The following is a 230,686-nucleotide window of genomic DNA, read 5'->3' on the forward strand; positions in this document are numbered from 1 at the left end:
GCCATTTTTAGTTCCGTCATTATTCATGGAAGTAAGCAATATTTCTCCGGCACCTAATGACTCGGCTTGCTTTGCCCAATCAACTGTTTTTAAAGGAGTGGGAGTTCTGCCCCCGTGAACAAATACGTTCCATTCTCTTTTTTCCAATTGAGTGTCAACCGCAATGACTACACATTGACTTCCAAATTCCCGGGCAGTTTCTTTTATCAATTCCGGTCGCTTAACTGCTGATGAATTGATACTTACCTTGTCAGCACCTGCTTTAATTAAATTGCTTACATCTTCCACAGTACATATTCCTCCTCCAACAGTAAAAGGAATATTGATTTCTTCAGCGATACGTTTAACTAATTCAACAAGTGTTTTTCTGTTCTCCACGGTAGCTGTGATGTCTAAAAAAACCAATTCCTCAGCCCCCTGGTTCACATATCGTTTCGCCAGTTCAATGGGATCTCCGGCATCTTTTATGCCTACAAAATGGATTCCTTTAACCGTACGGCTATCCTTTATGTCCAGGCAGGGTATAATTCTCTTTTTCAGCATAATTCCTGTAATTGTCTGAGTGTGATTTTTCCTTCGTAAAACGCTTTCCCGATAATGGCACCTTCACAACCCAGTTCTTTTAGATTCGTCAGGTCGTCTAAATTAGAAACCCCTCCACTAGCAATTAATTTTACATGGGTTTCATTCATGATTTCCCGATACAATTCATTTGACGTCCCTTGCAGCATTCCATCCTTTGTAATATCCGTACAGATGACATAACTGACACCTTCTTTTTCGTACTGTTTTATAAAAGCTATGACATCCCATTCAGATACTTCTACCCAGCCGGAAGTGGCTATTTTTCGGTGTTTACAATCTGCTCCCAATATGATTTTTTTACTTCCATATTGATTAAACCACCTTTTAAAAGTATCCGGGTTTTTCACTGCAATACTTCCTCCCGTAATTTGATTAGCACCGCTTTCAAAAGCAATTCTTACATCCTCGTCAGACTTTAGCCCACCACCAAAGTCTATTTTTAAATGAGTTTTAGTACAGATCGTTTCTAATACTTTATAGTTTACAATGCACTGCGATTTAGCTCCGTCCAGATCAACTAAATGCAAGTATTGAATACCATTATCTTCAAATGCTTTGGCAACATCCATAGGGTTTTCGTGGTATACTTTTTTAGTGTTATAATCTCCTTTGGATAGCCGGACACACTTGCCATCTATAATATCTATTGCCGGTATGATTCTCATAATTCTAAAAAGTTCTTTAGTATTTGCTCACCAATTCCGGCTGACTTTTCAGGGTGAAATTGAGTAGCATAAAAATTATCTTTTTGCAAAGCTGCACTAAACAGTTGGATATACATACAAGTTGCCACACTCTCTTTACACAGTTCAGCATAATAGCTGTGGACATAATATACGTCATCGCCGGGTTTTACATTCTTAAATAGACCCCCTTTCAGTTTCTCAAAATTATTCCACCCTGTGTGTGGTACTTTCTCTTTCGGAGGAAACAGCTTTACCTCAGTGTCAAAAATGCCAAGACATTTGGTATTGCCTTCTTCACTGCTTTTACACATGAGTTGTAACCCCAGGCAAATCCCCAGAAAAGGTTGCGTAATGGAACTCATTAGTTTATCCAGCCTTCTTTCTTTTAAATATTCCATAGCTGTACCGGCTTCACCGACTCCCGGGAAAATCACTTTATCCGCTTTCCGAATATCAGCACTGTCATCTGTAATGATACTTTCATAACCCAATCGGCTCAATGCATTTTGAACCGATTGTATGTTACCCGCATTGTATTTTATAATAACTATCATAGTAAGCCTTTTGTACTGGGGACACTATAATTGTTTGTTTTACGTACAGCCATTTTTATGGCTTTGGCAAAAGCTTTAAAAATTGCTTCTATTTTGTGATGTTCATTATTGCCTTCTGCTTTCATATTGAGATTGCATTTAGCCGAATCACTAAATGATTTAAAAAAGTGCATGAACATTTCCGTAGGCATTTCTCCAATCATCTCGCGTTTAAAATCAGCTTCCCAAACCAACCAAGGCCTTCCGCCAAAATCAACGGCTACTTGTGCAAGACAATCGTCCATAGGTAAAAGAAAACCATATCGCTCTATTCCTTTTTTACTTCCCAGCGCTTTTAAGAAGGTCTCACCGAGCGTAATGGCAACATCTTCTACGGTGTGGTGTTCATCTATTTACAAATCTCCTTTTACACTCACATTCAAATCTAAATTTCCGTGTTTGGCAATTTGATTCAGCATATGATCAAAAAAACCTATTCCGGTATGTACACTCGATTTTCCCATGCCGTCCAAATCTACATATACCGAGATGTCCGTTTCTTTGGTTTTTCGGGTAACGGTGGCCTTTCGCGGAATTGTTTTCAGGAAATTGTAGATGTCCGCCCAACTAGTTGTAGAAAGTACAGAATCGGCATTCGTATCATTACCTATGAAAATTCCTTGTGCTTTTAAATTGACAGCTAATTCAACATCTGTTGCTCTGTCACCAATCACAAACGAATTGGCTAAGTCATAATCGCCATACATATATTCGTTTAACAAGCCTGTTCTTGGTTTTCGGGTAGGCGCATTGTCTTCGGGAAAACTCTTATCAATCAAAACTTCCTTAAATTCAATGCCTTCGTTTTTAAATGCTTGAATGATCTTGTTTTGAGCCGGCCAAAAAGTAGCTTGGAGGAAAGAGTCGGTACCCAATCCATCTTGGTTTGTTACCATTACCAATTCAAAATCCAGTTCTGTAACAATCTTTGCCAGCCACTGAAATACACCGGGATAAAACGCTAATTTTTCAAGGCTATCCAATTGATAATCAACAAGAGGTTCGATTACCAGGGTTCCGTCACGGTCAATAAATAAGACTTTTTTCATGATATTTTTTTTAATGCATTAATTAGTTGATTATTCTCCAGGGCGGTTCCAACGGATATTCTAAGGCAGTTGGCAATTTGAGCTGTTCTATTGCGAACGATGATTTTTTGCGCTGCCAGATAGTCATACATTTGATTGGCGTTATCTACTTTCAGTAATAAAAAATTAGCGTCGGAATGATAAACTTTTTTTACCGCATCTATTTTTTGAAGCTCAGATGTAAGCCTTTCTTTTTCAGTTAAAATTACGGCCAGCATTTCTTGATAGTTTTTATAGTTGTGAAGTGCATTCATTGCTGCTTGATGATTAATTTTACTGACGTTATATGGTGGCTTTACCTTGTTGTAAAATGCTATCATTTCTTCATTGGCATCCAGAAAAACCCCTTCCTGGCCGGCAAACTCATCCCTGGCACTGGAATAAGGTTTTAGTTTCAAGATATTGGCGCGTACCATATGTGCTATGTTAATCATCGTTTATTTCTTTTAATCGCAGTGTAACCGCTTTTATGGGCTGTTAATGCTTCTGCTTCAGCCATTATTCCTATAACACTGCCAATATTTTTTATTCCTTCTTTACTCAACTCTTGATAAGTGATTTTTTTTACAAAACTGTCTAAAGAAACTCCGCTATAGTTTTTGGCATAACCATTGGTCGGGAGTGTATGATTGGTACCACTTGCATAATCTCCGGCAGATTCACAGCTGTAGTTCCCTAAGAAAACCGAACCGGCATTCGTAATTTTATCTATAAACTGGTCCGCATTTTCCGAAGCAATAATTAAGTGTTCCGGAGCGTAAAGATTGCTTAATTCAATGCATTCTTCGATATTATTTAGAATCATGGCTTTGCTATGGGTCAATGCTTTTAATGCTATTTTTCTTCTTGATAAATTTTTGACTTGTTTATTTACTTCTGCCAAACACGCTTTTACAACAGTTTCATCGTCACTTAATAGAATTACCTGGCTATCTTCTCCATGCTCCGCCTGAGACAATAGGTCAGCCGCTACAAAAACGGTATTGCAAGTACGGTCGGCTATTATTAACACCTCACTGGGCCCCGCAGGCATATCAATAGCTACTCCCTCCTGCCGAACCAACTCTTTGGCTTTAGTTACATATTGGTTTCCCGGGCCAAAAATTTTATAAACCTTAGGAATACTTGCCGTACCATAAGCCATGGCAGCTACTGCTTGTGCCCCTCCGGCTTTGTAAATTTTAGAAACTCCCACCAGCTGAGCAGTATATAAAATAGCCGGATGAATTTCTTGATTTTTATTTGGAGGCGTACACAGTACTATTTCTTTACATCTTGCAATTTGTGCAGGAATCCCCAACATCAAGACCGTAGAAAATAGCGGAGCACTTCCACCGGGAATATACAAGCCGACTTTCTCAATAGCTACGGATTTTCTCCAGCATTTAACTCCGGAAGTTGTTTCTATTACATCTTCTTTAAGTTGTTGTGCTTTGTGAAATGCAGTAATATTTCGGTAAGCAACTTCAATAGCATCTTTCAATTCTTGAGGAGTTTGAATAATGGCTTGATTTATTTCTTTTTCAGATACTTTAAGAGCTGTTAATTCCACCCCATCAAACATACGGGTATATTCGATTAATGCGCTATCTCCATTTTGATTTACATTATTTAAAATTAAACCCACTGCTTGTTTAAGTTGCTCTTCATTAGCTGTAGGCCGTTTTGTAAGCTGATCCCATTGTTCTCTATTGGGTTTGTCATATGTTTTCATATCACCATTTTATCAATTGAGACAATTAAAATATCTTCTGCACCGGCGGTTTTTAACTCATCAATGACTTCCCAAAACTGACCTTCCTCAATTACCGAGTGTAGAGAGCTCCAACCGTCTTCTGCCAATGGTAAAATGGTTGGACTTTTTAAGACAGGGAGAATATGGGTAACCGCACCTATCTTTTCATTAGGTACATTCAATAAAATATACTTACTTTTTTTAGCCCTCAAAACTGCCTTAATTCTGAATAGCAATTTTTCTAATATTGCTTCCTGATCCGGTGTAAGTTTTAATGATTTAGCCAATACGGCTTCCGATGTAAGTATCACCTGAGTTTCTCTTAAACCATTCTTAAATAAAGTACTTCCCGAGCTGACAATATCACAAATACCATCTGCCAAACCAATATTGGGGGCAATTTCTACGGAACCGGAAATGGTATGAATTTCAGCGGAAATATTGTTCTCATCTAAATAGTTTTGAAGTGTAACAGGATAGGATGTAGCTATCTTTTTACCGTTGAAATAATCAATACTATTGTTTTCAACTTCTTTTGGAACGGCTAGCGAAACCCTGCATTTCGAGAAGCCTAATTTCTCAACTACGGCTACCTGCTTTTGTTTTTCAATAAGCAAGTTTTCTCCAATAATACCAATATCTGCTGTTCCGTCCTCAATATATTGGGGAATATCGGAATTACGCAAGTAAAGAATTTCCACAGGAAAATGATCTATGACTACTTTTAATTGATCCTTGCCATTAATAATGGCAATACCACAGTCTTTTAAAAGTTTTAACGAATCTTCATGTAGCCTTCCTCTTTTTTGAATGGCTATTTTTAGTTTACTCATTTTGTTTTTAAAATGTGCCTGGGCAAACCTGTGGAAATAAAAAACCACCTGATTTACTCAAGCGGTTTTTGATATTATTTTAAAGTACTACATTCCAATATCACCTCGCCTGAGGGCAACTATGAGTATGGTGATGATGTAATATTATAAAATTCACTTATCATTTTTTAACGGGTACAAACTTAAGTTTATTTATGGGAATACACAAGCTTTATTTTTTGACTTTATAATAGATTTTACTTATAGCATCATAAATAAAATCTATTATAAAATATCACTCGCATTTTAAAATCACTTTTAACCTGTTTCTTTCAAATAAGTGATGATTCAAACCTGGAACCTGAAACTTTCCAACTTTTAAACTATATAATACCCGTTGTGCATTTTAAATAATGCTGATTTTAATATTGTTGATATTTCTATCAAAGAAAAATTTGTTGATGTATTGAATTACAGTTAAAGCAATTATCTTAGATATTATTCTTGTTTTAAATCCTTCAAAAGTTTTAGCATAGTTTCTTCGAATCATAAACTGGTCATATAATTGTGAGAACAAAGTTTCTATACGTTTTCTAGATTTTCTAAAAATATAAGCTTGTTTCTTATACTGATTTTGATTATTTCTCATTGGTGTATTTAATTTAATATCATAGGTTTCAAATAAATTAAGTTGAACTTCTGCGGATAAATATCCTCTATCACCAATTAAAGTAGCGCTTTTAATCTGCATTTTAACCGCTTTAAGATAATTGATATCATGTACAGATGCTGGACTAAAATCGATACTCTGAAAAACACCGCTCACAGAACAAATTGCGTGCAACTTATACCCGTAATAATTAGTACCTTGAGATGCACAATAACCTTTGTCTGGAAAGGTATGCATTGTTTCTTTGCAGATTTTAGAACGATAACTTCTTGATAATTTGCAAACTTCCAAAGGCATACTGTCAACGATAAAATAATTCTCAAATTCATTAAAGTAGGAAGCTAATTTTAATCGAATACTGTCCAAATGATCTAATAATCTACGCCTTCTTTTGTTATAAACATTTCGTTCTATTTTCTGGTAAATTGCAATTGGGAGTTTCCTAAACAAATCATTCTCGCTATCAATTCCCATAAATTCTACCGTTAAACTTAAACTGATGAGTTCTAAATCACTAAGTTTAGGTTCACGCCTTTGATAAATTAAAAGTTGTTCTTTTGATATTTTTCTTAATACTTCCAATATTCTTTCGTAATTTGCATTTAAGTTGTTCATTATAAATGATTTGTGATTAAATCAATTTACTGATTTTCAGTAAGATGAACAACCTTTTTTGTCCTAAATCATAATGCACAACGGGTTATATAATATATCTTTGTACAGATCTTTATAAGATGAAACTAAATTTATTTTTCTTTTGCACTACTCTTATGGTTTTTTTCGGATATTCCCAGACACCTTGTGTCAGCGGTTTTGCCGGAGAATACCCATGTAATGATTATGACCTGTTATCAAATGTACCGGTGAGTACATTAGCAAACACTTTAGGCTCTCCCGAAGGAAGTGATGTCTGGGGTTGGACAGACCCGATTACCGGAGAAGAATATGCCATTGCTGGAATGACCAATAGTATGACTTTTGTTGATATTTCCGATCCTGTTAATCCTGTATATTTGGGAAGAATGGACACTCAAAGTGGTAATACCAGCTTTTGGAGAGATGTAAAAATTTATCAGAATCATGCATTTATTGTTGCAGATAATGTGGGAAATCACGGAATGCAGATTTTTGATTTAACCCGATTGAGAAGTGTAACATCTCCTCAAACATCTACTGCCGATGCCGTATATAATGATGTTGTGCTTAATCTAGAGAATGATGTAACCAATAAATCAACATATTATGAAAAACCGACCATTAATCTTAGTAACTTGTCTATTGACCTTATCATGTGGAACAACAAAAACCACTTTTGAAAGCTTCGAAGCAAATCCAACAACCCACAACTCAAAATACTTAGCGCTTAACTTGCCGCTAGGTCAAATTGATTTACCATCAGTATTAGTTGGTGAAGAACAAATACCATCAGGAGGATGCTTTTCTTCTGATGCAGAACCAAGATTAGATACAAGTGCAAGTAGTATCGTTGTTCAAGCAACAAGCGAAAAATCATTTGAGGCTGAGTTAAAAATCAAATTCGAAATAGCTCTAGTAAAGGCAGGTTTAGATGCAAGTTTATCTTCTCTTATTTCGAATAAAATCAACAGCACAATAACTGGAGGAAAAGTTCTTAGTGTTGACCCTGCGTTGTCTGGTCCAAATTTTAATAATGCGCGTTGTCTTGTTGACGGTTTGAATTGGTACGCAGATAATAGGATTGTTGTTACAGGTGCAGTAAAGGCTTCTTCCTTGTCATTTAATGTTTCGGATGCACTTAACAATGAACAACATGCTAAGTTAGATTTGGCTTTAAAGTCAATAAATACGGATTTGCAAACTTCTTTTAAGAGAGTCGTAAAACAAGATGGCTCTTTGGATATTACTGCTGAAAATGTATATATAGGAGTAGTTACATCAAGACTTTCTTCGATAACATGTACTCAGAAAATGAAAATGAAACTAAAAGTTGGTGAAACTAAAACCATGGATTTATGTGGTGATTCTTATGAGCTGGTAATAGCTAGAATAGACGAAAATAATTATGAGGTCTTAGTATCTCGAATTGTCGAGGGGATAAACGTTATTGTTCCACGGTTAAAAACATGGGATGTTATATCTAAAACGTTTGGAACAAATAGAATAGTCAATATGAATATTCAAAACACCGGAGAAAACAGACAATTATTTAAAGTATCTATTACTCGAGTTGGTATAGCTGGTGACAAAACGATATTCAATTGAAATAAGACTAAGCACAATAATGCTCAGGTGGTAACCTATAATGATCCTGATTCGGATTATACGGGAAAAGAAATTTTAATTGGAAGCAACGAAACAAAAATGGTCATATTAGACGTAACGGACAAGAGTAATGTTATAAAAATTTCCGATGTGATATATCCTCAAATAGGCTTCACACACCAAGGGTGGTTTACAGAAGATCAACGATACTTTACCTTGGTAGACGAATCGGATGAACAAGATTTTGGTTTAAATACAAGAACCATTGTCTTTAATTTTCAGGACTTGGACAACCCTGTACATTCTTTCAATTATTTTGGGCCTTCAACAGTTGTAGATCATAACGGATATGTAAAAGGAACTCGCTTTTTTATGGCCAGTTACAGAGTGGGAATGCGAGTTTTAGACCTCTCAAACATTAGTGGAACCAGCAACCAATTAAGTGAAATAGGGTACTTTGATACCTATCCGGCCGATAATGGAACAGGGTATAGTGGAGCATGGAGTGTATACCCCTACTTTGCCAGTGGTAATATTCTTTTTGGCATTAATGATATACAAAGGGGGCTTTTGTAGTGAGAAAATCAGGAACATTAAGTACAACAGATGAAACCCTCAAAAATACATTTTCTGAGATCTTTGCAGCATTGATTTGGCAAAAAAGTTCGACGCCCGAAGAACATTTTGAACCGGAATAACCTGTTGGTTTTGAGGATTTAAAATTTTCGAGAAGGAAGAAATTTGAAGTCAAATCAATTTTAATACGGAATATATCACTATTTTGCAAAGGTCTCTTTCTATTTTTCCAAATCCGACAGTTAGCAATCCTGTAATTAAAGCTACCCAAAACCGACCAATACAGTTTATTGAAGTATATAGTATTTCAGGAACAAAAATTTTCTCCAAACAAAATATTAATCGGGAGGAATTCGTTTTACCTGTAGGAGATCAGTCAAAAGGAGTGTATATTGTAAAAATCAATGCATTTATTTCAAAGAAGCTCGTTTTGCATTAAATGGCTTTTATTTATGAAAAAATATATTCAATTGCTGAGTACTTTATTGATAATCTATTCATGTGAAGACCCTGTTCCGGCTAATAATTCCGGAAATTCGGATCCTCCAGGTTCGGTGTTAGCTCCCTGTCAAGGAGGTTTTGCAGGGGATTATCCTTGTAATGATTACGATTTGGTAGCACATATTGATTTGCAAACGTTAGGCGGGGCCGGGGCTTCCGGTAACGATAGCTGGGGCTGGACAGATCCAACCACTCAGAAAGAATACGCACTGATGTGTACCAGTACGGGAACCGCTTTTATCGACATCTCAAATGCTTTAAACCCAGTTGTTTTAGGGCAATTACCCACAGCAACCTCCAACAGCTCCTGGCGAGATGTAAAAGTATACAATAACTACGCATGTATTATAAGCGAAGCTCCCGGACATGGAATGCAGGTTTTTGATCTTACCCGATTGAGAAATGTGGCAAACCCTCCCCAAGTATTTACTTCAGATGCACATTATACCGGATTTGGAAATGCACATAATATAGTGATTAATCAAACAAACGGATATGCATATGCCGTAGGAACAAATACGTTTAGCGGCGGCCCGCATTTTGTCGATATTTCTGACCCTTTAAACCCAACGGCAGCCGGTGGATATGCTAACGATGCCTATTCTCATGACGCGCAGGTAGTAACCTATAATGGCCCCGACGCAGATCATACGGGAAAAGAGATTTTAATCGGAAGTAATGAAAATGAGGTGGTAATTGTCGATGTAACAAACAAAACCAACCCCACACAGATTTCTAAAATTAGCTATAGCAATATCGGATATACACATCAGGGATGGTTTACAGACGATATGCGGTATTTTATTTTAGGAGATGAGCTCGATGAAGTTAATTTTGGAGGAAATACACGCACGATTGTTTTTGACTTTACAGATCTGGACAACCCTGTTTTTCATATGAATTACAACGGACCTACTGCTGCCGTAGATCACAATGGATATGTAAACGGAAACGTATTTTATCTGGCTAATTACACTGCCGGTGTTCGAATGATCGATATCACTAACATCGGTAATGGTACGATGGCGGAAATAGGTTCTTTTGATACAAGTCCTGCTAATAATAGTGCCGCTTTTAACGGTGTTTGGAATGTATACCCGTTTTTCTCTAGCGGAAATATTGTGGTAAGTGATATCAACAACGGCCTGTTTATTATCAGAAAAAGCGGAATGTAATATGAAAAAATGGTCCTCTTTTTTTGTTTTGCTATCCATTGTGAGCTGTGAGAAAGCAGCACTTAATTTTAACTCTATGACAACTATTTCCTCAGGAAATATAATAGCTGTTAACACTTTTGGCGGGACAAAAAATGATGTAGCGAAATCTGTTGTTGCCACTGCTGATGGCGGATTTGCTGTCTTAGGATATACGCAAAGTGCTGACGGAGACATTTCAGGTAAAACCGATGAAAGTTTTGATTTTTGGTTGCTCAAATTTGATGTTGACGTCAATTTACAATGGAATACAACCTACGGAGGATCGGGAGATGACAGAGGAAATGATATCATCCAAACCCGGGACGGTGGGTTTGCCGTACTGGGATATAGTGATAACGCCAGTGGCGATGTAGCTCTTAACAATGGTTTTAGAGATTTCTGGCTGCTCAAATTAGATGCTTCCGGGGCTATTCTCTGGCAGAAATCGTTTGGTTTTTCCGGAGCAGATCAGGGAATCTCTTTGGTAGAAACTTTGGATAATCACTTGCTCATTTCAGGTGTTTTGGATGTAACAGCCTCAGGAGGGTTAGGAAACAGCGGAAGAAATGCAAGCAGGCATGCGGGCGGTGATTATTGGTCAATAAAAGTTTCACCCACAGGAGATATGGTTTGGTCCAGATTCTATGGTGGGTCTTTTACGGACACACCCATGGGAGTTGTAGAAACACCTGCTAACGGATTTCTTGTTGTCGGGTCTTCCGATAGTAATGATGTTGACATTACAAACAACAAAGGAACCTATGATTTTTGGGTTGTAAAGTCGGATGCCAACGGAGATATGGTTTGGGAAAAATCATTCGGCGGCTCCGAAATAGATGAAGCAAGAGGAATTATTCCCTCCGGAGATGGAAATTATATTCTTGTCGGAGATACAAGAAGTAACGAACAAGACGTTACTTTAAATAACGGTGCGGCCGATCTTTGGGTAATTAAAATTTCGGGAGAAGGGAATATCCTCTGGAATCGTTCTTACGGAGGAACCGGTTTTGATGTGCCAAGGTCCGTCAATTCAACTAACGACAACGGATTTATCATTACGGGAAGCTCCAGAAGCTCTGATGGCGATGTGAGCAAAAACCAGGGGCAAAATGATGCCTGGATTGTTAAAATAGATCATACGGGCCAGCTTATATGGGAAGCCACAGTGGGTGGCTCCGAAATAGATTTTGCATACGATGCTGTTCAATTGCAAAACGGCACTGTCATTGCTGTTGGAGAAACCAGTAGCACTAATGGAGATATTGTTGAAAATAAAGGATTTACAGACCTGTTAATTGTAAAACTAAATTAAAAATGAAATGTAGGCTTTTAATACTATTAGGTGTATTATTTATGGGGAATAGCTGTAGTGATGATAAAGAAATAAATACGCAACCAGCGAATATTACCTTAAACTTTAACCATTTTTGGGGAAACTCAAGGATTAGCAATACTGATTTTAATACTGTAAAATTTACCAATGCAAACGGAGAGCGATTGAGTATGGAACGGCTTCGGTATTTAATTTCCGATATCAAATTAACCGATGAAAATGACACTGTAATAACGTTCAACGAATACAATTTGGTAGATGTTACCAATAACGAAAACCTTTCGTTTACAACCACCGGAACAGTCTCTCCGGGAAATTATACTCATGTTTCCTTTCGATTTGGATTTAGTAATACTGACAACCGGGATGGTGAATATGCCGATTTAAATACGGCCAATTTTAATGTTCCCGGTATTTTGGGCGGTGGCTATCACTATATGCAATTTGATGGAAAATATATGGACACTGCCGGTATGGAAGCACCTTTTAATTACCATGCCGTCAGAGCAGTTGACAGAACAGTTCCTGCCAATCTTGTATTTCAGGATACTTCCTTTGAAGTAAATTTAGGAGTATTGACTGTTGGGAGCAACACCCGTATAAATATAAAAGCAGATATTTCCGAATGGTTCAACAATCCGAATACCTGGGATTTAAATGTCTTAAATACGTTACTGATGCCTAATTTTAATGCCCAACTGATGATAAGCGCAAACGGAAAAAGCGTTTTTAGTTTGGAGAGTGTAACCCAATAGTAATTGATGAAAAAGAACGTGCTTCTTTTAGGTCTTTTTAAACTGATTTTTGTGTCGTGTTCCGGCACAACAGAAAATGATACCTACATTCCCACTGTATTAGCTTTGGAAATACCTCCTCTTTTTCAACAAAAATTAATAGCACCCTTAAACCCCGCTGATAACCCTTTGACCCAAGAAGGAGTTGCCTTAGGGAAAAAACTCTTTTTCGAAAAAAGACTTTCGGGCGATAATTCACAATCTTGCGCTACCTGCCACCGACCGTCAAATGCATTTTCGGACCATACCCGTTTTAGCGATGGAATTGACGGGATATTCGGAAATAGAAATGCAATGCCTTTATTCAATTTAGCCTGGAATTTTAACGAGCGTTTTGCCTGGGACGGCAAAGAATTAAGTCTGGAAAGACAAGCGCTGGAACCTGTTCGGAGCCCTGTTGAAATGCACAGTAGTTGGCCAGTAGTAGCAGATAAACTACAACAAGATCCTGAATATCCCACACTGTTTTTGCAAGCTTTTGGAACCTTGACTATCGATTCTACAAGAATTACAAAAGCCATCGCTCAGTTTGAACGAACACTTATTTCCGGGAACTCAAAATTTGACCGATATCTTCTGGGAAATGCTACACTAACCCCACAAGAACTCAACGGTTTTAATGTATTTATGGACGAGGCTAGAGGAGATTGCTTTCATTGTCACGGAAGCGATAACAATCCGCTTTGGACAGATAACAATTTTCACAATAACGGTTTAGATGAAACCTTTACGGATTTGGGATTAGGAGCGGTTACCGGTGACCCGAATGACAACGGAAAATTTCGTTCACCGTCTTTGCGAAACCTCGCGTTTACAGCCCCTTATATGCATGACGGGCGTTTTGCAACACTGGACGCCGTCATCGATCACTATAGCGAAGGGTTAAAAATGTCATCAACGGTAGACCCGCTAATGAAAAAAGTCAATGAAGGTGGCGTGCAGTTAACTCCACAAGACAAAGCAGATCTCAAGGCTTTTTTACTGACACTTACCGATGACAATTTTGCAAACAATCCTGCATTTCGAAATTAATCGGGTTTTTCAATTGTCACATAAAGTTTTCTAATGTAAGTCTATATGGTATTTTCAGACTTAATATTGTATCTTTGTAACCACAATTTAGATTATAATCTATAAAGTTATGATTAAAGTATCTGATCAAGCAAAAAAGAAAGTCATTGAATTGATGACAGGTGACGGATTTGATGCCACTACGGATTTTGTTCGTGTGGGTGTAAAAAGCGGTGGATGTTCGGGGCTTTCTTATGATTTGAATTTCGATAAAAGCCAATTGGAAAATGATAAGGTTTTTGAAGATAATGATGTAAAAATAGTGGTCGATAAAAAGAGTTTTCTATATCTGGTAGGAACCACATTAGAATATTCCGGAGGGCTAAACGGAAAAGGATTTGTATTCAATAACCCAAATGCTAACAGAACATGCGGGTGCGGAGAAAGTTTTTCGCTATAAGAAGTTCAACGTTTGATATTCAAAATTCAAAGTTATGGCAACCGTTAAACAATTCGAAGATTTAGAAATTTGGAAACTTTCTAGAGTTTTTTGTAATGATATTAACAAAGTTGCAAATAATACGGAATTAAGAAAAGACTACAAATTATATAGTCAAATTAATGGATCTTCCGGATCGATTATGGATAACATTGCATAGGGGTTTGAAAGAAATGGGAATAAAGAGTTTATACAGTTTTTATTGATAGCTAGAGCATCTTGTGGAGAAACAAGATACCAATTGTATAGGGCTTATGATAGAAATTATCTAACTCTTGAAGCGTTTAATAAGTTAAAAGAACAATCATTAATTTTAAGTAAAATGATTAGTGGCTTTATCAATTATCCCAAAAAAAGTGATTGTAAAGGAAACAAGTATAAAGATTAAAACTAGCGACTTTGAATTTTAAACAAGGAACTTTGAACTATGAAGTATACCGAAGAAGATTTAAGAGAAGAGTTAAAAACCAAAGAGTATGAATACGGTTTTTACACAGATATAGAAAGTGAAACGTTTCCCAAGGGATTGAATGAGGCTATTGTTCGTGCCATTTCCGAGAAAAAAAACGAACCGGAATGGATGACGGAATGGCGTTTGGAAGCTTTTAGAATTTGGTCGGAAATGGAAGAACCCGATTGGGCAAACGTACAGTATAAAAAACCTGATTTTCAGGATATTGCTTACTATTCTGCTCCGAAGAAAAAACCAAAGCTGAATAGTTTGGATGAGGTAGACCCTGAGTTGTTGGTCACGTTTGAAAAACTGGGTATCTCATTAGAAGAGCAAAAGCGATTGGCAAATGTTGCCGTAGACATTGTCATGGATTCTGTTTCCGTAGCTACCACATTCAAAGAAACTTTGGCCGAAAAAGGAATCATTTTTATGCCGATTTCCGAAGCCATTCAAAAGCATCCCGAATTGGTGAGAAAATATTTAGGTACTGTTATTCCGCAAAAAGACAACTTTTATGCTGCCTTAAACTCTGCTGTTTTTTCTGACGGTTCGTTTTGCTATATTCCAAAAGGAGTTCGCTGCCCTATGGAACTATCTACCTATTTCCGAATCAACGAAGGAGGAACCGGGCAGTTTGAAAGAACCTTGGTAGTTGCTGACAAAGGAAGCTATGTAAGCTACTTAGAAGGATGTACGGCCCCCCAAAGAGACGAAAACCAACTGCATGCCGCCGTTGTTGAGTTAATTGCCCTGGATGATGCGGAGATTAAATATTCCACCGTTCAAAACTGGTTCCCCGGAGATAGTAAAGGAAAGGGTGGCGTATATAATTTTGTAACCAAAAGAGGCTTGTGCGAAACCAATGCAAAAATCTCCTGGACTCAGGTAGAAACAGGCTCTGCCATTACCTGGAAATATCCGAGTTGTGTACTAAAAGGAAATAACTCGGTAGGCGAGTTTTATTCAATTGCCGTAACTAATAATTTCCAACAGGCAGATACCGGAACAAAGATGATTCACTTAGGGAAAAATACCAGGTCAACCATTATTTCCAAAGGGATCTCTGCCGGAAAATCGCAAAATAGCTATCGAGGGCTGGTACAAATCAATTCCAGGGCAGAAAATGCAAGAAACTTTTCGCAATGTGATAGTCTGCTAATGGGTAACGAATGCGGTGCACATACATTTCCGTATATCGAATCCAAAAACAAGTCGGCTCAGATAGAGCACGAAGCTACTACGAGTAAAATCGGAGAAGACCAACTGTTTTATTGTAATCAGCGAGGAATTGATACGGAAAAAGCCATTGCGCTGATAGTAAACGGATTTAGCAAGGAAGTACTAAACAAACTTCCTATGGAGTTTGCCGTAGAAGCGCAAAAATTACTGGAAATCAGTTTGGAAGGAAGTGTGGGTTAATGTAGCAATGGGTTAATTTGAAAATGTATCAATGATCACCATTCAATGATTATAAGAATGAAAAAAATACTATTCTTTTTATTAGCTATCAGTATTCTTGGATGTAAAAACACCCATAAAAAAGAACCGGCAAAACCCAAAGTAAAATTATATGCTTTGGAAGGCGGTGCTATTTTGGTAAAAAAATTAGAAGTCTTCTCTCAAGACACCACCTATACCGGTCAGACCAGGCAGTTTACAAATGCGTATTATGTAATCTCTCATCCGAAAGGGAATTTAATGTGGGATGCCGGTTTGCCGGAACAGCTGATAGTGCCAGAACCTTTTCATGAACCAAATGGCGTGTTTGCCATTCAAAGGCCGGATTCATTAAAAAATCAACTGGCTTCCATAGGGTTTACAATTGAAGATTTTGATTATATCGCTTTGTCTCACCATCATTTTGACCATACCGGGCATGCCAATTATTTGAAAGATGCCACTTGGTTGGTACAAGAAAACGAGTACAATGCTATTGCCGGAGATACTGTAAAAGTAAAAAATCCGGCAGTCCGGGAATTAACAAATGTAAAAAAGCTAAACGGAGATTACGATGTTTTTGGTGACGGAACCGTTATCATTAAATCCATGCCGGGTCATACAATAGGACACCAGGTATTGTATGTTGATACAGGCTTGGAACAGCCTATTCTACTGACCGGCGATCTGTATCATTTTGAAGAAAACAGAACACACCGCAGAGTTCCGTCATTTAATTACAATGTGAAGCAAACCTTAGAAAGCATGGATAAATTTGAAGCTTTCGCCAAAGAAAAAAATGCCAAAGTGTTCATTCAGCATTCCCCTGCTGATTTTGAGCGTATTAAAAAATATGTAAACCAGAAATAAAAGAGAGAATGCTAAAGATTGAAAATTTACACGCAGAAGTAGAAGGGAAAGACATTTTAAAAGGGTTAAACCTTTGCGTAAATCCGGGAGAGGTCCATGCGATCATGGGACCTAACGGATCAGGAAAAAGTACGTTGGCTTCCGTCATAGCTGGAAAAGAAGATTATGAAGTTACGGAAGGAACCATTGACTTAGACAATGAAGATATTAGTGAGCTCTCACCGGAAGAAAGAGCACATGAAGGAGTGTTCTTATCTTTCCAGTACCCGGTGGAAATTCCCGGAGTAACGGTAACCAACTTTATTAAAACAGCTATTAATGAATCTCGTAAAGCACGAGGTTTGGAAGACATGCCTGCAAAAGACATGCTAAAAAAGATCCGTGAAAAGTCGGAGTTGTTAGCGATTGATAGAAAGTTCCTGTCTCGCTCATTAAATGAAGGGTTTTCAGGAGGAGAAAAAAAGCGAAATGAAATTTTTCAAATGGCAATGCTGGAGCCTAAATTGGCTATCTTAGATGAAACCGACTCCGGTTTGGATATCGATGCTTTGCGTATTGTAGCCAATGGGGTTAATAAACTAAAATCCAAAGACAATGCCGTCATTATAATTACGCATTACCAACGATTATTAAAATATATTATTCCTGATTTTGTACATGTATTACATGATGGAAAAATCGTAAAAACGGGAGATGCTTCTCTGGCGTTAGAACTGGAAGCAAAAGGATATGATTGGATTAAAGAATTAGTTTAGCTAATTCTTATTCAAAATTTATAATTCAAAGTTTTGCGGCTTTGAAATTTAAAATTTAAAACTTTGAATGAAAAATGGATTTAAAAGACAAAATAGTTTCTTCATACGTAGCATTTGAAGACGGAATAAACGTCAATTCGGATATACACAATATTCGGACGGCAGCATTTCAGAATTTTGAAAAGTTGGGATTTCCCACCAAAAAGCTGGAGGTTTGGAAATACACCTCGCTTAATTCCATATTGAAAGAAGATTACAGTATTTTTCCTGACAAAGAAAAAGCGGTTGAATTAGCAGATGTAAAAAAATATTTTATTCATGATATTGATACCTATAAAATTATTTTTATTGATGGAAAATACAGTTCGTTTTTGTCGGAAACCACACATGACACGATTGATGTATGCTTAATGTCTGCCGCTTTGACTAAAGCAAAATATAAGCCCGTTATAGAAAACTATTTTAACAACATTGCAAGGCAAGATAATCTAACTTCTTTAAATACGGCTTTTGCAAAAGAAGGAGCTTATATTTATATCCCCAAAAATACGGAAGTTCAAAAGCCGATTCAAATTATCAACTTTGTTACAGGCTCTGAAGTCGCAACCATGATTCAGCCCAGAAATCTGATTGTTGTTGAACAAAATGCACATGTTCAAATCATTGAACGCCATCAAAGCTTAACGGAGAATACCGTATTGACAAATTCGGTAACGGAGATTTTTGCGCATAGACATGCAACTGTTGACTACTACAAAATTCAGAATGATCATATTGCTGCTTCACTCGTAGATAATACCTATATAGAGCAACAATCGGAAAGTGAAGTCTCCGTACACACATTTTCTTTCGGAGGAAATATCACCAGAAACAATTTGAATTTCTTTCAAAAAGGAGAACATATCAATTCTATCTTAAAAGGAATTACCATTAGTAAAGGAAAGCAACATGTAGATCACCACACATTAGTACATCATATAGAACCTAATTGCGAGAGCCATCAGGACTATAAAGGAATTTTTAATGAGCGCTCTACAGGGGTTTTTAATGGAAAAGTGATTGTTGAAAAAGAAGCACAAAAAACTAATGCATATCAACAAAATAACAACATATTGGTGAGCGACAGGTCTACCGTCAATGCAAAACCGCAACTGGAAATTTTTGCTGATGATGTAAAATGTTCTCACGGATGTACGATTGGACAATTAGATGATCAGGCATTATTTTATATGCAACAACGCGGAATCCCTAAAAAAGAAGCCGAAGCACTATTGATGTATGCTTTTGCAAATACAGTACTGGAAAGTGTAAAAATCCCGGAAGTAAAAGAACGAATTACGAAACTAATTGCTGATAAGTTAAATGTACAAATTGGTTTTGACGTTTAGAACAGAGCATTTTTACTAAAAACTCATTTAAACGATTTCCAAATCATATTCCGAAGAAATTATTTTGTTACAAAACAATTATTTTTAATACTTATGGATTGTTGAAACCAATAAATCACAAATGATTGCACATTTTCTACGTCTGGAATGGAGGCAATATTTTCGTTCTTCTTATTGGCAAACGGGGCTTACCTTAAAGATCATTATGGGGTTTTTTGCAATCTATTTTATGATATCCTTCCTCGCTATCGGTATCGGAGGATATTATATAATTGAAGAACAATTTCCAGATACAAAACCGCTGAGCCTTATCAATTCATATTTGTTGTATGCTGTTTTTGCCGATTTGATATTCAGGTATATGATGCAAAAATTACCTGTAATGAACGTAAAGCCAATGCTCATTTTACCCATTAAAAAAAGCACGCTGACTCATTACGTACTCGGTAAATCCGCATTTTCTTTTTTTAATATAATGCCTTTGTTTTTTTATGTGCCCTTTTCAATGGTACTTATCAAAGAGGGTTATAGCACAGCAGGTTCATTAGGGTGGTTATTCACTATGGTATTTATTACACAAAACCTGAATTTCTTAAATTTTTTAATCAATAAAAATAGCCTTGCTTTTTGGTTTTCAGTAATAATAATTGGAGGATTGGCACTGCTACGGCAGTTCCAAATTTTCGATATTACCATCTATAGCCGGATGGTGTTTGACACCATTTATGATCTGCCCGTATTATCTTTATTAGGCATTTTATTACTAGCAATCGTATACTACTGCAATTATAAATACCTGAGAACCAAAGTGTATTTGGGTGCTGTTGTTTCGGACAAGAAAAAGAAAGTAACCTCAGCGAATCTATCATGGGCAGACCGACTGGGGGATGTTGCCCCGTTTATTAAAAACGATATCCGGTTAATATGGAGAAATAAAAGAACAAAAACAGTTTTTCTGATATCATTTTTATTTGTTTTATACGGTTTTATATTTTTTGACAATCCGGTATATAGAAACAAGATGCCTGGATTTTTGGTTTTTGCATCCCTTTTTGTAACAGGAGGGTTTATGCTCAATTACGGGCAGTTTATACCGGCGTGGGACAGCTCTTACTATAAAATGTTAATGACACAAAACATACGCTACAGAAAATTTCTGGAATCCAAGTGGGTTTTGATGGTTGCCATGACAGGAGTTTTATATGTCCTGAGCACCGTTTATTTGGTAGTTTACGGAGTTGAAGAATTTTTAATGATTACGGCAGGTGCTGTTTATAATATTGGGTTTAACTCACTGCTTCTCTTATATGCAGGATCATTTAACAGGAAACGGATAGATTTGGAAAAGAGTGGGTTTTCCAATATGCAGGGAACCAGTGCAGCCCAGTTTATCATCATTATCCCGGTTATGGTACTGCCCATGCTGCTCTTTTGGCTGTTTAGCTCAACCATTCATTTCAATGCAGGGTTAATCGCCATTGCAACCTTTGGAATGATCCCCTTCATTTTTAAAAATGATTGCATGCGCTTTATTGAGGCAAAGTACATAAGAGAAAAATATATAGCAATTAAAGCTTTCAATCAAAAAGCTTAAATTTAATGACCGAGCACAGATGATACAATCAAAAGACATTTCAAAAAAATACGGACATACGGAAGTACTTGCAATAGATTCCTTAGACATTCCAAAAGGTCAAAGTTTTGGCTTAGTAGGAAATAACGGAGCAGGGAAAACCACCTATTTTAATATCTTGTTAGACCTGATCAAACCCACTACGGGAAGTATAACCAATAACAATATTGTAGTAAATAAGAGCGAAGAGTGGAAAACATTTACCGGATCGTTTATAGATGAAACCTTTTTAATCGGTTATCTGACACCGGAAGAATATTTTGATTTTGCCGGAACATTGAGGAGAATGAATAAAGCCGACGTACAATCTTTTTTAGACCGGTTTGAAGAGTTCTTTAAAGGGGAAGTTTTAGGCAAGAAAAAATACCTGCGGGATTTAAGTAAAGGAAATCAAAAAAAAGCAGGAGTTATTGCTGCTTTAATGGGAAACCCGCAAGTAATTATTTTGGACGAACCATTTGCAAACCTGGACCCGACATCTCAGATTAAACTAAAGAAAATTCTAAAAAGAGTAACCGAAAATAAAGAAATAACACTACTCATTTCCAGCCATGATTTAAGTCATATCACCGAAGTATGCGAAAGAATAGTTGTTCTGAACAAAGGGACTGTGGTAAAAGATATTCAAACATCCGAAAAAACACTAAAAGAACTGGAAAGCTATTTTTCTACATAAAAATATTTGAATACCCGTTTAGATACTTAAAAGGAATAATTAGAACATTTTTGAAATCTTTGAATTTTGTAATTTAATAATATGAAATCCCATAAATAAGCAAAGATACTCACCAGATAAGTATCTTTGCTGTTATAGCAGCAATAGAATACACACAGGTGATAAAAGTGGGTTGTGCATAGATGTTCACAAGGATATTACAATAGCCACGATTCGTAGTAGCAATACCGAGTTTGAAACTCGAAAGTTTGGAGCCTACACGAGTTCATTGACAGATTTAAGAGATTGGTGCAAAAGCGAAGTAGCAACCCATGTTGCTATGGAAAGTACTGGCGTTTATTGGATGCTTGTTTTCAATGTTTTGGAAGAATACTTTGAAGAAATGAACCCTTTTATGGTACATATCAACAATAAAAATAGCATTGAAACTCAAAAAATCAATCAAAATTTAAAAAAGCGGGACAACGAAAATGCAATAGCAAATCAATTTTTCAAAGACGTCTAATAAATAAAAAACACCTTGTTCCCAAAATATTTTTTCTGCGAAACCAGGATGATTTCTTTGCTTGTTCAATTATAAAGCCTCACGGTTCTGTTTAAGGTTTTCAGCCGTTTGCCTGATAGTTTCTCCCATCATTTCCATAAGCTGATCTAATGACTCTAATTTATCAATAGACTGATTAGGGCAGCAAATCCTAGCATCTGAATATCCTTAGCACAGAATAAGTTATAATATAAATCAAGAAAAATTACAAATACAATTTTACCTTTTTGGTTATGTTTGATTTCCTTCCTAAATTTGAAAATAAGCTTTTATAAATTTTATAATCAAGAACTACCTTTTCATATTAAGGTTAATTAAACAAGTTAATCTAAGTACATGACAAAAATTTAGTCAAGTTCATATTGTTTTGATTTACAGGGTTTAATAGCACAGAAGCGATATAATCTAATCCATATTTGAATATGCTTTTAGCCATTCTTCCATGCTTTTTTATTTTGATAGGCTTAATCTGATGTAAATATATACCAACTTTGTAACACCATACGAAAGCCATCATTACAAACAGTACTAAATTTTTCAATACGCTTAATATCTTGCAGGTGTGTGTTTTAAAGCAATGAAAGCCAGTGGCTTTCATTGCTTTAAAACACATCTCTATCTGCCATCGTTCTTTGTATTGTTCAAAGGCCTTATCAGGAGCGTTGAACGATACAATGATTAAGAAATCAGGCTTTCCATTTTTTGGGTACAACTTGCATCCGGAAAGGAAACAAAGCTGACCATTAACACGTACAATTTTAGGATAATACACAAACTCATTGATCTTATGTGGATTAAACAAGTGAAATACTTTGATGGTTTTGTTCTTATCAGGAAGCTCTACCTTAAAGTTGTTTCGAATGCGGATATAATATTTGATTCCATTTGTATTCAAGAAATCCAACCAATGATTACCTACAAACTCTCTATCGGCTACAATGGATTTAATAACATCTTTGCCAAAAAGTCTTATGAAACGATTCACAAGATCAATACGCTCCTGACTGTTAGAGTTCCCTGGCTTATCTAACATAGTAAATAACAATGGGAAGGCAACACCTTTATAGACAACTCCCAACTTAAAAATGTTGATGTTGGTCTGACCAAACTTCCAATTGGTCCTATCAATACTCAAGATCAATCCCTCTTGCTTAGGAAGGAGACTAAATATAAGACGAGCGATCAAATCTCCATCCAACGAATAATCAGCAATAAATCTTTGAATACGTCTGAGTGATGACTTCGAATCTACTGAGGTCTCAAAAGCGTTGGCTACCTTTTCAAAGGTAACTGTCTGTACCTTACAGAGGGCGATAATGAAATGTGATATGAGTTTGATTCTTGCCAAATTGATCTTACCTTGGAAATGAGAACTTAAAACTGAATTTAATTCACTACTTTTAGTGGAAGCATTGGTTTTTTTCATTAGAAAAATGAGTGATGTTATTCTTCTAATATACTGAAAATCAATGCTTTATTTTAATTATTTAACATTTAATTTACTGATAATCAATTAATTATATTTTTTGTCATGTACTAAACAAGTTAATAGAAAATTAATTTTTCTTCTTGTTTTATTTGTTTGTAATCTAACATTAGCTCAATTCCAAAACACACAAGGAATTCCTTTTATTAAAAACTTCACAGTAGAAGAAACTAAAAATAATGCAACTATTTTTGATATTTCCCAAGGTGATAATGGAATAATGTATTTTGCTACACCTGAAGGTTTACTAGAATACGATGGTATCCGTTGGAAAAATTATATGTATGGATTAGAATCAGATTTACGATCTGTTTTATATATAGATGAGAAGCATATATATACTTCTGGTCATGGAGGATTTGGGTATTGGTAAAAACAATAAAGGTATTTTGGAATACACGAGTTTGTTTTTTAAACAACCAGAGAAACAAGATCCATTATTACCAACTTTTTCAAGTATTAAAGAAATTCAAGGAAAAATTCTTTTTCAAACATTTCAAAAAATTTTTATTTATGATCCTAAAACAAATGTCATTGAATCTATTAATGCCTTGAGAGGGTTTAATGTTTTGTTTTCATCAAAAGAGAGATCTTTTATTCAAGAATACGATATGGGTCTTTTTGAAATAAAAGATAAAGATCACATATTAATAGAAGGTACAGAAATTGATCGGTTTCATATTGTTGGTGTATTTGTTCAAAACAATAACGAATTATTAATAGTCACAAAAAACAATGGTGTTTGGAATTGGAAAGATAAAAAACTGATTAAGAATACATGGGCAGTAAATAATCTTTTAGAAAAACATTTAGTGAATGGTGTTGAAGAGTTTCAAAGCGACAAACTTATTATTGGTACTGTGAGAAATGGTGTATATATAGTTTCGCGTCAAGGAAAAATACTTTTACATATAGAAAAGAGTAATGGTCTTTTAAATAATGCAATTAAAAGAGTTTTTACAGATTTAAACAACGACCTATGGCTTGGTATGCACAGCGGGTTGAGTTATATTCAAATCAGTAACAATACAAATTATTTAATAGATACAGAAGGTGAATTTGGAACTGTTTTTACAAGCCATATAAAAGATTCCTTGTTATATTTAGGGACTAATCAGGGACTATTTGTAAAAAACATTTTTCAAAGGAAATCAAAACCAAAATTAGTTGACAGAAATTTAGGACAAATATGGGAAATTGAAGAGATTGATAATCAAATTTTAGTAGGCTCTCATGAAGGTGTATTTATTATTAATAATAAGAAATTAGAACCTCTAAATTTTGAAGCCGGAGCTTGGATTTTTAGGAAACATCCAAAAATTGATGATATTTTATATGTTGGTTTTTATTCCGGAATAGGTGTTTTTAAATGTATAAATGGAAAATGGAAATTTGTTAAAAAATGGGAAAATTATGGCGAATCATCGCGTTTTATGGAGTTTGATAAATATAGGCAATTATGGGTTACTCATCCCGCAAAAGGTTATTATCGATTACGCTTATCTGAAAACGGGCTAGATCTTAAAGAATATGAGTTTTATGGAATAGCAAATGAGTTTGTTGATACTTTCGCATACATAACAAAAATTGATGATGATCTGGTCTTTTATAATCCGAAAGGTTTTTTCAGTTATGATCCTATTGACAATTCTTTTGTGACTGCTAAATATCCTTCAGAGGTATTTAAAGATATAAAAGGGATTAATAACATTTCTCAGCATAAAAATGTTTTTTGGTATTCAACTCAAAAATCTTTAGGGTATATTTTAAGAAATGAAAATCATTTTAAAAATGTTAATAGTCCGTTTTATTCAGTTAGGAGTAAGCACCTGAATGACTTTAACAAATTTGAAAAATTAAATGACTCCGTTTTTGGAATAGGAATTAGCAATGGTATGATTTTTCATAATGTTATTGATTTTAATGTAGATACTGATCAATCTTTACCTATTATTCGTTTTATTAAACTTGTAAGTCAAACTGATACAATTCTTGCTCAAATTAATCAAAAAAAGTTAGAAGTTCCTAATTACAATAATTTTATAAAAATTGGTATTGCATTCCCAAAAGCACCTTTTACCAATTCCAAAAGAATTCGATACAGATTAAATGGTTTAAACAATGATTGGTCAAATTGGGATTATACTTCTGAGCTAAGTTTTCCGGGATTATCTTCAGGAAGTTATACTTTAGAGTTTCAATCTGAAGGTGAAAATGGGGCAGTTACAGAAATCATAAAAAAAGAATTTTTTATTACACCACCTTGGTATTTATCTAAAGTAGCTTATGTTATTTACTTTTTACTATTACTTTTAATTAATCTCTTATACAGACAGTATTTTAAAATCAAAAATCAAAAACAAATAGCTAGTTTAAAATTAGAAGAAGAAGAAAAAAGACAACGCCAAAAAGAAAAATTTGAATTGGAAAAATTAGTAACTGATAAAGAACTTTTACTTCTGAGAGAGAAGAATTTAAATTTAGAAATTAAAAAGAAAAACTCAGCACTAGCCTCTTCTACTTTAAATAATATTAAGAAAAATGAGCTTCTAACAGGATTGATTAAAGATCTCAAAAAAATTGATAATGAGCTAGTAAATAATTCATTACACTATCCTATAAAAAAAGTAATTAAAAAAATTAATACTCAATTAAAAGATAAAGAAGATTGGCTTACTTTTGAACTCCATTTTAGAAATTCTCACTCTCAGTTTTTCCAAAATTTAAGGAAGAAATACCCTAATTTATCTTCTAATGAAATTAAGTTAAGTGCTTACTTAAAATTAAATCTTTCCTCCAAAGAAATTGCTTCTTTAATGAATATTGCAATTACAAGTGTAGAACAAGGAAGGTATAGATTACGCAAAAAATTTAATTTAAGTAAAGAAGTAAATCTTGTAAATTATATTCAGGGGTTTTAATAAACTGCTAATTTTCAATTAATTAAAACTGATTAACAAAGGTTTTGTAGAGGTTTTTTTTTGTTTTATTTGCTTTTGTAGAGGTTAAAATTTTTATATTCACGCAATTTTAATGCAAATTTGTTACAGATGTATAATAATTATATTATTCATTCAATTTCTAAACACATATAAAAAACATTAAAATCATGTCATTTTAATCTAAAATTTAATTTATTATGAAACTAAAACTACTTTTAACTCTATTATTAACTTCAAGTATTGTTACTGCTCAAGAAGTTACACATATAGATTTTGACACAAACAATGCAAATATTGTTTTTAATAGCTGGAATACTTCTTCAACTTTTGCCAAAGTAGCAAATCCAGCTTCAGACACTACAAATTCCTCTGCTTTTGTAGGTCAATTTACAGCTGGAGATGATAATGATATTGGAATTGGTGTTATAAACCCAACAACAGTATTTACAACTCCTTTTAATTTAGCATCTAATTCTATTTTTAAAATGAAAGTATTTTCTACTGAAGAAATAACGGTAATATTTCATTTAGAAAATTCGCCAGATTGGTAATAATATTGAAGCAATGGCATCAGTTGGGGCTTCTGATATCAATAAATGGGTAGAGTTAACTTTTGATTTTAGTAGTTTTTCTAATATTTATATGAATAATATTGTCATTAAAATTGGAGGAGCAAACACTAGTCAAGGAGATATTTATTTCTTTGATGATATTAAAGGGCCAGAATTATATACATCTCCTGCAGTAGCATATAACCCAGCGGATAGTTCGACAGATATTTCTATATCTACAAACTTAGAAATTGCAACAAATGATACATTTAGAGATTTAGACGATTCCGATATTACAGATCTAACTGCTAAAGTTGCATTAAAACTAGGTGACGAGAATGGAGCTGATGTTCCTTTTTCGGCAACAATTAATAGTGATAAAAATAAAATTACAATTGATCCAACAAGTGTTTTAAGCAACTCCACAACCTATTGGTATGGTGTTGTGGATAATTCTATAGAGTATTCAAATGACACAGCAGTTACAGGAGTTTCTGCAAGTTTTACAACAAAAGTTGCTGTAACTGGAGATATTAATGAAATGTTGTTTGATTTTGACACCACAAATCAAGACTTGGCTTTTACTTCTTGGGGAGGCACAGGATTTGCTAAAATTGCTAATCCAGATCCAACAGGGATAAATACTTCCGCTAATGTTGGTGAATATACACATGCGGGAAATGATTCTGGTTTGGAAAATGATTTAGTTGGTGGAGCAACGCCATTAACACCGTTCGATTTTTCTGAAACTCCTTTTATAAAAGTAAAAGTATGGGTAAGTAAGCCTGTAGGAGTTTCTATTAAACTTCAAAATTATCCGGATTGGAGGCAAGGACATGAACAAAAAATAGATGTCACAGAAACCAATACGTGGGTAGAATTAGTATTTAATTATGGTGCAATTACTGCTACAAATTACGATAGAGCTCAAATTTATTTCGATAAAGATAGAACAGGTGGTTCTGTAGCAGGAGACAAATATTATTTTGATGACTACCTAAAAAGTAATGTTCCCCCTGCTGTAGAAAATACCTTTAGTCCTGCGGATACAGCTACAGATGTTACTCAAATTACGAATCCAACTATTTCATCAAGTTTTCAATTTAGAAATTTAGATGATTCTGCAATAACTGATCTCTCTGATATAGTAGAATTAAGAGAAACGAATGCTTCCGGAGCAATAGTTCCTATGAATGCCTTTTTAAGTGATAACAACTCAATCATAACAATTCGTCCTGCTTCCTTACTTTCAACAAATACAGTCTATTGGTATGGTATAAAAGATAATGTAATAGAATATGCAGAAACTGATACAGCCATTGCAGGAGTATCTGCCACGTTTACAACGAGTTCAACAGCCATTACTATGGTAACCTATAATGATTTTGACGGAACATCTTTAACCTCTGTTTCAGAATCTATGGGAGATCCTGCAGCACCATACACAACAGTTACAGATCCTGCAGGTGGAAGTAATATGGTACAGCAGTGGGATAAAGGTAACTCTTGGGGAGGTTGGGAAAGGATTCATTTTGAATTAAACGCTCCTTTTGATGCAAGCAAAGATGATATATTTTCTTTTAGAGTGTATTCTCCGGTAAAAACAGGAATTAGATTTAAGTTAGCTGATGCTAAAGAGGATGGAGATATTACTGCTCAATTTGAAACAGATGAAGAAATTATATTAGAGAATCAATGGCAAACAGTATATTTTGACACATCTGAATTAGCAGACGAGGTTTCTTTTGACCATATTTTTATATTTCTTGGCAGAGGAGATTCCCAAGATACCACTTTCTATATAGATGATGTTAAAGGACCTCAATTACAAGGAACTGCTTCTGTAGATGATTTTAATACAAATGAATTTTTCTTGTATCCAAATCCAACTCAAGATATTATTTACATTAAAAATTTAGAAGGCAATAAAGAAATTAGAATCTTTGATGTTAATTCTAAAGAAGTTTTTAGAAAAACAATAGAGACTAATGAATTATCAATAAAAAGCTTAAAACCAGGTTTTTATTTTATTAAAATCAACAATCAATATAAAAAATTAATTAAAAAATAATTGATTACCCACTTTTATACCAGTATTGATGAGTGACAGCTACTACCAGTCTATCAAATAGTCTTTCAGCGAAATAGCGTCTGTTGAGTTTATAGCAGAACTCGTCAAGATAATTCTGCAAATATTTTCCTTTAATTTTATGGTAAATACCTAACAGAGTGCGTTTTGCATTACTTATGGCTATATGCACCGATTTTAGTGTGGTAATAGTGGTTTCTTTATTTGATTTTTCAGTAATGTGTACTTCCACATAATCACCTATGTCTACATAAGACGTGCTTTTGTCGCTAAAAACAATGCATGTATCATCAAAATTACTATCAATAAGCGTGTTGACTTCTTCTTTTTTATGAGTATCCAAAACTTTCATTTTAAAATAACGACATTGTTTGGATTGTTTCCCAGTCTTTAAATCTTCTAAAGGTACAGACTCTGCCATTACCGCTACGTTAGATTGTTTTTGACTGCCTCTGCCTCTTTTAAGCTTTTGTCTGTCGGATTCTTTTGTTGCCACAGTAAAGTAATCTTGATCAAACTCAATCATATCTTCAAGGTCGTATAAATTATCTCGTTTTCCCATAGCCGAACGTATTCTGTGCATAAGAGACCATATAGTGGTATAACGTGTATGGTTGAGCTGACGTTGTAATTCGGCAGCAGAAATACCTTTTTTACTAAAAGTCATAAATGCCATAGCGAGATACCAAGTACGAATAGGTAAATTGGAGTTCTCCATCATAGTACCGCTGCGTAGAGTAGTTCTAAAACCACAATAAGAACATTGCCACATCCATTTAGACTTTAACCAATAGTGCTTTTTTGATTGACATTTTTTGCAAATGACTCCTTCTTTTGAACGAGCCAACTTCATATGTGATTTACAGGAAAACTCATCTGGAAATTGTTCAATAAAATGTAGTAAATTCATAATTCTAAACTTTATATTAAGATACGAATTTTTAAATTAGTGGCATAATTAAGTGTAATCAATAAAAATAATATTTATTTTTAGCATAACAGAAGATTTCTCTCTTCTGTTATGCTTTCCACAGAAAATCAGCATGAACAAGCTTACGGCATTCTTTTTAAAGCTATTTCCATTTATAATCCTTTTTCTTACAACTTATTCTTTTTCACAAACTGTAATAGTTTCTGGAGAAGTTGTAGATGATTCAGGAAACCCTCTTCCTGGGGTATCGGTATTAGTAGAAGGAACAACAACTGGTACGGAAACAGATTTTGATGGGAAATACGTTATTAATGTAAAGACACCAAATGCAACTTTAATATTTTCTTATTTAGGATATACATCGCAAAAAATTAAGATTGGTAATCAAAAAAAAATTAACGTAATTTTAAAAGAGAGTACAGACGAACTTGAAGAAATACAAATTGTTGCTTTTTCAAAACAAAAAAAGAATAGTGTTATTGGCTCCATATCTACAATAAAAGTTTCAGAATTAAAACAACCTACTTCAAACATAACAAATACTCTAGCAGGTAAAATAGCTGGTTTAATTTCCTATCAAAGATCTGGAGAACCAGGTCAGGATAACGCTGCATTTTTTATTAGAGGTGTAACCACTTTTGGATTTACAAATAGCCCGCTAATTTTACTAGATGGATTGCAAATTACTACGTCAGATTTAGCACGAATAGAACCAGACAATATTGCATCATTTTCAGTAATGAAAGATGCTACGGCTACCTCTTTATACGGTGCAAGGGGAGCTAATGGCGTTATTTTAGTAACTACAAAAGAAGGAAAAAAAGGAAAAGCAAAAGTATCTGTTCGTTATGAGAATTCATTTTCAGGCCCATCAAAAATAAACAGTTTTTTAGGAGCAGTAGATTATATGGAATTGTACAATAGAGCTCAAAGAACGAGAGACCAATCAGCAATACTACTATATTCAAAACCAAAAATTGAAGGGACAAAGAATGGTTTAAATCCAAATATTTATCCGGATGTAGATTGGTATCAAGAGTTATTTAATAATTTTGCTTTAAATAGAAGAATTAATATAAATATAGATGGAGGAGGAGAAATAGCTCAATATTATATGTCAGTCACGAGTGCCAACGAAAAAGGTTTATTAAAGATTGACCCCTTAAACAACTTCAATAACAATATAGATATCAACCGTTCTAATTTAAGAGCTAATATCAATATCAGTCTTACAAAAGCTACAAAAGCTGCTGTAAAATTTTATTCTTTGTTTGAAAGATACAACGGACCCATTGTAAGTGCAACAGATATTTTTGGACAAGTAGCACAAGCCAATCCGGCAAACTTCCCTAAAGTTTATGAATCAGATGAAACAACAGCAAATTTTAACCATACTCTTTTTGGTAATAAAGGAAATGGAGGTTTTCCCAATCCCTATGCAGAAAGTGTCAAAGGCTTTAGAGATCGATTTGCAAATACTACATTAGCACAATTTCAAATTCACCAAGATTTAAGTTTTATAACAGAAGGATTAAAGTTAAGAGCAATGGCTTCTGTTAGAACCTATACTGAAAATCAAAACGAAAGAAACTTTACTCCTTTTTTTTATGGGTTAGCTGAAACACAAACACCCCAAGGAACTGTACATTCATTATATCAAATTCAAGAAGGAACAGAATTTTTAAATAATCCAACAATATATAATAATGGAAATAGTAATTTTTACTATGAAGCGGTTACAGAATATAATAGAACTTTTAAAGAAAAGCATGAAATAGGGGGGCTACTCGTTGTAAATTTTAGTGAAGCATTAAACACCATTGGCGGGAATACTGCTTTTTCTACACTGCCATCAAGAAATATGGGAATTTCAGGTAGAGCATCCTATAACTATAATGGTAGATATTTTGGTGAATTTAACTTTGGATACAATGGTTCAGAAAAATTTGCGAAAAAAAATAGATTTGGATTTTTCCCGTCTGTAGGGTTTGGATGGATCATTTCTAACGAGCCCTATTTTGAGAAAAATATCCCTTCTGTAAACTTATTAAAGTTGAAATATACTTATGGTTTAGTCGGTAACGATGGAATTTCAAGTCCAAGTGATCGTTTTTTCTATTTATCAGATGTAAACCTTAATAATGCAGGAACCGGATATACATTTGGATCAAATTATGATAATTATTACAACGGATATATTATCAATAGATATGCAAATGAAAATGTTACTTGGGAGGTTGCTGCTAAATCTAATATAGGCATAGAATTAGGACTTTTTAAGAAAGTAAATATCATTGCAGATTATTTTACAGAACATCGTAAAAATATATATCAAGAACGTGAATTTATTCCTGCTACTTCGGGTTTAACAACTACAATTAGTAGTAATATAGGTGAAGTAAAAACAAAAGGAGTTGACATCTCTATAGATTATAATCATGCTTTTAGTGGTGACTTTTATATAACAGCAAGAGGTAATTTCACATATTCAACTAATAAAATACTGGTAAATGGAGAGCCAGAGTTTCAAAATGAAAATTTGAGCAGAATAGGATACCCCATTAATCAACAATGGGGTTATATCGCAGAAAGGTTATTTGTAGATCAAGAGGATATCAACAATTCTCCGGAACAATTTAATGGTTTCTCTTCTACAAACGCATATTTACCAGGAGATATAAAATATACAGATGTAAACCAAGATGGAGTGGTCAATGAATCAGATCAGGTACCTATTGGTAAACCAAGTGTGCCAGAGATCGTATATGGTTTTGGTGTTTCTGTAGTATATAAAGATTTCGACTTATCTTTCTTTATGCAAGGCTCAGCCAGATCATCTTTTTTTATCAATCCCAATGATATTTCACCTTTTGTAAATCAACGGAATGCATTAAGTATTATTGCTAATAATCACTGGTCAGAAAACAATCCAAACCCAAACGCTTTTTGGCCTCGATTATCAACTTATGAGATAGAAAATAATGAGAAACTGTCTACTTGGTGGCAAAGAGATGGTGATTTTTTAAGATTAAAAAGTATAGAATTGGGATATACCATTCCTGAAACCTGGGGTAAAGCTTTTTCAAAAGTAAACACGAGACTATACTTTACAGGATTAAATTTATTACATTTTTCAAAGTTTGATTTATGGGATCCAGAATTGGCAGGGAATGGTTTAGGGTATCCATTACAAAGAGTCATAAATATTGGTGCTCAAGTAAAATTTTAAATAGTAGAAAATGAATTTAAAAAACAAATCTATAGTGCTTTTATTGAGTAGTATTTCACTATTTATGAGTTGTGAAGACTATTTAGATATTGTGCCAGATGGAACACAAGAGCTAAGTTTACTTTTTAACAGAAAAGAAACTGCCTACAATGCCTTAACAAATTGCTATAGTTATTTACCACAAAATGACGGTACTTATGCAAGTTATGTTTTGGCAAGTGATGAATTAGCAGTACCGGTTCCTAAAGAAACTAATGCAATTAAATTAATGAAAGGACAACAAAATGTTTCTTCACCTTTAATGGGATACTGGTCTGGCTTTTCTGCAGATGGAAGAGGGCAGGGTTCTTTATGGGAAGGGATTCGTAGTTGTAACATATTAATTGATAATATTGATTTGGTGGTAGACATGGATCAAGAAGAAAAGAATCAATGGAAAGCCGAAGCAAAATTCTTAAAAGCATATTTCCATTTCTTATTAGTAAGTAATTATGGTCCCATACCCATTGTAGATGTAAACTTGCCTATTTCTGCCTCGGATACAGAGGTAAGAGTAAAAAGAAAAAAAGTGGACGAATGTTTTTCGTATATCGTAGAGACCATAGATGCCGCTATTTCAGATTTACCGGAAAGAGTTCTTGGAAATAATGATTTAGGAAGAATAGATCAAGTAATCGCTAAAGCGATAAAAGCAAAAGCACTATTGTATAGTGCTAGCCCTTTATTTAATGGAAATAGTGCTTTTTATGCTAATTTTTTAAATGTTCAAGGAGAACACTTTTTTAATCAAAGTTACGAAGCTTCTAAATGGGAGTTGGCAGCAAATGCAGCCCAAGAAGCTATAGATGCTGCAACAGCTCAAGGAGCTTCTCTTTATTATTTTATGGGAACTCCACCGCTTTTTGATACAAATAATTTTCAATTTCAACTAGTAAGAGATCAGTATAATCATCGTTTTGCAGTTACAGATCCTTGGAATTCTGAGCTTTTATGGGGTAATTCTAGTCCAGTTACAAATGGGGATTGGTGGCAGATTCAATCTCCAGCCTTAATGAAAGATCCAACATCTTCTTCTGTTGAAGCAGCTTGGCAATGGTTGTCACCAAGTCTAAGAATGGTTGAAACCTATTATACTAGAAATGGTTTGCCTATAGAAGAAGATTTATCTTTTGAATATACAGATAGATATGCTACGACTACAGTAGCTTTTAATCAACGGTTTTATGCTCAATTTGCAAACAGAACTGCAAAATTAAATTTAAATCGAGAATCTCGGTTTTATGCGTCACTTGGTTTTGATAGAGGCATTAATAGGACTTGGGGTAGTATTTGGAATTTGAAAATGCGTAAAGGAGAACTGCATGGTAGAATTGCCAATACAGGAGATTATTTGACAACAGGATATGCGCTTAAAAAAATAGTGCACCAAGATTCTGAAGGTGATGCTTATACAAAAGCTGTCACCTATCCTTGGCCTATGATTCGATTAAGTGAGCTCTATTTAAGTTATGCAGAAGCATTGAATGAGTTTAGCGGGCCATCAGCAGAAGTATATGATGCATTAAATAAAATTAGAGCGCGTGCAGGAATACCCACAGTACAAGATGCCTGGAGTAATGCAGCTTATGCAGCAACATTAAATAAACATACAAATAAAGAAGGATTAAGAGAAATTATTCAGCAAGAGAGAACGATAGAACTTGCTTTTGAAGGACATCGTTATTATGATATAAGACGATGGAAATTAGCCGAACTATACTTTACTTCTCCCATAAAAGGATGGTCAGTGGATGAAGAAACAGAAGCTAATTATTATCAAATTATGGATGTAAGTCAAAGATCCTTTAACTCTCCAAGAGATTATTTACAACCTATAAGTTTTACAGAACTTTCAAGAAATCCTAACCTTATTCAAAATCCAGGTTGGTAAAAAAGTATTATTATGAAACATTCATAACCGTTTCGATATCAAAAAATGATTATGTAAAATTAAAAAAACCATTTTAACCAATGACGAGAACAGTATTATTAATATCAATTTTCGTAATATTATTTACTAGTTGTAGAAAGGATGACGATTCTAAATCATCTTGCATACGAATGTAAATGCCCTGACATTAACTCATGATAATCAAATAAGAGAATATATTCTGTATGTGCCCAGTTCTTATAATGAGGCCTCTCAAACCCCTGTAATGTTTAACTTTCATGGGTATGGTGGAACAGCAAGTGATTATATGAACTATGCAGACATGAGAACCTTATCTGAGTCAAAAGGTTTTATTTTGGTATACCCTCAGGGTTCTTGTTTGGAAGGTAATTCACATTGGAATCCAAGCTTACCTTCTTCCGACAACAAAAGTGATGCAGACGATTTAGGTTTTATAGAAGTATTAATTAACCAACTGTCTAATAATTATAACATCGACTTAGAACGAATATATGCTTGTGGTTATTCAAACGATGCTATGTTAGCCTACGGACTTGCATGTTATAAAAGTAATTTAATAGCTGCCATAGGGTCAGTTTCAGGAACAATGTTAGACACAAACTGTAACCCTTCATACCCAATACCAGTGATAAGTATTCATGGAACATCAGATGGAGTGTTGCCATATAATGGTAATTCTGAATATAATTCTGTCGAAACTATTCTTAGTTTTTGGAAAAATTTTAATAATACAAATACAACTCCGATGGTAAATAGTGTAAATGATAATGGAACAACGATTGAACATTATATTTATGCCGATGGAGATAACAGTACATCTGTAGAACATTATAAAGTTATTGATGGTGATCATGTTTGGTTTAACATGAGTTATCAGGGAGCAAATACTAGCAAGTTAATCTGGGAATTTGTATCAAAATACAATATTAGCGGATTGATATAATTTTATAGAGGTCAGTAGATAATTTCATAACTTGTATGTCAATAAAAATAGGGATTTTATGGAAATTTTCAAGGGTCAAAACCTTTTAGAGTTCGCTGAACGCTTTAAAACAGATGTAGATTGCAAAGCATATCTAGGTCAAATCAAGTGGAAAGAGGGTTATGTATGTCGTAAATGTGGTAATACCAGTTACCAAGTACGTAAGAACTTTTCAAGAACATGCAATAAATGTGGTGATACAGAAAGCCCAACGGCTAACACCATTTTTCACAGAGTGCGATTTGGTGTACGAAAAGCCTTTTTTATCTGTTTTGAAATGGCAACTACCACCAAGAGTTTATCAGCTACACAAATGGGTGTACGCTATGGTATTACAGAAAAGACAGCACGATTGTTTATGCTTAAAGTAAGAGAAGCTATGGCTTCTAGTGAAAATAACCCTATGGATGGTCATGTACAGGTTGATGAATTTGTGTTGGGTGGTTATGAGCAAAACAAGATAGGTCGTAGTTATGATGCTAAGAAAAAGAAGGCTATTACTGCTGTTGAGTTCACAGACCAGGGCAAAGTAAAGCGTATGTATGCTTTAAACATCAAAGATTTTTCTGCACAATCGTTGCAATATATGTTCATTAAGCATATTGATAGAAAGGCTCAAGTAATCACTCACAAATGGAAAGGCTACAGGCCTATTGCAAAAGCCTATAACATTACCCAGATTGATAGCGACAAAGGATTAAACTTTAAAGCCTTACATACGATGATTCATCAAATAAAATCATGGATTAGGACAACTTATTCTTGGGTAAGTGAGTTTAATCTAAACCGATACTTTAATGAGTTTTGTTTTAGAATTAATCGCTCGCAAAACAAAAACACAATATTCAATAACTTAATAACTAAAATGGTCATGAGTGATAAAATTTATCAAAGTGAAATTATATGTAACTAACTACTGACCTCTATAATTTTAATAAACGAATCTATAAAATACGTATAAAAAATAATCTCATGAACAATAAAATTAAAAAAGGATTGCCTTTATCACTTTTTATTTTAGTAGCAATTATTTCTTGCTCCAAAAATGAAGATGTAGACACTACACCACCAAGTCCACTATCTGTAATTTCAGTTACTCCAACAAACGGTGGAGGAATTATTACATATAACCTTCCTTCTGATGATGATATTTTATATGTGAAAGCAGTATATACAAACTCCCAAGGAGAGGAAGTTTTTAGAGTTGCCAGTAAACACAATACTACTATAGAAATAGACGGTTTAAATCAAAATACGCCTGTTAATGTAAAATTATATGTGATAGATGAAAGCGAAAATATATCGCAAAGTGTAGCAATAGATTTTACGCCACTTGAGTCCTTTATTTTTTTAGTGCAGGAAAGTATTCAAATAACTCCAGATTTAGGAGGTGTTAAAATTACCTGGGAAAATATCGCTTCAAAAACAGTTTTTGTATACGTACATATTTTAAACGGAAGTAATGAAATCATTCGAATTTTATCTTCAAATAATGTACAAGAAAGTATTTTTATAAGAGGATTAGAATCTGTAGAAATGACCTTTTCTACAAAGGTTGAAGATTTTGACGGAAATATAACAGAGCTAGAAGAAAAAGGTAGATATACACCTCTTTTTGAAGAAAAAATTGATAAATCTACCTGGACTTCGGTAGCCTCACAATCTATAAATGGCAATGCTTATGAAGGAAGAACTGTAAATTTTTGGGATGATATTGTAGATACTGTAGATACAGATGCTGATAATAGTTATTTTATTATTACTAGAGATAATAATGGCGGAAGTTTAAATTGGCCTTTAGATATTGTTATCGATTTTAATAAAAATGTAAAAATTCAAAGATTTAAAGTATGGCAAAGAGCATATTGGTATCAAGGAGGTGGAGTTACATATCATTATCAAGAAGAAAATATAAAATCATTTGATCTATATGCTAGTACTGATGCTCAAACATGGAGCCTATTAGGGCAATTTGATATTGGTGACCCAAGAGACGGGGCAGGAAACATTTCCGCTTCGGCTTTTCAAGAAGCTATAGACGGGCACGAATTTAGTCTACCCAATACATCAGATTAATTTAGATATTTGAAGTTTTCAATTACTTCAAATTATGGTAGTACTCAAATAACAGTGGGTTCAGAAATAACGTTATTTGGTTTAGATAATTTATAATACAAGTACTTAATGATTCGAATAAAAAAATATTTTTTCCCCTTATTTCTTGTTTTTATAGTTTCTGTAAATGCTCAATGTTTACGAACCTTAGGAAAGAAAATTATAAATACGAATGGAGATGAGGTTTTATTAAAAGGAGTTGGTTTAGGCGGATGGATGCTACAAGAAGGGTATATGATGAATTCCTCTGGAGCTGCAGATACTCAACATGAATTTATGGAAAAATTAACTGCACTTATTGGCGCAGATGAGACAGCGGTATTTTACAATAATTGGCGTCAAAATTTTGTTACTGAGCAAGATATAGATTCAATTGCAGCATGGGGTTTTAATAGTATCAGATTACCTATGCATTATAACTTATTTACATTACCCATAGAAGATGAACCTGTAGAAGGAGAAAACACATGGTTAACTACTGGTTTTGATATGGTAGATGAACTATTATCTTGGTGCGAGTCTAACCAAATTTATCTTATTTTAGATTTACACGCAGCACCAGGTGGTCAAGGAGAGGATGCCGCCATTTCTGACTATGATGACTCATTGCCATCTCTATGGGAGAGTACTTTGAACCAAGACAAAACAGTAGCTTTATGGGGGAAACTTGCAGAACGGTATAAAGACAAAGAATGGATAGGTGGTTACGATCTATTGAATGAGGTCAATTGGGGTTTAGGAACAAATGTACTTCGAAACTTCTATATAAGAGTTACAAACGAAATTAGAGCAGTAGATTCAAATCATATTATTTTTATTGAAGGAAATGGGTTTGCAAATGACTTTTCCGGTTTAACACCTCCTTGGGATGCTAATATGGTCTACAGTCCACACAAATATTGGACCTATAATGACACTGCTTCCATTCAATGGGTGTTAGATATTAGAAATCAGCATAATGTACCTCTTTGGCTTGGAGAATCTGGTGAGAATTCTAATGTTTGGTATAGAGATGCTATTAACTTATTTGAAGATAACAATATTGGTTGGGCTTGGTGGCCTTGGAAAAGAATTGAAACTATTGTAAGCCCTTTTTCAGTAAATTCAAATTCAAATTACGAAGCTATTATCAATTATTGGAAAGGAGAAGGACCCCAACCTTCTGTGGCTAATGCAATTCAAGGATTAACACAATTAACTAATGATTTATTGGTAGATAATAATGTGTATTATAAAGATGTAGTAGATGCTATATTAAGGCAGCCGCAAGATGAAACCCATATACCTTACTCTAATCATACAATACCTGGAGTAATTTATCTTTCTGATTTTGATTTAGGCACAAACGAAATTGCGTATTCAGATGTTGATAACGCAAATTATTCTTTATCAACTGATCAATTTCAAGCATGGAATTCTGGTTGGACGTATAGAAATGATGGTGTAGATATTCAAACAAACACAGATAATGTGAATAGTAATGGTTATCATATTGGATATGTTAAAGATAAAGAATGGTTAAAATATACTGTAAATATTGAAGATACAGGTTTTTATAATATGAATTTTAGATATGCAACACCACAATCTGGAGCAAAAATAAAATTCTTTATAAATGATGTTGACATTGCAGGTGCTGTGGATTTAGGAAATAGTGGCGGTTGGAGTAATTTTGTAAATCATTATATAAATAATACTTATTTAGAAGCAGGTGAACAAGTTTTAAAAGTACAAATTGATGGAAGTCCTGAATTTAATATGAGTAGTATTGAATTTCTAACATCAACAGATCCTGTTCCAACATTTCAAGTATTAAGCGCTAATACAAACGATGATGAAAAGTCTATACAAATTGTTTTAAATCATCCGACTAATCAACCAACATTAACAAATAATTTGTTTGAAGTCAAAGTAAATAACGAATCAAGAGCTATAGAAGTTGTAGAAACGGATGCTTCCAGTACTAGATTAATTATCATAAAGTTAGTAGATTATTTATTCTATCAAGATGATATTAAAGTAAGTTATAACGGAACTAATATTACATCAATATATAACTCAACTTTAAATACTTTTGAAAATTTACCGGTAAATAACAATCTAATAACTAGATTGTTAATCCCAGGTAAAATACAAGCTGAGGATTATACAAATCAAATTGGTTTACAAATAGAAGACACTTCAGATACTGGGGCAGGACAAAATATTGGTTACACAGATGCAGGTGATTATGCAGAGTATTTGATTTACATAGCTGAAAACAGAAACTACAATTTAAATCTCAGAACAGCTGCTCAATCTAGTGCTGGAAAAATTGAATTTGAACTTATAAATAATGGGACAATACAAAGTATATCAGTAATAGATTTACCAGTTACCGGAGGTTGGCAATCGTGGCAGACAACAACTACACAAGTTACTTTAAATGCGGGAATATATACTTTAAAAATGAAAGTTTTAGAAGCCGGTTTTAATATCAATTGGTTTGAATTTGAATTTACAAGTAGTTTAAGTATTGGCGATGTAGCAGAAAATAAAATAGCAATTTTTCCAAATCCAGTTTCAGAAAACTACCAGATAAAATTAAATAATCAACGAATTATTAAAAACCTTAAAATTATTGATGTTAATGGTCGTTTGGTAAAAAAAGTAAATATATCTAATAATGTTTATAATTTATCAAATTTAAAATCCGGTGTTTATTTTCTATTGATAGAAACAGATAAAGGGCATTTTCAAAAGAAATTAATCAAAAAATAGGTATCTAAATTGTTTGAAGAAAATAGCGCAACCTTTTTGGATTTGCAACAAAAATTCGGACACTTTTTTAAAGACTATACTGTCGCTTGTTCTTTAAATTCTTTACTATAAACTCGTTTTTTTATTTGATAAAAATATTTACTTAACAGCAAATATCCTTAAATTCTGTGTCACAGTAAATGTAGGTATTCCAAAAATGATACCAGTTATTATTTGAAGAGACCTTTGCAGCCAAATCAATTTTAATACGGAATATATTCCTATTTTGCAAAGGTCTCTTGAAATTACTGTAAAAGAAAATGATGATTTTTTCTTTATTGGAGTTAGAAGAATAAAGGATAGCCTTAGTTACGGTTCCTTTTTATGGCGAACAAGAAAGGGGAAAAGGGTATTTTATTACGGTAATTTCAAGTGATAAATGGTATGACATGAGACTCGAAAAAATCAGTAAATCTTGAAAAAGCAAAACCTCAAAAAATTCAAATTAATTTTTCAAAGGTCTCTATATCAATTTTATTTCTATTTTTACGTTCCTATAACAATATCTCCCCGGATTACATGTTGTTATAAGTAGCTTTTTTCAATGAGTAGGACGTATAAAATAGGGGTATTTCTTTTTATTTTTTTCCTTGCATATGCATGCGGAACAAAAAAAAATACGTTCATTTCCAGAAACTACCACGCATTGACAACAAAGTTTAATATCCTTTTTAACGGAAATGAATATTTTAAGAAAGGGATAGAAGAAATTAATGCAAAATACGAAGACGATTTCTGGGAGCTTTTACCCATAGAGCCCATTAAATTTGATGAAGACAAAATAGAGGCTTTAGAACGTCCCTCTGCAACTACGGGATTTGGCGGAGGACCGGGAGAAAACTTTAACACCGGTAACAGTTCTAAAGAAAAACCCGTAAAAAGTGCATCTAATTTTGAAAGAGCCGAAGAAAAAGCGGTAAAAGCTATTCAGCGTCATTCCATGAATATTAACGGAAGAGAACGAAACAGGCAAATTGATGATGCCTACCTGTTGTTAGGAAAATCAAGATATTATTCACAGCGATTCATTCCGGCAATAGATGCGTTTAATTATATAATTACCAACTATCCGGGTGCAAATCTCATTAATGAAACAAAAATATGGAGAGCAAAATCAAATATTAGAATAGATAATGAAGAATTTGCCATAGAATCATTAAACATACTTCTTAATAATGAAGAAAGCTTATCGGATGAGATTAGAGAACAAGCACATACGGCCATAGCTATGGCCTATTCAAAAATAGACAGCACACAATTAGTCATAGAACATTTAAAACTAGCCATAAGGACTCAAAAAAATAGAAACCAGACAGCCAGAAACATGTTTATTTTAGGTCAAATATACGCCTTGGAAAATCAAAAAGATTCTGCGGTTATGGCTTTTCAAAAATTAGTTAACTTCAAAAAAAGCCCGTATAAATATCGAATTTATGCCAATATGGAGATAGCAAAAAATGCATCGGGAGATTCATTGAATGTAGCCTTGATAAAACGCTTTGGTAAACTGATAAAGAACAGAGATAACAGACCCTATTTGGATGGTTTGTACTTTCAAACCGGAGTATTACAAGAAAATAGAGATAGTGTTGGAAAAGCTATAGCGTATTACAACAAATCCCTAAGAACACCAAAAGGAACAGCAAAACAAAAAACCTACGGATATGAAAGGCTTGGAAATATTTATTTTAAAAATACAGAATACCTTCTGGCAAGTTCTTACTACGACAGCGTTTTAAAAGTTGCCAAAGATTCTAATAATTTAAGAATCAGGAGAATTAAAAGAAGATATAAAAGCCTGGAATCTTTGATCGCTTTTGAAAAAACACTGAAACACAATGACAGTATTCTGAAATTAGTATCATTGTCTAAAGAAGAGCAAATACAATTTTTTGAAAAGTATGTAGCGGAAATAAAAGCGGCCGATGAAGCTTTGGCTCAGCAACAACTAAACAACCTTTCCTTTGGAAGTGCTTTCGGCTCCGGATCTCAGCAATCCTTCGGCAATAAAGGAAAATGGTATTTCTACAATACCCAATCTATGGGTTTTGGAGAGGTGGAATTTCAAAGAATATGGGGAAACAGACCTTTGGAAGATAACTGGAGATGGTCCGATAAAACAAAAATTAATTTACAAAAAGACGACACAAAAGATACCGTTACTGTTGATAAAAGCAAATATGATGTAAATACTTATATAAGCAAAATCCCTACGGAAAAGAAAGAAATAGATTCATTAATCTATTTTAGAAATGAAGCATTGTTTGAATTGGGCCTGATATACAAAGAGCAATTTAAAAAACCGGATGCATCAACAAATTACTTGGAAAGACTATTGGAAAACCAACCTGATTCGAGTCTGGTTTTACCGGCAAATTACCACCTGTATCAATTATATAATAATGCAAATGATTTAAAATCAGAGAAATATAAAAATTATATTCTCGATAACTACGCCGATACGAAATTTGCACAGCTTATCAAATTCCCCGGAAAAGAAATAGAAGAAGAGGAAAAAGAATTGTCGGAAACAGAAAAGTTTTATAAGCAAATGTACTATCTGTATAAAGAAGATGAATTTGAAAATGTACTATGCGAAATTGATCAAATACTACCCACTATAGCAAATTCAAAATTAATTCCTAAATTTGAACTTCTAAAAGCATACGTCATAGGGAAATATCAAGGAGAAGCAACCTATAAAGAAGCACTGGAGTATGTTGCCATACAATATCCAAGAACAGAAGAAGGAAAAAAAGCAAAAGAAATATTAATTAGATTAAAAAAGTAACCCCAATGCTCAGCAATAAAGGGAAACCCAAAGTAACAAAAGTCATGGAGAGAAATGTAATAGCTAAAAACACATCGATTATTGGAGAGATTAAATCGGAAGGAGATTTCAGGATAGACGGAGTGCTAGAAGGAGCCTTAAAAACAAATGGAAGGATTATTATCGGAACAGATGGTTTTATCAAAGGGAAAGTAGATACAAATGATGCAGATATCGAAGGGAGATTTTCAGGAGAATTGACTGTAAATAAAACATTATCGCTCAAAGGCACAGCAAATATCTCCGGAGATGTGGTTACGGGAAAGTTATCTGTTGAACCGGGAGCTGTTTTTAATGCAACATGCTTAATGAAAGGAGCAGTTAAAGAACTCAGTCAGCAACATGATTCACAAAAAGCGACCATCGAACAAACAGCTTAAAAATATTGCTAAATTCTCAGGGTTAGGTCTTCAAATGATACTGGTGATTGGAGTAGGTGTCTTTTTAGGAATTGAGTTGGATGAAGTTTTTTCTAACTCATATCAGATTTTTACCCTTATTTGCTCACTGGTATTTTTAGGAATAGCCGTATACTATGTAGTCAAACAAGCTACACACCTTTCAAATTCCAAAGAAGAATAAATGATCAAAGACATCAGCGATTTTACGATTACATTACTCATTCTTTCCGGAATACTTCTGGGGACACACTACTATATTCTAAACCAGTTTGAAGATAAAATACTCAGTATTCCCATTTGGTCAATCTATCTGTTTCATACCATTTTAGTCTTGCTTTTTTACATAATCATACGATATAAAGATAAGCATACAAGTGAAAAGAGTTTTCAAACATTTATTATCTTAACATTTTTTAAAATGATCTTTATCCTTGTATTCTTAATTCCGCTGTTTCAAGGAAAATCCAAACACCCGGAAATAGAAGTATGCAACTTTTTTATCCCGTATTTTATCTTCTTGATTTTTGAAATTTTCAGCATCCGTAAATTTCTTAAAAAAAGAGAAAACATGTAGCTTATTTAGTTTGCTAATTTATGATAATGTACGTACCTTTGCAGCGAATTTTTAAGCAGGGTATTATTAATCATGACAGCAAATGTTAATCAGTATATACAAGACACTTTTAGTAAGCTTTTTTTTGATAACTCCTCTCTCTGTATTTTCTACTGAAAAAGATAGGATTCAAGAAAAACCCTTTAATACTTCAGAACTTATTTTTCATCATATCAAAGACAGCCATGGCTTCCATATCGCAGGCCATATTTCCATGCCGTTACCTGTTATTTTATGGACGGACAAAGGATTAGTTACATTTATGTCCGGTGAATTTCACCATGATACGGAAGGAAAAACAGTAGTGACCAAAAAAGGATTGAAGTTTGTAAATATTCACGAAAAAATATATCAATTAAACGAAGGAGCAACAACCGTTGAATTTGGTCAGGAATCTCGTCCGTTAAACGCAACAAGGCCTATAGACTTCTCCATTACAAAAAATGTTTTTTCTTTGTTTTTGTCTATTATAGTAATGCTTCTGGTATTTCTCACAGTTGCAAAATCATATAAAAAATCAACTACCGGCTTACCAACGGGTATAGGGAAGTTTATGGAACCTATTATACTGTTTATAAGAGATGAGGTAGCCATCCCTAATATAGGTAAGAAATACAACAGATATATGCCGTTCTTACTAACGCTGTTTTTCTTTATTTGGTTGAACAATATATTTGGCTTGATTCCTTTTTTCCCTTTCAGCAGTAATTTAAGCGGAAATATAGCCTTTACCATGACACTTGCTGCCGTTACATTTATCATTACACTTTTCAGCAGTAAAAAATACTATTGGAAGCATATGCTTTGGATGCCGGGATTGCCAATACCCATGAAATTATTTTTAGCTCCTATAGAATTTATGGGAATGTTTATAAAACCAATAGCCTTAACCATACGTTTGTTTGCAAATATAACTGCAGGACACATCATTGTTTTAAGTCTGGTTTCATTGACGTTTATTTTTCAAAATTATATCGTCGGAGCAGGGTCTGTATTGTTTGTAGTATTTATCAGTATTATAGAAGTGCTGGTAGTAGCTATTCAGGCCTATATATTTACCATGTTGTCGGCACTGTATTTTGGGCAGGCATTAGAAGAAGTACATTAATTAATTTTTTAAATATTTAAACTATGAGTTTAGCATTATTACAAGAAGCCGCAGTTAGCTATGGTGCTTTTGCAGCCATCGGAGCAGGTTTAGCTGCCATCGGTGGTGGAATTGGAGTAGGTAAAATTGGTGCAGCCGCTATGGAAGCAATGGCGCGCCAACCGGAAATGCAAGGAAAACTACAAGGTTCGGCAATCGTACTTATTGCCTTTATTGAGGCAGTAGCTCTTTTTGGAGTTGTAGTATCATTTCTTGTTGCAAAGTAAAACCAACAAACAAAGGTGTAATGGTTGGTTGCACCTTTGTTTAGTTCATTTTAAACTAATTAGTTAAACACATACATATGGATTTAATTACTCCGGAATGGGGACTTATCTTTTGGACGGGGATTGCGTTTTTACTCCTGCTTTTTATATTGAAAAAGTTTGCGTGGAAACCTATCTTAAATGCTGTAAATGAACGAGAAGAGAGCATAAAAGAAGCGTTGGCATCCGCAGAAGCAGCCAAAAAAGAAATGCAAAATTTACAAGCCGATAATGAACAGCTACTTAAAGAAGCAAGGCTGGAGAGAGATGCATTGATGAAAGAAGCCCGCGAAATAAGAGATAAAATAATTACCGAGGCAAAAGATGAAGCTAAAGAAGTTACAGCCAAGTTAATTCAAAATGCACAAACATCCATAGAACAGGAAAAACAAGCAGCTTTGTCGGCATTAAAACATCAGGTTGCCGAATTGTCCATAGGAATAGCAGAAACGGTTGTAAAGAAAGAACTAGCTTCCAAAGACGATCAACTAAAACTAGTTGAAGATTTATTACAGGATGTTACGCTAAAGTAAATGTTTTATGAAAGGAACAAGAGCTGCATTGCGTTACGCAAAGGCAATTTTAAATCTGGCAAAAGATGCCAAAAAAGAATCTGAGGTTAATGATGATATGCTGTTAGTAGCATTGACCATCTCAGAAAACAATGAATTGGATATAATGCTAAAAAGCCCCATCGTTAAGGCAGCAGACAAAAGCAATGTCCTTAAAGCATTGTTTGCAAAAAAGGTAAACAATATTACGTTAGGGCTGTTTCTTCTACTGGAAGAAAACAAACGTTTGGGTATTTTAGAAATGGTGGCAAACCACTATACGATTATTTATGACCACCTAAAAAGTATTGAAATTGCTAAAGTTACCACAGCAGTTCCGCTAACTAAAAACATTGAAAAAGAAGTATTGGAAAAGATTGTTGAGTTAACAGGCAATCAGGCAAGTATGGAAAACGTAGTAAATCCGGCTATTTTAGGAGGCTTTGTACTACGCGTAGGAGATATACAATACGATGCAAGTATCTCCAATTATTTAAATGAATTAAGAAAGGAATTTGATCACAGCGATTATATTCCAAAAATTTAAAATCAAATAGTTGAAATTATATGTTAGATATTACAAGTCAAAGCTTTGTTTATAGCATCCGGTATCTAGCGTCTAGTATCTAAAATCTAAAGTAGATGGCAGCAATCAAACCCGCTGAAGTATCAGCAATTTTAAAGCAACAATTAACCAATTTCGAGGCAAAAGCTACATTAAACGAAGTAGGAACCGTTTTACAGGTAGGAGACGGTATTGCCCGTGTATACGGATTATCAAATGTACAATACGGAGAGTTAGTGGAGTTTGAAAACGGACTAGAAGGAATTGTCTTAAACTTGGAAGAAGACAATGTCGGAGTAGTACTACTGGGGGCTTCTACTGCTATCAAAGAAGGGTCAACCGTAAAACGTACGGAAAGAATCGCATCTTTAAAAGCAGGAGAAGGAGTGGTAGGACGAGTGGTGGATACTTTAGGGAATCCCATTGACGGTAAAGGGCCTATTGAAGGAAAAACATTTGAAATGCCTCTGGAGCGCAAAGCACCGGGAGTTATCTATCGTGAACCGGTGACAGAGCCTTTACAAACCGGTATCAAATCTATTGATGCGATGATCCCAATAGGACGAGGGCAGCGTGAGCTGATTATCGGAGACCGTCAAACAGGAAAATCTACGGTTGCATTAGACACCATCTTAAACCAGAAAGAATTTTATGATGCCGGAAATCCCGTATACTGTATCTATGTGGCGATCGGGCAAAAAGCTTCTACAGTTGCAGCCATTGCAAGTATGCTGGAAGAAAGAGGAGCCCTCGCTTACACAACAATTGTTGCTGCCAATGCATCTGATCCTGCACCCATGCAAGTATACGCACCATTTGCCGGAGCTGCAATAGGGGAATACTTCAGAGATACGGGCAGACCCGCATTAATTATTTACGATGATCTGTCTAAACAAGCCGTTGCTTACCGTGAGGTATCGCTATTGTTAAGAAGACCTCCGGGACGTGAAGCATATCCTGGAGACGTATTCTACTTACACTCAAGGTTATTAGAACGTGCTGCCAAAGTAATTAATGATGATGCTATTGCCTCACAAATGAACGATGTCCCTCCCTCTTTACAAGGACAAGTAAAAGGAGGAGGATCTCTAACAGCATTGCCAATTATTGAAACACAGGCAGGAGACGTATCGGCATATATTCCAACCAATGTAATTTCAATTACCGATGGTCAGATTTTCTTAGAATCAGACTTGTTTAATTCAGGTGTTCGTCCGGCAATCAATGTGGGTATCTCAGTATCCCGTGTGGGAGGTTCTGCACAGATCAAATCAATGAAAAAAGTGGCAGGAACACTAAAATTAGATCAGGCGCAATACCGTGAACTCGAAGCATTTGCTAAATTCGGTTCCGATTTGGATGCCGCAACCATGAACGTAATTGAAAAAGGAAAACGCAATGTAGAGATCTTAAAACAAACACAAAACGACCCTTATACGGTAGAAGATCAGGTAGCCATCATTTATGCAGGGTCTAAAAACCTGTTAAAAGATGTTCCTGTAAATAAAGTAAAACAGTTTGAAAGAGATTATATTGATTATTTAAACGCAAAGCACAGAGACGCTTTAGATACACTAAAATCAGGGAAACTGACTGATGAGGTAATTGCAACACTGGAAAGTGCCGCAAAAGAAATTTCCGGTAATTACTAATAAGTTACGAGTGCTGAGTTATGGAATTATGAGTAAGTTGAATGAAAGCCTGATTAGAATAAAAAGTTTTCAATTTGCTTGTAAGATAGTGATGTATTGTGACACTCTTAAAAAGAATAAAGATTTTGAACTAGCCTCTCAGTTGTTACGAAGTGGAACAAGTATTGGAGCCAATACAAGAGAGGCCCAAAGAGGAGTTGGTAAAAAAGATTTTAAAAACAAGTTTGATATCGCTTTAAAAGAAGCGGATGAAACTAAATATTGGTTAGAAATTTTAGAAGCAACAAGAAGATAAGTACCTGATGAAATGAAAAGTAACTGTGAAGAGCTAATAAAAATATTGGTTTCAATCATCAAAAACTCATAACTTAAATTATGGCAAACTTAAAAGAAATACGTAACAGAATTAACTCCATAGGTTCAACGATGCAGGTTACCAGTGCTATGAAAATGGTATCGGCCGCAAAGTTGAAAAAAGCTCAAGATGCTATCACGACAATGCGCCCTTACTCATCTAAGCTAACAGAATTGTTACAAAATTTAAGTGCAACGCTAGACAGTGATGCAGGCGGAGTTTATTCCAAACAACGACCGATTTCTAAAGTATTGTTGGTCGTGATTACGTCAAACAGAGGCTTATGTGGTGGATTTAATTCATCCGTAATTAAAGAAACCATTAAAAATATCGAAGAAAATTATCAAGCACAGGAAGTCGATTTGCTGACAATTGGCAAAAAAGGAAACGATATTTTATCAAAAACGCATACTGTTATTGACAACAGAAATGATGTTTTTGATGATTTAACGTTTGATCATGTTGCTGAAATTGCAGAAAAAATAATGGCCTTATATGTGAATGGAGCTTATGATAAAGTAGAAATTGTTTATAACAGGTTTAAAAATGCAGCAACCCAAATATCGCAGATAGAGCAGTTCTTGCCCATTAAACCCGTAGAAAATAAAACAAATATAAATTCAGATTATATCTTTGAGCCCTCCAAAGAAGAAATTGTATTGGAATTGATTCCCAAATCATTAAAAACCCAGTTATACAAAGCCGTCAGAGATAGTTTTGCTTCTGAGCACGGAGCTCGTATGACGGCGATGCACAAAGCAACGGACAATGCAAAAGAATTACGCGACGATTTATTACTAACCTATAATAAAGCACGTCAGGCAGCCATTACGAATGAAATTCTGGAAATTGTCGGCGGAGCAGAAGCACTGAATAATTAGTGTTATTTTTTACTGTTTTAAAACGTTGACTCTTTTCAACTTGGAGCTTTCCAATTTTCAACTTTTTAACTTTCAACTATCTGATTCTAAATCTAATAACCTTTTATACGTTTCATCAGTATCAACATCAAAGAAAGGCACCTCAGAAGTTGACATTAAAATTTCATCTTGGTATTTATTTACTATGGATTTGGCTCCTTTCTCACCTGTTAACAAAGACAGTTCATGGAATAACGATTTATCAAAAATAGCAGGAACGCCGGAAAGATTTTTATAAGCTGTCAGGATGATTCTTTTTTTACTATTAGTGGCCAATGCTATGAGTTGTGTATACCGCTGTGTAGTTATTAAAGGCAAATCTCCCAATGTAACTAAAACCCTGTGAAAATCGTTTTTAGCAGCAATATATGCAACCCCTTTAGCCAGAGAATCTCCCATTCCTTTTTTCCAATCAGCATTTTTTATGACGGTAACAGGTTGGTTTTTAATAGATTGAAAAACACTCTCAACATATGCACCAATCATCACAAAAATCCCGGCATTTTTGATAGGGATTAATTGCTCAATTATATAATTTAAAAGTACTGTTTCTTTATAAGGCAGTAGTTGCTTGGGCTTTCCAAACCTTTCGGACGCACCTGCAGCAAGAATTAAAATAGCGGTTTTTGACATTACTGGTGGATTCCTACAGGTTTATCTTTTAAAAATAGCGGTTTTTGATTTCTCATAACCGCTAATATTTCGGCCATTATGGAAATGGCTATTTCCTGTGGTGTTTCCGCACCGATATTAATCCCGGCAGGGCCATGAATGTTTTCTATAAAGGGTTCATCCAAGTCAGGATAATATTCAAATAATTGGGTAATTAGCTTTTCTCTTCTACCGGCAGGACCTAATAAACCCAAATAAGGAATGTTTTTATCTCGTAAACTTCCCAGATACTTCAGGTCTTTGGCAAAACTATGTGTCATAATTACCACCGCTGTTTGAGCATCTGTTTTTTCTTTGGAAAATAGCTCCTCATCAATGCCCAAATAAGCAGAGGCTCCCGGAAAGTTTTCAATGGACTTAGACTCATCCGGCGGAGCCACAATAGTAACCTCCCAACCGGTATTGACCGCATATGTACACAAAGCCACTGCATCGTGCTCACAACCTACAATGAACAATTTATATCCGGGAGCTATTGTTTGATGAAACTCATCTAACAAAGGGTCGTCTGAAAAGTTATTAAAAACAGGATAAGCATCATCTGAAAATACAAAAGTAGAATACCCTTTATCCCTGGGCACCTCTTGTTTGGAAAATTTGGTTTTTATATCAAATGGCTCTCTGGACTTCCATTGCTTTTCAAAAGCATCGTAAAAATTAACCGGAGGGTTAAAAGGTTCAATAAGAATATACAAAACTCCTTCACAACCTAACCGATATCTGCCATCATAGCATATTAACTTCGGAATAGCTGTTTTAAAAACACTTTGTGCCTGTCGCAAAATTTCTTTTTCTATACAGCCACCACTCACCGCGCCGGTCATTTTTCCATTTTCCTGAATACTCATTCTCACTCCGGGCTTTCTATACGAAGAACCTTCTAAAGCCACTACGGAAACAAAAACGGTTTTCAGGTTGTTTTCTCCCGAAATTTGCGCAGTACGGATGATCTCTTTTAGTTCGTGCAACATAGTTCATCATTTTTATTTTTCTCAAAAAAATACAGTTGAAAAGTCAGAAAGTCAGAAAGTCAGAAAGTTGAAAAGTGTAAAGTAAAAATCTTATATTTTTAACTTTGAGAACTTTAATACCAACTTTCCGATGTATCATAAATTTTATTTATAGTGCTATAAGAAAAATTGATGATACAACACTTATAATCAATACTTTAACAAATCCCGAATCCGGAATTTAGAACTTGAAACTGTATAAAACACCAAAGTACAAATTTTAGAGAACTCATTTAATTTTTTTTGATGAGTAATTTTATTTTCAAATTACCCTTTTTTATACCGTATAGCATTTCTTACCAAATTTCAGCAGATCACAACCACTTATAAAGTTTTAACTGCCGGTTTCTCAATTCTACTTGCAGTACATGGTAATCCACAGTAATTTTTAGGCTGAATTTCAACTGTAAAAGATATTATTTTAACAATGAATAAAATCAGCTTACCCATTTCCATTATTGCCGTATTGCTTTCTGTGGTTTCTTTTTTTTACAACAACTCAAGTTCGGGTCAGGTATACGTAGATGTCAATAAACTCATAGAAGGCTACAACCGTCACTACTAACACCGTAAATGGTATCGGAGATTCAAGGGAAATCAAAAGACACCAGTCTGGACAACAATCCAAGCTTGGTAGATTATGATAATTATAACGTACAAGGGCAGGGAATTTCAGGCAATATGTCTCCCGTCAATCTTAGAAATTATCCTTTGTTGAGCTACAACAATGACTTTCAGAAACAGGGCCTGAGCTATTTGGATATCAACTGACGAGTGGTTGTGGAGAATCAGAATTGCCACTGAATTACAAAGCAAAGCACCTTGTAATAAGATTCTAATGTCAACCATTGTAGCAGTGATTCCACCAACACTTATAAGGTGGTAGCCGATAACTTCATTTTTATTATTCAAGTAAAGAGCATAAAAATGTTCCCTGTAATTGATTTGTGATATTGGCAAAATCTGACGAATGACTTTGGATGTGTCACTGGAAGATTTGATGCAGCGAAATTGAATTTGTAATTTCTTTTTATAGCTTAGTTGAACTTCGCCAAAAGTATTTGATATAGCATTTTGTTTTCCCATCGAACATGATTTTAAGATTATTTGGCTTTTTAAATCGAAAGGAAAAGTTTTGCTATGAGGAATTGGAATAACATTTACAGAATAAATGTTTATGCCGAGAAATATCGTAGGCAAAGCTTTGATTAAAGGTTATTTTTGACAAATAAGCCTTAAAAAAAAGTATGAGAAAACAAAATGAAAGTCCTTACTAAAATCAAGATGAATTAAGTGTTGGAAATTTACTTTTGTTACATTCATTATAGGGATACAAATATTTTTAGGTATCTTAAAAACGATTTTTCAAGAGCCTCAATTTTTAACTATGGCATTTTATTCTGATAGCAATTGGTTAATTCTTTTTGACTAACATAAATTACTGGAAACCTGTGTTTGGTAAGCTAAAGGTTTTATCCCCAATAATCATAAATTTTTCATAAAAATTTTGTTTAACACATTTTTTTCTAGCTTTGCACTGAATAGAGATTGAAAAAAGTTCTATGAGTATTTCCATTTCATAATAAGCGACTAATAAATTAACCCCTTTTTTCAGGGCCTTTGGTTTTTATGTAAAAGAAACTCTGCTTTTTTCAAGATTACTAACATTAATTTTAAATTTTTATTCTATGAAAAAAGTATTCTTATTGGTTGTGTTATTGTTTTTCACCCTTCTCTGTTTTAGTCAAAACCCTGATGAATTTGAATTACAGAGTTATGAAAATAATGTTAAAACCATTATTTCGCCTACTGTATCTTCTTTAGGAAGTTATTCATATGCACCAGTTAGTTTAGCCAGAGGAGAAACTAATATTTCTATCCCAATATGGAATATTACTGGGAATAGTATTTCATTGCCTATAAGTATGTCATACCGTCAAGGAGTAAAAATTGAAAACACATCTGAATATACAGGTCATAATTGGAGTTTAATGGCAGGAGGTGTTATAACAAGAAGAGTTCTTGGGGAAGTCGATCCATTTCCTAGGTTAGATTTGGCAAATCCATTAACGTATCAAGAAACTATAAGTGTAGATTCTAGGCAGTATGATGTCGCTCCAGATGTTTTTAGCTATAATTTTAGCGGTTATACGGGGCAGTTGGCATTGAAAAATGATTTAGTTACTCCATATTTCATAAAGGAACAGCGTAATTGGAAATTTGTGCTTAATAATGATGTAATAGAAATAACAACAGAAGATGGAACTAAATATATTTTTAGAGATACAGAGACATCTACTATTGAAAGAGAGGGTGGGCTTATATTACGAGGAGGACATAATCGTTGCCTGGTTTCTATCTGAAATAATTTCATCATCTACAAATGAAAAGATTACTTTTGAATACACTAGTCATACAATTAATTACCCGATTTTAGGTAATAATTCTTTAGAGATTGATCCAGCTAGTAATTCTGCTGTTAAGGTTCAAGAATATATTATTTATCCAGATATTTCTACAAAAAGAGTTCGCCGTATAAACCTAATATCAAATGATGTTAAAATTAGTGAAGTTGTTTTTGATTCAAATAAATCCCGAAATGATATATCAGGAAATGCCTTAAGTAAGATTTCTGTTTTTCAAGGAAATACACTTCTTAAATATTTTAATGTCAACATAGAAAATGTAAATAATGAGAGAATTTTCTTAGAATCAATTCAGGAGTTTTCAGGGGATGGACTTTCTTCAAAACCACCTTATGAATTTGAATATATCAATGAAAACTTATTGCCCGGTCGGATGGAATATCTAGCAGACCATTGGGGATATTATAGTGCAAATGGAACAGAATTTCCATACTTAGCTCAATTTCCATGGAGAAGCGCAAAATCCAAAGAACCTAGTGATTATGCAATGTACGGGTCACTTAAAAAAATAGTATTTCCTACGGGGGGTCTAATACGTTTGAATATGAATTAAATGAGTATTACGATGATAATTTACAGGTGTCCGTTAAAGGAGGTGGAATAAGAGTGAAGTCACAGCAAATATCAAGCGAGAATAATACACATACTATTTATTATAACTATGATGCGCATGATCAACTTGGTAATTCATTAAATAGGAGTAATGGGCAAATCAGCGAAAAGCCTATAACCCATTTATTTACACCAAGAGGTCAGTATAAAGATTTTCAACCCTACTCTTTTGGGTTAGTAGTGTCATGTGAGCAAGATGATAGCTGGGGATTAGGAACAAATAATTTGTTTGCTAAAACTGGAGCTATTCAATATACAGCTGGTCCAGTGTTTAATTGTACTGATAAGATTGATATATACAGTAGATATACCGTAAAATCAAAGCCTTATCAAATTGGAAACTCTACAATTGTATATAAACAAGTAAGGCAAGAAGAGGTTGGCAGAGGATTTAAAGTTCATAGCTTTCATGGGTACACTCAAAGTGAGATAAAAATGAATATTGATGTTACATATCAAAGTGGTTCGCACGTTAACATGGCTTATGGGCCCGATGATATGAATGCAAGCTACGGATGGCCATATACGGGTGTTTTTCTTACTAATTCTACGGTGGGTAAGCCTGAATCTGTCTCTACATATAGAATTAACGAATCTGATGTTCCTGTTTTGCTGAAAAAAGAAATGTTTGAATACATGATTGATTCCAAAGAAATTTTAAGAACGGGTATTGTAGAAAACCTGTTTGGCATTGTATTCACTGGAGTTAGCCATCTAAATAAAGAATTTTGTTTAATGGAGAGTAAAACTTCTATTACATATGACAATGATGGAAATAATCCTGTTACCAATAAAATTGAATATGAATATAATCCATATAAAACTCATTTTTTACCTGTTAAAATAACAACTACTAATAGTTTAGGAGGTCAAATTACCAAAAAATTCAAATATTCTATAGATTATTCTAATGATGATTTTGGTTATTCATCTTCAATTAATATTTCGGATTTAAAAGCTAAAAATATTTTTGGCCCTATTGAAGAACAAAAATGGGAAGCACAATCAGGTAATTTAGCACGAGAATTAATTCAAGCAAACCTCTATATTTATGATAAGGTCTCTAATGAAGATTTATACCAACCCATAAAAATATTAAATTTTGAAAACATTAACTTATATTCAGGTTCATATTTCAGTGCAGAATTGAATAGAAATGGATACCCTAAAATTGATTGGTTTAACGATTATACCAATGCCTCATACGATCTCAAACAGGAAATAGGTTATTATGATTCTGGAAACATCAAACATATAAGTAAGAAAGACGGTTCTAAAACATACTATATATGGGGATATAATAATTCACAACTTTTTGGCTATTTCGGAGTGACCATGCCACTGATTTCGGTCAAACAGTGCCACTCATAGAAGTATTGCAATAATAGTTAAAATTTAGTTTTTATCATTTTGTAAAATGGTTTTTCTCATTGATTCACCTTCGAGCATTATTCTATGTGATGAGTTGACGATACGGTCTAAAATGGCATCAGCAATAGTACCTTCTCCTATAGTTTCATACCAAGCTGACACAGGTATTTGTGATGCTATTATAGTTGATGATTTTCCATGTCTGTCATCTATAATATCCATTAACGCCTCACGAGCATGATTATCAAAACTCTGAATCCCAAAATCATCAAGTATTAAAAGTTCAACTTTTAAGATTCTATTAAGTTCTCTGAGGTAGGTTCCATCAATTTTACAAAGTTTTAGTCTTTTAAACATTCTGGCAGTATTTTGATACAGTGTTTTTATGTTGTAACATACAGCTTTGGTGTCCCAAAGCTTGTGCGATATAGCTTTTACCTACGCCAGATGCACCTGTTATAATAATATTTTCCTGTCGTTTAAGGAAGTCTAATGTGACTAAGTGGACTTGCTACATTTAGAGTGACAAAGAGTTAAGCTAATTTTATCTAAAATAACTTAACCATATGAAACGAAGAAAATACAGTAAAGAGTTTAAAATTAAAGCAGTAGAATTAAGCAATGTACGAGGTAACACAAAGCAGATTGCCATGGAATTGGGAATCAGTGCAGATCTTATTTACAGATGGCGTAGAGAATTAGAACAGCGTCCTGATTTAGCTTTTAGCGGTAATGGCGTCAACAACTCACAGAAGATCAGAAAGAGTTAGAGCGATTACGTAAACAGCTCAAGGATGTTACCATGGAGCGGGATATCTTAAAAAAGGCCGTGAGCATCTTCTCCAAGAGCGATCGGAAGTATTGAAATTTATCAAAGATTACAGTAGAGAATATCCGGTTGGGAAGATGTGTAAAATTTTTAAAATTAGTAGAAACAGTTATTACAGGAGTAAGAATTATGTTCCATCAGATAGAGATGGAAAAAATCGTATGCTACTCTCTGAGATTCACCGTATCTGTGAGCGAAGTAAATCTACTTATGGAAGTCCTAGAATTACAGAGGAACTCAAAGCTAAAGGGTTTAAAGTATCTAGGTCTAGGGTAGCACGATTGATGAAAAAACACGGGATTAAAGCAGTTCGTAAAAAGAAATTTGTTGTCACGACAGATTCTAAGCATCAATATCCGGTAGCTGATAATGTATTGGATAGAGATTTTAAAGCTACCGCTGCTGCACAGAAATGGGTTTCTGATATTACCTATTTAAAGCCTGCACAAGGATGGCTGTACTTAACGGTAATTATTGACCTGTTTGATCGTAAAGTCATTGGTTGGTCTTTGAGCAATGGACTCAAAGCAAGACAAACTATCATTGCTGCATGGAGAATGGCTGTAAACAACAGAATGCCTTGTGAAGGTATGATTTTTCATTCTGATCGAGGTGTACAATACGCATCTCATGCGTTTGTTAATATCCTTAAAAGTTATCATGTAACACCCAGTATGAGTAGAAAAGGAAACTGTTGGGATAATGCAGTAGCTGAATCTTTTTTTAAAACAATCAAAACAGAACTAATGATAGACAATAAGTTTATATCCAACAAAAGTCTTCAAATTAAAGTCTTTGAATACATAGAAACTTGGTACAACAGATACAGAAGACATTCTGCTCTTGGTTACAAAAATATCATCGAATTTGAAAAATTATATCAAATCAAAAATGTAGCTTAACTTTTTGTACCATTTTTTGTTGCATATCCAGTTCCTAAACTTATAATTAACTGGAATTTTTAAATTTTCTCCTTCATATAGAAAAGTTCTGCCAGAAGAACAAAAGAAGCTCGCAAAACTACATTCGATAGCTTCTTTATTATAATCTATTCCTGTTTTAAAATATTTTAGTCGAAGTGTTAAACTACTTTTCTTAGATAAGAGATATTCTACTCCCCCGCCAAAATGGATTTTGAAATCAGAGTTCACTTTATTCAAACCGGATTCAAATAAAACGAACATCTTATTTTCATCCTGAGAACTGGCTGCTACAGTAAAAAATATAAGCATCACATAAAAAAGTAATTTTTTCATAATTTCGGATGGTTGATATTAATAATTTGCATTTTTAGTATTAGAACATTGGAAGTAATAGGTATTTTGTCCGGATTTTTAATTATTGTTAACTTTGTTATATATTGTTTAAAATTTGTATTGGAAGATTATATTGCTGTAATATGCATTCACTAAAGAGTTTAGATTCATATTGGGGGTTTAGTCCAATTCCAAAATGCTTTCCGGTATAAAAAATCAGTTTCACTCTGAACGGAAAACCAATAGTTGATTTTTTGCTCCCAGAACGCTCATACCCTAAATATCCTAACCCCAAAATGCCCCTCCAGTTTTAGCCAATTATTTATATCTATTTGTCTTCCATAGGTTAAATTCATTTCACAATAAGTTTTTCTAATCCCAAAGAAAAAACCCCTATGACCAAAGCTTGAATAGAAAGAGAAAAGGTTTTTATTTAGCTCAGTCGCTAAATCGAGATTTAGATTATTTCTGATTTCAGTACCGGGTAATGAACTGATTAAACCAATACCAGCACTTGTAGATTTTAGCTTGAATTTGCGTTCTTGTGCAAAAATAAAAGTAGTGTTCAGGTAAATTAAAACGATTGTCAGAATATTTAAAAATAGTTTGTTCATTTTTTTGGTTATAATTGTTACTGATAATTTGCGTTAGTATTTCGTATTTACAGGTGGTTGTGGGTAACAACCGTTTTTTTAATGTCAAATCTTAACTTCGGTTATTGCTATCATATCACTCTCTTTTTGTTTTTACGTGATTTCTTTAAATTAATCACTACCGCTGTATTACGAATCGCAATTCTTCGAAGGCTATAACATCGGAAAGGCAACATACACAACCTAAGTAACCCGCTATTCATAAATAACAGGCGTTTATTTATGAATAACAGGTATAAAATTAGTAACAGAAAATCGAGTGTCGGAAACTTCTGTAAAATAGAGCTAGCTACTGTGTTTATTGATTTGACTTCAAATTTCTTATATTGAACTCGTTTCAACTAAACTCATTCCATTTTCAAAAAAAAGCAAAGACACTAAATAACATCTTGTAATAGTGGTAAAAAAAATATCTTTGTATAATGAGATATGATTCTTAATATGATTAAAGATTTCTTTAATTTCTTTTTGTTGTTGAGTGCATTACATGGTTTTTTGTTCTGTACTGTTCTTTTTTTCTCAAAGAATGGTAAAAAAAGAAGTATTGTTTTCATTAATTTTTTAGTACTTGCCATATCCTTAAATAATTTTCAGTCATGGGTTTTAGCAAAAAGTTTTTTTCAGGAGCATCTTTTTTTAAGATATTTTGAAATACCATGGCATTTTTTGGCAGCTTCTTTTTTTTATATGTTTTTGATATATTATTTGGAAATTGAAAAAAAATATTTTAACGTATTAAAAGTTGTCCTATTCATTTTTAGTTTTCTGTTACTGGTTAGATTTGGCTTTTATTATGCTGACTATGGAGTTCAGGAAATTGCCCCTTATTTTAAAAAGTATACGGTAATTGAAGAAGTTTTAAGTATTATTTTGTCTTTAGCTGTTTTTGGTTATTCTTACTATTTGTACAGACTTGTAAAAAATGACAAAACAGCATCTAATATAATAAGCTTTGATAATTTAAAATGGATCAATACATTTTTTAGACTGGGGTTGTTAGGCTATCTGTTTTGGATACTTCCTTTAATAATTACTATTTATTTGAATTTTAACATATTTTTGCCATCCTATTACCCTTTACGAGTTTTCACCACAATTCTAATTTATTGGTTAGGATACCAATCGGTCATGCAGATAAGAGTATTAAATGAAAGAAAATATCTGCGCAAACATTTAAATTCGTCCTCTGCAAAAAAAATAATACGGAAACCCATTATTGATAGCTCATTACAAAAAGAATTTAATGATAAATTAAATATACCGGACGAAATTACAGACAGTGTTTTAAGAGCTTTGGATGTATTTGAAAAACATCAAGAGTATACTTCACCGCAAATAACATTAAATTTTTTGGCAAAGAAATTTAATACCAATACCAATTATTTATCGAAAATCATCAATCACTATAAAAAAACATCTTTTACCAACTATTTAAATACGCTAAGAATTGATAATATTATTAAGGAACTCAAAGAAAACCCTATCATCCGAAAATTTACAATAAAAGCCATCGCTCAGGAAGCAGGCTATAATAATGCTGATTCTTTTTCTAAAACTTTTTTTAAATTAAAAGGCATTAAACCTTCGGATTATATCAAGAATATGGAAAAGAATACTGGAAATTAGCTACCTATACCATTAGTACTCTTTATATTTTTAACCCGGTTTAAGCAAAAAACGAACAGGTAATACTTATACCAGTAATTTCAAGTGATAAATGGTATTACGCAAACCGAATCGATTTCGAAGGTTGAATTTTAGTAATCACATAGGAAGGAATCAGTAACATTAAAAAGCATAAAATGAGGGTTCCTGAATTTAAAAATAAGATATTCCAAAAACTCATATACACCGGTACTGAGGAGACATAATAAGTCTCCGGGTTTAATGTTATGAAGCCGGTATATTTTTGTATAAATAGCACGGTTAACCCAATAAGGTTCCCAAAAAAGAGTCCCTTTAAGATCAGATAAGAAGCGTTATATAAAAATATTTTCCGAATGCTCGTATCAGAGCTTCCCAACGACTTTAAAATTCCCACCATTTGTACCCGTTCTAGTATCAATACCAGCAAGGCGGTAATCATATTAATTCCGGCTACAAGAATCATCATAACAATGATGAACCACACATTATTATCAAATAATGCAATCCATTCAAAAATAGCAGGATAAGCTTCTACAATAGATATTGCATTTAAAGTAACAGGAATTTCTTTGTAGATGGTTTTGCTTTTTTCTTCAATTTGATTAAAGTCTTCCAAAATTACTTCAAAGCCTCCAACTTCTTCATTTACCCTCCACTTATTTAGCCGTTGTACTTCTTTGATATCTCCAATCATCACAGTTTTATCAAATTCTAAAAAACCGGTATCATATATTCCTTTGATATGATATTTTCTGACAGATGGCAGGCTATTCTTTTTATCCTTAAAGAAGGTTGCCGTAATGGTATCATTCAGTTTAAGTTGCAGGTTGTCTACAAAGGTTTTTGATAACAAAACATCTTTAACCCTACGCTGATTGTAATCCGGCAAATCTCCTGCTATCAAATATTCTTTAAAAAACGTCCAGTCATATGATTTGGAAACTCCTTTAAAAATAATTCCTTCAAAGTCAGTAGCTGTTTTTATCAATCCTGCCCTGGTGGCAAAAACCTGTACTTTTTTAATTCCGTCGACATTCGGAATGGTTGGAAAAAAATATTGATTTTTAGAAATGGGTACTAATGAAATTCCCGAGTTGTTATTGTCAAAGTTCGTAATTTGTATATGGCCTTTAAAACCGGATATCTTATTGCGAATTTTATGTTGCAACCCTGTTGTAGTGGCCGTTGCAATCAACATAACAGTAATTCCCAGTGCTATGGCAATAATGGCTATTTTTATTATTGGTGCTGAAATACTATTTTTATACTCTTTTCCCGCAATGATGCGTTTTGCAATAAATAACTCGTAATTCAATCCTATGGTGTTTATACTGCGTAAAAGTACATATTTATTCTTGCTTTTTCTGATGCCTTTTCAGCTAATGGTTTGTGATCAGTTACCTCAAAAAGATGCCCGGATAAAGACAGGAGCTGAAAGAATCGCAAGGTATCTTCCTAAACTAAGAAATAAAAAGGTAGCTGTAGTTGCCAACCAAACATCCGTTATAAAAAAGCAGCGGGGAGAACACAGGTTCACGCATCTGGTAGATAGTTTACTTTCTTTAAAAATCAATATTAAAAAAGTGTTTGCTCCCGAACATGGATTTCGCGGAAAAGCAGATGCCGGAGAATTTATACAAAATACTACAGATACAAAAACAGGATTGCCTGTTATTTCTTTATATGGAAAAAACAAAAAACCCTCTAAAAAACAACTAAAAGGAATTGATATTGTCATTTTTGATATTCAGGACGTAGGAGCTCGTTTTTATACCTATATTTCTACATTACATTATATGATGGAGGCTTGTGCCGAATCCGGAGTCTCTCTGATAGTTCTTGACAGGCCCAACCCTAACGGACACTATATTGACGGCCCCGTTTTGGAAAAAAAACACATGAGTTTTGTGGGAATGCATCCCGTTCCCGTAGTATATGGTATGACTATAGGGGAATATGCACAACTCATAAACGGTGAAAAATGGCTGGCAAACAAAATAAGATGTAAATTAACAGTGATCCCTTTAAAAAACTATACCCATGATTCCGAATATAGCCTGCCTGTAAAACCTTCTCCAAACTTACCAAATGATAAAGCCATTAACCTTTACCCCAGTTTGTGCTTCTTTGAAGGGACCAATGTAAATGCAGGACGTGGTACTGATGAACAATTTCAAATTTACGGATCTCCGTTTTTAGATAAAAAAGGGTTTTCATATACTCCTAAAGCAAATGAAGGAGCAAAATATCCAAAACATCAGCATATGATTTGTTACGGCGAAGATTTAAGGAATACGAAAAAACTAGATGTTCTCAACCTGTCTTGGCTGATCAAAGCGTATCGACAAAATAAAACAAAATATTTCTTCAATGCATTTTTTACCAAATTGGCCGGAACAAAAAAATTACAAGAACAAATAGAAAAAGGAATTTCCGAAGAAGAGATAAGAGCTTCCTGGAAAAAAGCTCTGGAAGATTTTAGAAAAAAGCGCGAAAAATATTTAATTTACAAATGAAGTTGTAACTCGTTTAGGGACCCTAGCAAAACTATCGGCTTTATATATTTTAAAAAACCTCGTGTGTTGACTATAAGAGATGATAGGGTTTGACATTATCGGCGAATTTTTTCATATTCGGAAAAATAGCAAAATAGTTTTTGTAGAAAATCAAAAATGTCATACATTTGCACCTCACGTAAAGTTACGATGTAAAGATTAATAAAATGTCCAGAGTTTGTGAATTAACAGGTAAAAAAGCGATGGCAGGAAACAACGTTTCGAATGCTTTAAACAGAACGAAGAGAAAATTTAATGTAAATCTGATGACGAAGCGTTTTTATATTCCGGAAGAAGATAGGTGGATTACCTTAAAAATATCTGCATCGGCTTTAAAGAATATTAATAGAAAAGGGATTTCCGCAGTACTTAAAGAAGCAAGAGCCAAAGGTTATTTAACGAAATAATAATTCCCTAAACAAAACTCAGCGAGATGGCAAAAAAAGGAAATAGAATTCAGGTAATTTTAGAGTGTACAGAACATAAAGCAACGGGTAAACCGGGTACTTCCAGGTATATTACTACCAAGAATAAAAAGAATACGCCGGATAGAATTGAAATTAAAAAATTCAACCCCATTTTAAAGAAAATGACAGTTCATAAAGAAATTAAATAAAAGCAAGTCATGGCAAAGAAATCAGTAGCATCTTTACAGACAGGTTCTAAGAGGTTAAGTAAAGCAATTAAAATGGTAAAATCTCCGAAAACCGGAGCATATACATTTGTTGAAGCTATTATAGGCCCTACACAAATAAATGACTTTTTCGCTAAAAAGTAATGTCTTAAAAAATAGTATAAAGCTACTTTCCATACAGGGAGTAGCTTTTTTATGCGGTTTATTTCCGTAATTTTGATGTTGTAATACAGTCTTTAGTTAGAAAGTGTAAAAGTCGGAAAGTTAAAAGTTACAGATTTTTTGAATCTGCTTGAAACGTTCTAAATAAAATTCCAAAGAGACTTACACTTTTCAACTTTCTAACTTTTACACTGTACTTTTTTGAAAAAGTTTAAACGAGTTCAATATGATCTGCAAATAAAACAGACGATGAGTTTTTTTGATAAAATATTTACAAAAGAAAAAAAAGAAACCTTAGACAAAGGATTAGAAAAATCCAAATCGAGTTTCTTCACCAAACTATCCAAAGCAGTAGTCGGAAAAACAAAAGTAGATGATGATGTGCTGGATAATTTGGAAGAAGTATTGGTTTCATCGGATGTAGGAGTAGCTACTACCTTAAAAATTATTGAAAGAATTGAAGCTCGTGTTGCAAAAGATAAATACTTGGGAGTAGATGAATTAAACCATATGTTAAAAGATGAAATAGCAAGCCTGTTATCTGAAAACCATACAGGGAATGATACCGGTTTTACAATTCCATCTTTTTCTGCTGACAGGAAAGAGGCTAAAAATCCGTATGTTTTGATGGTAGTAGGAGTAAATGGGGTAGGTAAAACCACCACTATAGGAAAGCTTGCATCACAATTTAAAAAGCAAGGCCTAAAGGTAGTGCTGGGAGCCGCAGATACCTTTAGGGCCGCAGCTATTGATCAATTACAAGTATGGGCAGATAGAACAAATGTATCCATTATCAGGCAGGAAATAGGGTCAGATCCCGCTTCCGTAGCTTTTGATACATTGACATCGGCAGTTTCTCAACATGCGGATGTCGCCGTCGTAGATACGGCAGGACGCTTACATAATAAGGTCAATTTAATGAATGAGTTGACAAAGATTAAAAGAGTCATGCAAAAAGTAATACCCAATGCCCCTCATGATGTATTGCTGGTATTAGACGGCTCTACAGGTCAAAATGCTTTTGAGCAGGCCAAACAATTTACGAAAGCTACGGAAATAACCTCTCTGGCAGTTACCAAACTGGACGGAACGGCCAAAGGAGGAGTTGTTATCGGCATTTCAGACCAATTTCAAATACCTGTAAAATATATAGGTGTAGGAGAGGGGATAGACGATTTGCAGGTATTTAACAAATACGAGTTTGTGGATTCTTTTTTTAACAGGTAAATCTATCATATGGAAAAACAACAAACAGACAAAGGATTTTCAATTTATCACGATTTTGTTATTCACGCATCTGCAAAAGCTGTTTTTGATGCAATTACACAGCCAAAGCATCTAAACAATTGGTGGCCCTTAACCTCTTCCGGAACACCTGAAGTAGGAGAAGTTTATAATTTCAATTTTACAGATGCTTATAATTGGTATGGAAAAGTTACAGTGTGTAAAAACAATACATCTTTCCATATAAAGATGACAGATGCTGATCCGGATTGGAATCCGACTACTTTCGGTTTCGATTTAAAAGAAGATAACCATTCCGTTGCTGTTCAATTTAGTCATACGAGATGGCCTGTATGCAATCACCATTTCAAAAGATCTTCTTTTTGTTGGGCAATGTTACTGAACGGACTTAAAAATTATGTTGAAAAAGGCACCATCATTCCTTTTGAAGAAAGAGAATAAGCTATTTATACATTCATTTTTCTCAGTGTTTTAAAAAGGTTAGGCAAACTTTTAACTTGAGACTTTCAAACTTTAAACGCTATTACTATCTAACCCGAATCTCATCTACAAAAATCCATGACCGTCCGTCATGCTTATATCCCGGGTGCCATTCGGGGAGCTTGCCCGGTTTTTTGGCAATGACTTTGATATATTGATATCTTTTTGATGGTTGTTTGAAATACATTTTTTTAATTTCAATTTCTTCCGAAGGTTTTGCAGCTGCTATCCTGCGTGTCCCATCCATTTGCTTAAAGTTTATACCGTCGTTAGAAACCCGGCATTCAACACTTGTGGGGAAAAATATCCAACTGCGCTGATCTTGTAAAAAATTTATGTCAACCATATGTACTCTTTTTTCTTTCCCCAAATCCACAATCGCAACCACATCTTCATCCTGATAGCCTTGCCAGGTTCCCGTTCTAAAATCTTTTGTTCCGATGATTCCGTCGATCAGCGCATTATCACCACCGGCATTGTACTGATTTGCATACCTTGTTTTTAATTCAATCTTAATATCCGGATCTATTTTGTAAAAATCGGTCGTGATAACAGCACTTTTATTTTTTCCTTTCTGTGCATAGGTTTTTAATATAGCTTTTTCCGAAACCCGGAAAGGCTTTTCGTAAAGTACAAAATCATCGCCAAAAGAATAAAATATTTCAGCTTCTGTATCTGCGGTTTCCAATACAACTTCCGTACTTCCTTTGAATGCCACATTGCCTTTGGTAATAAATGGAGCCGGAACAATTTTGTGTTCTTTGATTTCTGTTATCGGAACAAATGGGTTTTGGCTTCCCCACTCCGACGGTTCATCGGACATTTTAAAAACCAAACTTCCTCCATTCACAATATCCCTGTGATGAATATAGGAAAACGGATATTTTTTCCCGTTCAAATAAACGGCTTTAATGTATTTATTTTGTTTGGATAAGGATTCGGCCACTATGGTAAATAACCTTCCATTCTCTAAGTGGATAGTAGCTTTGTCAAACAAAGGCGTTCCGATAATGTATTGATTGGATGCCGGAGTTACCGGATAAAATCCCAGGGAACTAAAAATATACCAGGCACTCATCTGACCACAATCTTCATTTCCCGAAATTCCATCCGGAGCATTGGTGTACAATGTTGTTAATATCTGATAAACTCTTTCTTGTGTTTTATGAGGTTTATTTACAAAATTGTACAAATATGCCATATGATGACTCGGTTCATTTCCATGTGCATACTGACCAATCAGCCCTGTGATGTCTGCCTGATTCCTCCCTGAAGTTTCCTGCTTTGCCGTAAACAATTTGTCCAGCTGATTTTCCAAAGCCTGCTTTCCTCCCAACAGTTCCATAAATCCGCTGATGTCTTGCGGAACATAAAAGCTATACTGCCAGGAATTGGCTTCCGTATAATTGAAATTCACCTCATACGGGTCAAATGGTGCAAACCAGGTGTTGCGAAAACGCCCTCGCATAAATTGACTTCCAGGGTCAAAAACATTTTTATAAAACTGCCCTCTTTGGGAATAGATTTTATAATCCTCCGATTTGTTCATGGCTTTGGCCATTTGCGCAAGAGTCCAGTCATCATAGGCATATTCCAGGGTTTTGGAAACGGATTCCGATTCTTTTTCTACCGGGATAAATCCAAGTTGTTTGTAGCTCTTCAGCCCCAATTTATCTCTGGTAGCAGAATGTTTCATCGCTTCCAGAGCTTTCTCCGTATCCGTATTCCCGAATTCCTTTTAAATATGCATCTGCAATCACAGGAACAGCATGGTAACCAATCATACAGCCCGTATAACATGCAGACAAATCCCAAATGGGCATAATGCCGCCTTCCTCATATTTTGCTAAAAAGGTATTGATAAAATCATTCGTTCTCTCTTGTTCTAAAATGGTATATAACGGGTGCGCGGCCCGATAGGTATCCCATAAAGAAAATACTGTATAGTATTCAAAATCAACTGTTTGATGAATTTCCAAATCCATTCCGCGATAACGCCCGTCTACATCCTGATACAGATTAGGAGCTATCATCGCATGATACATCGAGGTGTAGAAATTGGTTTTATAATCTTCGTTTGAACTTTCGATCACCACTTTTTCCAATTGCTGTTTCCAGGTATTTTGCGCATTGCTCTTTACCTGCTGAAAAGTTCTTTTTCCGATTTCTGCCTCCAAATTGTTTTTAGCCCCTTCAACATCCACCGGGCTGATTCCTATTGAAATAATAACGGGTTCATTCGTTGGATTGTGCAATTCAAAACCTGCAATGCTTTTGTCTTCATTGTATTCAACAGATGTAATCGGATGCGAAAAAACCATATGGTAAAACAGCATTTGTCGGGTAGCCCAGGCTTTTGAATGACGATATCCGGAGATGGTATATGCATCTTCTTTATGAATTTGGAAATCTAGCAGTTTATCCCTGTGTTTCAAATCTAACATCACTATTTGATGTTCGCCGGACGGAAATTGATATTTGTGCATTCCGCTTCGTTTGGAAACCGTGAGTTCCACGTCAATTTTTGTGTCTTCCAAATGTACTTTGTAGTATCCCGGTTCTGCAATTTCATGCGCATGCGAAAAATGAGCACGATAGCCTTTGTTGCCGTCAGCACCATTGTTGAAAACCACATCATCAGTAGGCATCAGCAAAATATCACCGTAATCCGAAACGCCCGTTCCGCTCAAATGAGTATGTGAGAATCCGTAGATATACGTATCGGAATAGTGATATCCCGAACATCCGTCCCAACCGTCCAAACGTGTATCGGGACTCAGTTGCATCATTCCAAACGGCATGGTAGCTCCGGGATACGTATGCCCGTGACCGCCGGTACCGATAAAAGGGTTGACATAAGAAATAAGCAACTTATCTTTAGTTGCTTTTTGAGGAATCGGCTTACTTTTACACGAAAAAAAAGCCCCTGCCAAAACAAATAAAAACAACGATCTGTAAATCATTAAGTTATATATTTTTATAAACCGAAGATACTAAAAATGTGCTGTCTGTATTATTTGAATCTTCAATAATAATTTCAAGCCGAAAAGCATATAAGAATTCCCTGCTTAATAGCTACAGGCTATAAAATAACGATATGACAATTATTTTTTTACATATAAGAAATAAATTACTTAGGTTTGTTTACGCTAACAATGATGAAAATTGCTGTAGCCCTTTAGTCGTCTTTTAAGAACCCCGGTGTTATGAGTTATTTCCATTTGTTTTTGACCTTTATAAGGCATATAGCTTTCTGACAGGAAAATAAAAAAATTCCTATCTGTAAAGAAAAAAGCCTGTAGTATTGAAAAAATAGTAACTTAATTAGTAATAACAAAAAACGACTTTCTATTAACCCTTAAAATAACGAGAAGTTATGAGAACGAAATTTAAAAAATATTTGAAATATGCCATAGGCATCTTAGCAGTATCTCTTCCGGTATTGCTTTTAAATTGTGAGAACGAATCCTTTTTAAAACCGCAGGAAGCATCAGGAACAAAAACAGTCAGCAGAATCTCTTTAAGCAAGTTCCAACAATCGGTTACCGACGGCAAAGAGTTAGGGGTCAACGACAATTTATGGGGATTGATTATTTTAGATGCATAAAAAAAGACGATGCATTTAGAATTATTAGCATCTATCCTCCCTCAAGATTTATTACTTCATTTTGATATTGTATTTTTTGAAGAATTAGGAGATATTTCAGTTAAAAAGGATGCTTTTCACATTTATTTAGAAGAGAAGAATATTCTACCAGAGGGTTACTCAAAGGGTAATTATGAGTCCAAAGGTTTTATTAGCAGTAAACAGATTCAAGATTTTCCCATACGCGGTAAAGCAGTTTATCTACATATAAAAACAAGACGATGGCGAGATAAGAAGACTAAAAAGGGAGCGATTAAAAATGATTATTCATTCATTGCAGAAGGTTCTAAATTAACGTCAGAACTTTCTGATTTTTTAAAAGCTACAGGTAGAGGCCCGAGAAGATACGATCAGTAATATAGCGAGTTATTACGGTATTTACCCACGAACTTTACAACGCCATTATAAGAAACAGATAAGTGGGTTTGATAGTTGGAATCAAAAGCCCCATTGTGAAGATTATCTTATTTATCCGAAGAATATAGGAGAGTATTTAAGTCTTGATGAAGTAAGTCTATCTAAAGGTGAACTTTATACCTATTTGACCAACAAGAACGCACGAAGTAAACAAGGAACTTTAGTGGCTTGTGTAAAAGGAATTAAAAGTGATGATATTATTACTGCTATTGAAAGAATACCCTTAGAACAACGCAAACAAGTCAAAGAAGTAACTTTAGATATGGCAAATAATATGAATTTAACAGCTAAGATTTGTTTTCCAAATGCTAAAATTGTTACCGATAGATTTCATGTGGTAAAACTGGTAACAGAAGCTTTACAGCATGTTAGAGTACAGCATCGGTGGAAAGCAATAGAAGATGAAAACAAAGCCATTGAAGCTGCTAAAAAAGCAAGGAAGAAACACAAACCCATAGTGCTATCTAATGGTGATACAAAAAAGCAACTTTTGGCTAGAAGTAGATATATTTTAGCTAAAAAGACAAACGATTGGACACCTAATCAAAAACAAAGAGCAGAATTATTATGTAATCTTTATCCAAACATCCAACAAGCCTATAAACACACTTTAGAATTTAGAAGCATTTATCAAGAAAAATGTAAAGTAAAAGCCAAACAACGATTTGAACATTGGTTTGAGGATACAGAAAAATTGGAATTTAAAAATTTCAATACAGCAATGAACAGTATTAAACATCATTTTAATACCATCTTAAACTTTTTTTACAATAGGAATACAAATGCAAATGCAGAGTCTTTTAATTCAAAAATAAAACTCTTTAGAGCCAATCAAAGAGGCGTAAGAGATACACAATTTTTCCTCTTTAGACTTGAAAAATTATTCGCTTAATACCCATAAAATTTACTTGAGCCAGAGTTAGACCGTTTTACACGGTATTTTGATGTGAATAAACCGTTGGTAGATGAAACCGGAAGATTGGAATCTTCTGATAATCCCACCATTCTAACAGATGAAATTGCGGTTATTGACAGAGGTGATTACAAAACATATACCTTTAAACTCATCACCGAGACAGAGACAGAACTCTTATATAATCTGGTACTCTATGCAGATACAAATGGTCAGGTCTATGACGTATATTCTGGAATATGCTCCTTCTCAGGAATACCTGTCGGGAGCTTCGCAGTATTATAGCGGAACGGTGGCTATCAGCCAAAATGATTTATTTGATACCGATGATTTGATATCTTCCCGTTTGGGAGACTGTGTTGTTGGAGTACATACGGCCTGGGAATGCAGTTTTGGAAATCCGCATGCTCCGGGTACTTGCAATGCTACGAGTTTTGAATTTGTATTCACCGTTATATGGGGAGAGTGTTCCTCCGGTACGGAAGACAACTACATCAACCCGCCTTCGGGAGGTGGGGGAGGTTTAGGAGGAGGAAGCTCGGGAGGCGATGACGACTCGGAAGATAATGAAGTAGAGACCACCTTAGTAGATCCGAGATGTAGCGGAGAAAAAATAATGGATGCCGATGGAAATTGTGTATGTCCGCCGGGTAAAGTGGAAGACAGTAGCGGAAGCTGTGTTTGCAGAGCCGGTTATACGGAAAACATTAACGGTTTGGGAACTTGTGTTAAGAAACCTTGTGCAGGAGACCCTGTACCTGATCCTGAAATTGCACCGCAATATGGGCCTTCGGGTACTCAAGGGGCTATGTTTGGAAATCCTTCTAGTGGAGGGTGTAAAAGATATGGAGGGAATGATTGTAATACGCCGAGGAATAAGAAACACGGAGGTATAGATTTAAAAAATGAACAAGGTGCGCCTATTTTTGCCATGTATGACGGGTATATTTATTCGACTAAATACCACAAAGAAGCAGGTTATTATACCAGAATACACAGTACTGTAAACGGTAAAAATATTCTTATTTTCATTTACAAAAAAATAATCGAATATTACAAACAAGTAGCCCTCTAACCTATGTAAAAGCAGTTGATATTATAGGGTATCAGGGAGATTCTGGGAATTTAAAAAAAGGATTAAAAAGAAAAAAGGTAGATTCCCATGTGCATATAGAAGTAAGAGAACATGACGGTAGTAATTCTTGGAGCTATAGTCATTATACATTAGTTGACCCAAGAGATTATCTTTCTACTACCATTGATGACAATGGAGTTTCGCAAACAAATACAAATTGTAATTAAAAACTTAAACCATGAAAAATATACTATTCATTTTAACGCTAATACTAACAAGTAGTTTAGCAAGTTGTCAAATGACATCAAACATTATATCATATACAGATTTTTATAATATTAAGATTAACAATATTACACTAAATGATATTCAAGCCACTGGAGGTATAAGAGAACAAGTCAGAAATTTAATTCCTGCAGCCATAAATAAATCTACAGAAGAGCCAGAGGAAAACTATTATGATTATTTTTATGATGGCTTTGAAATTGGTTTTTCTGAAAATGAAATAATTGCATTCGATATTACAAAAAACAATTGGAATATTACTATACAGGGAGTTACGGTAACCATTGGAGATGATATAAGCGTTTTGGGAAATGTAGCTATTAACGATGATGCGGATGGAGGCAAGAGTATTAATTATCAATACTGTGATGGGTGTAATAATTTTATTTATATAGAATTTGATAAATACACTAATAAAATAACAGAAATTGGGTTTATTGAGCAAACATAAACCATGAGAAATATACTATTAATTGTAAGACTATTACTAACAAATTTGGCAAGTAACATCAAATACTATATCAGAAGCAGAATTTTATAATATTAAAATTAATAACATTACATTAAATGATATTCGAGCTACTACAGGAATCAAACAACAAGTCAGAAATTTAATTCCTGCAGCCATAAATGAAGCAGTAGAAGAACCGGAAGAAAATAACTATTATTCATATAGATATTATAATGGTTTCAATCTTGCTTTTGAAGAAAATGAAATAATAGCATTTAAAATTACCAAAAATAACTGGAACATTACCATACAGGGAGTTACGGTAACTATCGGAGATAATATAAACGCTTTAGGAAATGTTATTTTAAATACGCAAAGAAATGGTAACAAAAGTATTATTTACCAATATTGTGATGGATGTAATGATTATATATACATATATTTTGATAAATACACTAATAAGATTACCAAAATAGGTTACATCGATCAAACCTAAAATAGTTTTTTTAATAAAGGACAAGTATGATTTTCTATAATGGTTAGAAAATATAGGTTAAAGATACCATATGCAGGAGTTCAATTTAGAGTTATAAAAATAACTTCATTATTAGACCCAAGGCCTTACTTCTCTACCGTTTAAGATAATCCCGAAATAACGCCTTTTTCATCAATCGTCATACCTTCAGAAGCCGGTTTGGAAGGTAGTCCGGGCATCCGCATCATTTTTCCTAAAATAGGGATAATAAACTGAGCCCCTGCTGCAATTTCAATCTCCCTGACCGTTACCGTAAAATTTTCGGGCCTTCCAATCAATGTTTCATTGTCAGAAAATGATTTTTGTGTTTTTGCCATACAAATAGCAAAGTCATTAAATCCTAATCTGTCAATTCTTCTTAAATTCAATCTTGCCACCTTACTATACTCTACATTCACTGCTCCGTACATTTCTTTTGCAATGGTTTCAATTTTAGCTGTTACCGGGCTTTTCCAATCGTATAAGGGTTTGTATTGAGTGGCCTTGTGCTCTACAACAGCTGCTACGGCTTGAGCCAGATTTTGAGTTCCTGCTCCTCCTTTTGCCCATCCCTCGGAAAGTACAGCCTGTACTCCCAAACCGGCACACTTTTCTATCACAAAATCTACCTCTTCTTCAGAATCGGAAGCAAAGGAATTGATGGCTACAACAGGTTCAATATTGTATTTTCTAATGTTCTCAATATGCTTTTCCAGGTTTTTAAATCCTTTCGTAACTGCATTTAAATCCGGAGTATTATATGCTTCTTTTTGAACGCCTCCATGATGCCTGAGTGCCCTTATAGTAGCTACCAAAACAACTGCTTTAGGGTTTAATTTTGCGTAAGCAGATTTGATATTCAGAAATTTTTCCGCACCTAAATCCGCACCAAAACCGGCTTCGGTAACTACGTAATTTGAAAGTGATAATCCCATTTTTGTAGCAATGATTGTGTTGGTTCCCTGTGCAATATTCGCAAAAGGACCCCCGTGAATAATGGCCGGATTTCCTTCCAGTGTCTGTACTAAATTGGGTTTTATGGCATCTTTAAGCAAAATAGCCATAGCATTTTCAGCTTTTAAATCCCGGGCAAAAACAGGCTCGTTTTTATACGTAAATCCAATAAAAATAGCTCCTAAACGCTTTTTTAAATTATCAAAATCGGTAGCCATACATAAAATGGCCATTACTTCGGAGGCCGGGGTAATATGAAACCCGTCTTCTCTGGGAACGCCATTTGCCGTGCCTCCCAAGCCAATGGTAATATATCGTAAAGCACGATCATTCATATCAATAACACGCTTCCACAGAATCGTTCTCGGATCTATATTCAGGTTTGCCGTTTTATTTTGGATGTTATTATCAATTAACGCCGACAATAAATTATTTGCTTTTTCGACCGCATTAAAATCGCCGGTGAAATGCAGATTGATATCTTCCATAGGGACTACCTGAGAATACCCTCCTCCGGCGGCACCTCCTTTAATTCCGAAAACAGGGCCTAAAGACGGTTCTCGCAAAACAACCGTAGCTTGCTTACCCGTCTTGTTCAACCCTTCGGTTAATCCGATAGAAACCGTTGTTTTTCCTTCTCCGGCAGGAGTGGGTGTTAATGCGGTAACTAAAATTAAATTATTTTCACTTGCCTTTTTTTCATCCAGTAGGTGCAAAGGAAGTTTTGCCTTGTACTTTCCGTACAATTCCAAATCACCTTCTTTAATTGATAGTATTTCAGCAATTTTGGTAATATGTTGTAAGTCTTTCACCTGTGCAATTTCTATATCGGATAAATGTGTCATTAATAGGCTTCTTTTTGGGTTTTTACGCTTTCTGTTTTTATAGAAACAAGTGAGTAAATATACACATTTTCATTAGGTTGGTCTTTTTTGAAATACTATATTTGCACGTTTAAAAAAGAAGTCGACCTAAATTAATCATAAGATGCAAAACAAAGGACTTATTAGATTATTTGCAATCCTTTTTGGGTTGATAAGTTTATACCAATTGTCATTTACATATTTTGCCGGTACGGTAGAGAGCGACGCTAAAATATACGCCAGAGAAAATGCAAAAGAAAATAATGGTAAAGAGATTGCCCGTTTTGAGCGGAAATATATGGATAGTGTTGCAACAAAAGAAGTTGTAAATCTGGGAGTTGCCAGCTATACCTATAATGACCTGAAGGAAAAAGAAATGAACCTTGGACTGGATTTAAAGGGAGGTTTCAATGCTATTTTACAGGTTTCGGTAAAAGAAATTCTGATAAGTCTGGCAAACGAATCTAAAGAAGTAGCTTTTAGGCAAGCACTAAAAGCTGCCGATGATGCTCAAAGAAGCAGCAATGACAATTATTTGAATCTTTTCTTCGCAGCATTTGAAAAAACTTCCAAAGAAAATGGCAATATAAGATTAAGTGCTCCCAGTATTTTTGGGACAAAAGCCTTAAGCGATAAAATTGATTTTAATAAAACCAACGAAGAAGTTAAACCCGTTTTACAAGAAGAAATCAACAGTTCTATTGCCACTGCTTTTGAAGTATTAAGAAGCAGAATTGATAAGTTTGGAGTCACACAGCCTACTATTCAAAGAATAGGAAATTCCGGAAGAATTCAAATTGAATTACCCGGAGCCAAAGATATAGAGCGTGTAAGAAAATTGCTAACCAGCAAAGCACAATTACAATTCTGGGAAGTGTATACAGGTGCCGAATTGCAAGGATTCTTCTATCAGGTAAATGCCAAAGTTACCGAAATGTTAAAAGGGGAGGAACCTTTGGTTGAACAGAAAAAAGATACTACGGAAACGGACAGTTTAGATGATTTATTAGAATCTGACACGGATTCCATAGCCGCTGCCACGCAAAAAAACCTGTTTACTTTCTTACAACCTACAGAAGCTAACAGTTCTGTTGTGGCGAGTGCAAAAATTACAGATACTGCCAGGGTAAATAATTTGTTAAGAGATCCTCAGGTCAGAAGTTTTTTACCTGTAGCATTGAGGTATACTAAATTTTTATGGGATTATAAGTCCTTTACCACTACATTACAGGATGAATCCAGAGAAGAGCGAATCAACTTATATGCGATCAAATCCAACAGGAGAGATATTGCTCCTATAGAGGGCGATGTTATTGCAGATGCTTCTCAGGTATATGATCAGCTGAACAATCCGGAAGTAAATATGACTATGAAAAGCAATGGTGCCAAACTTTGGGCTAAGATGACTACGGAAAACGTAGGAAAGTTTGTAGCGGTTGTTTTAGATGACTATGTTTATACGGCTCCGTCCGTAAATACGCCTATTACCGGTGGAAATACTTCTATCTCAGGCGGAAGTATGACGGTAGAAGAAGCACAGGATATTGCCACTGTATTGAAAGCAGGTAAACTTCCTGCAGCAGCCAGAATGATCCAATCTGAAGTCGTAGGCCCTTCTTTGGGACAGGAAGCGATCGATGCAAGTTTTAGGTCGTTTGGACTAGCTATTTTACTGGTACTGCTCTGGATGATGGTATATTACGGAAGGGCAGGTGGTTTTGCCAATGTTGCTCTGGTCGTAAACATTTTATTCATTTTTGGAGTACTGGCATCATTTGGCGCGGTACTTACATTACCGGGTATTGCCGGGATTATCTTAACTATAGGGATGTCCGTAGATGCCAACGTAATTATTTTCGAAAGAATTAAAGAAGGGCTTCAAAAGAAGAAAGGCCTGAAACAGGCAGTGCAAGAGGGCTTTAGTCTCCAAGGAGCCTTATCTGCTATTATTGATGCAAACATTACTACCTTTTTAACAGGTATTATCCTATATGTTTTTGGAACAGGCCCTATTAAAGGTTTTGCATTGACATTAATGATCGGTATTGCCACTTCTTTATTTACGGCCATATTTATTACACGCTTATTAATTGACGGTGCCGTAAATAAAAAAGCAAATTTAACGTTCAATACCGGTTTATCTAAAAACTGGTTCCAAAATATAAATATTGCATTTTTAAGAAAACGGAAAATTGCATATGTCATTTCCGGATCGATTATTATTAGTGGTTTGATCTCTATTTTCTCTATAGGTTTAAAACAGGGTGTAGATTTTAAAGGAGGTCGTTCGTATGTAGTTCGTTTTGACCAACCGATGAATGCAACGGAGGTTGCCGGTACCCTGAAAAGTGTTTTCGAAACTGCTCCTGAAGTAAAAACCTATGGGTCGGATTCACAATTAAAAATTACCACTGTATACAAGATAGACGATGAAAGTAAAGATGTTGATGATGAAGTGCAACTGGCTTTATTCAACGGATTAAAAAAATACTTAACAGAAGGAACTACTTATGAAGATTTTAAACCCGGTTTTCAGAAAAGCGGGAATGCTATTATGAGCTATATTAAAGTAGAACCCACGATTGCGGATGATATTAAAACCTCAGCTATTTATGCAGTATTAGGCTCTTTATTGGTTGTATTCTTGTACATTCTACTTCGTTTTAGAAAAATTTCATTTAGTTTAGGAGCTGTAATTGCCGTATTTCATGATGTATTGATTGTACTGGGAATCTTTTCTATTCTATATAAGTTCATGCCTTTTGATATGGAAATAGGGCAATCTTTTATTGCTGCGATATTAACCGTAGTGGGATATTCTTTGAACGATACGGTAGTTATCTTTGACAGAATCAGGGAGTTTGCAGGCATTCACGTAAAAAGGAATTATAATGAAGTGGTAGATAAAGCCTTGAGTAGTACATTAGGAAGAACGATTAATACTTCATTGACCACGCTGTTGGTAATGTTGGCTATCTTCTTATTTGGAGGAGATTCTATCAAAGGGTTTATGTTTGCATTAATTGTAGGTGTTTTAGTGGGTACTTATTCATCCTTGTTTGTCGCAACTCCAGTTATGTATGACACCTCTAAAAAAGAAAAAAAGAGGCAATAATTGTATTTTCCCTTCATGAAAATACCCTCTGCCAGATCAATTTTATTCGATCTGACAGGGGACAACAATAAAATTTTCAGCGTTATATTTACAAAAAATGAGCATTGTTAGACTTCACGATTTGTATTTTAAACCTTTTCTCTCGGAAAAGGAAATAAAAACGATTGTTAAACATCTGGCATTACAGGTAAAAGCTGATCTTCCTGCAGATGAAATTCCTATTTTTGTCGGTATTTTAAATGGTTGCTTTTTATTTGCAGCGGATTTTATCCGGGAGTTTAAAGGAAATTGTGAGGTATCTTTCGTAAAACTAGCTTCTTATCAGGGAACGAAATCTACGGAAAAAGTCAGCCGGTTGATTGGAATTAACGAAGACCTTACGAACAGGACAATTATCATGATGGAAGATATTGTAGATACCGGAGCTACACTTCAGGAAATTTATACTATTTTCAGAACTAAAAATGTAAAACAATTAAAAATAGTAACCCTTTTTTTTAAACCGGATGTATATAGAAAAGAGCTTCCTATAGATTATATCGGGAAAAGTCTTGATGATATATTTATAGTCGGCTATGGTCTGGATTACAACGGTTTAGGAAGAAATTATGCTGCTATCTATCAACAAACCACAACACCAAAAATGAAAAATATTGTATTATCCGGCCCTCCGGGAGCAGGGAAAGGAACACAAGCAGAAATTTTAAAAGAAAAATATAATGTAGTGCATATTTCTACCGGAGATATTTTTAGGCATCATATAAAAAATGAAACGGAATTAGGTTTACTGGCAAAAACCTATATAGATAAAGGAGATTTAGTTCCGGACAAGGTTACTATAGATATGCTGGAAGCAAAAGTGAATAAAAATAAAGATGCTAACGGGTTTATTTTTGACGGATTTCCCAGGACAGCATCTCAAGCTGAAGCTTTGGATGATTTCCTTTCTGAAAAAAATGCGATCATAAATGGAATGATTGCCCTGGAAGTACCGGAAGATATACTAATAGAACGCTTATTGGAAAGAGGTAAAATAAGTGGTCGGTCTGACGATACCGATGTAGCAAAAATCAAAAATCGTTTTAATGAATACCATACCAAAACAGCTGTTTTAAAAAAATATTATGAAGCTCAGGGAAGTTATTACCCGGTAAACGGAGTAGGCTCCGTAGAAGAAATTACTAAAAATGTAATCGCAGTTTTTGATACCTTATAAATTGTCTTTGGCCTTATGAAAGCGATAGATAATACTTGTTTGAAGTTGAGATGTTACTAAAAAATAATGACCGAAGGAAACTTTGTTGATTATATAAAAATATATGCTTCCTCCGGAAAAGGTGGTCGGGGTTCTACACATTTACACAGAGAAAAATTTATTGCCAAAGGCGGTCCGGATGGAGGTGATGGTGGTCGGGGCGGACATGTGATTGTTAGCGGCAATAAACATCTGTGGACATTATTTCACTTAAAGTTTAAAAAGCATTTTAGAGCAGCACACGGAGGTGACGGGGGCAAAAGCAGAAGTACCGGCTCCAACGGCTCCGATACTTATATAGATGTTCCTTTAGGCACCATTGTCATAAATGCAGATACTGATGAAATGCTATTTGAAATTGTAGATCATGAGCAAGAAATTGTTTTACTCCCCGGTGGAAAAGGCGGTTTGGGAAATTGGCATTTTAAATCCCCTACAAATCAAACACCCAGATATGCACAACCTGGAATTGATGGTCAGGAAAGTTGGTTTCGACTAGAGTTAAAAGTGCTTGCCGATGTAGGCTTAGTTGGTTTTCCCAATGCGGGAAAATCAACCTTACTTTCGGTATTAACAGCTGCCAAACCTAAAATTGCGGATTATGCTTTTACAACGCTCAAACCAAATTTAGGCATTGTAAACTACAGAGATTATCAGAGTTTTGTAATGGCAGATATTCCCGGAATTATAGAAGGAGCTGCAGCAGGAAAAGGCTTGGGGCATCGTTTTCTACGTCATATCGAACGAAATTCCATATTGTTATTTCTAATTCCGGCAGATAGTGAAAATATCAAAAAAGAGTACACGATTTTACTCAATGAACTTCAAAAGCACAATCCCGAATTATTAGACAAACAGCGTTTTTTATGTATCTCTAAATCCGACATACTGGACGAAGAATTAAAAGAGGAAATCAAAAAAGAAATTCCCAAAGAAATTGATTTTATGTTTATTTCTTCTATCTCCCGGGAAGGACTGAAAACGTTAAAAGACAAGCTTTGGAAGCTGTTAAATAAATAGTCTTTCTAAGCTTATTTAGGAGTTTGGTTTTTCAGCTTGATTCTAATAGGCAACATATATTCCGAGGTTACGGGAATACTTTTTTTAATGGCGGGAAAAACTTCAGGTAAATCTGCAATTGCTTTTTTAATAATGATTTCGATATCCGGAATTTCCCGATAGATATCTTGAGAAGCCTCAATAGATGTTAATACAATGTTTTTATCAGAATTTATTGTAATCACAACTTGTATGACTTCATCAATTTCTTTTTTTACTTTAATTTCATATGTTGCCAGACTTCTCGTAATCTCCCGGTGGATAGTCATCCGAAAACAATCTCGTTTCTCATTTTTTTCAAAAACAGAATCGCATACTTTAAAAGAAGGATACTTATCGACAGATGTGAAACTAATACTATCTAACCGGGTAGTATCTATTTTCTGTTTTGTAAAATATTTACAAGAAAAAAAACAAGTAATGATTCCTAAAAAAACAATATAACGCACAAAAATAGAAATGAAAATTTCACTGTGAAAATACAACTTTTCGTTATTATGCTAATAATCTTATAAATAAGGATACTAAATGGCTCATTATAAATTTTATTTATAGTGCTATAAGTAAAATTTATAATGTTATACTGCTTATCAGTTGAAATGAGTTCACTGTATAAAGTAGTTAGTTTTCTTTTGTCTTTGTAGGTTTTTTATATTTCTGGAATGGTTGTTTGAGTAACTCCCATAGATTGCTATTCGTTTTTTCATCCGGAAAAGTGTCTACTCCATATACAATTTTATCACGATCTAAATACATATAAGTACCCAGTAATCGATCCCAGATAGCAAATATATTTCCATAATTAGAATCTGTATATGGCAATAAATGATGATGATGTATTTTGTGCATATCCGGTGAGACAATGATATAGCTCAATATTTTATCCATCTTTTTTGACAGTTTTAAATTAGCGTGCGTAAATTGTGTAAACACCAAAGACATGGACTGATACAACATCACAATAGCTATGGGGGCTCCAATTATAAAAACACCAAGTAAGGTAAATACAAAACGAATCATACTCTCAAGCGGATGATGCCTGTTTGCTGTAGTGGTGTCTACTTTATGATCTGTATGATGTACCAAATGAATCATCCATAAAGGTTTTGTTTTATGTTCTATAAAATGAGGGAGATAGGCTCCAAAAAAATCCAGAAATAAAATACCGGTAGTAATGTACAGTCATAATGGCATCTCCGGTAACCAATGAAGCAATCCAAAATTAGCAGATGTCACCCAATCTGCCGTGTTCAATAATAAAAAAGCCAACGCAAAATTAATAACTACCGTTGTTGCCGTAAAAAACAAATTGGGAATGGCATGCTTCCACTTTTTATAACGGAAGCGATACAAAGGTAAAAAACCTTCCAGCAACCAAAAAAAAGTAATTCCACCTACCAGAATAATACTTCTGTGTATTGACGGGATGTTTTCAAAATAAGAATAAATAGTTTCCAATAATATATTTTGGAGGCCTTTACAAAATAGTGATATATTTCGTATTGAAATTGATTTGACTTCAAATTTCTTCCTTCTCTAAAATTTTAAATCCTCAAAACCACTAGGTTATTCCGATTGAAAATGTTCTTCGGGCGTCGAACTTTTTTGCCAAATCAATACTACAAAGATCTTTTTTGTTTAAACCCGAATAAAAATACGGAAAATAAAATTTTATTTTTTCAATTATTCACCTAATCTAATTTCAGGCTTTTAACCTCCTGTTCAACCAAAGAATAAATCAAAAAACAATTAACTAATTCCTAATTTTTTATGTGTACTGCGGATGGCCTTTTCGTTTTTCCAATCGATCCATTTTTGCCCTTTCCATGAACGCATGATATTATCAAAAGTTCTCATAACCACTAGATTATAAATAGCTTTTGAAAAATTTCCAGGGTTCCTTGCTATCGCTCGTAAACTCATGGAAAACCCGGGTGTAATGTATTGCATATAGTGCCAATATCCCTCCGGCATGTATAGGGTATTGCCATGTTCCAGATTTGTGACATAGCCTTTTGCTAATTTTAATGCGGGCCATTTTTCAAGATCCGGATTAGAGAAATCTATATCTTCCCTTGTAATTAACGAATTGGGTATTTTATATAAGTATTTTCGTTGGCTTTGATCAAAAAGTATGCATTGTTTTCTTCCTTCGAAATGAAAGTGAAAAATATTTGCCAGATCAATATCATAATGCATAAATGTATATGAATCTTTACCTCCGAAGAACAACATCGGTAGCCGTTTCATTAATCTCAAGCCAAAATCCGGATATGAAAAGTCTTTTTGTAATACGGGAACTTCTTTAAGTACATTCCATAAAAAAATTCGGAACTTAGTAGGTTCTTTCTTTAGTAGACCTATATACTCACTCATTTTCATTACGGCATGAGGTTCATTAAACCCATCTTTATAATCTACCGGTCTGTCATCATATAAAGGAACTTTCTTATCTCCTGCAACTTCCTTCATATAATCTAAATTCCATTTTTTATAAGCAGGCCAATCTTCTATAAATTCCTCAATAACTACAGGCTTTTGAGGTTTGAAATACTTCTTTAAAAAATCCTTTTTAGAGATCGTTTTTACTCTATCTATTTGAGATAAATTTAAGCCCATTATTCATCTGTTAAATCAAATTGAGATTAAAAATCTTTACGATATCTATTGAACTCAAAATGATTATATTTTTAACTTTTGCTTTGCTACTTCATTTCTTTCAATGATATACTTAGGTCTTGACCATTTGGGTTTTTCGCCCAGAGGTTTGAATTTGGCATCTTTGGCTTCTATGGTTTTAGGCTGCATTTTCTTTACAAAAGGTTTCTGGGGAGTTAATCCCAGTAACTTAAACATTTCCATATCCTGATTGACATCAGGGTTTGGAGTTGTTAATAATTTATCTCCTGCAAAAATTGAATTTGCTCCTGCAAAAAAACACAATGCCTGACCTTCTCTGGTCATTTCTGTTCTTCCTGCAGATAACCGGACTTGCGTTTTTGGCATCACAATTCTCGTAGTGGCTGCCATACGGACCATCTCCCAAATTTCAACGGGCTGTTGGTCCTCTAAAGGAGTACCTTCTACAGCAACCAGTGCATTAATGGGAACCGATTCCGGTTGAGGATTTAAAGTAGATAAAGCAACTAACATTCCTACTCTGTCTTCTACTTTTTCTCCCATCCCGATAATTCCCCCCGAACAAACGGTTACATTTGTTTTGCGAACGTTGTCAATTGTTTTTAAACGATCTTCAAAACCGCGTGTAGAGATGACTTCCTTATAATATTCTTCGGAAGAATCCAAATTATGATTGTAAGCATACAACCCCGCTTCGGCTAACCGATGCGCTTGATTTTCAGTGAGCATACCAAGAGTACAGCAAACCTCCATATCCAGTTTATTAATGGTTCTGACCATCTCTAAGACCTGGTCAAATTCTGCCCCGTCTTTTACATTTCTCCAAGCGGCTCCCATACAAACCCTGGAACTTCCGGAAGCTTTGGCCCTCAAGGCCTGTGCTTTTACCTGAGAGACTGTCATCAAATCATTACCTTCTATCGCTGTATGATATCTTGCTGCTTGCGGACAATAACCACAATCTTCAGGACACCCTCCTGTTTTGATAGACAGTAAGGTAGCTACTTGTACTATATTAGGATCGTGGTGTTCTCTATGAACGGTAGCTGCGTCATATAATAACTCCATCAAAGGTCTATGATATATATCCAGAATATCTTCTCGAGTCCAATTATGTTTGGTAATACCCATACTATTTAAAGTAATTTAATACGCCAAAAATAAAAAATTCCATTATGATAGCACGATTTTTCATTTGATAAATATAGTTATACCAAAAATGTTTACATTTTAGGCAACAATAAAGACAACAAACCCCGGAAAGCTCCCGGAATATTTAGGGCTTTCAAAAAAGGGATGACCATTTCAATAGCTAAAAAATCTATCCTAAATAGGTCATCAAAATCTTGCTTCTGGATGTATGTTTTAATCGTCTGATGGCTTTTTCTTTTATCTGACGAACGCGCTCACGTGTTAGATCGAAAGTTTCACCAATTTCTTCTAAGGTCATCGGTTGATGCTCTCCCAGACCGAAATATAATTTCACAACATCAGCTTCGCGAGGAGTTAAAGTTTCTAATGCCCGGTTAATTTCTATACGAAGCGATTCATGTAATAAGGTTTTATCCGGATTTGGAGACTCCCCCGAGTTTAATACATCATATAAATTAGAATCTTCACCTTCGATTAACGGTGCATCCATAGATACATGACGACCGGAGTTTTTCATTGATTCTTTTACGTCATTTACCGTCATATCTAATTTCTTAGCAATTTCTTCTGCACTTGGAGGGCGCTCATTTTCTTGCTCTAAGAAAGCATACATTTTATTGATCTTATTGATAGAGCCGATTTTGTTCAATGGCAAACGTACGATACGGGACTGCTCTGCCAATGCCTGTAAGATAGATTGACGGATCCACCATACTGCGTAGGAAATAAATTTAAACCCTCTTGTCTCATCAAAACGTTTTGCGGCTTTTATTAACCCTAAGTTACCTTCATTGATTAAATCAGGCAATGTGAGCCCCTGGTTTTGATATTGTTTGGCAACAGATACCACAAAACGCAGGTTTGCTTTTGTTAATTTTTCCAAAGCTCTTTGATTTCCGGCTTTTATTAATTGAGCTAACTCTACTTCTTCATCAGCAGTAATTAAATCTACCTTTCCTATTTCTTGTAAATACTTGTCTAATGACGCGGTTTCTCTATTCGTAACTTGCTTTGTAATTTTAAGCTGTCTCATCTGGTATATCCGTATGTATTTTTACTTATTATAATGTGTTGCTTATGTTAGTATACGCAGATGAGATGTTAAATGTTACAAAAAGAATGGTAAATATGATACTTTTTTTAAATACGTTTATTTAAAACAATCCATTTATTTGAGCATCTATCCGATCAATGATATAGCCTAGATCCTCTTGATTTTCTACGAAATCTATACCGTCAACGTCTATAATCAGGAGCTTTCCTTTTTTATAGGTTGTGATCCAGGCTTCGTAGCGTTCGTTTAACCGACTTAAGTAATCAATACTAATGGAGTTTTCATAATCTCTGCCTCGTTTGTGAATTTGATCGACTAACGTAGCTATATTAGCACGCAGATAAATTAACAGATCCGGAGGAGTTACCAATTTTTCCATTAATTCGAATAACGAACTGTAATTATTAAAATCCCGATTCGTCATCAAACCCATAGCGTGTAGGTTGGGTGCAAAAATATAAGCATCCTCGTATATGGTTCTATCCTGAATAAGATTTTTATCAGATTGCCTGAGTTCTAAAATTTGACGGAAACGGCTGTTTAGAAAATACACCTGTAAGTTAAAAGACCAACGCTCCATTTCTGCATAGAAATCATCTAAATAAGGATTTTCATCAGCAGACTCGTAATGAGGCTTCCATTTGTAATGCCTTGCTAATAACTTTGTCAAAGTTGTCTTTCCGGCACCGATGTTTCCTGCAATAGCTACATGCATATCTTTGTTAATAGAATAAGAAAAACAAAGGTATACAATTTTTATAATAAGCAGTATCCTAAACAGTTAGTTTGTATCCAAACCCCCTGACATTCAGAATCTGAATTTTAGGGTCTTTGCTTAATTTTTTTCTGAGTTTGCTAATAAATACATCCATACTTCTGGCATTGAAGAAGTCATTATCTCCCCATAGTTTTTTTAGTATAAAAACTCTGTCTAAGATTTCATTTTTCTTTTGATATAGATGCAGTAAGAGCTCAGATTCTCTGTGTGTTAATGTTATGTGTTCATTATGATAGATGAGGAGTTGTTTGGTGTAATTAAAAATATAAGCCCCGATTACCAAACGAGTAGTATTTTTTTTCACCTCCGTTCTATCCAATAAAGCCTTTATTCTAACGATGAGTTCCTCCATAGAAAAAGGTTTTTTCAAATAATCATTACCTCCTATATGAAAACCTTCTAAGACATCTTTTGTTTGCGATTTGGCAGTTAAAAATAAAATAGGGATTATCTTATTTTCATGCCTTACTTCTTTTGCGAATGTAAACCCATCTTTCTTAGGCATCATCACATCTAAAACCAGAATATCCGGTTGTTTTTCCTGATACATTTCATACGCAGCCTCTCCGTCAACAGCTAATACCACTTCAAATCCTCTTGTTTCCAGACTTTCTTTAATAATTTGCCCAAGACTGGGTTCATCTTCTGCCAGTAAAACAGTTATTGTATTATTCATTTGGCAGTGTTATTTTAAAGATAGTCTTTTGTTTTTTTACCGAAAGAATAATATTACCATGATGTTTTTCTACAATTTTTTTGGTATAATACAGCCCAATACCAAAACCTTTAATATCATGCGTATTCCCTTTAGGGATTCTATAAAATTTATCAAATATTTTTTCCTGTTGATTTTTTTCGATACCTCCTCCATTATCGGTTACTGTAATCTCAATGTTATTTAATTTGGGACGGATAGTAACATGTACGACATCTCCTCCATATTTGACTGCATTGTCAATTAGGTTTGAGATAGCATTCTCCATATGAAAAGCATCTATGTATACATAAAAAGATGCTATGTCGGGAGTGAAATGAATCTCTTTATGGGAATCAATAAGGGTGTGTTTGGCAATGGCTTTCCTAATTAATGCTACTATATTTACATTTTCTTTTTTTAATAGTAAGCTTTCGGAGTCTAAAGTTGCAGTCTCCAACAATTTTTCAACCATTTGATGTAGTTTTTTCAATTGCACCGAAGACATTGTCAGATATTGTTTTGTTTTCTTTTTATCGTCAATTACATTGAAATTCTCGATGGCTTCAATGGCTGTAGCCACTGTCGCGATAGGTGTTTTAAATTCATGTGTGATATTACTAATTAGATCATTCTTTATTTCTGCCAGTTGCTTTTGAGTTTTAATAATTCTCAATAAATAGAATAAACTCAAAATAACTGTTAATGAAAGGATAAGAGAAATAATAATTCCGGTAGAACTTCTTTTTAGAGCCTCATAAGAAGGATGGTCATAAAACACTAAGAGTTCTTCATCGGGTTTCAGATAGGTAGATTTGGCTGTTTTGCTTAATAAAAGCTTCTTAATTAACGTAGGTTTTTTAGTAACCAGAGAATCTTTTCTGAAAAATTCAAAATAATAATTACTCTTTATATCGTTGTTTTTTAATTGCTTAAGAAAAAGAGAATCTAAACGTTTGATGTCTAGAGTATCTGTCTCAAAAGCAATATATGCTGTTTGCAGACCCTTAATCAATTTTAAACTATCGGATACTTTTTTACCGGTATATACCCTGACAGATTCGTTAAAATGAGATGAATCTGTATGACTACTCTTCATGCGGTTTTTTAAACTCAAATCTATTTGTAAAAGCGAGTCAAAAACACCGGACATTTTCTTAAATTCATCTTTGTTATTTGTTTTTATCTCGATGGAATTGATTTTAATTTTTGTTTTTGTTTTTCTTTTTTTATTGTTTGTATCCTTACCTATCCAAAGATCTTTGAATAAAGAATTGGGTTTTATTGAATCTCCACTTATGCTTGCAGCACTGACAATTGCAAAGAAATTTTCTTTAGATAAAGAACTGTAATATTCTTCTATTGCATTATCCAGGCTGATTTGAATTTCATTGGAAATGCGAGTTTTATGGTCCAGGTAATTTTTATAATTCCAATATAACTGAACGGTAACAGTAATGATTATTGTAATAGTGATTAAATATAAAATCCAATTAAATTTCTTAGTATTCATGAATTGACAAAAGTAAGCAGTTATATAGTATTATAACCATTGCTTAACACTTGTTAACACTCATTAACGCTGCTTAAAGAAAAAGTATACCATATTTGCAATAGAAAGATTTAAAAACCAAAATGAGATGAGAACGTTAGTTATGGGTATTTGCCTGGTAGTATTTGCAACAGGTTTTTCACAAACTCAAAAATTAAATACGGAAACCATTGCAACGGTAAATTCATTAACATTTTCAGTGGACAGTGTTGAAGAACTGGAAACTATTAATTGGAAAGATGTTAAGGAGGTATTAAGGAAAATAACCCCGAAGCAACATTTTCTCTTGAAATCCGCTTTACTACAAAGTCCGATATAAAAAAGGGAAGCTGTAATGTAAGTGTTACGATCAATGATACTTCCGAACAGTACAAATCGATCATTACAAGAGCTGAGAAAGCTGTTAACATTATAAAAAAAATGAGTTCAATATCTAATAACATACATAATTAAAGATGAGAGCACTCGTAAGAATAGTAGTTTTAATACTAACGATAACAGTAAATGCCCAGGAATTTTCCGGAAAAGCAATTTACAAGACCCATAGAAAAACGAATATCAAAATAGGAGGAGAACAAAGTCGCATGACTCCCGAAATGGAGAAACAACTTCAGGAGCGTATGAAAAAAATGTTTCAAAAAACATTTGTCCTGAACTTTAACCGAACAGAATCTACCTATAAAGAAGATGTAAAGTTATCTTCTCCTGCTCCTCAAGCCGGCAGCGGAGGTATAATGGTGATGAGTATTGGTGGCGGTGGCGGCTTTGATATCCTGTATAAAAATATGAAAGAGCAGCGTTTTTCTAATAAGACTGACCTGATGGGAAAGTTATTTTTGGTAAAAGATTCATTAAGAGCATATGACTGGAAAATGACAGGAGAGACAAAAAATATTGGAAAATATACCTGTTACAAAGCAACTTATGAAAGAGAGGAAGAAAATATTACGATGTCCGTAGAAGACGGAGAAATGAAAGAAATCACAAAGAAAGAAAAAGTAGTAACTACAGCGTGGTATACACCGGAGGTTCCTATTAGCAACGGACCTAAAAATTATGACGGTTTACCAGGGTTAATTTTAGAAATAAATGATGGGGATTTGACGATTGTTTGCACCGAAATTATATTAAACCCAAAGGATACGATTGAAATTAAAGAACCCGTTAAGGGTAAGCAAGTAGACAGTGAAACATTTGAAAAAATCTCCAGGGAAAAGTCCAAGGAAATGATGGAAAGGTTTCGATCTAAAAGAGGAGATGGAAATGGAATTCAAATAAGAATCGGGGGTTAATTTTTAAATAACCTCAAATTAGATAGTTTTAGGTTTCAAATAACGCTCTTAAAAAACATCGGAGAAATAGCACTTTTTTTAAACAATGAAAGCTGATTCATTTTTAAAACTCGTTTAAACTTTTAGTTTTTTTTTAAGTCTTATTATTTTTATTCGCAATACTTTTGTGAAAACTAAAAAATCAACAAACATGAAACGAGTTGGCCTATTATTACTGTTACTGCTATCGGGAGTAACGTTTTCTCAAAACAAATTTCAAGGAAAAGCGGTTTATATCTCTAAAACAACGATAGACATGAGTGTCTGGGGCAATCAAATTTCCGAGCAAAGAAAGCAGCAAATCAAAGAGCAAATGAAAAACTTTCTGGAAAAAACATTCATATTGAATTTTACACAGTCGGAATCTACCTATAAAGAAGATGCAAAACTGGAAGTTCCAACAGCAGGAGGAGGAAGAGGGTTTAGAGGATTTGGAGGATTTTCAAGCGGAGTTATTTACAAAAACACCAAAGAAGGTAATCTGATTGAAGCAACAGAATTTTTTGAAAAAAAATTTTTAATTAAAGAAAAACCGGAATTACCGCAATGGGAGCTAGGTTCGGAAACCAAGAAGATTGGAAAATATACCTGTTATAAAGCGACGATGACAAAAGTGAATAACGATTTTGACTGGACAGTTTTTAGAAGAAAACCCAACCAAAAGAAAGATTCCTCGAATGCTAAGAAAAAAGATGCTGTAAGAACCACATTTGTAACAGCGTGGTATACACCGGAAATTCCTATAAGTAATGGTCCGGATGATTTTGGAGGACTACCGGGATTAATTCTGGAAATAAATGCAGGCAGAACGACTATGCTATGTACGGAAGTTGTCTTGAACCCTGCCGAAAAAGTAGTTATAAAAACACCTGTAAAAGGCGAAGAAGTCACCAGAGAAGAATACAATAAAATCATAAAAGAAAAGACAGAAGAAATGCGTGAACGCTTCAGAGGCAGAGGAGGTAAAGGTCGTGGTCGCGGCAGATCATAAGATGTATAATGAACAAATAACATGAAAAAAATAATATGGATAACCTTTTTGTTGATAACGGGGATGTCCGGTGCTCAAGTAAAGCTAACAGGTGTAGTTAAAGACAGTATCGGAAACCCTTTGGAGATGGCAAATGTAGTTGCCATAGATACGGTAGCTAAAAGAATTGCTTCCTATGGATTTACGGATGTTAAAGGAAATTATAAACTGAGCTTGAAAAAGCATACGGTTTATAACTTAAAAATTAGCTATATAGGTTTAAAAACAGCAGATTTTATTCTTACAACTAAGGAAGAAGCAATGGTTAAAGATGTAACGCTTCAATACGACAATATTTTGGATGAAATTACCATTGTGTCTAAAATGCCGGTAACCATTAAAGGAGATACCATTGTATACAATGCGGATTCTTTTAAAAATGGTACCGAACGAAAATTAGAAGATGTGCTGAAAAAAATACCGGGTGTTGAGATAAATGATGACGGAGAGGTAGAAGTTGAAGGAAAAAGAGTGGAAAAAGTAATGGTAGAAGGGAAAGATTTTTTTGACGGAGATTCTAAACTGGCTACCAAAAATATTCCCTCTAATGCCGTAGATAAAATCCAGGTGCTAAGAAATTACGGAGAAGTAAATCAGTTAAGAGGGGTACAGAATAACCAGGACAGAATTGCGTTAAACATTAAATTAAAAGAAGGAAAAAAGAACTTTTGGTTTGGAGAGGTGACAGCCGGTGGCGGAAGAGCTCCTGATAAATCGTTATACCTGGTACAACCAAAATTATTTTATTATAGCCCGAAATATAGTTTAAACGTTATTGGAGATCTGAATAATATCGGTGAAGTTGCCTTTACACGTAGAGATTATTTTAATTTTACAGGTGGTTTTAGAAGGCCCAGTATAAGAAGCGGGACAAATATAAGTTTAGGGAATAACAGCCTGAGTTTCCTTACAGCTAATACCAATAATGTCAAAGAAATAGAAACTCGGTTCGGAGCCCTAAACTTTAGCTATGCACCTAAAAAGACATTAGACCTGAGCGGTTTTGCTATTTTTTCCGGCAATGAAACAACACTTCAGCAAAATTCGACTCAAGATTATGCAGATAATACAAGAGATTTTACCCAAAATGTAACCACCCAAAAAAGCGACTTGGGATTATTTAAGTTTAGTACAAGATATAAACCGAATATAAATAATCAGTTGGATTATGATGTGCTGGGAAGGGTTTCAAAAGAAACACAACGCCAGGGAGTAAACTCCTTAATACTGGATGATATCAATCAGTTTGAAGAAACCACACCCTACAGCATTAATCAAAATTTGAATTACTATTATACGCTGAATGACAGCAATATTTTTGCTTTGGAAGCACAAAGTTTAATTCAGGACGAAGACCCTTTTTACAATGCTGTTTTGGAAAATAACCCCGCAATTGCAACGGACCCTTATGACAATACGGCTAATGCTTTAGGGTTGAATACTAACCAGTTAGCATATAATATCGGTCAAAATAAAAGAGTAAAATCCAATCAACTGGATGCTAAGATTGATTATTGGAATATTTTAAATGCAAAGAGCAATCTCAATTTTACCATAGGAACCATCTACAGTAAACAAGATTTTAATACCGCTATTTTTCAAAATTTAGATAACGGAACTATTTTTAACCCGACTCCTGATGCCGTAAGAACCGGTTTAACGAATCCATCCAATACGAATAATACGGAATATACCTTTAGTGATGTGTATTTAGGAGTACGTTATCAACTGAAATCAGGTATTTTCACTTTTACCCCGGGAATCTCTTTCCATGCATATAATGCGGAGAATAATCAATTTAACAGTGAAGTTTTTGAAGATAAATTTCAAAGAGTACTGCCGGATTTTAATATGAGGATTCAGTTAAAGCAAAGCGAGAATATTTCGTTTAACTATGCTATGCAAACACAATTTACAGATGTAAATCAGATTGCCCGGGGAATTGTTTTAAATAATTACAATACCCTTTTTTCAGGTAATCCGGCATTGGAAAGTGCAATTTCTCATAATTTAAACCTGTCGTATTTCAGCTTTAGCCTGTTTAATTATACCAATGTTTTTGCATTTATAAACTATTCAAAAACCATTGATCAGATAAGAACAGATGTAAATTTTGAGCCGGGCAGTGTGGTTTCCATAAGATCAACACTTAACTCACCCTTTGAAGATGAAACCCTTACGGCCAGCGGACGTTGGCAAAAAACATTTCGTAAATACAGAGCATCCTTCAGGGCGACATTAAATTATTCAAAATTCAATCAGTTTTTAAATGGAGCTGCAAATACTAATGAGGCCTTTACACAGACATATACTACTGAATTCGGCACTAATTTCAGAAAAGCACCTAATGTTGAAATAAACTATAGGCTAACGGTTCAGGATCAGGAAAACAGTTCCAGAACAGGAGGGGCTACCAAGGCATATACACATAGTCCTTCCATAGAGTTTGATGCGTATATATGGGATTCCGTTACTTTTAGAACAGATTACTCATACAATGTGGTTACCAGAGACGGATCCAGAATTGACAGTTATGATTTTTTAAATGCAACATTGTCGTACAGAAAAAATAAAGATGCCAAATGGGAATACGAAATAAAAGCGACCAACTTATTGGATACAAAATCCCGTATAAATGCATCTCAAAACAATGTATTGTTTAGTATAAATGAGGTTTTTATACAGCCCAGGTTCATAAGTTTAAGATTGCGATATCAACTGTAATTGTTTAATGATACTAATTGAGACCTTTGCAGAATTGATTTGGCAAAAAAGTTCGACACCCGAAGGAAATTTTAAACTGGAATAACCTGGCAGTTTTGAGGATTTAAAAATTTTCGAGAAGAAAGAAATTTGAAGCCAAATCAATTTCAATACAGAATATATCTCTATTCTGCAAAGGTCTCCTATTATTATCAAAGGAAAAATTGCCTGCAGATTACTTTACAGACAGTTCCTTTTTATTACTTTTACGAATGACAAATTAACTTTTAATTATGATGATAAAAAACATCCACTCTTATTGGGCATATATAGCTTTATTTCTATTAATTTTTGCTGTTTTTAATGCTATTCTCGCGTTTAAAAATAAAAAAACGTTTACTGATAAAGATCTAAGAGTTGGACTCTTCACCTTGATTGTTTATCATATTCAACTGTTAATTGGGTTGGGTTGGTATTTTATGAGTCCCTGGTACAAAGCTTTTAAGGCAAATGGAGGCGAAGTGATGAAAGACTCGGAATCAAGACTCTTAGCTTTAGAACACCCGTTAATGATGTTGATTGCTGTCGTTTTAATAACGATAGGTTGGTCGAGACATAAGAAAAAAACAGAAGATAGTGCCAAATTTAAAACATTTATAATTTTTTATGGGCTGGCACTAGTTCTTATTTTGATTAAAATTCCCTGGAGTAATTGGTTTAACTAGGTAGCAACTACAACTTTTTTTCATTATATTTATTTAGATGAAATTACTTAGTTATATACTGTCTCCTATTTTCGGGATTGCTTTCTTTTTAATTTTATTACTATTTCATCCTATTCAGTGGATTTCCTTAAAAATAGGATACTCCGCACATAAATTTGTGGTAGATATCCTAGGTTGGTTTTTAGCAAAATCTTTATTAATTCTGGGAAATACGATTCATTTTACAAAGCATTATGAAATTCCTAAAAATACCACGATTATTTTTGTTGCTAACCATCAGAGTTTATTTGATATTCCTCCAATGGTTTGGTGGTTGAGAAAACATCATCCAAAATTTGTTTCTAAAATAGAATTGGGTAGAGGCATTCCAAGTATTTCTTTTAATCTAAGACATGGTGGCGGGGCACTTATTGATAGAAAAGATGCCAGACAATCGTTGGAAGCACTAAGTGATTTTGCACAAAGAATGAAAAAAAATGTGTGGTCTTCTATTATTTTTCCGGAAGGTACAAGAAGTAGGGATGGAAAACCAAAACTTTTTTCTTTTAATGGATTGAAAATGATGATCAAACATAATCCTGAAGCGTATATTGTTCCTATTACCATAAATAATTCATGGAAAATATTCGATTATGGTAAATTCCCTTTACATCTTTTTACGAGGATTACACTGGAAACACATGAACCCGTCTTTTTAAAAAACCGAGATGTAGACGAGGTTTTAGCAGTAGTTGAAAGAAAAATAAAAGAACATATTATTGTAGCATCGTAAAAGTCTCTTTATCATTTAAAAAATTTAACTTTTCTCTCGCCTTTTCTTGTCGAGTTTTATTGAGTGTTACTATAAATACATCTTCTACATTCGGTATGGTTTTATACATTTTTTCTCCTAAAAAATCGTACACTCCGGAATGACCCGGGTATTCATGTTGATGCATATCTTTACCTGTTCTGTTTACTCCAATAGCATATGACATATTTTCTATTGCTCTGGCTTGTAATAGGATATTCCATGCATGTATTCTGGCAGACGGCCAATTAGCAACATATATTAAAACATCATAGTTTTCTATATTTCTGTTCCAAACAGGGAAACGTAAATCATAGCAAATAAAAGGGCAAATTTTCCATCCCTTATAAGAAACAATTAATTTTTTAGTACCAGATTTATAAGGTATATTTTCTCCTGCTAAAGTGAAAAGATGCTTTTTATTATACGTTTCAATTTTCCCGTTTGGGTGTATAAATAATAATCTGTTATAATAATTGTTATTTTCTTTAATAGCAATACTTCCAACAATTGCAACGGTATTGGAAACCGCTTTTTCCTGCATCCAGAAAACCGTCTCTCCTTGCATGCTTTCAGCGACATTTATCGGTTGCATTGTAAATCCTGTGTTAAACATTTCAGGTAAAATAACCAGTTCTACGTTCTCATTTAAGTTGTCAATCAGATTCCCAAAATGATTTAGGTTAGCAGTAGGATTTTCCCAAAATAACGCTGTTTGAATTCCGGCAATTGTTAAGGTATTTTGCATCGTCCTATTTTTATACAATGAGACCTTTTGCAAAATAAGAATATCTTCTGTATTTGTGTTGATTTGACTTCAAATTTCATATAGGTTTTTTGAGGAAAGCTATTGTATAGCTATTATCTTAGTACTGAGCTGATAATGTTGTAGTACCTGTATATACTCCCGGAGTACTTGGAGATGAATCATCCTGACCTACTACTTTAATGTTTCCACCTAAACTTAACTTTAACTCTCCACTACTATTTAATGAAGTAGTCATCGCTGCTGCTGTTAACTGAATTGCAGTACTTGGAGTTCCTTTTATCGTAACGGTACTTACTGTTGGAGAACCTTCGAAATCTGTCTGTGCTCCGTCTGCTGTTGTAGCTGTTGAAGTAGCCGCAGAATACATGCTACCATCTCCTTGTACATGATAGTAACGGTTACCTGTAGCAGGAATGGCTACTTTTTGAAAATCTAGTAAAGTACCGGACACAGTCAATGGAATTACTAATTCTGCTTCCACATTCATGGTTCCGCTTCCAGAAAACACCTGACCAAATGAAGTCATACTTACACATCCAAATACGATGGCTACTAATACATTTAATTTTTTCATGATATATAAAATTTTAAAGTTATGTTGCAAATCTCGGATCAAGCAAAAAGTTTGTGGAGTAGGTTAATTTTTTAGAGTTTTGGTTTAAAAACTCAAATGCATACACAAGAGCTCCTGAAGCATTTTTTACCCGAAGGTATTTTAGATTACTTTGAACTTAAAGAGGTAAAAGATTCAACGAACAAACTTACTTTGGTTTTAGAAGAAAAACCTATACAACCAGATGAGTTATCTCATCGTAAATTACATTCCAAAGGATTTTACCCAGTAGTAGATATTCAAGATTTTCCAGTACGTAACAAGGCTTGTTTTTTACAAGTAAAACGTAGACGATGGTTATGTTGATACCTCAGAAGTATTCTCAAGAGATTGGAATTTGGTAGCAAAGGGAACTCGAATGACAGAAGAGTTCTCTCTTTTTTTAAAGAGGCTTGTTAGATAGTATTCCAGTAAGTTGTAAAAGTTTATCTACCTACTATCACCTTAACGGCAAGCGATTAGAAGAACAATATCGCAATCATTTAAGTAACTTTTTGACTTGGGATCAATTAGCTCATGCCGACCAATGGCTGCTTTTTAAGAAGAATATAGGAACTCATTTAAGTATTGATGAAGTAGCACTTACTCAAGGCGAGCTCTATACAGTGATTACCAACAAAGCAGGTAAAGGAAAACGAGGCAGTTTAGTAGCCATAGTAGCTACCACACAAAGTGAACGAGTCATAGAAGTGTTAAGGAAAATTCCAAGTAAAGACCGATATTTAGTAGAAGAAATCACTTTGGATATGGCACCTACTATGGAAAAGATTGCTAAAAAAGCCTTTCCTAAAGCTACTCAGGTCACAGACCGATTTCATGTACAAAAACGAGCTTATGATGCCTTGCAAGAAATTCGAATACAGTATAGATGGAAAACCATAGAACAAGAAAATAATGAAATAGCATTGGCTAAAGAAACAGGAAAAAACTTTAAACCGAATATCCTTGACAATGGAGATACTCCCAAACAACTACTAGCTAGAAGTAGGTATTTACTCTTTAAAGCCCCTAACAAATGGACAGCCAAACAAAAATTTAGAGCAGAATTACTCTTTGAAAGATACCCCAACTTGGAACGAGCTTATGAGCTTACTAGAGAACTGGCAACGATTTATCAAAAGACAAAAGACAAGGCGGTAGCATATACAAAACTAGCTAGATGGTATGATAAGGTAGAAAAATCAGAGTTCAGTAAAAGTTTTGGAACAGTAGCTAGATCAATACAAAGTCATTATCGAAGCATCTTAAATTTCTTTGATAATAGAAGTACCAATGCTTCTGCTGAATCTTTTAATGCTAAAATAAAAACTTTTAGACTACAATTTAGAGGCGTAAGATCTGTTCCTTTCTTCCTATTCAGACTATCTAAAATTTATGCGTAAAAATCTAAATCCCACAACTTTTTTGCTTGACCCCAAATCTCTGACGATAATCCAAATCAAAAATTCCTTTTTCTGCTAATCAACCTTTTTTATAGATCAATGGAAAAATAAAAACGATGTGTGGTTATACAGGTATAAATAAACAACAGAAGGATATCTGAAGTTTAATTTGTAAAAATAGTTCAGCATCTTTTATGTGAAAAATTAATTCTCACTAGAATTAACGTATTCTTTTTGGTATTGAACTCATTTAAACTTTTTGGATTTAAGCGAACATTAGAAGTTTTTAGATATGTTGAAAGCTTTTTTGAGTTGTATAGCAGCGCTACGGAAGGAAAAAAAGATAAAAACAGAGCTAAAAACAGCAATTTTTCAGCAAATTGAAAAAGTTTAAATGAGCTCATTATATAACTTCTTGAAATTATGTAGCGGCATTATAACGGCGTTCTACTTCATTCCAGTTAATGACATTAAAAAATGCACTGATATAATCCGGTCTTCTGTTTTGATATTTTAAATAATATGCGTGCTCCCAGACATCTAACCCTAAAATTGGAGTACCGCCACAGGCAACTCCCCGCATTAAAGGATTGTCTTGATTTGGTGTGGCACATACTTCTATCTTGCCTCCGGGATGTGCACATAACCATGCCCAACCGGACCCAAATTGAGTGGCAGCCGCATTGGAGAATTTATCTATAAAAGTATCTATCGCTCCAAATTCGGATTCAATCGCCTCTTTTAGTACTCCTGATAAAGCACCCTTGTTATCAGGGTTTATGACAGACCAAAATAAAGAGTGATTATAATATCCGCCGCCATTATTTCGTACTGCTACATTATTCATATCCGGACTTTTAAGAATCTCTTCAATTGATTTTCCTTCAAGAGCAGTGCCGGCAATTGCTCCGTTCAATTTTGTAGTATATCCCTGGTGGTGTTTGCTATGATGTATCTCCATTGTTCTTGCATCTATGTGTGGTTCCAACGCATCGTATGCATAGCCTAAAGGTGGTAATTCAAATGCCATAATATGTAATTTTTGTATGTTAATGATTTTATAATGGTAAAATTAATCATAAAAAAGAGGGTATACAAATACTTTATTTTGAGATATTCGTGTTAGGTTTATGCAGTTAAAAGTTATAAAGTTTAAAAGTGAAACTTCAAACGTTAAAACCGTACTCAACAGTATTAAAGAGACAATATAAATTTATTTTCTTTTAGCCTGTTGTTTCTGAGCTTGTTTCATAGCATCATCCAAACGCTGTCTGAATTTGCTTTTTTTCTTTTCAGGACGTTTTTTATTTTCCTCTATCTGAGCGTGAATTTTATCCTCGTCAATGACATAGTTTTTAATGACTATCATAATGATTATGGTCAATAAATTAGACACAAAATAATACAAACTCAAGCTACTTGCATAGTTGTTAAAAAAGAACAACATCATAACAGGAGAAAAATAGATCATATATTTCATCAGCTTACTCATATCCGGCATACCTTCTTGTGCAGGTGCCTGCATATTCATTTGCTGACTCTGGTTCATTTTCATATAAAAGAAAATAGCAATAGATGCAAGGATTGGAAATAAACTTACGTGATTGCCATAGAATGGAATGTTAAAAGGCAAATTAAATATGGTGTCATATGAAGATAAATCATCTGCCCATAAAAAACTTTTGCCTCGCAGTGCCAAATTAGAAGGGAAAAACTTAAATAGCGCAAAAAATACAGGCATTTGTAGCAAGGCAGGGATACAGCCCGACATCATATTGACCCCTGCTTTTCTCTGAATAGCCATCGTTTCCTGTTGACGCTTCATTGCGTTTTCTCTTCCGGGATATTTTTTAGCCACTTCATTTAGTTCAGGCCTGATAACCTTCATTTTGGCACTTGAAACATACGATTTATAAACCAAGGGAGACATTAAAATCCTTACGACAATGGTCATCAGGATAATAATGAATCCATAGTTACCTATTAAGCCTTCCAGCATCCCAAAAATAGGAATGAAAACCAAACGGTTAATGGTTCCAAAGACTCCCCAACCCAGATCCGTAATCTCACTTAAGTGAGTTCCTTTATACGCTTTTAACGTTTTATAATTCGTAGGCCCGTAATACCATTTCAACTCGTAATTTAATTCTCCGTTGCTTAATTCCAACGGAGTTTTTAAACTGTATTTTTTAGTAAAAACAGCATCTGAATTATCATCTTTTGCTAAGTTTTCCGAAGCAATGGCAGCATTGTTAAATGGTTTTGCAGACAATAAAACAGAAGAGAAAAAATGTTGCTTATAAGCAATCCAGTCCACATCATTTATCAAATCATTTTTGCCTGCACTCATATAGTCAACTTCATCTTCGGTTTTAAAATAGTAACAAGAGTACATGGTGTTCTCAGTTCGTAAACTTTTTTCATGACGATACCCGTTCAATACCCATTCTAAGTTAATTGGATTTGAGGAATTGATTACATCGTATAATCCCTGTGTTCTTATGGCAAAATTTACCATATAATCATCAGAACTCATTTCATACCGATATTCCAGAAATTGATTTTCGGAAGCTTTTAATTTCATCGAAAGAATCCGGCGATTACCATTTGTAGTCAATGTCGGTTCAAAGAATAAATCTTTCGTATTTAAAATCCTGTTATCTGTGGTTCCGAAGTTGATATTAAAAGTGGCATTCTTATCTTTTATCATATGTAAAGGCAACGAATCATAGGTTTGATAACCTTTTATCAATGCTTCTGTAATTTGTCCGCCTTTATTATCAATTTTGAGTAGCAGCAGATCATTTTCAATGGTTGTAGTTCCTTCTTTACCATTAATGGCACTTGTCGCAAAAAAGCCTAACTTATTCTGAACCGCTAATTTTTTTAGAGAATCATTCTCTGTACTTTTGGTAGGTATATTTGAAATATTAGTTGTAGTGGCGGGCTGTATGGAATCTTTTACAACTTCCGTATTTGTTTGTACAGGCGTTGTTTTTGGCGTTTGTGAGTTAAAGTACCATAATAAAATGGCTCCTATCAGCAACATTCCGATAAATGAATTAAGGTCAAATTTTTTTTGTTCCATAGGTGTTTAATGTCAATTTGTCATCTATTTTTATACAAACATCAAAAAAGATTGATAAATGTAGTAAAAAGTAGTATTTTTTATCAATTATCCTGTGTTTTATCAAAGGTTACTAAATAACCCAAATAGTATTCCATTTTATATTGAATATGTTCGAGAAGTGTTTTCTACACTTAAACTTATTTAGAATGTTTTAAAGCGGCTTGTACAAAATCCACAAATAACGGATGTGGATTTAGCACCGTGCTTTTATATTCGGGATGGTATTGAACCCCTATAAACCAGAGATGAGAAGGAATTTCAATAATCTCTACCAATCCGGTTTCCGGATTAATTCCTGCTGCCTGCATTCCGGCAGCTTTTATTGGTTCTAAATAATCGTTGTTAAACTCATAGCGATGCCGGTGTCGTTCATTAATCGATTTATCTTGATAAATATCCATTACTTTAGAATCTTCCGAAAGTTCACAATTCCAACCTCCTAAACGCATGGTTCCTCCTTTGTCAGTCATATTTTTTTGATCTGCCATCAAATTGATTACAGGATGCGGTGTATTTTCATCCATTTCCGTGGAATTGGCATTGTGTAATCCCAAAATATTTCTGGAAAACTCAATAACGGCCATTTGCATTCCCAGGCAAATTCCAAAAAAAGGAATGTTATTTTCTCTGGCATATTGCACCGCTTTTATCTTGCCTTCAATTCCCCGATCTCCAAAACCCGGTGCCACTAAAATGCCATTCAAGATACCTAATTCGTCAACCGAGTTTTGAGAAATTAACTTTTCAGAGTGAACCCACCTGATGTTTACTTTTGTTTCGTTAGTAGCTCCTGCATGAATTAATGCTTCTGAAATAGATTTGTAAGAATCGTGTAATTCAACATATTTCCCAATCAAACCGATTTCAACATAGGAAGCAGGGTTTCTATGTTTCTTCAGGAAAATATTCCAGATTTCCAAATGCGGCTTTTGATCCGAAGAAAGCTGTAATTTTTTTAAAACAACTTTGTCCAAACCTTCCTTTAACATCAAATTGGGAACATGATAAATGGTCTCCGCATCAATAGATTGAATAACATCTTCTTTCTTTACATTACAGAAAAGAGCCAATTTGTTCTTAATACTGTCAGAGATCTCATGTTCGGTTCTACACACCAAAATATCAGGACTCAGACCGCTTTGCATCAGCATTTTCACAGAATGCTGTGTGGGTTTTGTCTTTAATTCTCCCGTTGCCGATAAGTATGGAACCAGGGTTAAATGGATGACAATTGCATTGTCTTCACCGAGCTCCCACAATAATTGACGCACGGATTCTATATAAGGTAATGACTCTATATCACCAACTGTTCCGCCAATCTCGGTAATCACAATATCATAATCGCCCGTATTTCCTAAAATTTGGATGCGATGTTTGATCTCATCGGTAATATGTGGAATCACCTGGACTGTTTTTCCCAAGAATTCACCTTTACGCTCTTTGTCAATAACAGATTGGTAGATTCTGCCGGTAGTTACATTATTGGCCTGCGATGTCGGAATATTTAAAAAACGCTCATAATGCCCTAAATCCAGATCCGTTTCCGCACCGTCATCCGTAACATAACATTCACCGTGCTCATAAGGATTTAAAGTTCCAGGGTCAATATTGATATACGGATCTAATTTTTGAATGGTTACGGAATACCCTCTTGCTTGTAGTAATTTGGCTAAGGAAGCAGCAATGATACCTTTTCCCAGTGATGAAGTAACGCCTCCGGTAACGAAAACGTATTTGGTCTTACTCATGAATCTTTCAGGTTTGAGCAAAAGTAAGAACTCTGTGTATTCTTACAAGCAAAAAAGTAAAAAACATTTTTTGTTCTTCCTTCGGTATACCTTTCGGGTCTTTGCTCAAAAAATACCCTATAAATGAAAACAGTGATATCAAAATTTCATTGTTTTTAGGGATTGACATGTGTTTTTCTATGTTATAAGTTTGTCCTAATCCAAAACTCGGTTGCTATGAGCACCTTTTTTTCCCTTCATAAAAATTGCAGCTGGCTTGAATACAAAAAATAAATTTTCAATGTTAAACATCAAATTATGAAAATGAAAGCAAAACCATTAACTAAAATTGTAGTCTTACTCTTTGGCCTATCTTTGTTCTTATGGAACTGTATACGAGAAGATTTTATGAATCCTCAAAACACTGTTACCTCTAACAAGCTCAAGTATTCCTTAACGAAAATCACTTACCGGGAACTACTTGCAGACAAGGAAATCAAACCCTCTTTACCTCTGATTGAAAGACGATTTTCTAACCAGTCGCTACAAAGCATCCATAGCAGAAGTACTACTGAAGTGGCAGAAGGTCTCACCATCTTTACCGATGAGATTAACAGAATTGTCACAGACGATGTCATCACCTGGACATTCCGGACACAAAACCCTGTTTTGGAAAGCTCCGACTTTGAAAACTTTCTGGTAAAAAAACACAATAGCGTGTTTACCTATTTTTTGATCTCCTATGAGTTCACTGACCTTACCGATTCCGAAACATTGTATGAAAAAGCCACTTCGTATGTGATTTCCGAAGAATACCTAAGCCTGGAAGGCCTCAACCTGTCTTCCAGAGATGCTTTTGATTGGGTTTTTCCGAATGACGGTGGTGGTACGGGTAGCGGTCCTTGTGACGGTATTTTGGTATATGACCGGTGTAATTTGGGAGGCAATGCGGACGGACACTGGCCGGTTTTGCAAAACGATGGGTTTACCTATTGTAGCGGTAGTCCGCTGTTATATATAGATTTTTCACATTGTGAGAACTACGGTGTTCCGGACAGTCCTGTGGGAGGCCCGTTGGGAGGAGATGATGGCTCCGGAGGAGATCAGCTTATTGGAGGCGGTGGCGGAGGAGGAAACTCCGGTGGTGATGGAGATACAACGCTTACGGCTCCTGTTGAGTTCGCAGACCCCAGATGTCCTACGGGAAGCGGAAAGGTGATGATAGACGGTGTTTGTGTATGTCCGCCACATACCAATAAAGTAGAGGGTGCCGGAGGAAATTGTGTATGCCCGGAAGGCAAGATAGAAACCTATCAGGGAGTATGTGTGGATAAACCTTGTGAAGGTAATCCGGTTCCTAATCCTGAAATTGCACCGCAATATGGGCCTTCGGGTACTCAAGGGGCTATGTTTGGAAATGCTTCTAGTGGAGGGTGTAAAAGATATGGAGGAAACCATTGTACTACCCTTAGAAACAAAAAACACGATGGTTTAGATATTAAAAACGCCATAGGAAATCCTGTACATGTGATGTATGATGGTTTTATTTATTCTACCGGATATAGTGATGATTTAGGATACTATATAACAATACAAAGTACCGTAAATGGCAATACGATTTTAATTACTTATGCTCATATGCAGAAGGATAATAGAATTACTCATACTCCCGGGACACCATTAGTATATGTAAAAGCAGGAGATATTATGGGATATCAAGGGGACACGGGAAATATTAAAGGAGCTATTGCCAGCAAAAAAGTCGACCCTCATGTACATATAGAAGTTAAACAACATAATGGTAGTAGTAACTGGGGACCTAGTAATTACAATTTTGTTGACCCAAGGTCTTATTTCTCTACCGTTATTGATAATCAAGGGATATCGCAACCAAATACTAACTGCAATTAAAAAACACAAAAAATGAAAAACGTACTATTTATAATAGCTATTACTTTTACAAGCATAGTTCAATGCCAATCAAATATTATCTCTGAAACCGAATACAACAATATCAAAATCAATGGTATTAAATTGGTCGATATTAAAGCAACGGAAGGAAACGAAACAGCTCTTAGAGATTTAGTTCTTGCTGTTATTGAGAGTAAGATTGTAAATACAGATCCTTTTCATCCTTCTTACATTTATAAATATAATGGTTTCAAAATTGGTTTTACTGATAATGCAGGGACACCGAACCATCCTGGAATATCGTCTTTTATAATAACTAAAAACAATTGGTTAATTACCATTCAAAATAAAACGGTAACCATTGGAGATCACATTAGTATTTTAGGGAATGTGGTTTTTAATGATAATGCTGATGGAAGTAAAAGTATTGTATATCAATATTGTAATGGATGTAATAATTTTATTTATATAAACTTTAATCAAACTACTAATAGAATTACTGAAATAGGGTATATAGAAATCCCTTAATTTTTAAATGAAAAATATACTATTCATTTTAACGCTAATACTAACAAGTAGTTTAGTAAGATGTCAAGTAACGTCAAATATTATATCTAAAACGGAATTTTATAATATTAAAATAAATAACATCACATTAGATGATATTCAGGCTACTGAAGGAAATCAAATAGAACTTATAAACCTAATACCTGCAACTATTCAAGAAAGTAATATAGATCCGAACGGAGAGTTTTGTTACTATACTTATGATGGGTTTGAGATTGGCTTTTCAGGAAATTTAGGTACAATTGAGCACCCTATTTTAGGGAGCTTTAAAATTACCAAAGATAACTGGAATATAACCATACAAGGAATTACAGTAACTATTGGAGACAACATAAGTATTTTAGGGAATGTAGTTATTAATAATGATGTAGGTGGAGGGAAAAGTATTATTTATCAGTATTGTGATGGCTGTAATAATTTTATCTATATAGATTTTGACCAATATACTAATAAGATTACTGAAGTAGGGTATATAGAAATCCCCTAATTTTAAATGAAAAAAATACTATTAATCGTAACAATAATTATGTTGGTAAATATTGCTCAATGCCAAATAACTTCTAATATTATCTCGGAAGCAGAATACAATAATATTAAAATTAATAATATTACATTGTCCGATATTAAAGCAACAGAAGGAGATGAAACACAAATCAGGGATTTAATACCTGCTATTATTGAGGAAAAAGATATCAATACCGGAGAAAGAGGCCCTTCAAATTATTGGTTTAAATATAACGGGTTTGAAATTGCGTTTACTGATAATGCAGGGGAGCCTGATCATCCGGGAATTGCTATGTTTGAAATTACCAAAAATAATTGGAATATAACTATACAAGGAGTTACCGTAACTATTGGAGATAATACAAGTGTTTTAGGCAATGTTATATTTAATACACAAACGAATGGGGGTAGAAGTATTGTCTATCAATATTGTGATGGATGCAACAATTTTATATCTATATATATTAATGCATTTAATGAAGTAACAAAAATCATATATATGGAACAAACATAAATACGAAACTACTGGCCGATTTTAAAAAAGTATAGGATTACCCAGTTAAGGGATCAAGCAAAAAGTTTGTGGAGTAGGTTAATTTTTTAGAGTTTTGGTTTAAAAACTCAAATGCATACACAAGAGCTCCTGAAGCATTTTTTACCCGAAGGTATTTTAGATTACTTTGAACTTAAAGAGGTAAAAGATTCAACGAACAAACTTACTTTGGTTTTAGAAGAAAAACCTATACAACCAGATGAGTTATCTCATCGTAAATTACATTCCAAAGGATTTTACCCAGTAGTAGATATCCAAGATTTTCCAGTACGTAACAAGGCTTGTTTTTTACAAGTAAAACGTAGACGATGGTTATGTTGATACCTCAGAAGTATTCTCAAGAGATTGGAATTTGGTAGCAAAGGGAACTCGAATGACAGAAGAGTTCTCTCTTTTTTTAAAGAGGCTTGTTAGATAGTATTCCAGTAAGTTGTAAAAGTTTATCTACCTACTATCACCTTAACGGCAAGCGATTAGAAGAACAATATCGCAATCATTTAAGTAACTTTTTGACTTGGGATCAATTAGCTCATGCCGACCAATGGCTGCTTTTTAAGAAGAATATAGGAACTCATTTAAGTATTGATGAAGTAGCACTTACTCAAGGCGAGCTCTATACAGTGATTACCAACAAAGCAGGTAAAGGAAAACGAGGCAGTTTAGTAGCCATAGTAGCTACCACACAAAGTGAACGAGTCATAGAAGTGTTAAGGAAAATTCCAAGTAAAGACCGATATTTAGTAGAAGAAATCACTTTGGATATGGCACCTACTATGGAAAAGATTGCTAAAAAAGCCTTTCCTAAAGCTACTCAGGTCACAGACCGATTTCATGTACAAAAACGAGCTTATGATGCCTTGCAAGAAATTCGAATACAGTATAGATGGAAAACCATAGAACAAGAAAATAATGAAATAGCATTGGCTAAAGAAACAGGAAAAAACTTTAAACCGAATATCCTTGACAATGGAGATACTCCCAAACAACTACTAGCTAGAAGTAGGTATTTACTCTTTAAAGCCCCTAACAAATGGACAGCCAAACAAAAATTTAGAGCAGAATTACTCTTTGAAAGATACCCCAACTTGGAACGAGCTTATGAGCTTACTAGAGAACTGGCAACGATTTATCAAAAGACAAAAGACAAGGCGGTAGCATATACAAAACTAGCTAGATGGTATGATAAGGTAGAAAAATCAGAGTTCAGTAAAAGTTTTGGAACAGTAGCTAGATCAATACAAAGTCATTATCGAAGCATCTTAAATTTCTTTGATAATAGAAGTACCAATGCTTCTGCTGAATCTTTTAATGCTAAAATAAAAACTTTTAGACTACAATTTAGAGGCGTAAGATCTGTTCCTTTCTTCCTATTCAGACTATCTAAAATTTATGCGTAAAAATCTAAATCCCACAACTTTTTTGCTTGACCCGTTTTGAGGATTTAAAATTTTCGGGAAGGAAGAAATCCGAAGCCAAATCAATTTCAATACGGAATATATCCCTATTTTGTAAAGGCCTCCTTATATTATACCATATAATAAAAAAACCTCCTCTTTTTACGAGAAGGTTTTTGGGTGGAAGATGGGGCTCGAACCCACGACCCTCGGTACCACAAACCGATGCTCTAACCAACTGAGCTACAACCACCATATTGCGGAGGCAAATATAATTTATTTTTAAATCTACAGAAAAAAAATCTATATTAATTTACTCAAAGAATCAACAGCAACAAAGCGTTCTACCGTAAAGCCTTCTGCACGTTCCACCCCTATAAGGCGGCCCAAATCACGTGCTCTGTACAGGATACTATCCGTAAAATTTTTACTGGTTATAGGCGTTTCGGGTTCCGTGCTTTCGGGATCAAAAAATTGCGAACCATATGCCATAACCGATGCTATCTTTTTCTCCATAAAACCGGTAACATCTACTACAAAATCAGGAGTACTGTTCTTCCACTGGATATAATGATACACTAATTTCGGGCGCCATTTTTCTTGTAGCTTTCCTTCTGTTTTAGTTTCAATTTTTTGTAATCCGCTCAAAAAACAAGCATCTGAAACCAGCTTGCTTCCTCTTCCGTGGTCTATATGTCGGTCTTCAACTGCATTACACAATACAATTTCCGGTTTGTATTTACGAATCATCCTGATCACCTCCAATTGATGCGATCTGTCATTTGTAAAAAACCCATCTGCAAAACCCAAATTTTCACGAACGGAAACCCCTAATATCTCAGCAGCTTTTGCAGCCTCTTTTTCACGCAACTCAGCAGATCCTCTTGTGCCTAACTCGCCACGGGTCAGATCTACGATTCCTACTTTCTTCCCCAGGGAAATTTCTTTGGCAATGGTGGCGGCACAGCCTAATTCCACATCATCCGGATGTGCCCCGAAAGCAAGTATCGCTAACTTCATATTTGTTGCTTCTATAATAATAAACTAATGTTATTGACAATGTCGTATTTAAGTGCATTAAAATCTTATACTACGCCCAAAGAAACACATTTCTCTATGGCTTGCTCAATATCTGCTATCAAATCTTCAGGTTCTTCAATACCCACTGAAAAACGAATCAATTCTTCTTTTATCCCATGGTTTTCCCTTTCTGCTTCGGACAATAATGCATGGGAAGTTTTAGTAGGGTTCAACATGGTACTCTCTACCCCTGCCAAACTCATGGAAGGTTTAATCAGGTTCAAACTGTTTTGAAATTTCACCGCATCAATCCCTTCTTTCAACTCAAAAGATAACATTCCGCCAAAGGCACGCATTTGTTTTTTAGCAAGTTCATGATCGGGATGCTTACTCAACCCGGGATAATATACCCTGACTATATCCGGATTTGAATCCAGATACTCAGCCATCATCAGTGCATTTTTACTTTGCTCTTTTACCCGCAAGTTCATTGTTTTTAAACTTCGCTCCAGCATCCAAACAGTAAAATCGCTTAAACTACCGCCTAAATTTTTGGCAATATTCCATATTTTATCAATATGTTCATGAGACGCAGCAACGGCACCTGCCAAAATATCCGAATGTCCTCCCATATATTTAGTAGCGGAATGAATCATAATATCGATTCCGAAATCAACAGGGTTTTGATTGACAGGAGAGGCAAAAGTGTTGTCTATTACAGTCACCATATCTCGCGATTTTGCGATACCGGATATGGCATGCATATCGGTAATCGTCAATAACGGGTTCGACGGAGTTTCTATGTAGATCACTTTGGTATCAGGCCGAATCAAAGATTCAAAATCTTCGGCAGTCAGACTTTTGGTAAAGGAATATTCAATACCAAACTTATCACATTCTTCAACAATAAAGTTATAGGTACCCCCATATAATGTTTTTTGTAAAACAATATGATCTCCTTTATTTAAAAAGGCAAGTAGTGTTGTACTTACAGCTGCCATTCCGGAACCAAAAATCAGTGCACTTTCCGTCTTTTCCAGTGCCGCAATTTTCTTACATAACGCTTCCTGATTCGGTGTGTTAAAATAGCGCGGATACCGCTTTACATCTACCCCTTCAAAAGCATATGACGAAGATAAATATACAGGAGAAATAGCCCCTTTGAACTGTTCATCTTTAATCTCGCCTACATGGGTACAGATCGTATTGATGCCTAATTTTTTTGTATTGCTCATCCGAAAAATGTTTTAAAGCGAATTTACAAAATCAACATCAAACCTGCGTTGTTTTCCACTTCCCTTTTTTAAAATACCAAATTCCGATGGCAGCTATCAATATTTCGGCAGAAGTAATTGCCCAAAATACGCCTGCGGGCCCGAAATCCAAATAAATCGACGTCAAATAGGCAAAGGGTAGTTGAAATAAGAAAAAGCATACAAAATTAATATACGTAGGTGTTTTTGTATCTCCGGCTCCGTTGAAAGCTTGAATGATTACCATACCGTAAGCATAGAAAATATATCCTGCCGCAATTACCTGTAAACACAGCGATCCGTTTTTGACAACTACCGGATTATCGCTAAACCAGCTTAAAAAACCGGAAGCAAAAAAGATGTAAATCAAAGAAACCAGCCCCATAAACACCGCGCAGTATTTTCCTGTCTTCCAGACAGAAGATGCCGCTCTGTCCGGTTTTTGTGCGCCCAGATTTTGCCCAACCAGCGTTGCGGCAGCATTACTCATGCCCCAAGCGGGCATTAGGGTAAACATCATGATACGAATAGCTATGGTGTAGCCTGCAAGCACTTCGCTACCAAATTCAGACATGATACGCATTAAGAATACCCAACTGGCTGTGGCAATAAAAAATTGGAAAATCCCGCCAATAGACACCTTGATTAAGTTTAGCATGATAGCAACTCTGATGATCATATCTTTGAAAGCCAATTTAATTTTTCCGGCACCATAGAATAAGATAATTAACTGTGCAACCACTGCAACACCCCTTCCGGTAGTAGTTGCAATAGCTGCCCCTTCTACTCCGTAGGCCGGTATCGGGCCAAATCCAAATATAAACATAGGATCTAAAATAATGTTCAGCCCATTTGACAGAATAAGCGTCCACATGGCAATAGAGGCGTCTCCGGCCCCCCTGAAAACCGCATTGATCAGGAATAATAGCATGACTGTTATATTTCCGCCCAACAGTACTTGCGTATACCCGTAGCCTTCTTCTATAAGATTCGTATCACCTCCCATTATTGACAGTATTTCTTTGGGATACAAAATGCCAATGACACTAATGATCAAGGCGACAAATACACCCAAAAAAACCACCTGGGCAGCAGCCTGATTTGCTCCTTCCGTATCTTTTTCGCCGGTTCTCCTGGCTACAATTGCCGTGGCAGCCATACTCAAACCTATGGCTACGGCATACACCAACGTCAACACGGATTCGGTAAGACCTACCGTTGCAACTGCATTTTCACTAATTCGGGATACAAAAATAATGTCTACCAAAGCAAAAATGGATTCCATCAACATTTCCAGAATCATCGGGATAGAGAGCATAAAAACAGCTCTGCGAATGCTTCCTGTAGTAAAATCTTTTTGCTTGCCGGATACTGCGTCCTTAAAAAGCAAAAGAAACTTTATCATACTGTTTTGGTTGATTGTTGACATTTTTTAGATTTTTAATAAGTAATTCTATGGATTATCCCCGGTCGTAAGAAAACGACTACTTTTAACTATGTAGATTTACAATCGTTACCCGCAAATATGCAAAAAATATTTTAACCTGTATTGCTGATAATAATTTCAATATCTTCGTTTTATGATTTCAGTAGCAATAGTTGGCCATGGAAATATAGGAACTCATTTATATAATGTTTTTTCCACTGCTAATCATGTTAAAGTTATTCATATTAGTCCCAGAGATTTATCTGCCTTAAAAGAGATTGATATAACTTTTATTGCAGTTCCCGATAATGTGATAGGTAAAATTTCGAGTCAGATAAAAAATTCTTTCGTCGTACATACTTCAGGTAGTGTCAATGTATCGGATCTTAAAAATTCGGGAAGAAAAGGTGTATTTTACCCTTTACAAACATTTACCAAGGGAAAGGCTGTTGATTTTTCCGATGTCCCCATTTGCGTGGAAGCTGAAAATCACCAGGACTTGATTTTATTAGAGAAACTGGCAAAAATAATTAGCAATCGTATTTATCATATACATTCCGAACAACGAAAATACATTCATATAGCAGCGGTTTTTGTCAATAATTTTGTAAATCATTTGTATACTATCGCTCATGATATCTGTAAAGAACATGAAATTCCTTATGATATGCTACGGCCATTAATTAAAGAAACAGCCGATAAAATTAATAAGCTGTCTCCTGCGGAAGCTCAAACCGGGCCTGCAAAAAGAAATGACATCTTTACCATCCAAAATCATTTAAATTTGTTAAACCGACATCAACAAGAAATATATACCAAACTCACAGCATCTATTCAAAATTATGGAAAAAAGCTATAAATTATACCTATCTCAAATCGATACTTTTATTTTTGATGTCGATGGTGTTCTTACTAACGGAACCGTAACCATAATGCCTGACGGTGAACTGGTCAGACAAATGAATATTAAGGACGGATATGCTTTAAAAACTGCTATTTATAAGGGATATAGGATATACATCATTTCAGGGGGAACTAATGAAGGGGTTAGAACGCGGTTAAAAAATCTTGGAATGACTGATATTTTTTTAGGCGTCCATGATAAAATCAAACAATACTTTGAATTGGTTAACAGGGATGACTTACATTCGGAAAATGTACTGTATATGGGAGATGATATTCCGGATTACCCTGTAATGAAAGTAGTTGGGATGCCTTGTTGCCCCAATGATGCAGTACCGGAAATACAAAAAATTTCCAAATATGTTTCAAATAAAAAGGGCGGAGAAGGTTGTGTTCGTGACATCATAGAACAGGTAATGCGTGTACAAGAAAAATGGGATTCCTGTTTTGATGCGAAATATGATTGAATCAACTCCTGTTTTTAACCGGTATTACCCGATAAAAGAAACGGTAATTATATCTATTTAGATGTAAATACCTTTAAATAAGTATTTTATGAAAAGTATAATCTCAAATAATGCTAAAAAATTCCATATAAAACCGTAATTTGTTGTCCAATAGTTGTCCAGGAATTTGTATCTCTTGGGAAAGAGAAGAAACACAACCCAAAGGAAAACAAATTATGGTGACTATCAAAGCGACCCTCAAAAAGAACCAAGATAAGTCAGGAAAATACCCACTCGTCATTAGAATTACCAAAGACCGTAAGTCTGTTTTTATCAATACCAATCAACGGATTGATGCCAAACATTGGGATAATACCCAGCACCGAGTGAAAAAATCACACCCGACCAGTCAACGCCTCAATCGTCAAATCGCCGATGTGCACGATTATGCCCTTACCATTCTCCAAACGAATCCACACATCACGGCTTTGCAAATCAAACAGCAATACCAAGCGCAAACGCAAGCCACCGAACTTGCTACCAGAATCAAAACCATTACGAGGAACCTCAATCGACATCTAGAAAAAATCCAGGAAAAAGCAGGCATTGAGAAGAAACTCTCTATGCATATTGCTCACCATACCTTTGAGAGTTTGGCGGGCGGGAGTATTCCCGTCCAGGTCCTCCAGAAGCTATATCGTCATTTCTCAATTACTACGACGGTAAACTATCAACGGAACTTTATTCACGAAGAAACCGATGAAGCCCTCGAAAAGGTGGTGAATTTTTAGCGGTCAAAAGGACGACTTGGTTTGATTTTTGCTATTTTTGAGTATAATTATGGATGATATGACCACTATAACGATTAACATACGAGAAGACCTTACAAAAAGTTTGAATCTCAAAAAAGAGTACGCCACTCTAGCTGAGGCGCATCGAGCTTTGGGTGAAGCGCGGAAGTTTATTCCGAATTTACCGCGTGAAGAAGCGGTTGAGTCAATTGAATACCAAGCTGATAAGATTATTGTCTATCGGAAAGATGGACAGTTTGAAATTCATGCTCCGATGATTGATGATGAAACCGGAGAGGTATTTGATTTGGATTTTCGTCCAATTCCAGAGTCCGAACTCACTCCAGACATACTGAAAAAAGCTGAAGAAGCTCACAGACAGATTAAAGAAAATCCTGAATCATTTCGGAGTGTTTAATGGAAGTTTTTGAGTCTGAATCGGTTATAAAATACCTTACCAAGAGAAGTATCACCAAACAGTATAGAAAGGCAAAACAGCATATTATGGCAGGGAATGCCAAAAGTGTTTTGCTGAAGCCAAGACAACCAAAGAATAGTGGTATTTATCAATTTAGAATTACACGTAAATACAGAGCGTTTGCCGTGAAAGAAAACAATTCGTTATTTGTTTTTGAAATTTCTGATCACCAAAACTAGTCGAACAGAATAAATCGCAAGACCATTCCGCAAGTATGCAAAGGGCGAGTATTTTAATGCATATCTTTGCCCACTTGGTAGGGGCAAGCCCCTCAAGATCCCCAAAATATTTGACAATATTTTTCTGTCTTATGATACTATTGCCACAAGCCAAGGACGGAAAAAATCTTGCGCCTCTTCAATTTCAGGTATAACGGTTAAAAAATTATGGATTACATCATGGTAATTTTTTAAGTTTCTAAGCGTAATCGTTTAGAATATTCACATTCTAACAGGTAATCTTCAAAATAATTGGTTATAGTTTTATGATTTGTAGTTGTCATATGTATTATGAAAACACAAATCAAATTCCCAATAGTTGTGCTGTTTGGTTGTGCAACTCAAAGATATTTGAGATACTTTATTTCTACCTCTTACTTTTATAAAACGTTTAGGACGCTATTGTTTTAAAATGAACTCATTTAAACTTTTTGGATGTAAGCGAACATTAGAAGTTTTTAGATATGTTGAAAGCTTTTTTGAGTTGCATAGCAGCGCTACGGAAGGAAAAAAAGATAAAAACAGAGCTAAAAACAGCAATTTTTTAGCAAATTGAAAAAGTTTAAATGAGTTCTCAGTAAAAAAATAGAAACAGCTAACTTTAAACCTGAAAATTATTCGAAGCGCCTATTACTTACAGTCTATAGGCATAAAAATAAAGCTAATACCTATACAATTTATATCGCTACTTTTATAAAACAAGATTTAGACAGCATCAAAAAAGATTTAGAAAATATCAAACAACCAAACTCTGCATATAAGATGCTAATTGAAGATAAAATTTCCTTGATATATAATAAAAATAATCCACTAGTAAACATTAAGCCTAATAAACCCCATAAAGAATAAGTTTACCGCCATCCCAAACCTATTGCCGTTATTTTTAAAATTTGTTTTTTTGTTTTCATGATTTTGATTTTAGTTACATTGTATCGAATCTTTTGCTTTATTGAATAAGTTTTTTCTATGTGATGCCCCTTTAGTTTCATCTCCATTTACAAGTTTGGTCACTTTTGCAACTGAAGTAGAACTACTCATAGCAGGGTTTAATTTATCTAATACGTTATTTTTATAAAACCACAAGGTGCTAATCACCGTAATTTCTTTATCAGAAGCAACCAAGCCCGGATTGGTAGTAAAATCCAGTGTGCTGCCATACCTGTTTTGGTAGTATGTAGTAAACTGCCGGTAGTTATACCTTCCTGTTAGCTGAAAAATACCGCGCCCCCTGAATTTGTAACCGTCTCCGGTATTTACGTTTCCTAATTTAGTTCTAGCACTTCTGTAAGCATCATCATATACATAATTCGCAAATTTTTGTTTGTTTACATATACAGACGTAGAATCTCGCTTATAATCGTTGGGGTTTGCTTTTGTGGAATCTGCCGTAGGACTGGCCTTTAGATTAGCAAATAGAAATAATTACTTAAAATAAAAACATAATAGTTATGATGAAATTTCTTTTTTTGCTTCTTTTTTTCTTTGTTAATAACTCTTATTTTGTTGATAACCAAAAACACAAAAGAACGGAGTGAACTTTAGCGGCCAGCTAGCTTTTTAGAGCCATCCCCCGTATTAGTCTCCGTTCTTTTTAAAAGTTACTTAGAACCATATAGAATTTCAGTTTCTGCCCTTATTAAAGGTCTTAGTTTAAGTAACTATTATTAATATCTAATTACAAAATTATGAAAACAAATGAAATTATCGGAATCGATGTCAGTAAATTATTAATTGATGTTTGTATCTATTCTAAACAAATTGTTCAACAGTTTGAGAACAGTAAATCTGGATTTAAATTAATGCTAAAGTGGAGTTTTAAAAATTCGTCTTTCTCTAAAGAAGAAACCATGTTTGTATTTGAACATACAGGAATGTACTCTCATTTATTATCTGTGTCTTTAACTGAACAAAAATTATCTTTTTTCATAGCTTCTGGTTTAGAAATTAAAAGATCTATTGGTATTGCTCGTGGAAAGGATGACCAAATTGATGCCAAACGCATTGCTCTATATGGGTATCGATTAAAAGAAGAACTTAAACCCAGTAAGCTACCTAAAAGAAGTATATTACAACTAAAAAGTCTCTTATCTTTAAGGACAAAACTTAACAAACAAAGAGCTGGTTTTAAAGTTACTTTGAAAGAACAAAAAAGAATTTATAAAGCAAAAGAGTATAAAATAATCTTTGACGTTCAACAAAAAATGATTGCAGAACTAACCAAACAAATACACAAGATTAATACTCAAATGCAAGCTATTATTGACCAAAATATAATGTTAAAAGAAACCTATAAACTTGTTACTAGTGTTAAAGGTATAGGAATGCAAACTGCTATAATGATGATTGTGTTTACTGACAATTTTTCAAAATTTGAAAACTGGAGAAAGTTTGCCTCTTATTGTGGTGTTGCTCCTTTTCCTTACCAATCTGGAACTAGTATTAAAGGACGTACAAAAGTCTCTCATTTGGCTAATAAAAAATTGAAAGCAATTATTAATATGTGCGCTATTTCTGCTATACAACATAACCCAGAAATGAAATTATACTATCATAAAAGAATAAAACAAGGCAAAAGTAAAATGAGTACCGTTAACATTATTAGAAACAAATTAATAGCAAGAGTGTTTGCCGTTGTCAAACGACAAACACCCTATGTAGATACTTTTAAATTTGCTGCATAAATTAGTAAAAATAATATCTCAACTTTTACTTGTTTTTATCATAGAATACGGGGGAGCGAACCACACCGGCCTGTCCGATACCCTGAAAACAGGTATTGAAAGCCTTTCCGGCCATACCATGGACGATGTAAAGGTACATTACAATTCCCACAAACCGGCACAATTGCAAGCACATGCCTATGCACAGGGCACGGACATCCATCTGGCCCCCGGACAGGAACAACACCTGCCCCACGAAGCCTGGCATGTGGTACAGCAAAAACAAGGGCGAGTACAGCCAACTATGCAAATGAAAGGAAAAGTAAATATCAACGATGATAAAGGATTGGAGAAAGAGGCAGACATCATGGGGCAAAAGGCATTGTACGTACCCCCAAAAGAGAATACGAATAAGCTTGCAACAAATGGTATTGCCCGGAAGAACAATGATGTGGTACAAAGAATCATTAAAATGGACTTTTGGGGAGAAGAAGAAGAGGACACGGAAAGCTATAAAGCAGAGGATTTGCTTGAGAGCCTAGTTGAGGAAGACAAAGGAAAACTAACTGATACTGACCGAGAGTATCTTAAAAAAATAGAAGACGATAAAAAGGATGAATATGTATTTAAAACAAATGAAGATCTTGATTTTAGTTACGATGAACTGAAAAGTCACATTGATGCGTATATTAAAAACAGGGAAGAAAAAATTTCCGAACATACCCCTACAGGAGGATTGGCAGAAGAAGGTGTAATGAAAACGTTAGTTTCAGAAGCACTTTCTTATTGGAGGGAAAACCCTAAAAACAGTATTACCGAGTTTATTAACCACTGGATAGGGAAGATAAATAAGCATTTACCCCATAACATGAGTCATCAATTAGATGATACGATAGAGGATATAGCAAGCTTTGCGCATGGCTCATGGACAATGACAATAAACCTGAAGAGGGTCGTCAAAAACAGTATGGATAATAATAAAAATAATAATAATAGCAAAACAGATAAATCATCTCAAATAAGTGAACTATCTCAAGACAATATAAAAATGTTAGTGACCGCCATTTATCACGAATCCCGGCACGCAGATCAATATAGCACCGTTGCAAGGATGCATGCCGGTAAAGATTATATGAATCAGGATGTAATAATTGGGAGTTCAATTGACCTGCCCTCATCAGTTGTTAAGGCTGCCCTCAAGAGTCCCCTTAAAGATGATGGAAAGCCTGAAACTCGGAAAATCATAAAAGATGCGGAAGAATGGAATAAAATTTTTGAGAGATCAACGAACAAAAAAAAATCCGATAAACCGTATTATGATTATACACAAGCGTCCAGGTTGTTTTTTCGAATGCGCAAAGGGTTACAGCGTTTAAAGAAAAAAGGCCATGAGAAAGGAACTAAAAACAGGGTAATACAAATATCAAACTATTTATATAAGTCTAATGCATTTACCGTCAGGAAGCATTTGGAAGAAGCAAAGGAACGTATAGCCAAAGAAAAATCCGATGATCTGTTAAGTGAGGTAATGGTTGCTGATGCAAACGAGATCATAGGGATTCTTGATGCGCTCTATAAAGAACTTGATATCCAAAAAGAATCCGAAAAACCGGTATTTAACCGATTGAATGACCTTATTTCTCAATTTGCAGCGGTATCTTATAGAATGTATAGTCACCGGCCACATGAAAAAGATGCGCTTAAAATAGGGTATATGGCCGGTGATATGTTTCAAGAACTCATTGATGGAAAAGAAACTGCAGAGCCCAAGAAAGCGGAAGATGAGAAAAAAGCAGAGGAGGAGGAAAATCAGAAAGCAGCAGCAGAGGAGGAAAGCAAGAAAAAAGCAGAAGAGGAAAGGAAGAAAAAAGAAGCAGCGGGAAACAAGAAAAAAATGATGCCCGCAAATAAATAATACGGAACATGAATAGATCATCCGTGACTAAATTTATCATGCCTGCGCAAAGGCCGTAAAGAAACCAAACCAAACCGGGATGCACATACTCGAAGAAAAACAGCCCTTTTCACAAAGCCTTATCTGGCAATTGCAGCGTAACTACTTTAATGAGGCCGGTATAGATGCCTGGCGTAACGGTGTGATACCGCATTATATTACCAACAACCCCGTAGTGGGTAAATCCTATGCCGAACTGGTGTTGGCCTTTTTGCGCGATCTGTCTTTGCAGGGACATCGGAAAGAAACCGTGTATCTGCTGGAACTGGGGGCAGGACATGGCCGGCTGTGCTATCATTTTTTTAAGCATTTTGAGAAATACTATACACAAAGTGGTATGGAATTCCCGCCTTTTTGCTACGTCCTCAGCGATTTTGTCCCGGATCATCTGGCATTCTGGCAAAACCACCCCCGCCTGCAACCCTATCTGGAAAAAGGCTGGCTAGACATGGCCCGTTTTGATGCCGAAAATGACAGTGAATTGTTCCTGTACTATACCGGCACTGCGATTCGGCAACAGGCACTGTCTCAACCTTTACTGGTAGTGGCCAATTATTTTTTTGATACCATCCCTCAGGAACTGTTCCGGATAGAAGATCAGAAGATTGCCCGTAGTTTGCTCACGCTCACTACCGAGACCGACCCTTCCGAGCTAGATACTGCTGATCTTATCAAAGTCCTGCAACTCCAATACGATCGGGGAAGTCCCTTACATACCGCCTATCCGAATGAGCCTGTTTTGAATGACCTGTTGGAAATGTATCGGGAACAACTCAACAAGTCGTACCTGCTTTTTCCTCACACCGGTATCCGCTGTCTGGAACGGTTACGACAGCTTTCCCGCAAGGGCCTGCTGGTACTGTCGGCAGATAAAGGAGAACATCGTTTGCCAAACCTGAGCGATGGCCCTGGCCTGATGCCTCACGGCAGCTTTTCCCTTACCGTCAATTACCATGCTTTAAAGCACTATTGCAACCGCAAGGGAGGCCTTGCCCTGTTTCCGCGTTACAGGCATACTAGTTTGAATATTGGCTGTTTGCTCATGCTTGCTGAGGCATCCTCTTATGGTGAGACTGTCAGTGCCTATGAAAAATTTGTCAATGACTACGGCCCTGATGATTATTTCAGCCTTAAAAAGTTGGCTGAAGATCATTTGGAGACCCTGACCTATCGCCATATCATGGGGATGATCAGACTCAGCGGTTATGATGCCCGCATTTTCTTACAAATACTGCCGCGGTTGTTTGAACTCATTTCTGACCTTTCCGATGAGGAACGCCGGGTTCTTTTCCACACTGTTCCGCGTATTTGGGATACCTATTATCCTTTGGGAGAACCTCAGGATCTGGCCTGTAAGCTGGGCAATTTGTTGTTTATGCTTGGTTTTTACAGCGAAGCTGTCCTTTATTTCGAAAAATCGGTCGGGATTTATGGAAAAAAAGCAGGAAGCCTGTTTGGGCTTGCCTGTTGTTACTGCTATTCAGGTGCATTTGATCTGGCCGCTCCTGTTATCAGGGAACTTCTGGTCCGTACCCCGGAGAATAAAACACTTTTGAAACTTGTTCGCAACTATGAAAGCGAATTATTTGGTGAACAACACGTAAAAATATAACGATATATGGACTTTTTAACAGAATGGGGAAGAATAGCCGGTATTGCTGGGATGGCCACCGGCATTGCAAATGAAAACCCCGGAATCCGGTTCAAAAGACATATCACCCGTCAATAGCTATCGTGCAACATTACAGTTTAAAAAAAGGAAGAAGGAAACAACAGAGCCCCGAGGAATGCCATGTTAACAGCAATAAAAACGATGCGTTACTGATAATCAAAAATTGCTTTGATTTCAGACCCACAATTAATTAAAAAAGAACCCGATAAAACACAACAACGCAAAACAAAACACGAGTACATAAACAATTAATACTAACTAAAATATAGTGTGATGAATACACAGATCAATCAGACCCGGCAAAACCATACGGAAAGTGAACAGCCCGTACAGTTGTCCGCAACACAATACGGCGAATGGACCGACGACCGCCCTAACGGTATCGCACGTCCGGTGCCACAACAAGAGGCCATCGCCGGCGGAACATGGCCCACTCAACAAAAAGAAAACCGTACCGGCTTGCCGGATACCTTAAAAACAGGTATTGAAAGCCTTTCCGGCCATGCCATGGACGATGTAAAGGTACATTACAACTCCGGCAAACCGGCACAATTGCATGCGCATGCCTATGCACAGGGCACGGACATCCACTTGGCCCCCGGGCAGGAGCAACACCTGCCCCATGAGGCCTGGCATGTGGTACAGCAAAAGCAGGGACGGGTAAAACCCACCGTGCAAATGAAAGGAAAAATAAATATCAACGATGATAAAGGGTTGGAGAAAGAGGCGGATGTGATGGGGATAGGTCTGTCCGAATGATGAGCAGCGCTTATTATGCCGGTAATGTGGGCAGCATTTCTCATGGGACAACGGGAAAAGGAAGTTATGGTAACTGCTTCAGGGACACATCGGGGACCAATGGGCAAGTATCAAGCTCCGAAGGCCAGTGCATACAGGCTAAATACGAAAATAAAAGGGGTGAAATTAGAGCAGGAAACGTCCCTGAACAAGTACTCGATAACGATGAGCAAACTTTTTTTGATGAGGGGGAATATACGGAGGTGGAAGAAAAGAAATATACTGGAAAAGTAAGGGATCGGTTACGGGAATTAGCAAGAGATGGTGAAGACAGGAAATGGGATGAAATAAAAGAAAACCTGAAAAATTTTTTAAGCAAAGAGAAAAATACCGATACCAACAACAATAATGGTAGTCAGAATATGGAAAAGGACAGTATGGAAAATGCCAATGGGGTAAACGACGAGGCCAAAGAGGGCATGAATTTTGAAAAATATTGGGACATCATAGACAACACTACGAGTAAAGCTGATGATGTATCGCAAGATGAACGCGAACGCATAAACAACCTGTTCAAAGAAGTTGAGAAGAATCCTCAAGGAAAAATAATTGTGAAAAAAGTACGGGAGATCGCTAAAGAAAAAGGTGAAAAGCTGAAGTTATGGCTCACAACTCCCGGGGTAGGGGATGAAAGTAGCCATGCAGGATCCATGGCGATCAAAGGCAATTTCAGTACTGAGAAACAATATCTCGTATTGCTGAACATCAAAGACGATGACGGTAACGGACAGTTAGAGTTGGGGTTGATGAATTTGCCTCCATGGACGACACTGGCTCATGAGATGCTACATTGGATATATGAAATCTGGCAAAAGGCCAACCCAGATCAGAAAGACCTTAGGGGCAAATCGATCAGGAACCATAAAATATCCAATACACATAAAAATCACATATGGGATACCTTGGAAGAAGCTGAAACTATGTTTGCCGGAAGGGCTGAACCTGAATATCCCAAGGAGCTAAAGGACCTGACCGAGATGACATTGCTGGAGAGCGAAGTTTATCCGCCACGTTGGGGGCACTTTGGAGAAGATAAGGAGGCCCTCGCTCATTTCCTGAAGCAAGACGGAGAAGGGTTCGATCAGAAAAAAATCCTGGATTCCTATGACTTCGAAGTTGGAGGGAAGGAATATGGGGTAAACAAAAAGGAAGCTGCCATAAAGCAAATAAAAAAATACCAGGAACTCAAAAAGAACCGTGCTTATCCGCAGCCTAAAATTATTAATTGGAAGGATGTAGTTAAATATCAAGATGAGAAACAAAAGCAGCAAGACGAACTGAGAGAACAGGGTGAAAAAACCATAAGAATAGAAGCACAAAAAAAAAGGCGCTTACAGAGAGTCGGGCAAGATAACGCAGCAAATTATACTTCTCAGCTATCAACCTTCATAGATAAACTGGACCAATCCGGAGAGGGGGAAAACCAGCAGACAATACATGCCATCGATGAGTTTGCAAAGATACACGTAGCGGTGCATTCTGACCGAAAAGAAATAAGGAAGCTTAATAGCGAGGGGGTTAAATTTGTCAAGAAAAATCTAAGTGGTTTTAGGGATAGATTGGTGGAGATCCTCTCAGATAAAATTGAGACCCGTTTGGATAGGGCTATAAAGAATGCAACGAAAAACCTAAGGGAGAGAGAGAAAGCTGAAGATAAGAAAAAAGGAAAGAAAAAAAGAAAGAAAAAATAATAATCGGGGGCAAGCTTGAACCTGCTCCCATTTGACGCACCCCCTCTAAAGGGGCAATGGTCCCTAAGGAGGGAAAAGAAGGAGAAGCAATCCTTGAGAACAAAAATGATGCGAATTATTTGGTGAACAACACGTAAAAATACAACGATATATGGACTTTTTAACAGAATGGGGAAGAATAGCCGGTATTGCCGGGATGGCACTGGGATTGTTTTTAGTACTTTTTAGAGAAGTTATCCGGAAAAACATATTTCCGAAGCTGACCGGAAAACAGGCTTTTATAATTATCATACTCTTTATGCTTTTGGTATTTTCTATCTCAGTATATACCATTGTACAATTCCATAGTGGAAGGTCGGGCGTGTCGGCCCAGGTGACCGTACTGGTTCACGGGGAAAAGGGGAGGGACCATTTGGTACTGCCCGGCAGGGGAAGAGTAAAACTGTTGTTTGGTGATGCCAATATCGTAGAGACCACCAATGACAAAGGCGAGGCCACATTCAAGCAAATACCAAAGGAGTTCTTCGATTCAAAAGCCACGGTTGAAATCCATTTCCTTGATCCCGAAGGAGAACCGTACTACGCAGAGAATCCCGACTCGCTGTACAGGCTTACACATGGAAAATACATTGCTTTACCGGTAAAATTATACGGGATCGGTAGCATACGAGGTATCGTAAAAGATTTTAATACCGGCAGGCCTGTTGAGGGGGTTCGCATCAGTATTCGGGGTATCGGGGCTTTTTCAGATTCCTATGGCGAATATACACTCGAAATACCGCCCGAACATCAACGTAAGTTCCAGTCAGTAAGGGCTTTTAAGGAAGGGTACGAGCTTTTTGAACTTACAAACGTGCCCGTACAAACGGAAAATGAATTACCGATTTTAATAAAACCTATAAAATAAAATGACATTTAAATTACTAAAAATATCTCTTTCTGCTGTTTTTTGGGTGTTTCCCCAAAGGGCCGGGCTTTTCGTTATCTCTTTTTTTCCCGTAAATCGAAGCAAAAAAAGGATGCTGCTGCAATCCCTGGTGGAAACCGTACCTGTTAAAACAGGATGTCTGTTTTTGATGGTAAGCACTGTTATCTGGTCTCAGCAAACAAAACTTACGGGCATTGTATCGGTACACAACAGCAAGTACGAGACAGGAGCCACACAATACGTTAAGGACGCTTATGTGACCGCTCCTTTTACCAAGTCTGCCAATACGGATGAAAGCGGAACGTTTGCCTTAGCATTTGTCGGGATAGAGGGCGGAACCTCTATAAAATTACAAGTTGAAAAACAGGGGTTGGAGATCGTCAACCTTCGCGATCTGGAAGATGTGGTCATCGGCAGAACGTCTCCCGTACGGATATTTCTTACTGAAAAAGGAAAGCTGGCACAGGTACAGACCGAACTGTACAACATTAGTAAGAAGGCTCTTTTCGCGAAAAAAGATACCCTGATCACCAAACTACATGCCGACATCAAAGAAAGCAATACAGCCATAGCCGAATTGGAAAAGCAATTTCACAAAAAACTGGCCAACCGTTTTGAGGCCGAGAACTTGCTGAATGAAAAGATAGAAGCCATGCAAAAGCGCCTGCCTGAATTTGCACAGGAACTGGCAGAACGAAACCTGGACTTTGCATCGGATTTGTATATAAAGGCGTATGAATTATTTAAAAAAGGAAATATTGAACAGGCTATAAAAACACTGGATAATGAAACCCTGAAAGAATCGTATACAAAAGCGGTCAAAACTCTTGCTAAAGGTAAGCAGTTAGTAAATACAGGTATTGAAATACAGGAAAAAAGCATTTTACAGATCAACCAGGTCATAAACAGTTATGACTTAAAAGCCAAGTCATCCATACTGCTTTTCAAATACCAGGAAGCGGCAGCTTTGTATGAGAGAATCATTACGATACATGAAGAGAATGAGTTTGAGGCCGTGCAACTGGCATTCTGGTATGATAAGGCAGGAGAAGCCTGTCTTGATAACGGTCAATATGACAAAACACTGGAATATTATCAAAAAGCACTGACCATACGTTTGGAGTTGCTAACCCCAAAGCACAAAGAAGTAGCGATATCCTATGATAAGATGGGGATTGCTTACCGGCTTTCGGGCGATTACCAGAAGGCGTTAAAACATGTTCAAAAAAGTATCGTCATAAAAGAGGAAGTATTGAGTCCCAAGGATATTTCTTTGGCTGATTCATACAATCACATCGGAAATACTTATTTAGAATTAGGTGATTATCAAAAAGCACTGGAATATCATCAAAAGAGTATAACCATAAAAGAAGATGTCCTGGAACCTGAACATCCTTCCCTTATGCACTCGTATAATAATATGGGGGTGGTTTATATGTTCCTTAGTAAGTATCAAAAAGCATTGGAGCATCATCAAAAAGCCATGGCTATTAAAGAAACTGTTCTCAATCCCATACACCCCGATCTGGCAACTTCTTATAACAATATTGCTTTTATTTACCGGGGTTTAGGGGATTATCAAAGAGCATTGGAGTATCACCAAAAAGCCATGGCCATTAGAGAAGCTGTTTTCAACTCCATACACCCTGATTTAGCAAATTCTTACAATAATATAGCCGACATCTACAGAAATTTGGCAGCTTATCAGAAAGCACTGGAATATCATCAAAAAGCCATTGCCATTCAGAAAGCTATTGATCCTGGTCACCCTATCCTGGCAAATTATTACACGAATCTTGCCATTGTTTATGAGGATCTGGGCAATTACCGAAAAGCGTTGGAGCTCAATCAAAGGGCCATTGCCATACGAGAAGCCGTTTTTGATTCCGATCATCCCGACCTGGCCATTTCATACAATAATATAGCCAACATCTATAAAAATTTGGCAGCTTATCAAAAAGCATTGGAATATCATCAAAAAGCTATTACTATTCAGCAAGCTGTGCTTGGTCCTGACCATCCTTTTTTAGCGACTTCATACGGAAATATTGGTATTGTTTATGCCGATATGAAAGACCATCAACACGCATTAAAATATTATAAAAAAGCGATATCCATTCGGCAAGCGGTACTTGACCCTGATCATCCTTCTTTAGCCATTTCATATAATAATATTGCTCATCTTTATAACGGTTCAGGGGATTACGAAAAAGCACTGAAGTTTTACCAAAAATCAATTGCCATTAAAGAAACAGCGCTTGACCCTGACCACCCTTCTTTAGCCATCTCATATGATAATGTCGGGGTGGTTTATGATAATATGAACTCGTATGAAAAAGCACTGGAGTATCACCAAAAAGCAATTGCTATTCGCGAAAAAGCTTTTGATCCCAAACATCATTCTTTAGCGAAATCGTATAATAACATAGCCAGCGTTTACAGGGGCATGGAAAAGTACCAAAAAGCGTTGGAGTTCTATCAAAAGGCTATTCCCATTGGAGAGGCTGCTTTCGGCCCTGACCATCCGGATTTGGCAAAACTTTACCAGGGTATGGCCAGTACCTATATAAAAACGGGTCATTTAGCCAAAGCATTAGCGTATCAACAAAAGGTTGTCGATATATACCAAACGATTTTTCCAAGCGAAGATTCCGATCGTAAGGCGGCAACAGCATTCTTACAAGAAATTAAAACGATGATAAGTAAAAAAGACTAATGAGGAACTTACAGATAATAATATAGTTTTTTATGAAACCAAAAGTAACCATTTGGGCAGTGTTCTTTTTTATCTCACTGTTTGCTTATACGCAGCAAACAGAACTTAGAGGCATTGTATCGGTACACAACAGTAAGTACGAAACGGGAACGATACGGTACATTAAAGATGCCCTCATTAACGCTGCCTTTGCAAAACCGGCAACCTCCGACACGGCGGGAAGGTTTATATTGGAGTTTGTAGGTGTAGCTGCCGGGACTTCGGTAAGGTTAACGCTTGAAAAACAGGGGTTGGAAGTGGTCAATCCGCGTGATTTGGAAAATGTGGTCATTGGCCGAAAGCTTCCGGTACGGGTATTTGTAGCCGAAAAAGGCAAACTGGCACAGGCACAGACCGAATTGTACAATATTAGCAGGAAAGCCCTTTTTTCCAAAAAAGATTCTCTGATAGCTCAATTACGGAGCGGCAAGGAAGCACGTAAGAAAACCATTGCCGAACTGGAAAAGCGTTTTCGCCAAAAATTGACCGACCGCTATGAGGCCGAAAACCTGTTGAACAAACATATCGCCGATTTGGAAAGGCGTCTGCCCGAGTTTGCTCGGGAACTGGCAGAGCAGAATCTGGACTTTGCCTCGGACCTCTACATAGCAGCTTACAAACAATTTAAAAAAGGGAACATAGAAAAGACCATTGCCCTTCTGGACAATGAACTATTGGAAGCATCCTATTCAAAGACAAGGAAAAATATACGTGAAGGAAAGAAAATGGAGCATGCAGGAAAGCAGCTTCAAAACAAAAGCCTGAAGCAAATCACACAATTGATAAACAGCTATCAGCTCAAAATTAAATTGTTATACTCAAAATTTAAATACGGACAGGTGGCAGGACTCTATAAGAAAATCCTCGAAACTCATAGCATTTATTCTTTGGATACCATGCGACTTATTGATTGTTATTTTGGATTGGCATCTGCATATTTTGATGATGGAAGATATATAAAGGCATTGGAGTTTTCGCAAAAAGCATTGCAAATAAAGGAAAAGAAATTGGATTCAAATAGCAGCAAAGATTTAACAGCCTCCTATAATCAAATGGGAAAAATTCATACCGCTTTGGGTAACTATGGAACGGCACTCAGCTATCATCAAAAAAGCATGGGTATGCTACAAAGCGACACTGATAAACTGCATGCCGACCTGACACGTACTTATACAGATATTGGAAACACCTATATACATCTGAAAAAATACAGAAAAGCCCTGAGATATTATAAAAAAAATAAAGCCATTTTAACAGAAAGGGCAAATCCTGATCTTCTATCTCTGGCTCAGGTTTACGGAGGTATCGGGAAGGCCTATAAAAATATCGGGAGGTATCGGAAAGCTTTTTTTTATGTACAAAAAGCGATAAGCATTCAACAAGATAGGCTTGTCCCTAAACATCCTTTCCTGGCAACTTCGTATCATATAATGGGAATGGTGTATCTGGCCCGAAAAAAGTATCGGAAAGCATTACAGTACTTAGAACAAACGATACGAATCAGAGGAGAAGTACTTCATTCCTCCCACCCTGATCTGGCATCTGCTTATATCACTCTTGCAAAGGTATATGTTAAAAAAAAGCAGTCAGACAATGCCTTAAAGTATCAAAAGAAAGCATGGGAGATCTTTGAAGATCGACTGCCTAAGAATCACCCAAAACGCCGAAATGCGCTAAATACCCTGATAAGAATTCAAAAACAATTAAAAGATGAAAACAATTAGATTAAACGACAAAAATCAAACTACGGGAACTATCGAAAAAACAACAGAGGAATTCCACCGGGCTATGAGCAACCGTACAAAGGCCTGGATTGTAATTGAAAATTATATAAATTACAAATTTTAAATTCACAATTACGAATTTTTATCTTCTCAATATCAACTGATTGAATTTAATTTTTGTGAAATTAATTTTTAGACTCAATATAAAATGTTTAGCACAAATCGAAGAATCTGTTGAGTATTTTGGAATTGAGATAGATTAATAAGACATTGAGTATATCACAGAAAATTATAAAGAAAACATAAAAAATGATAATACCCTCCTGAAACCCGAAAATCTAAAAGCAGTGACTATAGATATGGTTATTTGGTTTTATAAAGATTATCGGTATCGGAGGATTTGTAACATAATTATTAGAAATATTTGACAATAACTAAAACAACAGAGTGAAAAATGTATAAACCTCAAAATTTTACAATCGAAGAATTAGTACACCCCCAAATAATTAACGATATTGGAGAAGCGAATGCGTGGCGCAGGCTTAATGAATTTGCTTTAAATGATTTGCAAAGAATTCGAGGCAAGTGGTTTGCAAAACACAGTACAGGGATTTATGTAAATAGACCCGAACTGGGTATAGATTCAAGAGGATTAAGACCACCTGATGACCCCGACGGCTCATTCTACTCCACTCATAAGAAAGGTACTACTTTTGATTTAGAACCGGTAAACGGTCTGTTTAGAGACCTATACGATTTCATTATGGGAATGATTGAAAATGATGAATTAGAATTCTTAAACATTTTAGAGGATTTTGAATTTACTAAAACCTGGATTCATGTTGGTTATATGAATACAGATAAAAAACCATTAATTATAAAACCATGAATAATAAAAAGAAAAAACTCTCTTATAAGGAGAGAAACGGAACTACCAGAGTAGGTGATTTTTTAAGAGGCATTAAAAAAAATGTTTTACCAGCACTTACAAAAGCAGTTGGTTTAGGGAATTTAGCCGAAGCGGTTGGAATTGTTGAGTCAGGGAACTCAGGACTGGCTACAGAACAAGTTAATACATTTTTGGAACTGATGAAGTTGGATATGCAAGACGTGGCAAATGCACGAGAAATGCAAGTCAAAATTGCAACATCACAAAACGCTACAAGGCTATCTAAGAACTTTGTTTATTATTTAGCCGGTGCTGTATCTTTATTCACATTTGTAATTATCATAATGTTATTTTTTGTTAAAATACCTGAAGGTAACCAGAGAATTATAGATATGTCAATCGGTATATTGGTTGGTTCGGGCTTTGTTGCTATTCTTACTTATTTTTTCGGGAGCAGTCAGGGCTCTAAGGATAAGCAAAATTTTATGAACGCTATGAAAAAGAAATAAAATCCCGAGACCTTTGCAAAAAGGTGATATATTCCGTATTTGAATTGATTTGACTTTAAATTTCTTTCTTCTCGAAAATTTTAAATCCTCAAAACCAATAGGTTATTCCGGTTGAAAATTTTCTTCGGGCGTCGAACTTTTTTGTCAAATCAATTCTGCAAAGGTTTCATCCCGATGAAAGATTTCAACAGGAAAAATTGCTATGAAAAATAATGAAACCCTTCTGTTTTTTTGGTATCTCCATGATCAGGCAGGTAATTACTATTTTGCTCTCTGATTCCATAAAGACAAACAGATTTATGCTTTCCCAAAATCTCAAACCTCTATGTGGCAAAATACTCTGAATCAGAAAAGACCTACTTGCTGTATGTAATAATTCAAAATTGACCCAGTCTATTAATTGAAAACTGACCCGGGAAAGTTATAAAAATACATTAAAATATTCAACTAACTTTAATGTATCCTCAGTCTTCCGATAGCTTTTAAAAGCTATCGGAAGACTGGCACTCTAATACGGCATGTCGTTCTACCCATTTTTATAATAGATTTTGAATTTTTTTTAACTATATTATTCTTCCTTCTTTTTACGCTTATTACGATAGAAGTTATATGCGAAATACAAGAGAATCAGTGCAAGTACAACATACCTGTAAGAAACAGGCTCACCGGTACCGCCAACGGTTGTAAACATCCTGTTCCAACGAATAGATTTTATTTTAGAAAAGATCCCTTTTGCATTAGCATCCCAGCTAAACCAGATCATTACGGGTTTTCCCACAACATGATCAAAAGGAACATATCCCCAAAATCTGGAATCTTCGGAATTATTTCTATTATCTCCCATCATCCAATAATAATCCTGTTTAAAAGTATACGAAGTTGCTTGTAACCCGTTGATATATATGTTTTCACCATCCACTAACAAATCATTGGATTCATATTCACCAATGATTTTTTTATAAAAAGGTAAGGTCTCTACAGTAATGTCTACCGTTGTTCCTGCCTTGGGAATATAGATAGGCCCAAAATTATCTTGAGACCATCCATTATCTTTTATTTTCGGAAATACACCGTCGTTGGAAGTATACGTTAATTTTTTTACGGAAGTAGTATTGGTATATTTCTCAAGCCGTTCCACTTCTTTGGCGGTCATGTTAATATTTATTTTATTATTTACTAAAGACATCTTCAATCTGTCAAATAGTTTTTGAGAAACCCCACCGCTAACTTCAGTATAAATGGAATCACCACCGATCTTTGTAAGATAGGCAGCTTTTTTAAAAGTTTCTTGTACTCTTGGATCTTCCCAGTACTTGGTTGCTATTTTATAAATATTCCTTAATGCTTCATTTTTTTTCAAGAATGCCGGGACACTGGCAACAGTTTCTTTTGATTCATATGTATGGAAAAATTGCAATTTCGCTCTATCTGGCAATACATTCTTTTTACCATTGATATATACATAGCCATTTTTAACAGACAGAGAATCACCTGGTATGCCAACACACCGCTTGACGTAATTTGATCTTTTATCAATAGGTTTTCTGATGTTTTTATCCGGAGTTTTAAAGAATTGCTGTACCGTGTCAGCAGGCCAGCTAAAAACTATAATATCATTGCGTTTTATTTTCTGAAAACCGGGTAGACGCATATATGGTAATTGCAATTTATTTATCAGCGCATTCTCTTTTTTAGTGACGTCATCTTCATATACATAAGATTTTTTATGGATAAGAGGAAGTGTATCGTGCAACATGGGAGCTGCTATGGTGGTCATAGGGACTCTTGCGCCGTAATGGAATTTACTGACAAACAAGTAATCCCCTACCAATAAGGTTTTTTCCAAAGAAGAAGTAGGAATAGTGTAAGGCTGTATAAAATAAGTATGTACCAGAGTAGCTGCAATAATGGCAAATGTAATTGAACTTACCCATTCTCCCAGAGCGGTTCTCGGAGCTAAACTTCTTTCGGGTTTATAAGGAGCTTCCGTTGCATAATTGATATAGTAGATAAAAAAACCAAGACTGATTAAAGTAAGCAGGGTATATTTTCGCTGATTGAAACCAAAGCTTCTCGCAGTTTCTATCCAAATAACAGGGAACATTAATAGGTTTACTATAGGAATGAATAAAAGTAAAACCCACCAACGGGGTCTTTTAATAATCTCCATTAAAACAAAACCGTTATAAATGGGAATGATGGCCTTCCAGGGTTTTCTACCTACTCTTTGATATAATTTCCAGGTTCCTGAAAAATGAATTATTTGTATTCCTAAGAAGAAAATTAACCATCCTGTAAATGTCATATCTTACTGTTTTTGGTTCTTTAATTGATAATGAACTTGTTTAAACTTTTTCAATTTGCTGAAAAATTACTGTTTTCCACTCTGTTTTTGTCTTTTTTTCCTTCCGTAGTGCTGCTACGCAACTCAAAAAAGCCTTCAACAGCCCTAAAACTTCTAATTTTCGCTTAAATTCAAAAAGTTTAAACGAGTTCAATGTTAGTTTGCAAAATAACAAATATGTTACATTTTTTATCCTATTTCTAATACATCTTTCATTGTAAAAACCCCTTTTTTACTTCGTAACCATTCTGCTGCTGCTACAGCTCCCAAAGCAAATCCTTTTCTATTATGTGCTATATGTTTAATGGCAATGCTATCGATATCTGATCGATAAGATATTGTATGTGTCCCCGGAACTTCCGGAACTCTTTTAGCATGAATCGGGATAGTACTTTTAGACGTTGTACCGTTTAGTCCCCAATTTGTTTTGTCTGAATTGTCAATTATTTCTTCTGCTAATGTGATGGCTGTTCCACTTGGAGCATCCAGTTTTTCCGTATGATGTATTTCTTCTACGGAAACCGTGTAGTCGTTTGAATGGTACATTAATTTGGCTAACTGACGATTCAATTCAAAGAAAATATTTACGCCCAAACTAAAATTAGAAGCATATATAAAAGCACCGTCTTTCTGCAAACACAATTTTTTTACTTCCGCATACTTATCCAACCAACCGGTTGTCCCTGAGATAACAGGAACCTTGTTTTTAATGCAATTGGTAATATTCTCATAAGCTGCATCGGGGATACTAAAATCTATGGCAATATCAGCTATGGAAATATCATAAGGATCACTATCTTCGTCAATTCTTAAAATGATTTCGTGCCCTCTTTGGATAGCCGCTTTTTCAATTTCCTTCCCCATTTTCCCGTACCCTAGTAATGCGATTTTCATCTTAAAAAGTATATTTGAGTGACATCCCGACTATCGGTTCCCCAGCGGTCATTATTCCGGGAACAATAACAGGTTTAAAAGATAACCGATCACTTGTGTTAAACTGTAAAAGATGTGCATTTACACTGGCTTCAACAATTTGTAGCGTATATAAAATAATAGTAACTAACAGAGATAAATCTCTATTATCACGAAGCACTCTTTGTGCATTTATCAAGCCGTTTCTTGAGATTAACACGGTTCCGTTATCTAAAGTAAACTCGTCTTGTAAACCGGCTTCTCGCTGCCTAAAAGCTCTTCTGTATCTTTTGTACTCTTTGTTATTATCCAGATAAAAATAAATACTGGTTCCCAAAGCACCCCATACAATGGGAACTTTCCAATATTTCTTATTGTAAACTTGCCCCATTCCGGGAAAAATTGCAGAATAAAAAGCTGCTTTTGAAGGAGATAAAGGATTGTATGTATTTTTGGCAATGGTGATTTGTTTTTTTGCCTTTATACCATTATCGGAAATGGTATCTTTTTGAGCACTTATTTTTACAGAAAAAATAAATAACAAAAAAATAGAAATCGTTATGATGCTGTGTTTCCTCACTTATTTTAACAGATTTTTAATTCTATTAAAATCTTCTTTCGAATGAAAAGGAATGATTAATTTTCCTTTTCCCTTAGCATTTGCATTTACAATGACTTTATGTCCAAAAAAAGTACTGATATCTTGTAAACTTTCTTCAATATAACTTGGTATTACTTTTGTTTTTGGTTTGGATGTGATACCTTCTTTTCGTTTTTTTACAAGTTCTTCTGTTTGTCTGACAGATAATTTTTCTTGTAATATTTTTTCATAAATTGCTAATTGCTCAGCTTTGTTCTCCACATTAATAATAGCCCTGCCATGTCCCATAGAGATAAAATTGTCTCGCATGCCTGTTTGTATGATAGGATCTAACTTTAGCAATCTTAAATAATTAGTAACAGTAGATCTTTTTTTACCCACACGCATACTTAGCTCTTCCTGGGTCAAATTGATCTCCTCAATCAGTCTTTGATATGATAGGGCAACTTCAATAGGGTCCAGGTCTTTACGCTGAATATTTTCAACCAATGCCATTTCCAGCATTTCCTGATCATTAGCAATTCTTATGTACGCAGGAATGGTTGTATTTCCTACGAGTTGCGAAGCTCTGAGGCGACGCTCTCCGGAAACTAATTGAAACGAATCACCTTCTAATTTTCTTACTGTAATAGGCTGAATAACTCCTAATTCCGAAATCGACGAAGCCAGTTCACGTAGCGTCTCTTCATCAAAATGAGTTCTGGGCTGATAAGGGTTTACTTCTATTTTGTCCAAAGAAATCTCAATGATATTTCCTACAACTTTATCGGCATTTTTATCGTTGATGGAGTTGATATCTGTTGTGTCCTTTAATAAAGCTGACAAGCCCCTGCCTAAAGCTTGTTTTTTAGTGGCTTTAGCCATAATTCCGGTTCTTTTTTAAGAGTTCGTTTGCAAAATTTATATAGTTAACAGCTCCTTTACTTGTAGCATCATATTCAATAATACTTTCTCCATAACTCGGTGCTTCTCCCAAACGTATATTACGTCTGATAATGGTATCAAAAACCATACTGCTAAAATGTGTTTGTACTTCGTCGACTACCTGATTTGAAAGTCGTAATCTGGAATCAAACATGGTTAGTAAGAGTCCTTCAATTTCCAAATTGGGATTGTGTATTTTTTGTATGCTTTTTACAGTATTTAATAATTTCCCCAAACCTTCCAGCGCAAAATACTCACATTGAATAGGAATGATGACCGAATCAGCTGCAACCAGTGAATTTAATGTAATTAAACCCAGAGAAGGAGCACAATCAATGAGAATATAATCGTACTTATTTTTGATTGCATCTAATGCTTTTTTCAACATGTATTCCCGTTTCTCTTTGTCAACCAGTTCAATTTCTATAGCAACCAGATCAATGTGAGCAGGAATAAGGTCCACGTTAGGCGAAGTTGTTTTTTTGATGGCATCTGCTGCGGAAACAGAATGCTCTAAAACCTGGTATGTACCGGATACTGCTTCCTGCACATCAATACCAAAGCCTGATGTTGCATTGGCTTGAGGATCTGCGTCAATCAACAGTACTTTTTTTTCCAAGACCCCTAAAGAAGCCGCCAGATTTATAGAGGTAGTGGTTTTTCCAACCCCTCCTTTCTGATTTGCAATTGCAATTATTTTTCCCATTAAGAAATACTTGTTTTCAACTAGTAAAATTACAATTAATTACCGTTTTTGAAAACGAAAGATATTAATAATACCAAAAAGAACCATAAAATAGTTCAATCTTGCTGTGAAAATTTCAAAATTCATAACTAAAATACTCGGCGTAGCTCAGACCATATCTGTGTTTTTTAATTCGAACTTTGAAATTTTTAGTACCCTCTTTGGATCACTTTACCTGCCGTAGAGTTGATGAAATGCCTGGGTTGATTCATTACAGTTATTTTCAGTACTGATATAATTTTCTAAAGTTTTATTTAAACTAATCTGTTCTCCACACTAAACCTGTTGCTATATATTCCCATTCATTATTTATTTTTTTTAAAATTCTCAATTCTCCAGAAGTAGGAAATTCTATATAGATAATAGCAAAATTATTCTTTTTGGCAAAAACCGGTATAGAAAAAGCTATTTTCGTTTGTTTTTCGTTTGTTTTTTTAGTTAAAAAATAATCTTCACCAATAAATTCAGACCAGTATTTAAATTTATTACTTTTTATTTGATTTTTCATAGAAATAAAATCCTGTTTACCGAAAAAACCACCGAAATGAATGATGTCTTTTTCTGATTTAATTTTAAAATTCCTAATCAGCAAAAACCGGTCTGGGTTGAATAAATCTTCTAATTTTCTATTACCATACGAAAGATTTTGAATAATCTTTCTTTTTACATATGACTCATTTTCATTGTATAATTGCAAATGATTTTGCATCAAACTTTTAATCTCATTATGATATGATTTTTTTTCTTGACTGCTCACTTTGTCCTGTGCAACTGAGCAACCATAAAAAAACATTGTTAATACAATAGTATATATAGATTTTCTCATAAATAATTTAATTACAGTTTTTACCCCCTTGTGCATTGTTATTAGCTGCTCCATCCTGCTTGCCCTTCATTTGTATTGGCTTCAATAACGTTTTGTCTAAAATCTTGGGGAAGATTATTAAACGCTGGAGTATTAACCCCATACCTCCAGACCAGCTTAAATAATGATAATAATTGTTATTAGTAAGCGAGCTATTATCCCAAGATTCTAACGAAATAGCCATTCCGGCAACAAATTCTTGAGTCATTAATATATGTTCTGCAGTGTTTTGACTATTTCCATTTTGAGATAGCAAATGATTTAATGAGTCGTTAAGATCAGAAAATATTTGAGTATAATATTTTAGTACATGACAAAAAATATAATTAATTGATTATCAGTAAATTAAATGTTAAATAATTAAAATAAAGCATTGATTTTCAGTATATTAGAAGAATAACATCACTCATTTTTCTAATGAAAAAAACCAATGCTTCCACTAAAAGTAGTGAATTAAATTCAGTTTTAAGTTCTCATTTCCAAGGTAAGATCAATTTGGCAAGAATCAAACTCATATCACATTTCATTATCGCCCTCTGTAAGGTACAGACAGTTACCTTTGAAAAGGTAGCCAACGCTTTTGAGACCTCAGTAGATTCGAAGTCATCACTCAGACGTATTCAAAGATTTATTGCTGATTATTCGTTGGATGGAGATTTGATCGCTCGTCTTATATTTAGTCTCCTTCCTAAGCAAGAGGGATTGATCTTGAGTATTGATAGGACCAATTGGAAGTTTGGTCAGACCAACATCAACATTTTTAAGTTGGGAGTTGTCTATAAAGGTGTTGCCTTCCCATTGTTATTTACTATGTTAGATAAGCCAGGGAACTCTAACAGTCAGGAGCGTATTGATCTTGTGAATCGTTTCATAAGACTTTTTGGCAAAGATGTTATTAAATCCATTGTAGCCGATAGAGAGTTTGTAGGTAATCATTGGTTGGATTTCTTGAATACAAATGGAATCAAATATTATATCCGCATTCGAAACAACTTTAAGGTAGAGCTTCCTGATAAGAACAAAACCATCAAAGTATTTCACTTGTTTAATCCACATAAGATCAATGAGTTTGTGTATTATCCTAAAATTGTACGTGTTAATGGTCAGCTTTGTTTCCTTTCCGGATGCAAGTTGTACCCAAAAAATGGAAAGCCTGATTTCTTAATCATTGTATCGTTCAACGCTCCTGATAAGGCCTTTGAACAATACAAAGAACGATGGCAGATAGAGATGTGTTTTAAAGCAATGAAAGCCAGTGGCTTTGATATTGAAAACACACACCTGCAAGATATTAAGCGTATTGAAAAATTAGTACTGCTTGTAATGATGGCTTTCGTATGGTGTTACAAAGTTGGTATATATTTACATCAGATTAAGCCTATCAAAATAAAAAAGCATGGAAGAATGGCTAAAAGCATATTCAAATATGGATTAGATTATATCGCTTCTGTGCTATTAAACCCTGTAAATCAAAACAATATGAACTTGACTAAATTTTTGTCATGTACTTAGGTATAATATACAAAATTAATGTATGCATGAAGGGGCTCATGGATGATTGTTCTTGCAATAACTAAATCTGTGGCATTTGAAATATAACTAGTGTTTAATGTAATATCAAATGCTTTAGTAGAATCATTAAAAAAAGTAGTCGCATTTATCTCATGCCCTAAACTATTTGGAGACAAATCTTCTACTTTAAAATTTAAGTGATATTGATCTGAATTATTAAAAACATCCATAATTTCCCCGGACAGATTTAGCTCTTCTTTTACAAAGTCCGGCATATCTCCCAAATCTATATAAGTATTATCACTAACTAATTTGTTAATAATATCTTTAACACAATCTGGAACAGAAGTAGAGATATAATTAGCTCCTCCCAGTTTACTTCATCACCATTTATTAATACTTCAATAGCATTGTTAATAAACACTTGCATGTTTTCATCACAACCATTTTCGTTTACAAAAGCCTCTATAATACTAAGGTTTTCAGAACTTAGTTGATTCACTAGACCGGCATCTATATCTATCAAACAAACTTCATAAAACTCCAACATACAATCCCTATTCAAATCTCCTTCCGGTCTGGGATCACATGGGGTTTCACTGTGTATGATACCCACAGGAGTCGTAAGCATTGTATCTCCGTCACCACCGGAGTTTCCTCCTCCGCCTCCACCGTCAATCAGCGTGTTAATTCCCTCCGTATCAAAGTCAAAAACAGTATCTGCATTTTTTTGATGTACCATGTCCAAATGGCTTTGCAATACAACCGTTTTCTTGACTCCATACCGGAAGATGCGGGTTTTTTAATGATCACATTTCCTACCTTGTCAACACAAGCGTTTCAAGATGTAAACGAGTGCCGAAATCAACCATAAATTGTATGACTCTTCCTTCTTTTTTTGACGGACGTGGCACAGCATTTAAATCTGAGAAATGATTCCACAACTTTTTTGGGGCCAGATTTCTAATAACAGAACGCATCATAATAGTATGTATGGGTATAAAATAGAAAATTAAACCCGGATTCTGCATTGGAACTTCGTAATGAAGGTTGAAATCACGATAAAATATAGCATTTTCTGAAATGTAGCGTAGCGATATATTTTGAAACGATTTCAAGCTGTAACAGATTTTCTAATGCAGCATCCGGGTTAAAGGTACATTATTCATCGATTTCCAGCACCATTTCTTTTATGTCTTTTCTCACTTTTTTTAAATCTTTCATATAGTCATCTTCTGCTCTGAAACCTATTGGCAGTGCCAACACCGAACTTAAATTATGTTTGTCTAATTTTAGTTTTTCATCATATTTTTCCGGAATAAAACCTTCCATCGGGCAGGCATCTATTTTTTCTATGGCACAAACAGTCAACAGGTTACCCAAAGCAAGGTAAGCTTGATTTTTACTCCAGGCTTTTATTTCTTCAGCAGGTTTTTTACGGAATGAATCCATCATACGATCTTTAAAAGGCTTCAATATTTCATCCGGAGTGTTTCTAATGTCCTTTACCATTTTGAAATAGGCTTCCACAGTACTTTTGTCTACTGTATTTTGTATGCAGATGACCAGTACATGCGAAGCTTGTGCTACTTGTTCCTGCTGCCAGGAATGGGCTACCAAACTTTTTTGAAGCGTTTTGTTTTGTATGATAATTAGTTTAATAGGTTGTAGGCCATAAGAAGTAGCTGTCAGATTAAATGCTTCTTTTAGGATATGTATTTTGTGTTTAGGCACCATTTTATTTTTATCAAATTTTTTTACTGCGTAGCGCCACTTTAAACTTTCAACAGAGTTCATAATAGTATATTTTGTGCAAAAATAACAGAATTATTCGGGTAGCTTATTTGCGGATGATTATTTCTTTTCCGCAGTGCTGATATTACTTTCAATCTTCAATTTTTCAATCTTTCAATTTTTTTTGTACTTTAGTAAAAAAAATATGAAAGAGGATTTTCTACATTACATTTGGCGGTACGCTCTCTACTCAAAAACCGCACTGGTAACAGCACAAAAAGAAGAAATAAAAGTGGTTAAACCCGGGTTATACAATACGAATGCAGGCCCCGATTTTTTAAATAGCGAACTTATTATTGACGGACAAAAATGGGTTGGAAATATAGAAATACATAGCAATACTTCGGATTGGTATTCGCACGGGCATGAATCAGACGTTAGTTATGACGCTGTCATTTTACATGTGGTTTGGAACCATGATGCAGAAGTGTATATGAAATGTAATACACCGATACCAACTCTGGAACTAAAAGAAATAGTTCCTCATCATATACTTTTTAATTATAAAAAATTACACAACTCCGATCTAAAATGGATTCCATGTGAGCATGAAATTACCGGTGTTGATTCTTTTATGATAAAGTATTGGCTAGAACGTTTGTATGTTGAAAGGTTGGAAAGTAAAATGATTGTGGTTGAAAAATTACTTGAAAAATCTCAGTATAACTGGGAAGCGGTATTTTTTCAATTAGTAGCAAAGAATTTTGGATTGAGCGTTAATGGAGATGCCTTTTTGAAGTTGGCTCAATCCTTTGACTATACGATTCTGCAAAAAGAACATTTTAATGAATTGGCACTATCAGCATTGTTATTTGGACAGGCAGGTTTTTTAGAAGATATATTGGAAGATGCATATCATACGAGATTACGAAAAGAATATATTTATTTAAAACACAAACACGGATTGAAGCATTTACAGAAAAACGAATTTCAGTTTTTTAGAATGCGACCACATAATTTTCCCACGATACGAATAGCACAATTAGTTGCATTACTTCACTCAAAAACACGTTTTTTTTCAATGACTATAAATGCTGTTGAAGTTGCTGAATTTTATAAGTTATTCAAAATTGAAATTCACGATTATTGGAAGACACATTTTAATTTTGGAAAAGCGAGCAAAAAAAGTGCAAAACGACTGTCTGATTCATTTATAGACCTGGTACTCATCAACACAGTTCTTTTGCTGAAATTTTCTTATCAAAAAAAGCGAGGAAATTTAGATACGGTAGCTATTATAAAACTAATTGAAGAACTGACACCTGAAAAAAACAGTATTGTACATAAATTTTCAGAACTGGGAATATCGCCTAAAAACGCACTTGAAAGCCAGGCATTACTTCAACTTAAAAATAGCTATTGTACAGCTAAAAGATGTCTGGAATGCGCGATAGGAAAATCAATTTTGGGAAGGAAGTGAGTTATAGAGTTAAAAGTTGGAAAGTTATGCTATAAACCTTTTCGAAATCTTAGTTTCACTTCAGTAACCACTTAGCCCATAAATTTTTTTCATTTGTTTTTTGTGAATTTTCAAATGAAAAAATTCATGTACTTTTGAGATAATAAAGCATGGAAATAATGAAAATCAGAGCGGAAATTATTGTATTGAGTTTCTTTACTATAGTTCTTTTTTCCTGTCGTAAAGAAATTTTGAGGCTTATTTTTTGAACGCATTTGACAAGGTTTTACAATACAATTTAAAAAAACGTTGTCTTTTTTGCAATGATTTTTTATGCTTTTTTGTATATTAATAACTGAAAATCAATATGTTAAATTTTTTTTAAGGGTTGACTAATTATATTTTCCTTGCCCGTAACATTTCCCTTTTACCGGGAGGGCCCGGCAGACGCTCAACAGTAAATCCTACGGCTTGCATGGCTCTTCTCACACTTCCTTTTGCAGCATAAGTAACTAAAACACCTTTTTGTCGTAGTGCATTGTACATGAGTTGAAAAATAGCTTCTGTCCAAAGTTCGGGTTGTACTCTGGCCCCAAAAGCATCAAAATAAATAAGATGAAAAGTATGGGTATCACAAATATCTTTAAAAAACTGCTTTCTTTTTATCAATGAAAAATTCCTGGAAATTTCGTGTCTTTCCTCCCACACAGTTTCATGTAAAAGATAGAACTCACGTTTGAAGGTTTCGGCATTAAGTTTTGAAATATAATTTAGTTTTTGTATTTCATTCATACTCATGGGATATGCTTCTATACCTGTATAGCTCACTTTCAGAGGCCTTTTTACCGTTTCCAGAAAAGAAATAAAAGCGTTCAGACCTGTTCCAAAACCAATCTCTAACACATTGACGACTCCTCTGGGAAAAAGAGCTAATCCGTGTGTAATAAATACGTGATATGCTTCCCAAATAGCCCCATGTCTGGAATGATAATATTCATTCCAATCGGGAAGATAAATGGTAACAGCACCATCTGCCGTATTAATAATTTTACGAGTAGCCATGAAAAGATATAGTATTAGAACAGTACCATTTTTTATTAAAGCTCGTTTACACTTTTTCAATTGGTTAAAAAATGCTGTTTTCTCAGCTGATTATCAACGAACTCATCTTGACTTTTTCTATTTCCTAAAAAATGACTGAAATTCACCTATATTTCGTTACTTTTCTTACCTGTAGCGCTGCTATAGCTTTCAAAAAGCGCCTTATCTAGTTAAATTTCAGTTCATTTTCGGTTAAAAACAAAAAGTCAAGATGAGTTCAACACTATCAACTTTCTGACTTTTACACTTTTCCAACTTTAAACTATATTCACAACTCAACCATCTCCTGATTTTTTAAAATATCGTCAAAAGTCTCCCTTTTGCGAATAAGGTAGTCTTTCTCCTGATACATCATAACTTCTGCCGGCCGGTATCTGGAATTATAGTTTGAAGCCATAGAAAAACAATAGGCACCTGCGTTGTGAAAACATAAAATATCTTTTTCAGAGATTTCACTGATTCTCCTGTTAGTACCAAAAGTATCGGTTTCACAAATATAGCCTACTACAGAATAATAGCGCGCGCTCCCTGTTGGGTTCGAAATATTGGTAATACGATGGTATGCATCATACATCATGGGCCTTATCAAGTGATTAAACCCACTATCAACCCCTGCAAAAACCGTTGAGGTAGTTTGCTTTACCACATTTACTTTTGTTAAGAAATACCCGGCTTCGGAAACTAAAAATTTTCCGGGCTCAAACATCAAAGTGATATTTTTTCCATACGATTTACAAAATAAATTGAACCGTTCGGAAAGCTGAATGCCTAACTGCGCTATATCCGTAGCAATATCTCCTTCTTTATAAGGAACCTTAAATCCGCTTCCAAAGTCGATAAAATCAATATTTTCAAACTGATTGGCTACCTCAAATAAAATTTCCGTGGCACGCAAAAACGTATCAATATCCAAAATATCGGAACCCGTATGCATATGAATTCCGTTAATATGTATTCCGGTATTTGCAATCACACGTTTGATATGCGGAACCTGGTGAATAGATATTCCGAATTTTGAGTCAATATGCCCTACGGAAATCTTACTATTTCCACCTGCCATAATATGGGGATTGATACGTATACAAACAGGAATTTTGGGATGTTTTTGGCCAAATAATTCTAAAATGGAAAGGTTGTCAATATTGATTTGAACTCCTTTTTTGGCAACCTGCTCAATCTCTTCCAAAGAAACTCCATTAGGTGTATAGATAATTTTTTGAGGAGGAACACCTGCTTCCAAACCTAGTTGAACCTCTTGGATGGAAACCGTATCCAACCCGGACCCTAATTGATTAAAATACTTTAAAATGTTGATATTTGACAACGCTTTTACGGCATAGTTAACCTGCATTTGATCTACACCGGAAAAAGCATCCGTAATCCTTTTATACTGCGAAGCAATTTTCCGGGTATCATAGACATACAGAGGGCTCCCGTATTTTTCAGCCAGTTGAAGTAAAGTTTCTCGATTCATGGTACTGTTTTGTCGGGCGAAAATAGCAAATTAAAATATAATGGAATGCCTGTTTTGATACCTAAATATAGTTTAAAGTTAGAAAGTGTAAAAGTTGGAAGGCTCCGGGTTTCAGGCTTAGTTACTGAACATACCTAAAAAAAGCGACCTTATCCAGGCTCAACCTTGAATCTTTGAATTTTTGAATCTCGATTCAAAAAACACAAAAGTCTATTGACAAAAACAGAACTCATTTAGACTTTTTGGGTTTAGGCGAAAATTAGAAGTTTTTAGCTCTGTTAAAGGCTTTTTTGAGTTGCATAGCAGTGCTACGGAAGGAAAAAAAGACAAAAACAGAGTAGAAAACAGCAATTTTTTAGCAAATTCAAAAAGTTTAAACGAGTTCACAATAAAAATACTGTTGATAACTAATCAACAAGAGCATTTTAATTTTTCTTTGGAAACCTTATTTTAGCAACCACTTCAAAACCGCAGAAAGATTTTTATGACTCAGGAAATTAAATATACCGAAGACAATATCCGTTCACTTGATTGGAAGGAACATATCAGGATGCGGCCCGGTATGTATATCGGTAAGTTAGGAGATGGTTCTTCTGCCGATGATGGTATCTATATACTGATAAAAGAAGTACTCGACAATTCTATTGACGAATATGTGATGGGAGCAGGGAAAACCATTGAAATTTCTATTCAGGTCAATAGAGTAACGGTAAGAGATTACGGGCGTGGAATCCCATTGGGAAAAGTGGTGGATGTGGTCTCTAAAATGAATACGGGCGGAAAGTACGACTCAAAAGCGTTTAAAAAATCAGTTGGACTAAATGGAGTAGGAACCAAAGCGGTAAATGCACTGTCTACTTATTTTAGAGTAGAATCTAACAGAGATCATAAATCAGCGGCAGCAGAATTTCAACAAGGAAATTTGACTCACCGGGAATCTCCTAAGGCAAGTACAAGAAGAAAAGGCACAAAAGTTTCTTTTGAACCGGATGAAACCATTTTTAAAAACTACAAATTTAGAAGTGAATATGTAGTGAAGATGCTAAAAAACTACGTATATCTAAACCTGGGATTGACCATCGTATTTAACGGAGAAAAATATTTTTCTAAAAACGGCTTAAAAGATCTGCTGGAAGATAACAATAATAAAGACGATATGCTATATCCCATTATCCATTTAAAGGGAGAGGATATAGAAGTGGCCATTACACACAGCAAAACACAGTATTCGGAAGAGTACCATTCATTTGTAAATGGCCAACATACAACACAGGGAGGGACACATCAGGCAGCTTTTAGAGAAGCTTTGGTAAAGACCATCCGTGAGTTTTTCGGAAAAAATTTTGAAGCTTCCGATATTCGAAAATCTATAATTTCAGCGATAAGTATTAAGGTAATGGAACCGGTTTTTGAGAGTCAGACCAAAACAAAACTGGGTTCTACGGAAATGGGCGGAGGTTTGCCGACAGTAAGAACGTATATCAATGATTTTCTCAAAACACACCTGGACAATTATCTGCACAAGAATCCAGTTGTAGCAGAGAGCATTCAACGTAAAATTTTACAGGCGGAAAAAGAAAGAAAAGAACTTTCCGGAATCCGAAAACTGGCCAGAGAGCGCGCCAAAAAAGCCAGTTTACATAATAAGAAGTTACGTGATTGCCGTATTCACCTGGGAGATACTAAAAAAGAAACCCATCTGGAAACCACTTTGTTTATTACAGAGGGAGATTCTGCGTCAGGGTCTATCACTAAATCTCGTAATGTAGATACACAAGCCGTATTTAGTCTAAAAGGAAAACCCCTGAACTCATACGGATTGTCTAAAAAAATTGTATATGAAAATGAAGAATTTAACCTGTTGCAAGCAGCATTAAACATAGAAGACAGTCTGGAAGATCTACGCTATAATAATATAGTAATTGCCACCGACGCAGATGTAGACGGAATGCATATTCGTTTACTCTTAATTACATTCTTTTTACAATTCTTCCCCGAATTAATTAAAGAGGGACATTTGTACATTTTAGAAACTCCGTTGTTTAGAGTTCGAAATAAAAAAGAAACCATCTATTGCTATTCCGAAGAAGAAAAACAGCAGGCCATTGAAAAGTTAAAAGGAAAACCGGAAATTACAAGATTTAAAGGGCTAGGTGAAATTTCTCCTGATGAATTTGTACATTTTATAGGAGATGATATCCGTCTGGATCCCGTAATGTTAGATAAAGAGATGTCAATTGAGCAAATGTTGGAGTTCTATATGGGTAAGAATACATCGGACAGGCAGAAGTTTATTATAGAAAACCTAAAAGTTGAATTGGATATTGTAGAAGAAGTATAGTTAAAAATGAAAATTACATTTCAAACCAAAGAAGAGAGCAACCGCCGGCAAAGAGAGGAATTCTTAAGACTAGGCCCGTCGGAGCGGGTGCGGTTTTTTTATAGAATGATGGAACGTTTGAAAAAGTATCCGACGAATAAAAAAACGAAAAAAAAGATCATTTTTTAATTGTAATTGATGGATAATATTTGGGAGCATAAAATAGATACTTTTGTTTCATTAGCTAATCATTTTTCAGTTAGAATGATTATGGTTGGTGGCGGAGCTGTCAATTTTCACGGCTACCAGAGACATTCGGCTGATGTGGATTTTTGGATTGATACTTCTGAAGAAAATTTAAAAAATTTGATATATGTTTTCAAGGAAATGAATTATGATATTGATGATTTCCCGGAGGAAATAAAAAATCAAATGCAGAATATTTCAGTAAAATTTTCTCCTACAGGAAATTCATAAGAAAAACAATTAAAATTTAAGTGTCTAAACGTTTAAAATATATGGACGAAGAGACTCACAAATACGAACACGATGAAGAATTGAAGAATCAACCGGAATCGGTCGAATCACAGGAAACCATTACGAAAGTAACAGGAATGTACAAAGAATGGTTTTTAGATTATGCATCTTATGTAATTTTAGAGAGAGCGGTTCCTGCGATTAATGACGGATTAAAGCCTGTACAACGCCGTATTATGCACGCTATGAAAGATTTGGATGACGGACGTTATAATAAAGTGGCAAATATTGTAGGGCATACCATGCAATACCACCCGCACGGAGATGCTTCTATCGCCGATGCTATGGTACAAATCGGGCAAAAAGAATTGCTGATTGATATGCAGGGAAACTGGGGAAATATTTTAACGGGAGACAAAGCCGCGGCTTCCAGATATATAGAAGCACGCTTATCAAAATTTGCATTAGAAGTTGTTTTTAACCCCAAAACTACGGAATGGCAGGCCTCCTATGACGGCCGGAAAAAAGAACCCGTAAACCTGCCTGTAAAATTTCCATTGTTGCTAGCACAAGGAGCAGAGGGCATTGCAGTAGGTTTATCCACAAAGATATTACCTCATAATTTCAACGAACTTATTGACGCTTCCATTAAATATTTAAAAGGAAAAAACTTTACGATAGTCCCCGATTTCCTCACCGGAGGCATTGCGGATTTTACCAATTATAACGATGGTATGAGAGGGGGAAAGGTGAGGGTTAGAGCAAAAATATCCCAGTTAGATAAAAAGACATTGGTCATCTCTGAAATTCCTTTCGGAACGACAACCACAACTTTAATTGAGAGTATTGTCAAAGCAAATGAAAAAGGAAAAATTAAAATCAAACGGATAGAAGACAATACGGCTGCAAATGTAGAAATCTTAGTTCATTTGCCACCGAATATCTCTCCAGATAAAACAATTGATGCGCTATATGCATTTACAAGCTGCGAAAATGCTATTTCTCCTTTATGCTGTATTATAGAAGATCACAAACCTCGCTTTATCGGAGTAAGTGAGATGCTAAAAACATCAGCAGACTATACGGTTTCGCTTTTAAAGAGAGAATTGGAAATTCAACTTTACGAATTAGAAGAACAATGGCATTTTGCCTCTTTAGAACGTATTTTTATTGAAAACAGAATCTATCGCGACATAGAAGAAGAAGAAACCTGGGAAGGTGTAATTGCTGCAATAAATAAAGGATTGCAACCACATATTGAAGATTTAAAAAGAGCCGTTACGGAAGAAGATATTGTACGATTGACGGAAATCAGAATTAAGAAAATTTCAAAATTTGATATCGACAAAGCCAAATTATTTATAGAAAGCCTGGAAGATAAAATAGCGAAAATAAAAGATTATTTGGAACATCTGATTGACTATGCTATAGCTTATTTTAAAAAGCTAAAAGAAAAATACGGAAAAGGGAAAGAGCGCAAGACAGAGATCAGGATTTTTGATGATATTGTAGCTACGAAAGTAGTTATAAGAAATACAAAATTATATGTAAACAGAGAAGAAGGTTTTATTGGAACTTCATTACGGAAAGATGAATATGTTACTGATTGTTCGGATATAGATGATATTATTGTTTTTAGAAAAGATGGTAAGATGGTGGTGACAAAGGTAGCGGCAAAGACTTTTATAGGAAAAGATATTATTCATATTGCGGTGTTTAAAAAGAAAGATAGGAGAACGGTGTATAACATGATGTACAGAGATGGCAAAAATGGCCCCAGTTATATGAAACGTTTTACGGTTACCGGAGTAACTCGTGATAAAGAGTATGACTTAACGACAGGAAGTGCTAATTCCGTGGTACATTATTTTTCTGCTAATCCGAACGGAGAGGCGGAAGTGGTTACTATTTTGCTACGGGCAGTAGGGAGTATTAAAAAATTAAAGTGGGATATTGATTTTGCGGATTTGGCAGTAAAAGGAAGAGCTGTAAGGGGGAATACCATTACCAAATACGCAATTCGTAAAGTCGAATTTAAATCGGCAGGAATCTCTACCCTAAAGCCTCGTAAAATTTGGTTTGACGATACCGTGAAACGCTTAAATGTTGACGGAAGAGGAGTACTGTTAGGAGAATTTAAAGCTGAAGATAAAATTCTAATTGCCACACAAACGGGAAAAATCAAAGCAGTTACACCGGATTTAGGAATGCATTTTGAAGATACAATGATCGTTTTGGAAAAATGGAAACCTAAAAAACCCGTTTCCGTGATCTATTTTGACAGAGAAAAAGAACGCTACTTTGTGAAGCGTTTTCTGATAGAAACAGTTGATAAAGAAGAGCTATTCATTTCCGAACACCCAAGATCACAGTTGGAAATTATTGCTACGGATTACAGGCCTGTTGCCGAGGTTCAGTTTTCAAAACGCTCATTAAAGAATATTGAAGTTAACTTTGAAGATTTTATTGCCATTAAAGGAATTAAAGCACTGGGGAATCAACTGACTGCAGAAAAGATAAGGAAAGTTAATTTGCTTACGCCTTTACCTTATGATGAGCCGGAGGAACTATCCGTAGACACTATGGAAGTTGTCGAAGAAGAAATAGTTGAAGGCGATAAGAAAAAAATTGCTGATGAAAGCACGAATACCGAAAATGAAGATGAAGGGCAAACAACATTGTTTTAATCGATAGTTATATATACCAATTGATACATTAGTTTTCACTTCATCTTTTCAAAAAAGGTAAGCCTATAATTCGGAAGCAAATCAGGTTTAGTAATTTTAATGATATCCTTTAACACCAAATCGGGTCTGGTTGGCGCTAATTCATAATAGATTACTCCGCCTGTTTTCCCTTTTTTTGTGGTTGGTGTATAGATATGATCGTTTTTAAAAGCAGCAAAACTTCCATAAAGGGGATTACTGTCTAATAATTGTTTTTTAGTTGAAAAATAGCCGGGAGCAATCCAATATTCAGCAGTTTGTCCTTTATCAAAAACACTCTCGAAACTCAAAGACAAGCTTCCTTTCCCTTTCGTATTTTTCCATAGATAGCTTAAATTGGCATCTGCTAAATACCGTGCAACAAAACTGTCTCCCGCCGGTAAATTCCATATATCTTTATTCATAACGGATCCGGAAAGGACAGTAGGCTGCTTTGTAGCGTTATTTGCAATCGCTTTTGCGGCAATATAATCTTGCTCTATTTTACGAAAAATACTATCTGCTTCTCTGGTTTTATCAAATAATACGCCAAAAAACTTAATCCATTCAGCTCTTCCCAACGGAGTATCTTCCAACCAATCGCCGTTTAAAATTACCGGTATGTCGGCTTTTTTTATAATGTCATACGAAGTATCATTTCCATATACGGAAAATCCGACTACTATTTCAGGATGTATGTCAATTAATATTTCCGTATTTAATTCCGCTTCTTTTCCCAGTTCTGTAATTTTTCCCGAATCGATCAGTGCCCTTGTTTTATCCGAAGAAACATACCTGGTGTTGGGAAAACCGACAATACTATTTTCGTTTTCCAAAAGCTCCACCATAGGAATATGAGTTGTAGATGTAAGCACAATACGATTGACAGGAACATGTATTTCATTGGGCATTCTGTCATATAGAACAGCACCTTTGAGTTTTGTATAAATTCTATATACAATAGTATCGGAAGAATTTAAAAAAGGAGTGTTTACAATAAGCTCTTTATAGTTTTCATAGTATCGAATATCAAAACCTTTAGCGTATTTTACCAACTCTTTTTCTTGTGAGGTTTCATACGTTTTTTTTACGGTATTTTTTCGATCACAAGAAGTTAAAAGGACCCATAAAAGAAAATATATTTTGATATATGAAAGGATTCGCATACAACAGGTTTCTATATTATACCATTTATCACTTGAGATTACCGTAATAAAATGCTCTTTTTTCCTTTCTTGTTCGCTATAAAAAGAAACCGTAACTAAGGCTATGCTTTATTTTTATAACTTCAATAAAGAAAAAAATCATCATTTTCTTTTACAGTAATTTCAAATAATAACTGGTATTACAAGATTACAAAATGTTTTTGAAGTGTCTTTCTTCTATTTTAACTTTTAGCAAATAGAAAAAACTAAAGGAGTTCTTTATAAAATATACTACATTTGTTGTGATTTTGGTTATCATTATTAATGAACTCATTTTGACTTTTTCTATTTCCTGAAAAATGACTGAAATTCACCTATATTTCGTTACTTTTTTTACCTGTAGCACTGCTATAGCTTTCAAAAAGTGCCTTATCTAGTTAAATTTCAGTTCATTTTTGGTTAAAGACAAAAAGTCAAAACGAGTTCAATTCGGTTAGTAATGATATTAAAAGGGAATTCGGTGTAAATCCGAAACTGTTCCCGCAACTGTAAGCTACAAAGCTTGTAACAAAAAACTTTTGACCACTGTTTTACATGTAAAATGGGAAGGTTTGTTACAAGACGCAAGTCAGGAGACCTACCTTAATCACAAATAAAAAACTTTCGGGATAAGGGTTTGTGTGCTGTCATTACGCAAAAAACTTACCTGATTTATTTATAAGAATTAAAGGATTGAAAAATTCAATATTGAGAATTTAAAATTTATATAAATCACCAAAAAATGAAAAAACAATACGTGTTTTTTAGTATGCTATCAATGTATTTGGTGGGTACTAAAATAGTTGCCCAAAATGGAGAAGACAAGTTAGAAGTACTTGAAGAAGTTATCATTTCCGCAACAAAATTTGAATCGAAAAAAGAAAATACGGGCAAAGTAGTCTACAAGATTACTCAAAAAGATATACTCAACAATGCAGGGAAAACAGTACTAGACATGCTAAATACCATTCCGGGAATAGAGATCAGGGGAACAAACACAAATTCTTCCGAGCCCAGAAGTACCTATATCAGAGGTGGAAGAAGCAGGCAAGTTTTAGTTTTAATAGATGGAGTTCCGGTATCGGATCCGTCGGGAATTGATCAGGAATATGATTTGAGGTTGCTATCTTTAAATCAGATAGAAAGTATTGAAATTTTAAAAGGGGCATCGTCAACTCTATATGGAACCGGAGCAGCAACGGGAGTTATCAATATCAGGCTTAAAAAAGCATCAAAAAAACAAGTTAAAGCGGTATATGAAGCAAATTTAGGAACCAATAATACTGCAAACATAAGGAGTTCAGATTTATTTGACAGGAGTCAGAATCTAAACATTAGCGGGATTTTGGGAGATGTTCACTTTTTAGCCTCCTATGGTTTGGCAGGTACTGACGGAATGTCATCAGCCAGAAGTAATACGGATACTGTTTTCGAAGATGATTTGTATACAAGTAATAACGGATTTTTCAAATTAGGTTATAAATTTAATGACAAACTATCCTTGGAAAGTTTTTTGAATTTTGATGAATTTAAATATGATTACGATGCGGGAAATTATGTTGATTCAGATGTTAATAATGGATTGCATACACAATTAAGAATAGGCGTAAGGCCAAGATTTAAGTATACATCAGGAGAATTTTATATTCTGGTTACAGTTAATAAAATAAAGAGAACAAATACCACTACTTCCACTTTTGTATTTGAAGGAAGAAGCACAAATATAGATTTGGTAAACAAAATAAATTTCCCGGAAAATAAATTGCAATTAATTACGGGGTTTAACTATCAGGAGCATAGCAATTATACTATTTCTCCGTTTGGAAATATAGATAAAGAGATTGCTAATTTTTCTACCAAAGACCCATATTTGTCATTGGTTTACATCGCAGATTATGGTTTGAGTGCTACTATTGGAGGGAGGTTAAATGTGCACAGCTTATATGGAAATCACTTTGTATACGATGCTAATATATCTTACAAAATTATCAATGATGAAAAATTAAAAATAAGGGCTTTATCTTCCTATAGTACAGCTTTTATAGCACCGAGCACCTATCAGCTCTTTTCCGATTTTGGCAATACATCTCTACAACCCGAGACCAGTAAAACCATAGAATTTGGGTTGAATTCTTCTTTCAAAAATGTGTTGGATTTTAGCATTGTTTATTTTAACAGAGAAGAAAAAGATGCTTTTATATTTCAGAGTTTGAATGCACCTCCCTTTGGAGTTTATATAAATTCCGGAGAAACGCTAAAAGTAAATGGTATTGAATCGGAAATTACAATAAAACTTCCAAAAAAGATACAAATAGTAGCGGGATATACGTATACAAACAAAAAACAAGATATAGATTACATTCCTAAAAATAAATTGATCGCATCTGTTGAGGTCAGTACCATTAAAAAAACATTTTTATCTTTAGTATATAAAAATACGGGAGGACGGTTGGCAAGATATTTTGATGCAAATACATTTGCTACCGCTTCTCAAGACTTACCTGTTTATCAACTGTTGGATATCAATATGAATCACAAGATATTAGACGGAAAAGTCACACTATTTGGATCAGTAACAAACCTTTTCAACGAAGATTATGAAGATATTTTAGGGTATTCAACCAGGGGTAGAAACTATAAATTCGGATTGAGATTACAATTATAAAAAGAGATTCCTAAACCTCACAGGTTTTTAAAAACCTGTGAGGTTTTATTATAGTAGTTTTTTTACTTCATGCTTAATAAATGTAATGGCAGTATCTGTAGGAGGTGCTATTTTGGAATACTGCAATAATACATTTTCCCTGAAATCATTTGCAGAATCCGAATTTTCCGAAACCTGTTTCAACTTGTTGATTACTGCGGTTTTAGAAGTAATAATTACGTTCCAACACTGATCCGATATATAGATTTGCTGTACCATGTTATGCTCAAACTCCTGTTCTATATTGCCAATTAAAAGTTGTAGATAGCTATTCGTTTTATTTCCTATGGGTTTTACTCTCAGTAATAATTTAATAGGATTAATACGTTCGCAAAATAATAGTATCCGCTCATAAGCTTGCAACTTCATATGTAAAGCATCGCTTTTATTTTTGTTGAGCAAAGCAATTTTTTTATCGCCTCTGTTTTCTATTAAAAGCCTCTTAAATATATAAAAAGCAACTCCGCCCGTAACCAGAGCAGGTAGCATATATAACAAACCCTGTATGATTATATCTTCCATTTTAAATCAATATATAAAAACAACAATCCGGTTATGATTGCCATACCAAAACTCAATAAGGTGCCAATTAAAATATACTCTGTTAATTTCCTGTCTTTAGAAGAGGTTAAATCACCAAATCTAAAAATGGATTTTGCTGCCATTAAAAAACCAATTGCCGCCCATTGATTGATAACAATAAAAATAAAAACTAATAAACGTTCTAACATGCCAATATATTTTCCGGCTTCAGATAGCGAATCATCCTCTTTATCTTCAGTATACGGATGCCACCTGGAAATAATGGTTTTAATAAAAACAGCACTTACAAAAGTTGCAAAAACGATAAAAACAATATACAATAGGTTACTGAAACTAATAATTTTTGCTAATGAAATTTCAAAATTACCGTAATAAGAAGCAATACCTGCCAAAACAATAATATGCAATAACTGATCTATAAAAAATAAACTTCGCTTCGTTTTTTCGGTTTGTATGGATATTTTTAAAGCATCAATAAAAAAATGTGAAATGATAATTACAGCAAAACCCAACCAATAGTTTTTAAAATTCGATTCTAAAAATAATAAGAGTAATAAAGCATGTACAGCTATATGTTTGTACAAACCAAACGATCGAATCTTCTTCTCCTCTTTACCTTTTATCCATTGTTTTGGCTGAAAAACAAAATCTCCTAAAAAGTGAGCTAATAACAGTTTTAAGAATAATACCATTCATGATTGATTTATATAAGACAAAACTAATTTTCTATATCGTTTTTCTAACTTTAAAAGCTCATCTATTCCCGCGCGTTTTCTACGCTCACTGGCACTACTCTGAGAAATACCTAACAGATGTGCCAATTCTTTTTGAGTTTGGTTAGGTTCCATTTTTAAAGTATGATTAACGAGTTCGGCAGAGTTTTGTGTCCAATGGTCCATAACCAGTAAACCCAAGCTTAAAGAAATATTCATTTCCTGATCTAACGCTTCCCAGGTAGATTTTATAGCGAGTGTTTGTTTCTTTAAAAAATTGTCAAAACCATATCCGGAGTTTATAAAAGCTTGTCCGCTTGATTCGGTAATTCTATTAGAATCAAAATCTTTTGAGCCGATACCTATCGCCATCCTGACATCCAGATCTTTAATAGTTTTTACAGCGGCTTTAATCTTCATTACTTCTAATAATGTTGTACTTGCATCTGAAATTTCTAACTGAAAACTATCTCCTCTGTATATTTCCCAGGTTTTTGGAGAAGATCCAATCCTATTAAACACTTCCTTTAATAGTGGAAGCCACAATGTATTGGAAACATCCCTGGAATTAATAATATCTCCGGTAACGATACTGGTCATACACACTAAATTGTATGTAAAGATACATTTTTATATATAAAAATCAAAAAAATATCGGGTTATAAGGCGAATTATCAATTTATCGGGTTATAAGCCGAATTTATCATTATTCGGGTTATAGCCCGAATAATTGTTGAGAAAATAACCTAAGTACATGACAAAAATTTAGTCAAGTTCATATTGTTTTGATTTACAGGGTTTAATAGCACAGAAGCGATATAATCTAATCCATATTTGAATATGCTTTTAGCCATTCTTCCATGCTTTTTTATTTTGATAGGCTTAATCTGATGTAAATATATACCAACTTTGTAACACCATACGAAAGCCATCATTACAAGCAGTACTAATTTTTCAATACGCTTAATATCTTGCAGGTGTGTGTTTTCAATATCAAAGCCACTGGCTTTCATTGCTTTAAAACACATCTCTATCTGCCATCGTTCTTTGTATTGTTCAAAGGCCTTATCAGGAGCGTTGAACGATACAATGATTAAGAAATCAGGCTTTCCATTTTTTGGGTACAACTTGCATCCGGAAAGGAAACAAAGCTGACCATTAACACGTACAATTTTAGGATAATACACAAACTCATTGATCTTATGTGGATTAAACAAGTGAAATACTTTGATGGTTTTGTTCTTATCAGGAAGCTCTACCTTAAAGTTGTTTCGAATGCGGATATAATATTTGATTCCATTTGTATTCAAGAAATCCAACCAATGATTACCTACAAACTCTCTATCGGCTACAATGGATTTAATAACATCTTTGCCAAAAAGTCTTATGAAACGATTCACAAGATCAATACGCTCCTGACTGTTAGAGTTCCCTGGCTTATCTAACATAGTAAATAACAATGGGAAGGCAACACCTTTATAGACAACTCCCAACACGGCACCGTCAATTAATAAGCGTGTAATAAATGGGAAGGCAACACCTTTATAGACAACTCCCAACATAAAAATGTTGATGTTGGTCTGACCAAACTTCCAATTGGTCCTATCAATACTCAAGATCAATCCCTCTTGCTTAGGAAGGAGACTAAATATAAGACGAGCGATCAAATCTCCATCCAACGAATAATCAGCAATAAATCTTTGAATACGTCTGAGTGATGACTTCGAATCTACTGAGGTCTCAAAAGCGTTGGCTACCTTTTCAAAGGTAACTGTCTGTACCTTACAGAGGGCGATAATGAAATGTGATATGAGTTTGATTCTTGCCAAATTGATCTTACCTTGGAAATGAGAACTTAAAACTGAATTTAATTCACTACTTTTAGTGGAAGCATTGGTTTTTTTCATTAGAAAAATGAGTGATGTTATTCTTCTAATATACTGAAAATCAATGCTTTATTTTAATTATTTAACATTTAATTTACTGATAATCAATTAATTATATTTTTTGTCATGTACTAAAGAAAATAACAGCAAATTTTATTGTTACAATCGTATAGGAATGGTATTTTTGAGACTACTTAATACTGAATGATTGGTTAACTATTTAGACTCTTTAAACCCGGAGCAAAAGCAAGCTGTTTTACAAAAAGAAGGCCCTATGATTATTATTGCAGGAGCAGGTTCCGGCAAAACACGGGCATTAATATATCGCATAGCACATTTAATGAATAGCGGGGTGGATGCGTTTAACATTCTGGCACTTACTTTTACAAACAAAGCAGCCCGGGAAATGAAGGAGAGAATTGCAGGTATTGTTGGTACAAATGAGGCTAAAAACTTATGGATGGGTACCTTTCATTCTGTGTTTGCCAGAATTTTGCGGGCAGAAGCAGATAAATTAGGTTTTCCCTCGAATTTTACTATTTACGATACACAAGATTCAGTTCGTTTAATGACTGCGATTATCAAAGAAATGGAGTTGGATAAAGAACGATACAAACCAAAACAAATGGTCAACAGGATATCTTCTTTTAAAAATTCATTAATCACCGTAACAGCGTATTTTAATGATTCCGGTTTACAAGAAACAGATCTGATGGCAAGCAGACCTAAAACAGGAGAAGTTTATAAAGAATATGTGGACAGATGCTTTAGGGCCGGAGCTATGGATTTTGATGATTTATTGTTGAGAACCAATGAGCTACTTACTCTTTTTCCGGAAACGTTGGCAAAATACCAGGATCGATTCAGATATATTTTGGTAGATGAGTACCAAGATACCAATCACTCGCAATATCTAATCGTAAGAGCCCTGGCAGATCGTTTTCAGAATATCTGCGTAGTAGGAGATGATTCTCAAAGTATTTACGCATTTAGAGGAGCAAACATCCAAAATATCCTGAATTTTCAGAGAGATTATCCGGATGTAAAAACATTTAAATTAGAACAAAATTACAGGTCGACAAAAAATATTGTAAATGCGGCAAATTCGGTTATAGAAAAAAACAAAACCAAATTAAATAAAGAGGTTTGGACATCTAATGAAGCGGGAGAACCTGTCAAAGTAATGCATACCATTTCCGACGGTGAAGAAGGACGTTTTGTAGCACAATCTATTTTTGATAACAAAATGAATTTTCAATTACAGAATGACCAATTTGCTGTTTTATATCGTACCAATGCCCAATCCAGAGCAATAGAAGACGCATTGCGGAAAAAAGACATAAAATATAAGATATACGGAGGTATTTCATTTTATCAAAGAAAAGAAATCAAAGACATTCTGTCCTATTTGAGACTGTTAATGAACCCCAATGACGAAGAAGCATTAAAAAGAATCATAAACTACCCGGCGAGAGGTATTGGCACTACGACTATAGATAAATTGATTATTGCGGCGAATCACTACAAAAAATCAATATTTGAGATACTAAAACACATTGATAAAATCGATTTAAAAATCAACGCAGGAACAAAAACAAAGCTTCAGAACTTCCTGCATATGATTTTGCGCTTTCAAATAGAAGCACAAACTAAAAATGCATATGAAATTACAGATATTATAGTAAGGGAAACGAAGTTGATCAGAGACTTGGAAAATGACAGAACTCCCGAAGCAATCAGCAAAGTTGAAAATGTACAAGAGCTTTTAAATGGTATCAAAGATTTTATTACAGATAAAATAGAAACAGGGGAGGATGCCTCATTACCTGTATTTTTAGAAGATGTAGCATTGGCAACCGATTTTGATTCCGATAAAAAAGACGATACCCCTAGGGTTTCTTTAATGACTGTTCACCTGGCAAAGGGGCTCGAATTTCCCTATGTATATATCGTTGGATTGGAAGAAAACTTATTTCCTTCGGCAATGAGTATGAATACAAGAACTGAACTGGAAGAAGAAAGAAGGCTTTTTTATGTTGCACTCACCAGGGCAGAAAAACAAGCATACTTAAGTTATGCACAAACACGATATCGATGGGGCAAACTTACTGACGGAGAACCCAGCAGGTTTATCGAAGAAATAGATGAGCGCTTTTTAGAATACCTTACCCCGGCAATACCTGTAGCGTCTGTTAATAAATTTATTGACGTAGGTTTATTTGAAGATACTCCCAAAAAAAATCGCTTTCAAAAACCGATACAGCGCAAAAAAGTAGTGAACAAACGAGCCGAACAAATCGCTTTTAAGCCGCCAAAAAACCTAAAAAAAGTTGCTCAGGCCATGCCTCACAATACAAATCTATTTGATACTAAAATTAGTGTAGGTAATATTGTGGAACATGATAGGTTTGGTAAAGGAGAAGTTATAAGCCTGGAAGGTTCGGGAGCTAACAAAAAAGCCAAAATTCAGTTCGGAACAGCAGGTAAGAAAAATTTATTGTTAAAATTTGCAAACTTAAAAATATTAGGGTAAAGGCCGTTATAGTGAATAAATAGAAATAAATAAGTTAACTTGCCATATAAATTAAAAAGATTAAAAATGACATTTGATTTGGAATACAACTCGGAAAGACCACACCTAATCATACCGGAATATGGAAGACATATTCAGAAACTGGTAGATCACTGCGTTGCTCTAAAAACAAAGGAAGAACGAAATAAGATGGCAAAAGCCATTGTACGGGTCATGGGTAATTTACAACCTCATCTTAGAGATGTACCGGATTTTAAACATAAATTATGGGATCAGCTATATATCATGTCCGATTTTAAATTAGAAGCAGATGCACCTTATGAGAAACCTTCTAAAGAAGAATTACAACAAAAACCGGAAGTATTAGCATATCCGAAATCTGCATCCAAATATCGTTTTTACGGGAACAATATTCAGACCATGATAGATACTGCATTGAGCTGGGAAGACGGAGATATGAAAGAAGCCTTGGTATTTACGATTGCGAATCACATGAAAAAGTGCTTTTTAAATTGGAATAAAGATACAGTAGAAGATGAAATCATTTTTAATCATTTATTTGAATTATCAAACGGTAAAATCGATATTAGAGACACCGAAGAAAGTTTGATCCGATCAAAGAATCTATTGAAAAAAAGAAATACACAAGGTCAATCTAAAAACAACAAAAACAAGAACAAAAACCACCAAAACAACAAAAATAGAAAAAGATAAAATGGCTTCATTTAAAATAGAAGGAGGACACCAACTAAAAGGTACTATTACTCCGCAAGGAGCAAAAAATGAGGCGTTGCAGGTCATTTGCGCTGTGTTGCTAACTCCGGAAAAAGTGACCATTCACAATATTCCGGATATTGCAGATGTCAATAAGCTCATTTTTATATTTGGAGCACTGGGGGTTCATATTGAAAAGCTGGGAACAAATTCGTATCGTTTCCAGGCAAACAATATCAATTTAAAATATTTGGAATCACCGGACTTTAAAAGAGACGGAAGCGCATTAAGAGGATCTATTATGATTCTAGGCCCCTTATTGGCCCGCTTTGGAAAAGGGTATATTCCGAGACCCGGAGGAGATAAAATAGGACGAAGAAGATTAGATACGCATTTTGAAGGTTTTATCCAGTTAGGAGCCACTTTCAGGTATAATAAAGAAGAACATTTCTATGAAGTAGAAGCGGAAAAACTCTACGGATCCGATATGCTACTTGATGAGGCTTCCGTAACAGGGACAGCAAATATATTAATGGCTGCAGTACTGGCAGAAGGAACTACTACTATCTACAATGCCGCATGTGAACCTTATATTCAACAATTATCAAAAATGCTGAATAGCATGGGGGCAAAAATATCCGGTGTAGGGTCAAACCTATTGACAATAGAAGGAGTAACCGCCCTCGAAGGTTGCGAACACAGGATATTACCGGATATGATTGAAATCGGGAGTTGGATCGGAGTGGCTGTAATGACCAAATCGGAATTGACGATTAAAGATGTCAGCTGGAAAAACTTAGGGCAAATCCCCAATGTATTTAAAAAACTGGGAATACAACTCATAAAAAAAGGAGACGATATATATATCCCCAGGCAAGAAAACTATGAAATCCAAAGTTATATAGACGGCTCCGTATTGACGGTGGCTGACGCTCCCTGGCCCGGATTTACCCCGGATTTATTAAGCATTGTTTTAGTGATTGCAACACAGGCAAAAGGAACGGTTTTAATACATCAAAAAATGTTTGAAAGTCGCCTGTTCTTTGTAGATAAATTAATTGATATGGGGGCTAAAGTAATTTTATGTGATCCGCACAGGGCTACTGTAATTGGACACAACCGTACATCGCAGTTAAAAGCAACCAAAATGAGTTCTCCGGATATCAGAGCCGGGATTTCGCTGTTGATTGCCGCACTGTCAGCAAAAGGAACAAGCATTATCAATAATATTGAGCAAATCGACAGAGGATATGAGCGTATTGAAGCAAGATTAAAAGCTACCGGAGCTAAGATTGAAAGAATAGAGAATTAACAAACCGGAAATACAATCAAAAATAGTGTCAAACTGGCACTATTTTTTTATTGGCAAAATTATTGACTGTAAATTGTTTACAATTTAATGATCACAAAAAATGAGTACAGAAGAAAATATACAAGAAGAACAAAAAGAAGACATAAAAAACGATATTGCTGATTCACAAGTTGAAGATAATCATGAAGTTGAAAAAGAGGATCCTTCTCAAGAAGAATTAATTCAGGTAGAAAAAGACAAATATTTACGGTTGTTCGCAGAGTTTGAAAACTATAAAAAACGAACCTCTAAAGAAAGAATAGAACTTTTTAAAACCGCCGGTCAGGAACTTATGACATCTTTACTGCCAATTTTGGATGATTTTGACAGAGGGATAGCAGAAATCAAAAAAGCAAAAGACAAAGAGTTACTAAAAGGAATGAAATTAATCAATGATAAGCTGAAAAGTACATTGACTCAAAAAGGATTGACAGAGATAAAAATAAAACAAGGCGATACTTTTGATGCGGAAATCCATGAAGCAATTACGCAAATTCCCGCACCTTCGGATACACTGAAAGGAAAAATTATTGAGACTGTGGAGAAAGGATATAAACTGGGAGATAAAATTATACGCTACCCAAAAGTAGTGATAGGACAGTAATTAAAGCAAATGTCTTTTTAGTAGGCAATTTTTATAGATCAATACCCAAAGAAGACGCTTACTAAAACTATTTACCAAAGAAATATGGCAAAACAAGATTATTACGAAGTACTGGGAATTTCGAAATCGGCAACTGCGTCGGAGATTAAAAAAACATATCGCAAGATGGCGATTAAATACCATCCGGATAAGAACCCCGGAGATAAACAGGCAGAAGAAAAATTTAAGCGGGCTGCAGAAGCTTATGAAGTACTGAGTGACGAGAATAAAAAAGCCAGGTATGACCAATTTGGTCATGCGGCCTTTGAAGGCGGGCAAGGAGGATTTGGCGGCGGCGGAGGAATGAATATGGAAGACATATTCAGTCAATTTGGAGATATTTTTGAAGGCGCTTTTGGTGGTGGATTTGGAGGGTTCGGAGGCCGCCAAAGACAAGCCAGAGTAAAAGGAAGCAATATGCGTATTCGTGTAAAACTTACGCTGGAAGAAATTGCAAATGGAGTAGAGAAGAAGGTAAAAGTGAGAAGGAAAGTACAAGCAGACGGAGTTTCTTACAAAACCTGTACTACGTGTAACGGTTCCGGGCAACAAACCAGGGTAACCAATACCATTTTAGGTAGAATGCAAACCGCAACCACCTGTGGAACTTGTGGAGGGGCCGGTGAAATCATCAGTAGTAAGCCTAACAGATCCGATGCCCAGGGACTCATAGTTAAAGAAGAAACAGTATCTATTCAGATTCCCCAGGGAGTAACCGAGGGTGTCCAACTAAAGGTAGGAGGGAAAGGAAACGAAGCACCCGGAAAAAACGCGATTTCGGGAGATTTGTTAGTAGTCATTGAAGAAATACCACACGAATCCCTCAAAAGAGAAGGCGTTAATATACATTATGATTTATACATAAACTTTTCGGAAGCTGTATTGGGAGTCAGCAAAGAAATTGAAACAGTTACGGGAAAAGTAAAAATTAATGTGGAACCGGGAACACAGTCAGGTAAAATTTTACGATTAAAAGGCAAAGGATTACCCAGTATTGAAAGATATGGTAAAGGAGATTTTCTAATTCATATCAATGTTTGGACACCACAGGAATTAAATAAAGAGCAAAGGCAATTTTTCGAGAAAACTAAAAATGATGCTAACTTTACACCTGATCCTAAAAAATCAGATAAGTCATTTTTTGAAAAAGTAAAAGATATGTTCTCTTAATAAAAGAATACATCACTGCTGTTCGTGTTTGAACAAAGACCGCTTCGCTTTTAAATGTAATACCAAAAAGAATATAGACTCATTGGTTTTCAATAGACTGTGATTTTATTTTTTGCTTCTCATCTTCGAAAAAAATAAAACCCTATTCATTTTGTAGCCTTATGTACTGGATTCCTTTACATTTTTTTGAATGCAAGCGAAATAGGAGCTTTCAGTGCTGTTAAAGGCTTTTTTGAGTTGTATAGGCAGCAGCACTACGGAAGATAAAAAGATAAAAACGGATGAGAAAACATCCATTTTTTAGCATATTGAAAAAGGGTAAATGGGTTCGCGATTAAAAAAAATAAAATTTTAAAAATTTTAAATCAATTCTAAGTAATTAAAAATGAATTATTTAACGCTAACTATTGATTTTAATTTAAAAAAAAGCTAAATTTTAACAAATTTTTGTTGGAAATAAAGAAAATAGCGGTATATTTGTAATGTTGTTAATTCGTTAACAACACTTTTTCTTTTTCATAGCAATTTTTCCCACTCAATCTTTGAGTGGGTTTTTTTATATATAAAATTGTACTTTTACAACAGATAAAGCAGGCTTACCTTATCGCCACATCTACGATGTGGAGGAAAGTCCGGACACCATAGAGAAGCACAGTGGATAACATCCATCCGATGTAAATCGAGGACCAGTGCAACAGAAAGAATGTACAGCCAGGCTGTAGTGAAATCAGGTAAACTCTGTGCGGTGCAATGCCACGTATATTAGAAATGGAGAGCGTCTCGTTCGATTCTAAGGGGTAGGCAGATAGATTTTAAAAGTAATTTTAAAACCAGATAAATGATAAGGACTCTTTTTTAAAGAGAACAGAATCCGGCTTATAAGCCTGCTTTTACAATTATCAAATCCTCAATTATAGGGAAGTAATATTATTTCATATTATATAATTGTTATTTATATAATTATTTTTTGAGTATTAATCATAAATTTAGCTATTTCACTGTTTATTTTTCAAATTAGAATCTAAATTAGTAATTTAGCATCACTAAAAATCACCAAAAAATTATCTACATGGCTTTTGATATTGAAATGATTAAAAAGGTTTACGAAAGAGTTGCAGAACGGGTAGACACTGCTAAAAGTTTGATTGGTAAACCATTAACCCTTGCCGAGAAAATATTATACGCTCATTTGTGGGATGGAAATCCAAATAAAATATTTACAAGAGGAAAAGATTATGTACATTTTGCTCCGGACAGAATAGCATGCCAGGATGCAACCGCACAAATGGCATTGTTACAATTTATGCAAGCGGGCAAAGAAAAAGCAGCAGTTCCTGCTACAGTACATTGCGACCACCTCATACAGGCAAAAGTCGGAGCTTCGCAAGATTTGCAAAGTGCACTGAATACTAGCAATGAAGTATTTAATTTTTTAGAATCTGTCTCCAATAAATACGGAATAGGATTTTGGAAGCCAGGAGCAGGAATTATTCACCAGGTAGTTTTGGAAAATTATGCCTTTCCGGGAGGAATGATGATTGGTACGGATTCCCATACGGTAAATGCCGGCGGATTGGGTATGCTGGCGATCGGTGTCGGCGGAGCAGACGCGGTGGATGTAATGGCAGGTATGCCGTGGGAATTAAAATTCCCTAAATTGATTGGTGTTAAGCTAACAGGAAAATTGTCCGGATGGACAGCACCCAAAGATGTTATTTTAAAAGTAGCCGAAATTCTAACGGTAAAAGGAGGTACCGGAGCCATTGTTGAGTATTTTGGTCAGGGAGCTACAGATATGTCCTGTACCGGTAAAGGAACCGTATGTAATATGGGCGCAGAAATAGGAGCTACTACTTCTACTTTTGGTTATGACGAATCTATGGAACGTTATTTGAAAGCTACAGATAGGGCAGATGTGGCCGAAGCAGCAAATAAAGTGAAAGAATATTTGACAGGAGATAAGGAAGTTTATGAAAACCCTGAACAATATTTCGATCAGGTCATAGAAATTAACTTATCCGAATTGACTCCTTTGCTAAATGGCCCTTTTACTCCCGATTTATCCACACCCGTAGGAAAACAAATGACGGAAAAAGCAAATGCCAACAGTTGGCCTTTACAGGTCGAGTGGGGACTGATAGGTTCCTGTACAAATTCATCTTATGAAGATTTATCCAGAGCTTCGTCTATTGCCCAACAAGCATTGGATAGAGGATTAACCACCAAAGCAGAATTTGGAATCAATCCCGGATCGGAACAGGTGCGTTATACTGCGGAAAGAGATGGTATATTGGAAGTATTCGAAAAACTAAACGCAAAAATATTTACGAATGCCTGTGGCCCGTGCATTGGCCAATGGGCACGTTATGAAGACCCGAAAAATGCACCCAAAAACAGCATTGTACATTCCTTTAACAGGAATTTTGCCAAAAGAGCAGATGGCAACCCTAATACCCATGCTTTTGTATCATCTCCGGAGATAGTGGCAGCTATAGCCATAGCCGGGCGATTGGATTTTAACCCGATCACAGATACATTAATTAATAAAAACGGAGAAGAAGTAATGTTAGAAGAGCCCAAAGGCTGGGAGTTACCACCTAAAGGCTTTGAAGTAGAAGATGATGGATATATAGCTCCCGAAATAGACGGAAGCAAAGTAGAAGTTGTAGTAAGTCCGACATCAGACAGGTTACAACTATTAACGCCTTTTACACCCATTGGCAATGAAATCAAAGGAGCAAAATTATTAATAAAAGCGTACGGAAAATGCACTACAGATCATATTTCCATGGCAGGGCCCTGGTTGCGTTACAGAGGTCATCTGGATAATATTTCCAATAACTGCTTAATTGGTGCTGTAAATGCCTATAATATGAAAACTAATTTTGTAAAAAGCCAGCTTGACGGAGCGTATGACGCAGTGCCAAAAACACAGCGCGCATACAAAGCAGCCGGAATTAAGACAATAGTTGTCGGAGATCATAACTACGGAGAAGGATCATCCAGAGAACATGCAGCCATGGAACCACGTCATCTGGGAGTAGTAGCTGTCTTAGTAAAATCTTTTGCAAGAATACACGAAACAAACCTAAAAAAACAAGGCATGTTGGGGTTGACCTTTGCAAATGAAAATGATTACGATCTAATTCAAGAAAATGATACCTTTAACTTCTTGGATTTAGATGCTTTTTCTCCCGGAAAACCATTAATTATAGAAGTGGTTCATACAGACGGAAGTAAAGATATGATAAAGGCAAACCACACATACAATACTAGTCAAATTGAATGGTATGCTGAAGGATCCGCTTTAAATTTGATAAAAAAACAGAATGCATGATTATTCAATTTATAAATGAGTTTATAAAGCTTAAAAATTAATTTCCTAAGTATAGGATAAAAATATATAATATGTTGGTGATTAGTGAATTAGTTAATTGGTAAAAATTATAATTTACATAAATGGCTAATTTACAGGTATTTAAAAGATAATCATCACTTTTTGTCATGTACTCAGATTAATTTCACAAAATTAAATTAGTTATTGATATTGGGTAAGTAAAAATTCGTAATTTAAACGAGCTCTTCTAAGTACATGACAAAAATTTAGTCAAGTTCATATTGTTTTGATTTACAGGGTTTAATAGCACAGAAGCGATATAATCTAATCCATATTTGAATATGCTTTTAGCCATTCTTCCATGCTTTTTTATTTTGATAGGCTTAATCTGATGTAAATATATACCAACTTTGTAACACCATACGAAAGCCATCATTACAAGCAGTACTAATTTTTCAATACGCTTAATATCTTGCAGGTGTGTGTTTTCAATATCAAAGCCACTGGCTTTCATTGCTTTAAAACACATCTCTATCTGCCATCGTTCTTTGTATTGTTCAAAGGCCTTATCAGGAGCGTTGAACGATACAATGATTAAGAAATCAGGCTTTCCATTTTTTGGGTACAACTTGCATCCGGAAAGGAAACAAAGCTGACCATTAACACGTACAATTTTAGGATAATACACAAACTCATTGATCTTATGTGGATTAAACAAGTGAAATACTTTGATGGTTTTGTTCTTATCAGGAAGCTCTACCTTAAAGTTGTTTCGAATGCGGATATAATATTTGATTCCATTTGTATTCAAGAAATCCAACCAATGATTACCTACAAACTCTCTATCGGCTACAATGGATTTAATAACATCTTTGCCAAAAAGTCTTATGAAACGATTCACAAGATCAATACGCTCCTGACTGTTAGAGTTCCCTGGCTTATCTAACATAGTAAATAACAATGGGAAGGCAACACCTTTATAGACAACTCCCAACACGGCACCGTCAATTAATAAGCGTGTAATAAATGGGAAGGCAACACCTTTATAGACAACTCCCAACATAAAAATGTTGATGTTGGTCTGACCAAACTTCCAATTGGTCCTATCAATACTCAAGATCAATCCCTCTTGCTTAGGAAGGAGACTAAATATAAGACGAGCGATCAAATCTCCATCCAACGAATAATCAGCAATAAATCTTTGAATACGTCTGAGTGATGACTTCGAATCTACTGAGGTCTCAAAAGCGTTGGCTACCTTTTCAAAGGTAACTGTCTGTACCTTACAGAGGGCGATAATGAAATGTGATATGAGTTTGATTCTTGCCAAATTGATCTTACCTTGGAAATGAGAACTTAAAACTGAATTTAATTCACTACTTTTAGTGGAAGCATTGGTTTTTTTCATTAGAAAAATGAGTGATGTTATTCTTCTAATATACTGAAAATCAATGCTTTATTTTAATTATTTAACATTTAATTTACTGATAATCAATTAATTATATTTTTTGTCATGTACTAAACGAGCTCTTATATAAATAACCTTTTTTTACTGGTAAAATTGACGAATATAGCCGACCATATACTATCAAATATAAGACCGGCTAAAATTATCGATGCTCCCACCAGTGCATATGTCCCCATTGATATTTCTAAACAGAATAAAGAATTAGAAACGTTTAATATAGCATCTTCCAAAGAATGGGAAATGTATATAACCAATTACCTCAAAAAAAGAAATGCAAAAGTTGCTTATGGCGGTTACTTTGAAGTAAGAGATATTTATAAAAGAAGCCCACACTTTGCAAGTCGGGATAAAACACATGAAAGAAATATTCATCTGGGAATTGATTTGTGGAGCCGTGCAGGAACACCGGTTTTGGCACCACTGGAAGGAACGATTCATAGTTTTAAAAACAATACGAATTATGGTGATTACGGGCCCACTATTATCCTGCAACATACGGTAAAAACAGTACCTTTTTATACCTTATACGGGCATTTGAGTTTAGATTCTATTCATCATATTAAAACCCGACAAACAATAAAAAAAGGTGAAGTTATCGGATATTTGGGAGCTGCTTCCGTAAACGGAAGTTATGCTCCGCATGTACATTTTCAGATCGTTTTAGACCTTGAAAACCACTTAGGAGATTATTCGGGAGTAGCTTCAAAAGAAGCCTTTGATTTTTACAGGAAAAATTGCCCCGACCCTTCATTAATAGTAGCGTTATACCAAGAAGAATACTAAAATGGTCTAAAGATTGTGTGGGGAAAATTTCAAAGTTCGAGTTAAAAAAAGTGCCTGAAGCGTACAAATACATGTAGCCATCAGGCACCCAACTAACCAACCACTGTACTGTATCGTATTTGTAAGTGTAAACTTACATTTAGTTTTGAACTCGCTAAAAAATGAGTTTTAATATCAAAAAACAACTAAAAATAATATCTCAGCAGTTTTGTTTTATCGGAAAAGATTTTTTCAATACCCGTATCTAAGTACAAATATGTACGTTAATCAACCTCCTACTTAATTAAGACTATGAAAAAAGTAAAATATTACAGAAAATAGTGCGCAATTTTAAATATTGCAATTATTTAACAGGTTTTTAAGAACTCTTTTATACTTATTAGACTTTAAATTTCATTAAAAGTTGCTCTTTTTTGTCTAACATCCATAACTACCCGAATCTTTTGAGATAAGACCGTTTTACTACTAGATTAAAGACAATAGAAGCTAGAACAAAATAGCGTATTTTGAAAGTCAATGAATCTATATTCTTGCATCTGAAAGCGGAGCTGTCTTTATTCAAATGCACAGTAGTGCTGTTTAACCAAAACATAACTGTTTTTTTGGTTGAGTGTTTTTAAAAGAATTGAGCAAACTTTTAACTTTAATCTGATAATTATTCGGATTCTTTTTTACTCACTGCTTTATCTGCAATAATTCTTTCCTCTCTATTTGCTATTTCCCAGGCAGTATGAAATATTAAACGAGTTCTGCTTTGCAACATTTCATAATTGATTTTATCCGGAGTATCGGTTGGCCTGTGATAATCCGCATGCGTGCCGTTGAAGTAAAAAATAATAGGTATGTTGTGCTTGGCAAAGTTATAATGGTCAGATCTATAGTAAAAACGATTAGGATCATTTTCATCGTTATATTTATAATCCAACTCAATGTTTGTATATTTTTTATTGATGGCTTCGGATATATCATGCAGTTCCGTACTCAATTTATCAGAACCGATTAAATATACATAATTAGGATTTCCTTTATGCCTTGAATCTACTCTGCCAATCATATCAATATTCAAATCCGTTACGGTATTTGCGAGAGGAAATATCGGATTTTCCGTATAGTATTTAGAGCCTAACAGTCCTTTTTCTTCACCGGTTACATGCAGAAACAAAATAGAGCGTTTTGGGCCTTTACCGGCTTTTACGGCTTCGTTAAAAGCTTGTGCAATTTCCAGCATTGCCACTGTTCCGGAACCGTCATCGTCGGCACCATTGTAAATTTCACCATTCTTAACGCCTTCGTGATCCAAATGTGCAGAGATCACAACAATTTCATCCGGTTTTTCAGAACCTTTGATAAGAGCAACTACATTTTCGGAATCTTTTAAACTTCCTCGCCTGGAATTTTTATTTAACCATGTAGCGGGGACTTCCTGGAAGTAATCATCATCCCCTAAGGGAGATATAATACCTTCATTTTTATAGAAACTTTTTAAATATGCAACTGCTTTTTTTTGCCCGGGCTCTCCTGTATTTCGACCTTCAAACTCATCTGAAGCGTAGGTAAATAAATGAGTGCCTAAATCTTTTGCGGTAATGGTATTTGCATATTTTACGGAAAAATCTGTGGCAGTAGTATTTTTATCAGCATTTTGTTTTTTTGCAGTAGTATCTTTGTTAGCACTACATGCTAAAAAAGTGAATACACTGACCGCAATTATTATTTTTTTCATATGGTATTAATTAAGTTTGATATCTGTAGTACAACCGGAAGAGTTGTTACCATTGTTCAAATATAAGGCTAATTATTTTTTTGAATCACAAATTGATTTAATCTTCTGTCAAATTTAATAAAATCCGAATGAAACAAATGATCAAATGCATTTTCCCGGCTTAATGTATCCAATGTGCCGGAATGACATTTATGTTCGTCAATCAGGATAAAACTATTTGCAAACCGGATGGCGAGATTTACTTCGTGTGTGGAAATAAGAACTGTTTTATTTGTAGTTACTACTAATTTTTGTAAAAGCGCAAATATGTTAATGGTATGGTGAATATCCAGATGTGATGTAGGTTCATCCAATACAATTATATCCGTATCCTGTGCCAGAGCCCTTGCAATCAAAACACGTTGTAATTGACCATCGCTTAATTCATAAAAAGGGCGGTATGTCAGATGTGCTATTTCCATCATTTCAATGGCCATGTGTACTTTTTTAGTATCTTCTTTGGAAAGTACATCTACCCAGTTTGTATAAGGTTGCCTGCCTAGTGCTACTAACTCGTATACGGTTAATTGGCTTTCAGGCAATCGTTCTGTTAATACCAAACTCAAAATGGTTGCCAGTTCCGAATTTGAATAGCGAGCAATATCTTTGTCTTTTAAAGTGATAGTGCCTGATAATGAGTCTTGTACACGGGTAATAGTCCTTAATAAAGTAGATTTTCCTATTCCGTTTTTACCTAATAATGCGACAAAACTCCCACCGGATAGCGAAATAGTAATATCGGAAGCTACGATATGCTGCTTTTTGGGAGAAGAATATCCAATAGATAACTGCTCCGTTTTTAAAACGATATGTCTGTCTTTTTGTATGATTCTCAGAATGGTTTATCGGTTAATCATTTTTTAAAATTTCAAAACTTTTACACTTTTAACTTTCCAACTCAAATAAACCCTTTTTCCTTAGCAACAAATATGAGTTCTCTATCATCTGATCCTTTTATATTAAAGATTTCTTTTAAAAGGCGTTTTCGTTTTTCGATCCCATGTACGGATAACGGAACATTTTCAATATCTTTCATTTTCGTACCTATGGATAATTCGTATAAAATCCTCCTGTCTATATCATCCAGTAAAAAATCACTGCAAATCCGGGTTCGCAATAATCTTGAAACCGTCTTGCTGTAATACGGAGGTTCTCTGAGTACTTCTTTGACGGAAGTGATTAACACTTCCGGATCGATGTCATTTTTTATCAAAAACCCATCCGGATTCAGGTTTTTAAAAATACTGTGTATCCGGTAATTGTCATTAAAAGCCGTAGCGACAATAATCCTGGATGCAGGTAGCATTTCGTTGATTTTTAAACCCAGATCCTCTCCCGAAAGGATCTTTTTATCTTTGGAAGCGGGTAAGCTCATATCTAAAAAAACAACATCGAGATTTGTGCCCTTTTCCGAATGCTCCTTTATGACTTCATAAGCCGTATCGCAATTATGCGCTATATGGATCGTAAAAGAAACCGTTTCATCTTCTTTTTGAACGTCATGAAAAGCACTTTCGTACGCATTGGTTATGATGGGGTGATCGTCTATAAGTAAAGCAGTATATACAGTCATGATGATACTATTGGAATATGAATATGTATGGTAGTCCCCGTATTCTATGATAAAAACAAGTAAAAGTTGAGATATTATTTTTACTAATTTATGCAGCAAATTTAAAAGTATCTACATAGGGTGTTTGTCGTTTGACAACGGCAAACACTCTTGCTATTAATTTGTTTCTAATAATGTTAACGGTACTCATTTTACTTTTGCCTTGTTTTATTCTTTTATGATAGTATAATTTCATTTCTGGGTTATGTTGTATAGCAGAAATAGCGCACATATTAATAATTGCTTTCAATTTTTTATTAGCCAAATGAGAGACTTTTGTACGTCCTTTAATACTAGTTCCAGATTGGTAAGGAAAAGGAGCAACACCACAATAAGAGGCAAACTTTCTCCAGTTTTCAAATTTTGAAAAATTGTCAGTAAACACAATCATCATTATAGCAGTTTGCATTCCTATACCTTTAACACTAGTAACAAGTTTATAGGTTTCTTTTAACATTATATTTTGGTCAATAATAGCTTGCATTTGAGTATTAATCTTGTGTATTTGTTTGGTTAGTTCTGCAATCATTTTTTGTTGAACGTCAAAGATTATTTTATACTCTTTTGCTTTATAAATTCTTTTTTGTTCTTTCAAAGTAACTTTAAAACCAGCTCTTTGTTTGTTAAGTTTTGTCCTTAAAGATAAGAGACTTTTTAGTTGTAATATACTTCTTTTAGGTAGCTTACTGGGTTTAAGTTCTTCTTTTAATCGATACCCATATAGAGCAATGCGTTTGGCATCAATTTGGTCATCCTTTCCACGAGCAATACCAATAGATCTTTTAATTTCTAAACCAGAAGCTATGAAAAAAGATAATTTTTGTTCAGTTAAAGACACAGATAATAAATGAGAGTACATTCCTGTATGTTCAAATACAAACATGGTTTCTTCTTTAGAGAAAGACGAATTTTTAAAACTCCACTTTAGCATTAATTTAAATCCAGATTTACTGTTCTCAAACTGTTGAACAATTTGTTTAGAATAGATACAAACATCAATTAATAATTTACTGACATCGATTCCGATAATTTCATTTGTTTTCATAATTTTGTAATTAGATATTAATAATAGTTACTTAAACTAAGACCTTTAATAAGGGCAGAAACTGAAATTCTATATGGTTCTAAGTAACTTTTAAAAAGAACGGAGACTAATACGGGGGATGGCTCTAAAAAGCTAGCTGGCCGCTAAAGTTCACTCCGTTCTTTTGTGTTTTTGGTTATCAACAAAATAAGAGTTATTAACAAAGAAAAAAAGAAGCAAAAAAAGAAATTTCATCATAACTATTATGTTTTTATTTTAAGTAATTATTTCTATTTGCTAATCTAAAGGCTCCCGGTTTGGAAGCAATCTGGCATTTACCATTTAATTTTTGTACTCTCGATTGTATATTTTTCATACCGATGCCTTTTTTTCGTTTACGGGTATCGAAACCGATCCCGTCGTCTTTTATCAGCAAAACCATTTGCTCGTTAGCTATAGAAAAATCCAGTACTACCTGACCCGCCTGTGCGTGTTTGACAATATTTTGCAGCGATTCCTGGACAATTCGGTATACATTCACTTTTATGACTTCATTTATTTTTTTCCAGGAGACTTTTTTATCCGTGATCAATTCAAACTCAAAACCGCCAATAGTGCTTTTGTCTTTTAACAACTGATTGATGATACTTGTAAAATTGATTTCCGCACTGTTAAAATGTACATTCAACTGGTGAGATACATCCCGTATTTCCTTTTCAATATCTTGTAATTCGTCTAAAAAAAACCGGTGTTGTTGTTTGGTAGCGTCATCTACGGTAAGGTCTAAAAAGCCCAGTCCCATTCGCGTACCGAAAAGCCTTCCCAAAATACCGTCGTGGAGTTCCTGGGAAATTCTATTGCGTTCCTGTGCTTTTTCCTCTTCTAGGATGGCCTGCTGTTTTAGTGTTAACAAATATACCTGTTCATTGGCTTTTTGTTGCTCTGCTTCCAGGAGCAGTTTCTCATTTTTGGATTTTTGCACCTTTAAGAAATAAAACAGCGAAAGAATCAGCGTAAGCCCAATACCGGAACCGGTAATCCACGCTTTTTGCTGAGACAGGCGTTTGGTTTCTTCAATATACTCGTCCGTTTCATAGGCAATACGAGTAAACTTGTTCTGAATTTTACGTTCTACACTGATTAAACTGTCATTAAATTGGATATACCTGTCCAGGTATTTCTTGGTGTTTTTGGGGTCTAGGTTGGCTAGTTGTTGTAGAGATCTTAGGTAATCTCTTCCGTTATTTATTTTTTTAGCTAATACATTTGCTTCTTTAGCATATTTTAAAGCTTTTATTGTATCTTTAATGTAAGTATAATACTCTGATAAACGAATTTTATTGATTAGCACCCCCGTATTATTGTGAGTACTATCTCTTATCTCTAAAGCTATTAACATATCTTTTTCTACATTTAAAGTATCACCGAGCATTAATTTAGCATAGGCCCTGTTATCAATAACCCGGGCATAATTTTCAATTAACTTGTTTTCACTTAAAGATTTGTTAAAATATATAATGGCTGTCTTATAATCTCTTTTTTTAATGTAAGTAACTCCAATATTATTAAGACTAACTGCATAATGATTCTCTTTATTTTCAACTTTTTCCAGATATTCCAAAGCTTTTTGATGATAAAACAAGGCTCTATCATATTCATAAATATCATTTTGCAATAAAGCTAACCTGTTATAACATCTATAAAGGAATAAATTATTCTTTAAAATTTTAAATTTTTTAATGGCTTCTATTGTCAAGACTTCACTTCCATTATAATCTCGATAACGTGCTTTTATAAAAGACATCGAAAACAACATTCTGCCGGTTTCATAGTTGCTATTAATTTTATTAAAGTAATTATAGGCAGTATTATAATGAAAATACGCTTGATCATATGCTTCTCTATCGAAAAAATCAAATGCATAATTCCAATGTGCATCTGCAATGGCAAAGGAATCTTTCAATTTGTAGGCAAGATCTAACGTTTCTTTATTGATCTTTTTAAACTGTACAGTATCTTTTAGTTGATAAAATCGATAGGCAATGGTACTTAGGTTTTTTGCTTTTGTATGCTGTTCGGGTACCGATTGTAGTGCTTCGTAGGCCTTGTGTAGAAATGTTTTTTGCCTATCATTCGTATAGTTTTTATTTTTGGCCGCTTTGATCCATAGCGTAATACTGTCGTTCTTACTTTCTGACAGCAGGGTGTTGGATGCTGTAAAAGCGTGTGCATCCAACAAATAAGCTACCATAAAAAAAGGCAAAACAATTTTTATTAGCAATGTGTGTTTCAAATGTTGACGGTTAGTTAACACAAATTTATAAAAAAAAGCCTTTAGTTAAAAACCAAAAGCTTGAAGTTAAGAAAATAGAAGTATTACTCTCCTTTCTCTCCACCATTTCCATCTCCACCTTCACCACCGGTAAATCCGTTAACATCTGTACCTTCAGTGTTTTCAATGGAGTCCAGTACCAACTCATCGTTTTCATCGATGAGATCTGTACAAGAGCTTATGCTGATTGATAAAATGAATATCATTAAAATTAGTTTTAAAGTTTTCATAATTACATTTTTTAAAAATTTGACATTAGTGTCCTTTGCCGTAAATACAGCGGTTGTTTGGAAAAGAATCCTCAGATGAGTTTCAAAGGAGCTACCGATAAAATGGCATCCCGAATTCGTTTTCAGGGTTCCCTGCCTGTAGCTTGCAGACAAGTAGAATTTCCGTATCGAGTGTCAGGTCAATTTCGAAATCGTATACTTCTAAGGCCTGTTTGAAGTTTTTGGATTTCCCGGAAATTCCATATCGTTTAAAATGTGGAAGCGTTTGCAATTTTTTTAACGCCGGTCCTTTATATTTATCTCTAAAATACTGCTATTTCAGAGAGATATCAACCTTGTTTTAGTAAACTAAATGTTTCATTGAGTAAACGCTCTCTTTCATTTAGGATGTGCATTATTTTGTGTTCTCATAGTCTTTCTTATTTGACGTTAAGATACAAAAAATCATGGTTTTAACCTAAAAAAACAGCATTATTTTCTATATTACCATCCATATGATCCATGCGTTTAGTGTAACATTTTAGCCGTTTAATTGCATAAAAAATGCGCCTTTTCTAAGACACCTGTTTTATGATATTTTGGAGATGAGCATCAGTTACTCAACAAACATTTTTTTATCACAACAAGCATCTTTATATTCCACTGTACAAAAGCCGAACAGCACTTCCGGTACTACAACATTTTTTATTTTACTATCTCGTTTCATTTTACAATCGTTTAACATTTTTATAAATCGTTTTGAATTTTTAAAAAATCAAAAAAATAACCCTTTCGGAACATTTTGTTTTTTGAAAATTGCGGCGCAAAGGTGAAAACAAATTTTTTTAAAAACAAATAAAAATGAAATTAATTTACTGATAATCAGTTATTTATGATTAATTTTGATATAGGAGATCTCTGTCCGGAAAGTATCCGGATATCGCATTTTTTCTCAACTGCCTATTTTTCAGTTGCTTGCTATCCACTGCTTATGATTTTATATGTTTTTTCTCAACTCATTTATTTTTTAAAAAATGACCATAAAAAAACGCCCAAATTCCTTGAGCGTTTATGTATTTTATGATGTTTTCTGTCGTATTTAGGTTAATATAATTGTTTTTAGAATACATAAAAAGCTCAAATTCCAAAAAAATTCTTTGAGAATCTCTTTAAAATCAAATAACCCTATCATTATATGTGCTCGTATTTTTATCATAAAGCGCGCAAGTATATAAGATTTATGCATTTTGACAGGCTTTTTCCCCTTTTATATGAAAAAAGTACGGCTGAGCCGTACTTTTTGTACGGCTGAGCCGTACTCGTTATTGAAAATAGCGATATACATTTGACCAATGGTTTTAAGTACAAGCAAACACCATAATTGAGAATCGGGGAATTTTATATGAAAAAAGAGGAGCACTTTTAAAGATTATACATTGCTTGTACTATACATAAGATGTTTGGAATTAAATTTTTAAGCATTTGCATCTTTAAAGTTCTCTATAAGATTATCATACTATTTTGATAATTTTTCGAAGGAGCTGTCTAAAAAGGCAGCTTCTTTTTTTGAATTGGTTTTTGATGTTTGTATCTTTCGGGAAAGTTATAAGCCAATATAATTACTTATGAAAAAAATAATCTTATGTATAGGTATCGCTATGATAGTATTTTCATGTGGAGAAGCATCAAAGAAAGAGCATTTTCCCAAAGCTTTGGATAAGGTTTTTGAAAAACATGGCGGAATTGATGCGTGGAGAAAAGCGAGTACATTATCTTTTAACAAAGGAGAGGAAGTACATACTGTGGATTTACCGTCCAGGAGAACAGTAATACATGCACCTGGTTATTCTCTGGGATACAATGGCAAAGAAGTGTGGTTATCTCAAAAAGATTCTGCGACTTTTAAGGGAAATCCCGAATTTTATTACAACCTGTATTTTTATTTTTATGCCATGCCTTTTGTGTTAGCTGATGACGGAATTGTATATGAACATACAGCCCCACTGGTTTTTGAGGGGAAAGAATATCCGGGGTTTAAAATTTCATATAAAGCCAATATAGGGGTATCTCCGGATGATAATTATTTTGTGTATTACCGTCCTGAAACGTATCAAATGGAGTGGTTGCGATACTCGGTAACCTATTTTTCCAAAAAACCGTCAGACAGTTTTAACACTATCCGCTATCATGACTGGGAAACCATTGACGGATTTCTACTTCCAAAATCACTCACCTGGTATCAAAAAAATAAAGACGGAATGCCTACGGAACCTGCTGAAGGCTCGGCTACCGAATTTTCATTAGCTATTGTAAAAAAAGCAAAATTAAAAGATGCATTTTTTGAGAAAAAATAAAAGTTAGAAAGCTAGAAAAGCTTTTTAATGAGTTTTTTTAATAAATTTTATTTATAGAACTATGGGTAAAATCTATTATAAAGGCCTTAAACTGTATTATACTACTATCATTTCCTTAAATCATTGAATCTTTCAATTTTTTAATATCATTCAAAAACACGATCCATATTGTGTAGCGAGTTGGTAAAAAACTTCAATACTGCTCCTTTAACTTTATATTAAGAAACAAATTGATTGTAGCAGCGTTATATAGGGTAACCAATCTTAAAACTACATCCTGTGTTAAAAAAATTCTTTCTCTTTTGTTCCGGTGTTGATCAAAATTTAATTAACGATTGTTCTAACGGTGAGCAAAATAAATATGCCGGTATGGGGGCTACTGTGTTTTTTACGGCCGTAATGGCTATGCTCGCCTCGAGTTATGCACTTTTTACTGTTTTTGACAATACCTATATTGCTATTTTCTTTGGGTTTATCTGGGGATTACTCATTTTTAATTTAGACAGATACATTATTTCAACAATTAAAAAAAGTGATTCCGGTCGGAAGGAATTCTTACAGGCATTCCCGAGAATCTTATTAGCTATCATTATTGCCATCGTTATTTCCAAACCTTTGGAATTAAAAATCTTCGAGAAAGAAATCAACCGGGTTTTATTAACAGAGAAAAATCAAATGACCTTAGATAACAAAGCCCAAATAGCGCAGCAGTTTACTCCGGAAATAGAAGGGTTAACATCAGAAATTAATAATTTAAAATCGGAAATTGTTACAAAAGAAGCTGAAGTTAATGATCTTTATGAAACCTATATAGCCGAAGCAGAAGGAAGAAAAGGGACTAAACTTCTGGGAAAAGGACCTGTTTATAGAGAGAAAAGAGAGAAACACGATGCTGCTTTATCAGCGTTGAAGCAATTGAAGCAAAAAAATGCTGAAAAAATAGAACATCATGAAAATACTACTATAGCTTCTTTATTAGAACGTCAAAAAGAATTGGAACTAACTACACAGCCTGTCATTTCAAATTTTGATGGTTTTATGGCCAGGATCAGTGCCTTGGGAAAATTGCCATGGGTTCCATCGTTTTTTATTTTTCTATTGTTTTTAGCTATAGAAACAGCCCCCATATTTGTTAAGTTAATATCTTCAAAAAGCGAGTATGACTTTAAACTGGAAGATCAGGAAACGACTGTAAAAACATGGGTAAAACAACAGGTACATCAAAGAGAAGAAATGCTTAAAACGGATGTTTTTGTAAACAGCAAAGTATATACGGATTTAAAAGAAGATGAGATCTTGTACCATCACAAACGCCAAAAGGCAAATGAGCTCATGCAATTACAGGCAGATGCTTTTTTCAAAAAACAGCAGAAATTGTTGTGATATAGTTCGTTTAAAAGTCGGAAAGTACAATAACAACCGAAATTTTGAACTTTCGAACTGTATTTATATATTTAACTTTCTTCCTTTAGTACATGACAAAAAATATAATTAATTGATTATCAGTAAATTAAATATTAAATAATTAAAATAAAGCATTGATTTTCAGTATATTAGAAGAATAACATCACTCATTTTTCTAATGAAAAAAACCAATGCTTCCACTAAAAGTAGTGAATTAAATTCAGTTTTAAGTTCTCATTTCCAAGGTAAGATCAATTTGGCAAGAATCAAACTCATATCACATTTCATTATCGCCCTCTGTAAGGTACAGACAGTTACCTTTGAAAAGGTAGCCAACGCTTTTGAGACCTCAGTAGATTCGAAGTCATCACTCAGACGTATTCAAAGATTTATTGCTGATTATTCGTTGGATGGAGATTTGATCGCTCGTCTTATATTTAGTCTCCTTCCTAAGCAAGAGGGATTGATCTTGAGTATTGATAGGACCAATTGGAAGTTTGGTCAGACCAACATCAACATTTTTAAGTTGGGAGTTGTCTATAAAGGTGTTGCCTTCCCATTAAATAGTATCAGTTCCTATTTCAATATTTAGTTGGGAGTTGTCTATAAAGGTGTTGCCTTCCCATTGTTATTTACTATGTTAGATAAGCCAGGGAACTCTAACAGTCAGGAGCGTATTGATCTTGTGAATCGTTTCATAAGACTTTTTGGCAAAGATGTTATTAAATCCATTGTAGCCGATAGAGAGTTTGTAGGTAATCATTGGTTGGATTTCTTGAATACAAATGGAATCAAATATTATATCCGCATTCGAAACAACTTTAAGGTAGAGCTTCCTGATAAGAACAAAACCATCAAAGTATTTCACTTGTTTAATCCACATAAGATCAATGAGTTTGTGTATTATCCTAAAATTGTACGTGTTAATGGTCAGCTTTGTTTCCTTTCCGGATGCAAGTTGTACCCAAAAAATGGAAAGCCTGATTTCTTAATCATTGTATCGTTCAACGCTCCTGATAAGGCCTTTGAACAATACAAAGAACGATGGCAGATAGAGATGTGTTTTAAAGCAATGAAAGCCAGTGGCTTTGATATTGAAAACACACACCTGCAAGATATTAAGCGTATTGAAAAATTAGTACTGTTTGTAATGATGGCTTTCGTATGGTGTTACAAAGTTGGTATATATTTACATCAGATTAAGCCTATCAAAATAAAAAAGCATGGAAGAATGGCTAAAAGCATATTCAAATATGGATTAGATTATATCGCTTCTGTGCTATTAAACCCTGTAAATCAAAACAATATGAACTTGACTAAATTTTTGTCATGTACTTAGCTTTCTTCCAAAAAATACAAGAGTTAAAATAGGAACGGCCAGCACCATAACCATGAATGTATTTTCCAGGAATACACTCGGATCAAATAGCAATGTGAGTACAAATCCGCCTATTATTCCACCCAGATGGGCCGAGTGTCCGATATTTCCTAATTGTTTTTTCATCCCATAGATAGAATATAGCAAGTAAGCTACTCCAAAAATATATCCCGGAATTGGGATGGGAATAAAAAACAAAAACAGTTTCATTTCCGGGTACAGTAAAATAGCAGCATATACAATGCCCGAAACAGCACCGGAAGCGCCAATGGCACTATAATAAGGTTCGTTTTTATGATAGACAAGCGTATATAAGCTTCCCATAAAAAGACTTCCTATATAGATGATTAGCAAAGGAATCGTCCCCAACTCTATAATTACGATACCTCCAAAAAGGTATAAGGTATACATATTGAATATCAAATGAAACCAGTCTGCATGTAACAGACCTGAAGAAAATATTCTGATTTTTTCGCCATTTAATATTCGGGTTACCTGAAACTTGTATTTTTCAAAAAAGGAGTAGTCTTTAAAACCTTTGTACGAAAATAAGGTAGTAATAGCAATAATCAATAAGACCACTTTATCCGGATTTCCTAACATAAAACAAACATAACAAAAAGTTTATTATAAGAATGCGTAGTTAGTCATTTATCAATACCCATTCTCCTTTTTCAATTAAAGGAATGGCCTGTTTATATTTTACTACCTTTTCTTCGCCACTCATTATATTTTTAATGGTAATACGCTCATTTCTTCCAATCTTAGGTTGTTCTCTTACAATGGTTTCCACAGGTTCGACCTGCTGTTGTCTTGAGCGGTTAATGGCTTGTTGCGTAGTGTTTTGTACATCTGCCTTACTCAGATTCAGCTTTTCTCTTTTTTGCCGGCGAGCTTCCGATATCTGGCTATCGGCCTGTAGAGGCAATTCTCCTTTAAACAGGAAAGACAATACTTCCCTGTTGATTTTATCTATGGTTATTTTAAATAATTCAAAAGCTTCAAACTTATAAATTAACAGCGGATCTTTTTGTTCGTACGATGCATTTTGAACCGATTGCTTTAGTTCATCCATTTTCCGAAGATGATCTTTCCAGTTTTCATCGATAATGGCCAACGTAATATTTTTCTCAAAATCGGTTACCAATGATTTTCCTTCGGATTCATAGGCTTCTTTTAAATTGGTTACTACCTGTAATGTTTTTACTCCATCTGTAAAAGGAACAACGATTCGCTCGTACTTATCTCCTTCGTTTTCAAATACATTTTTGATAACCGGAAAAGCTAAGATGGCATTTCCTCCAATACGTTCTTTATAATGCGCAGTAATTATTTCGTATAATTTGTCTATGAGTTCTTGTTCCGGTTGATGATTAAATTCTTCTTCTGAGAACGGAGAGGTCATAGATGAAAATCGAATCAATTCAAATTCAAGGTTTTGAAAATCTTTTTCCGGTTTATTCTGATTTACAATAGCTTCGCAGGTATCGTAAATCATATTTGCAATATCGATCTGCAATTTTGTTCCATCCAATGCGTGCCTTCTTCTTTTGTATACAAACTCTCTTTGAGTGTTCATAATATCATCGTATTCCAACAATCGTTTACGGATTCCAAAATTGTTTTCTTCTACTTTCTTTTGAGCTCTTTCAATGGATTTTGTAATCATGGAATGCTGAATTACTTCTCCTTCTTTTAACCCCATCCGATCCATCATTCTTGCAATTCTGTCAGAGCCAAACAAACGCATCAGATTATCATCTAATGCCACATAGAATTGAGAGGAACCAACATCTCCCTGGCGTCCGGATCTACCGCGCAACTGCCTGTCCACACGTCGGGAATCATGCCTTTCCGTACCAATAATGGCCAGCCCTCCGGCAGCTTTCACTTTATCAGACAGCTTAATATCCGTACCACGACCTGCCATATTGGTTGCGATGGTAACGACACCGGGTTTCCCCGCTTCTGCTACCACATCTGCTTCTCGTTTATGCAATTTGGCATTCAAAATATTATGTGGAATCTTACGCATTTGCAGCATTCTACCCAATAATTCGGAAATCTCCACAGAGGTTGTCCCTACTAAAACCGGTCTTCCTTCTTTTACTAATTCTACGATATCTTCAATAGCAGCATTGTATTTTTCCCGGGTTGTTTTATATACCAAATCTTCTTTGTCATCTCTGGCTATTGGTTTGTTTGTTGGAATTTCTACAACATCCAGTTTGTATATCTCCCAAAATTCACCTGCTTCGGTAATTGCCGTACCGGTCATTCCCGATAATTTACGATACATTCTAAAATAGTTTTGAAGTGTAACCGTAGCAAATGTTTGGGTAGCATCTTCTATCTTTACATTTTCTTTGGCTTCTATTGCCTGATGGAGGCCGTCCGAATAACGGCGACCATCCATAATACGACCTGTTTGTTCATCCACTATCATTACTTTATGGTCTACTACTACATATTCAACATCTTTTTCAAAAACGGTATATGCTTTTAACAATTGATTCATCGTATGTATACGTTCGCTTTTTACACTAAACTCTTTATACAACTCTTCTTTTTGTTTTGCTTTCTTTTCCGCACTGGCTTCACTTTCATCAATCTCTCCGATCTTGATTCCAATATCCGGCAAGACAAAGAAATGTTCATCACTTGTTTTGGTAGATAAGTGCGCAATTCCTTTATCCGTAAGATCTATGGAATTATTTTTTTCTTCAACAACAAACCACAATTCCGCATCTACTTCCGGCATCAACTTATTGTTATCTGCCATATATGTGTTTTCGGTTTTTTGAAGGATTTGTTTTACTCCTTCCTGTGACAAAAACTTAATCAAGGCCTTATTTTTAGGGAGTCCTCTGTATACTCTTAACAATTGAAAACCTCCTTCTTTGGTATCACCGTCTGCAATTAATTTTTTTGCTTCTGCCAAAACACCAACAAGATATTTACTTTGTAAGGCTACCAGATCGGCAACCAACGGTTTTAGCTCGTTAAATTCATGTCGGTCTCCCTGGGGAACCGGGCCGGAAATGATCAGCGGAGTTCTCGCATCATCAATTAACACGGAATCTACCTCGTCAATAATGGCGTAGTTTGGTGCTCTTTGTACCAGATCTTCTTTGGCATTTGCCATATTATCACGCAAATAATCAAAGCCAAACTCATTATTGGTTCCATAGGTAATATCCGCATGATATGCTTTTCTTCTTTCTTCCGAATTGGGTTGATGAAAATCGATACAGTCCGTGCTAAGTCCGTGAAATTCAAACACAGGCCCCATCCAGACTCTATCTCGTTTTGCCAAATAATCATTTACGGTAACTACATGTACTCCTTTTCCTGTTAACGCATTTAAGTAAACAGGAAGTGTGGAAACCAGTGTTTTCCCTTCCCCGGTCATCATTTCAGCAATTTTACCCTGGTGCAATACAACTCCACCGATCAATTGTACATCGTAGTGAATCATATCCCAGGTTACCGGCTTTCCTGCTGCATCCCACGAATTTTGCCAGTACGCTTTGTCTCCTTCCAAAACCACGTGATCTCTTGTAGCGGATAACTTTCTGTCAAAAGGGGTTGCCATTACCTCTATTTCCGAGTGATTTACAAAGCGGGTTGCGGTTTCTTTTATAACAGCAAATGCTTCCGGCATTAATTCATTTAAGGTAGCTTCGGACGCCTCATACGAAGCATCTTTTAGCGCGTCAATTTCTTCATAAATAGCTTCTTGTCTTTCTATATCGGCATTGGCGGCTTCATCTTTTAAGGCTTTGATTTGCTTATCAAAAGAGGCAGTTACTGCTTTTATTTGCTCTTTAAATTCAAGTGTTTTTGCTCTGAGTTCATCATTGGATAACTTTGAAACCGTATCTTCAAAGGCTTTTACCTTATCTACAATAGGTTGCAGGTTTTTTAAATCTTTCTTTTGTTTGTCTCCAACAAAAACTTTAATTACAGAGTTTAGTATACTCATGGTTTATGGTATTTTATCTTCATGATTTTTTACAATCAAAAAGGAGTTTAAAAATAAGCAAAAAAAAAGCCTCCCGAGAGACTTTTACTTGTATTTTTTTGTGTTTTAATATTCGTCTTCATTCCAAAGATAATCTTCCTCGGTGGGGTAATCCGGCCAGATTTCTACGATTGAATCGTAAGGATCTCCTTCATCTTCAATCTCTTGTAAATTCTCGGCAACTTCCAAAGGTGCGCCTGTCCTAATAGCATAATCTATTAATTCATCTTTAGTAGCCGGCCAGGGCGCATCTGCTAAATATGAGGCTAATTCCAGAGTCCAATACATTTTTATCGATTTTTATTTTCTGCAAAAATAATTTTTTTACTGATATTGTCAAGTTTTTTTATCGAAATCCGAATCGTTAAAAAAAGAACGTTTTAATACTTCTCGGGAACCCACTTTGTCTCTTCTGCTGACAAGTCTTTGGACAACTTTCGTGCCATTACAAAAAGGTAGTCGGAAAGCCGGTTTAGATACATTAAAATGACTGAATTTATAACTTCCTGAGTACTTAACCTGACGGATAATCTTTCAGCTCGCCTGCAAATACATCTTGCTATATGACAGAATGACACTGTTTGATGTCCTCCGGGTAAGATAAAATGGGTCATTGGAGGTAAGGCATCATTCATCTTATCGATTTCATTTTCTAAAAAAGTGATAGAGGCAGCATTTATTTTTGGGATGTTTAATCGTTCTTTCCCGCTTTTAAGCGTTTCTTTTTCCGCGGGGGTTGCCAACATAGCTCCCAAGGTAAATAAATCGTGTTGTATTTTTGTAAGAGATTGCTTTGTGTGAAAATCAATTTCCTGATCTTTAATTAATCCTACATAAGAATTTAGTTCGTCTACAGTTCCGTAAGCTGTTATACGTAAATGATCTTTAGATACTCTTTCTCCTCCAAATAGTGCTGTGGTTCCTTTGTCGCCTGTTTTTGTATATATTTTCATTTTGTAAGTCTATAAGTTGTAAAGTTTGAAAGTTTGAAGGTTTGCTAACGATTAGTGCTGCTTTTTTCCATCTATATAGATAGACTCAATTTGGTGGTTTCCAAAGTGGTATGGAATCATATGATAATTGGGAATTTTCTTAGTAATTATAAAATTAGCTTTTTTACTTTTAGTAATGCTTCCGACAGACTTACTTAAATTCATAGCATAAGCTCCGTTAATAGTAGCTGCATTAATGGCTTCTTCCGGTGTCATATTCATTTTTATACAAGCAGCGGATACTACAAAATTCATATTTCCGGAAGGGGAAGAACCCGGGTTAAAATCACTTGCTAAGGCTAGTGCCAGTCTGCTATCGATTATTTTTCTGGCCGGTGTATAAGGAATGTTTAAAAAATAAGAACAGTTTGGCAAGGCTACGGAAATGGTATCGGGATGTTTCTGCAGATCCTTTATATCTTCATTTGTGAGTACTTCCAAATGGTCTACCGATAATGCTTTGTGCTTTAGGCTCGTCCTGATTCCGCCTATGGCATTAAACTGATTTACATGTACTTTGGGGATTAAACCGTATTTTGAACCGGCTGTTAAAATGGTATCCAAATCCCGGACAGAAAAATATCCTTTTTCGCAAAAGCAATCGATAAAATCTGCTAATTCTTCGTTTGCGATAGCAGGTAACATTTCATTGATAATCAAATCGATATAAGCACCTTTATCATTTTTATACGCGGCGGGAATTGCATGAGCTCCCAAAAAAGTAGCTTTTATAGGGATTGTATAATTTTTTTTGAGCATTTTTATTATTCGTAACATTTTTATTTCTGACTGTACAGACAGCCCGTAACCGGATTTTATTTCAATAGCACCTGTCCCCAAAGAAATGAGTTCTTCTAATCTTTTTGCCGACTGTTTATATAAATCTTCTTCGGAAGTTTCTTGTAATCTTTTAGCCGAATGTAAGATGCCACCTCCTCTATTTGCTATTTCTTCATATGATAAACCGTTGATTCTGTCTACAAATTCTTGTGCTCTGTTACCTGCAAAAACCAAATGTGTATGACTATCACACCAGGCAGGTAAAATCATTCTACCCGTCATATTTAAAGTGCTATCTGCTTTTATGAGAGGGAGGTTTTCCATAGGGCCAAAATCTTCAATACAATCATCTTTAACCAAAAGAAACGCATTTTTTATAGTAGGCACTATTTTCATTTCTTCTCCGGAAACTTTGGAAACCGATAGGTCGCGTACCTGAATGAGCTCTTTGATATGGGTGAATAATGTCATCATTAGATGCAGTTTGAAAGTTAAAAAGTTTGTGGAATTTTAAAAAAATAGTATTGCCATCTGGTGAAAATCCATGAGTCTGTATTCTTGCATCTAAAAGGTGGTCTTTATTTAAACTTTCAGAACGGCAATGACACATGATATTACTTTAAACTACCGATCATATCTTCGGGTTTTACCCATTCGTCGTATTGTGCTGATGTTACATAGCCTAGTCTAATGGCTTCTTCTTTTAATGTGGTTCCGTTGGCATGTGCCGTATTTGCAATTTCCGCAGCTTTATAGTATCCGATTTTAGTATTTAAAGCAGTAACTAACATCAACGAATTATTTAATAGCTCTTTGATTCTTGGGCGGTTAGGTTCAATTCCTTTGATGCAGTTTTCATCAAATGAAACACAGGCATCTCCAATGAGTTGTGCGGATTGTAATACGTTTGCTGCCATCATGGGTTTAAAAACGTTTAACTCATAGTGCCCTTGTGTTCCCCCGATAGTTACTGCCACGTCATTGCCCATCACTTGTGCACAGACCATTGTCATGGCTTCAGCTTGTGTTGGGTTTACTTTTCCCGGCATAATGGAAGATCCCGGTTCGTTGGCGGGGATGATAATTTCTCCTATTCCGGAACGAGGGCCTGAGGCCATCATACGGATATCATTTGCAATTTTATTCAGAGAGACTGCGATTTGCTTTAAAGCGGCATGTGTTTCTACCAAGGCGTCATGAGCGGCTAAAGCTTCAAATTTGTTTTCAGCAGTAACAAAGGGAAGCCCTGTAAATTCGGCAATGTACTTCGCTACCAATACATCGTATCCCTTTGGTGTATTTAATCCTGTTCCTACTGCAGTACCTCCTAAAGCTAATTGACTTAAATGCTTTAAGGAATTACGTAGTGTTTTTAATCCAAAATTTAATTGGGCAATATATCCTGAAAATTCTTGCCCTAAGGTTAGCGGAGTTGCATCCATCAAATGTGTACGGCCTATTTTTACAACATCTTTTAAAGCATCGGCTTTTATTTGTAAGGTATTTTTTAGTTGCTCTACACCCGGAATGGTTGTTTCTACGATCTTTTTATAAGCTGCAATATGCATTCCCGTGGGGAACGTATCATTGGATGATTGCGATTTATTGACATCATCATTAGGTTGTATGGTTTTTTCCCCTTCACCGATAACATTTCCGGCTATTTCATGAGCTCTGTTTGCAATGACTTCATTTACATTCATGTTTGACTGTGTACCGGAACCGGTTTGCCAGATAACCAAAGGGAATTGATCGTCTAATTTCCCTTCTAAAATTTCATCACAAACCGTGGCAATTAGATCTCTTTTTTCCGAAGGTAAAACACCTAACTCGGCATTCGTATAAGCTGCTGCTTTTTTTAAATATGCAAAGCCATATACAATTTCCAACGGCATCGAAGCGGTCGCTCCTATTTTAAAGTTATTTCTGGAACGTTCGGTTTGTGCTCCCCAATACTTATCGGACGGTATTTCTACCTGTCCTATGGTATCTCTCTCTATTCTATACTTCATGTGTTTACTATTAGATTAGCATTCAAAATTACAAAAATATACCGGCCGGTTATTCATAAGTATTGTAAAACTCAAATTAAAATTATCTTTCAAATACTGGTTTGTATGTAAAATATGTTTTATTTTTGTGTATACTATTATTTGAAATATAATTTAAGGATGTTAGATTTTTCTCAATTTTCGGGCTTTGTTTTATTCATGTTTATTTTTACTGCCGGTTTTTGGCTGCTCATATTCTTATTAGCTTTTGTAGTTCCTTATTGGATTGGAGGTACTATTTGGGAAAACATCAAGCTCAGGAAAGAAGCCCGAAGTGCGGGTGAAGAAAAGTAGTTTATAAAAATACGTTTTTGTCGGTGTTCTTAAAAGATAAAACCCGGTATTGGGTTTTATAATAAAACCGGGTTTCTGTTCACCTTGAAACATTTATTGTCGGTTGCATGCGTTTAACTCCTTTATATCTATCTCACTTTGCATAAAATGAAAATTAGTATTATAAATGGCCCCAACTTAAATTTACTGGGGAAAAGGGAGCCGGAAATCTATGGTACGGATACTTTTGATGATTATTTTCAGTTATTAAAAGCAAAGTACCCGGAAATATCCTTAGCATATTACCAGTCTAATATTGAAGGAGAAATTATTGATAAGCTATATGAAATAGGTTTTGAATATGACGGAATTATTTTAAATGCAGCTGCATACACACATACTTCTGTTGGTATTGGTGATGCTGTAAAAGGGATTAAAACCCCTGTTGTAGAGGTTCACATTTCTAATATTCATGCCAGAGAAGAATTTAGACATGTCAGTTATATATCGGCAAATGCAAAAGGAGTATTATTTGGCTTTGGTTTACAAGGATATGATTTAGCCATTCGGAGTTTTTTATAGAGATTATACCAAAAAGAATACTAAAATAGTCCAATTTTCCTTACACAATCTTTAGACCATTTTAGTATTCTTTTTGGTATTACTTGCCCTCGGTTTTTTCTTTTGAAATTGAAAGATTGAAAAGTATACACTTTCTACTTTGAAACTTTACAACTTTCAAACTACGCTTACTTATATTTTCGTAATCTTCTGAGCATGCTTCTATTAAATTCTCTTTCGGCAATTTGCAATTGAATTATTTTTTTTGAAGCAATAACCTTTTTTAAACTGTCAAAAAATGCTTTTTTAATATGGTATATTTCTTTTTCCAAAGCAATCATTTCACGAATGATCATTTTAGCGTTGTCTTCGGAAATAGCTTCAATTCCTCCGGCATCTTTTAGTGCTTTTTTTATCTTGTAACGTTCTGCTGTTCGCAATTCCATTAGTTTTTTATCAAACTTATTATATATGGGCCAGAATCTTTCTGCTTCTTTTTCAGTGAAGTCTAATTTATCTGTCAGGTAAGCAATTTTTAAAGCCTGAATTTTTTCTTTGCCCTGTCTTTTTATTTTTATCTGAGCCTGCATACCAAAGCTCATTATTAACAATAAAAGAAATAATCTGTTTTTTAAGTTTATCATCTTCTTAATTTATTTCATTTAAAAGTGTTGTTATATCTTTATGTTCCAGATAGTTTTCAAGTTCGCTAAGTTGTATGGAGGGGTCTGGAATTTCATTTTCATTTACATCAATGTCTTCAAATACCGAATAAATATCATCACTTGATATTCTGTAAATATTATTTTCAAACCATCCTGCTATTTCTTCGTTGGTGGGCTCTTTTTCAAAAGAGAAAAAATGAAATGTTATGAATAGTAGTATCGAAGCTGCTACTGCCGCCGGAATTATTTTAATAACCTTTCTTTTTAATGAAATTACTTTTGAGGTTTTAAGGTTTTTAGTTTTGTTAAGAATACTATTTTCTACGTTTTTAAAATAGGATGTAGGAGTGTTAAATCCATATGTATCCGGAAATGATGCTTCTTGAAGTTTGACAAAAAAAGTATCTGTTATGGTCGTAAAATAATTTTTAGGAGCAGAAAATCCGGCGTCTTTACAGACTGTGCTTTTTATAAAATGTTCACTATTTTTTAGTTCTTTACTCATTATGGTTTTTAGACTATATGATTGTTTAAAGGTTTAATCATTAATTATGAATGGTCAATTATGAATTATTAGTTTTTATATACTTCTCAATTTTTTTTACGGCATGAAAATAGGAAGCTTTTAATGCACCAACCGACGTTTCTAATACTTCGGAGATATCATCGTATTTCATATCATCAAAATACTTCATATTAAATACCAATTGTTGTTTTTGTGGCAATGTTGCAATGGCTTTTTGTAATGTAATCTCAATTGCTTTTCCTGTAAATAAACTATCGGAATCTAAGGAGGAGACTAACTCTTGTTTTAATTCGGAAATATCAGTATCTCGTTCTCTGGCTTTCTTGTTTAAGAAAGTAATGGATTCATTGGTAGCGATTCTGTATATCCAGGAATAGAGTTTACTGTGTTGTTTGAAATTACCTATTCCTTGAAATACTTTTATAAAAGTGTTTTGCAGTACATCATCTGCATCTTCATGTGAAATTACAATTTTACGGATATGCCAGTACAAACGTTCTTTATACTCATTCATTAATATCCGAAATGCTTTTTCTTTGGTTTTGAGGTTTTTAAGTTGTGCTACTAAGCTAATTTCATCAACCAATGGTCATCTGTTTTTGATTTAGACGAAGCAAAAGCAAAAAAGTTTAAAACGATTATTTCTTTATTCTACTTCTGGAATATCCAAATAATCTATTCTGAGCAATCGTTTCTGAAATTCCTTCCGGCAACATTTCTTGCCATCCATCTTCTCCTTCGGAAATCATACGTAGTACTTCTCTTGAGAAAATATGTAAAATATCCGCATTAAAATCTTTAATATCATTTAATTTTCCATTGTTTTTAAAGAACTTATATAATTCTTTCATACGGGGGTGTACTTTCAGGTTTTCACTGGTAATATATTCATCTGTATTACCATCTTTATAAGGATACATGTATATTTTTAAATCCCTGTAAAATAGTTTTCCAAAGGCTTCCAGAATCCCCCCGCTTAAATGGCGATAGTATTTTTCATCAAAAATTTGAATCAAATTATATACCCCCATGGCTAGCCCCATTCTGGCTTTGGTAAATTCACTAAAATATTCGACCAGTTTAAAATATTCCGGGAAATTAGTGATCATTACATTTTGCCCCAGAGAGCATAAAAGCTCTGCTCTGTCCAGAAAATCACGTTCATTAATTTCTCCTTCTACCCTAAGGTTACTCAAGGTAATTTCAAAAATAATTTGAGAGTTTTCCGGATCTACTTTTTTTTCGGCAAAAAATAAATCTTTCGATTTTTGGAACATATCCATATTTACTTTCGTAACCGGCCTAAAACTCCCGCGTAAAGCAAGGATATTCTTTTTATACAATACCTGAGCGGGCAATAAATTGTTTCCATCCGGACCAAACATCACAGCATTAGTCATTCCGTTCTTGACCAATTGTAAACTCATTAGCCGGTTGTCTACATACATAAACCTCGGTCCGGAAAAATTGACCATATCGATTTCCAATTGATCTTTATCCAGATTGTCATAGAATGATTTTAACAGTTCTTTAGGATTGTCGTTTAAGTAGTAAGCCCCATAGATAAGGTTTACTCCCAGAATACCCAATGTTTCCTGTTGCAATCTTGCATCGGTTTCTTTGAAACGCAGGTGCAGTACAATTTCATTAAAACCTTCTAACGAATCTAATTGAAAGCGGATACCGACCCAGCCATGTCCCTTAAATTTTTTGGAAAAATCAATGGTAGCAACTGTATTCGCATAACTAAAAAAGAGTTTATCAGGATGCTTTTTTCTGCTTAACCTATCTTCTATCAGGTCTACTTCATGGCGCAACATCCTTTTTAAACGGGGTTCCGTTACATAACGATGATCTTCTTCTTCTCCGTAAATGGCATCCGAAAAATCCTTATCGTATGCACTCATTGCTTTTGCGATGGTTCCGGACGCTCCTCCGGCTCTAAAAAAATTACGAACAGTTTCCTGACCCGCCCCAATTTCCGCAAATGTACCATAAATGTCACTATTTAAATTGATACGGAGAGCTTTGCTTTTAGTAGCCGGGACACTACTAATTTTCTGATCTCCTTTTAAAGAAATAGCCATTTTTATAAACTTTTTAAATTGAATAACAAAAGTAATAAATTTAAGATTTACAGTTTATTTTTATAGTATTTTTATGCTCATTATGACAGTTACTTTTTTAGGTACGGGAACATCACAGGGAGTTCCTATGATAGCTAGTAAAGATCCTGTTTGTTTATCTGACGATCCGAAAGATAAGCGTTTGCGGTCTTCAGTGATGATTTCCTGGGAAGATGTCAGATATATTATTGATTGCGGGCCTGATTTCAGGCAGCAGATGTTACGGGAACACGTGCCATCTATTCACGGGGTTTTATTTACGCATGAGCATGCTGATCATACGGCAGGAATAGATGATTTACGGCCTTTTACATATCAGATGGGAGCAGTACCGGTTTATGCACAAAAGCGCGTTCTGGAAAATTTGAAAACACGTTTTGCATACATTTTTACTACTAAAAACAGATATGAAGGGGCTCCCAAATTAGATCAGTACCTAGTTACCGACCATTCTTTTAAACTGAAGGGTGTTTTGGTAACTCCCATAAAAATATTGCACGGTAATTTGCCAATTACAGGGTATCGTTTTGGTAATATGGCTTATATGACCGATTTAAAAACCATTAGTAATGCAGAGAAAAAAAAGCTACGAAACTTAGAGGTTTTGATTATAAATGCGTTGAGAATAGAGGAACATCCAACACATTTAAATCTTAGCGAAGCACTGTCATTTGTAAGAGAAATACGACCAAAACGTGCTTATTTTACACATATCAGTCATAAGCTGGGGTTTCATGCGCGTGTAGAAAAATTGCTGCCAAAGAATGTTTTTTTAGCATACGATTGTTTACAGGTAAAAGTTTAACCCGAATTAGAACTTATGGTGTTTTTTGAGTTGATATTAAAAGATTGAAAGATTTAAAAAATGTTTTGATGATTTCTTCTTATATCAAAAAGAATACAATTAGAAAGTTGGAAAGTGTAAAAGGTAATCTTATTTAGGTAGGTAAAACCTGAAACTTGAAACTTTTTTTGACTTATTCCAAAATTATTTTTGAGATTTTAATTCCCTTTGTAGCTCCCTGCTCGTTTTTGTACTTCCGTCATGACTCCAGCCGGGAGGCATAAAAATATATTTTAATCGGGTCATAAGGGGTAATTCTTTTCTATAAATAAAAAATTCTTTGATAATGGCTTTCCACTCATGGAAAACGATATTTACAGGCCCTTTGTTTTTTAACTTTTTTGTTAGGCCGTATTTAATTTCTTCATATTTTGTTTCATCTTCTTCTGCCTGAAATGTTCCAAAAATTCTATCCCAAATAATTAAAAGCATCCCTAAATTTTTATCCAAATACTTAACATTAGATGCGTGATGTACTCTATGATGTGACGGAGTTACAAATATTTTACCCCATAAACCCAATTTACTTTTGATAAAATTGGTATGACATAAGGTTCCGTAGTTTTGATTCATAGCGTATGCAAACATAATGTGCAGAGGTTCTACACCTATAAGTGCCAGAGGCACAAAAAACATATATCTAAAAAGTGGCTGTAAGACCGGCGATCTGAACCCCGTGGAAATATTAAAGTACTCCGAGTTATGATGTGTTACATGAACTGCCCAAAAAAAAACGAGAGTGATGATCTATATAATGGTGAATATAATAAAGAAAATCCTGGCCTACAAAAGCCACCACCCAATACATCCAGTTCTGCTCTTCCCATGTAACAAAGCTATATGTATAGAAAAAACCCATCACTAAAAAAGAGAAAGCTTTCATTATTAAATCCAGGCTAAAGTTTATCAAAGCAAAGTATACATTTGTTGCAGTATCCTTAAAACCATAGTTTTTAACTTTAACTCGGTAGCTAAAGTACATTTCAGTTAAAATGATTGCTAAAAAAAATGGAGTAGACCAGTAATATAAAATATCTTGATTTAGTAAGTCATTCATTTATAAAAATTATTTACTGAATGTTTATTATCACATCAAATAGTGCTTTTTGAGTTGATAGTAGTATAATGTTAAAAAATTTAAAGATTAAAAAAAACAATCATTTCTCTAAGTGTCTAAACGGTCATTCAAAATTATTTAAATCTGTATTAAAATTTGCCGCCTAAATTAATAATTATTTGAATAAAAGAGGTATTTTGAAAATTTAATAAGTATAGTTATTATTGGCTCTAGTTTAAAATTGCGTTGATATTAATTTTTGATACTTCAATCCAATATTTTGATATTTTTGATACGCATTAATATGTTCTGACACTTTATTTACAAAGGCATTGAGTTTATCGTTTCTATATTTTAATTTTTCTTTGATGCGATACCAGTTCAAATATTGTTGCAAGTATTTGGTAGATACTCCCCAAAACTTGTTATCTATCCATTTCTTAACTCTGTTATGAGTTGAGTTGACATGTTGTATATGATACACTTTGTTTTTGACACGTTGTTTTATGACGCCTTTTAGAGTGTGATGCTCTATTTTATTGTCTATTGCAAATCCTTTGTAGCTTAGATGTGTGTCCCTACATAAAATGGCTTTACTTGCCTTTATTCTGCTGCCAATAGCATTTACAATATCTATTTTCTTTAATCTTCCCATAGTGGCTACAGTAATATCTGGATTAGATGTTCTATCTTGGGTTACAATAACAGCTACTTGATCATTACTGATGCCTTTGGTTTTAGAGCTACCACCACGTTTTCTTGATTCCCGATGATTTACTGGTCGCCCTTTTTCTGAATTTAAAAAGAAGGTCTCATCACTTTCTGTAATGCCTGTAAAATCATCTTTATCGTTTTCTGATAATGGGACTAATATCTTATGAGGCCAGTCAAAAGCCGTTTTCTTGTTTATCGATAAGGCTACTTTTATCTTATCTAAGCTCTTTTCTTCTAGCATTAATTCAAGGTAGTCATCAATCTTGTCCTTATGTTGCAAACCTGCCATCCAAGTACCTGTGTATTCTGTAAAACTGCGTTTGCAGGATTTACACTTATAGCGCTGAGAGCCTTTGTCAATACCAAATTTTACATACTTTGGATGCGAGCAATGGGCGCAACAACCTAACTTATTGTCTAATAAAAAACGCCTAGATTCTTGGCTTCTTACCGTTGGAACTGAATCTTTTGGTGATGTTGACAATTCTTTTAACAATTCCTGCCTTTCAGATGGGGAAAGTTTGGAAATTCCTCGCTTTATTTCTTGTAAATTCATGTATTAAATATACAAATAATAGCTGTTATTAACTAGAGCCAAATAATTTTATTGGTTTCAATCGTTAGTTAAAACTATGCACTTTAGTGCAAGACTTTCAGTCGCTACCCACTTTTTTATCTTTGCTCTATGGCGAAAGAATTCCGTAGAGGAGGTCATACAGTTTCTTGGTTGACTGCTCATATTGTTTGGGGTTACAAAATATCATTATCCTATTCTTGTTGGAGATATTCAGGTTCGATGTCGTGATTTGATCCGTCAAATTTGTGATGCTGAAGATGTCAAGATATTGAAAGGCGTCATCAGTAAGGATCATATCCACATTCACATTGAATATCGCCCTAAACTTAGTATTAGCAATCTTGTAAAACGACTTAAAGGCAGAACCTCTCGTCATCTTCAACAAGAATTTCCTCAACATGGGAAGAGGTATTGGGGTCGTCATATGTGGGCAATAGGTTATGGAGTTTGGAGTACTGGCAATATCACTGATGAAATGGTCCAAGAGTATCTTGAACATCATCGTAAGCCTGATGATCGAGGAGATGATAATATTATACTTGAATAAGAATTCCATTCTGTTCCTTTGTTACAAACCTATGGCACTTTCAGGCCATAGTGGTTTAGTCAAAATTTACCCCTAAATCAAAAAGTATAAATTTTAACTTAGTATCCTTTTAAAGGTTTTGAAATTTATAATTCATTGATTTTAAGAGTCTTTCATCTAATTTCTAACAGTGTAACGGTCTATTTTCTATAAGTTTCGGATAGTTATGATATTTTTTATTATAAACCTGAGTTCAATTTAACTTGAGGTTTTTTTAGGTAAGAAATTATAAGTGATAAAACTAGAGATTAAATTACGAAAACTTCTATGTCTTGAATGTTCAGTTTGGCACTATACCTTATAAAAAGGTAATTTTACAATGGTAGCCGGTATCGTTTTTTTACGAATTTGAATAAAAATGATATTTCCGGGTTTCGAAACCCCTTTAGGTACATACCCTAAACCAATTCCTTTTCCTAGTGACGGACTCATAGTACCGGACGTAACAACTCCTATTTTATTCCCTTCGACATCTACAATCGGGTAATCATGGCGAGGGATTCCACGTTCTGACAGTTCAAAAGCAACTAACTTCCTGATTGTTCCTTTTTCTTTTTGTACTTTTAAATTTTCAGCATTTATAAAGTCTTTGGTAAACTTAGTGATCCAACCCAAACCGGCTTCAATAGGAGAAGTAGTATCATCAATATCATTTCCATACAAGCAATAACCCATTTCCAAACGCAAAGTATCGCGGGCAGCCAAACCAATGGGTTTAATACCGAAATCCGCACCGGCTTCAAACACTTTATTCCAGGCCTGTTCTACTTCCTCATTTTTCACGTAGATTTCAAAACCACCGGAACCCGTATAACCCGTGGCAGAAATAATAGCATACTTAATTCCGGCAAAATCGGCTACCTTACATTTATAAAAAGGAATTTTTTCCAAATCAACGGAAGTTAACGATTGCATGGTTTTTATGGCTTTTGGGCCTTGAATGGCTAGCAAAGAATAACTATCGGAGATATTTTTTAGCTCAGCACCGATTCCTTCATTATGCAAGTTAATCCAATCCCAGTCCTTTTCAATATTAGCAGCATTTACTACCAGTAAATAGGTGTATTCTTTTACCCGATAGCAAATCAAATCATCTACAATTCCGTTCCGATCATTTGGAAAATAACTATATTGTGCATCTCCTATTTCCAGTTTGGAAGCATCATTGGAAGTAACTTTTTGAACCAGTTTCAACGCATTTTGCCCTGTTACCAAAAACTCACCCATATGACTTACGTCAAAAACCCCGACACCGGTTCTAACGGCTACATGCTCTGCGGTAACCCCTTCGTATTGAAGTGGCATACGATACCCGGAAAAAGAAACCATTTTTGCACCAAGTACTTCATGTATATGTGTCAGTGCAGTATTCTTCATTTGACAAGTTTGATGATAACTATTGGCAAATGTATCGAAAATATACCAAAACCAAAGGAAGAGATCATGACGTGTAATTTGAGCTTAATAATGCATACCGTTTAATTTCACTGTTTTCTGTGAATTAAAAATTTCACTATTTTATGGTATTGTTTTTTAAGTTTTATTTTTCTTGTTTTATTATCTAATAAAAAATGAGAAACATAAATATAAGGATAAATATGTCATGCTACATTAGACAAGCATAATGGTCAAAAACGGACTAAACATCCAAAATCAAAAAATGTGGAAATCTGTCAAAAAGAAACAAAAAGTATGACAAGCGAGTTACGAAAACCGAAAAAGCCGAAAAAATATTAACCTGGAAAAGTCTAAAGAAAAGAAAATGATTTTTCCCCTAAAAGTAAGCATTATGAATATGAACTCATTTAAACTTTTTGGATTTAAGCGAAAATTAGAAGTTTTTAGCTCTGTTGAAGGATTTTTTGAGTTGCATAGCAGCGCTACGGAAGGAAAAAAAGATAAAAACAGAGCTAAAAACAGCAATTTTTTAGCAAATCAAAAAAGGTTTTTAGAGGTCAGTAGATAATTTCATAACTTGTATGTCAATAAAAATAGGGATTTTATGGAAATTTTCAAGGGTCAAAACCTTTTAGAGTTCGCTGAACGCTTTAAAACAGATGTAGATTGCAAAGCATATCTAGGTCAAATCAAGTGGAAAGAGGGTTATGTATGTCGTAAATGTGGTAATACCAGTTACCAAGTACGTAAGAACTTTTCAAGAACATGCAATAAATGTGGTGATACAGAAAGCCCAACGGCTAACACCATTTTTCACAGAGTGCGATTTGGTGTACGAAAAGCCTTTTTTATCTGTTTTGAAATGGCAACTACCACCAAGAGTTTATCAGCTACACAAATGGGTGTACGCTATGGTATTACAGAAAAGACAGCACGATTGTTTATGCTTAAAGTAAGAGAAGCTATGGCTTCTAGTGAAAATAACCCTATGGATGGTCATGTACAGGTTGATGAATTTGTGTTGGGTGGTTATGAGCAAAACAAGATAGGTCGTAGTTATGATGCTAAGAAAAAGAAGGCTATTACTGCTGTTGAGTTCACAGACCAGGGCAAAGTAAAGCGTATGTATGCTTTAAACATCAAAGATTTTTCTGCACAATCGTTGCAATATATGTTCATTAAGCATATTGATAGAAAGGCTCAAGTAATCACTCACAAATGGAAAGGCTACAGGCCTATTGCAAAAGCCTATAACATTACCCAGATTGATAGCGACAAAGGATTAAACTTTAAAGCCTTACATACGATGATTCATCAAATAAAATCATGGATTAGGACAACTTATTCTTGGGTAAGTGAGTTTAATCTAAACCGATACTTTAATGAGTTTTGTTTTAGAATTAATCGCTCGCAAAACAAAAACACAATATTCAATAACTTAATAACTAAAATGGTCATGAGTGATAAAATTTATCAAAGTGAAATTATATGTAACTAACTACTGATCTCTAAAAGTTTAAATGAGTTCTATTTTAAAAATTATGAGAAATCCCTATTTGTCAATTTTTATGGCTTTAACCATATTATTTGTTTCTTGTGAACAATATACTACACAAATACAAAAAGTTGAAAATAAATTTGACTATACTATTTTTAATGAGAATAAGGATAACCCCGTTTTTAAAGAAATTCTTAATAAAGTTCAGAATTCTGAAACAGTATCAAAATCTACTTCTAGCATAGAGAAAAATCAAAATATTTTAGACATTGTTAATAATTCTGTTGGTACTAATTTAAATCTTCCCGATTTAGCCTTAGATTTTACGAATAATAGCGGAGAAGAAATTTTAAATATTGCGTACGAAAACAAGTGGATAACTCAAAAAGATGTTATATTGATTAAATCACTTATGAATGATTATAAATTCGGAGGTTTTGATTATGCAATCAAAAATTATGAAAAATCTGTTTTGGAAATGAATTTATCCGCAGAGGGGTTTGCTAAAAAAAATTACTTTTTAAATGTAATACAACTTGTTAAATACCAAAACGTATTTAATAATAATTTACACTCTAAATCCGAAAACTTTCCTTGGGATTGTGTATTTGCTGTTGTTGGAGTTGCGGCCGGTATTGCAGGATTAATTGCTTGTGCGACAGTCGTTTTTTGTGCCATAGCTTTAGCAGGGTATCTGGCTGCTATACGTAATTTCATTAAACATTGCATAACACCCTATATGTAATAAATACAACATAGATATGGTAAAATTTTCTAAAAAAACAGCTTTTATTTTTTTCTTCGTATGTGCTACGTTTTCCGGCATAAGTTTATATAAAATTGATTGGGAAACCATAGGGGTAGGAACTTGGATAGATACTTTTAATAAAATAGACGGATTTATTGTTTTTATGATACTAACTATCTTTTTTATGCTTTACTATGTAAAAAAGATAAAAGAAGAGAATAAGTAATGGTTGAACTAAAATTACTTTATGAACTCATCTTGACTTTTTGTTTTTAACCGAAAATGAACTGAAATTTAACTGGATGAGGCACTTTTTAAAAGCTATATCGCTACAGGTAAGAAAAGCAACGAAATATAGGTGAATTTCAGTCATTTTTTAGGAAATGGAAAAAGTCAAGATGAGTTCTATTAGTAACGAAAAGAAAAAGTAAACAGAGCCCACTAAAAACCAGAAGTATAAGTTTCCCTTATAATGCAAAAATTGTGTTAATATTTTTACTTAAAAATTTATATGTACTACATTTGAAATCAATCAACTTAGAAAAATCAATGAGGCTATTAGCATTACTATCAGTAATATCAGTATCTTTCACTGCAAATATAGTTGCACAAACGCCAACTGACTACTTATCAAAAGATTTTCACAAGCAGAAAAGAACGGAATTTAGAAATAAGATGGCCGCAAATTCCGTAGCCGTTTTTTTTGCAAATCCGTTTAGAAACAGGGCCAACGATGTAGATTATATATATCATCAAGACCCGAATTTCTATTACCTAACGGGCTATAGGGAACCCAATGCAGTATTGGTTATCTATTCTGAAAATCTACAAAATAAAGAAGGTGCCGGTTTTAATGAAGTCCTATATGTTCAAAAAAAAGATCCCAATGCCGAAATGTGGAACGGAAGAAGGTTGGGGGTGGCAGGAGCAAAAAAAGAACTGGGTTTTGGCCACGTCTATAATGCTATTGAATTTATAAATACAACCATACATTTTAAAAAGTTTGATAAGGTATACATCGAAGCATTTAAAGACGATTATAGAAATACGGGAAACAAAGCTGAAGTGTTTGACCTGGTAAAAAGCTTTAAAACCAAATCCGGTTATGATCCCAATGTATATTTATCACAAGCAAAAAAATATGTATATGAAATGGTCAAAGAAACTCCCGTAGAAAATAGTGTAAGTGTAGCCCGGATTATCGGCAGAATAGAAGCACATTATTCCGAGATAAAAGAAGATCAACTGCTGATGGAATACAAAGCAGCAACAGATGCTAAACTGAAGGGTGAATTGAAGCAAAAAATTGCTCTGAAATTAATTCCGAAAACAAATATTGACATCCGTTTTTTGGAAAACACATTGGCTGAAATGCGTGAAGTTAAGTCTCCGGAAGAGATAAAATTACTCACCAAAGCAATTCGTATTTCCGCCGTAGGACAGATAGAAGTAATGAAAGCTATGAAACCACACATGTCTGAAACCGAATTACAAGGTATCCATGAATTTGTATATAAAAAATACGGAGCCGAATATGAAGGATATCCTTCTATTGTGGGAGCAGGAAACAATGGTTGTATCCTGCATTATATTGAAAATAACAAGACAAAAGTAGGAAACGATTTGGTATTGATGGATTTGGGTGCCGAATACAGAGGATATACGGCAGATGTCACCAGGACAATTCCTGCAAATGGAAAATTTACCCCGGAGCAAAAGGCAATATATGATATTGTTTATGATGCCCAGGAAGCCGGTATCAAAGCAAGTGTTGTCGGAGCCCCCTTTGGAGCATCAAATAATGCAGCGAGAAAAGTAATTAATGAAGGGCTGTTCCATCTGGGTATTATTAAAACAGTGGATGAAAGACATCATTATTTACCTCACGGAACAACACATTATATCGGTTTGGATGTGCATGATCCCGGGACTTACGGGCCGTTTAAAACAAATTCCATAATTACGGTTGAGCCGGGTATTTACATACCGGAAGGAAGTCCTTGTGATAAAAAGTGGTGGGGAATTGCCGTACGAATAGAAGACGATATTTTAATTACCGAAAACGGCCCGGTTAATTTATCTGCGGAAGCCCCCAGAAAATCAAGCGAGATTGAAAAAATGATGGCACAGAAAAGTGTTTTGGATGCATTTGTATTACCGGATTTGGATTAAGATTATTTTTATAATAAGATATCTTTGCAAAATAGTGATATATTCCGTATTTGAAGTCAAATCAATTCTGCAAAGGTCTCAATAATCTATACCTCAATCTGAGTATTAAAAGAGTTATTCTACATTATTTAAATATTCTTTTAACCCCTTATAACTACTGATATTAATTACTTGCTTTTCTTTTTCTAACAGACGTTGAATTTTTTCAGGAATATCAAGCTTGATAGCTAATGTATGCTCTACGGTATCTAAGAATTTTATAGGATGTGCGGTTTCTAAAAACACCCCCGTTTCATCAGTTGACAAGCCATATTGTTGCAGTCCCAAATAGCCTACGGCTCCGTGAGGGTCTGCTATGTATTTGTAACCATACAACTCCTTCAGTGCTTCTTTTGTCTGTATATCATTAAAACCAAATGAAGAAAACGTATTTTTTAATGACTGTATATTGTTTTCGAAAATTTCTAAAATCCGTACAAAATTACTTGGATCTCCAACATCCATGGCGTTAGACAAGGTAGCTTTTGAAGGCTTTGGGGTATATTTTTCTGTTTTTAAGAATAGCGGAATTGTATCATTGATATTAGTAGCAGCAATAAAATGTTTAATAGGAAGCCCCAGTTGTTGTGCCATCAGGCCTGCACAAATATTTCCAAAATTTCCGCTGGGTACCGAAAATACGAGTTCCTTATTTTTTGATTGCAATTGCTTATAAGCAAATAAAAAATAAAACATCTGCGGAAGCCAACGTGCAATATTAATAGAGTTGGCAGAAGTTAATACAGGTTTGATTTCAGGGTCTAAAAAAGCTGTTTTTACCATATGCTGGCAATCGTCAAAAGTACCGGCTACTTCCAGAGCAGTGATATTATGCCCCTGTGTGGTGAGCTGCTGCTCCTGAATCTCGCTTACCCTGCCTTTGGGATAGAGAATAACTACCTGTATGCCTTTTACTTTTAAAAAACCGTTTGCAACTGCCCCGCCCGTATCTCCGGAAGTGGCCACCAGTACGATAATTTTATCCGGATTGTCGCGATTAAAATACTCCAAACACGCTGCCATAAATTTGGCACCTACATCTTTAAAAGCCATGGTGGGGCCGTGAAATAATTCCAATGTGGCTATGTTGTTTTTTACCGGAACAACCGGAAAATCAAAAGAGATGGTTTTTGCAATAATAGTTTTTAAAACATCGGCAGGAATTTCATCTCCAACAAACGGTTGTATTACTTCAAAAGCAATTTCTTCATTGGAAAAAGAGCTGATATTTTGAATAAAGTCCTCCGGTAGAGGGGCTATGGATTCTGGAAAATACAATCCTTTGTCAGGAGCTATACCGTTTATGACGGCTTCTTTAAAAGAAGTACGTAAAGAGGTGTTATGTAAACTATAATAGTGCATAGTGGTTATTTGGTTTGGAGGATTTTAATTCCTTGTTGATTTATTTTTGAGATGTGAATTTCGAAACCTATGCCGGTATTTTTATATACCTTTTCCATAGACGTTGCCACTTTATATGCAGTTTCCCAACCTTTGCTTAATGCAAAAACGGAAGGGCCGGAACCCGAAATTCCGACACCTAACGCACCGGCTTTAAGCACTTCGGTTTTTAGAAGATCAAAAGAAGGAATTAAAACCGACCTGAAAGGCTCTGCAATTTCGTCGTGTAAAGAACGCCCGATCAAATCATAATTTTGAGTATATAATCCGGCAATCAATCCTCCGAAATTTCCCATTTGTATAACGGTTTTCTTTAAGCTGACCTGTGGTTTTAAAACAGCCCTTGCCGCTGAGGTTTTTATTTCTATCTGAGGGTGAATCACCGTTACGAATAAGTGTTCCGGGGGCGGAATTTTAATGACTTCCAACGGATCGTATCCGCGAACCAATGTAAAACCACCGAAAAGAGCCGGAGCTACATTATCTGCATGTGCAGTGCCACTTGCCAACCGTTCTCCTTCCATAGCAAAACGCACCAGATCCGTAGTATTAAAAGATTGTTCTAAAAATTTATTGATGCCAAAAACAGCACCGGCAGCACTTGCGGCACTACTGCCAATACCACTGCCGGGTTTTATTTTTTTATGAATTTCAATTTCAAAACCAAATGAGGTATTACTCTCTTTTAATAGTGCTAACGCGGCTATACCGGCAACGTTTTTCCGAACGTTCGTAGGTATGTTTTCTTGTCCGGTAACAGATGTAATGCGTACTCTCTTATCAACTGTTTTTCTGATAATCATCTCGTCCCCAACAGTATCGAGGCATAAACCCAAAACATCAAATCCGCAAGAGACATTTGCAACGGTTGCCGGAGTAAACAGTTTAATTTCGTTCATTATTAGTTTATACTTTTCCGATTCTGATCACATCGGCAAAAACCCCGGAAGCAGTTACCGCAGCACCGGCCCCGGCACCTTTAATCAACATGGGGTTTTCCGGATATCGATCTGTAAAAAATAAAACAATATTATCACTTCCTGCCAAGGTATAAAAAGGATGCTCCGGTGTGATAGGTTGCAAACCTACTCTTGCTTTTCCATTATTAAACTCGGCAACGTATTTTAACCGGGTGCTATTATTACGAGCTTCCTGATAGATTTTTTGAAAATGAGCTTCGTGTTTTTTCAAAGATCTATAAAAACTTTCATTGTTGGTAGTTGCCATACACTCTTTCGGGAGGAAACTATCCGTTTCAACAGCATCTAATTCCAGCTCATACCTACTTTCTCTCGCTAAAATTAAAATCTTTCGGGCTACATCTATACCGCTTAAATCAATCTTCGGATCAGGCTCCGTATACCCTTGTTTTTGAGCCTCAACAACGATGTCATGAAATGTAGTATCCGCGTTAAAATGATTAAAAATAAAATTTAAACTCCCGGACAACACAGCTTTAATTTTGTGAATACGATCGCCGGAATTGACTAAATTCTTTAAGGTATCAATAATTGGTAATCCGGCTCCTACATTGGTCTCAAACAAAAACGGAGCATTGTATTTTCGGGAAACACTTTTTAATGTTTTATAGTTTTCCAACGAGGAAGCACAGGCAATTTTATTGCAGGTTACAACACCGATGTTATGGCGTAAATATTGTTCATAGGCCTGAGATACGGCTTCACTGGCAGTATTGTCAATAAAAACACTGTTTCTTAAGTTATATGCTTTGGTTTTTTCTAAAAAGACATCAACACCTGTAGATTCTCCGTTACGTAATTGTGCCTCCCAATTCGAGAGATCGATACCATTTTCATCAAATACCATTTTGGTAGAATTAGAAATTCCGATGACACGAATGTTGAGTTTTAATTTTTTCTTAAGGTATTTTTTCTGTTGTTGAATTTGAGATAAAAAATGTTTTCCAACATTGCCAACACCGCAGAGGAACAGGTGAAGCTGCTTTATTTTTTCTTCAAAAAATGCTTCGTGCAATACATTTAAAGATTTCTTGGCATCGTTTTTATGGATCACTGCGGAGATATTTTTTTCCGAAGCACCTTGTGCAATAGCTCTGATATTGACATTGTTTTTGCCCAAAACGCTAAACATCTTACCACTCAACCCTTGGTGGCTTTTCATATGATCGCCAACCAAAGCAATGACGGTCATATTCTTTTCCGCAATGGTAGCATCTAATTTGTGTTGAGCTATTTCATAGGTAAAAGTTTCATCGATACATTGTTTGGCAATGTCTGTAGACGCTTCATTGATTCCCAAACAAATAGAGTGTTCCGAAGAAGCCTGTGTAATTAAAATAATATTAATATTCTGATTTGATAATGCTTCAAATAATCGTTTTGAAAACCCCGGAATTCCTACCATTCCACTTCCCTGAACAGTAACGAGTGATATATCTTCAATATAACTAATTCCTTTAACAATACTTGTACTTTTCGCCTCCTTCATAATAAGAGTTCCTGTATGTTCCGGATCGAAAGTATTTTTAATGGCAATAGGGATCTCTTTTTCCAGTACGGGCTGAATGGTTGGAGGGTAAATTACTTTTGCTCCAAAATGAGACAGCTCCATTGCTTCCTGATATGAAATATGTGAAATAGGAATGGCTTGTTTTACGATACTGGGATTTGAGGTATATAGCCCACTGACATCTGTCCATATTTGCAATTCATCCGCACCAATGGCCGCTGCATATATGGCTGCGGAAAAATCCGATCCTCCGCGTCCGAGTGTCGTAGTTTTTCCGTCCGGTGTACTCGCAATAAATCCGGGCAATAAAATAACAGCAGCTTCGGATTGTCGAAAACACACTTGCACTCTTGGATTTGTACTACTGAAGTCAACTTCGGCATTTAAAAAATTATCCGAAGCAATAATAAGCTCTCTACTATCCTGATAAACAGTTGATAACCCTTTCTCCGAAGCCGCTTCGGAAATAATATACGAAGATAATAGTTCCCCGTAGCTACTGATAATAGCGAGTGTTTTTGGGGTAAGTTCCTGTAATAGGAAACAACCTTCAAGTAAGGTTTTTAAATGATCAAAATAGTATTTTACATGGTCTGGAACCACATCTTGACGTGCTTTTGAGATAAGGCTTTGAATAACCTCTAAATGGTTTAATTCAATTTTTGCAAACAATTTTTTATAATCTTCATTTTTATGGGTGGCCATATTTGCAGCTTCTATAAGCATATTGGTAGTTTTCCCAAAGGCAGAAACAACTACTGCAATACGACTTTTTTGAGCAGCGTGGGTCATTATGGCTATAACTTTTTCTATGTTTTCCGAATTGGCTACGGACGAACCTCCAAATTTTAATACCTTCATTTTTCAGTAAAATAGATTTTATATGTTTTTGCATTTTCAAACTATGTCGAAACAACTGATAACTAAAAATTAATTGCAAACATACCTTTTAAATGGCAGATATTATATCATTAACAATGTAGAAGTTCATAATGCCATTCATTTGGGGTAAGTTATTTAATTTATGTGTTCTTTATTCTTTAATAAAACTCTTACTTTTTTCTTTAATAATTTCTAAAATAGGTTTGTTATGAATTTTACTTTCCAGCCAGGATAAAATATCCAGATAAATAAAAGCTCTTTTTTCATATGGGTGAAATTCATAAACTTTGAGTTTTGAGTGGATTTTTTTAAACTCATTTTTTAGTTGATGCGGATACACATCTCCCAAAGATTTAATACTCGAAATAAGTACTTTTTGTACTTCCTGTAGGTTATCCATTTTTAATAAAAACTTATAAGTATCTTTGAAAATCCTTTCCAGATCGTAATCCATTCCGCATTCATAATGAGCAATTAAATTTAAAACTCTCGCGAAACATTGTAAGTCTTCCGCAATTTTTAACTCCTTAGAAGTGATGATTTTTTGTAAGTATTTAATGCACAATACATGATTGCCGATTCCAAAATACAGGCAAGCTATTTTATAGTATAACGTTACAATATGATGGGTATCCAACCTGTTTTTATAAGCTAGTATTTTCTGCTCAATGATAGCTACCAAACACATTCCTTTGTTAAAACTACCCTCCATAAAATGCAGATTCAACTGATTGGAGTAATAGTATAAGAATATCAATATTTCCGTATTGTTATTTACCGGAATAACTTTTTGTTGAATTTCTTTTTCAAAACGGGAAAGTTCTTTTTTGAATCGCGAATAGTGCTTTATGAAAAATAAAGCTTCTAACAAGTAGTTTTTTCCTTTTAAATAAAAAACAGGATGAATACAGATGTTTTTTGGATAGTCCTTAAATAAATCCAAATATTTGCATGCATATTTATAACTTGATAGAAAATCTTGTGTCAGAAAGCTATGCCATAAATGAGTTTTATAGAGCCATAATTTTTCTCTAAATCCCAGATCTGCAAACGTATATTTTGGTAATTTATCATTAAAATAAGTATTGACTTCTTTCAATTCATGGTCATTTTTTACATATCCGTTTTTTAATAAAATACTATATAATTGTAAGGATAAGTTAGAAAGCTTACTCGTAATAACATTCTGAAGACTCAATGTTTTTGCCTGTATGGATAGTTCATCTGCCCGGGTACTTATACTACGTGTAATATACTGTGTTTCAATGATTTTTTCTAATTCAACAATTTCATAAGCAATATTTTTTTCTTCATTTTCAATAGAAATATTTTTTGCTTTATCCAATAATTTTAAGCTTTGTTTGTATAAACCTTTTTGATACAAAATAGTGGCAAAATCTAACTGCTCTCTGATTTGAAGACGAATATTTTGATGTGCGGGGTTTAACCTCAGGCTTATCAACAACTGCTTGTACAAATGTGTTTTTAAATTTGATAACTGCTGCTTCGTAACAATACCACTGTCAATAATTGACTTCTCATTATATTTTTTTTGCTTATCTAAAAATTTGAAAAGCGAGAAGAATTTGGCGTCCACATTACCGTCTAATCTGCCTATATATAAGTTAAACTGCCGCTTTTCAGATTTGGAAAGCGATTTTATCAATTCAAAAAGAGCATCGTTATGTAAACTGACTGCCATATTAGGATTGAGGTTAATTTATTGATTATTAGTTTTTTATATTTTTTTTAAAGCTGTTAACTATCGTAATGCCTATAGATAAAAAAGACATCTTTGAAATGCCAATATATACATTTGATTTTTATTTATACAATCATTTAATAAGAGATGCAGCATCATAAAGTTGAAATTTTTGACACCACGTTAAGAGACGGTGAGCAAGTACCCGGATGTAAATTAGATACACCGCAAAAGTTGGTTATCGCCGAGCAACTGGATTCTTTGGGAGTTGACATTATTGAAGCAGGTTTTCCTGTTTCCAGTCCGGGAGATTTTTTATCTGTCCAGGAAACTTCCAAAGTCATTAAAAACGCTACTGTTTGCGGTCTGACCAGAGCAGTAAAAAAAGATATTGAAATAGCTGCCGAAGCATTGAAATACGCTAAAAAACCCAGAATACATACGGGGATAGGTACCAGCGAATCTCACATAAAATATAAATTTCAATCTACACAGGAAGAGATTATCGAAAGAGCAAAAGCCTGTGTTTCTTTAGCAAAAAACTTTGTTGACGATGTAGAGTTTTATGCAGAAGATGCAGGGAGGACAGACAATACTTTTCTGGCAAAAGTCTGTGAAGAAGTAATCAAAGTCGGTGCTACGGTTTTAAATATACCTGATACTACAGGCTATTGTTTGCCGGATGAATACGGTGCAAAAATCAAGTACCTTAAAGAGCATGTAAAAAGAATTGACGATGTGACCATTTCTTGTCATTGTCATAATGATTTGGGTATGGCCACTGCTAATTCTATCTCGGGAGTCATCAACGGAGCCAGGCAAATAGAATGTACTATTAATGGAATTGGTGAACGTGCCGGAAATACAGCATTAGAAGAAGTAGTCATGGTGCTGAGACAACACTCTTATTTAAATCTTCATACGAACATCAATACCAAACTTTTATATGAGACTAGTTTAATGGTAAGAGATCACATGGGAATACCCGTACAACCGAATAAAGCCGTTGTAGGCGCAAATGCTTTTGCACATAGTTCCGGGATTCATCAGGACGGAATGATAAAGAACAAAGAAACCTATGAAATCATAAACCCGAAAGATGTCGGAGTAGATGAAAGCTCTATTGTTCTTACCGCAAGAAGCGGTAGAGCAGCATTGGCTTACAGGGCAAAAAAGATCGGATATTTGCTCACTAAAAAACAATTGGATATTGCTTATCTGACGTTCCTGGAATTTGCAGACAAGCAAAAAGAAGTTATAGACGATGATATTCATGCAATTATGAAACAAGTAAGTAAAACATCTAAAATAATTGCCGCTTAATGGGAAAAACACTGTTTGATAAAGTTTGGGATGCACATATTGTAGATGTCATTAAAGACGGTCCGGAAATCTTATATATAGACAAACACCTGATCCATGAGGTTACGAGCCCTCAGGCTTTTAGTGAACTGGAAGAACGAAATATCCCGATTGCCAGGCCCGATAAGATTGTAGCCACGGCAGACCACAATACGCCAACTGTTGATCAACACCTGCCTGTTAAAGATGCACTTTCCAGAAATCAATTGGTTCAATTGGCCAAAAACTGCGAAAAAAATAATATTCCGTTATATGGTTTGGGACACAAATACAATGGTATTGTACATGTTATTGCTCCTGAACTTGGGATAACACAATCGGGAATGACAATGGTTTGCGGAGATTCTCATACTTCTACTCACGGTGCTTTTGGAGCCATTGCGTTTGGAATAGGAACCAGTCAGATTGCACAGGTGTTTGCAAGTCAGTGTTTACTGCTTCAAAAACCCAAAAAATTAAGAGTAAACGTAAACGGAAAACTTAAAAAAGGAGTATTGCCTAAAGATGTAATTTTATATATTATTGCAAAATTAGGAACCAACTCCGGAACCGGATATTTCTGTGAGTATGCGGGAAATGTATTTGAAGAAATGTCTATGGAAGGAAGAATGACCGTTTGCAATATGAGTATAGAAATGGGAGCAAGAGGAGGGATGATTGCACCCGACCAAACTACTTTCGAATATATGAAAGGAAGGAAATTTGTGTCAAAAGGAGAGGAGTTTGACACTAAAGTAGCATTTTGGAAGACCTTAAAAACAGATAATAATGCGAGCTTTGATCAAGAATATTTTTTAGATGCCGCAGGTATTGAACCTATGATCACTTACGGAACAAACCCGGGAATGGGAATGAAAATAACTGAAACTATTCCGGATCATGACAATAGCTCTTTTGAAAAGTCATTACAATACATGAATTTTAAGAAAGGAGCCTCTTTAATTAATACCCCTGTCAATTATGTGTTTATCGGAAGCTGTACAAACTCAAGAATAGAAGATTTTAGAGTTGCTGCAAATTATATCAAAGGAAAACAAAAAGCGTCGAATGTCAATGCCTGGCTGGTTCCGGGCTCTCGCTTGGTTGCAAAGCAAATTGTAGAGGAAGGCCTGCAAACCATTTTTGAAGAGGCGGGATTTACATTGCGTCAGCCGGGCTGCTCTGCCTGTTTGGCTATGAATGATGACAAAATCCCCGAAGGAGAATACTGCGTTTCAACATCCAATAGGAATTTTGAGGGAAGACAAGGACAAGGTTCAAGAACCATATTAGCAAGTCCGTTAGTAGCTGCAGCAACAGCCATAGAAGGCAAATTAACAGACGTAACCAAACAGTTGAATTAATGAAAAAATTTGTTGAGTTAACAGATACGGCAATTCCTTTAGCTACGGAAAATATAGATACCGATCAGATTATTCCGGCTCGCTTTCTAAAAGCGACTGATAAAAAAGGTTTTGGTGATCATGTTTTTAGAGACTGGCGTTTTCATAAAGATGATAGTGTCAATCAGGATTTTATATTGAATAATCCCAAATATAAAGGTTCCATTTTAGTAGCCGGAGATAATTTTGGATGCGGATCCAGTAGAGAACATGCAGCCTGGGCATTAGCAGGATACGGATTTAAAGTAATTATCAGTAGCTTTTTTGCCGACATTTTTAAAGGAAATGCATTGAATAATGGCTTACTGCCTATACAAGTTTCAGCTGAATTTCTGGAAAAATTATTGAGTAAAATACAGGAAAACCCATTATACGAACTTACAATTAATCTGGAAAGCCAGGAGCTGCAAACATCTTTTGATACGATTCGTTTTGAGATCAATCCGTATAAAAAATTATGTATGTTAAACGGATATGATGACATCGATTTTTTACTGAGCAAAAAAGAAAAAATACACGCATACGAAGCAACTATATAAAATAATGATATGAAATTTAATTTAGCAGTCATACCCGGAGACGGAATAGGCCCCGAAGTAATAGCAGAGGCTAAAAAGACTTTAGAAGCAATAGCACATCAATACAACCACACTTTTTTATTTAAAGAAGGACTGATGGGTGCGTGTGCTATTGATAAGGTTGGAAACCCTTTACCTGATGAAACCGTCGAATTGTGTAAAAAATCCGATGCGGTTTTGTTTGGAGCCATAGGAGATCCTAAATACGATAATAACCCGTCTGCAAAAGTGAGACCGGAACAGGGACTGCTTAAATTACGTAAAGAACTTGGATTATACTGTAATGTACGACCGGTAAAAGCTTATGACAAGTTAATAGAAAACTCCCCTTTAAGAAAAGAAATTATCAGAGATACGGATATTGCCATTTATAGAGAACTCACAGGAGGAATTTACTTTGGAATAAAAGAGTTAAGCGAAGACGGTAAAGTAGCATTCGATGGCAGTTCTTACTCGGTAGAAGAAATAGAGAGAGTTGCTCATCTGGCATTTAAAGCAGCGCAAAGCAGAAAGAAAAAGGTAACATTGGTAGATAAAGCAAATGTTTTGGAAACCTCTCGTTTGTGGAGAAAAACAGTTACTGATTTGGCAAAAAAATACCCGGATATTACATTAGAGTTCTTATTTGTAGATAATGCTGCCATGCAACTTATTTTAAACCCTAAGCAGTTTGATGTGATTCTCACAGAGAACTTATTCGGAGATATTATTTCTGATGAAGCAAGCGTTATAGGGGGATCTATAGGACTCCTTGCATCTGCTTCTCTAGGTAAAGAAACAGCGCTTTTTGAACCCATTCACGGCTCGTTTCCGGAAGCCAAAGGAAAAGGTATTGCAAATCCCCTGGCATCCATATTGTCAGTGGCAATGTTGTTAGAGCACTTAGGGTTGCAAAAAGAAGCAACGGCTGTGGAAAAAGCCGTAGAAAAGTCATTGGAAATTGGAATAACTACAGAAGATATAGGTTCGGAAAAATCATTTTCTATTTCAAAAGTAGGCGATTTTATTGCTGATTATATTGAAAATCAAGAAGACAGTAATATAAATTTCAAGAATATATATTTAGGCCAGAGCACTATTATTTAAACTTTAAAATACGGATACATTTCATAGCTCGTTTTTACCTCTTTAAAAAACCATACGTGATTTTAGCTAAAATAAAATTTTGGATATCATAATTGGTAATAATTAAGTTGCTTATAAACAGGTTTTTATATATTAAAATAACCGAATGAGCCTAGTCGCATAAAAAAAATATCGCATCACCTGAAGTATCAAATAGCTAATTTAGAAACCTCATAAAGAAAAGAAACATATTACAAGCAAAATAGTATATCACAACACTGAATTTGTAAACCGAAAAGAGTGGGAAAAACACGATGAAAGCATTGAACAAATACAGCAAAACCGTTACTCAGGACCCAACACAACCGGCAGCACAAGCCATGCTCCATGCCATAGGTTTATCCAAAAAAGATATGACAAAACCTATTGTTGGAATTGCGAGTACCGGGTATGAAGGAAATCCGTGCAACATGCATCTAAACGATTTGGCGAAGCTGGTAAAAAAAGGGACGGAAAACGAATGTATCGTTGGATTAATTTTTAATACGATTGGTGTGAGTGATGGAATTTCTATGGGAACTCCGGGAATGCGGTACTCATTACCGTCGAGAGATATTATTGCAGACTCTATGGAAACCGTAGTACAAGCTATGAGTTATGACGGGTTGGTTACAGTAGTGGGTTGTGATAAAAATATGCCGGGAGCCTTAATGGCAATGATTCGATTAAACCGACCTTCTGTTTTAGTATACGGAGGAACCATTGACTCCGGGTGCCACAACGGAAAAAAATTAGATGTAGTATCTGCTTTTGAAGCTTGGGGCAGTAAAGTGGCAGGAACCATAACAGAAACCGAATACCGGCATATCGTAGAAAAAGCATGCCCCGGAGCAGGTGCTTGCGGTGGGATGTATACGGCAAATACCATGGCATCTGCCATAGAAGCACTGGGAATGGCACTGCCCTTTAATTCTTCAAACCCGGCGTTGAGTGATGCCAAAAAAGAAGAATCCGTGAGAGCAGGAGAAGCTTTAAAGCTGCTATTGGAGAAAGACATCAAACCCTCGGATATCATCACTAAAAAATCTTTGGAAAACGCAGTGCGTTTAGTTACTGTTTTAGGAGGGTCAACCAATGCCGTATTGCATTTTTTAGCCATAGCAAGGGCAGCACAAATTGATTTTACCTTAGAAGATTTTCAAAATATTAGTAACAATACACCCTTTTTGGCAGATTTAAAACCAAGCGGTGAGTATTTGATGGAAGATGTTCATGCAGTCGGAGGAATTCCTGCGGTGTTAAAATATTTACTAAAGCAAGGGTTATTACACGGAGATTGTTTAACCGTAACAGGAAAAACCCTGTCGGAAAACGTATTAGATGTCAATGATTTGGCAGAAGGTCAGGATGTGATAAAACCTGTGGGAGCACCGATAAAAACATCCGGACATTTAAGAATGCTATATGGAAACCTGGCTCAGGAAGGAAGCGTTGCTAAAATTACAGGAAAAGAAGGGTTGAAATTTTCAGGAAGAGCAAAAGTTTTTGAAGGAGAATATGCAGCCAATAATGGAATTCGCGATGGAAAAGTAGCCAAAGGAGAAGTCATTGTTATTCGTTATGAGGGGCCTAAAGGAGGACCGGGAATGCCGGAAATGTTAAAACCAACGGCTGCTATTATGGGTGCGGGGCTAGGAAAAGAGGTAGCGTTGATTACCGATGGAAGATTTTCGGGAGGAACACACGGTTTTGTAGTGGGGCATATTACACCGGAAGCACAAGATGGAGGGGTGATAGCGTTGGTAAAAGATGGCGATATCATTACCATAGATGCCGAAAAAAATACCATTCGGTTAGAGGTTTCCGATGAAGAAATTCAAAAAAGAAAAGAACAATGGACTGCTCCTCAGCTAAAATTCGAGAGAGGAGTTTTATATAAATACGCAAAAACAGTATCATCGGCCTCGGAAGGCTGTGTAACAGATGAGTTTTAAAATAAATTTAGCATTCTGTTTGTTCTGAAAACAGGATTCAAATAGATAACATGATGAGTACACAAACAATAAAAACAGGAGTAAAAGTAAAGGAAGCTACAGAACGTATTCAGGGAAGCGAAGCAGTCGTAAAATGTTTACTGGCAGAAGGTGTTGATACGTTATACGGATACCCGGGAGGAGCTATTATGCCTGTTTATGATGAACTATATAAATACCGGGATACATTACACCATGTACTCACCAGACATGAACAGGGAGCAACACATGCAGCCCAGGGATATGCAAGGATTTCAGGAAAAGTCGGAGTGGCTATTGCAACTTCCGGGCCCGGAGCAACAAATTTGATTACTGGCATTGCAGATGCACAAATTGATTCTACTCCTATGGTATGTATTACCGGGCAAGTGGGTTCTCATTTGCTAGGAAGCGATGCTTTTCAGGAAACGGACATTGTAGGAATTTCGACGCCCGTAACAAAATGGAATCATCAAATTACCAGAGCTTCCGAAATTCCCGAAGTTTTTGCCAAAGCTTTTTATATTGCCAGAAGTGGCAGGCCGGGGCCCGTATTAATTGATATCACCAAAGATGCCCAGTTTGAAACATTTGATTTTGTATATAAAAAATGCGATGGAATCAGGAGCTATAAACCGGTTCCGGAAGTAGCCATTGAAAAAGTGAAGGCGGCAGCAACATTGATTAACAATGCTAAAAAACCGATGATCGTTTGGGGTCAGGGTGTGATCCTGGGGGAAGCAGAAAACGAACTGAGAGCAGTAATAGAAAAAGCAGGAATCCCTTCTGCCTGGACGATTTTAGGAGCTTCGGCAATCCCAACCTCATATCCGTTAAATATAGGAATGGTGGGAATGCATGGAAATTACGCACCTAACAAATTGACCAATGAATGTGACGTGTTAATTGCCATTGGAATGCGTTTTGACGACCGGGTAACAGGAAACCTGGACACCTATGCAAAACAAGCAAAAATAATTCATTTTGAAATTGACCCTGCCGAAGTTGATAAGAATGTAAAAACAGATATTGCCGTTTTAGGAAATGCAAAAGGAAGCTTACGACAGTTATTGCCCTTTTTAAAACCAAATACGCACCCGGACTGGCATCATAAATTTAAGGGTTTATACAAAATCGAATTTGAAAAAGTAATCCAATCGGATTTGTATCCGGAAAAGGAAGGACTGACAATGGGAGAGGTATTGAGAGAAATTAACGCACAAAGTAAAGGAAAAGCAGCCATTGTTTCAGATGTTGGTCAGCATCAGATGATTGCCTGTCGATATGCCGATTTTAATATCACAAAAAGCAATATCACTTCCGGAGGGTTAGGCACTATGGGATTTGCCTTGCCTGCAGCTATTGGAGCAAAAATGGCAGCTCCGGAGAGAGATGTAATTGCCATTATTGGAGACGGAGGCTATCAAATGACCATTCAGGAGTTGGGAACCATTTTTCAGACGAAGGTGCCTGTAAAAGTAGTAGTATTAAATAATGACTTTTTAGGGATGGTTCGCCAGTGGCAGCAATTGTTCTTTGATAAAAGATATGCATCAACAGAGTTGGTAAACCCCGATTTTGTAACCATTGCCGAGGGGTATCATATTTCGGCAAAAAGAGTAGTAAAGCGCTCTGAACTTAAAGAAGCTGTAGAAGAAATGATGAAATGTGAAGAAGCGTATTTCTTAGAAGTTTGTGTAGAAAAAGAAGACAATGTATTCCCTATGATTCCGACGGGCGCATCGGTTTCGGATATACGTTTGTCTTAAAATAAAGTTAGAAAGTTAAAAAAGTTTAAAGTCGAAAATATAATATAAATCAATAAAGAATATAGAATAAAGATGATTTAATGAGAAGTAGCAAAAAATCTATTCTCTTTCATCTATTTTCTTTTCTCTTTTTTAAATATGGAAGATCAAAAACAATTATATACAGTATCTATTTATACGGAGAACAACATCGGTTTGTTGAATAGGATCTCGGCAATTTTCCAGCGAAGACATATCAATATTGAAAGTATTAATTCTTCGGTATCGGAAATTGAAGGAGTGTCAAGATTTACTATCGTTGTAGCTGTTACAGAAGTACAAATGAAGAAAATTCTTGGCCAGATAGAAAAACAGGTAGAAGTGATAAAAGCCTACTACCATACGGATGAAGAAATCATTTACCAGGAATCCTGCTTGTTTAAAATCAAATCCGATTTATTATTTGATGAGCGACAAATTCAAAATATCATTAAAGAAAGCAATGCGAGGATTGTTACCGTAAATAAAGAATTTTTTGTATTGGAGAAATCAGGGAGAAAAAGTGAAGTCGAATTATTATATAGAGAACTGAGTGCTTTCGGAATTATGCAATTTGTACGTTCGGGAAGAATTTCCGTAAGCAAAGAAAAAATGCAAATATCACAAATGCTGGCTGCATTTAATATGGTTTAAAGTTAGAAAGTTAAAAGTTGGAAAGTTTAACATTCTCAAAGTTATAATGTAGGTTTTTATACTTTCCAACTTTTCAACTGTATTTTTTTGAGAACAAATAAAAGTTATATCATACAATTATAAAATAAAACATCATGGCAAATTATTTTAATACACTATCGCTAAGAGATCAATTAGCGCAGTTAGGAAAATGCAGATTTATGAACCCTTCGGAATTTGAAGACGGAGTGAATGCATTATCAGGTAAAAAAATAGTCATTATAGGCTGCGGAGCTCAAGGGTTAAATCAAGGATTGAATATGAGGGATTCGGGATTAGACGTTTCATATGCATTAAGGGCAATCGCAATTCAGGAAAAAAGGGCATCTTATAAAAATGCAAAAGCAAACGAGTTTGTTGTCGGAACCTACGAAGAACTTATCCCTACAGCAGATTTGGTACTGAACCTGACACCGGACAAGCAACATACAAATGTCATAGAAGCAGTGATGCCTTTGATGAAAAAAGGAGCGACATTGTCTTATTCTCATGGATTTAATATTGTGGAAGAAGGCATAAAAATTCGCGAAGACCTTACTGTAATCATGGTTGCGCCAAAATGCCCCGGAACAGAAGTAAGAGAAGAATACAAAAGAGGCTTTGGAGTACCCACCTTAATAGCCGTACATCCGGAAAACGATCCTGAAAATAAAGGTTGGGCACAAGCAAAAGCTTATGCTGCCGCAACAGGAGGCCACAGAGCAGGGGTCTTGGAATCTTCTTTTGTTGCCGAAGTAAAATCCGATTTAATGGGAGAACAGACCATTTTGTGCGGCGTATTGCAAACAGGATCTATACTTTGTTTTGATAAAATGGTTGAAAAGGGAATGGATTCAAACTATGCGGCAAAGCTAATTCAATATGGATGGGAAACGATTACGGAGGCACTAAAACACGGTGGAATTACCAATATGACAGACAGGCTTTCCAACCCTTCAAAAATCAAAGCATATGAATTATCTGAAGAATTAAAAGGAATTATGAAGCCTCTTTTTGAAAAACATATGGATGATATTATTTCCGGATATTTTTCACAAACTATGATGGAAGATTGGGCAAATGAAGATGTAAACCTTTTAACCTGGAGAAAAGCAACAGGAGAAACCGCTTTTGAAAAAACAGCGTTAACCTCCGATAAAATTTCGGAGCAGGAATATTTTGACTGTGGAGTACTAATGGTTGCTTTTGTAAAAGCAGGAGTGGAACTGGCTTTTGAAACGATGGTAAGTGCCGGAATTATTGAAGACTCTGCATATTATGAATCATTACATGAGTTGCCTTTAATTGCCAATACCATAGCCAGAAAAAAATTATATGAAATGAACCGTGTGATTTCCGATACGGCAGAATATGGATGTTATTTATTTGACCATGCATGTAAACCTTTATTGGTTGATTTTATGAAAACCGTGGAAACCGATATTATTGGAACTCCGTTTAATGAGTCAAATCAGGTAGATAATAGAAAGTTGATTGAGGTAAATGACACTATTAGAAATCACCCGATAGAAGCGGTCGGAAAAAGACTGCGTAGTGCCATGACAGCGATGAAAGCAATCAAAACAGAAGTAAACAAAGAAGCTGCAGTTTTAGTTTAATTGATGAAAACGGAAACCATATATCGTCCGACAGTAGCAACTATTCGAGATGCCGCAGCTAATTTAAAAGGTGTTGCGCTAAGGACACCTTTGATCAAAAATGACAGGTATTCCAGGTCATTCCTAAGCAATATCTTTTTTAAACGCGAGGATCTGCAACCAGTACGATCGTATAAAATCAGGGGAGCGTACAACAAGATTTCTTCATTAACAAAAGAAGAGCAAAAAAAAGGAATTATATGTGCAAGTGCAGGAAATCACGCACAAGGAGTAGCTCTTTCTTGTAAGCTGTTAAAGATTCACGGAATCATTTATATGCCTGCTCCGACTCCAAAACAAAAAATCGATCAGGTAAAGATGTTTGGTGAAGAATACATTGATGTGATTCTGACAGGAGATTCTTTTGACGATGCTCAATATGCTGCCAGGTTAGAAAGCAACCGATTGCAAAAGGCTTTTATTCATCCTTTTGACGATGAAAAAATTATTGAAGGTCAGGCAACTGTCGGCCTTGAAATACTGGAACAAGCTGTAGCGCCTGTTGATTATATTTTTGTGCCGGTTGGCGGGGGCGGACTTTTGGCAGGGTTATTATCTTATGTAAAACAAGTCGCTCCCAAGACGAAGGTCATTGGCGTGGAACCGGAAGGAGCACCTTCTATGTCAATCTCCATAGAAGCAGGAGAGAGTATACAATTAGAAACCATAGAGAGCTTTGTGGACGGAGCCGCAGTAAAACAAGTCGGTCATCTGAATTTTGCATTGTGCAAAGAACATCTGGACGATATGATAACAATTCCCGAAGGAAAAGTATGTCAGGTTATTTTGGATTTATACAATAAAGAGGCTACTGTTGTTGAACCCGCCGGAGCTCTGAGTATTGCAGCTTTGGATGTATACAAAGACAGAATTAAAGATAAAAATATAGTGTGTGTGATTAGTGGTAGTAATAATGATATTACGAGAACGGCAGAGATCAAAGAACGCGCTTTGTTACACGCTGATTTAAAACATTATTTCATCATAAAATTCCCGCAAAGAGCAGGGGCATTGCGAGAATTTGTTGCTGATATTTTAGGCCCGAATGATGACATTACCCATTTTGAGTATACCAAAAAAACCAATAGAGAAAACGGTGCTGCCGTAGTAGGTTTGGAACTAAAATCAGTTACGGATTTAAAGCCCTTAATTGCCAGAATGAAACGCTATAATTTTTACGGAGATTATTTAAATGATAAGCCCGATTTATTTCAGTTTTTGGTTTAAAACAAATTTGTAGAAAAACTGAGAAACTTGAAACTTTTATTTCTTCATCAAAACGCCACTTGCTTCAAAAGTAAATACTAATTTCGGTGCTGTGATTTTTGCAATATCCTCTTTTGTTTTGCCCGCATCTTCGGCATAATGTTTCAAATCCGCTACAGAAGTTTCTTTTACTGTGGCCATCCCTGCTACAATCACCTTTATACCCTTGGCGTCCGGAGGCATAAAAAAGTCATAATCTTTAAAACGTACCATAGTTTCGGTAGTAGTATCCAAGGATAATTTCATCCAATACCCTTTTTTTGAACACACTTCATTAATATTTGAAGTAAATGCCACTTGAATAGTATCTCCAACTGTTAAATTTTTGAATTTTTCCAGCATTTTGGCAGCGGTCAATATAGTATCGGTTGTAATTTTTGCTCCAAAAGCATCATATTCCGGAGTATTCTTTTCTTTTGCCGGTTCCTTTTTTGCCGATGAAACATCCTTACAAGCAATAAAAGCGATTCCTGAAAAAAGTAAAAATACTATGATTTTCTTCATTCTTTGATAATTTGAATATCGGATAAAGGTAGTGAACTCGTTTAAATTTTTTTAATTTGTTGGAAAAAAGAGATGAATAAATTATTTGAATGATGTAGATCTTAGTCACTTATCAGCTTTTGGTAAATATGTATCATCTGAATCTCGTTTTATTGATTTAGTGGTATTTTTCTCATTTAATATATGTAACTGGTATTTAGCCACTTCATATAGTTTATTAAAACGTTCTTCTTTACTTAATTTTAGCTTAATGAATTCTGAATTCAGAGATTCTAAATTTGCCAAAACTTCTAATTCATTAATGCTAGCAAAATCTCTAATATTCTTATTTTGAGATGCTAATTTTGTATTTGCATCTCGCCACTGTTTTGCAGTACAACCGAACAGAGCAATCAATAAATCTGCTTCTTCAACATAATGAACCCATTCTATTTCTTTAGAAAATGTAGATTCCGGAATGATATGTTTTTCCACAGCATCAGTTTGAATGTGGTAATTGACTTTGCTCAAAATCCTTTTTGGTACTCCACTCTATATTGTAGCGGTTGTTTTCAATTTCTTTGAGTCTCTGAAACTCCTTTAATAGCATTAGTTTAACCTTGGACTAATCCAAGGCCTAAACTCAAAAGCGATATCCTTGTGTGCGTATGTTCCGCCATATCTCCCTGCTTTGGAAATTAGCCCAATGGCTTGAGTTTTTTCAATCCATTTTTTAGCGGACAAATAGAATCGATTTAACCCAGCTTCATTTTTAATTCCCTCGAATTCGAGGGAATTAAAATCTGAGTTATTTAGTTCTTCCCATATTCCTAAGAACTCTATGGTATTTTTATTTCGTAACCAATTCTCTATAATGGCACTTCCACCGTCTAAATCTCTAACCATATCAGTAAGAGAGATATAATCAGATTCTTTAAATTCTATGACTGCAATAGATGTCTTGTCGACAATTATTTTTTTGGACTTCATAATTTCAAAAGTATAAAAAGGAGACATTGTTAAATAAATATACATTTGATATATTTGTAAAAAACGATGAACTGTACACGATGTAATTCGAATAATAAAGTAAAGAGAGAGAGATAGTGAATCAAAGTGTCTCGTCCTAAAATAGGGCTACAGTTAATTATTAAAATTTATGCTACATTTTTGTGCACGTAATTAGGTGTTTTATAATCTAAAGATAAATGTAATCTTTTATTATTATATAATTTGATTGCATTTTTTGTTGCTTTTTTGGCGTGATTGATATTTGTAAATGTTTGGTCGAGGAAGAATTCATCTTTTAAAATTCCGTTAACTCTTTCGGCCATTGCGTTTTCGTAGCAATGATTTTCTTGGGTCATACTGATTTGTATCTTTTTTCTTTTCAAAATTTGAGTATAAACATTGCTACAATATTGTATTCCTCTATCAGAATGATGTATGATTTCTTCGGTATTTTTAGTTTGATAAATAGCTTTATTTAAAGCTCTAACACAGCCTTTAAGTTCTAAACTATCACTAATATCATAGCCTACTATTTTTCTTGAATACATATCAGTAATAAGTGCTAAATAACAAAATCCATTTATAGTTCTTATATAGGTAATATCCGAAGCCCAAACTTGGTTAGGTCTATTAATGATCAGGTCTTTTATGATATTTTTATATTTATAAAAACGATGGTAAGAGTTGGTTGTTTTAGAAGAATATTTTTTCCTTCTAATTAACAAATTATTTTCTTTTAAGATTCTAAATAACTGGTCTCTACCTATATTTATATTCTGTTTCCTAAAATCATTATGTAAGGATTTCATTAGCTTTCTAGTACCTTCTCTGGGTAATGTTTTCCTGCTTTTTTTAACAAGCATTATTACATTTTGTTCTATTTGTTTTTTAAAAACAAACCTTTTTTGATATTTGTAATAAGCATCTCTTTTTAACTCGAAAGCATTACAAATAGTAGCGATGGCGTACCTTCTTTTTTTTCTATTAATCGGTGCTATTTTCATTAAGGCTTTATGTTTAAGTTTTTTTTTAATTCTTCAACATTTTTATAGCCAAGATTTTCAGCAGCTACTTCAAGATAACTATCATTCACAAGTTTATCTAGATCCTTTTTAATAAGAAGATCTTTGAGTTGTTTTAGCTCTTTTTGAAGGGCTTTAATACGGGATAATTCGTCGTCTGTTTGCACGGTTACACGGGTGTTCATTAAATCTTTACGGTCATATTTTTTAATCCATACGTTTATCGTACTAGATTGTATGCCGTAAGTTAAGGCAATTTGTCTTTTGGAATGGTTTCCTTTGGTAAGTTCTGCTAATACTTTGAGTTTAAAACTCTCACTATAACGTCTTACATATCCATCATTTTTATACATATACTTGTTGTTTTTTGTATACATATTTCAGGACGGGTCAGTATTATGCCCAACGTTAATGTATATGGTTTGTTGCGTGTATAAATGTACTAAATTTTCGACAAAGCAATAACTTTATAAAAAATCACTTAACTTTGATTAAGCGATTTATAGCAATAAACTATATACCGTGTTGGTAGCCGTTTTATTTAATGTTTTCTGTCTTTATATTTAAAAAATAATCTTGAGGTAATTTATTCATAACTATCCAAAAAATCAAAGTAATTGGTAAAATCAAATAACTTAAAGTTTTAATTATAGATCTTTTAATGAGTTTTTTTTCACTAGCGTTAACTTTAATTCTAAATAAAAATTTTCCCAATGTTATTCCTTTGTTTAATAAATCAGAAAGAATAAAATATATAAGATAGAACAATATTATCGGCGTAACTTTTACTTTCCAGATATTATTAAACATTTCAAAATCATAAGTATTGTATTCTAAATTAAAAAGAGAGTTTAGTAGAGAGAAAATGAAAACAACAATAAGATTGTCTACAAAAAAAGCTAAAATTCGTTTCGTCATTATATTCATTGTAATTGTTTTTAAATAATTCTAATTTTAGACTATCTCAATTAATTGAGATAGTCTAAAATAGGAATAAATTATGATTTAATAAGTTTTGTATTTACATAGAATTTATTATCCTTCTTTATAACTTTATAAGAACCAGATTTAATAGAAAAATCATTTTCAAATATTTTTTCTTTACTAGATTCTTTAATTTTCAATTCCGTTATTTCATCTCCATATTTTGACATTAAATCCGAAATATCAATAAACCCGTCAAGTAAGCTAGCCTGTTGATTACTACTACTTTCAGTCCAACAACCTGGGTTTTGGCACATTACTCCTCTACAACCACAACAGACAGTAACCTCTGTTGATATTTCGACAACAACTAGAACAAGTGTTACAGTAAACGTTCTACAACTTTTCACTAAATCACTTTCATTATTCTCATATGCAATCGATGTATCACAAAAACAATTTTCAACAAAACCATTCTGTTCATAATTTCCTTCAGAGTTTTCAAATTCTGTATTAGCAAATGTAAATGAGCTAACTAACATTAATGTAAAAATAAAAAATACTTTTTTCATCGTTTAGATATTTTAAGTATTAACCAATTTTAATATTGGCTTGGGAACTGTTCCCGATGATAACCTTTTATTTCCACATTTTGTTTACTACTCTCGGTTCAATTTCTCTTAAGCGAGTGACTTTTGTCATTTCAAGTTATGACTTTTCTTTTTTTGAACCGTTGATTTTTAACGTAATGTTTCTGTCAAATGGATACCAACGGTTTGTATAAGCATAGTAAGGGATTTGTAAGCTATTAGTTTCGGTTTATAAAATTACTTTTACAAACACAAAACTACTTTTAAATTTATGCTCTTAACCCTTATTATGCTTATACGTTGTTGTAGGCAGTATTTTATTTAGTTTTATACTCTATTTTACTTTTCTTTAAGTTTTTATATTTCAATCTAGCGATTGAGTCAACTGATTTGCTAAAAGCAAAATTAATGCAGTCACTAAAAATTGGTTTTTTACCTCCATAATCTGAATATTTTATTTCTCTAATATTCTTCGATAGCTGTGCGCCAAGTTCTTTTGCTTTTAAAACATCTGAATGATATAAAACAGCAGTTTCTATGGCAGTTCCCAAGTCATTATTTGCTCTACTAAACTCTGCGAAACTTCCATTAGTTGCTTCATTTATGCAACCGTATAGTACTGCTTTTTTATATGATATAATATATTCATTTTTAGTACTGCCTATATGTTTTTGGCTTTTACAAGAATTGAATAACATAGCTATTGTAATAATGATTATTTTACCTAATTTTAACATAAATATTATACTTTTTTAGTTCAATGTCCAAATTCGAATCGACTTCACTCCGCCAGTAGGTGTTGTATATGCATTACTAATACAATCACCGTTAATTATTGCATCAACATGTCCAGAATATCCAGCTTGAATATGACTATTATTTATTATGACGTAAATACCATTTTTTCCACTTAATAAATTTGCCACTTTTACTGGGTCATTTGCATCAGTACCAGTCAATTCATGAGTAGCATCTCCAAATTTATCTCTCATATATTTATCAAATGATACAGCATCAAGTATGTAGTTGTTATTGTCACCTCCTTTTTGTGTCCTCTGCCCAACACCTGGGTAATTAAGTACGGGAATACTAATACCTGAATAAAGTAAACCTCTAGAACCTCTAATTGAGCAAGCATTACTATATGCACTTGGATTATTTAAATGACTATTTAATAAACTACCCCCAACCATGTGGTAAACATTAGTTGTTGGCATTTCAGAATAATTACCTGCTGTACCTCTTTTTGGAAAATTATCAACAAAATCCTCAAATGATGGTAATTCTTGTTGTATTAAAGGCGTATCATAAGTTATGTTATTTGGGTCTATATTCAAATTAGGTTCAGTATAGTCAGGTGTGTTTAGAAACCAATCTTCAATTAATTCCCAAGGTATATCTGCATTATTCATTAATGCCGATAAAGCCGCTGTAATGGCATTTGAATTACTAGTAGGAAAAGCATTTAATAATAGATTAACTAACGCATCATTATCATGATTATTTATCCAGCTTATTTGTCTTGAAGTAAGTTGGCTTTCACCACCTAATGCATTTATTAAAAAAGAAGGTGCAGCAGAAGTTCCATCAGGGTTCATTGGAATAGTAGGAATATTATTGTCATTTCCACTTCCTCCAGAAGTTCCTCCGCCTCCGCCACCTCCAGTGCCAGAACCGCTTCCTGAACCATCGCCACTTCCACCTCCGCCACCACCAGAGCAAACTTCCGCCCAAACGTGAATATACTCTGTTGTTGTCCAAGCTGGGTCCCAACAACCATCTATGGTACATTGATAAGTTACCTCAATAGTTACTAATTCAAAAGAACAACCTGACCTGCTGTATAAATTCACTTGATTATAATCTATTTCTTGGATGGATGATTTATCTGTTAAATCTACATCAACACCGTTATTTAAATCAGTACGTTCTTGTTCGGTTAAGTTATAAGTAGTTAAATAAGCTTTATACGTACCATTTTCTTGGGAAGACAAAACAATGTTTTCAAGGTCATAATTCCCTTCTTCTGCTTCAATCGAAAATGTATAGGAATGGTGAGTGCCGTCATTACTTTCAATATATATAGCTTCATCAGTATTTAATTCATAAGTAGTTTGTTCAGATGAATTTGAACGATTGGCTAAACCATTTTTTTTCGTTTTAAAAGAAGCATTTAATTCAGATAGTGTCTGTACAAGTTTTGTGTTGTTTTCAAATTCTGAAAATCTGATTTTGTCAACAGAATAGTCTTGCTTTTCAGTTGTCAAATTTTCCTCGACAACTTCATTTTCAGTTTCACATGCTGTAAAAAAGAAGAGTGAAATTCCTAATATTAGAATTCCGATTTTGTTTAGGTGGTTAATTTTCATTTTCATAATTTACCGTTGTTTTAAATGTTAATAATTCAGTTTGTTGGTCAGCGATATTGCCTACAACGGTCTAGTATAAGAATAGTAGCGGGTTAAAATTCACTAACTTTTCACTTAAACACAGGCTTTTTTTATATTTATTTACTTTCGATTTAGCGATTGAGCCGCTATTATTTTTATACATTGTTGTAAGCAGTGCTTTCTTCCTTAAATAATCTCGGTTGTTGTTCAAATTCCTTAATTCTATCTTTTGCTAATTCGCAATATTCTTTACTCATATCAATTCCAATATAGTCTCTACCTAATTGTAAAGCCGAAAGACAAGTTGTCCCACTTCCATTCATTGGATCAAGAACTAAATCTCCTTCGTTAGTCCAAGAATTAATATGGTCTCGTGCTAAAGCCATAGGAAATGGTGCTGGGTGTCCTTTTGCAGCTTGGTCTTCTTTTTTCTTACCAACAACATACTCCCAAATGTTTCCTTTGATTTTTTGTTTCTTTACAGGTTTAGCCATTTTACCTCTTTTCTGTTCTCCTTTCGAGTAATTTTTATAGGTTGTTCCATTAAGCTGTAATCCTGCGTGTAAGCAATCTATTTTTATTGAATTGTGTGTTTTGACTTTTCCTTTACTAAAAACAAACATATATTCAAATATTCCGTTATATCTCTTTCTGTAAATTTGAGGAATAGGGTTTGTTTTTTGAAAAATCATTGTATCGTGAAGATTGAAGCCTATTTCATTAAAATATAATGCTTGTTTAAAACTTGTCCCTGTTTCACTTCCTTTAATAGTTGCATCATTTACAACCCAAACAACAATTCCACCTTCTTTAGTTATTCGATATAGTTCTTGAGCAATTTTCTCAAATGGGAAAACAAAACCTTTGTAGGTTCTTAAATTGTCATAAGGTGGCGAAGTCAATATTAAGTCAATGAAATTGTCATCAAACTTTTTCATTACTTCTACACAATTTCCCTCTAATATTTTATTTCTGTATTTCTCCATACTATTTATTTTACACCAAACAATCCATTGTCAGAAATACGTTTGATAATTTCTATTTTACTCTCAATTTTACTTGCTTTAACAAGTTCTTTCAATGCTTCTTGGTGTGACATTCTCATTATTTTTTCTCGTTCTAACGATAAATATTTTAAAGCTTCCACTTTTGCAATTTCAATCGATTCTGTCGCTGCTATCTTTTCATCTTGCCATAATTCAAATATTGATTTTGAAGATCCAAGAATTGTCTTATTTACACCAAGCCAATAGTCTACTGCACTTTTTGAAGGATTTAAAGCAGGAACAGTTTTGAAAATATCGAGTAGTAAGTTTTCTGCCTTGTTTTGGCTAACTTCGCTAGCATATCTTACTAAAAGAGATAAGTGTGAATAAGTAAAAACACAAACATTTCTGGCAATAGCTTGTTGGTAAATTTGGCTATTCCTACTTGGAAGTTGATAGATTGGGCAAACAACCATTGCATAAGGTTTTCCGTGTTTCCATCTGTCCATTGCTTGTACCTTAAAATCTTTTTGATTTTTAGCTGTTCTACTTAACCTAAAAGCCTTTGCATCTGCAACAAAACTAAAGTTTTTTCCAAAACCTTCAACATCTGCAACATCAGCCCTTTCGGTTATAACAAGACTTTTTAACCCAATAGATTTATACGCAAAAGCTAAGAGAGCATCTGTATATTTTGAATATTGTTTTTCTTCACTTGAATCGTGGTGATAAGATTCAGGTATATTGCCACAAAGTCTTAAATGGTCTAAAAGGCTTGAAATTCCATTTTGACTTAACTCTTTACCTAATTCATTTTCTATTAGTTCAGAATTGGAAGCAAAATCACCTTCAATATTGTCTATTTTTTCAACCCAACTATTTCTCCTTTTAATTGCTTCTTCTGATATTATTTTACCCATATTTTAATTAGCTGACTATTAAATTTCCCTTTTTTATTTTTAAATTAATAAAGTCATTCTCTATTTCTTCCATTCTTTTTTTTCCAAATGGAATACGTCTATATTTATAATCTACTTTTCTGTTTGAGTAAACTTTATTGTTAAATTCAATATTTACGGTTTTAGCATTGCCTAAAAGTGTTTTAACTTCAAAATCTTGATTTAGTTTCCAAGTTATAATTCCGTAATCTCTATTTCGCTTTTTTAATTCAAGTTTCAAAGATTCCATATATTAAAATTAAGCTTTATTTAAGCTTTAAAAGTACGATAAATATTTTGAATTGAAGTTGTAATTTGAAGATTAGCAGAATTTTTTCCGCATGTCTCGTCCTAAAATAGGGCTACAGTTAATTATTAAAATTTATGCTACATTTTTGTGCACGTAATTAGGTGTTTTATAATCTAAAGATAAATGTAATCTTTTATTATTATATAATTTGATTGCATTTTTTGTTGCTTTTTTGGCGTGATTGATATTTGTAAATGTTTGGTCGAGGAAGAATTCATCTTTTAAAATTCCGTTAACTCTTTCGGCCATTGCGTTTTCGTAGCAATGATTTTCTTGGGTCATACTGATTTGTATCTTTTTTCTTTTCAAAATTTGAGTATAAACATTGCTACAATATTGTATTCCTCTATCAGAATGATGTATGATTTCTTCGGTATTTTTAGTTTGATAAATAGCTTTATTTAAAGCTCTAACACAGCCTTTAAGTTCTAAACTATCACTAATATCATAGCCTACTATTTTTCTTGAATACATATCAGTAATAAGTGCTAAATAACAAAATCCATTTATAGTTCTTATATAGGTAATATCCGAAGCCCAAACTTGGTTAGGTCTATTAATGATCAGGTCTTTTATGATATTTTTATATTTATAAAAACGATGGTAAGAGTTGGTTGTTTTAGAAGAATATTTTTTCCTTCTAATTAACAAATTATTTTCTTTTAAGATTCTAAATAACTGGTCTCTACCTATATTTATATTCTGTTTCCTAAAATCATTATGTAAGGATTTCATTAGCTTTCTAGTACCTTCTCTGGGTAATGTTTTCCTGCTTTTTTTAACAAGCATTATTACATTTTGTTCTATTTGTTTTTTAAGAACAAACCTTTTTTGATATTTGTAATAAGCATCTCTTTTTAACTCGAAAGCATTACAAATAGTAGCGATGGCGTACCTTCTTTTTTTTCTATTAATCGGTGCTATTTTCATTAAGGCTTTATGTTTAAGTTTTTTTTTAATTCTTCAACATTTTTATAGCCAAGATTTTCAGCAGCTACTTCAAGATAACTATCATTCACAAGTTTATCTAGATCCTTTTTAATAAGAAGATCTTTGAGTTGTTTTAGCTCTTTTTGAAGGGCTTTAATACGGGATAATTCGTCGTCTGTTTGCACGGTTACACGGGTGTTCATTAAATCTTTACGGTCATATTTTTTAATCCATACGTTTATCGTACTAGATTGTATGCCGTAAGTTAAGGCAATTTGTCTTTTGGAATGGTTTCCTTTGGTAAGTTCTGCTAATACTTTGAGTTTAAAACTCTCACTATAACGTCTTACATATCCATCATTTTTATACATATACTTGTTGTTTTTTGTATACATATTTCAGGACGGGTCACATATTTCAGGACGGGTCAGCTTGAAAAAATCGTACTTCAATTTAGCATATCGCTAAATTTCGTAACTTTAGACTATGAAAAAAATTGAACAGGGATTTATAATTGATAGGCTGACAGATTCGATTCTGAACACAATCTCTGGCGACAGTTTTCAAACGGAAATTTCGACACTTAAAAAGTCAGATTTAAAGAATATTCTCAAGAAAAATGGTTGGAACTTTGACTGGAAAACGGAGTTTAATGACCTAAAAAAAGAGGTCTACAAACTGACAATTGTAAATAATCCCGATATAATTCAAGGACTTTTGAGTATCACAATAGAGAGTGACCATATTTATATGGGTTTACTGGAAAGTGCACCTTTTAATATTGGAAAAGATAAGCTTTATGAAGGTGTTGCTGGAAATTTGGTAGCATATGCTTGCAAAATTTCATTTCAAAAAGGATACGATGGATTTGTGGCATTTACAGCGAAAACAAGCCTGATTAATCACTATGAGGAAACTCTAGGAGCATATCATTTTAAAAATCAACGAATGATAATCGACACAGAGCCAGCCAAATTTCTAGTTACTAAATATTTTAAAACGAGATAAACATGGGACACATAGCAGAACCAAAAGGAGTAGATTTTTTAATTAAAAGTCCTCCACTAACTGACAAGGAAAGAAAAGAATTGAGCGAACATATAAGAAAACGCAAAATTGAACTCGAAAAAAAGACCGTACCAAAAAGAAGACCACGCACAAAAGAAAAGCCGAAAGCATAACAATGTATATAAAAAATAGGCGAAACAGTAATATAATCAAGGCTTTTGGCTCGTATCAAAGTTTGTTCTTAACCAAAAGTTTAGTGCTTCG

197 protein-coding genes, 1 tRNA gene, 1 other RNA gene, 18 pseudogenes and 1 riboswitch (1 of these 218 cut by a window edge) are annotated in these 230,686 nt (G+C 34.8%); of the genes and pseudogenes, 125 read left to right on the forward strand and 92 right to left on the reverse strand.

The window, feature by feature from the left end; translation table 11 throughout:
* The 8 genes and pseudogenes from hisF to GKR88_08860 form a co-directional block, all read right to left on the reverse strand.
* A protein-coding gene (hisF, locus tag GKR88_08825; GenBank protein QMU64381.1) for an imidazole glycerol phosphate synthase subunit HisF crosses the window boundary here: on the reverse strand, positions 1-543 show its 5' portion. 210 nt of this gene lie to the left of the window's left edge; the window shows 543 of its 753 coding nt (coding positions 1-543); its start codon is at positions 541-543; its stop codon lies off the left edge, out of view.
* The gene (gene hisA / locus GKR88_08830) at positions 537-1,250 is read right to left on the reverse strand and encodes a 1-(5-phosphoribosyl)-5-[(5-phosphoribosylamino)methylideneamino]imidazole-4-carboxamide isomerase (protein QMU64382.1); all 714 of its coding nucleotides are present in this window, start codon (positions 1,248-1,250) and stop codon (positions 537-539) included. Before hisA ends, hisF begins: the two co-directional genes overlap by 7 nt.
* Positions 1,247-1,825, reverse strand: coding sequence for an imidazole glycerol phosphate synthase subunit HisH (gene hisH, locus GKR88_08835; protein ID QMU64383.1), 579 nt, complete (start codon positions 1,823-1,825; stop codon positions 1,247-1,249). The genes hisA and hisH overlap by 4 nt, the downstream gene beginning before the upstream one ends.
* Positions 1,822-2,913 (reverse strand): annotated as a pseudogene (hisB, locus tag GKR88_08840) (bifunctional histidinol-phosphatase/imidazoleglycerol-phosphate dehydratase HisB). The gene hisH and the pseudogene hisB overlap by 4 nt, the downstream one beginning before the upstream one ends.
* On the reverse strand, positions 2,910-3,386 hold the full coding sequence (locus tag GKR88_08845) for an aminotransferase class I/II-fold pyridoxal phosphate-dependent enzyme (protein ID QMU64384.1): 477 nt from the start codon (positions 3,384-3,386) through the stop codon (positions 2,910-2,912). The pseudogene hisB and the gene GKR88_08845 overlap by 4 nt, the downstream one beginning before the upstream one ends.
* Entirely contained in the window at positions 3,383-4,666 is a 1,284-nt protein-coding gene (gene hisD, locus GKR88_08850) for a histidinol dehydrogenase (GenBank protein QMU64385.1), read from the reverse strand. The genes GKR88_08845 and hisD overlap by 4 nt, the downstream gene beginning before the upstream one ends.
* Positions 4,663-5,520, reverse strand: a complete 858-nt coding sequence (locus GKR88_08855) for an ATP phosphoribosyltransferase (GenBank protein ID QMU64386.1) — start codon at positions 5,518-5,520, stop codon at positions 4,663-4,665. Before GKR88_08855 ends, hisD begins: the two co-directional genes overlap by 4 nt.
* 385 nt (positions 5,521-5,905) lie before the next feature.
* Positions 5,906-6,784: an IS982 family transposase gene (locus GKR88_08860; protein ID QMU64387.1), complete on the reverse strand. Its 879-nt coding sequence runs from the start codon at positions 6,782-6,784 to the stop codon at positions 5,906-5,908.
* 119 nt (positions 6,785-6,903) lie between these two features.
* Between GKR88_08860 and GKR88_08865 the strand changes: the two genes are divergently transcribed.
* The 17 genes and pseudogenes from GKR88_08865 (at position 6,904) to GKR88_08945 (ending at position 22,038) form a co-directional block, all read left to right on the forward strand.
* Entirely contained in the window at positions 6,904-7,485 is a 582-nt protein-coding gene (locus GKR88_08865) for a choice-of-anchor B family protein (GenBank protein ID QMU64388.1), read from the forward strand.
* Complete coding sequence (locus tag GKR88_08870) at positions 7,412-8,410, forward strand: hypothetical protein (protein ID QMU64389.1); 999 nt, start codon at positions 7,412-7,414, stop codon at positions 8,408-8,410. The genes GKR88_08865 and GKR88_08870 overlap by 74 nt, the downstream gene beginning before the upstream one ends.
* A gap of 27 nt (positions 8,411-8,437) precedes the next feature.
* Positions 8,438-8,986, forward strand: a complete 549-nt coding sequence (locus tag GKR88_08875) for a choice-of-anchor B family protein (protein QMU64390.1) — start codon at positions 8,438-8,440, stop codon at positions 8,984-8,986.
* 175 nt (positions 8,987-9,161) lie between these two features.
* A complete protein-coding gene (locus GKR88_08880; GenBank protein ID QMU66679.1) occupies positions 9,162-9,425 on the forward strand; it encodes a T9SS type A sorting domain-containing protein in 264 nt (87 codons plus the stop codon).
* 13 nt (positions 9,426-9,438) lie between these two features.
* Positions 9,439-10,662: a choice-of-anchor B family protein gene (locus tag GKR88_08885; protein QMU64391.1), complete on the forward strand. Its 1,224-nt coding sequence runs from the start codon at positions 9,439-9,441 to the stop codon at positions 10,660-10,662.
* Position 10,663: 1 nt separating this feature from the next.
* The gene (locus GKR88_08890; protein QMU64392.1) at positions 10,664-11,995 is read left to right on the forward strand and encodes a hypothetical protein; all 1,332 of its coding nucleotides are present in this window, start codon (positions 10,664-10,666) and stop codon (positions 11,993-11,995) included.
* 2 nt (positions 11,996-11,997) lie between these two features.
* Positions 11,998-12,771 carry a hypothetical protein gene (locus GKR88_08895; GenBank protein QMU64393.1) on the forward strand — a complete coding sequence of 258 codons (774 nt, stop codon included), beginning with the start codon at positions 11,998-12,000 and terminating at the stop codon, positions 12,769-12,771.
* A gap of 51 nt (positions 12,772-12,822) precedes the next feature.
* Entirely contained in the window at positions 12,823-13,842 is a 1,020-nt protein-coding gene (locus tag GKR88_08900; protein ID QMU66680.1) for a cytochrome-c peroxidase, read from the forward strand.
* A 109-nt stretch (positions 13,843-13,951) separates the two neighbouring features.
* Complete coding sequence (locus GKR88_08905; protein ID QMU64394.1) at positions 13,952-14,281, forward strand: iron-sulfur cluster assembly accessory protein; 330 nt, start codon at positions 13,952-13,954, stop codon at positions 14,279-14,281.
* A gap of 34 nt (positions 14,282-14,315) precedes the next feature.
* Positions 14,316-14,708: pseudogene (locus tag GKR88_08910) on the forward strand (four helix bundle protein).
* Between the two features lie 39 nt (positions 14,709-14,747).
* Entirely contained in the window at positions 14,748-16,193 is a 1,446-nt protein-coding gene (gene sufB, locus GKR88_08915; GenBank protein QMU64395.1) for a Fe-S cluster assembly protein SufB, read from the forward strand.
* A gap of 57 nt (positions 16,194-16,250) precedes the next feature.
* Positions 16,251-17,081 (forward strand): MBL fold metallo-hydrolase, encoded by an 831-nt coding sequence (locus GKR88_08920; protein QMU64396.1) that lies wholly within the window; start codon positions 16,251-16,253, stop codon positions 17,079-17,081.
* Positions 17,082-17,089: 8 nt separating this feature from the next.
* Positions 17,090-17,836 carry a Fe-S cluster assembly ATPase SufC gene (sufC, locus tag GKR88_08925; GenBank protein QMU64397.1) on the forward strand — a complete coding sequence of 249 codons (747 nt, stop codon included), beginning with the start codon at positions 17,090-17,092 and terminating at the stop codon, positions 17,834-17,836.
* 74 nt (positions 17,837-17,910) lie between these two features.
* Complete coding sequence (sufD, locus tag GKR88_08930; protein QMU64398.1) at positions 17,911-19,224, forward strand: Fe-S cluster assembly protein SufD; 1,314 nt, start codon at positions 17,911-17,913, stop codon at positions 19,222-19,224.
* A 121-nt stretch (positions 19,225-19,345) separates the two neighbouring features.
* A complete protein-coding gene (locus GKR88_08935; protein QMU64399.1) occupies positions 19,346-20,818 on the forward strand; it encodes a hypothetical protein in 1,473 nt (490 codons plus the stop codon).
* A gap of 19 nt (positions 20,819-20,837) precedes the next feature.
* The gene (locus GKR88_08940; protein ID QMU64400.1) at positions 20,838-21,533 is read left to right on the forward strand and encodes an ATP-binding cassette domain-containing protein; all 696 of its coding nucleotides are present in this window, start codon (positions 20,838-20,840) and stop codon (positions 21,531-21,533) included.
* A 172-nt stretch (positions 21,534-21,705) separates the two neighbouring features.
* Positions 21,706-22,038 carry a transposase gene (locus GKR88_08945; GenBank protein ID QMU64401.1) on the forward strand — a complete coding sequence of 111 codons (333 nt, stop codon included), beginning with the start codon at positions 21,706-21,708 and terminating at the stop codon, positions 22,036-22,038.
* Between the two features lie 367 nt (positions 22,039-22,405).
* Here GKR88_08945 and GKR88_08950 read toward each other — a convergent pair whose 3' ends face one another.
* The gene (locus GKR88_08950; protein QMU64402.1) at positions 22,406-23,503 is read right to left on the reverse strand and encodes an IS4 family transposase; all 1,098 of its coding nucleotides are present in this window, start codon (positions 23,501-23,503) and stop codon (positions 22,406-22,408) included.
* A gap of 193 nt (positions 23,504-23,696) precedes the next feature.
* On the opposite strand from GKR88_08950, the pseudogene GKR88_08955 reads away from it, so the two are divergent.
* The 3 genes and pseudogenes from GKR88_08955 to GKR88_08965 all read left to right on the forward strand — a co-directional run bounded on the left by GKR88_08955 (position 23,697) and on the right by GKR88_08965 (position 29,127).
* Positions 23,697-26,484 (forward strand): annotated as a pseudogene (locus GKR88_08955) (hypothetical protein).
* 218 nt (positions 26,485-26,702) lie between these two features.
* Positions 26,703-27,056: a hypothetical protein gene (locus GKR88_08960; GenBank protein ID QMU64403.1), complete on the forward strand. Its 354-nt coding sequence runs from the start codon at positions 26,703-26,705 to the stop codon at positions 27,054-27,056.
* Positions 27,057-27,069: 13 nt separating this feature from the next.
* Positions 27,070-29,127 carry a T9SS type A sorting domain-containing protein gene (locus tag GKR88_08965; protein QMU64404.1) on the forward strand — a complete coding sequence of 686 codons (2,058 nt, stop codon included), beginning with the start codon at positions 27,070-27,072 and terminating at the stop codon, positions 29,125-29,127.
* 4 nt (positions 29,128-29,131) lie between these two features.
* Here the strand turns inward: GKR88_08965 and GKR88_08970 are convergent, their stop codons facing one another.
* Positions 29,132-30,055 carry an IS1595 family transposase gene (locus GKR88_08970; protein QMU64405.1) on the reverse strand — a complete coding sequence of 308 codons (924 nt, stop codon included), beginning with the start codon at positions 30,053-30,055 and terminating at the stop codon, positions 29,132-29,134.
* Between the two features lie 133 nt (positions 30,056-30,188).
* On the opposite strand from GKR88_08970, the gene GKR88_08975 reads away from it, so the two are divergent.
* From GKR88_08975 to atpG, 16 genes and pseudogenes are all read left to right on the forward strand, one after another.
* Entirely contained in the window at positions 30,189-33,305 is a 3,117-nt protein-coding gene (locus tag GKR88_08975) for a SusC/RagA family TonB-linked outer membrane protein (GenBank protein ID QMU64406.1), read from the forward strand.
* Between the two features lie 10 nt (positions 33,306-33,315).
* Positions 33,316-35,235: a RagB/SusD family nutrient uptake outer membrane protein gene (locus GKR88_08980; protein QMU64407.1), complete on the forward strand. Its 1,920-nt coding sequence runs from the start codon at positions 33,316-33,318 to the stop codon at positions 35,233-35,235.
* A gap of 80 nt (positions 35,236-35,315) precedes the next feature.
* Positions 35,316-36,199: pseudogene (locus tag GKR88_08985) on the forward strand (hypothetical protein).
* Positions 36,200-36,257: 58 nt separating this feature from the next.
* Positions 36,258-37,151: an IS1595 family transposase gene (locus GKR88_08990; GenBank protein QMU64408.1), complete on the forward strand. Its 894-nt coding sequence runs from the start codon at positions 36,258-36,260 to the stop codon at positions 37,149-37,151.
* Between the two features lie 59 nt (positions 37,152-37,210).
* The gene (locus GKR88_08995) at positions 37,211-38,314 is read left to right on the forward strand and encodes a DUF4959 domain-containing protein (protein ID QMU64409.1); all 1,104 of its coding nucleotides are present in this window, start codon (positions 37,211-37,213) and stop codon (positions 38,312-38,314) included.
* A gap of 108 nt (positions 38,315-38,422) precedes the next feature.
* Positions 38,423-41,113 carry a carbohydrate-binding protein gene (locus GKR88_09000; GenBank protein ID QMU64410.1) on the forward strand — a complete coding sequence of 897 codons (2,691 nt, stop codon included), beginning with the start codon at positions 38,423-38,425 and terminating at the stop codon, positions 41,111-41,113.
* A gap of 583 nt (positions 41,114-41,696) precedes the next feature.
* A complete protein-coding gene (locus GKR88_09005) occupies positions 41,697-43,943 on the forward strand; it encodes a tetratricopeptide repeat protein (GenBank protein QMU64411.1) in 2,247 nt (748 codons plus the stop codon).
* A 5-nt stretch (positions 43,944-43,948) separates the two neighbouring features.
* Positions 43,949-44,362, forward strand: a complete 414-nt coding sequence (locus GKR88_09010) for a polymer-forming cytoskeletal protein (protein QMU64412.1) — start codon at positions 43,949-43,951, stop codon at positions 44,360-44,362.
* Positions 44,325-44,564, forward strand: coding sequence for a hypothetical protein (locus tag GKR88_09015; GenBank protein QMU64413.1), 240 nt, complete (start codon positions 44,325-44,327; stop codon positions 44,562-44,564). The genes GKR88_09010 and GKR88_09015 overlap by 38 nt, the downstream gene beginning before the upstream one ends.
* A 475-nt stretch (positions 44,565-45,039) precedes the next feature.
* Positions 45,040-46,104 carry a F0F1 ATP synthase subunit A gene (gene atpB, locus GKR88_09020; protein QMU64414.1) on the forward strand — a complete coding sequence of 355 codons (1,065 nt, stop codon included), beginning with the start codon at positions 45,040-45,042 and terminating at the stop codon, positions 46,102-46,104.
* 23 nt (positions 46,105-46,127) lie between these two features.
* On the forward strand, positions 46,128-46,370 hold the full coding sequence (gene atpE / locus GKR88_09025) for an ATP synthase F0 subunit C (GenBank protein QMU64415.1): 243 nt from the start codon (positions 46,128-46,130) through the stop codon (positions 46,368-46,370).
* Between the two features lie 77 nt (positions 46,371-46,447).
* Entirely contained in the window at positions 46,448-46,942 is a 495-nt protein-coding gene (locus tag GKR88_09030; protein QMU64416.1) for a F0F1 ATP synthase subunit B, read from the forward strand.
* 7 nt (positions 46,943-46,949) lie between these two features.
* Positions 46,950-47,507, forward strand: a complete 558-nt coding sequence (atpH, locus tag GKR88_09035) for an ATP synthase F1 subunit delta (GenBank protein QMU64417.1) — start codon at positions 46,950-46,952, stop codon at positions 47,505-47,507.
* A gap of 95 nt (positions 47,508-47,602) precedes the next feature.
* Complete coding sequence (locus tag GKR88_09040; protein ID QMU64418.1) at positions 47,603-49,177, forward strand: F0F1 ATP synthase subunit alpha; 1,575 nt, start codon at positions 47,603-47,605, stop codon at positions 49,175-49,177.
* Positions 49,178-49,205: 28 nt separating this feature from the next.
* Positions 49,206-49,544: pseudogene (locus GKR88_09045) on the forward strand (four helix bundle protein).
* Positions 49,545-49,552: 8 nt separating this feature from the next.
* Complete coding sequence (gene atpG, locus GKR88_09050) at positions 49,553-50,413, forward strand: ATP synthase F1 subunit gamma (protein QMU64419.1); 861 nt, start codon at positions 49,553-49,555, stop codon at positions 50,411-50,413.
* 72 nt (positions 50,414-50,485) lie between these two features.
* On the opposite strand, the gene GKR88_09055 is transcribed toward atpG, so the two are convergent.
* On the reverse strand, positions 50,486-51,085 hold the full coding sequence (locus GKR88_09055; GenBank protein QMU64420.1) for an NTP transferase domain-containing protein: 600 nt from the start codon (positions 51,083-51,085) through the stop codon (positions 50,486-50,488).
* Complete coding sequence (locus tag GKR88_09060; protein QMU64421.1) at positions 51,085-52,095, reverse strand: XshC-Cox1-family protein; 1,011 nt, start codon at positions 52,093-52,095, stop codon at positions 51,085-51,087. The genes GKR88_09055 and GKR88_09060 overlap by 1 nt, the downstream gene beginning before the upstream one ends.
* A gap of 466 nt (positions 52,096-52,561) precedes the next feature.
* Between GKR88_09060 and GKR88_09065 the strand changes: the two genes are divergently transcribed.
* Positions 52,562-52,699 (forward strand): hypothetical protein, encoded by a 138-nt coding sequence (locus GKR88_09065; protein QMU64422.1) that lies wholly within the window; start codon positions 52,562-52,564, stop codon positions 52,697-52,699.
* A gap of 107 nt (positions 52,700-52,806) precedes the next feature.
* Here the strand turns inward: GKR88_09065 and GKR88_09070 are convergent, their stop codons facing one another.
* Positions 52,807-53,220, reverse strand: a complete 414-nt coding sequence (locus GKR88_09070) for a DNA repair protein (protein QMU64423.1) — start codon at positions 53,218-53,220, stop codon at positions 52,807-52,809.
* Positions 53,221-53,822: 602 nt separating this feature from the next.
* On the opposite strand from GKR88_09070, the gene GKR88_09075 reads away from it, so the two are divergent.
* The 3 genes from GKR88_09075 to GKR88_09085 are packed head-to-tail and all read left to right on the forward strand — an operon-like array spanning position 53,823 to position 56,543.
* Entirely contained in the window at positions 53,823-54,497 is a 675-nt protein-coding gene (locus tag GKR88_09075) for a hypothetical protein (GenBank protein QMU64424.1), read from the forward strand.
* Entirely contained in the window at positions 54,436-55,113 is a 678-nt protein-coding gene (locus tag GKR88_09080; GenBank protein QMU64425.1) for a hypothetical protein, read from the forward strand. Before GKR88_09075 ends, GKR88_09080 begins: the two co-directional genes overlap by 62 nt.
* A gap of 53 nt (positions 55,114-55,166) precedes the next feature.
* Positions 55,167-56,543, forward strand: coding sequence for a hypothetical protein (locus GKR88_09085; GenBank protein QMU64426.1), 1,377 nt, complete (start codon positions 55,167-55,169; stop codon positions 56,541-56,543).
* A 24-nt stretch (positions 56,544-56,567) separates the two neighbouring features.
* Here the strand turns inward: GKR88_09085 and GKR88_09090 are convergent.
* Positions 56,568-57,009: pseudogene (locus tag GKR88_09090) on the reverse strand (hypothetical protein).
* 100 nt (positions 57,010-57,109) lie between these two features.
* Here GKR88_09090 and GKR88_09095 point away from each other — a divergent pair.
* Positions 57,110-58,274: pseudogene (locus GKR88_09095) on the forward strand (IS3 family transposase).
* On the opposite strand, the gene GKR88_09100 reads toward GKR88_09095, so the two are convergent.
* Positions 58,248-58,628 (reverse strand): hypothetical protein, encoded by a 381-nt coding sequence (locus tag GKR88_09100; protein QMU64427.1) that lies wholly within the window; start codon positions 58,626-58,628, stop codon positions 58,248-58,250. The pseudogene GKR88_09095 and the gene GKR88_09100 overlap by 27 nt on opposite strands.
* 269 nt (positions 58,629-58,897) lie before the next feature.
* Positions 58,898-59,242 (reverse strand): hypothetical protein, encoded by a 345-nt coding sequence (locus tag GKR88_09105; GenBank protein ID QMU64428.1) that lies wholly within the window; start codon positions 59,240-59,242, stop codon positions 58,898-58,900.
* 468 nt (positions 59,243-59,710) lie between these two features.
* Here GKR88_09105 and GKR88_09110 point away from each other — a divergent pair, with 468 nt between their 5' ends.
* Entirely contained in the window at positions 59,711-60,907 is a 1,197-nt protein-coding gene (locus tag GKR88_09110) for a helix-turn-helix domain-containing protein (GenBank protein QMU64429.1), read from the forward strand.
* 97 nt (positions 60,908-61,004) lie between these two features.
* On the opposite strand, the gene GKR88_09115 is transcribed toward GKR88_09110, so the two are convergent.
* Positions 61,005-62,243 (reverse strand): FtsX-like permease family protein, encoded by a 1,239-nt coding sequence (locus GKR88_09115; GenBank protein ID QMU64430.1) that lies wholly within the window; start codon positions 62,241-62,243, stop codon positions 61,005-61,007.
* A 4-nt stretch (positions 62,244-62,247) separates the two neighbouring features.
* Here GKR88_09115 and GKR88_09120 point away from each other — a divergent pair, with 4 nt between their 5' ends.
* The 6 genes from GKR88_09120 (at position 62,248) to GKR88_09145 (ending at position 65,965) form a co-directional block, all read left to right on the forward strand.
* Entirely contained in the window at positions 62,248-63,444 is a 1,197-nt protein-coding gene (locus tag GKR88_09120) for a DUF1343 domain-containing protein (protein QMU64431.1), read from the forward strand.
* A gap of 206 nt (positions 63,445-63,650) precedes the next feature.
* Positions 63,651-63,890, forward strand: a complete 240-nt coding sequence (locus tag GKR88_09125; GenBank protein QMU64432.1) for a 50S ribosomal protein L28 — start codon at positions 63,651-63,653, stop codon at positions 63,888-63,890.
* A 26-nt stretch (positions 63,891-63,916) separates the two neighbouring features.
* A complete protein-coding gene (gene rpmG / locus GKR88_09130) occupies positions 63,917-64,099 on the forward strand; it encodes a 50S ribosomal protein L33 (GenBank protein QMU64433.1) in 183 nt (60 codons plus the stop codon).
* A gap of 9 nt (positions 64,100-64,108) precedes the next feature.
* A complete protein-coding gene (locus GKR88_09135) occupies positions 64,109-64,261 on the forward strand; it encodes a DUF4295 domain-containing protein (protein QMU64434.1) in 153 nt (50 codons plus the stop codon).
* Positions 64,262-64,528: 267 nt separating this feature from the next.
* Positions 64,529-65,506, forward strand: a complete 978-nt coding sequence (gene ftsY / locus GKR88_09140; GenBank protein ID QMU66681.1) for a signal recognition particle-docking protein FtsY — start codon at positions 64,529-64,531, stop codon at positions 65,504-65,506.
* A 9-nt stretch (positions 65,507-65,515) separates the two neighbouring features.
* A complete protein-coding gene (locus tag GKR88_09145; protein ID QMU64435.1) occupies positions 65,516-65,965 on the forward strand; it encodes an SRPBCC domain-containing protein in 450 nt (149 codons plus the stop codon).
* An 85-nt stretch (positions 65,966-66,050) separates the two neighbouring features.
* Here GKR88_09145 and GKR88_09150 read toward each other — a convergent pair.
* A pseudogene (locus tag GKR88_09150) lies at positions 66,051-68,967 on the reverse strand (glycoside hydrolase family 92 protein).
* A gap of 413 nt (positions 68,968-69,380) precedes the next feature.
* Here GKR88_09150 and GKR88_09155 point away from each other — a divergent pair.
* From GKR88_09155 to GKR88_09185, 7 genes are all read left to right on the forward strand, one after another.
* Positions 69,381-69,611, forward strand: coding sequence for a hypothetical protein (locus GKR88_09155; protein QMU64436.1), 231 nt, complete (start codon positions 69,381-69,383; stop codon positions 69,609-69,611).
* A gap of 9 nt (positions 69,612-69,620) precedes the next feature.
* On the forward strand, positions 69,621-70,007 hold the full coding sequence (locus GKR88_09160; GenBank protein QMU64437.1) for a hypothetical protein: 387 nt from the start codon (positions 69,621-69,623) through the stop codon (positions 70,005-70,007).
* Positions 70,008-70,065: 58 nt separating this feature from the next.
* The gene (locus GKR88_09165; protein QMU64438.1) at positions 70,066-70,959 is read left to right on the forward strand and encodes a DDE transposase; all 894 of its coding nucleotides are present in this window, start codon (positions 70,066-70,068) and stop codon (positions 70,957-70,959) included.
* Positions 70,960-71,025: 66 nt separating this feature from the next.
* Complete coding sequence (locus GKR88_09170; GenBank protein QMU64439.1) at positions 71,026-71,265, forward strand: hypothetical protein; 240 nt, start codon at positions 71,026-71,028, stop codon at positions 71,263-71,265.
* Positions 71,201-72,055, forward strand: coding sequence for a hypothetical protein (locus GKR88_09175; protein QMU64440.1), 855 nt, complete (start codon positions 71,201-71,203; stop codon positions 72,053-72,055). Before GKR88_09170 ends, GKR88_09175 begins: the two co-directional genes overlap by 65 nt.
* An 89-nt stretch (positions 72,056-72,144) precedes the next feature.
* Entirely contained in the window at positions 72,145-72,282 is a 138-nt protein-coding gene (locus GKR88_09180; protein QMU64441.1) for a hypothetical protein, read from the forward strand.
* A gap of 71 nt (positions 72,283-72,353) precedes the next feature.
* Positions 72,354-72,791, forward strand: coding sequence for a hypothetical protein (locus GKR88_09185; protein QMU64442.1), 438 nt, complete (start codon positions 72,354-72,356; stop codon positions 72,789-72,791).
* A gap of 636 nt (positions 72,792-73,427) precedes the next feature.
* Here the strand turns inward: GKR88_09185 and GKR88_09190 are convergent.
* Entirely contained in the window at positions 73,428-75,104 is a 1,677-nt protein-coding gene (locus GKR88_09190; GenBank protein QMU64443.1) for a formate--tetrahydrofolate ligase, read from the reverse strand.
* A 142-nt stretch (positions 75,105-75,246) separates the two neighbouring features.
* On the opposite strand from GKR88_09190, the gene GKR88_09195 reads away from it, so the two are divergent.
* The 3 genes from GKR88_09195 (at position 75,247) to obgE (ending at position 80,512) form a co-directional block, all read left to right on the forward strand.
* The gene (locus GKR88_09195; protein ID QMU64444.1) at positions 75,247-78,237 is read left to right on the forward strand and encodes a protein translocase subunit SecDF; all 2,991 of its coding nucleotides are present in this window, start codon (positions 75,247-75,249) and stop codon (positions 78,235-78,237) included.
* Between the two features lie 97 nt (positions 78,238-78,334).
* Positions 78,335-79,453 (forward strand): adenylate kinase, encoded by a 1,119-nt coding sequence (locus GKR88_09200; GenBank protein QMU64445.1) that lies wholly within the window; start codon positions 78,335-78,337, stop codon positions 79,451-79,453.
* A 66-nt stretch (positions 79,454-79,519) separates the two neighbouring features.
* A complete protein-coding gene (gene obgE, locus GKR88_09205) occupies positions 79,520-80,512 on the forward strand; it encodes a GTPase ObgE (protein QMU64446.1) in 993 nt (330 codons plus the stop codon).
* 11 nt (positions 80,513-80,523) lie between these two features.
* On the opposite strand, the gene GKR88_09210 is transcribed toward obgE, so the two are convergent.
* From GKR88_09210 to GKR88_09245, 8 genes and pseudogenes are all read right to left on the reverse strand, one after another.
* Complete coding sequence (locus GKR88_09210) at positions 80,524-80,973, reverse strand: hypothetical protein (GenBank protein QMU66682.1); 450 nt, start codon at positions 80,971-80,973, stop codon at positions 80,524-80,526.
* A gap of 199 nt (positions 80,974-81,172) precedes the next feature.
* A pseudogene (locus tag GKR88_09215) lies at positions 81,173-82,009 on the reverse strand (sterol desaturase).
* Positions 82,010-82,300: 291 nt separating this feature from the next.
* Positions 82,301-83,170, reverse strand: a complete 870-nt coding sequence (locus GKR88_09220) for a cupin-like domain-containing protein (protein ID QMU64447.1) — start codon at positions 83,168-83,170, stop codon at positions 82,301-82,303.
* Between the two features lie 63 nt (positions 83,171-83,233).
* Positions 83,234-84,322, reverse strand: coding sequence for a biotin synthase BioB (gene bioB / locus GKR88_09225; GenBank protein QMU64448.1), 1,089 nt, complete (start codon positions 84,320-84,322; stop codon positions 83,234-83,236).
* 190 nt (positions 84,323-84,512) lie between these two features.
* Positions 84,513-85,376, reverse strand: coding sequence for a sigma-70 family RNA polymerase sigma factor (locus GKR88_09230; protein ID QMU64449.1), 864 nt, complete (start codon positions 85,374-85,376; stop codon positions 84,513-84,515).
* A 121-nt stretch (positions 85,377-85,497) separates the two neighbouring features.
* Positions 85,498-86,112, reverse strand: a complete 615-nt coding sequence (locus GKR88_09235; GenBank protein ID QMU64450.1) for an ATP-binding cassette domain-containing protein — start codon at positions 86,110-86,112, stop codon at positions 85,498-85,500.
* 58 nt (positions 86,113-86,170) lie between these two features.
* Complete coding sequence (locus GKR88_09240; protein QMU64451.1) at positions 86,171-86,851, reverse strand: response regulator; 681 nt, start codon at positions 86,849-86,851, stop codon at positions 86,171-86,173.
* Entirely contained in the window at positions 86,844-88,382 is a 1,539-nt protein-coding gene (locus GKR88_09245) for a hypothetical protein (GenBank protein QMU64452.1), read from the reverse strand. Before GKR88_09245 ends, GKR88_09240 begins: the two co-directional genes overlap by 8 nt.
* Positions 88,383-88,509: 127 nt before the next feature.
* Between GKR88_09245 and GKR88_09250 the strand changes: the two genes are divergently transcribed.
* The 6 genes from GKR88_09250 to GKR88_09275 all read left to right on the forward strand — a co-directional run bounded on the left by GKR88_09250 (position 88,510) and on the right by GKR88_09275 (position 94,982).
* Positions 88,510-88,740, forward strand: a complete 231-nt coding sequence (locus GKR88_09250) for a hypothetical protein (protein QMU64453.1) — start codon at positions 88,510-88,512, stop codon at positions 88,738-88,740.
* Between the two features lie 136 nt (positions 88,741-88,876).
* Positions 88,877-89,713: a GLPGLI family protein gene (locus tag GKR88_09255; GenBank protein ID QMU64454.1), complete on the forward strand. Its 837-nt coding sequence runs from the start codon at positions 88,877-88,879 to the stop codon at positions 89,711-89,713.
* A gap of 190 nt (positions 89,714-89,903) precedes the next feature.
* Positions 89,904-90,743 carry a GLPGLI family protein gene (locus tag GKR88_09260; GenBank protein QMU64455.1) on the forward strand — a complete coding sequence of 280 codons (840 nt, stop codon included), beginning with the start codon at positions 89,904-89,906 and terminating at the stop codon, positions 90,741-90,743.
* A 21-nt stretch (positions 90,744-90,764) separates the two neighbouring features.
* Positions 90,765-93,506: an outer membrane beta-barrel protein gene (locus tag GKR88_09265; protein ID QMU64456.1), complete on the forward strand. Its 2,742-nt coding sequence runs from the start codon at positions 90,765-90,767 to the stop codon at positions 93,504-93,506.
* Positions 93,507-93,784: 278 nt separating this feature from the next.
* Positions 93,785-94,210: a hypothetical protein gene (locus tag GKR88_09270; protein ID QMU66683.1), complete on the forward strand. Its 426-nt coding sequence runs from the start codon at positions 93,785-93,787 to the stop codon at positions 94,208-94,210.
* A 37-nt stretch (positions 94,211-94,247) separates the two neighbouring features.
* Positions 94,248-94,982, forward strand: coding sequence for a 1-acyl-sn-glycerol-3-phosphate acyltransferase (locus GKR88_09275; protein QMU64457.1), 735 nt, complete (start codon positions 94,248-94,250; stop codon positions 94,980-94,982).
* On the opposite strand, the gene GKR88_09280 is transcribed toward GKR88_09275, so the two are convergent.
* Together GKR88_09280 and GKR88_09285 are read right to left on the reverse strand one after the other, a co-directional pair.
* A complete protein-coding gene (locus GKR88_09280) occupies positions 94,966-95,748 on the reverse strand; it encodes a nitrilase family protein (protein ID QMU64458.1) in 783 nt (260 codons plus the stop codon). The genes GKR88_09275 and GKR88_09280 overlap by 17 nt on opposite strands.
* Before the next feature lie 118 nt (positions 95,749-95,866).
* A complete protein-coding gene (locus tag GKR88_09285) occupies positions 95,867-96,343 on the reverse strand; it encodes a hypothetical protein (protein ID QMU64459.1) in 477 nt (158 codons plus the stop codon).
* 96 nt (positions 96,344-96,439) lie between these two features.
* On the opposite strand from GKR88_09285, the pseudogene GKR88_09290 reads away from it, so the two are divergent.
* From GKR88_09290 to GKR88_09300, 3 genes and pseudogenes are all read left to right on the forward strand, one after another.
* Positions 96,440-96,785 (forward strand): annotated as a pseudogene (locus GKR88_09290) (transposase).
* A gap of 1 nt (position 96,786) precedes the next feature.
* Positions 96,787-97,764 carry a DDE transposase gene (locus tag GKR88_09295; GenBank protein ID QMU66684.1) on the forward strand — a complete coding sequence of 326 codons (978 nt, stop codon included), beginning with the start codon at positions 96,787-96,789 and terminating at the stop codon, positions 97,762-97,764.
* A 240-nt stretch (positions 97,765-98,004) separates the two neighbouring features.
* Positions 98,005-98,148 carry a hypothetical protein gene (locus tag GKR88_09300; protein ID QMU64460.1) on the forward strand — a complete coding sequence of 48 codons (144 nt, stop codon included), beginning with the start codon at positions 98,005-98,007 and terminating at the stop codon, positions 98,146-98,148.
* Between the two features lie 37 nt (positions 98,149-98,185).
* On the opposite strand, the gene GKR88_09305 is transcribed toward GKR88_09300, so the two are convergent.
* The 3 genes from GKR88_09305 to GKR88_09315 form a co-directional block, all read right to left on the reverse strand.
* Positions 98,186-98,794 (reverse strand): superoxide dismutase, encoded by a 609-nt coding sequence (locus tag GKR88_09305; protein ID QMU64461.1) that lies wholly within the window; start codon positions 98,792-98,794, stop codon positions 98,186-98,188.
* Positions 98,795-98,977: 183 nt separating this feature from the next.
* Positions 98,978-100,852 carry a membrane protein insertase YidC gene (gene yidC, locus GKR88_09310; protein QMU64462.1) on the reverse strand — a complete coding sequence of 625 codons (1,875 nt, stop codon included), beginning with the start codon at positions 100,850-100,852 and terminating at the stop codon, positions 98,978-98,980.
* A gap of 179 nt (positions 100,853-101,031) precedes the next feature.
* Complete coding sequence (locus GKR88_09315; protein QMU64463.1) at positions 101,032-102,642, reverse strand: CTP synthase; 1,611 nt, start codon at positions 102,640-102,642, stop codon at positions 101,032-101,034.
* 297 nt (positions 102,643-102,939) lie between these two features.
* On the opposite strand from GKR88_09315, the gene GKR88_09320 reads away from it, so the two are divergent.
* The 6 genes and pseudogenes from GKR88_09320 (at position 102,940) to GKR88_09345 (ending at position 107,553) form a co-directional block, all read left to right on the forward strand.
* Positions 102,940-104,532 (forward strand): peptidoglycan DD-metalloendopeptidase family protein, encoded by a 1,593-nt coding sequence (locus GKR88_09320; GenBank protein QMU64464.1) that lies wholly within the window; start codon positions 102,940-102,942, stop codon positions 104,530-104,532.
* Between the two features lie 12 nt (positions 104,533-104,544).
* Positions 104,545-105,060 (forward strand): hypothetical protein, encoded by a 516-nt coding sequence (locus GKR88_09325; protein ID QMU64465.1) that lies wholly within the window; start codon positions 104,545-104,547, stop codon positions 105,058-105,060.
* Between the two features lie 7 nt (positions 105,061-105,067).
* Positions 105,068-105,586 (forward strand): hypothetical protein, encoded by a 519-nt coding sequence (locus GKR88_09330; protein ID QMU64466.1) that lies wholly within the window; start codon positions 105,068-105,070, stop codon positions 105,584-105,586.
* Positions 105,587-105,592: 6 nt separating this feature from the next.
* Positions 105,593-106,117 (forward strand): hypothetical protein, encoded by a 525-nt coding sequence (locus GKR88_09335; protein QMU64467.1) that lies wholly within the window; start codon positions 105,593-105,595, stop codon positions 106,115-106,117.
* 111 nt (positions 106,118-106,228) lie between these two features.
* Positions 106,229-106,574 (forward strand): annotated as a pseudogene (locus GKR88_09340) (transposase).
* Between the two features lies 1 nt (position 106,575).
* The gene (locus tag GKR88_09345) at positions 106,576-107,553 is read left to right on the forward strand and encodes a DDE transposase (protein QMU66685.1); all 978 of its coding nucleotides are present in this window, start codon (positions 106,576-106,578) and stop codon (positions 107,551-107,553) included.
* 175 nt (positions 107,554-107,728) lie between these two features.
* Here the strand turns inward: GKR88_09345 and GKR88_09350 are convergent.
* From GKR88_09350 to GKR88_09365, 4 genes are all read right to left on the reverse strand, one after another.
* A tRNA-His gene (locus GKR88_09350) sits at positions 107,729-107,804 on the reverse strand.
* 49 nt (positions 107,805-107,853) lie between these two features.
* Positions 107,854-108,570: a bacillithiol biosynthesis deacetylase BshB1 gene (gene bshB1 / locus GKR88_09355; GenBank protein QMU64468.1), complete on the reverse strand. Its 717-nt coding sequence runs from the start codon at positions 108,568-108,570 to the stop codon at positions 107,854-107,856.
* A gap of 65 nt (positions 108,571-108,635) precedes the next feature.
* Complete coding sequence (locus tag GKR88_09360; protein QMU64469.1) at positions 108,636-109,805, reverse strand: aminotransferase class I/II-fold pyridoxal phosphate-dependent enzyme; 1,170 nt, start codon at positions 109,803-109,805, stop codon at positions 108,636-108,638.
* 37 nt (positions 109,806-109,842) lie between these two features.
* Positions 109,843-111,252 carry an MATE family efflux transporter gene (locus GKR88_09365; protein ID QMU64470.1) on the reverse strand — a complete coding sequence of 470 codons (1,410 nt, stop codon included), beginning with the start codon at positions 111,250-111,252 and terminating at the stop codon, positions 109,843-109,845.
* A gap of 151 nt (positions 111,253-111,403) precedes the next feature.
* On the opposite strand from GKR88_09365, the gene GKR88_09370 reads away from it, so the two are divergent.
* The 6 genes from GKR88_09370 (at position 111,404) to GKR88_09395 (ending at position 114,641) form a co-directional block, all read left to right on the forward strand.
* Complete coding sequence (locus GKR88_09370; GenBank protein QMU64471.1) at positions 111,404-112,108, forward strand: DUF2520 domain-containing protein; 705 nt, start codon at positions 111,404-111,406, stop codon at positions 112,106-112,108.
* A complete protein-coding gene (locus tag GKR88_09375) occupies positions 112,092-112,619 on the forward strand; it encodes an HAD hydrolase family protein (protein QMU64472.1) in 528 nt (175 codons plus the stop codon). Before GKR88_09370 ends, GKR88_09375 begins: the two co-directional genes overlap by 17 nt.
* Before the next feature lie 215 nt (positions 112,620-112,834).
* The gene (locus GKR88_09380; protein QMU66686.1) at positions 112,835-113,389 is read left to right on the forward strand and encodes a tyrosine-type recombinase/integrase; all 555 of its coding nucleotides are present in this window, start codon (positions 112,835-112,837) and stop codon (positions 113,387-113,389) included.
* A 49-nt stretch (positions 113,390-113,438) separates the two neighbouring features.
* Positions 113,439-113,807 carry a hypothetical protein gene (locus GKR88_09385; protein QMU64473.1) on the forward strand — a complete coding sequence of 123 codons (369 nt, stop codon included), beginning with the start codon at positions 113,439-113,441 and terminating at the stop codon, positions 113,805-113,807.
* Positions 113,807-114,046, forward strand: a complete 240-nt coding sequence (locus tag GKR88_09390) for a hypothetical protein (GenBank protein QMU64474.1) — start codon at positions 113,807-113,809, stop codon at positions 114,044-114,046. Before GKR88_09385 ends, GKR88_09390 begins: the two co-directional genes overlap by 1 nt.
* 451 nt (positions 114,047-114,497) lie before the next feature.
* On the forward strand, positions 114,498-114,641 hold the full coding sequence (locus GKR88_09395; GenBank protein ID QMU64475.1) for a hypothetical protein: 144 nt from the start codon (positions 114,498-114,500) through the stop codon (positions 114,639-114,641).
* Between the two features lie 362 nt (positions 114,642-115,003).
* Here the strand turns inward: GKR88_09395 and GKR88_09400 are convergent, their stop codons facing one another.
* On the reverse strand, positions 115,004-115,303 hold the full coding sequence (locus GKR88_09400) for a hypothetical protein (GenBank protein ID QMU64476.1): 300 nt from the start codon (positions 115,301-115,303) through the stop codon (positions 115,004-115,006).
* 467 nt (positions 115,304-115,770) lie between these two features.
* On the opposite strand from GKR88_09400, the gene GKR88_09405 reads away from it, so the two are divergent.
* From GKR88_09405 to GKR88_09455, 11 genes and pseudogenes are all read left to right on the forward strand, one after another.
* Positions 115,771-116,766, forward strand: coding sequence for a transposase (locus tag GKR88_09405; protein QMU64477.1), 996 nt, complete (start codon positions 115,771-115,773; stop codon positions 116,764-116,766).
* Between the two features lie 118 nt (positions 116,767-116,884).
* Positions 116,885-117,127, forward strand: a pseudogene (locus GKR88_09410) (DUF4157 domain-containing protein).
* A gap of 1,612 nt (positions 117,128-118,739) precedes the next feature.
* Complete coding sequence (locus tag GKR88_09415; protein QMU64478.1) at positions 118,740-120,311, forward strand: hypothetical protein; 1,572 nt, start codon at positions 118,740-118,742, stop codon at positions 120,309-120,311.
* Positions 120,312-120,644: 333 nt separating this feature from the next.
* Positions 120,645-121,130 (forward strand): DUF4157 domain-containing protein, encoded by a 486-nt coding sequence (locus tag GKR88_09420; GenBank protein ID QMU64479.1) that lies wholly within the window; start codon positions 120,645-120,647, stop codon positions 121,128-121,130.
* Positions 121,127-122,860 carry a hypothetical protein gene (locus GKR88_09425; protein ID QMU64480.1) on the forward strand — a complete coding sequence of 578 codons (1,734 nt, stop codon included), beginning with the start codon at positions 121,127-121,129 and terminating at the stop codon, positions 122,858-122,860. Before GKR88_09420 ends, GKR88_09425 begins: the two co-directional genes overlap by 4 nt.
* Positions 122,861-123,011: 151 nt before the next feature.
* Positions 123,012-123,767, forward strand: coding sequence for a hypothetical protein (locus GKR88_09430; protein QMU64481.1), 756 nt, complete (start codon positions 123,012-123,014; stop codon positions 123,765-123,767).
* Between the two features lies 1 nt (position 123,768).
* Positions 123,769-126,504, forward strand: coding sequence for a tetratricopeptide repeat protein (locus GKR88_09435; protein ID QMU64482.1), 2,736 nt, complete (start codon positions 123,769-123,771; stop codon positions 126,502-126,504).
* Positions 126,505-126,536: 32 nt separating this feature from the next.
* Complete coding sequence (locus tag GKR88_09440; protein ID QMU64483.1) at positions 126,537-128,267, forward strand: tetratricopeptide repeat protein; 1,731 nt, start codon at positions 126,537-126,539, stop codon at positions 128,265-128,267.
* Positions 128,254-128,391 carry a hypothetical protein gene (locus tag GKR88_09445; GenBank protein ID QMU64484.1) on the forward strand — a complete coding sequence of 46 codons (138 nt, stop codon included), beginning with the start codon at positions 128,254-128,256 and terminating at the stop codon, positions 128,389-128,391. The genes GKR88_09440 and GKR88_09445 overlap by 14 nt, the downstream gene beginning before the upstream one ends.
* A 330-nt stretch (positions 128,392-128,721) precedes the next feature.
* Positions 128,722-129,156 carry a hypothetical protein gene (locus GKR88_09450; GenBank protein QMU64485.1) on the forward strand — a complete coding sequence of 145 codons (435 nt, stop codon included), beginning with the start codon at positions 128,722-128,724 and terminating at the stop codon, positions 129,154-129,156.
* On the forward strand, positions 129,153-129,665 hold the full coding sequence (locus GKR88_09455) for a hypothetical protein (GenBank protein ID QMU64486.1): 513 nt from the start codon (positions 129,153-129,155) through the stop codon (positions 129,663-129,665). The genes GKR88_09450 and GKR88_09455 overlap by 4 nt, the downstream gene beginning before the upstream one ends.
* A 568-nt stretch (positions 129,666-130,233) precedes the next feature.
* Here the strand turns inward: GKR88_09455 and lepB are convergent.
* From lepB to GKR88_09490, 7 genes are all read right to left on the reverse strand, one after another.
* Entirely contained in the window at positions 130,234-131,970 is a 1,737-nt protein-coding gene (lepB, locus tag GKR88_09460; GenBank protein QMU64487.1) for a signal peptidase I, read from the reverse strand.
* Between the two features lie 228 nt (positions 131,971-132,198).
* Positions 132,199-132,903 carry a 4-hydroxy-tetrahydrodipicolinate reductase gene (gene dapB / locus GKR88_09465; GenBank protein QMU64488.1) on the reverse strand — a complete coding sequence of 235 codons (705 nt, stop codon included), beginning with the start codon at positions 132,901-132,903 and terminating at the stop codon, positions 132,199-132,201.
* A 1-nt stretch (position 132,904) separates the two neighbouring features.
* Positions 132,905-133,486 carry a hypothetical protein gene (locus GKR88_09470; GenBank protein QMU66687.1) on the reverse strand — a complete coding sequence of 194 codons (582 nt, stop codon included), beginning with the start codon at positions 133,484-133,486 and terminating at the stop codon, positions 132,905-132,907.
* A gap of 15 nt (positions 133,487-133,501) precedes the next feature.
* Positions 133,502-134,386 carry a ParB/RepB/Spo0J family partition protein gene (locus GKR88_09475; GenBank protein QMU64489.1) on the reverse strand — a complete coding sequence of 295 codons (885 nt, stop codon included), beginning with the start codon at positions 134,384-134,386 and terminating at the stop codon, positions 133,502-133,504.
* On the reverse strand, positions 134,379-135,152 hold the full coding sequence (locus tag GKR88_09480; protein ID QMU64490.1) for an AAA family ATPase: 774 nt from the start codon (positions 135,150-135,152) through the stop codon (positions 134,379-134,381). Before GKR88_09480 ends, GKR88_09475 begins: the two co-directional genes overlap by 8 nt.
* A gap of 298 nt (positions 135,153-135,450) precedes the next feature.
* Positions 135,451-136,017: a hypothetical protein gene (locus GKR88_09485; GenBank protein QMU64491.1), complete on the reverse strand. Its 567-nt coding sequence runs from the start codon at positions 136,015-136,017 to the stop codon at positions 135,451-135,453.
* 7 nt (positions 136,018-136,024) lie between these two features.
* Entirely contained in the window at positions 136,025-136,264 is a 240-nt protein-coding gene (locus GKR88_09490) for a hypothetical protein (GenBank protein QMU64492.1), read from the reverse strand.
* A 209-nt stretch (positions 136,265-136,473) separates the two neighbouring features.
* Between GKR88_09490 and GKR88_09495 the strand changes: the two genes are divergently transcribed.
* Complete coding sequence (locus GKR88_09495) at positions 136,474-137,568, forward strand: IS4 family transposase (GenBank protein ID QMU64493.1); 1,095 nt, start codon at positions 136,474-136,476, stop codon at positions 137,566-137,568.
* Here the strand turns inward: GKR88_09495 and GKR88_09500 are convergent.
* The 3 genes and pseudogenes from GKR88_09500 to GKR88_09510 all read right to left on the reverse strand — a co-directional run bounded on the left by GKR88_09500 (position 137,565) and on the right by GKR88_09510 (position 139,365).
* Entirely contained in the window at positions 137,565-137,852 is a 288-nt protein-coding gene (locus GKR88_09500; protein ID QMU64494.1) for a hypothetical protein, read from the reverse strand. The two genes, GKR88_09495 and GKR88_09500, sit on opposite strands and share 4 nt — an antisense overlap.
* Before the next feature lie 386 nt (positions 137,853-138,238).
* A pseudogene (locus tag GKR88_09505) lies at positions 138,239-138,548 on the reverse strand (cytosol nonspecific dipeptidase).
* Positions 138,549-138,729: 181 nt separating this feature from the next.
* A complete protein-coding gene (locus tag GKR88_09510; GenBank protein ID QMU64495.1) occupies positions 138,730-139,365 on the reverse strand; it encodes an NAD(P)H-dependent oxidoreductase in 636 nt (211 codons plus the stop codon).
* A gap of 142 nt (positions 139,366-139,507) precedes the next feature.
* Here GKR88_09510 and GKR88_09515 point away from each other — a divergent pair, with 142 nt between their 5' ends.
* Positions 139,508-140,782, forward strand: a complete 1,275-nt coding sequence (locus GKR88_09515; GenBank protein QMU64496.1) for a DUF2851 family protein — start codon at positions 139,508-139,510, stop codon at positions 140,780-140,782.
* A gap of 375 nt (positions 140,783-141,157) precedes the next feature.
* Here GKR88_09515 and mnmD read toward each other — a convergent pair whose 3' ends face one another.
* Complete coding sequence (gene mnmD, locus GKR88_09520) at positions 141,158-141,823, reverse strand: tRNA (5-methylaminomethyl-2-thiouridine)(34)-methyltransferase MnmD (GenBank protein ID QMU64497.1); 666 nt, start codon at positions 141,821-141,823, stop codon at positions 141,158-141,160.
* Positions 141,824-142,130: 307 nt separating this feature from the next.
* Entirely contained in the window at positions 142,131-143,336 is a 1,206-nt protein-coding gene (gene lysA, locus GKR88_09525; protein QMU64498.1) for a diaminopimelate decarboxylase, read from the reverse strand.
* 484 nt (positions 143,337-143,820) lie between these two features.
* Here lysA and GKR88_09530 point away from each other — a divergent pair, with 484 nt between their 5' ends.
* From GKR88_09530 to GKR88_09540, 3 genes and pseudogenes are all read left to right on the forward strand, one after another.
* Positions 143,821-145,677, forward strand: a complete 1,857-nt coding sequence (locus tag GKR88_09530) for a type IIA DNA topoisomerase subunit B (protein ID QMU64499.1) — start codon at positions 143,821-143,823, stop codon at positions 145,675-145,677.
* Between the two features lie 177 nt (positions 145,678-145,854).
* Positions 145,855-146,121, forward strand: a pseudogene (locus GKR88_09535) (hypothetical protein).
* A 53-nt stretch (positions 146,122-146,174) separates the two neighbouring features.
* Positions 146,175-148,820, forward strand: coding sequence for a DNA gyrase/topoisomerase IV subunit A (locus GKR88_09540; GenBank protein ID QMU64500.1), 2,646 nt, complete (start codon positions 146,175-146,177; stop codon positions 148,818-148,820).
* Positions 148,821-148,855: 35 nt separating this feature from the next.
* On the opposite strand, the gene GKR88_09545 is transcribed toward GKR88_09540, so the two are convergent.
* Complete coding sequence (locus GKR88_09545) at positions 148,856-150,004, reverse strand: ABC transporter substrate-binding protein (GenBank protein QMU64501.1); 1,149 nt, start codon at positions 150,002-150,004, stop codon at positions 148,856-148,858.
* Positions 150,005-150,456: 452 nt separating this feature from the next.
* Positions 150,457-150,643: riboswitch (cobalamin riboswitch) on the forward strand.
* A 121-nt stretch (positions 150,644-150,764) separates the two neighbouring features.
* On the opposite strand from GKR88_09545, the gene GKR88_09550 reads away from it, so the two are divergent.
* The gene (locus GKR88_09550; protein ID QMU64502.1) at positions 150,765-152,687 is read left to right on the forward strand and encodes a TonB-dependent receptor plug domain-containing protein; all 1,923 of its coding nucleotides are present in this window, start codon (positions 150,765-150,767) and stop codon (positions 152,685-152,687) included.
* 48 nt (positions 152,688-152,735) lie between these two features.
* On the opposite strand, the gene GKR88_09555 is transcribed toward GKR88_09550, so the two are convergent.
* The 4 genes from GKR88_09555 to GKR88_09570 form a co-directional block, all read right to left on the reverse strand.
* Positions 152,736-153,248, reverse strand: coding sequence for a hypothetical protein (locus GKR88_09555; protein QMU64503.1), 513 nt, complete (start codon positions 153,246-153,248; stop codon positions 152,736-152,738).
* The gene (locus GKR88_09560; protein ID QMU64504.1) at positions 153,236-153,961 is read right to left on the reverse strand and encodes a DUF3307 domain-containing protein; all 726 of its coding nucleotides are present in this window, start codon (positions 153,959-153,961) and stop codon (positions 153,236-153,238) included. Before GKR88_09560 ends, GKR88_09555 begins: the two co-directional genes overlap by 13 nt.
* Positions 153,962-154,582, reverse strand: a complete 621-nt coding sequence (locus tag GKR88_09565) for a transcriptional regulator (protein QMU64505.1) — start codon at positions 154,580-154,582, stop codon at positions 153,962-153,964.
* Positions 154,583-154,728: 146 nt separating this feature from the next.
* Entirely contained in the window at positions 154,729-155,889 is a 1,161-nt protein-coding gene (locus tag GKR88_09570) for an IS4 family transposase (GenBank protein QMU64506.1), read from the reverse strand.
* Between the two features lie 187 nt (positions 155,890-156,076).
* Between GKR88_09570 and GKR88_09575 the strand changes: the two genes are divergently transcribed.
* From GKR88_09575 to GKR88_09605, 7 genes are all read left to right on the forward strand, one after another.
* Positions 156,077-158,401, forward strand: coding sequence for an AAA family ATPase (locus GKR88_09575; GenBank protein QMU64507.1), 2,325 nt, complete (start codon positions 156,077-156,079; stop codon positions 158,399-158,401).
* Positions 158,402-158,467: 66 nt separating this feature from the next.
* Entirely contained in the window at positions 158,468-159,115 is a 648-nt protein-coding gene (locus GKR88_09580) for a DUF4290 domain-containing protein (protein QMU64508.1), read from the forward strand.
* A gap of 1 nt (position 159,116) precedes the next feature.
* Positions 159,117-160,427, forward strand: coding sequence for a UDP-N-acetylglucosamine 1-carboxyvinyltransferase (gene murA / locus GKR88_09585; GenBank protein ID QMU64509.1), 1,311 nt, complete (start codon positions 159,117-159,119; stop codon positions 160,425-160,427).
* Positions 160,428-160,527: 100 nt separating this feature from the next.
* Positions 160,528-161,070, forward strand: a complete 543-nt coding sequence (gene grpE / locus GKR88_09590) for a nucleotide exchange factor GrpE (protein ID QMU64510.1) — start codon at positions 160,528-160,530, stop codon at positions 161,068-161,070.
* Between the two features lie 84 nt (positions 161,071-161,154).
* Positions 161,155-162,279 (forward strand): molecular chaperone DnaJ, encoded by a 1,125-nt coding sequence (dnaJ, locus tag GKR88_09595; protein ID QMU64511.1) that lies wholly within the window; start codon positions 161,155-161,157, stop codon positions 162,277-162,279.
* Between the two features lie 587 nt (positions 162,280-162,866).
* Positions 162,867-163,174: RNase P RNA component class A (gene rnpB / locus GKR88_09600), an RNA gene on the forward strand.
* Between the two features lie 174 nt (positions 163,175-163,348).
* Positions 163,349-165,616 (forward strand): aconitate hydratase, encoded by a 2,268-nt coding sequence (locus GKR88_09605; protein QMU64512.1) that lies wholly within the window; start codon positions 163,349-163,351, stop codon positions 165,614-165,616.
* Between the two features lie 247 nt (positions 165,617-165,863).
* Here GKR88_09605 and GKR88_09610 read toward each other — a convergent pair whose 3' ends face one another.
* On the reverse strand, positions 165,864-167,024 hold the full coding sequence (locus GKR88_09610; protein ID QMU64513.1) for an IS4 family transposase: 1,161 nt from the start codon (positions 167,022-167,024) through the stop codon (positions 165,864-165,866).
* 153 nt (positions 167,025-167,177) lie between these two features.
* Here GKR88_09610 and GKR88_09615 point away from each other — a divergent pair, with 153 nt between their 5' ends.
* On the forward strand, positions 167,178-167,867 hold the full coding sequence (locus GKR88_09615) for a peptidoglycan DD-metalloendopeptidase family protein (protein ID QMU64514.1): 690 nt from the start codon (positions 167,178-167,180) through the stop codon (positions 167,865-167,867).
* Between the two features lie 655 nt (positions 167,868-168,522).
* Here the strand turns inward: GKR88_09615 and GKR88_09620 are convergent.
* The 7 genes from GKR88_09620 to GKR88_09650 form a co-directional block, all read right to left on the reverse strand.
* Complete coding sequence (locus GKR88_09620; protein ID QMU64515.1) at positions 168,523-169,590, reverse strand: M28 family peptidase; 1,068 nt, start codon at positions 169,588-169,590, stop codon at positions 168,523-168,525.
* 68 nt (positions 169,591-169,658) lie between these two features.
* Positions 169,659-170,459 carry an ATP-binding cassette domain-containing protein gene (locus GKR88_09625; GenBank protein QMU64516.1) on the reverse strand — a complete coding sequence of 267 codons (801 nt, stop codon included), beginning with the start codon at positions 170,457-170,459 and terminating at the stop codon, positions 169,659-169,661.
* A gap of 68 nt (positions 170,460-170,527) precedes the next feature.
* Positions 170,528-171,202, reverse strand: a complete 675-nt coding sequence (locus GKR88_09630) for a response regulator (protein ID QMU66688.1) — start codon at positions 171,200-171,202, stop codon at positions 170,528-170,530.
* An 88-nt stretch (positions 171,203-171,290) separates the two neighbouring features.
* Entirely contained in the window at positions 171,291-172,286 is a 996-nt protein-coding gene (locus GKR88_09635; protein QMU64517.1) for a transposase, read from the reverse strand.
* Positions 172,287-172,536: 250 nt separating this feature from the next.
* Positions 172,537-174,558, reverse strand: a complete 2,022-nt coding sequence (locus GKR88_09640) for a hypothetical protein (GenBank protein QMU64518.1) — start codon at positions 174,556-174,558, stop codon at positions 172,537-172,539.
* Between the two features lie 83 nt (positions 174,559-174,641).
* Positions 174,642-174,827: a hypothetical protein gene (locus GKR88_09645; protein QMU64519.1), complete on the reverse strand. Its 186-nt coding sequence runs from the start codon at positions 174,825-174,827 to the stop codon at positions 174,642-174,644.
* A 91-nt stretch (positions 174,828-174,918) separates the two neighbouring features.
* Positions 174,919-175,098, reverse strand: a complete 180-nt coding sequence (locus GKR88_09650; protein QMU64520.1) for a hypothetical protein — start codon at positions 175,096-175,098, stop codon at positions 174,919-174,921.
* Positions 175,099-176,431: 1,333 nt separating this feature from the next.
* Here GKR88_09650 and GKR88_09655 point away from each other — a divergent pair.
* The 3 genes and pseudogenes from GKR88_09655 to GKR88_09665 all read left to right on the forward strand — a co-directional run bounded on the left by GKR88_09655 (position 176,432) and on the right by GKR88_09665 (position 179,903).
* Positions 176,432-177,160 (forward strand): hypothetical protein, encoded by a 729-nt coding sequence (locus GKR88_09655; GenBank protein QMU64521.1) that lies wholly within the window; start codon positions 176,432-176,434, stop codon positions 177,158-177,160.
* 279 nt (positions 177,161-177,439) lie between these two features.
* Entirely contained in the window at positions 177,440-178,543 is a 1,104-nt protein-coding gene (locus tag GKR88_09660; protein ID QMU64522.1) for a DUF4407 domain-containing protein, read from the forward strand.
* Between the two features lie 199 nt (positions 178,544-178,742).
* Positions 178,743-179,903: pseudogene (locus GKR88_09665) on the forward strand (IS4 family transposase).
* Here the strand turns inward: GKR88_09665 and GKR88_09670 are convergent.
* The 6 genes from GKR88_09670 to fumC form a co-directional block, all read right to left on the reverse strand.
* A complete protein-coding gene (locus tag GKR88_09670; protein ID QMU64523.1) occupies positions 179,892-180,545 on the reverse strand; it encodes a rhomboid family intramembrane serine protease in 654 nt (217 codons plus the stop codon). The pseudogene GKR88_09665 and the gene GKR88_09670 sit on opposite strands and share 12 nt — an antisense overlap.
* A gap of 40 nt (positions 180,546-180,585) precedes the next feature.
* Positions 180,586-183,927: a preprotein translocase subunit SecA gene (gene secA, locus GKR88_09675; protein ID QMU64524.1), complete on the reverse strand. Its 3,342-nt coding sequence runs from the start codon at positions 183,925-183,927 to the stop codon at positions 180,586-180,588.
* A gap of 105 nt (positions 183,928-184,032) precedes the next feature.
* Positions 184,033-184,254 carry a DUF2795 domain-containing protein gene (locus GKR88_09680; GenBank protein ID QMU64525.1) on the reverse strand — a complete coding sequence of 74 codons (222 nt, stop codon included), beginning with the start codon at positions 184,252-184,254 and terminating at the stop codon, positions 184,033-184,035.
* A 92-nt stretch (positions 184,255-184,346) separates the two neighbouring features.
* On the reverse strand, positions 184,347-184,919 hold the full coding sequence (locus GKR88_09685; protein ID QMU64526.1) for a cob(I)yrinic acid a,c-diamide adenosyltransferase: 573 nt from the start codon (positions 184,917-184,919) through the stop codon (positions 184,347-184,349).
* 51 nt (positions 184,920-184,970) lie between these two features.
* Positions 184,971-186,212 carry an imidazolonepropionase gene (locus tag GKR88_09690; protein ID QMU64527.1) on the reverse strand — a complete coding sequence of 414 codons (1,242 nt, stop codon included), beginning with the start codon at positions 186,210-186,212 and terminating at the stop codon, positions 184,971-184,973.
* A 140-nt stretch (positions 186,213-186,352) separates the two neighbouring features.
* Complete coding sequence (gene fumC / locus GKR88_09695) at positions 186,353-187,750, reverse strand: class II fumarate hydratase (protein QMU64528.1); 1,398 nt, start codon at positions 187,748-187,750, stop codon at positions 186,353-186,355.
* Positions 187,751-188,230: 480 nt separating this feature from the next.
* Here fumC and aroQ point away from each other — a divergent pair, with 480 nt between their 5' ends.
* Complete coding sequence (gene aroQ, locus GKR88_09700) at positions 188,231-188,644, forward strand: type II 3-dehydroquinate dehydratase (protein ID QMU64529.1); 414 nt, start codon at positions 188,231-188,233, stop codon at positions 188,642-188,644.
* Between the two features lie 167 nt (positions 188,645-188,811).
* Here the strand turns inward: aroQ and GKR88_09705 are convergent, their stop codons facing one another.
* The 4 genes from GKR88_09705 to GKR88_09720 all read right to left on the reverse strand — a co-directional run bounded on the left by GKR88_09705 (position 188,812) and on the right by GKR88_09720 (position 191,901).
* Complete coding sequence (locus GKR88_09705) at positions 188,812-189,267, reverse strand: sensor of ECF-type sigma factor (protein QMU64530.1); 456 nt, start codon at positions 189,265-189,267, stop codon at positions 188,812-188,814.
* Between the two features lie 4 nt (positions 189,268-189,271).
* A complete protein-coding gene (locus GKR88_09710) occupies positions 189,272-189,793 on the reverse strand; it encodes a hypothetical protein (protein QMU64531.1) in 522 nt (173 codons plus the stop codon).
* A 58-nt stretch (positions 189,794-189,851) separates the two neighbouring features.
* Positions 189,852-190,328, reverse strand: coding sequence for a sigma-70 family RNA polymerase sigma factor (locus tag GKR88_09715; protein ID QMU66689.1), 477 nt, complete (start codon positions 190,326-190,328; stop codon positions 189,852-189,854).
* A gap of 124 nt (positions 190,329-190,452) precedes the next feature.
* Positions 190,453-191,901 (reverse strand): TonB-dependent receptor, encoded by a 1,449-nt coding sequence (locus tag GKR88_09720; protein QMU64532.1) that lies wholly within the window; start codon positions 191,899-191,901, stop codon positions 190,453-190,455.
* Between the two features lie 82 nt (positions 191,902-191,983).
* On the opposite strand from GKR88_09720, the gene GKR88_09725 reads away from it, so the two are divergent.
* Positions 191,984-192,745, forward strand: coding sequence for an MBL fold metallo-hydrolase (locus GKR88_09725; GenBank protein QMU64533.1), 762 nt, complete (start codon positions 191,984-191,986; stop codon positions 192,743-192,745).
* Between the two features lie 183 nt (positions 192,746-192,928).
* On the opposite strand, the pseudogene GKR88_09730 reads toward GKR88_09725, so the two are convergent.
* Positions 192,929-193,841 (reverse strand): annotated as a pseudogene (locus tag GKR88_09730) (sterol desaturase family protein).
* A 235-nt stretch (positions 193,842-194,076) separates the two neighbouring features.
* On the reverse strand, positions 194,077-195,111 hold the full coding sequence (locus tag GKR88_09735; GenBank protein ID QMU64534.1) for an IS1595 family transposase: 1,035 nt from the start codon (positions 195,109-195,111) through the stop codon (positions 194,077-194,079).
* A gap of 129 nt (positions 195,112-195,240) precedes the next feature.
* Between GKR88_09735 and tnpA the strand changes: the two are divergent.
* A pseudogene (tnpA, locus tag GKR88_09740) lies at positions 195,241-195,679 on the forward strand (IS200/IS605 family transposase).
* A 330-nt stretch (positions 195,680-196,009) separates the two neighbouring features.
* Here tnpA and gcvT read toward each other — a convergent pair.
* Positions 196,010-197,095: a glycine cleavage system aminomethyltransferase GcvT gene (gene gcvT / locus GKR88_09745; protein ID QMU64535.1), complete on the reverse strand. Its 1,086-nt coding sequence runs from the start codon at positions 197,093-197,095 to the stop codon at positions 196,010-196,012.
* 418 nt (positions 197,096-197,513) lie between these two features.
* On the opposite strand from gcvT, the gene GKR88_09750 reads away from it, so the two are divergent.
* The 5 genes from GKR88_09750 (at position 197,514) to GKR88_09770 (ending at position 201,534) form a co-directional block, all read left to right on the forward strand.
* Positions 197,514-197,684, forward strand: coding sequence for a hypothetical protein (locus tag GKR88_09750; GenBank protein ID QMU64536.1), 171 nt, complete (start codon positions 197,514-197,516; stop codon positions 197,682-197,684).
* A 36-nt stretch (positions 197,685-197,720) separates the two neighbouring features.
* A complete protein-coding gene (locus tag GKR88_09755) occupies positions 197,721-198,614 on the forward strand; it encodes an IS1595 family transposase (GenBank protein QMU64537.1) in 894 nt (297 codons plus the stop codon).
* 43 nt (positions 198,615-198,657) lie between these two features.
* Positions 198,658-199,359, forward strand: coding sequence for a hypothetical protein (locus GKR88_09760; protein ID QMU64538.1), 702 nt, complete (start codon positions 198,658-198,660; stop codon positions 199,357-199,359).
* 16 nt (positions 199,360-199,375) lie between these two features.
* The gene (locus tag GKR88_09765; protein ID QMU64539.1) at positions 199,376-199,588 is read left to right on the forward strand and encodes a hypothetical protein; all 213 of its coding nucleotides are present in this window, start codon (positions 199,376-199,378) and stop codon (positions 199,586-199,588) included.
* A 323-nt stretch (positions 199,589-199,911) separates the two neighbouring features.
* On the forward strand, positions 199,912-201,534 hold the full coding sequence (locus GKR88_09770; GenBank protein ID QMU64540.1) for a M24 family metallopeptidase: 1,623 nt from the start codon (positions 199,912-199,914) through the stop codon (positions 201,532-201,534).
* Positions 201,535-201,648: 114 nt separating this feature from the next.
* On the opposite strand, the gene thrC is transcribed toward GKR88_09770, so the two are convergent.
* The 4 genes from thrC to GKR88_09790 form a co-directional block, all read right to left on the reverse strand.
* Positions 201,649-202,935 (reverse strand): threonine synthase, encoded by a 1,287-nt coding sequence (gene thrC, locus GKR88_09775; protein QMU64541.1) that lies wholly within the window; start codon positions 202,933-202,935, stop codon positions 201,649-201,651.
* Between the two features lie 5 nt (positions 202,936-202,940).
* Positions 202,941-203,873 carry a homoserine kinase gene (locus GKR88_09780; GenBank protein QMU64542.1) on the reverse strand — a complete coding sequence of 311 codons (933 nt, stop codon included), beginning with the start codon at positions 203,871-203,873 and terminating at the stop codon, positions 202,941-202,943.
* A 7-nt stretch (positions 203,874-203,880) separates the two neighbouring features.
* Positions 203,881-206,325 (reverse strand): bifunctional aspartate kinase/homoserine dehydrogenase I, encoded by a 2,445-nt coding sequence (gene thrA, locus GKR88_09785; GenBank protein ID QMU64543.1) that lies wholly within the window; start codon positions 206,323-206,325, stop codon positions 203,881-203,883.
* 172 nt (positions 206,326-206,497) lie between these two features.
* Entirely contained in the window at positions 206,498-208,048 is a 1,551-nt protein-coding gene (locus GKR88_09790) for a hypothetical protein (protein QMU64544.1), read from the reverse strand.
* Positions 208,049-208,195: 147 nt separating this feature from the next.
* Here GKR88_09790 and GKR88_09795 point away from each other — a divergent pair, with 147 nt between their 5' ends.
* The 9 genes from GKR88_09795 (at position 208,196) to ilvA (ending at position 219,791) form a co-directional block, all read left to right on the forward strand.
* Positions 208,196-209,371 (forward strand): 2-isopropylmalate synthase, encoded by a 1,176-nt coding sequence (locus GKR88_09795; GenBank protein ID QMU64545.1) that lies wholly within the window; start codon positions 208,196-208,198, stop codon positions 209,369-209,371.
* Entirely contained in the window at positions 209,371-210,753 is a 1,383-nt protein-coding gene (gene leuC / locus GKR88_09800) for a 3-isopropylmalate dehydratase large subunit (GenBank protein QMU64546.1), read from the forward strand. Before GKR88_09795 ends, leuC begins: the two co-directional genes overlap by 1 nt.
* Positions 210,753-211,331 carry a 3-isopropylmalate dehydratase small subunit gene (gene leuD / locus GKR88_09805; protein ID QMU64547.1) on the forward strand — a complete coding sequence of 193 codons (579 nt, stop codon included), beginning with the start codon at positions 210,753-210,755 and terminating at the stop codon, positions 211,329-211,331. The genes leuC and leuD overlap by 1 nt, the downstream gene beginning before the upstream one ends.
* Before the next feature lie 9 nt (positions 211,332-211,340).
* Positions 211,341-212,456 (forward strand): 3-isopropylmalate dehydrogenase, encoded by a 1,116-nt coding sequence (gene leuB, locus GKR88_09810; GenBank protein QMU64548.1) that lies wholly within the window; start codon positions 211,341-211,343, stop codon positions 212,454-212,456.
* A 293-nt stretch (positions 212,457-212,749) separates the two neighbouring features.
* Positions 212,750-214,429, forward strand: a complete 1,680-nt coding sequence (ilvD, locus tag GKR88_09815) for a dihydroxy-acid dehydratase (protein ID QMU64549.1) — start codon at positions 212,750-212,752, stop codon at positions 214,427-214,429.
* A 53-nt stretch (positions 214,430-214,482) separates the two neighbouring features.
* Positions 214,483-216,216 carry a biosynthetic-type acetolactate synthase large subunit gene (gene ilvB, locus GKR88_09820; GenBank protein QMU66690.1) on the forward strand — a complete coding sequence of 578 codons (1,734 nt, stop codon included), beginning with the start codon at positions 214,483-214,485 and terminating at the stop codon, positions 216,214-216,216.
* A gap of 138 nt (positions 216,217-216,354) precedes the next feature.
* Positions 216,355-216,888, forward strand: coding sequence for an acetolactate synthase small subunit (ilvN, locus tag GKR88_09825; GenBank protein QMU64550.1), 534 nt, complete (start codon positions 216,355-216,357; stop codon positions 216,886-216,888).
* 134 nt (positions 216,889-217,022) lie between these two features.
* Positions 217,023-218,525 carry a ketol-acid reductoisomerase gene (gene ilvC / locus GKR88_09830; protein ID QMU64551.1) on the forward strand — a complete coding sequence of 501 codons (1,503 nt, stop codon included), beginning with the start codon at positions 217,023-217,025 and terminating at the stop codon, positions 218,523-218,525.
* Positions 218,526-218,528: 3 nt separating this feature from the next.
* Positions 218,529-219,791, forward strand: a complete 1,263-nt coding sequence (gene ilvA, locus GKR88_09835) for a threonine ammonia-lyase IlvA (protein ID QMU64552.1) — start codon at positions 218,529-218,531, stop codon at positions 219,789-219,791.
* A 36-nt stretch (positions 219,792-219,827) separates the two neighbouring features.
* Here the strand turns inward: ilvA and GKR88_09840 are convergent, their stop codons facing one another.
* From GKR88_09840 to GKR88_09900, 13 genes and pseudogenes are all read right to left on the reverse strand, one after another.
* A complete protein-coding gene (locus GKR88_09840) occupies positions 219,828-220,334 on the reverse strand; it encodes a DUF4920 domain-containing protein (GenBank protein ID QMU64553.1) in 507 nt (168 codons plus the stop codon).
* 105 nt (positions 220,335-220,439) lie between these two features.
* A pseudogene (locus GKR88_09845) lies at positions 220,440-221,303 on the reverse strand (KilA-N domain-containing protein).
* A gap of 167 nt (positions 221,304-221,470) precedes the next feature.
* A complete protein-coding gene (locus GKR88_09850) occupies positions 221,471-222,328 on the reverse strand; it encodes an IS3 family transposase (GenBank protein QMU64554.1) in 858 nt (285 codons plus the stop codon).
* Positions 222,328-222,699, reverse strand: a complete 372-nt coding sequence (locus GKR88_09855) for a transposase (protein ID QMU64555.1) — start codon at positions 222,697-222,699, stop codon at positions 222,328-222,330. The genes GKR88_09850 and GKR88_09855 overlap by 1 nt, the downstream gene beginning before the upstream one ends.
* A gap of 184 nt (positions 222,700-222,883) precedes the next feature.
* Positions 222,884-223,273 carry a hypothetical protein gene (locus GKR88_09860; protein ID QMU64556.1) on the reverse strand — a complete coding sequence of 130 codons (390 nt, stop codon included), beginning with the start codon at positions 223,271-223,273 and terminating at the stop codon, positions 222,884-222,886.
* 71 nt (positions 223,274-223,344) lie between these two features.
* Complete coding sequence (locus GKR88_09865) at positions 223,345-223,842, reverse strand: hypothetical protein (GenBank protein QMU64557.1); 498 nt, start codon at positions 223,840-223,842, stop codon at positions 223,345-223,347.
* A 335-nt stretch (positions 223,843-224,177) separates the two neighbouring features.
* A complete protein-coding gene (locus GKR88_09870) occupies positions 224,178-224,597 on the reverse strand; it encodes a hypothetical protein (protein QMU64558.1) in 420 nt (139 codons plus the stop codon).
* A gap of 15 nt (positions 224,598-224,612) precedes the next feature.
* Entirely contained in the window at positions 224,613-226,235 is a 1,623-nt protein-coding gene (locus GKR88_09875) for a hypothetical protein (GenBank protein QMU64559.1), read from the reverse strand.
* Between the two features lie 170 nt (positions 226,236-226,405).
* Positions 226,406-227,236: a site-specific DNA-methyltransferase gene (locus GKR88_09880; protein ID QMU64560.1), complete on the reverse strand. Its 831-nt coding sequence runs from the start codon at positions 227,234-227,236 to the stop codon at positions 226,406-226,408.
* A gap of 5 nt (positions 227,237-227,241) precedes the next feature.
* A complete protein-coding gene (locus tag GKR88_09885) occupies positions 227,242-228,156 on the reverse strand; it encodes a HindIII family type II restriction endonuclease (protein QMU64561.1) in 915 nt (304 codons plus the stop codon).
* Between the two features lie 7 nt (positions 228,157-228,163).
* Positions 228,164-228,424, reverse strand: a complete 261-nt coding sequence (locus GKR88_09890) for a hypothetical protein (GenBank protein ID QMU64562.1) — start codon at positions 228,422-228,424, stop codon at positions 228,164-228,166.
* A gap of 132 nt (positions 228,425-228,556) precedes the next feature.
* Positions 228,557-229,414 carry an IS3 family transposase gene (locus GKR88_09895; protein QMU64563.1) on the reverse strand — a complete coding sequence of 286 codons (858 nt, stop codon included), beginning with the start codon at positions 229,412-229,414 and terminating at the stop codon, positions 228,557-228,559.
* Positions 229,414-229,785, reverse strand: a complete 372-nt coding sequence (locus GKR88_09900; protein ID QMU64564.1) for a transposase — start codon at positions 229,783-229,785, stop codon at positions 229,414-229,416. Before GKR88_09900 ends, GKR88_09895 begins: the two co-directional genes overlap by 1 nt.
* Before the next feature lie 115 nt (positions 229,786-229,900).
* Here GKR88_09900 and GKR88_09905 point away from each other — a divergent pair, with 115 nt between their 5' ends.
* Positions 229,901-230,422 carry a hypothetical protein gene (locus GKR88_09905; protein ID QMU64565.1) on the forward strand — a complete coding sequence of 174 codons (522 nt, stop codon included), beginning with the start codon at positions 229,901-229,903 and terminating at the stop codon, positions 230,420-230,422.
* The last annotated feature ends 264 nt before the right edge of the window (positions 230,423-230,686 follow it).

The sequence above is a fragment of the Flavobacteriaceae bacterium genome, assembly GCA_014075215.1.
Taxonomy (GTDB): domain Bacteria; phylum Bacteroidota; class Bacteroidia; order Flavobacteriales; family Flavobacteriaceae; genus Polaribacter.

What these genes read in the sequence shown, in the direction of transcription:
- GKR88_09395 (QMU64475.1), top strand. Translation starts at nt 114,498, where the DNA reads ATGAACTCATTTAAACTTTTTGGATGTAAGCGAACATTAGAAGTTTTT.
- GKR88_08940 (QMU64400.1), top strand. Translation starts at nt 20,838, where the DNA reads ATGATACAATCAAAAGACATTTCAAAAAAATACGGACATACGGAAGTA.
- GKR88_09610 (QMU64513.1), bottom strand. Translation starts at nt 167,024, where the DNA reads ATGAAAAAAACCAATGCTTCCACTAAAAGTAGTGAATTAAATTCAGTT.
- GKR88_09570 (QMU64506.1), bottom strand. Translation starts at nt 155,889, where the DNA reads ATGAAAAAAACCAATGCTTCCACTAAAAGTAGTGAATTAAATTCAGTT.
- GKR88_09280 (QMU64458.1), bottom strand. Translation starts at nt 95,748, where the DNA reads ATGCAAAATACCTTAACAATTGCCGGAATTCAAACAGCGTTATTTTGG.
- GKR88_09760 (QMU64538.1), top strand. Translation starts at nt 198,658, where the DNA reads ATGAGAAATCCCTATTTGTCAATTTTTATGGCTTTAACCATATTATTT.
- GKR88_09405 (QMU64477.1), top strand. Translation starts at nt 115,771, where the DNA reads ATGAAAACAAATGAAATTATCGGAATCGATGTCAGTAAATTATTAATT.
- GKR88_09905 (QMU64565.1), top strand. Translation starts at nt 229,901, where the DNA reads ATGAAAAAAATTGAACAGGGATTTATAATTGATAGGCTGACAGATTCG.
- GKR88_09475 (QMU64489.1), bottom strand. Translation starts at nt 134,386, where the DNA reads ATGGCTAAAGCCACTAAAAAACAAGCTTTAGGCAGGGGCTTGTCAGCT.
- GKR88_08960 (QMU64403.1), top strand. Translation starts at nt 26,703, where the DNA reads ATGAAACTAAAACTACTTTTAACTCTATTATTAACTTCAAGTATTGTT.
- GKR88_09710 (QMU64531.1), bottom strand. Translation starts at nt 189,793, where the DNA reads ATGAGTAAAGAACTAAAAAATAGTGAACATTTTATAAAAAGCACAGTC.
- GKR88_08870 (QMU64389.1), top strand. Translation starts at nt 7,412, where the DNA reads ATGAAAAACCGACCATTAATCTTAGTAACTTGTCTATTGACCTTATCA.
- GKR88_09260 (QMU64455.1), top strand. Translation starts at nt 89,904, where the DNA reads ATGAAACGAGTTGGCCTATTATTACTGTTACTGCTATCGGGAGTAACG.
- GKR88_09030 (QMU64416.1), top strand. Translation starts at nt 46,448, where the DNA reads ATGGATTTAATTACTCCGGAATGGGGACTTATCTTTTGGACGGGGATT.
- GKR88_09880 (QMU64560.1), bottom strand. Translation starts at nt 227,236, where the DNA reads ATGGAGAAATACAGAAATAAAATATTAGAGGGAAATTGTGTAGAAGTA.
- GKR88_09795 (QMU64545.1), top strand. Translation starts at nt 208,196, where the DNA reads ATGCAGCATCATAAAGTTGAAATTTTTGACACCACGTTAAGAGACGGT.
- ilvB (QMU66690.1), top strand. Translation starts at nt 214,483, where the DNA reads ATGAGTACACAAACAATAAAAACAGGAGTAAAAGTAAAGGAAGCTACA.
- GKR88_09175 (QMU64440.1), top strand. Translation starts at nt 71,201, where the DNA reads ATGACGTATATTCTGGAATATGCTCCTTCTCAGGAATACCTGTCGGGA.
- GKR88_09375 (QMU64472.1), top strand. Translation starts at nt 112,092, where the DNA reads ATGGAAAAAAGCTATAAATTATACCTATCTCAAATCGATACTTTTATT.
- GKR88_09325 (QMU64465.1), top strand. Translation starts at nt 104,545, where the DNA reads ATGAAAAACGTACTATTTATAATAGCTATTACTTTTACAAGCATAGTT.
- GKR88_09895 (QMU64563.1), bottom strand. Translation starts at nt 229,414, where the DNA reads ATGAAAATAGCACCGATTAATAGAAAAAAAAGAAGGTACGCCATCGCT.
- GKR88_09490 (QMU64492.1), bottom strand. Translation starts at nt 136,264, where the DNA reads ATGACTCAAGAATTTGTTGCCGGAATGGCTATTTCGTTAGAATCTTGG.
- GKR88_08995 (QMU64409.1), top strand. Translation starts at nt 37,211, where the DNA reads ATGAACAATAAAATTAAAAAAGGATTGCCTTTATCACTTTTTATTTTA.
- GKR88_09190 (QMU64443.1), bottom strand. Translation starts at nt 75,104, where the DNA reads ATGACACATTTATCCGATATAGAAATTGCACAGGTGAAAGACTTACAA.
- ilvC (QMU64551.1), top strand. Translation starts at nt 217,023, where the DNA reads ATGGCAAATTATTTTAATACACTATCGCTAAGAGATCAATTAGCGCAG.
- GKR88_09455 (QMU64486.1), top strand. Translation starts at nt 129,153, where the DNA reads ATGAATAATAAAAAGAAAAAACTCTCTTATAAGGAGAGAAACGGAACT.
- GKR88_09605 (QMU64512.1), top strand. Translation starts at nt 163,349, where the DNA reads ATGGCTTTTGATATTGAAATGATTAAAAAGGTTTACGAAAGAGTTGCA.
- GKR88_09560 (QMU64504.1), bottom strand. Translation starts at nt 153,961, where the DNA reads ATGGTATTATTCTTAAAACTGTTATTAGCTCACTTTTTAGGAGATTTT.
- GKR88_09715 (QMU66689.1), bottom strand. Translation starts at nt 190,328, where the DNA reads ATGAATGAGTATAAAGAACGTTTGTACTGGCATATCCGTAAAATTGTA.
- thrA (QMU64543.1), bottom strand. Translation starts at nt 206,325, where the DNA reads ATGAAGGTATTAAAATTTGGAGGTTCGTCCGTAGCCAATTCGGAAAAC.
- GKR88_09545 (QMU64501.1), bottom strand. Translation starts at nt 150,004, where the DNA reads ATGCGAATCCTTTCATATATCAAAATATATTTTCTTTTATGGGTCCTT.
- atpG (QMU64419.1), top strand. Translation starts at nt 49,553, where the DNA reads ATGGCAAACTTAAAAGAAATACGTAACAGAATTAACTCCATAGGTTCA.
- obgE (QMU64446.1), top strand. Translation starts at nt 79,520, where the DNA reads ATGACCGAAGGAAACTTTGTTGATTATATAAAAATATATGCTTCCTCC.
- GKR88_09735 (QMU64534.1), bottom strand. Translation starts at nt 195,111, where the DNA reads ATGAATTTACAAGAAATAAAGCGAGGAATTTCCAAACTTTCCCCATCT.
- GKR88_09000 (QMU64410.1), top strand. Translation starts at nt 38,423, where the DNA reads ATGATTCGAATAAAAAAATATTTTTTCCCCTTATTTCTTGTTTTTATA.
- GKR88_08975 (QMU64406.1), top strand. Translation starts at nt 30,189, where the DNA reads ATGAACAAGCTTACGGCATTCTTTTTAAAGCTATTTCCATTTATAATC.
- GKR88_09850 (QMU64554.1), bottom strand. Translation starts at nt 222,328, where the DNA reads ATGAAAATAGCACCGATTAATAGAAAAAAAAGAAGGTACGCCATCGCT.
- GKR88_09120 (QMU64431.1), top strand. Translation starts at nt 62,248, where the DNA reads ATGGTGTTTATACTGCGTAAAAGTACATATTTATTCTTGCTTTTTCTG.
- GKR88_09630 (QMU66688.1), bottom strand. Translation starts at nt 171,202, where the DNA reads ATGACTGTATATACTGCTTTACTTATAGACGATCACCCCATCATAACC.
- GKR88_08845 (QMU64384.1), bottom strand. Translation starts at nt 3,386, where the DNA reads ATGATTAACATAGCACATATGGTACGCGCCAATATCTTGAAACTAAAA.
- GKR88_09755 (QMU64537.1), top strand. Translation starts at nt 197,721, where the DNA reads ATGGAAATTTTCAAGGGTCAAAACCTTTTAGAGTTCGCTGAACGCTTT.
- GKR88_09555 (QMU64503.1), bottom strand. Translation starts at nt 153,248, where the DNA reads ATGGAAGATATAATCATACAGGGTTTGTTATATATGCTACCTGCTCTG.
- GKR88_08990 (QMU64408.1), top strand. Translation starts at nt 36,258, where the DNA reads ATGGAAATTTTCAAGGGTCAAAACCTTTTAGAGTTCGCTGAACGCTTT.
- GKR88_09645 (QMU64519.1), bottom strand. Translation starts at nt 174,827, where the DNA reads ATGAAAACTTTAAAACTAATTTTAATGATATTCATTTTATCAATCAGC.
- hisH (QMU64383.1), bottom strand. Translation starts at nt 1,825, where the DNA reads ATGATAGTTATTATAAAATACAATGCGGGTAACATACAATCGGTTCAA.
- GKR88_09495 (QMU64493.1), top strand. Translation starts at nt 136,474, where the DNA reads ATGAAAAAAACCAATGCTTCCACTAAAAGTAGTGAATTAAATTCAGTT.
- GKR88_09285 (QMU64459.1), bottom strand. Translation starts at nt 96,343, where the DNA reads ATGAAAAAATTAAATGTATTAGTAGCCATCGTATTTGGATGTGTAAGT.
- atpB (QMU64414.1), top strand. Translation starts at nt 45,040, where the DNA reads ATGTTAATCAGTATATACAAGACACTTTTAGTAAGCTTTTTTTTGATA.
- GKR88_08980 (QMU64407.1), top strand. Translation starts at nt 33,316, where the DNA reads ATGAATTTAAAAAACAAATCTATAGTGCTTTTATTGAGTAGTATTTCA.
- atpH (QMU64417.1), top strand. Translation starts at nt 46,950, where the DNA reads ATGAAAGGAACAAGAGCTGCATTGCGTTACGCAAAGGCAATTTTAAAT.
- ftsY (QMU66681.1), top strand. Translation starts at nt 64,529, where the DNA reads ATGAGTTTTTTTGATAAAATATTTACAAAAGAAAAAAAAGAAACCTTA.
- GKR88_09360 (QMU64469.1), bottom strand. Translation starts at nt 109,805, where the DNA reads ATGAGCAATACAAAAAAATTAGGCATCAATACGATCTGTACCCATGTA.
- GKR88_09160 (QMU64437.1), top strand. Translation starts at nt 69,621, where the DNA reads ATGCATTTAGAATTATTAGCATCTATCCTCCCTCAAGATTTATTACTT.
- GKR88_08905 (QMU64394.1), top strand. Translation starts at nt 13,952, where the DNA reads ATGATTAAAGTATCTGATCAAGCAAAAAAGAAAGTCATTGAATTGATG.
- ilvD (QMU64549.1), top strand. Translation starts at nt 212,750, where the DNA reads ATGAAAGCATTGAACAAATACAGCAAAACCGTTACTCAGGACCCAACA.
- GKR88_08920 (QMU64396.1), top strand. Translation starts at nt 16,251, where the DNA reads ATGAAAAAAATACTATTCTTTTTATTAGCTATCAGTATTCTTGGATGT.
- dapB (QMU64488.1), bottom strand. Translation starts at nt 132,903, where the DNA reads ATGAAAATCGCATTACTAGGGTACGGGAAAATGGGGAAGGAAATTGAA.
- GKR88_09135 (QMU64434.1), top strand. Translation starts at nt 64,109, where the DNA reads ATGGCAAAGAAATCAGTAGCATCTTTACAGACAGGTTCTAAGAGGTTA.
- GKR88_08890 (QMU64392.1), top strand. Translation starts at nt 10,664, where the DNA reads ATGAAAAAATGGTCCTCTTTTTTTGTTTTGCTATCCATTGTGAGCTGT.
- GKR88_09155 (QMU64436.1), top strand. Translation starts at nt 69,381, where the DNA reads ATGAGAACGAAATTTAAAAAATATTTGAAATATGCCATAGGCATCTTA.
- GKR88_08885 (QMU64391.1), top strand. Translation starts at nt 9,439, where the DNA reads ATGAAAAAATATATTCAATTGCTGAGTACTTTATTGATAATCTATTCA.
- hisA (QMU64382.1), bottom strand. Translation starts at nt 1,250, where the DNA reads ATGAGAATCATACCGGCAATAGATATTATAGATGGCAAGTGTGTCCGG.
- sufC (QMU64397.1), top strand. Translation starts at nt 17,090, where the DNA reads ATGCTAAAGATTGAAAATTTACACGCAGAAGTAGAAGGGAAAGACATT.
- GKR88_08895 (QMU64393.1), top strand. Translation starts at nt 11,998, where the DNA reads ATGAAATGTAGGCTTTTAATACTATTAGGTGTATTATTTATGGGGAAT.
- GKR88_09790 (QMU64544.1), bottom strand. Translation starts at nt 208,048, where the DNA reads ATGGCAGTCAGTTTACATAACGATGCTCTTTTTGAATTGATAAAATCG.
- GKR88_09635 (QMU64517.1), bottom strand. Translation starts at nt 172,286, where the DNA reads ATGAAAACAAATGAAATTATCGGAATCGATGTCAGTAAATTATTAATT.
- GKR88_09055 (QMU64420.1), bottom strand. Translation starts at nt 51,085, where the DNA reads ATGTCAAAAACCGCTATTTTAATTCTTGCTGCAGGTGCGTCCGAAAGG.
- leuD (QMU64547.1), top strand. Translation starts at nt 210,753, where the DNA reads ATGAAAAAATTTGTTGAGTTAACAGATACGGCAATTCCTTTAGCTACG.
- sufD (QMU64398.1), top strand. Translation starts at nt 17,911, where the DNA reads ATGGATTTAAAAGACAAAATAGTTTCTTCATACGTAGCATTTGAAGAC.
- GKR88_09065 (QMU64422.1), top strand. Translation starts at nt 52,562, where the DNA reads ATGAATAAAATCAGCTTACCCATTTCCATTATTGCCGTATTGCTTTCT.
- GKR88_09550 (QMU64502.1), top strand. Translation starts at nt 150,765, where the DNA reads ATGAAAAAACAATACGTGTTTTTTAGTATGCTATCAATGTATTTGGTG.
- GKR88_09070 (QMU64423.1), bottom strand. Translation starts at nt 53,220, where the DNA reads ATGGGAAAACAAAATGCTATATCAAATACTTTTGGCGAAGTTCAACTA.
- bioB (QMU64448.1), bottom strand. Translation starts at nt 84,322, where the DNA reads ATGGGTATTACCAAACATAATTGGACTCGAGAAGATATTCTGGATATA.
- thrC (QMU64541.1), bottom strand. Translation starts at nt 202,935, where the DNA reads ATGCACTATTATAGTTTACATAACACCTCTTTACGTACTTCTTTTAAA.
- GKR88_09865 (QMU64557.1), bottom strand. Translation starts at nt 223,842, where the DNA reads ATGAAAAAAGTATTTTTTATTTTTACATTAATGTTAGTTAGCTCATTT.
- GKR88_09445 (QMU64484.1), top strand. Translation starts at nt 128,254, where the DNA reads ATGAAAACAATTAGATTAAACGACAAAAATCAAACTACGGGAACTATC.
- GKR88_09105 (QMU64428.1), bottom strand. Translation starts at nt 59,242, where the DNA reads ATGAACAAACTATTTTTAAATATTCTGACAATCGTTTTAATTTACCTG.
- GKR88_09725 (QMU64533.1), top strand. Translation starts at nt 191,984, where the DNA reads ATGACAGTTACTTTTTTAGGTACGGGAACATCACAGGGAGTTCCTATG.
- lepB (QMU64487.1), bottom strand. Translation starts at nt 131,970, where the DNA reads ATGACATTTACAGGATGGTTAATTTTCTTCTTAGGAATACAAATAATT.
- GKR88_09250 (QMU64453.1), top strand. Translation starts at nt 88,510, where the DNA reads ATGAGAACGTTAGTTATGGGTATTTGCCTGGTAGTATTTGCAACAGGT.
- rpmG (QMU64433.1), top strand. Translation starts at nt 63,917, where the DNA reads ATGGCAAAAAAAGGAAATAGAATTCAGGTAATTTTAGAGTGTACAGAA.
- GKR88_09885 (QMU64561.1), bottom strand. Translation starts at nt 228,156, where the DNA reads ATGGGTAAAATAATATCAGAAGAAGCAATTAAAAGGAGAAATAGTTGG.
- aroQ (QMU64529.1), top strand. Translation starts at nt 188,231, where the DNA reads ATGAAAATTAGTATTATAAATGGCCCCAACTTAAATTTACTGGGGAAA.
- lysA (QMU64498.1), bottom strand. Translation starts at nt 143,336, where the DNA reads ATGAATCGAGAAACTTTACTTCAACTGGCTGAAAAATACGGGAGCCCT.
- GKR88_09200 (QMU64445.1), top strand. Translation starts at nt 78,335, where the DNA reads ATGAGCATTGTTAGACTTCACGATTTGTATTTTAAACCTTTTCTCTCG.
- GKR88_09075 (QMU64424.1), top strand. Translation starts at nt 53,823, where the DNA reads ATGAAAAAAGTATTCTTATTGGTTGTGTTATTGTTTTTCACCCTTCTC.
- GKR88_09415 (QMU64478.1), top strand. Translation starts at nt 118,740, where the DNA reads ATGCACATACTCGAAGAAAAACAGCCCTTTTCACAAAGCCTTATCTGG.
- GKR88_09540 (QMU64500.1), top strand. Translation starts at nt 146,175, where the DNA reads ATGGACGAAGAGACTCACAAATACGAACACGATGAAGAATTGAAGAAT.
- GKR88_09890 (QMU64562.1), bottom strand. Translation starts at nt 228,424, where the DNA reads ATGGAATCTTTGAAACTTGAATTAAAAAAGCGAAATAGAGATTACGGA.
- GKR88_09530 (QMU64499.1), top strand. Translation starts at nt 143,821, where the DNA reads ATGACTCAGGAAATTAAATATACCGAAGACAATATCCGTTCACTTGAT.
- GKR88_09840 (QMU64553.1), bottom strand. Translation starts at nt 220,334, where the DNA reads ATGAAGAAAATCATAGTATTTTTACTTTTTTCAGGAATCGCTTTTATT.
- GKR88_08855 (QMU64386.1), bottom strand. Translation starts at nt 5,520, where the DNA reads ATGAGTAAACTAAAAATAGCCATTCAAAAAAGAGGAAGGCTACATGAA.
- GKR88_09685 (QMU64526.1), bottom strand. Translation starts at nt 184,919, where the DNA reads ATGAAAATATATACAAAAACAGGCGACAAAGGAACCACAGCACTATTT.
- GKR88_09335 (QMU64467.1), top strand. Translation starts at nt 105,593, where the DNA reads ATGAAAAAAATACTATTAATCGTAACAATAATTATGTTGGTAAATATT.
- gcvT (QMU64535.1), bottom strand. Translation starts at nt 197,095, where the DNA reads ATGAAGAATACTGCACTGACACATATACATGAAGTACTTGGTGCAAAA.
- GKR88_09320 (QMU64464.1), top strand. Translation starts at nt 102,940, where the DNA reads ATGAAAATGAAAGCAAAACCATTAACTAAAATTGTAGTCTTACTCTTT.
- GKR88_09770 (QMU64540.1), top strand. Translation starts at nt 199,912, where the DNA reads ATGAGGCTATTAGCATTACTATCAGTAATATCAGTATCTTTCACTGCA.
- GKR88_09145 (QMU64435.1), top strand. Translation starts at nt 65,516, where the DNA reads ATGGAAAAACAACAAACAGACAAAGGATTTTCAATTTATCACGATTTT.
- GKR88_09720 (QMU64532.1), bottom strand. Translation starts at nt 191,901, where the DNA reads ATGGCTATTTCTTTAAAAGGAGATCAGAAAATTAGTAGTGTCCCGGCT.
- GKR88_09365 (QMU64470.1), bottom strand. Translation starts at nt 111,252, where the DNA reads ATGTCAACAATCAACCAAAACAGTATGATAAAGTTTCTTTTGCTTTTT.
- GKR88_09255 (QMU64454.1), top strand. Translation starts at nt 88,877, where the DNA reads ATGAGAGCACTCGTAAGAATAGTAGTTTTAATACTAACGATAACAGTA.
- GKR88_09060 (QMU64421.1), bottom strand. Translation starts at nt 52,095, where the DNA reads ATGTTGCACGAACTAAAAGAGATCATCCGTACTGCGCAAATTTCGGGA.
- GKR88_09420 (QMU64479.1), top strand. Translation starts at nt 120,645, where the DNA reads ATGAATACACAGATCAATCAGACCCGGCAAAACCATACGGAAAGTGAA.
- GKR88_09750 (QMU64536.1), top strand. Translation starts at nt 197,514, where the DNA reads ATGAACTCATTTAAACTTTTTGGATTTAAGCGAAAATTAGAAGTTTTT.
- grpE (QMU64510.1), top strand. Translation starts at nt 160,528, where the DNA reads ATGAGTACAGAAGAAAATATACAAGAAGAACAAAAAGAAGACATAAAA.
- ilvA (QMU64552.1), top strand. Translation starts at nt 218,529, where the DNA reads ATGAAAACGGAAACCATATATCGTCCGACAGTAGCAACTATTCGAGAT.
- GKR88_09855 (QMU64555.1), bottom strand. Translation starts at nt 222,699, where the DNA reads ATGTATAAAAATGATGGATATGTAAGACGTTATAGTGAGAGTTTTAAA.
- GKR88_09690 (QMU64527.1), bottom strand. Translation starts at nt 186,212, where the DNA reads ATGATGACATTATTCACCCATATCAAAGAGCTCATTCAGGTACGCGAC.
- GKR88_08865 (QMU64388.1), top strand. Translation starts at nt 6,904, where the DNA reads ATGAAACTAAATTTATTTTTCTTTTGCACTACTCTTATGGTTTTTTTC.
- leuC (QMU64546.1), top strand. Translation starts at nt 209,371, where the DNA reads ATGGGAAAAACACTGTTTGATAAAGTTTGGGATGCACATATTGTAGAT.
- GKR88_09450 (QMU64485.1), top strand. Translation starts at nt 128,722, where the DNA reads ATGTATAAACCTCAAAATTTTACAATCGAAGAATTAGTACACCCCCAA.
- GKR88_09265 (QMU64456.1), top strand. Translation starts at nt 90,765, where the DNA reads ATGAAAAAAATAATATGGATAACCTTTTTGTTGATAACGGGGATGTCC.
- GKR88_09670 (QMU64523.1), bottom strand. Translation starts at nt 180,545, where the DNA reads ATGTTAGGAAATCCGGATAAAGTGGTCTTATTGATTATTGCTATTACT.
- GKR88_09565 (QMU64505.1), bottom strand. Translation starts at nt 154,582, where the DNA reads ATGACCAGTATCGTTACCGGAGATATTATTAATTCCAGGGATGTTTCC.
- leuB (QMU64548.1), top strand. Translation starts at nt 211,341, where the DNA reads ATGAAATTTAATTTAGCAGTCATACCCGGAGACGGAATAGGCCCCGAA.
- GKR88_09900 (QMU64564.1), bottom strand. Translation starts at nt 229,785, where the DNA reads ATGTATAAAAATGATGGATATGTAAGACGTTATAGTGAGAGTTTTAAA.
- GKR88_08965 (QMU64404.1), top strand. Translation starts at nt 27,070, where the DNA reads ATGGCATCAGTTGGGGCTTCTGATATCAATAAATGGGTAGAGTTAACT.
- GKR88_09485 (QMU64491.1), bottom strand. Translation starts at nt 136,017, where the DNA reads ATGAGAAAATCTATATATACTATTGTATTAACAATGTTTTTTTATGGT.
- GKR88_09680 (QMU64525.1), bottom strand. Translation starts at nt 184,254, where the DNA reads ATGTATTGGACTCTGGAATTAGCCTCATATTTAGCAGATGCGCCCTGG.
- GKR88_09580 (QMU64508.1), top strand. Translation starts at nt 158,468, where the DNA reads ATGACATTTGATTTGGAATACAACTCGGAAAGACCACACCTAATCATA.
- GKR88_09440 (QMU64483.1), top strand. Translation starts at nt 126,537, where the DNA reads ATGAAACCAAAAGTAACCATTTGGGCAGTGTTCTTTTTTATCTCACTG.
- GKR88_09005 (QMU64411.1), top strand. Translation starts at nt 41,697, where the DNA reads ATGAGTAGGACGTATAAAATAGGGGTATTTCTTTTTATTTTTTTCCTT.
- dnaJ (QMU64511.1), top strand. Translation starts at nt 161,155, where the DNA reads ATGGCAAAACAAGATTATTACGAAGTACTGGGAATTTCGAAATCGGCA.
- yidC (QMU64462.1), bottom strand. Translation starts at nt 100,852, where the DNA reads ATGGAACAAAAAAAATTTGACCTTAATTCATTTATCGGAATGTTGCTG.
- GKR88_09275 (QMU64457.1), top strand. Translation starts at nt 94,248, where the DNA reads ATGAAATTACTTAGTTATATACTGTCTCCTATTTTCGGGATTGCTTTC.
- GKR88_09390 (QMU64474.1), top strand. Translation starts at nt 113,807, where the DNA reads ATGGAAGTTTTTGAGTCTGAATCGGTTATAAAATACCTTACCAAGAGA.
- bshB1 (QMU64468.1), bottom strand. Translation starts at nt 108,570, where the DNA reads ATGAAGTTAGCGATACTTGCTTTCGGGGCACATCCGGATGATGTGGAA.
- GKR88_09230 (QMU64449.1), bottom strand. Translation starts at nt 85,376, where the DNA reads ATGAGACAGCTTAAAATTACAAAGCAAGTTACGAATAGAGAAACCGCG.
- GKR88_08970 (QMU64405.1), bottom strand. Translation starts at nt 30,055, where the DNA reads ATGAATTTACTACATTTTATTGAACAATTTCCAGATGAGTTTTCCTGT.
- GKR88_09235 (QMU64450.1), bottom strand. Translation starts at nt 86,112, where the DNA reads ATGCATGTAGCTATTGCAGGAAACATCGGTGCCGGAAAGACAACTTTG.
- GKR88_09515 (QMU64496.1), top strand. Translation starts at nt 139,508, where the DNA reads ATGAAAGAGGATTTTCTACATTACATTTGGCGGTACGCTCTCTACTCA.
- GKR88_09425 (QMU64480.1), top strand. Translation starts at nt 121,127, where the DNA reads ATGATGAGCAGCGCTTATTATGCCGGTAATGTGGGCAGCATTTCTCAT.
- GKR88_09435 (QMU64482.1), top strand. Translation starts at nt 123,769, where the DNA reads ATGACATTTAAATTACTAAAAATATCTCTTTCTGCTGTTTTTTGGGTG.
- GKR88_08935 (QMU64399.1), top strand. Translation starts at nt 19,346, where the DNA reads ATGATTGCACATTTTCTACGTCTGGAATGGAGGCAATATTTTCGTTCT.
- GKR88_09875 (QMU64559.1), bottom strand. Translation starts at nt 226,235, where the DNA reads ATGAAAATGAAAATTAACCACCTAAACAAAATCGGAATTCTAATATTA.
- GKR88_09315 (QMU64463.1), bottom strand. Translation starts at nt 102,642, where the DNA reads ATGAGTAAGACCAAATACGTTTTCGTTACCGGAGGCGTTACTTCATCA.
- GKR88_09480 (QMU64490.1), bottom strand. Translation starts at nt 135,152, where the DNA reads ATGGGAAAAATAATTGCAATTGCAAATCAGAAAGGAGGGGTTGGAAAA.
- GKR88_09185 (QMU64442.1), top strand. Translation starts at nt 72,354, where the DNA reads ATGACATCAAACATTATATCATATACAGATTTTTATAATATTAAGATT.
- ilvN (QMU64550.1), top strand. Translation starts at nt 216,355, where the DNA reads ATGGAAGATCAAAAACAATTATATACAGTATCTATTTATACGGAGAAC.
- GKR88_09010 (QMU64412.1), top strand. Translation starts at nt 43,949, where the DNA reads ATGCTCAGCAATAAAGGGAAACCCAAAGTAACAAAAGTCATGGAGAGA.
- GKR88_09100 (QMU64427.1), bottom strand. Translation starts at nt 58,628, where the DNA reads ATGAAAAAATTACTTTTTTATGTGATGCTTATATTTTTTACTGTAGCA.
- GKR88_09860 (QMU64556.1), bottom strand. Translation starts at nt 223,273, where the DNA reads ATGAATATAATGACGAAACGAATTTTAGCTTTTTTTGTAGACAATCTT.
- GKR88_09765 (QMU64539.1), top strand. Translation starts at nt 199,376, where the DNA reads ATGGTAAAATTTTCTAAAAAAACAGCTTTTATTTTTTTCTTCGTATGT.
- GKR88_09380 (QMU66686.1), top strand. Translation starts at nt 112,835, where the DNA reads ATGGTGACTATCAAAGCGACCCTCAAAAAGAACCAAGATAAGTCAGGA.
- GKR88_09110 (QMU64429.1), top strand. Translation starts at nt 59,711, where the DNA reads ATGATTCTTAATATGATTAAAGATTTCTTTAATTTCTTTTTGTTGTTG.
- GKR88_09370 (QMU64471.1), top strand. Translation starts at nt 111,404, where the DNA reads ATGATTTCAGTAGCAATAGTTGGCCATGGAAATATAGGAACTCATTTA.
- GKR88_09330 (QMU64466.1), top strand. Translation starts at nt 105,068, where the DNA reads ATGAAAAATATACTATTCATTTTAACGCTAATACTAACAAGTAGTTTA.
- GKR88_09245 (QMU64452.1), bottom strand. Translation starts at nt 88,382, where the DNA reads ATGAATACTAAGAAATTTAATTGGATTTTATATTTAATCACTATTACA.
- GKR88_09430 (QMU64481.1), top strand. Translation starts at nt 123,012, where the DNA reads ATGGACTTTTTAACAGAATGGGGAAGAATAGCCGGTATTGCCGGGATG.
- GKR88_09655 (QMU64521.1), top strand. Translation starts at nt 176,432, where the DNA reads ATGAAAAAAATAATCTTATGTATAGGTATCGCTATGATAGTATTTTCA.
- sufB (QMU64395.1), top strand. Translation starts at nt 14,748, where the DNA reads ATGAAGTATACCGAAGAAGATTTAAGAGAAGAGTTAAAAACCAAAGAG.
- mnmD (QMU64497.1), bottom strand. Translation starts at nt 141,823, where the DNA reads ATGGCTACTCGTAAAATTATTAATACGGCAGATGGTGCTGTTACCATT.
- GKR88_09195 (QMU64444.1), top strand. Translation starts at nt 75,247, where the DNA reads ATGCAAAACAAAGGACTTATTAGATTATTTGCAATCCTTTTTGGGTTG.
- GKR88_09510 (QMU64495.1), bottom strand. Translation starts at nt 139,365, where the DNA reads ATGAACTCTGTTGAAAGTTTAAAGTGGCGCTACGCAGTAAAAAAATTT.
- atpE (QMU64415.1), top strand. Translation starts at nt 46,128, where the DNA reads ATGAGTTTAGCATTATTACAAGAAGCCGCAGTTAGCTATGGTGCTTTT.
- secA (QMU64524.1), bottom strand. Translation starts at nt 183,927, where the DNA reads ATGAGTATACTAAACTCTGTAATTAAAGTTTTTGTTGGAGACAAACAA.
- GKR88_09220 (QMU64447.1), bottom strand. Translation starts at nt 83,170, where the DNA reads ATGGGCTTAAATTTATCTCAAATAGATAGAGTAAAAACGATCTCTAAA.
- GKR88_09305 (QMU64461.1), bottom strand. Translation starts at nt 98,794, where the DNA reads ATGGCATTTGAATTACCACCTTTAGGCTATGCATACGATGCGTTGGAA.
- fumC (QMU64528.1), bottom strand. Translation starts at nt 187,750, where the DNA reads ATGAAGTATAGAATAGAGAGAGATACCATAGGACAGGTAGAAATACCG.
- GKR88_08860 (QMU64387.1), bottom strand. Translation starts at nt 6,784, where the DNA reads ATGAACAACTTAAATGCAAATTACGAAAGAATATTGGAAGTATTAAGA.
- GKR88_09705 (QMU64530.1), bottom strand. Translation starts at nt 189,267, where the DNA reads ATGATAAACTTAAAAAACAGATTATTTCTTTTATTGTTAATAATGAGC.
- GKR88_08950 (QMU64402.1), bottom strand. Translation starts at nt 23,503, where the DNA reads ATGAAAAAAACCAATGCTTCCACTAAAAGTAGTGAATTAAATTCAGTT.
- GKR88_09870 (QMU64558.1), bottom strand. Translation starts at nt 224,597, where the DNA reads ATGTTAAAATTAGGTAAAATAATCATTATTACAATAGCTATGTTATTC.
- GKR88_09385 (QMU64473.1), top strand. Translation starts at nt 113,439, where the DNA reads ATGGATGATATGACCACTATAACGATTAACATACGAGAAGACCTTACA.
- GKR88_09240 (QMU64451.1), bottom strand. Translation starts at nt 86,851, where the DNA reads ATGAATAATACAATAACTGTTTTACTGGCAGAAGATGAACCCAGTCTT.
- GKR88_09015 (QMU64413.1), top strand. Translation starts at nt 44,325, where the DNA reads ATGATTCACAAAAAGCGACCATCGAACAAACAGCTTAAAAATATTGCT.
- GKR88_09620 (QMU64515.1), bottom strand. Translation starts at nt 169,590, where the DNA reads ATGAAAAAAATAATAATTGCGGTCAGTGTATTCACTTTTTTAGCATGT.
- GKR88_09780 (QMU64542.1), bottom strand. Translation starts at nt 203,873, where the DNA reads ATGAACGAAATTAAACTGTTTACTCCGGCAACCGTTGCAAATGTCTCT.
- GKR88_09040 (QMU64418.1), top strand. Translation starts at nt 47,603, where the DNA reads ATGGCAGCAATCAAACCCGCTGAAGTATCAGCAATTTTAAAGCAACAA.
- GKR88_09125 (QMU64432.1), top strand. Translation starts at nt 63,651, where the DNA reads ATGTCCAGAGTTTGTGAATTAACAGGTAAAAAAGCGATGGCAGGAAAC.
- murA (QMU64509.1), top strand. Translation starts at nt 159,117, where the DNA reads ATGGCTTCATTTAAAATAGAAGGAGGACACCAACTAAAAGGTACTATT.
- hisD (QMU64385.1), bottom strand. Translation starts at nt 4,666, where the DNA reads ATGAAAACATATGACAAACCCAATAGAGAACAATGGGATCAGCTTACA.